Source organism: Mycobacterium sp. MS1601 (assembly GCF_001984215.1).
In the GTDB taxonomy this organism is placed as follows: Bacteria; Actinomycetota; Actinomycetes; order Mycobacteriales; family Mycobacteriaceae; genus Mycobacterium.
Genome location: NZ_CP019420.1, coordinates 6,040,449 through 6,266,941 on the forward strand (window position 1 = coordinate 6,040,449; position 226,493 = coordinate 6,266,941).

At 66.8% G+C, this 226,493-nt stretch carries 229 protein-coding genes, 4 tRNA genes and 6 pseudogenes (2 of these 239 cut by a window edge); 93 read left to right on the top strand and 146 right to left on the bottom strand.

Annotated elements, in window-relative coordinates:
- Positions 1-626 carry the final stretch of an MFS transporter gene (locus tag BVC93_RS28795; protein WP_083740378.1) on the top strand. The gene continues 772 nt to the left of window position 1, outside the view, so only the last 626 of its 1,398 coding nucleotides appear in the window; its start codon lies beyond the left edge, outside the window; it ends in the stop codon at positions 624-626.
- Between the two features lie 10 nt (positions 627-636).
- Here the strand turns inward: BVC93_RS28795 and BVC93_RS28800 are convergent.
- The 6 genes and pseudogenes from BVC93_RS28800 to BVC93_RS28825 all read right to left on the bottom strand — a co-directional run bounded on the left by BVC93_RS28800 (position 637) and on the right by BVC93_RS28825 (position 6,750).
- Positions 637-1,028 (bottom strand): annotated as a pseudogene (locus BVC93_RS28800) (A24 family peptidase).
- A gap of 9 nt (positions 1,029-1,037) precedes the next feature.
- Positions 1,038-1,853: a shikimate dehydrogenase gene (locus BVC93_RS28805; protein ID WP_083740379.1), complete on the bottom strand. Its 816-nt coding sequence runs from the start codon at positions 1,851-1,853 to the stop codon at positions 1,038-1,040.
- Positions 1,828-3,069, bottom strand: coding sequence for an endolytic transglycosylase MltG (locus BVC93_RS28810; protein WP_083740380.1), 1,242 nt, complete (start codon positions 3,067-3,069; stop codon positions 1,828-1,830). The genes BVC93_RS28805 and BVC93_RS28810 overlap by 26 nt, the downstream gene beginning before the upstream one ends.
- Positions 3,062-3,583, bottom strand: a complete 522-nt coding sequence (gene ruvX / locus BVC93_RS28815; protein ID WP_083740381.1) for a Holliday junction resolvase RuvX — start codon at positions 3,581-3,583, stop codon at positions 3,062-3,064. The genes BVC93_RS28810 and ruvX overlap by 8 nt, the downstream gene beginning before the upstream one ends.
- A 6-nt stretch (positions 3,584-3,589) precedes the next feature.
- Entirely contained in the window at positions 3,590-6,280 is a 2,691-nt protein-coding gene (gene alaS / locus BVC93_RS28820) for an alanine--tRNA ligase (RefSeq protein WP_083740382.1), read from the bottom strand.
- An 80-nt stretch (positions 6,281-6,360) separates the two neighbouring features.
- Positions 6,361-6,750, bottom strand: a complete 390-nt coding sequence (locus BVC93_RS28825) for a secondary thiamine-phosphate synthase enzyme YjbQ (RefSeq protein WP_157517300.1) — start codon at positions 6,748-6,750, stop codon at positions 6,361-6,363.
- Positions 6,751-6,881: 131 nt separating this feature from the next.
- Here BVC93_RS28825 and BVC93_RS28830 point away from each other — a divergent pair, with 131 nt between their 5' ends.
- Complete coding sequence (locus BVC93_RS28830; RefSeq protein WP_068916631.1) at positions 6,882-7,169, top strand: GlsB/YeaQ/YmgE family stress response membrane protein; 288 nt, start codon at positions 6,882-6,884, stop codon at positions 7,167-7,169.
- A gap of 82 nt (positions 7,170-7,251) precedes the next feature.
- On the opposite strand, the gene BVC93_RS28835 is transcribed toward BVC93_RS28830, so the two are convergent.
- Positions 7,252-8,616 carry a replication-associated recombination protein A gene (locus BVC93_RS28835; protein ID WP_442928992.1) on the bottom strand — a complete coding sequence of 455 codons (1,365 nt, stop codon included), beginning with the start codon at positions 8,614-8,616 and terminating at the stop codon, positions 7,252-7,254.
- Positions 8,617-8,719: 103 nt separating this feature from the next.
- Here BVC93_RS28835 and BVC93_RS33320 point away from each other — a divergent pair, with 103 nt between their 5' ends.
- Entirely contained in the window at positions 8,720-8,893 is a 174-nt protein-coding gene (locus tag BVC93_RS33320; protein WP_157517131.1) for a hypothetical protein, read from the top strand.
- Here the strand turns inward: BVC93_RS33320 and BVC93_RS28840 are convergent.
- Complete coding sequence (locus tag BVC93_RS28840) at positions 8,890-9,726, bottom strand: DUF3097 domain-containing protein (protein ID WP_083741443.1); 837 nt, start codon at positions 9,724-9,726, stop codon at positions 8,890-8,892. The two genes, BVC93_RS33320 and BVC93_RS28840, sit on opposite strands and share 4 nt — an antisense overlap.
- Before the next feature lie 128 nt (positions 9,727-9,854).
- On the opposite strand from BVC93_RS28840, the gene BVC93_RS28845 reads away from it, so the two are divergent.
- Positions 9,855-10,469, top strand: coding sequence for a flavodoxin family protein (locus BVC93_RS28845; RefSeq protein ID WP_083740385.1), 615 nt, complete (start codon positions 9,855-9,857; stop codon positions 10,467-10,469).
- A gap of 78 nt (positions 10,470-10,547) precedes the next feature.
- The gene (locus BVC93_RS28850; RefSeq protein WP_083740386.1) at positions 10,548-11,729 is read left to right on the top strand and encodes a zinc-dependent alcohol dehydrogenase; all 1,182 of its coding nucleotides are present in this window, start codon (positions 10,548-10,550) and stop codon (positions 11,727-11,729) included.
- Between the two features lie 85 nt (positions 11,730-11,814).
- On the opposite strand, the gene BVC93_RS28855 is transcribed toward BVC93_RS28850, so the two are convergent.
- The 3 genes and pseudogenes from BVC93_RS28855 to BVC93_RS28865 form a co-directional block, all read right to left on the bottom strand.
- On the bottom strand, positions 11,815-12,144 hold the full coding sequence (locus tag BVC93_RS28855) for a nuclear transport factor 2 family protein (protein ID WP_083740387.1): 330 nt from the start codon (positions 12,142-12,144) through the stop codon (positions 11,815-11,817).
- Between the two features lie 88 nt (positions 12,145-12,232).
- Positions 12,233-12,562 (bottom strand): annotated as a pseudogene (locus BVC93_RS34650) (hypothetical protein); the annotation flags it as partial.
- A gap of 236 nt (positions 12,563-12,798) precedes the next feature.
- Positions 12,799-13,572 carry an SDR family oxidoreductase gene (locus BVC93_RS28865; protein ID WP_083740388.1) on the bottom strand — a complete coding sequence of 258 codons (774 nt, stop codon included), beginning with the start codon at positions 13,570-13,572 and terminating at the stop codon, positions 12,799-12,801.
- Positions 13,573-13,676: 104 nt separating this feature from the next.
- Between BVC93_RS28865 and BVC93_RS28870 the strand changes: the two genes are divergently transcribed.
- Positions 13,677-14,534, top strand: a complete 858-nt coding sequence (locus BVC93_RS28870; RefSeq protein ID WP_083740389.1) for a helix-turn-helix transcriptional regulator — start codon at positions 13,677-13,679, stop codon at positions 14,532-14,534.
- 186 nt (positions 14,535-14,720) lie between these two features.
- On the opposite strand, the gene BVC93_RS28875 is transcribed toward BVC93_RS28870, so the two are convergent.
- The 5 genes from BVC93_RS28875 to BVC93_RS28895 all read right to left on the bottom strand — a co-directional run bounded on the left by BVC93_RS28875 (position 14,721) and on the right by BVC93_RS28895 (position 23,806).
- Positions 14,721-15,794, bottom strand: coding sequence for a zinc-binding metallopeptidase family protein (locus tag BVC93_RS28875; RefSeq protein WP_083740390.1), 1,074 nt, complete (start codon positions 15,792-15,794; stop codon positions 14,721-14,723).
- A complete protein-coding gene (locus tag BVC93_RS28880) occupies positions 15,787-16,716 on the bottom strand; it encodes a transglutaminase family protein (protein ID WP_192860434.1) in 930 nt (309 codons plus the stop codon). The genes BVC93_RS28875 and BVC93_RS28880 overlap by 8 nt, the downstream gene beginning before the upstream one ends.
- A 20-nt stretch (positions 16,717-16,736) precedes the next feature.
- Positions 16,737-19,397, bottom strand: a complete 2,661-nt coding sequence (locus BVC93_RS28885; RefSeq protein WP_157517301.1) for a circularly permuted type 2 ATP-grasp protein — start codon at positions 19,395-19,397, stop codon at positions 16,737-16,739.
- Positions 19,398-19,423: 26 nt separating this feature from the next.
- Positions 19,424-22,744, bottom strand: coding sequence for a transglutaminase family protein (locus BVC93_RS28890; RefSeq protein WP_083740393.1), 3,321 nt, complete (start codon positions 22,742-22,744; stop codon positions 19,424-19,426).
- A 132-nt stretch (positions 22,745-22,876) separates the two neighbouring features.
- Complete coding sequence (locus BVC93_RS28895; RefSeq protein WP_083741444.1) at positions 22,877-23,806, bottom strand: DUF389 domain-containing protein; 930 nt, start codon at positions 23,804-23,806, stop codon at positions 22,877-22,879.
- A gap of 168 nt (positions 23,807-23,974) precedes the next feature.
- Between BVC93_RS28895 and BVC93_RS28900 the strand changes: the two genes are divergently transcribed.
- Positions 23,975-24,805: a DeoR/GlpR family DNA-binding transcription regulator gene (locus tag BVC93_RS28900; RefSeq protein WP_083740394.1), complete on the top strand. Its 831-nt coding sequence runs from the start codon at positions 23,975-23,977 to the stop codon at positions 24,803-24,805.
- 181 nt (positions 24,806-24,986) lie between these two features.
- On the opposite strand, the gene BVC93_RS28905 is transcribed toward BVC93_RS28900, so the two are convergent.
- Positions 24,987-25,469, bottom strand: a complete 483-nt coding sequence (locus BVC93_RS28905; protein WP_083740395.1) for a winged helix-turn-helix transcriptional regulator — start codon at positions 25,467-25,469, stop codon at positions 24,987-24,989.
- Between the two features lie 89 nt (positions 25,470-25,558).
- Here BVC93_RS28905 and BVC93_RS28910 point away from each other — a divergent pair, with 89 nt between their 5' ends.
- Entirely contained in the window at positions 25,559-26,743 is a 1,185-nt protein-coding gene (locus BVC93_RS28910) for a thiolase family protein (protein ID WP_083740396.1), read from the top strand.
- Here the strand turns inward: BVC93_RS28910 and BVC93_RS28915 are convergent.
- Entirely contained in the window at positions 26,727-27,374 is a 648-nt protein-coding gene (locus BVC93_RS28915) for a GntR family transcriptional regulator (RefSeq protein WP_083740397.1), read from the bottom strand. The two genes, BVC93_RS28910 and BVC93_RS28915, sit on opposite strands and share 17 nt — an antisense overlap.
- A 39-nt stretch (positions 27,375-27,413) precedes the next feature.
- Between BVC93_RS28915 and BVC93_RS28920 the strand changes: the two genes are divergently transcribed.
- Positions 27,414-27,848 (top strand): VOC family protein, encoded by a 435-nt coding sequence (locus tag BVC93_RS28920; RefSeq protein WP_236950171.1) that lies wholly within the window; start codon positions 27,414-27,416, stop codon positions 27,846-27,848.
- A 5-nt stretch (positions 27,849-27,853) separates the two neighbouring features.
- Here BVC93_RS28920 and BVC93_RS28925 read toward each other — a convergent pair whose 3' ends face one another.
- From BVC93_RS28925 to aspS, 18 genes are all read right to left on the bottom strand, one after another.
- Positions 27,854-28,303: a nitroreductase family deazaflavin-dependent oxidoreductase gene (locus BVC93_RS28925; RefSeq protein WP_083740399.1), complete on the bottom strand. Its 450-nt coding sequence runs from the start codon at positions 28,301-28,303 to the stop codon at positions 27,854-27,856.
- A gap of 75 nt (positions 28,304-28,378) precedes the next feature.
- The gene (locus BVC93_RS28930) at positions 28,379-31,012 is read right to left on the bottom strand and encodes a molybdopterin-dependent oxidoreductase (RefSeq protein WP_083740400.1); all 2,634 of its coding nucleotides are present in this window, start codon (positions 31,010-31,012) and stop codon (positions 28,379-28,381) included.
- Positions 31,005-31,832: an FAD binding domain-containing protein gene (locus BVC93_RS28935; protein WP_083740401.1), complete on the bottom strand. Its 828-nt coding sequence runs from the start codon at positions 31,830-31,832 to the stop codon at positions 31,005-31,007. The genes BVC93_RS28930 and BVC93_RS28935 overlap by 8 nt, the downstream gene beginning before the upstream one ends.
- Before the next feature lies 1 nt (position 31,833).
- Entirely contained in the window at positions 31,834-32,766 is a 933-nt protein-coding gene (locus BVC93_RS28940; RefSeq protein WP_083740402.1) for an isopenicillin N synthase family dioxygenase, read from the bottom strand.
- Between the two features lie 19 nt (positions 32,767-32,785).
- Positions 32,786-33,826, bottom strand: a complete 1,041-nt coding sequence (locus tag BVC93_RS28945) for an ABC transporter substrate-binding protein (protein ID WP_083740403.1) — start codon at positions 33,824-33,826, stop codon at positions 32,786-32,788.
- Between the two features lie 178 nt (positions 33,827-34,004).
- The gene (locus BVC93_RS28950; protein ID WP_157517132.1) at positions 34,005-34,769 is read right to left on the bottom strand and encodes an IclR family transcriptional regulator; all 765 of its coding nucleotides are present in this window, start codon (positions 34,767-34,769) and stop codon (positions 34,005-34,007) included.
- A gap of 17 nt (positions 34,770-34,786) precedes the next feature.
- The gene (locus BVC93_RS28955; RefSeq protein ID WP_192860130.1) at positions 34,787-35,563 is read right to left on the bottom strand and encodes an SDR family oxidoreductase; all 777 of its coding nucleotides are present in this window, start codon (positions 35,561-35,563) and stop codon (positions 34,787-34,789) included.
- Positions 35,560-37,011, bottom strand: coding sequence for a dihydropyrimidinase (gene hydA, locus BVC93_RS28960; protein WP_083740406.1), 1,452 nt, complete (start codon positions 37,009-37,011; stop codon positions 35,560-35,562). Before hydA ends, BVC93_RS28955 begins: the two co-directional genes overlap by 4 nt.
- Positions 37,008-37,928, bottom strand: a complete 921-nt coding sequence (locus BVC93_RS28965) for a dihydrodipicolinate synthase family protein (RefSeq protein ID WP_083740407.1) — start codon at positions 37,926-37,928, stop codon at positions 37,008-37,010. The genes hydA and BVC93_RS28965 overlap by 4 nt, the downstream gene beginning before the upstream one ends.
- Positions 37,925-38,593 (bottom strand): aspartate/glutamate racemase family protein, encoded by a 669-nt coding sequence (locus tag BVC93_RS28970; protein WP_083740408.1) that lies wholly within the window; start codon positions 38,591-38,593, stop codon positions 37,925-37,927. Before BVC93_RS28970 ends, BVC93_RS28965 begins: the two co-directional genes overlap by 4 nt.
- Before the next feature lie 47 nt (positions 38,594-38,640).
- Positions 38,641-39,549, bottom strand: a complete 909-nt coding sequence (locus tag BVC93_RS28975) for an LLM class flavin-dependent oxidoreductase (RefSeq protein WP_083740409.1) — start codon at positions 39,547-39,549, stop codon at positions 38,641-38,643.
- Complete coding sequence (locus tag BVC93_RS28980) at positions 39,546-40,391, bottom strand: ABC transporter permease (RefSeq protein ID WP_083740410.1); 846 nt, start codon at positions 40,389-40,391, stop codon at positions 39,546-39,548. Before BVC93_RS28980 ends, BVC93_RS28975 begins: the two co-directional genes overlap by 4 nt.
- Positions 40,388-41,194, bottom strand: a complete 807-nt coding sequence (locus BVC93_RS28985) for an ABC transporter ATP-binding protein (protein WP_083740411.1) — start codon at positions 41,192-41,194, stop codon at positions 40,388-40,390. The genes BVC93_RS28980 and BVC93_RS28985 overlap by 4 nt, the downstream gene beginning before the upstream one ends.
- Entirely contained in the window at positions 41,191-42,240 is a 1,050-nt protein-coding gene (locus tag BVC93_RS28990; protein ID WP_083740412.1) for a nitrilase-related carbon-nitrogen hydrolase, read from the bottom strand. Before BVC93_RS28990 ends, BVC93_RS28985 begins: the two co-directional genes overlap by 4 nt.
- Positions 42,237-42,575 carry a hypothetical protein gene (locus tag BVC93_RS28995; RefSeq protein ID WP_083740413.1) on the bottom strand — a complete coding sequence of 113 codons (339 nt, stop codon included), beginning with the start codon at positions 42,573-42,575 and terminating at the stop codon, positions 42,237-42,239. Before BVC93_RS28995 ends, BVC93_RS28990 begins: the two co-directional genes overlap by 4 nt.
- Complete coding sequence (locus BVC93_RS29000) at positions 42,572-43,891, bottom strand: Rieske 2Fe-2S domain-containing protein (RefSeq protein WP_083740414.1); 1,320 nt, start codon at positions 43,889-43,891, stop codon at positions 42,572-42,574. Before BVC93_RS29000 ends, BVC93_RS28995 begins: the two co-directional genes overlap by 4 nt.
- A complete protein-coding gene (locus tag BVC93_RS29005) occupies positions 43,888-45,255 on the bottom strand; it encodes a Rieske 2Fe-2S domain-containing protein (protein WP_083740415.1) in 1,368 nt (455 codons plus the stop codon). Before BVC93_RS29005 ends, BVC93_RS29000 begins: the two co-directional genes overlap by 4 nt.
- Before the next feature lie 150 nt (positions 45,256-45,405).
- Positions 45,406-47,187: an aspartate--tRNA ligase gene (aspS, locus tag BVC93_RS29010; RefSeq protein ID WP_083740416.1), complete on the bottom strand. Its 1,782-nt coding sequence runs from the start codon at positions 47,185-47,187 to the stop codon at positions 45,406-45,408.
- Positions 47,188-47,299: 112 nt separating this feature from the next.
- Here aspS and BVC93_RS29015 point away from each other — a divergent pair, with 112 nt between their 5' ends.
- Positions 47,300-47,809, top strand: a complete 510-nt coding sequence (locus tag BVC93_RS29015; RefSeq protein WP_083740417.1) for an SRPBCC family protein — start codon at positions 47,300-47,302, stop codon at positions 47,807-47,809.
- Here the strand turns inward: BVC93_RS29015 and BVC93_RS29020 are convergent.
- Positions 47,795-49,288 carry a carboxylesterase/lipase family protein gene (locus BVC93_RS29020; protein WP_236950172.1) on the bottom strand — a complete coding sequence of 498 codons (1,494 nt, stop codon included), beginning with the start codon at positions 49,286-49,288 and terminating at the stop codon, positions 47,795-47,797. The two genes, BVC93_RS29015 and BVC93_RS29020, sit on opposite strands and share 15 nt — an antisense overlap.
- A gap of 66 nt (positions 49,289-49,354) precedes the next feature.
- Here BVC93_RS29020 and ypfJ point away from each other — a divergent pair, with 66 nt between their 5' ends.
- The 3 genes from ypfJ to BVC93_RS29035 all read left to right on the top strand — a co-directional run bounded on the left by ypfJ (position 49,355) and on the right by BVC93_RS29035 (position 52,359).
- Positions 49,355-50,239, top strand: coding sequence for a KPN_02809 family neutral zinc metallopeptidase (gene ypfJ / locus BVC93_RS34275; protein WP_236950173.1), 885 nt, complete (start codon positions 49,355-49,357; stop codon positions 50,237-50,239).
- Entirely contained in the window at positions 50,232-51,854 is a 1,623-nt protein-coding gene (locus BVC93_RS29030; RefSeq protein WP_083740419.1) for a DUF885 domain-containing protein, read from the top strand. The genes ypfJ and BVC93_RS29030 overlap by 8 nt, the downstream gene beginning before the upstream one ends.
- A gap of 73 nt (positions 51,855-51,927) precedes the next feature.
- Complete coding sequence (locus BVC93_RS29035) at positions 51,928-52,359, top strand: nuclear transport factor 2 family protein (protein ID WP_083740420.1); 432 nt, start codon at positions 51,928-51,930, stop codon at positions 52,357-52,359.
- Here BVC93_RS29035 and BVC93_RS29040 read toward each other — a convergent pair.
- Together BVC93_RS29040 and BVC93_RS29045 are read right to left on the bottom strand one after the other, a co-directional pair.
- Positions 52,356-53,375 (bottom strand): Rv2578c family radical SAM protein, encoded by a 1,020-nt coding sequence (locus BVC93_RS29040; protein ID WP_083740421.1) that lies wholly within the window; start codon positions 53,373-53,375, stop codon positions 52,356-52,358. The two genes, BVC93_RS29035 and BVC93_RS29040, sit on opposite strands and share 4 nt — an antisense overlap.
- 49 nt (positions 53,376-53,424) lie before the next feature.
- Complete coding sequence (locus BVC93_RS29045; protein ID WP_083740422.1) at positions 53,425-53,850, bottom strand: hypothetical protein; 426 nt, start codon at positions 53,848-53,850, stop codon at positions 53,425-53,427.
- A gap of 267 nt (positions 53,851-54,117) precedes the next feature.
- On the opposite strand from BVC93_RS29045, the gene urtA reads away from it, so the two are divergent.
- Genes urtA through BVC93_RS33690 form a run of 6 tightly spaced genes read left to right on the top strand, consistent with a single transcriptional unit; the run spans position 54,118 to position 59,489 of the window.
- Positions 54,118-55,395, top strand: a complete 1,278-nt coding sequence (gene urtA / locus BVC93_RS29050; RefSeq protein WP_083740423.1) for an urea ABC transporter substrate-binding protein — start codon at positions 54,118-54,120, stop codon at positions 55,393-55,395.
- Positions 55,396-55,405: 10 nt separating this feature from the next.
- Entirely contained in the window at positions 55,406-56,290 is an 885-nt protein-coding gene (gene urtB, locus BVC93_RS29055; RefSeq protein ID WP_083740424.1) for an urea ABC transporter permease subunit UrtB, read from the top strand.
- The gene (gene urtC / locus BVC93_RS29060; protein ID WP_083740425.1) at positions 56,287-57,390 is read left to right on the top strand and encodes an urea ABC transporter permease subunit UrtC; all 1,104 of its coding nucleotides are present in this window, start codon (positions 56,287-56,289) and stop codon (positions 57,388-57,390) included. The genes urtB and urtC overlap by 4 nt, the downstream gene beginning before the upstream one ends.
- Positions 57,387-58,223, top strand: a complete 837-nt coding sequence (gene urtD, locus BVC93_RS29065; RefSeq protein WP_083740426.1) for an urea ABC transporter ATP-binding protein UrtD — start codon at positions 57,387-57,389, stop codon at positions 58,221-58,223. The genes urtC and urtD overlap by 4 nt, the downstream gene beginning before the upstream one ends.
- The gene (urtE, locus tag BVC93_RS29070; RefSeq protein ID WP_083740427.1) at positions 58,223-58,915 is read left to right on the top strand and encodes an urea ABC transporter ATP-binding subunit UrtE; all 693 of its coding nucleotides are present in this window, start codon (positions 58,223-58,225) and stop codon (positions 58,913-58,915) included. Before urtD ends, urtE begins: the two co-directional genes overlap by 1 nt.
- 37 nt (positions 58,916-58,952) lie before the next feature.
- Positions 58,953-59,489 (top strand): hypothetical protein, encoded by a 537-nt coding sequence (locus BVC93_RS33690; protein ID WP_192860131.1) that lies wholly within the window; start codon positions 58,953-58,955, stop codon positions 59,487-59,489.
- Here BVC93_RS33690 and hisS read toward each other — a convergent pair.
- Both hisS and BVC93_RS29085 read right to left on the bottom strand, forming a co-directional pair.
- On the bottom strand, positions 59,486-60,760 hold the full coding sequence (gene hisS, locus BVC93_RS29080; protein ID WP_442929113.1) for a histidine--tRNA ligase: 1,275 nt from the start codon (positions 60,758-60,760) through the stop codon (positions 59,486-59,488). The two genes, BVC93_RS33690 and hisS, sit on opposite strands and share 4 nt — an antisense overlap.
- Before the next feature lie 9 nt (positions 60,761-60,769).
- Complete coding sequence (locus BVC93_RS29085) at positions 60,770-61,318, bottom strand: MBL fold metallo-hydrolase (RefSeq protein ID WP_083740429.1); 549 nt, start codon at positions 61,316-61,318, stop codon at positions 60,770-60,772.
- A gap of 97 nt (positions 61,319-61,415) precedes the next feature.
- Here BVC93_RS29085 and BVC93_RS29090 point away from each other — a divergent pair, with 97 nt between their 5' ends.
- The 4 genes from BVC93_RS29090 (at position 61,416) to BVC93_RS29105 (ending at position 64,661) form a co-directional block, all read left to right on the top strand.
- A complete protein-coding gene (locus BVC93_RS29090; RefSeq protein ID WP_083740430.1) occupies positions 61,416-62,315 on the top strand; it encodes a peptidylprolyl isomerase in 900 nt (299 codons plus the stop codon).
- A 7-nt stretch (positions 62,316-62,322) separates the two neighbouring features.
- Positions 62,323-63,342 carry a peptidylprolyl isomerase gene (locus BVC93_RS29095; RefSeq protein WP_157517135.1) on the top strand — a complete coding sequence of 340 codons (1,020 nt, stop codon included), beginning with the start codon at positions 62,323-62,325 and terminating at the stop codon, positions 63,340-63,342.
- A 145-nt stretch (positions 63,343-63,487) separates the two neighbouring features.
- On the top strand, positions 63,488-63,946 hold the full coding sequence (locus BVC93_RS29100) for a hypothetical protein (RefSeq protein WP_083740431.1): 459 nt from the start codon (positions 63,488-63,490) through the stop codon (positions 63,944-63,946).
- 52 nt (positions 63,947-63,998) lie between these two features.
- Complete coding sequence (locus tag BVC93_RS29105) at positions 63,999-64,661, top strand: DUF2161 domain-containing phosphodiesterase (RefSeq protein ID WP_083740432.1); 663 nt, start codon at positions 63,999-64,001, stop codon at positions 64,659-64,661.
- A 61-nt stretch (positions 64,662-64,722) separates the two neighbouring features.
- Here BVC93_RS29105 and BVC93_RS29110 read toward each other — a convergent pair whose 3' ends face one another.
- The 6 genes from BVC93_RS29110 to yajC all read right to left on the bottom strand — a co-directional run bounded on the left by BVC93_RS29110 (position 64,723) and on the right by yajC (position 72,856).
- The gene (locus tag BVC93_RS29110) at positions 64,723-67,080 is read right to left on the bottom strand and encodes a RelA/SpoT family protein (protein ID WP_442928993.1); all 2,358 of its coding nucleotides are present in this window, start codon (positions 67,078-67,080) and stop codon (positions 64,723-64,725) included.
- Positions 67,081-67,154: 74 nt separating this feature from the next.
- Positions 67,155-67,679 (bottom strand): adenine phosphoribosyltransferase, encoded by a 525-nt coding sequence (locus BVC93_RS29115; protein WP_083740434.1) that lies wholly within the window; start codon positions 67,677-67,679, stop codon positions 67,155-67,157.
- 31 nt (positions 67,680-67,710) lie between these two features.
- Positions 67,711-69,360, bottom strand: coding sequence for an ABC transporter substrate-binding protein (locus tag BVC93_RS29120; protein ID WP_083740435.1), 1,650 nt, complete (start codon positions 69,358-69,360; stop codon positions 67,711-67,713).
- A gap of 5 nt (positions 69,361-69,365) precedes the next feature.
- Positions 69,366-70,604, bottom strand: a complete 1,239-nt coding sequence (gene secF, locus BVC93_RS29125) for a protein translocase subunit SecF (RefSeq protein ID WP_083740436.1) — start codon at positions 70,602-70,604, stop codon at positions 69,366-69,368.
- A 4-nt stretch (positions 70,605-70,608) separates the two neighbouring features.
- A complete protein-coding gene (gene secD / locus BVC93_RS29130) occupies positions 70,609-72,396 on the bottom strand; it encodes a protein translocase subunit SecD (RefSeq protein ID WP_083740437.1) in 1,788 nt (595 codons plus the stop codon).
- Between the two features lie 121 nt (positions 72,397-72,517).
- Complete coding sequence (gene yajC, locus BVC93_RS29135; protein ID WP_083740438.1) at positions 72,518-72,856, bottom strand: preprotein translocase subunit YajC; 339 nt, start codon at positions 72,854-72,856, stop codon at positions 72,518-72,520.
- A gap of 434 nt (positions 72,857-73,290) precedes the next feature.
- Here yajC and gabT point away from each other — a divergent pair, with 434 nt between their 5' ends.
- Positions 73,291-74,631, top strand: a complete 1,341-nt coding sequence (gabT, locus tag BVC93_RS29140; RefSeq protein WP_083740439.1) for a 4-aminobutyrate--2-oxoglutarate transaminase — start codon at positions 73,291-73,293, stop codon at positions 74,629-74,631.
- A gap of 61 nt (positions 74,632-74,692) precedes the next feature.
- Here gabT and BVC93_RS29145 read toward each other — a convergent pair.
- A pseudogene (locus tag BVC93_RS29145) lies at positions 74,693-75,309 on the bottom strand (hypothetical protein).
- Between the two features lie 397 nt (positions 75,310-75,706).
- Here BVC93_RS29145 and car point away from each other — a divergent pair.
- On the top strand, positions 75,707-79,186 hold the full coding sequence (gene car, locus BVC93_RS29150) for a carboxylic acid reductase (RefSeq protein ID WP_083740440.1): 3,480 nt from the start codon (positions 75,707-75,709) through the stop codon (positions 79,184-79,186).
- On the opposite strand, the gene BVC93_RS29155 is transcribed toward car, so the two are convergent.
- Together BVC93_RS29155 and pdxR are read right to left on the bottom strand one after the other, a co-directional pair.
- Positions 79,183-79,560 (bottom strand): DUF1304 domain-containing protein, encoded by a 378-nt coding sequence (locus BVC93_RS29155; RefSeq protein WP_083740441.1) that lies wholly within the window; start codon positions 79,558-79,560, stop codon positions 79,183-79,185. The two genes, car and BVC93_RS29155, sit on opposite strands and share 4 nt — an antisense overlap.
- Positions 79,557-80,942, bottom strand: coding sequence for a MocR-like pyridoxine biosynthesis transcription factor PdxR (pdxR, locus tag BVC93_RS29160; RefSeq protein ID WP_236950516.1), 1,386 nt, complete (start codon positions 80,940-80,942; stop codon positions 79,557-79,559). Before pdxR ends, BVC93_RS29155 begins: the two co-directional genes overlap by 4 nt.
- A gap of 69 nt (positions 80,943-81,011) precedes the next feature.
- Here pdxR and BVC93_RS29165 point away from each other — a divergent pair, with 69 nt between their 5' ends.
- Complete coding sequence (locus BVC93_RS29165) at positions 81,012-81,680, top strand: pyridoxamine 5'-phosphate oxidase family protein (RefSeq protein ID WP_083740443.1); 669 nt, start codon at positions 81,012-81,014, stop codon at positions 81,678-81,680.
- Positions 81,677-82,369 (top strand): type 1 glutamine amidotransferase, encoded by a 693-nt coding sequence (locus BVC93_RS29170; RefSeq protein WP_083740444.1) that lies wholly within the window; start codon positions 81,677-81,679, stop codon positions 82,367-82,369. The genes BVC93_RS29165 and BVC93_RS29170 overlap by 4 nt, the downstream gene beginning before the upstream one ends.
- A gap of 83 nt (positions 82,370-82,452) precedes the next feature.
- Here BVC93_RS29170 and BVC93_RS29175 read toward each other — a convergent pair whose 3' ends face one another.
- The 6 genes from BVC93_RS29175 to BVC93_RS29200 form a co-directional block, all read right to left on the bottom strand.
- A complete protein-coding gene (locus BVC93_RS29175; RefSeq protein WP_236950174.1) occupies positions 82,453-83,628 on the bottom strand; it encodes a Fic family protein in 1,176 nt (391 codons plus the stop codon).
- Between the two features lie 318 nt (positions 83,629-83,946).
- Positions 83,947-85,008 (bottom strand): Holliday junction branch migration DNA helicase RuvB, encoded by a 1,062-nt coding sequence (gene ruvB, locus BVC93_RS29180; protein ID WP_083740446.1) that lies wholly within the window; start codon positions 85,006-85,008, stop codon positions 83,947-83,949.
- Positions 85,005-85,598, bottom strand: coding sequence for a Holliday junction branch migration protein RuvA (ruvA, locus tag BVC93_RS29185; RefSeq protein ID WP_083740447.1), 594 nt, complete (start codon positions 85,596-85,598; stop codon positions 85,005-85,007). Before ruvA ends, ruvB begins: the two co-directional genes overlap by 4 nt.
- Entirely contained in the window at positions 85,595-86,149 is a 555-nt protein-coding gene (gene ruvC, locus BVC93_RS29190; protein ID WP_083741447.1) for a crossover junction endodeoxyribonuclease RuvC, read from the bottom strand. The genes ruvA and ruvC overlap by 4 nt, the downstream gene beginning before the upstream one ends.
- An 87-nt stretch (positions 86,150-86,236) precedes the next feature.
- Complete coding sequence (locus tag BVC93_RS29195) at positions 86,237-86,605, bottom strand: hypothetical protein (RefSeq protein WP_083740448.1); 369 nt, start codon at positions 86,603-86,605, stop codon at positions 86,237-86,239.
- 15 nt (positions 86,606-86,620) lie between these two features.
- Positions 86,621-87,223 carry a TetR/AcrR family transcriptional regulator gene (locus tag BVC93_RS29200; protein ID WP_083740449.1) on the bottom strand — a complete coding sequence of 201 codons (603 nt, stop codon included), beginning with the start codon at positions 87,221-87,223 and terminating at the stop codon, positions 86,621-86,623.
- 65 nt (positions 87,224-87,288) lie between these two features.
- On the opposite strand from BVC93_RS29200, the gene BVC93_RS29205 reads away from it, so the two are divergent.
- A complete protein-coding gene (locus tag BVC93_RS29205) occupies positions 87,289-88,116 on the top strand; it encodes an alpha/beta fold hydrolase (RefSeq protein ID WP_083740450.1) in 828 nt (275 codons plus the stop codon).
- Between the two features lie 84 nt (positions 88,117-88,200).
- Here BVC93_RS29205 and BVC93_RS29210 read toward each other — a convergent pair whose 3' ends face one another.
- From BVC93_RS29210 to BVC93_RS29270, 13 genes are all read right to left on the bottom strand, one after another.
- Positions 88,201-88,956 (bottom strand): YebC/PmpR family DNA-binding transcriptional regulator, encoded by a 756-nt coding sequence (locus BVC93_RS29210; protein WP_083740451.1) that lies wholly within the window; start codon positions 88,954-88,956, stop codon positions 88,201-88,203.
- 162 nt (positions 88,957-89,118) lie between these two features.
- On the bottom strand, positions 89,119-89,709 hold the full coding sequence (pdxT, locus tag BVC93_RS29215) for a pyridoxal 5'-phosphate synthase glutaminase subunit PdxT (protein ID WP_083740452.1): 591 nt from the start codon (positions 89,707-89,709) through the stop codon (positions 89,119-89,121).
- On the bottom strand, positions 89,706-90,545 hold the full coding sequence (gene tesB, locus BVC93_RS29220) for an acyl-CoA thioesterase II (RefSeq protein WP_083740453.1): 840 nt from the start codon (positions 90,543-90,545) through the stop codon (positions 89,706-89,708). The genes pdxT and tesB overlap by 4 nt, the downstream gene beginning before the upstream one ends.
- A gap of 36 nt (positions 90,546-90,581) precedes the next feature.
- Positions 90,582-91,430, bottom strand: coding sequence for a pyridoxal 5'-phosphate synthase lyase subunit PdxS (pdxS, locus tag BVC93_RS29225; RefSeq protein ID WP_236950517.1), 849 nt, complete (start codon positions 91,428-91,430; stop codon positions 90,582-90,584).
- Between the two features lie 149 nt (positions 91,431-91,579).
- Positions 91,580-92,608 (bottom strand): NUDIX hydrolase, encoded by a 1,029-nt coding sequence (locus tag BVC93_RS29230; RefSeq protein ID WP_083740455.1) that lies wholly within the window; start codon positions 92,606-92,608, stop codon positions 91,580-91,582.
- Positions 92,608-93,732: a glycosyltransferase family 4 protein gene (locus tag BVC93_RS29235; RefSeq protein WP_083740456.1), complete on the bottom strand. Its 1,125-nt coding sequence runs from the start codon at positions 93,730-93,732 to the stop codon at positions 92,608-92,610. Before BVC93_RS29235 ends, BVC93_RS29230 begins: the two co-directional genes overlap by 1 nt.
- Positions 93,732-94,643 (bottom strand): phosphatidylinositol mannoside acyltransferase, encoded by a 912-nt coding sequence (locus BVC93_RS29240; RefSeq protein WP_083741448.1) that lies wholly within the window; start codon positions 94,641-94,643, stop codon positions 93,732-93,734. Before BVC93_RS29240 ends, BVC93_RS29235 begins: the two co-directional genes overlap by 1 nt.
- Complete coding sequence (gene pgsA / locus BVC93_RS29245) at positions 94,643-95,305, bottom strand: phosphatidylinositol phosphate synthase (protein WP_083741449.1); 663 nt, start codon at positions 95,303-95,305, stop codon at positions 94,643-94,645. Before pgsA (BVC93_RS29245) ends, BVC93_RS29240 begins: the two co-directional genes overlap by 1 nt.
- Positions 95,302-95,859, bottom strand: a complete 558-nt coding sequence (locus tag BVC93_RS29250) for an HIT family protein (RefSeq protein WP_083740457.1) — start codon at positions 95,857-95,859, stop codon at positions 95,302-95,304. Before BVC93_RS29250 ends, pgsA (BVC93_RS29245) begins: the two co-directional genes overlap by 4 nt.
- Complete coding sequence (gene thrS, locus BVC93_RS29255; RefSeq protein WP_083740458.1) at positions 95,856-97,934, bottom strand: threonine--tRNA ligase; 2,079 nt, start codon at positions 97,932-97,934, stop codon at positions 95,856-95,858. The genes BVC93_RS29250 and thrS overlap by 4 nt, the downstream gene beginning before the upstream one ends.
- Positions 97,935-98,007: 73 nt before the next feature.
- Complete coding sequence (locus BVC93_RS29260) at positions 98,008-98,433, bottom strand: TIGR02611 family protein (protein WP_083740459.1); 426 nt, start codon at positions 98,431-98,433, stop codon at positions 98,008-98,010.
- A complete protein-coding gene (locus BVC93_RS29265; protein WP_236950175.1) occupies positions 98,434-99,048 on the bottom strand; it encodes a PaaI family thioesterase in 615 nt (204 codons plus the stop codon). It abuts the gene before it with no gap.
- A 64-nt stretch (positions 99,049-99,112) separates the two neighbouring features.
- Positions 99,113-99,895, bottom strand: coding sequence for an aldo/keto reductase (locus tag BVC93_RS29270; RefSeq protein WP_236950518.1), 783 nt, complete (start codon positions 99,893-99,895; stop codon positions 99,113-99,115).
- 91 nt (positions 99,896-99,986) lie between these two features.
- Between BVC93_RS29270 and BVC93_RS29275 the strand changes: the two genes are divergently transcribed.
- A complete protein-coding gene (locus BVC93_RS29275; protein ID WP_083740462.1) occupies positions 99,987-100,490 on the top strand; it encodes a DUF1990 family protein in 504 nt (167 codons plus the stop codon).
- 3 nt (positions 100,491-100,493) lie between these two features.
- Here BVC93_RS29275 and BVC93_RS29280 read toward each other — a convergent pair whose 3' ends face one another.
- Positions 100,494-101,342: a cyclopropane mycolic acid synthase family methyltransferase gene (locus BVC93_RS29280; protein ID WP_083740463.1), complete on the bottom strand. Its 849-nt coding sequence runs from the start codon at positions 101,340-101,342 to the stop codon at positions 100,494-100,496.
- A 508-nt stretch (positions 101,343-101,850) separates the two neighbouring features.
- Between BVC93_RS29280 and BVC93_RS29285 the strand changes: the two genes are divergently transcribed.
- Positions 101,851-102,501, top strand: coding sequence for a PAS and ANTAR domain-containing protein (locus BVC93_RS29285; RefSeq protein WP_083740464.1), 651 nt, complete (start codon positions 101,851-101,853; stop codon positions 102,499-102,501).
- A gap of 327 nt (positions 102,502-102,828) precedes the next feature.
- Here the strand turns inward: BVC93_RS29285 and BVC93_RS29290 are convergent, their stop codons facing one another.
- Together BVC93_RS29290 and BVC93_RS29295 are read right to left on the bottom strand one after the other, a co-directional pair.
- Positions 102,829-105,087 carry a molybdopterin-dependent oxidoreductase gene (locus BVC93_RS29290; RefSeq protein WP_083740465.1) on the bottom strand — a complete coding sequence of 753 codons (2,259 nt, stop codon included), beginning with the start codon at positions 105,085-105,087 and terminating at the stop codon, positions 102,829-102,831.
- 77 nt (positions 105,088-105,164) lie between these two features.
- On the bottom strand, positions 105,165-105,776 hold the full coding sequence (locus tag BVC93_RS29295) for a TetR/AcrR family transcriptional regulator (RefSeq protein WP_236950176.1): 612 nt from the start codon (positions 105,774-105,776) through the stop codon (positions 105,165-105,167).
- 128 nt (positions 105,777-105,904) lie between these two features.
- Here BVC93_RS29295 and BVC93_RS29300 point away from each other — a divergent pair, with 128 nt between their 5' ends.
- A complete protein-coding gene (locus tag BVC93_RS29300) occupies positions 105,905-106,117 on the top strand; it encodes a hypothetical protein (protein WP_083740466.1) in 213 nt (70 codons plus the stop codon).
- A 123-nt stretch (positions 106,118-106,240) separates the two neighbouring features.
- Positions 106,241-106,795 (top strand): hemerythrin domain-containing protein, encoded by a 555-nt coding sequence (locus BVC93_RS29305; protein WP_083740467.1) that lies wholly within the window; start codon positions 106,241-106,243, stop codon positions 106,793-106,795.
- A 52-nt stretch (positions 106,796-106,847) separates the two neighbouring features.
- Here the strand turns inward: BVC93_RS29305 and BVC93_RS29310 are convergent, their stop codons facing one another.
- From BVC93_RS29310 to BVC93_RS29335, 6 genes are all read right to left on the bottom strand, one after another.
- Positions 106,848-107,036: a hypothetical protein gene (locus tag BVC93_RS29310; RefSeq protein ID WP_083740468.1), complete on the bottom strand. Its 189-nt coding sequence runs from the start codon at positions 107,034-107,036 to the stop codon at positions 106,848-106,850.
- A 23-nt stretch (positions 107,037-107,059) separates the two neighbouring features.
- Positions 107,060-107,305 carry a hypothetical protein gene (locus tag BVC93_RS29315; protein WP_442928994.1) on the bottom strand — a complete coding sequence of 82 codons (246 nt, stop codon included), beginning with the start codon at positions 107,303-107,305 and terminating at the stop codon, positions 107,060-107,062.
- Between the two features lie 151 nt (positions 107,306-107,456).
- Positions 107,457-107,675 (bottom strand): DUF3072 domain-containing protein, encoded by a 219-nt coding sequence (locus tag BVC93_RS29320; protein ID WP_083740469.1) that lies wholly within the window; start codon positions 107,673-107,675, stop codon positions 107,457-107,459.
- 36 nt (positions 107,676-107,711) lie between these two features.
- The gene (locus tag BVC93_RS29325; protein ID WP_083740470.1) at positions 107,712-109,067 is read right to left on the bottom strand and encodes a PP2C family protein-serine/threonine phosphatase; all 1,356 of its coding nucleotides are present in this window, start codon (positions 109,065-109,067) and stop codon (positions 107,712-107,714) included.
- Positions 109,068-109,167: 100 nt separating this feature from the next.
- The gene (locus tag BVC93_RS29330; protein ID WP_083740471.1) at positions 109,168-109,599 is read right to left on the bottom strand and encodes an ATP-binding protein; all 432 of its coding nucleotides are present in this window, start codon (positions 109,597-109,599) and stop codon (positions 109,168-109,170) included.
- Between the two features lie 146 nt (positions 109,600-109,745).
- Positions 109,746-109,820: transfer RNA gene (locus BVC93_RS29335), tRNA-Val, on the bottom strand.
- A gap of 187 nt (positions 109,821-110,007) precedes the next feature.
- Here BVC93_RS29335 and BVC93_RS29340 point away from each other — a divergent pair.
- Complete coding sequence (locus BVC93_RS29340; protein WP_083740472.1) at positions 110,008-110,220, top strand: hypothetical protein; 213 nt, start codon at positions 110,008-110,010, stop codon at positions 110,218-110,220.
- 18 nt (positions 110,221-110,238) lie between these two features.
- On the opposite strand, the gene BVC93_RS33325 is transcribed toward BVC93_RS29340, so the two are convergent.
- A complete protein-coding gene (locus BVC93_RS33325) occupies positions 110,239-110,379 on the bottom strand; it encodes a hypothetical protein (RefSeq protein WP_157517136.1) in 141 nt (46 codons plus the stop codon).
- A 118-nt stretch (positions 110,380-110,497) separates the two neighbouring features.
- On the opposite strand from BVC93_RS33325, the gene BVC93_RS29345 reads away from it, so the two are divergent.
- The 6 genes from BVC93_RS29345 (at position 110,498) to BVC93_RS29370 (ending at position 112,821) form a co-directional block, all read left to right on the top strand.
- Positions 110,498-111,511, top strand: a complete 1,014-nt coding sequence (locus BVC93_RS29345; protein ID WP_083740473.1) for an alcohol dehydrogenase catalytic domain-containing protein — start codon at positions 110,498-110,500, stop codon at positions 111,509-111,511.
- 61 nt (positions 111,512-111,572) lie between these two features.
- A complete protein-coding gene (locus BVC93_RS29350; protein ID WP_083740474.1) occupies positions 111,573-111,983 on the top strand; it encodes a DUF6636 domain-containing protein in 411 nt (136 codons plus the stop codon).
- A gap of 106 nt (positions 111,984-112,089) precedes the next feature.
- Positions 112,090-112,162: transfer RNA gene (locus tag BVC93_RS29355), tRNA-Gly, on the top strand.
- A gap of 26 nt (positions 112,163-112,188) precedes the next feature.
- Positions 112,189-112,262 (top strand) — tRNA-Cys (locus tag BVC93_RS29360).
- Between the two features lie 13 nt (positions 112,263-112,275).
- Positions 112,276-112,350 (top strand) — tRNA-Val (locus BVC93_RS29365).
- A gap of 255 nt (positions 112,351-112,605) precedes the next feature.
- Complete coding sequence (locus BVC93_RS29370; RefSeq protein ID WP_083740475.1) at positions 112,606-112,821, top strand: hypothetical protein; 216 nt, start codon at positions 112,606-112,608, stop codon at positions 112,819-112,821.
- Here the strand turns inward: BVC93_RS29370 and BVC93_RS29375 are convergent, their stop codons facing one another.
- Positions 112,822-114,195: an NtaA/DmoA family FMN-dependent monooxygenase gene (locus BVC93_RS29375; RefSeq protein WP_083740476.1), complete on the bottom strand. Its 1,374-nt coding sequence runs from the start codon at positions 114,193-114,195 to the stop codon at positions 112,822-112,824.
- Positions 114,196-114,203: 8 nt separating this feature from the next.
- Positions 114,204-115,328 carry an LLM class flavin-dependent oxidoreductase gene (locus tag BVC93_RS29380; protein ID WP_236950178.1) on the bottom strand — a complete coding sequence of 375 codons (1,125 nt, stop codon included), beginning with the start codon at positions 115,326-115,328 and terminating at the stop codon, positions 114,204-114,206.
- A 196-nt stretch (positions 115,329-115,524) separates the two neighbouring features.
- Here BVC93_RS29380 and BVC93_RS29385 point away from each other — a divergent pair, with 196 nt between their 5' ends.
- Together BVC93_RS29385 and BVC93_RS29390 are read left to right on the top strand one after the other, a co-directional pair.
- Positions 115,525-115,773 carry a hypothetical protein gene (locus tag BVC93_RS29385; protein WP_157517137.1) on the top strand — a complete coding sequence of 83 codons (249 nt, stop codon included), beginning with the start codon at positions 115,525-115,527 and terminating at the stop codon, positions 115,771-115,773.
- On the top strand, positions 115,770-116,249 hold the full coding sequence (locus BVC93_RS29390) for an SRPBCC family protein (RefSeq protein ID WP_083740479.1): 480 nt from the start codon (positions 115,770-115,772) through the stop codon (positions 116,247-116,249). Before BVC93_RS29385 ends, BVC93_RS29390 begins: the two co-directional genes overlap by 4 nt.
- A 1-nt stretch (position 116,250) precedes the next feature.
- Here the strand turns inward: BVC93_RS29390 and BVC93_RS29395 are convergent, their stop codons facing one another.
- Positions 116,251-116,859: a hypothetical protein gene (locus BVC93_RS29395; protein ID WP_157517138.1), complete on the bottom strand. Its 609-nt coding sequence runs from the start codon at positions 116,857-116,859 to the stop codon at positions 116,251-116,253.
- Between the two features lie 518 nt (positions 116,860-117,377).
- On the opposite strand from BVC93_RS29395, the gene BVC93_RS29400 reads away from it, so the two are divergent.
- The 6 genes from BVC93_RS29400 to BVC93_RS29425 all read left to right on the top strand — a co-directional run bounded on the left by BVC93_RS29400 (position 117,378) and on the right by BVC93_RS29425 (position 120,788).
- A complete protein-coding gene (locus BVC93_RS29400; protein ID WP_083740481.1) occupies positions 117,378-118,085 on the top strand; it encodes a Clp protease N-terminal domain-containing protein in 708 nt (235 codons plus the stop codon).
- 41 nt (positions 118,086-118,126) lie between these two features.
- Positions 118,127-118,594 carry an RNA polymerase sigma factor gene (locus tag BVC93_RS29405; protein WP_083741452.1) on the top strand — a complete coding sequence of 156 codons (468 nt, stop codon included), beginning with the start codon at positions 118,127-118,129 and terminating at the stop codon, positions 118,592-118,594.
- The gene (locus tag BVC93_RS29410; protein WP_083740482.1) at positions 118,591-119,181 is read left to right on the top strand and encodes a methylated-DNA--[protein]-cysteine S-methyltransferase; all 591 of its coding nucleotides are present in this window, start codon (positions 118,591-118,593) and stop codon (positions 119,179-119,181) included. Before BVC93_RS29405 ends, BVC93_RS29410 begins: the two co-directional genes overlap by 4 nt.
- Positions 119,182-119,216: 35 nt before the next feature.
- The gene (locus BVC93_RS29415) at positions 119,217-119,639 is read left to right on the top strand and encodes a TIGR03618 family F420-dependent PPOX class oxidoreductase (RefSeq protein ID WP_083740483.1); all 423 of its coding nucleotides are present in this window, start codon (positions 119,217-119,219) and stop codon (positions 119,637-119,639) included.
- Positions 119,640-119,748: 109 nt separating this feature from the next.
- The gene (locus BVC93_RS29420; protein ID WP_083740484.1) at positions 119,749-120,246 is read left to right on the top strand and encodes a hypothetical protein; all 498 of its coding nucleotides are present in this window, start codon (positions 119,749-119,751) and stop codon (positions 120,244-120,246) included.
- A complete protein-coding gene (locus tag BVC93_RS29425) occupies positions 120,234-120,788 on the top strand; it encodes a GNAT family N-acetyltransferase (protein WP_083740485.1) in 555 nt (184 codons plus the stop codon). Before BVC93_RS29420 ends, BVC93_RS29425 begins: the two co-directional genes overlap by 13 nt.
- 11 nt (positions 120,789-120,799) lie before the next feature.
- On the opposite strand, the gene zapE is transcribed toward BVC93_RS29425, so the two are convergent.
- The gene (gene zapE / locus BVC93_RS29430; protein ID WP_083740486.1) at positions 120,800-121,894 is read right to left on the bottom strand and encodes a cell division protein ZapE; all 1,095 of its coding nucleotides are present in this window, start codon (positions 121,892-121,894) and stop codon (positions 120,800-120,802) included.
- Between zapE and BVC93_RS29435 the strand changes: the two genes are divergently transcribed.
- From BVC93_RS29435 to msrB, 4 genes are read left to right on the top strand one after another with little or no spacing between them, the layout of a single operon-like run.
- The gene (locus BVC93_RS29435) at positions 121,893-122,675 is read left to right on the top strand and encodes a pyrimidine reductase family protein (protein WP_083740487.1); all 783 of its coding nucleotides are present in this window, start codon (positions 121,893-121,895) and stop codon (positions 122,673-122,675) included. The two genes, zapE and BVC93_RS29435, sit on opposite strands and share 2 nt — an antisense overlap.
- Positions 122,676-122,706: 31 nt before the next feature.
- Positions 122,707-124,269, top strand: coding sequence for an alpha/beta fold hydrolase (locus BVC93_RS29440; protein WP_157517139.1), 1,563 nt, complete (start codon positions 122,707-122,709; stop codon positions 124,267-124,269).
- Between the two features lie 20 nt (positions 124,270-124,289).
- Entirely contained in the window at positions 124,290-125,588 is a 1,299-nt protein-coding gene (gene aftC / locus BVC93_RS29445; protein WP_083740489.1) for an arabinofuranan 3-O-arabinosyltransferase, read from the top strand.
- Positions 125,585-126,013 (top strand): peptide-methionine (R)-S-oxide reductase MsrB, encoded by a 429-nt coding sequence (gene msrB / locus BVC93_RS29450; protein WP_157517140.1) that lies wholly within the window; start codon positions 125,585-125,587, stop codon positions 126,011-126,013. The genes aftC and msrB overlap by 4 nt, the downstream gene beginning before the upstream one ends.
- Before the next feature lie 4 nt (positions 126,014-126,017).
- Here msrB and BVC93_RS29455 read toward each other — a convergent pair whose 3' ends face one another.
- From BVC93_RS29455 to hemE, 5 genes are all read right to left on the bottom strand, one after another.
- The gene (locus tag BVC93_RS29455; RefSeq protein WP_083740490.1) at positions 126,018-127,049 is read right to left on the bottom strand and encodes a glycosyltransferase; all 1,032 of its coding nucleotides are present in this window, start codon (positions 127,047-127,049) and stop codon (positions 126,018-126,020) included.
- A 112-nt stretch (positions 127,050-127,161) separates the two neighbouring features.
- On the bottom strand, positions 127,162-129,426 hold the full coding sequence (locus BVC93_RS29460; RefSeq protein WP_083740491.1) for a putative bifunctional diguanylate cyclase/phosphodiesterase: 2,265 nt from the start codon (positions 129,424-129,426) through the stop codon (positions 127,162-127,164).
- A gap of 166 nt (positions 129,427-129,592) precedes the next feature.
- Entirely contained in the window at positions 129,593-130,297 is a 705-nt protein-coding gene (hemQ, locus tag BVC93_RS29465) for a hydrogen peroxide-dependent heme synthase (protein ID WP_083740492.1), read from the bottom strand.
- A 22-nt stretch (positions 130,298-130,319) separates the two neighbouring features.
- On the bottom strand, positions 130,320-131,672 hold the full coding sequence (locus BVC93_RS29470) for a protoporphyrinogen oxidase (protein WP_083741454.1): 1,353 nt from the start codon (positions 131,670-131,672) through the stop codon (positions 130,320-130,322).
- Positions 131,663-132,712 carry a uroporphyrinogen decarboxylase gene (gene hemE / locus BVC93_RS29475; RefSeq protein ID WP_083740493.1) on the bottom strand — a complete coding sequence of 350 codons (1,050 nt, stop codon included), beginning with the start codon at positions 132,710-132,712 and terminating at the stop codon, positions 131,663-131,665. The genes BVC93_RS29470 and hemE overlap by 10 nt, the downstream gene beginning before the upstream one ends.
- A 150-nt stretch (positions 132,713-132,862) precedes the next feature.
- On the opposite strand from hemE, the gene BVC93_RS29480 reads away from it, so the two are divergent.
- The 3 genes from BVC93_RS29480 to BVC93_RS29490 are packed head-to-tail and all read left to right on the top strand — an operon-like array spanning position 132,863 to position 135,237.
- Positions 132,863-133,399, top strand: coding sequence for a DUF3000 domain-containing protein (locus tag BVC93_RS29480; protein ID WP_236950519.1), 537 nt, complete (start codon positions 132,863-132,865; stop codon positions 133,397-133,399).
- A 1-nt stretch (position 133,400) separates the two neighbouring features.
- Positions 133,401-134,696: an HRDC domain-containing protein gene (locus BVC93_RS29485; protein WP_083740495.1), complete on the top strand. Its 1,296-nt coding sequence runs from the start codon at positions 133,401-133,403 to the stop codon at positions 134,694-134,696.
- A gap of 43 nt (positions 134,697-134,739) precedes the next feature.
- Positions 134,740-135,237: a phosphate-starvation-inducible PsiE family protein gene (locus tag BVC93_RS29490; protein ID WP_083740496.1), complete on the top strand. Its 498-nt coding sequence runs from the start codon at positions 134,740-134,742 to the stop codon at positions 135,235-135,237.
- Between the two features lie 17 nt (positions 135,238-135,254).
- Here BVC93_RS29490 and dxs read toward each other — a convergent pair whose 3' ends face one another.
- The 4 genes from dxs to BVC93_RS29510 form a co-directional block, all read right to left on the bottom strand.
- Positions 135,255-137,177: a 1-deoxy-D-xylulose-5-phosphate synthase gene (gene dxs, locus BVC93_RS29495; RefSeq protein ID WP_083740497.1), complete on the bottom strand. Its 1,923-nt coding sequence runs from the start codon at positions 137,175-137,177 to the stop codon at positions 135,255-135,257.
- 28 nt (positions 137,178-137,205) lie between these two features.
- Entirely contained in the window at positions 137,206-138,468 is a 1,263-nt protein-coding gene (nhaA, locus tag BVC93_RS29500) for a Na+/H+ antiporter NhaA (RefSeq protein WP_083740498.1), read from the bottom strand.
- A gap of 71 nt (positions 138,469-138,539) precedes the next feature.
- Positions 138,540-139,706, bottom strand: coding sequence for a class I SAM-dependent RNA methyltransferase (locus BVC93_RS29505; protein WP_083740499.1), 1,167 nt, complete (start codon positions 139,704-139,706; stop codon positions 138,540-138,542).
- Complete coding sequence (locus BVC93_RS29510) at positions 139,703-141,700, bottom strand: APC family permease (RefSeq protein ID WP_083741455.1); 1,998 nt, start codon at positions 141,698-141,700, stop codon at positions 139,703-139,705. The genes BVC93_RS29505 and BVC93_RS29510 overlap by 4 nt, the downstream gene beginning before the upstream one ends.
- An 88-nt stretch (positions 141,701-141,788) precedes the next feature.
- On the opposite strand from BVC93_RS29510, the gene BVC93_RS29515 reads away from it, so the two are divergent.
- The gene (locus BVC93_RS29515) at positions 141,789-142,472 is read left to right on the top strand and encodes a potassium channel family protein (RefSeq protein WP_083740500.1); all 684 of its coding nucleotides are present in this window, start codon (positions 141,789-141,791) and stop codon (positions 142,470-142,472) included.
- Positions 142,469-143,142 (top strand): annotated as a pseudogene (locus BVC93_RS29520) (potassium channel family protein). Before BVC93_RS29515 ends, BVC93_RS29520 begins: the two are co-directional and overlap by 4 nt.
- Positions 143,143-143,145: 3 nt before the next feature.
- On the opposite strand, the gene BVC93_RS29525 reads toward BVC93_RS29520, so the two are convergent.
- From BVC93_RS29525 to BVC93_RS29535, 3 genes are all read right to left on the bottom strand, one after another.
- Entirely contained in the window at positions 143,146-144,591 is a 1,446-nt protein-coding gene (locus BVC93_RS29525) for an MFS transporter (RefSeq protein ID WP_083740501.1), read from the bottom strand.
- A 58-nt stretch (positions 144,592-144,649) separates the two neighbouring features.
- Positions 144,650-145,291 carry a DUF3159 domain-containing protein gene (locus BVC93_RS29530; protein WP_192860435.1) on the bottom strand — a complete coding sequence of 214 codons (642 nt, stop codon included), beginning with the start codon at positions 145,289-145,291 and terminating at the stop codon, positions 144,650-144,652.
- Positions 145,292-145,359: 68 nt separating this feature from the next.
- Positions 145,360-145,731, bottom strand: a complete 372-nt coding sequence (locus BVC93_RS29535; RefSeq protein ID WP_083740502.1) for an OB-fold nucleic acid binding domain-containing protein — start codon at positions 145,729-145,731, stop codon at positions 145,360-145,362.
- Positions 145,732-145,890: 159 nt separating this feature from the next.
- Here BVC93_RS29535 and BVC93_RS29540 point away from each other — a divergent pair, with 159 nt between their 5' ends.
- Positions 145,891-146,589, top strand: a complete 699-nt coding sequence (locus BVC93_RS29540; RefSeq protein ID WP_083741457.1) for an alpha/beta fold hydrolase — start codon at positions 145,891-145,893, stop codon at positions 146,587-146,589.
- 4 nt (positions 146,590-146,593) lie between these two features.
- Here BVC93_RS29540 and BVC93_RS29545 read toward each other — a convergent pair whose 3' ends face one another.
- Positions 146,594-147,310: a DUF3710 domain-containing protein gene (locus tag BVC93_RS29545; protein WP_083740503.1), complete on the bottom strand. Its 717-nt coding sequence runs from the start codon at positions 147,308-147,310 to the stop codon at positions 146,594-146,596.
- Positions 147,286-147,750, bottom strand: coding sequence for a dUTP diphosphatase (gene dut, locus BVC93_RS29550; protein WP_083740504.1), 465 nt, complete (start codon positions 147,748-147,750; stop codon positions 147,286-147,288). Before dut ends, BVC93_RS29545 begins: the two co-directional genes overlap by 25 nt.
- 25 nt (positions 147,751-147,775) lie before the next feature.
- Here dut and BVC93_RS29555 point away from each other — a divergent pair, with 25 nt between their 5' ends.
- Positions 147,776-148,252, top strand: coding sequence for a DUF3093 domain-containing protein (locus tag BVC93_RS29555; protein WP_083740505.1), 477 nt, complete (start codon positions 147,776-147,778; stop codon positions 148,250-148,252).
- Positions 148,253-148,255: 3 nt separating this feature from the next.
- Here BVC93_RS29555 and BVC93_RS29560 read toward each other — a convergent pair whose 3' ends face one another.
- Positions 148,256-148,558 (bottom strand): DUF4193 domain-containing protein, encoded by a 303-nt coding sequence (locus BVC93_RS29560; RefSeq protein WP_083740506.1) that lies wholly within the window; start codon positions 148,556-148,558, stop codon positions 148,256-148,258.
- Between the two features lie 182 nt (positions 148,559-148,740).
- Here BVC93_RS29560 and cei point away from each other — a divergent pair, with 182 nt between their 5' ends.
- Complete coding sequence (gene cei / locus BVC93_RS29565) at positions 148,741-149,391, top strand: envelope integrity protein Cei (RefSeq protein ID WP_083740507.1); 651 nt, start codon at positions 148,741-148,743, stop codon at positions 149,389-149,391.
- A 5-nt stretch (positions 149,392-149,396) separates the two neighbouring features.
- Here the strand turns inward: cei and BVC93_RS29570 are convergent, their stop codons facing one another.
- A complete protein-coding gene (locus tag BVC93_RS29570; RefSeq protein ID WP_192860437.1) occupies positions 149,397-150,260 on the bottom strand; it encodes an inositol monophosphatase family protein in 864 nt (287 codons plus the stop codon).
- 158 nt (positions 150,261-150,418) lie between these two features.
- Here BVC93_RS29570 and ppgK point away from each other — a divergent pair, with 158 nt between their 5' ends.
- The 3 genes from ppgK (at position 150,419) to BVC93_RS29585 (ending at position 153,308) form a co-directional block, all read left to right on the top strand.
- Complete coding sequence (gene ppgK / locus BVC93_RS29575; RefSeq protein WP_083740508.1) at positions 150,419-151,192, top strand: polyphosphate--glucose phosphotransferase; 774 nt, start codon at positions 150,419-150,421, stop codon at positions 151,190-151,192.
- A gap of 167 nt (positions 151,193-151,359) precedes the next feature.
- Complete coding sequence (locus BVC93_RS29580) at positions 151,360-152,805, top strand: RNA polymerase sigma factor (RefSeq protein ID WP_442929114.1); 1,446 nt, start codon at positions 151,360-151,362, stop codon at positions 152,803-152,805.
- Positions 152,806-152,909: 104 nt separating this feature from the next.
- Entirely contained in the window at positions 152,910-153,308 is a 399-nt protein-coding gene (locus BVC93_RS29585; protein WP_083740509.1) for a RidA family protein, read from the top strand.
- On the opposite strand, the gene BVC93_RS29590 is transcribed toward BVC93_RS29585, so the two are convergent.
- A complete protein-coding gene (locus BVC93_RS29590) occupies positions 153,257-153,622 on the bottom strand; it encodes a DUF952 domain-containing protein (protein WP_083740510.1) in 366 nt (121 codons plus the stop codon). The two genes, BVC93_RS29585 and BVC93_RS29590, sit on opposite strands and share 52 nt — an antisense overlap.
- A 125-nt stretch (positions 153,623-153,747) precedes the next feature.
- On the opposite strand from BVC93_RS29590, the gene BVC93_RS29595 reads away from it, so the two are divergent.
- The gene (locus BVC93_RS29595; RefSeq protein WP_068916512.1) at positions 153,748-153,939 is read left to right on the top strand and encodes a DUF7455 domain-containing protein; all 192 of its coding nucleotides are present in this window, start codon (positions 153,748-153,750) and stop codon (positions 153,937-153,939) included.
- A 64-nt stretch (positions 153,940-154,003) separates the two neighbouring features.
- Positions 154,004-155,017 (top strand): YihY/virulence factor BrkB family protein, encoded by a 1,014-nt coding sequence (locus BVC93_RS29600; RefSeq protein WP_083741460.1) that lies wholly within the window; start codon positions 154,004-154,006, stop codon positions 155,015-155,017.
- A gap of 4 nt (positions 155,018-155,021) precedes the next feature.
- Here BVC93_RS29600 and BVC93_RS29605 read toward each other — a convergent pair whose 3' ends face one another.
- The gene (locus BVC93_RS29605) at positions 155,022-155,258 is read right to left on the bottom strand and encodes a DUF3039 domain-containing protein (RefSeq protein WP_083740511.1); all 237 of its coding nucleotides are present in this window, start codon (positions 155,256-155,258) and stop codon (positions 155,022-155,024) included.
- Between the two features lie 70 nt (positions 155,259-155,328).
- Here BVC93_RS29605 and BVC93_RS29610 point away from each other — a divergent pair, with 70 nt between their 5' ends.
- The 3 genes from BVC93_RS29610 (at position 155,329) to BVC93_RS29620 (ending at position 157,724) form a co-directional block, all read left to right on the top strand.
- The gene (locus tag BVC93_RS29610) at positions 155,329-155,751 is read left to right on the top strand and encodes a DUF3099 domain-containing protein (protein ID WP_236950179.1); all 423 of its coding nucleotides are present in this window, start codon (positions 155,329-155,331) and stop codon (positions 155,749-155,751) included.
- Positions 155,752-155,886: 135 nt separating this feature from the next.
- Complete coding sequence (locus BVC93_RS29615; protein ID WP_083740513.1) at positions 155,887-156,846, top strand: sigma-70 family RNA polymerase sigma factor; 960 nt, start codon at positions 155,887-155,889, stop codon at positions 156,844-156,846.
- 185 nt (positions 156,847-157,031) lie between these two features.
- Positions 157,032-157,724, top strand: coding sequence for a metal-dependent transcriptional regulator (locus tag BVC93_RS29620; RefSeq protein WP_083740514.1), 693 nt, complete (start codon positions 157,032-157,034; stop codon positions 157,722-157,724).
- Between the two features lie 19 nt (positions 157,725-157,743).
- On the opposite strand, the gene BVC93_RS29625 is transcribed toward BVC93_RS29620, so the two are convergent.
- Complete coding sequence (locus BVC93_RS29625) at positions 157,744-158,847, bottom strand: DUF4192 domain-containing protein (RefSeq protein WP_083741461.1); 1,104 nt, start codon at positions 158,845-158,847, stop codon at positions 157,744-157,746.
- 179 nt (positions 158,848-159,026) lie between these two features.
- Between BVC93_RS29625 and sthA the strand changes: the two genes are divergently transcribed.
- From sthA to BVC93_RS29645, 4 genes are all read left to right on the top strand, one after another.
- Positions 159,027-160,433 carry a Si-specific NAD(P)(+) transhydrogenase gene (sthA, locus tag BVC93_RS29630; protein WP_192860439.1) on the top strand — a complete coding sequence of 469 codons (1,407 nt, stop codon included), beginning with the start codon at positions 159,027-159,029 and terminating at the stop codon, positions 160,431-160,433.
- A 169-nt stretch (positions 160,434-160,602) separates the two neighbouring features.
- Entirely contained in the window at positions 160,603-161,604 is a 1,002-nt protein-coding gene (locus BVC93_RS29635) for a proteasome assembly chaperone family protein (protein ID WP_083740516.1), read from the top strand.
- Between the two features lie 99 nt (positions 161,605-161,703).
- The gene (locus BVC93_RS29640; RefSeq protein WP_083740517.1) at positions 161,704-162,726 is read left to right on the top strand and encodes an alpha/beta fold hydrolase; all 1,023 of its coding nucleotides are present in this window, start codon (positions 161,704-161,706) and stop codon (positions 162,724-162,726) included.
- 51 nt (positions 162,727-162,777) lie between these two features.
- Positions 162,778-163,482, top strand: a complete 705-nt coding sequence (locus tag BVC93_RS29645; protein ID WP_083740518.1) for a PhzF family phenazine biosynthesis protein — start codon at positions 162,778-162,780, stop codon at positions 163,480-163,482.
- Between the two features lie 25 nt (positions 163,483-163,507).
- Here BVC93_RS29645 and nrdR read toward each other — a convergent pair whose 3' ends face one another.
- A complete protein-coding gene (gene nrdR / locus BVC93_RS29650; RefSeq protein WP_083740519.1) occupies positions 163,508-163,975 on the bottom strand; it encodes a transcriptional regulator NrdR in 468 nt (155 codons plus the stop codon).
- A gap of 112 nt (positions 163,976-164,087) precedes the next feature.
- Entirely contained in the window at positions 164,088-164,633 is a 546-nt protein-coding gene (locus tag BVC93_RS29655; RefSeq protein WP_442928995.1) for a LysM peptidoglycan-binding domain-containing protein, read from the bottom strand.
- Positions 164,634-164,865: 232 nt separating this feature from the next.
- On the opposite strand from BVC93_RS29655, the gene lexA reads away from it, so the two are divergent.
- Positions 164,866-165,567, top strand: coding sequence for a transcriptional repressor LexA (gene lexA / locus BVC93_RS29660; protein ID WP_083740520.1), 702 nt, complete (start codon positions 164,866-164,868; stop codon positions 165,565-165,567).
- A 38-nt stretch (positions 165,568-165,605) separates the two neighbouring features.
- On the opposite strand, the gene BVC93_RS29665 is transcribed toward lexA, so the two are convergent.
- On the bottom strand, positions 165,606-167,936 hold the full coding sequence (locus BVC93_RS29665; RefSeq protein ID WP_442929115.1) for an LGFP repeat-containing protein: 2,331 nt from the start codon (positions 167,934-167,936) through the stop codon (positions 165,606-165,608).
- A gap of 229 nt (positions 167,937-168,165) precedes the next feature.
- On the bottom strand, positions 168,166-169,329 hold the full coding sequence (locus BVC93_RS29670; protein ID WP_083740522.1) for an acyl-CoA dehydrogenase family protein: 1,164 nt from the start codon (positions 169,327-169,329) through the stop codon (positions 168,166-168,168).
- A gap of 113 nt (positions 169,330-169,442) precedes the next feature.
- Here BVC93_RS29670 and BVC93_RS29675 point away from each other — a divergent pair, with 113 nt between their 5' ends.
- The gene (locus BVC93_RS29675) at positions 169,443-171,740 is read left to right on the top strand and encodes a molybdopterin-dependent oxidoreductase (RefSeq protein WP_083740523.1); all 2,298 of its coding nucleotides are present in this window, start codon (positions 169,443-169,445) and stop codon (positions 171,738-171,740) included.
- On the opposite strand, the gene hflX is transcribed toward BVC93_RS29675, so the two are convergent.
- From hflX to BVC93_RS29700, 5 genes are read right to left on the bottom strand one after another with little or no spacing between them, the layout of a single operon-like run.
- Positions 171,737-173,137, bottom strand: coding sequence for a GTPase HflX (hflX, locus tag BVC93_RS29680; protein ID WP_083740524.1), 1,401 nt, complete (start codon positions 173,135-173,137; stop codon positions 171,737-171,739). The genes BVC93_RS29675 and hflX overlap by 4 nt on opposite strands.
- A 45-nt stretch (positions 173,138-173,182) precedes the next feature.
- Positions 173,183-174,055 (bottom strand): diaminopimelate epimerase, encoded by an 873-nt coding sequence (gene dapF, locus BVC93_RS29685; protein WP_083740525.1) that lies wholly within the window; start codon positions 174,053-174,055, stop codon positions 173,183-173,185.
- A 28-nt stretch (positions 174,056-174,083) separates the two neighbouring features.
- Complete coding sequence (miaA, locus tag BVC93_RS29690; RefSeq protein WP_083741463.1) at positions 174,084-175,004, bottom strand: tRNA (adenosine(37)-N6)-dimethylallyltransferase MiaA; 921 nt, start codon at positions 175,002-175,004, stop codon at positions 174,084-174,086.
- Positions 175,001-175,660 carry a hypothetical protein gene (locus BVC93_RS29695; protein WP_083740526.1) on the bottom strand — a complete coding sequence of 220 codons (660 nt, stop codon included), beginning with the start codon at positions 175,658-175,660 and terminating at the stop codon, positions 175,001-175,003. The genes miaA and BVC93_RS29695 overlap by 4 nt, the downstream gene beginning before the upstream one ends.
- Before the next feature lie 11 nt (positions 175,661-175,671).
- Entirely contained in the window at positions 175,672-176,547 is an 876-nt protein-coding gene (locus BVC93_RS29700) for a DMT family transporter (RefSeq protein ID WP_083740527.1), read from the bottom strand.
- Positions 176,548-176,838: 291 nt separating this feature from the next.
- Here BVC93_RS29700 and BVC93_RS29705 point away from each other — a divergent pair, with 291 nt between their 5' ends.
- Complete coding sequence (locus BVC93_RS29705; RefSeq protein WP_083740528.1) at positions 176,839-178,128, top strand: DUF349 domain-containing protein; 1,290 nt, start codon at positions 176,839-176,841, stop codon at positions 178,126-178,128.
- Between the two features lie 7 nt (positions 178,129-178,135).
- Here BVC93_RS29705 and BVC93_RS29710 read toward each other — a convergent pair whose 3' ends face one another.
- Positions 178,136-178,738: an Rv2732c family membrane protein gene (locus BVC93_RS29710; protein ID WP_157517142.1), complete on the bottom strand. Its 603-nt coding sequence runs from the start codon at positions 178,736-178,738 to the stop codon at positions 178,136-178,138.
- The gene (gene miaB / locus BVC93_RS29715; RefSeq protein ID WP_083740530.1) at positions 178,735-180,252 is read right to left on the bottom strand and encodes a tRNA (N6-isopentenyl adenosine(37)-C2)-methylthiotransferase MiaB; all 1,518 of its coding nucleotides are present in this window, start codon (positions 180,250-180,252) and stop codon (positions 178,735-178,737) included. Before miaB ends, BVC93_RS29710 begins: the two co-directional genes overlap by 4 nt.
- Before the next feature lie 175 nt (positions 180,253-180,427).
- Here miaB and BVC93_RS29720 point away from each other — a divergent pair, with 175 nt between their 5' ends.
- From BVC93_RS29720 to BVC93_RS29735, 4 genes are read left to right on the top strand one after another with little or no spacing between them, the layout of a single operon-like run.
- On the top strand, positions 180,428-181,156 hold the full coding sequence (locus BVC93_RS29720; RefSeq protein ID WP_192860134.1) for an amino acid ABC transporter ATP-binding protein: 729 nt from the start codon (positions 180,428-180,430) through the stop codon (positions 181,154-181,156).
- Positions 181,157-181,180: 24 nt separating this feature from the next.
- Complete coding sequence (locus tag BVC93_RS29725) at positions 181,181-182,014, top strand: glutamate ABC transporter substrate-binding protein (protein WP_083740532.1); 834 nt, start codon at positions 181,181-181,183, stop codon at positions 182,012-182,014.
- Positions 182,015-182,047: 33 nt separating this feature from the next.
- Positions 182,048-182,728 (top strand): amino acid ABC transporter permease, encoded by a 681-nt coding sequence (locus BVC93_RS29730; RefSeq protein WP_083740533.1) that lies wholly within the window; start codon positions 182,048-182,050, stop codon positions 182,726-182,728.
- The gene (locus tag BVC93_RS29735; protein WP_083740534.1) at positions 182,728-183,618 is read left to right on the top strand and encodes an amino acid ABC transporter permease; all 891 of its coding nucleotides are present in this window, start codon (positions 182,728-182,730) and stop codon (positions 183,616-183,618) included. The genes BVC93_RS29730 and BVC93_RS29735 overlap by 1 nt, the downstream gene beginning before the upstream one ends.
- A gap of 2 nt (positions 183,619-183,620) precedes the next feature.
- On the opposite strand, the gene BVC93_RS29740 is transcribed toward BVC93_RS29735, so the two are convergent.
- A complete protein-coding gene (locus BVC93_RS29740; RefSeq protein WP_083740535.1) occupies positions 183,621-184,172 on the bottom strand; it encodes a ferritin in 552 nt (183 codons plus the stop codon).
- A gap of 222 nt (positions 184,173-184,394) precedes the next feature.
- Here BVC93_RS29740 and BVC93_RS29745 point away from each other — a divergent pair, with 222 nt between their 5' ends.
- Together BVC93_RS29745 and BVC93_RS29750 are read left to right on the top strand one after the other, a co-directional pair.
- Positions 184,395-185,699, top strand: coding sequence for an NRAMP family divalent metal transporter (locus tag BVC93_RS29745; protein ID WP_083741464.1), 1,305 nt, complete (start codon positions 184,395-184,397; stop codon positions 185,697-185,699).
- Between the two features lie 89 nt (positions 185,700-185,788).
- Positions 185,789-186,775, top strand: coding sequence for a ketopantoate reductase family protein (locus tag BVC93_RS29750; protein ID WP_083740536.1), 987 nt, complete (start codon positions 185,789-185,791; stop codon positions 186,773-186,775).
- Between the two features lie 10 nt (positions 186,776-186,785).
- Here BVC93_RS29750 and recX read toward each other — a convergent pair whose 3' ends face one another.
- The 4 genes and pseudogenes from recX to BVC93_RS29770 all read right to left on the bottom strand — a co-directional run bounded on the left by recX (position 186,786) and on the right by BVC93_RS29770 (position 189,841).
- Positions 186,786-187,322: a recombination regulator RecX gene (gene recX, locus BVC93_RS29755; protein ID WP_157517143.1), complete on the bottom strand. Its 537-nt coding sequence runs from the start codon at positions 187,320-187,322 to the stop codon at positions 186,786-186,788.
- Positions 187,288-188,330: pseudogene (gene recA, locus BVC93_RS29760) on the bottom strand (recombinase RecA). Before recA ends, recX begins: the two are co-directional and overlap by 35 nt.
- A gap of 152 nt (positions 188,331-188,482) precedes the next feature.
- Positions 188,483-188,677: a DUF3046 domain-containing protein gene (locus tag BVC93_RS29765; protein ID WP_083740538.1), complete on the bottom strand. Its 195-nt coding sequence runs from the start codon at positions 188,675-188,677 to the stop codon at positions 188,483-188,485.
- A gap of 9 nt (positions 188,678-188,686) precedes the next feature.
- A complete protein-coding gene (locus tag BVC93_RS29770) occupies positions 188,687-189,841 on the bottom strand; it encodes a glycosyltransferase (protein WP_083740539.1) in 1,155 nt (384 codons plus the stop codon).
- A 41-nt stretch (positions 189,842-189,882) separates the two neighbouring features.
- Here BVC93_RS29770 and BVC93_RS29775 point away from each other — a divergent pair, with 41 nt between their 5' ends.
- Positions 189,883-190,311 carry a limonene-1,2-epoxide hydrolase family protein gene (locus BVC93_RS29775; RefSeq protein ID WP_083740540.1) on the top strand — a complete coding sequence of 143 codons (429 nt, stop codon included), beginning with the start codon at positions 189,883-189,885 and terminating at the stop codon, positions 190,309-190,311.
- A gap of 70 nt (positions 190,312-190,381) precedes the next feature.
- On the opposite strand, the gene pspM is transcribed toward BVC93_RS29775, so the two are convergent.
- From pspM to pgsA (BVC93_RS29800), 5 genes are all read right to left on the bottom strand, one after another.
- Positions 190,382-191,206 carry a phage shock envelope stress response protein PspM gene (pspM, locus tag BVC93_RS29780; RefSeq protein WP_083740541.1) on the bottom strand — a complete coding sequence of 275 codons (825 nt, stop codon included), beginning with the start codon at positions 191,204-191,206 and terminating at the stop codon, positions 190,382-190,384.
- Positions 191,207-191,219: 13 nt separating this feature from the next.
- A complete protein-coding gene (pspA, locus tag BVC93_RS29785) occupies positions 191,220-192,026 on the bottom strand; it encodes a phage shock protein PspA (protein ID WP_083740542.1) in 807 nt (268 codons plus the stop codon).
- Between the two features lie 143 nt (positions 192,027-192,169).
- On the bottom strand, positions 192,170-192,490 hold the full coding sequence (gene clgR / locus BVC93_RS29790; protein ID WP_083740543.1) for a transcriptional regulator ClgR: 321 nt from the start codon (positions 192,488-192,490) through the stop codon (positions 192,170-192,172).
- A gap of 84 nt (positions 192,491-192,574) precedes the next feature.
- Positions 192,575-193,075 (bottom strand): CinA family protein, encoded by a 501-nt coding sequence (locus BVC93_RS29795; protein WP_083740544.1) that lies wholly within the window; start codon positions 193,073-193,075, stop codon positions 192,575-192,577.
- Positions 193,053-193,649, bottom strand: a complete 597-nt coding sequence (pgsA, locus tag BVC93_RS29800; protein ID WP_192860135.1) for a CDP-diacylglycerol--glycerol-3-phosphate 3-phosphatidyltransferase — start codon at positions 193,647-193,649, stop codon at positions 193,053-193,055. Before pgsA (BVC93_RS29800) ends, BVC93_RS29795 begins: the two co-directional genes overlap by 23 nt.
- Before the next feature lie 21 nt (positions 193,650-193,670).
- Here pgsA (BVC93_RS29800) and BVC93_RS29805 point away from each other — a divergent pair, with 21 nt between their 5' ends.
- On the top strand, positions 193,671-194,201 hold the full coding sequence (locus BVC93_RS29805) for an amino-acid N-acetyltransferase (protein WP_083740545.1): 531 nt from the start codon (positions 193,671-193,673) through the stop codon (positions 194,199-194,201).
- Positions 194,202-194,262: 61 nt separating this feature from the next.
- Here BVC93_RS29805 and BVC93_RS29810 read toward each other — a convergent pair whose 3' ends face one another.
- Positions 194,263-196,800: an FtsK/SpoIIIE family DNA translocase gene (locus BVC93_RS29810; protein WP_236950180.1), complete on the bottom strand. Its 2,538-nt coding sequence runs from the start codon at positions 196,798-196,800 to the stop codon at positions 194,263-194,265.
- 188 nt (positions 196,801-196,988) lie between these two features.
- Between BVC93_RS29810 and BVC93_RS29815 the strand changes: the two genes are divergently transcribed.
- Complete coding sequence (locus BVC93_RS29815) at positions 196,989-197,804, top strand: mycofactocin-coupled SDR family oxidoreductase (protein ID WP_083741466.1); 816 nt, start codon at positions 196,989-196,991, stop codon at positions 197,802-197,804.
- Between the two features lie 15 nt (positions 197,805-197,819).
- Here the strand turns inward: BVC93_RS29815 and BVC93_RS29820 are convergent, their stop codons facing one another.
- The 6 genes from BVC93_RS29820 to BVC93_RS29845 form a co-directional block, all read right to left on the bottom strand.
- Positions 197,820-199,496, bottom strand: a complete 1,677-nt coding sequence (locus BVC93_RS29820) for a ribonuclease J (protein ID WP_083740547.1) — start codon at positions 199,494-199,496, stop codon at positions 197,820-197,822.
- 15 nt (positions 199,497-199,511) lie between these two features.
- Complete coding sequence (gene dapA, locus BVC93_RS29825) at positions 199,512-200,360, bottom strand: 4-hydroxy-tetrahydrodipicolinate synthase (protein ID WP_236950520.1); 849 nt, start codon at positions 200,358-200,360, stop codon at positions 199,512-199,514.
- An 85-nt stretch (positions 200,361-200,445) separates the two neighbouring features.
- A complete protein-coding gene (thyX, locus tag BVC93_RS29830) occupies positions 200,446-201,198 on the bottom strand; it encodes an FAD-dependent thymidylate synthase (protein ID WP_083740549.1) in 753 nt (250 codons plus the stop codon).
- A 63-nt stretch (positions 201,199-201,261) separates the two neighbouring features.
- Positions 201,262-202,470, bottom strand: a complete 1,209-nt coding sequence (locus tag BVC93_RS29835; RefSeq protein ID WP_083740550.1) for a winged helix-turn-helix domain-containing protein — start codon at positions 202,468-202,470, stop codon at positions 201,262-201,264.
- Positions 202,467-202,946: a dihydrofolate reductase gene (locus BVC93_RS29840; RefSeq protein WP_083740551.1), complete on the bottom strand. Its 480-nt coding sequence runs from the start codon at positions 202,944-202,946 to the stop codon at positions 202,467-202,469. The genes BVC93_RS29835 and BVC93_RS29840 overlap by 4 nt, the downstream gene beginning before the upstream one ends.
- Positions 202,943-203,743 carry a thymidylate synthase gene (locus BVC93_RS29845; protein ID WP_083741467.1) on the bottom strand — a complete coding sequence of 267 codons (801 nt, stop codon included), beginning with the start codon at positions 203,741-203,743 and terminating at the stop codon, positions 202,943-202,945. Before BVC93_RS29845 ends, BVC93_RS29840 begins: the two co-directional genes overlap by 4 nt.
- A 41-nt stretch (positions 203,744-203,784) precedes the next feature.
- On the opposite strand from BVC93_RS29845, the gene BVC93_RS29850 reads away from it, so the two are divergent.
- Both BVC93_RS29850 and BVC93_RS29855 read left to right on the top strand, forming a co-directional pair.
- A complete protein-coding gene (locus BVC93_RS29850; protein ID WP_083740552.1) occupies positions 203,785-204,522 on the top strand; it encodes a dienelactone hydrolase family protein in 738 nt (245 codons plus the stop codon).
- Positions 204,523-204,541: 19 nt separating this feature from the next.
- Positions 204,542-205,459 (top strand): HpcH/HpaI aldolase/citrate lyase family protein, encoded by a 918-nt coding sequence (locus BVC93_RS29855; protein ID WP_083740553.1) that lies wholly within the window; start codon positions 204,542-204,544, stop codon positions 205,457-205,459.
- Here the strand turns inward: BVC93_RS29855 and BVC93_RS29860 are convergent.
- The 4 genes from BVC93_RS29860 to dapB are packed head-to-tail and all read right to left on the bottom strand — an operon-like array spanning position 205,453 to position 207,572.
- Positions 205,453-205,920, bottom strand: a complete 468-nt coding sequence (locus tag BVC93_RS29860) for a hypothetical protein (RefSeq protein WP_083740554.1) — start codon at positions 205,918-205,920, stop codon at positions 205,453-205,455. The two genes, BVC93_RS29855 and BVC93_RS29860, sit on opposite strands and share 7 nt — an antisense overlap.
- Positions 205,921-205,928: 8 nt before the next feature.
- The gene (locus BVC93_RS29865; RefSeq protein WP_083740555.1) at positions 205,929-206,381 is read right to left on the bottom strand and encodes a flavodoxin family protein; all 453 of its coding nucleotides are present in this window, start codon (positions 206,379-206,381) and stop codon (positions 205,929-205,931) included.
- On the bottom strand, positions 206,378-206,833 hold the full coding sequence (locus BVC93_RS29870; RefSeq protein WP_083740556.1) for a hypothetical protein: 456 nt from the start codon (positions 206,831-206,833) through the stop codon (positions 206,378-206,380). The genes BVC93_RS29865 and BVC93_RS29870 overlap by 4 nt, the downstream gene beginning before the upstream one ends.
- A 4-nt stretch (positions 206,834-206,837) precedes the next feature.
- On the bottom strand, positions 206,838-207,572 hold the full coding sequence (dapB, locus tag BVC93_RS29875) for a 4-hydroxy-tetrahydrodipicolinate reductase (protein WP_083740557.1): 735 nt from the start codon (positions 207,570-207,572) through the stop codon (positions 206,838-206,840).
- A 329-nt stretch (positions 207,573-207,901) separates the two neighbouring features.
- Here dapB and BVC93_RS29880 point away from each other — a divergent pair, with 329 nt between their 5' ends.
- Positions 207,902-210,070, top strand: a complete 2,169-nt coding sequence (locus BVC93_RS29880) for a molybdopterin-containing oxidoreductase family protein (protein ID WP_157517146.1) — start codon at positions 207,902-207,904, stop codon at positions 210,068-210,070.
- 9 nt (positions 210,071-210,079) lie between these two features.
- Here BVC93_RS29880 and BVC93_RS29885 read toward each other — a convergent pair whose 3' ends face one another.
- Positions 210,080-210,754 (bottom strand): YoaK family protein, encoded by a 675-nt coding sequence (locus BVC93_RS29885; RefSeq protein WP_083740559.1) that lies wholly within the window; start codon positions 210,752-210,754, stop codon positions 210,080-210,082.
- Complete coding sequence (locus BVC93_RS29890; protein ID WP_083740560.1) at positions 210,751-211,266, bottom strand: Lrp/AsnC family transcriptional regulator; 516 nt, start codon at positions 211,264-211,266, stop codon at positions 210,751-210,753. Before BVC93_RS29890 ends, BVC93_RS29885 begins: the two co-directional genes overlap by 4 nt.
- A 99-nt stretch (positions 211,267-211,365) precedes the next feature.
- Between BVC93_RS29890 and ald the strand changes: the two genes are divergently transcribed.
- Positions 211,366-212,478, top strand: coding sequence for an alanine dehydrogenase (gene ald / locus BVC93_RS29895; protein ID WP_083740561.1), 1,113 nt, complete (start codon positions 211,366-211,368; stop codon positions 212,476-212,478).
- 96 nt (positions 212,479-212,574) lie between these two features.
- A complete protein-coding gene (locus BVC93_RS29900) occupies positions 212,575-213,129 on the top strand; it encodes a DUF4334 domain-containing protein (protein WP_083740562.1) in 555 nt (184 codons plus the stop codon).
- Here BVC93_RS29900 and bla read toward each other — a convergent pair.
- From bla to BVC93_RS29925, 5 genes and pseudogenes are all read right to left on the bottom strand, one after another.
- A pseudogene (gene bla / locus BVC93_RS29905) lies at positions 213,126-214,003 on the bottom strand (class A beta-lactamase). The gene BVC93_RS29900 and the pseudogene bla overlap by 4 nt on opposite strands.
- A 17-nt stretch (positions 214,004-214,020) precedes the next feature.
- Positions 214,021-215,349: a M16 family metallopeptidase gene (locus tag BVC93_RS29910; protein ID WP_083740563.1), complete on the bottom strand. Its 1,329-nt coding sequence runs from the start codon at positions 215,347-215,349 to the stop codon at positions 214,021-214,023.
- On the bottom strand, positions 215,327-217,600 hold the full coding sequence (locus tag BVC93_RS29915) for a polyribonucleotide nucleotidyltransferase (protein ID WP_083740564.1): 2,274 nt from the start codon (positions 217,598-217,600) through the stop codon (positions 215,327-215,329). The genes BVC93_RS29910 and BVC93_RS29915 overlap by 23 nt, the downstream gene beginning before the upstream one ends.
- A gap of 332 nt (positions 217,601-217,932) precedes the next feature.
- Positions 217,933-218,202 (bottom strand): 30S ribosomal protein S15, encoded by a 270-nt coding sequence (gene rpsO / locus BVC93_RS29920; RefSeq protein ID WP_011559497.1) that lies wholly within the window; start codon positions 218,200-218,202, stop codon positions 217,933-217,935.
- A gap of 102 nt (positions 218,203-218,304) precedes the next feature.
- Entirely contained in the window at positions 218,305-219,282 is a 978-nt protein-coding gene (locus tag BVC93_RS29925) for a bifunctional riboflavin kinase/FAD synthetase (RefSeq protein WP_083740565.1), read from the bottom strand.
- An 80-nt stretch (positions 219,283-219,362) separates the two neighbouring features.
- On the opposite strand from BVC93_RS29925, the gene mntR reads away from it, so the two are divergent.
- On the top strand, positions 219,363-220,073 hold the full coding sequence (mntR, locus tag BVC93_RS29930; protein ID WP_236950181.1) for a manganese-binding transcriptional regulator MntR: 711 nt from the start codon (positions 219,363-219,365) through the stop codon (positions 220,071-220,073).
- A 14-nt stretch (positions 220,074-220,087) separates the two neighbouring features.
- Here mntR and truB read toward each other — a convergent pair whose 3' ends face one another.
- From truB to BVC93_RS29945, 3 genes are read right to left on the bottom strand one after another with little or no spacing between them, the layout of a single operon-like run.
- Positions 220,088-220,930: a tRNA pseudouridine(55) synthase TruB gene (truB, locus tag BVC93_RS29935; RefSeq protein WP_236950521.1), complete on the bottom strand. Its 843-nt coding sequence runs from the start codon at positions 220,928-220,930 to the stop codon at positions 220,088-220,090.
- A 41-nt stretch (positions 220,931-220,971) separates the two neighbouring features.
- Positions 220,972-221,634 carry a 4'-phosphopantetheinyl transferase PptT gene (gene pptT, locus BVC93_RS29940; RefSeq protein ID WP_083740568.1) on the bottom strand — a complete coding sequence of 221 codons (663 nt, stop codon included), beginning with the start codon at positions 221,632-221,634 and terminating at the stop codon, positions 220,972-220,974.
- A complete protein-coding gene (locus BVC93_RS29945) occupies positions 221,631-222,593 on the bottom strand; it encodes a metallophosphoesterase family protein (RefSeq protein ID WP_083740569.1) in 963 nt (320 codons plus the stop codon). The genes pptT and BVC93_RS29945 overlap by 4 nt, the downstream gene beginning before the upstream one ends.
- 132 nt (positions 222,594-222,725) lie before the next feature.
- Here BVC93_RS29945 and BVC93_RS29950 point away from each other — a divergent pair, with 132 nt between their 5' ends.
- Genes BVC93_RS29950 through BVC93_RS29960 form a run of 3 tightly spaced genes read left to right on the top strand, consistent with a single transcriptional unit; the run spans position 222,726 to position 225,317 of the window.
- Positions 222,726-223,307: a DUF3558 domain-containing protein gene (locus BVC93_RS29950; RefSeq protein WP_083740570.1), complete on the top strand. Its 582-nt coding sequence runs from the start codon at positions 222,726-222,728 to the stop codon at positions 223,305-223,307.
- 19 nt (positions 223,308-223,326) lie between these two features.
- Complete coding sequence (locus BVC93_RS29955; RefSeq protein WP_442928996.1) at positions 223,327-224,955, top strand: CocE/NonD family hydrolase; 1,629 nt, start codon at positions 223,327-223,329, stop codon at positions 224,953-224,955.
- Positions 224,955-225,317, top strand: coding sequence for an MmcQ/YjbR family DNA-binding protein (locus tag BVC93_RS29960; RefSeq protein WP_083740572.1), 363 nt, complete (start codon positions 224,955-224,957; stop codon positions 225,315-225,317). The genes BVC93_RS29955 and BVC93_RS29960 overlap by 1 nt, the downstream gene beginning before the upstream one ends.
- On the opposite strand, the gene BVC93_RS29965 is transcribed toward BVC93_RS29960, so the two are convergent.
- Together BVC93_RS29965 and BVC93_RS29970 are read right to left on the bottom strand one after the other, a co-directional pair.
- On the bottom strand, positions 225,314-225,853 hold the full coding sequence (locus tag BVC93_RS29965; RefSeq protein WP_083740573.1) for a DUF1802 family protein: 540 nt from the start codon (positions 225,851-225,853) through the stop codon (positions 225,314-225,316). The genes BVC93_RS29960 and BVC93_RS29965 overlap by 4 nt on opposite strands.
- Positions 225,850-226,122, bottom strand: a complete 273-nt coding sequence (locus BVC93_RS29970; RefSeq protein ID WP_083740574.1) for a DUF2277 domain-containing protein — start codon at positions 226,120-226,122, stop codon at positions 225,850-225,852. The genes BVC93_RS29965 and BVC93_RS29970 overlap by 4 nt, the downstream gene beginning before the upstream one ends.
- A 44-nt stretch (positions 226,123-226,166) precedes the next feature.
- On the opposite strand from BVC93_RS29970, the gene BVC93_RS29975 reads away from it, so the two are divergent.
- Positions 226,167-226,493 carry the start of an enoyl-CoA hydratase gene (locus BVC93_RS29975; protein WP_083740575.1) on the top strand. 426 nt of this gene lie beyond the right edge of the window, so only the first 327 of its 753 coding nucleotides appear in the window; the start codon lies at positions 226,167-226,169; the stop codon falls past the right edge of the window.

Below are 226,493 nucleotides of genomic sequence, written 5' to 3' on the forward strand. Positions count from 1 at the left end.
CGCTGGTGGATCTGCGGCTGGCGTTCAGCGGAGCGGCGGCGGCACCCAACATCACCGGTCTGCTGGCGGGTGCCGGGATGTACATGGGGTTGACGCTGTTGATGGTGCTGGTGCAGGTCGACACCCCGACGGGTTGGGGTCTGGATCAGCCGGTGGCCGTCGCCGGGCTGATGCTGGTGCCGTACTCGCTGATGAGTGTGCTGGGTTCGCGGGTGTCGCTGTGGGTGGGTCGACGTGTCGACCCCGGCAAGGTGTTGCCCGTCGGATGCGCGCTGTACCTGGCTTCCACTGTGCAGTTGGCGGTGGCACACGACCATGTGTGGCAGGCGCTGTTGTCGATGACGCTGGCCGGTCTGGGCAGCGGCGCCACCTTCGCGACACTGCCGGTGCTGCTGGTGCGGGCGGTGCCGGCCGCCGAGACGTCCAGCGCGCTGGCGTTCAACCAGGTGCTGCGCTACATCGGGTTTTCCATCGGCAGCGCCGTCGGTGTCACGGTGCTGACGCTGGTCAGCGGCCCGGTGCCCGACGAGCGAGGCTTCACCGCGGCGATGTCGGCCAACGCCGCGCTCTGGCTGCTGGCCATCATCGTGGTCGTCCTGCGAGTTCGGCGTGATCTCAACCGCTGAGCGACCGGAATCACGCCGAAATCACGAGAACCGCGCCCGTCGCGAGGCACATCGACGGCCCGTGCGGCAGCACCCGCGACCGCGTCGCCACTCCCAGCAGCGAGGTCAAGAGCGGCGCACCCACGGCAGCCAACACCCACGCCTCGATACCGACCGCCCCCGTCAGCGCCCCCAGCCCGAGTGCGAGCTTCACATCCCCCGCGCCGAAACCCCGAGCAAAAACCCGGCGAGGTACACCCCGGCCAGCACCACCGCCCCGACAACAGCCGCCGTGCCACTACCGGAAAAACTCTCGACGGCCATGATCACCGCGAACCCCGGCAGCGTCAGCACATTCGGCAACCGCCGCCACCGCAGATCGCACACACTGCACACGCACAGCCAGACCAGTAGCACCACCATGGGCGGACGCTAATCCAGCGCGGCCGCCATCTGCTGTCGCGGAGCTGGTTGCCCTGTGAATTGTTCGACCTGCGCGAAGGCCTGGTGCAACAGCATCTGCAGGCCGCTGACCACCCGACCTCCGGCCGCGCTCACCGCCGCGGCCAGCGGTGTGGGCCACGGGTCGTAGATGGCGTCCAGCAGCACGGGTGCGGTCGCCAGCGCTTCGGCGAACGGTGCCACCGCGTCGGCGGGCACGGTGCTGACCATGGCGCTGCACACCCCGGCGTGGCGGGCCAGGGCCTGATGTTCCAGCGGGCAGCACTCGGCACTGACGCCCACGGATGCGGCCAGCTGCACCAGCCGGGCCGCCTTGTCCTTGTTACGCGCCGCCACCACAACGTGTTCGATACCCAGCGATACCAGTCCCACCAGGGCGGCAGGCGCCGTCCCGCCGGCACCGAGCAACAGCGCTGTCCCGCTCAGCCGGACACCCAGCGCGCCCGCCACGCCGTCGATGTCGGTGTTGTCGGCACGCCAACCGGTGTCGGTACGCAGCAGCGTGTTCGCCGAGCCCACCTGTTCAGCGCGGGCGGTGCGCTCCGAGGCGTAGGACAGTGCGGCGAACTTGCCGGGCATCGTCACCGACAGCCCCACCCACTCCGGACCGAGCGAGTCGACCAGCGCAGGCAGTTGCTCGGCGGTGCATTCGATGCGCTCATAGGTCCAACCGGTCAACCCCAGCGCCCGGTAGGCCGCCAGATGCAGCTGCGGCGAACGCGAATGTGCGATGGGCTGCCCCAGTACGGCAGCTTTACGGTTACCGGGCACTGTCGAGGACGCCATTGCGCTGCGCCACTTCGATATTGGCCAGGTGCTGCTCGTACTCCCTGGTGAACAGCGTGGTGCCCTGCATGTCGATGGTCACGAAGTACAGCCAATCCCCCGGCGCCGGCCGTTCGGCGGCGGCCAGCGCCGCTTCACTCGGTGAGCAGATGGGTGTGACGGGCAGCCCCGGCGAGGCGTAGGTGTTCCACGGCGTCACCCGCGTGCGGTCGGCATCGGTGGTGGCGATCTCCTGACGGTCCAGCGAGTAGTTGACCGTGGAGTCGAACTCGAGCTTCCTGTTGTCTGCCAGCCGGTTGTAGATAACCCTGGCGACCTTCGGGAAGTCCTGCGGCAGCGACTCACGCTGCACCAGCGACCCGACCACCAGCACGTCGTAGGGCGAGATGTTCATCGCCGCGGCGGTGTCCAGCAGTCCCGAGGCCTCGTAGCGGGCAGTACTGGCCGAGATCAGCGATCCGAGAATCTGGTCCGGTGTGGCCGACGGGTCGACATTCCAGGTGCCCGCGGCAATCAGCCCTTCCAGCCGCCGGTGGTCGGAGCCCATGGCGGTGGCGGGTTCGACGGCCCACTGCGGCACCCGCAACGCTTCCAAGCTGTCGGCGGAGGCGGCGTTGCGCAGGTCGTCCGCCGAAACGCAGGAGCGCTGCCCGTCGAGGTCGGTGCAGGTGGCTTCAGAGATGAGAGTGATCAGGCCTTTGGTGACGGCGCCGGTGCGGACGTCGGTCGTGTCGTCGAGCTGGCGGCCCTCGGGGATGGTGAAGTTCCCGACGCGGTTGGCCGGGTCGACCAGGCGGTCCACTGCGGAGACCGCGGGGATCTCGGTGCGCACCTTGTAGAAGCCGGGCTGGATGGCGGCCATCGCCGAGTTGTTGCCCGCGGCCGTGACAAAGCCCTCCAGGGTGGACACCACTCCGGCGTCGAGAAGGGTCTGCCCGATGGCGGTGGCCGAATCGCCTTGGTGCACTTCGACCACCACGTCGGCAGCACCCTCACCGGTGTAGTCCGACGGGGTACCGAACATCGAATGCCACAGCCGCGAACCCAGGAAGACGGTGCCGATGACAACAGCGATCAGCAGCGCCACCGACAAACCGGCGACGGTGCGACGACGGCGACGGGCCCGTTCGGCCCTGATCCGCGCTGCGCGGGTCATCCCACGCCGGGGCGGGCCCACAGCCACCGGCTGTGCGCGGTCGTCCCAGTCGTCAGCCATGCTGCTCCTCCGGTGTCACGGCCCCCGACTGTTCTGCCTGCCACGTGCGGCGCTGATCCAGCCAGCCTTGCAAGATCGCCACGGCCGCCGCCTGGTCAACGACGGACCGCTGACCGCGCGCCTTGATTCCTGCCTCCCGCAGGGAACGCTGTGCGGTGACGGTGGTGAGCCGTTCGTCGGCCAACCGCACCGGCACCGGTGCGATGCGTTGTGCCAGCTGGTCGGCGATGTCGATGGCGTCCAGAGCTGAGGTGCCCGCCCGGTCGGCCAGGGTGCGCGGCAGCCCGACGATCACCTCGACGGCTTCGTACTCCTGCACGAGCTGACGCAGCCGACGCAGATGACGGCCCGAACTCTCGCGCCGGACGGTCTCCACCGGCGTCGCCAGAATGCCGTCGGGGTCGCAGGTGGCGACGCCGATGCGGACGGTGCCGACGTCCACGCCGAGTCGGCGCCCACGGCCGGGGTCATCACCGCCGGGCCGGTCGGGCAGCCGGTGCTCGCTGGACGTCACTGCAGGCTAGCTCCGGGCGACTTCCGCGCGCAGCGCGTCTAGTGCGGCGTCGATACCGGCGGCGTTCTTTCCCGAGCCCTGCGCCAGGTCCGGCTTGCCCCCGCCGCGGCCGTCGACCGCGGTGGAGATCACCTTGACCAGATCGCCGCTCTTGAGGCCCAGATCCTGGGCGGCGGTGTTGACGGCCACCACGTACGGCACCGAGCCGCCCTCGCCTTCGGCGATCAGGGCTACCACGGCGGGATCGTTGCCGAGCTTGCCCTTGATGTCGCCGATCAGGGACCGCAGATCGCCTCCCGACATGTCACCGGACATCCGCTGGGCCACCAACCGAACCTTACCGACGGTCTCGGCTCCGGCGGCCGCATTGACCGCCGCCGAGCGTGCCGTGGCCAGCCGGACCTTCTCGAGTTCCTTCTCTGCGACGCGCAGCTTCTCCACCAGCGTGGCCACCCGGGCGGGCACCTCGTCGGAGGGCACTTTCAACGACGACGCCAGCCCTGCCATGAGAGCGCGTTCCTTGGCCAGGTGCTTGAACGAATCCAGGCCGACGTAGGCCTCGACGCGGCGCACACCCGAACCCACCGACGACTCGCCCAACAGGGTGACGGGGCCGATCTGCGCGGAGTTGTGCACGTGGGTGCCGCCGCACAGTTCCAGGGAGAACGGTCCACCGATCTCGACCAGCCGGACGTCCTCGGGGTATGCCTCACCGAACAGCGCCATGGCGCCCATCGCCTTGGCCTTCTCCAATTTGGTGTACATCGTGTTCACCGGGTAATCGGCTTCGACGGCCTCGTTGGCGACGATCTCGATGTCGGTGCGCTGCTGTTCGGTCAGCGGGCCCTGCCAGTTGAAGTCGAAGCGCAGGTATCCGGGCCGGTTCAGCGACCCGGCCTGAACGGCGTTGGGCCCCAGGATCTGTCGCAGGGCGGCGTGCACCATGTGGGTGCCGGAGTGGCCCTGGGTGGCGCCGTGACGCCACTTCGGGTCGACGTCGGCGGTCACGGTGTCGCCTTCGACGAACTCACCCGACTCGACGTTCACGCGGTGCACGAACAGGGTCTTGGCGATCTTCTGGACATCGGTCACCTGCGCCTTGGCCGCGCCGTCGGCTCCGGAGATGGCGCCGATGTCGGCGATCTGCCCACCCGATTCGGCATACAGCGGGGTGCGATCGAGCACGATCTCAACCCGATCGGGTGCGCCGTCCGGGCCACCGTGGGCAACCACAGGCACCCGCTTGCCGTCCACGAAGATGCCCAGGATGGTTGCCTGCGAAGACAACTCGTCGAAGCCGGTGAACTCCGTCGGGCCGGCATCGACCAATTCGCGGTACGCGGACAGGTCGGCGTGCGCATGCTTGCGCGCGGCGGCGTCGGCCTTGGCTCGCTGGCGCTGCTCGTTCATCAGCTCCCGGAAACCGGCCTCGTCCACCGAGAGTCCGGCCTCGGCGGCCATCTCCAGGGTGAGGTCGATCGGGAAGCCGTAGGTGTCGTGCAAGGTGAAGGCGTTGGAGCCCGAGAGCACAGTGGCACCGCCGGCCTTGGTGGCCTGGGCGGCGTCGTCGAAAAGCTTGGACCCGGCGGCCAGGGTGCGGTTGAACGCGGTCTCCTCGGCCACGGCGATGCGGTTGATCCGATCGAAGTCGGTGACCAGTTCCGGGTAGGACGGGCCCATCTCGTCGCGCACGGTCGACATCAGCCGACTCATGATCGGCTGCTCGACGCCCAGCAGCTTCGCGGCGCGGATGATCCGGCGCAGCAGCCGGCGCAGCACGTACCCACGACCCTCGTTACCGGGGGTAACGCCGTCGCCGATGATGATCGCCGCGGTCCGGCTGTGGTCGCCGATGATGCGGTAGCGCACGTCGTCGTCGTGATTGCCCGCGCCGTAGCCGCGGGGCGCGATCGAGGCCACCAGGTCGATGACGGGGCGCACCAGGTCGGTTTCGTAGACGTTGTCGACATCCTGCAGCAGGCAGGCGATGCGCTCGACGCCCATGCCGGTGTCGATGTTCTGACGCGGCAGCGGGCCCAGGATCTCGAAGTCGTCCTTCGAGGTGCCCTCTCCGCGCTCGTTCTGCATGAACACGAGATTCCAGATCTCGATGTAGCGGTCTTCGTTGGCCTCGGGGCCGCCGCCGACGCCGTACTCGGGGCCGCGGTCGTAGTAGATCTCCGAGCACGGGCCGCACGGGCCGGGGATGCCCATGGACCAGTAGTTGTCCGCCATGCCGCGGCGCTGGATCCGCTCCAGCGGCAGCCCGGCGACTTCCTGCCAGATGCCGATGGCCTCATCGTCATCGAGATAGACTGTGGCCCAAAGTCTTTCGGGATCGAAGCCGTAGCCGCCGTCTTCCACCGAGTTGGTCAGCAGACTCCATGCCAGCTCGATGGCGCCCTTCTTGAAGTAGTCGCCGAAGCTGAAGTTGCCGGCCATCTGGAAGAAGGTGTTGTGCCGGGTGGTGATACCCACCTCGTCGATGTCCGGCGTGCGGATGCACTTCTGGACACTGGTGGCCCGGTCATACGGTGGGGTGCGCTGGCCCAGGAAGAACGGGACGAACTGCACCATGCCGGCGTTGACGAACAGCAAGTTGGGATCGTCGAGGATCACCGAAGCGCTGGGCACCTCGGTGTGGCCCGCCTTCACGAAATGATCGAGGAACCGCTTCCTGATCTCGTGTGTCTGCACGTCGTCTCTTCCTTGTCGCCCGGCTCAACCGCCTAACAGTACCGGGGTGGCCGGCGGCGGCGAAAAGGCAGCACGGCCGCTCAACCGCCGAGGAAGCTCAGCCGTACCGACCGCCGCGGGTTGTCCCGGTTGAGGTCAACGAGCACCACACTCTGCCAAGTTCCCAGCAGCAGCCTGCCGCCCTGCACCGGAACGGTCACCGACGGCGAGACGATCCCCGGCAGCACATGGTCGGCGCCGTGGCCGGGCGAGCCGTGTGAGTGCCGGTAACGGTCGTCGCGGGGCAGCAGCCGCTCCAAGGTGTCCAGCAGATCGTCATCGGAGCCCGCGCCGGTCTCGATGATGGCGATGCCCGCGGTGGCATGCGGGACGAAGACATTGCACAGTCCGTCTCCACGGGAAGAACAGAAGCGCGCGACGTCGTCGGTGAGGTCGACGAGTCGGCGGCGGCTGGTGTCGATGTCGAGCAGGTCGGTGAGCACGTCACCAGACTACGAACCGCCAAAGAAAACACGTCCGAACCCGCAGAACCGTTTATCTGACGAAAGCGTCGGGTATCTCAGCTGCACCCCATTCGACGCGTATTGCCCTGGAGGACAACATGACGGTCACCGGCATCATCACCGCAATCATCATCGGCGCGGTCATCGGCCTCCTGGGCCGACTGCTGCTGCCCGGTAAGCAGCCCATCGGTGTGTTGCTCACCATTGTCGTCGGCATTGTCGCCGCACTTCTGGGTACCTTCTTGGCCCGTTCCATGGGTATCGCCACGGCCACCGCCGGGGTCGACTGGATGGAGCTGCTGGTCCAGGTTGTTCTCGCCGTTGTCGGCGTCGCCCTGGTCAGCGCACTCACCTCGCGACGACGCGGGGGCGTTGTGCGCCGCTGACATTCCCACAAATCCGATCCCGGCCGACGTTCCCTCCCCGGCGCGTCAGCCGGGATCTCTTTTGCCCGCCACCGGCGGAGGGTCAGCGCTTGCGGCGGATGATGGCGCGTAGCCGTTCGACACGCCCGGAGATCTCCCTCTCGCCACCGCGGGCCACCGGCTGGTAGTAGTCGGTGCCCACCAGCTCATCGGGCGGATACTGTTGCGAGACAACACCATCGGGGTGGTCGTGAGGGTACTTGTAGCCCTGGGCATGGCCCAGCGCCGCCGCACCGGAGTAGTGCCCGTCACGCAGATGGGTCGGCACGGACCCGGCCTTGCCCGCCCGGATATCGGCCATCGCCGCCCCCAGGGCGGTGGTCACGGCATTGGACTTCGGGGCCATGGCCAGGTGCACGGTGGCGTGTGCCAGCGTCAGCTGCGCCTCCGGCATCCCGATCAGCTGTACCGTCTGGGCGGCGGCCACCGCTGTCGGCAGTGACATCGGATCGGCCATCCCGATGTCCTCACTGGCCAGGATCATCAGCCGGCGCGCCACGAACCGAGGATCCTCGCCCGCCGTCAGCATCCGGGCCAGATAGTGCAGGGCGGCATCGACGTCGGAGCCGCGCACCGATTTGATGAACGCACTCACCACGTCGTAGTGCTGATCGCCGTCTCGGTCGTAGCGCACCGCCGCCTTGTCCAGCGACTGCTCGATGACCTCGACGGTCACCCGCTCCCCCGTCTCGGCCGCCACTTCCAGCGCCGTCAGAGCCCGGCGGGCATCCCCAGCGGACAGCTGCACCACCAGCTCGACTGCGTCGTCGTCGACCGGAACGGTGCCCCCGAGCCCACGGGGATCTTCGATCGCGCGGCGCAGCACGGTGCCGATGTCCTCGGCAGTCAGCGGCTGCAGCTGCAGGATCAACGACCGCGACAGCAGCGGTGCCACCACCGAGAACGACGGATTCTCCGTGGTGGCGGCCACCAGCAGCACCACCCGGTTCTCGACGGCGGCCAGCAACGCGTCCTGCTGGGTCTTGGAGAAACGGTGCACCTCATCGATGAACAACACCGTCTGCTCACCGTGGATCGCCGAACGACGCGCCGTGTCGATCACCGCGCGCACCTCTTTGACGCCCGCCGACAACGCCGACAACGCTTCGAAACGGCGGCCGGTGGCGTTCGAGATCAGCGATGCCAGCGTCGTCTTACCGGTGCCGGGCGGGCCGTAGAGGATCAGCGAGGCCGCTCCGGAGCCGTCGACCAGCCGCCTCAGCGGTGAGCCCTGTCCCAGCAGGTGCTGCTGCCCCACCACCTCGTCGAGCGAACGGGGCCGCATCCTCACCGCGAGCGGCGCGTTCGGGGAAGGCTCGGTGGGCCCCGCCCCCCGCGCGGGGTCCGGCCCCGTCAGGTCGAACAAGCTGTCGGACACGGGTTCAGGATTACCACGCTTTCGGGACAATCCGCGATGTCCGGGCTGCTGCCCTGACGCCGGTGGGGACGAACACGTCGCGCCGGCCGGCCACGGAGACGGCCCACGCAGCTGAGTTGACACAGTGGTACAAGTGTCTGGTGCGTTCCACAGCGACCGGAGCCACCGCCGCTTCGTGACCACCGCTGCGCTGCTCGGCTTCGCGACACCCGCCGCCGCGATCGTGGCGCCTGCCGACGGCCACTACACCTACGCTGGGGCCGGAAACCCGAACTCCACCTCGACGATGCAGAGTGTCTGCAGCTAACCCGCTGTCACGAAGTCGATCAGTTCCTCCACCCGGCCGATCAGCGCCGGCTCCAGATCGTTCCAGTCGCGGACGGTGGACCGGATCCGCTGCCACGCGCGGGCGATATCAGCCTGATCGGCGTGCGGCCAACCCAGCGCCTGACAGATCCCGTGCTTCCACTCGATGTTCCGGGGAATCGTCGGCCAGGTCTTCAACCCCACCCGAGCGGGTTTGACGGCCTGCCAGATGTCGACGAAGGGGTGTCCTACCACCAGGGCATCACCGCCGTGCGGACCGGAACGCACCGCGTCGGCGATGCGGGACTCTTTGGATCCGGCCACCAGGTGGTCCACCAACACGCCGAGCCTGCGGCCGGGGCCGGGTGCGAAGTCGGCCACCAGCGCGGGCAGGTCGTCGACCCCGCCGAGGTATTCGACCACCACCCCCTCGATGCGCAGGTCGTCACCCCACACCTGCTCCACCAGCTCGGCGTCGTGGCGGCCTTCCACGTAGATCCGTCCACCGATCGCCGTTCGAGCCCGAACACCCTGCACGGCAACCGAACCCGATGCGGTGCGGGTGGGCGCCTTGGGCGCTGCCTTGCGCGGGGGTGTCAGGATGACGGGCTTGCCGTCCACCAGGTAACCGGGCCCCACCGGGAACCCGCGACGACGGCCGTGCCGGTCTTCGAGGTCCATCCGCCCGTACTCGACCCGCACCACCGCACCGACAAAACCGGACGTCACGTCCTCGAGCACCATCCCTATTTCCACCGCGAGCTCGGTGGCACGCACCTTGCGGCGCTGGTGCGGGTTGTCGGCCAGAACGTCGATGCCATAGCGGTCCGTCACGGCGGCGATGTTACGAACGCAGGCCACACGACACACGGCGCCATACCGACGACGCAGCGATCGTGATCTGCGCGAGACCTGGCAACCTCCCGCCGTTTGACACAGACCGCGCCGGGTAGCCGCACAGCATGTCCGAACCCCCACTACACGCCTTGGCGCTGGTCTGCACCCTCAAACCCAGCCCTTCCCCGTCGAGCAGCGAGCTGATCGCCGAGCACGTGTTCGCCACCCTGGCCGACCACGGCGTCACCACGGACATCGAGCGCCCAGTGGATTTCGACATCAAGCCGGGGGTCGAGGCTTATATGGGCGACGGTGACCAGTGGCCACAGATCCGCGAGAAGATTCTGAGCGCCGACATTCTGTTGATCAGCACCCCGACCTGGCTGGGCCACCCGTCCAGCGTCACTCAGCGTGTCCTCGAGCGCCTCGATGCCGAACTGTCCAACACCGATGACGCCAACAGACCCGTGGCGGCCGGCAAGGTGGCGCTGGTCAGTGTTGTGGGCAACGAGGACGGCGCACACAAGATCGTGGCCGACCTGTTCCAGGCGCTCAACGACATCGGCTACACCATCCCGTCCCAGGGCTGCACGTACTGGAATGACGAGGCGATGGGCAGCCGCGACTACAGCGATCTCGACGAGATCCCGCAGCCGGTGGCCATCACCACGGCGACGGCAGCGCGTAACGCCGTTCATGTGGCCCGCCTCCTGAAAACCGCGCAATACCCAGGTGTTTGATCACAAACGCCGGGCGCCTGCGTTACGGCAGTTGCGCCTGAGCGTTTGCGCGGCGAAGGCCGGGGTAGCCGACTGGGTATGAAAGCTGTTACCTGGCATGGCAAGCGTGACGTGCGTGTCGACACCGTTCCCGACCCGAAGATCGAACAGGGTACCGATGCCGTCATCGAGGTGACGTCGACGAACATCTGCGGCTCTGATCTGCACCTGTACGAAGTGCTGGGCGCCTTCATGAAACCCGGCGACATCCTCGGACACGAACCGATGGGGATCGTCACCGAAATCGGCTCCGAGATCACCAACCTCAGCGTGGGCGACCGGGTGGTGATCCCGTTCCAGATCTCCTGCGGCAGCTGTTTCATGTGCGATCACCAGCTGTACACCCAGTGCGAGACCACCCAGGTCCGCGATCAAGGCATGGGTGCGGCGTTGTTCGGCTACTCCGAACTCTACGGTGAAGTCCCCGGCGGGCAGGCTCAGTATCTGCGGGTGCCGCAGGCGCAGTTCACCCATATCAAAGTGCCTGAGGGGCCTCCTGATTCGCGCTTCGTCTACCTCTCCGACGTGTTGCCGACCGCCTGGCAGGCGGTGCAGTACGCCGACATCCCGGCAGGTGGGTCGGTCACGGTGCTCGGCCTGGGTCCGATCGGCGACATGGCCGCGCGGATCGCCGATCACCTCGGTTTCGAAGTGATCGCGGTGGACTTGGTGCCTGAGCGCCTGGAACGGTTGGCGGCGCGTGGTATCCAGACCATCGATGCTGCGACCCTGCAGAGCCCGGTCGGTGACGCAGTACGCGATCTCACCGATGGCCGCGGCACTGACGCGGTGATCGACGCGGTGGGCATGGAAGCGCACGGCTCTCCGGTGTCCAAAGTGGCCCAGCAGCTGACGGGTCTGCTGCCGGATGCCATCGCCAAACCCCTCATGCAGAAAGCCGGCGTGGACCGTCTCGGTGCGCTCTACACGGCCATCGATGCCGTGCGACGGGGCGGCACCATCTCGTTGATCGGGGTCTACGGCGGCATGGCGGATCGACTACCGATGCTGACGCTGTTCGACAAGCAGATCCAATTGCGGATGGGCCAGGCAAACGTGAAGAAGTGGGTGGACGACATCATGCCGCTGCTCACCGACAACGATCCCCTGGGCGTCGACACCTTCGCCAGCCACGTACTGCCGCTGGACGAGGCACCGCACGCGTATGACATCTTCCAGAAGAAGAAGGACGGTGCCGTCAAGGTCATCCTCAAACCCTGACGGTCGCTTCTCGCCCCGGGCCGCTGGTCGGTGAGCGTCGATTCCATCGTGCTCGCCGAAGGCGCCGATTCTCCTGTCGCCGAGTTCAGGCGGTGATGCGCATTTCGGCGATCTTGTCGTCGGACAGGTGGAACGTGAAGGTGCTGGGGCCGTTGAATCCGTTGCCACCGACGTTCGCGATCACGGTGACTTCTGAGTCTCCGGTTTCGTAGAAGTTTATGACGCTCAGCCTCACGTCCTGTCCGATGAATTCGGCGTCGCTCCACTTCTGAATGTCATTTTGGCCGTGGAACTCTCGGCCCCAGTCGTCGACGACACCCAGGTGCGGTACAAAAGCGGCCAGAAATGCCTCGGTGTCACCGAGGTTGGCAGCCTCGATGAGGGCGCGGACTTGTGGGCACAGAGGAGTTGTCATGGTCGTCTCTCATGTGGTCGCCGATGTGTGGGACTGGTCCGTACATTGCCCGGTGGATAGACGAGCCGCCTCATGACCTCGACAGCGGTCACGGTGACTGCATGTCCTGGCCGGGTTCTGGGATGTCGCCGCCTGCGTCGGGGGCGGCCTCGGGACCTGCGCCGTGGTTGGGATTGGTGCAGATCGTTCCCTCGCACGGCACGTAGGTCCCGTCCCCGTCGGGACTGGGAATGGCGTCCGGACCGATGTAGCTGCCGGCCGGGCAGCCGGGGTCTTCGTTCTGGGCGCAATACTGCGGCGACAGGTTGTTGCCGGTGGATCCGTCGGCTCCAGGAACTTCCGGCGGGCCCGGTGCGGGCGGGGTGTTCCTCGTACCAGGTGTGGGAACTGGTGGTGGAGCCGGCGCAGTGGCGGCAGCGCTGCTGGGTGAGGGCGCGACGGTGACGGTGACGGGCGCCGGCTCCGAGGTCTGGCTGCAGGCAGTGGCAACGACGCAGATCGCGGTGACGAACATGGTGGCAAGGGAGCTTTTCACGGGTTTCTCCTTCTCAGCGCCGACACTGCACATGTCTGGGGCTGGCGCTTGGGTGCGGTCGATCGGAGGGACGCTCTCCGACGGGGATGACTACTCGGCGGTTTGGGACAGGCGCGATGTCAGCGGGTGGTGTAGCCGCCGTTGGCGAGGATGGTCTGGCCGGTGATCCACCATCCTTCGCTGACCAGGAATCGCACCAGCGGCACAATGTCTTTCGGGTCGGTCAGACCTGTGGCAGTGAACTTCGACAGGTCCGCGGCGTTCTGGTTGTACTCTGCGGACTCCGTGGTCTCTTGACCGTAGAAGAAAGGGGTCTCCATTGGCCCGGGTGCCACCGCGGTGACGGAGATTCCCTTCGCGCCATACTCTTTGGCGGCCGCACGGGTGAAGTGCTCGACTGGCGCTTTGGAACCTGCGTAGATCGAGTACAGGCCGGTGTAGGCCGACAGCAATGATGTCACCAACGTGACCAGCTTCCCGCGCTCCGATAGGTGCTCGCCGGCCTGCTGGATGAAGAACAATGCGGTCTTGGCGTTGATGGCGAAGATCGTGTCGTAATCCTCTTCGGTGATCTCGGCGATCGGTTTTTTGATCACCATTCCGGTGGTGTTGATGGCGATGTCGATGGAGCCCATCGCCGCGTGAGCGTCTGCGAACAGTGTGCCCACTGCTGCGGCGCTGGTGAGGTCTGCTTGCAGAAGGTGCGCGTTCGCGCCGGCGCTGTTGATCGCGGCGGCCGTTTCTTCGGCGGCTTCACGGGTGGATTCGCTGTTGTAGTGCACCGCGACTGCGCGTGCTCCGTGTGCGGCAAGGTCTCGGGAGATCAATCCGCCCAGGTTCTTTGCCCCTCCGGCGATCAGGATGTTTTTGCTGGTGATGGTGTTGTCGGTCATCGTTGCTCCTCTTTTCCTTTGCGGTTGGGCACGTTATCGTGGCGCGATCACGGGATACCTTCGAAAAATCGGCGGCTGACAAAAAGCGCACAACGGGAGGCGGGATGCAGGTCTGGGACGGACGACGCGACCGCAGCGAACGTCACGTCGTTTCTGCTCGCGGTTTGCAGGAGCAGGGCCTGGACTTCCGCTTCGTCGCCGAAACGGTGACCGCTCCCACCGATTGGTGCTTCCAAGAGCCCCATCACGTGTTCGTGATCCACCGCCGTGGAGATCTCACCTCGATGGAGATCGAATTCCAGAACGGCCCGTCAGGTCAGACGATCCCCCGCGTCGGCGACGTCTGGGTCATTCCGGCCGAGCATCGATACGCGGCCCTCGCTCAGGGTGGTTCCACGGTCGGATTCTGCGAAATCACGGTACCTGTAGGGGTTTTCGGTCAACGCGACCTGCCCCCACGCGTGGGGTACCGCGACATACTGCTGCACCGACTCGTGGAACGCCTCGCCGGCCAGGTCCACCACGACGGAGCCGCGGCTACGCTGTTTCGCCAGTCCCTGGCACAGACACTGCAGCTGCACATCGCTGAGCACTACCCCGCCCAACCGCGACCTGAGCACCGCCGACAGCGCGATCGACGGCTGGATCGACGTGATCAGCAGATCATCATCGACTACCTGAACTCCGAGTTGGACAGTCGCATCGACCTGGAAACCTTGGCCCTCACCGTGGGAATGACCCCCAGTGCGTTCCCAGCCGCCTTCTGCGCGGCCTTCGGGACAACCCCGCACCAGTACCTGATCGAGAAGCGCATCGAACGAGCCAAAGTGCTGCTCTCGACGGCCGGGACCAGCGTCACCGACATCAGCGTAACCCTGGGATTCTCCTCACCCAGCCATTTCGCCACCACTTTCAAGCAGCGCGTCGGCGTGACACCCACCTCGTATCGCACCCAACGCTGACCAAATCTCCTCCTTCTGGGTCCGACCTTGAATGGGTCTTCACAGCGGGCACGAAGGCAGGCAATTGGTCATGACAGAACCGCGGCAGAAGCAACTCTGCGCACGTTCTGCGACCACAGCAGTTCACTCGGAGGTCTTCGTCGTGTCACCTCACCACGCCGTCACCAACGGCCGTGGTCAGTGCAACTAGCCGGCGGAGCTTGCCGCCGCCAGCTTTGTCGGGTCCGACGTCACCTCGTCGATCACGGTGTGCACGAACCGCATCTTCTCCAGCACCGGTGCGGGCAGCACGAACGGGTAGAGGTCATCGCGACCCATGGACCGGTTCACCATGTTCAGCCCCCATGCCAGCGGCAGCCACATCTCGATGAGATTGTCGAAACCACTGGGCCCCAATGCCCGTCGCTCGAAGGTCGCGCCGGCGGGCGCGAAACTGAACGCCGCCGAGGTGTCCATCGTGTCGCGAATGTGCAGGTAGTGGGCAAACGTCTCGGCCCAGTCCTCGGCCGGGTGCATGGTGGCGTAGGAGGACACGAAGTCCTCCTCCCATCCCGCCGGGGCACCCTCGCTGTAGTGCCGGTCCAACGCCGCCTGGTAATCGGCCTCGGAGTCGCCGAAGAGCTCGTGAGAACGTTCCTTGTACTTCGGTGACGTCCCGATCAGCCGGTAGAAGTAGTAGTGCCCGATCTCGTGGCGGAAGTGGCCCAGCAGGGTGCGGTAGGGCTCGTCCATCGAGATGCGCAGCTGCTCACGGTGCACATCGTCACCCTCGGCGAGGTCAAGGGTGATGATGCCGTTGTCGTGGCCGGTGAACACCTTCTCGAACTCGCTGGACAACAAGTCGAAGGCCAGCCCGAACTCGGGGTCCTCGTCGCGGCCGACGATCGGCAGTTTCAGTTCATTCAGTTCGGCGATCAGCCGGCGCTTGGCCCCCTCCGCGACGGCGAACTGCGCCAGCGCTGCGGTATCGCTGTCGTTGGGCCTGGTCCTGGTGAGCTTGCACGAAGCGCACAACTCACCCTGGACAGTGCTCTTCGGGTCGAGTCTTACCAGCCAGTTGCACTGTGCGACATGCAGATTGGCGCACAGGCGGTACTGCCGGGCGTCCACCGCACCACTCTGCTCGGCGTCCTCACCCGAGGCGATCACCAACATCGCCATGTCGTCGAGGGAGAACCCGACCGGGCTGCCGCAGGACAGACAGACCGAGTTCTCGAATGTCAGATGCTGCCCACAGTTGGGGCACAGGAAGTCACGCATCGAGGACTCCCCCTGCCCGACCTTCCAAAGGCGCTACGTCCACGGCCACGTCGATCACACTGCTCTCCGAATCGGTGTAGATGATGCCCCGCAGCGGCGGGACATCCGCGTAGTCTCTACCCCAACCGACGATGATGTAACGCTCATCGACCATCTGATCATTGGTGGGGTCCAGTCCCAGCCAGTCGCCCTGCGGTGTCCACACCCCGGCCCACGCGTGTGTGGCGTCGATCCCCACCATCCGCTCCTTGCCCGGCGGCGGATCGGTGGCCAGATATCCCGAGACGTAGGTGGCCGCCAACCCGTTGGCCCGCAGGCAGGCGATGGCCAAGCGGGCAAAGTCCTGGCACACACCTTCCCTGGCCTCGAGCACCTCGGCTACCTGGGTGGACACCGTGGTCGAGCCCGAACGATAGGTGAAGTCGGTGAAGATGCGGCCGTTGAGGTCGGTGAGCACGTCGATCAGCGGCCGGCCGGGGGTGAAGCTGGGCGCGGCGTACTCACGCACCGCGTCGGTGATCTCCGGTGGCCGCAGATCCAGAGTGAACTCCGAGGCGAGTGCCCCCTCGGCTCCCGAGGGCCGGGACTGCTCCCAGGGCGCAGCTGCCGCTCCACGGGAGTACAGGGCCGGCGGCGGAGCGTCCACCTCCACCACGGATCTCGCCGTGACCGTCAGGGCGTGGTGACGTGCCGTCACGTGGAAGTAGCTGCTGATGTTGCCGTAGGCGTCCCGACTGACCGAACTGTCCGACGGGGCCGGGTCGATGTCCAAGGAATACGACAGACACCGCTGGCGCACCGAATCGCGCGGTGTCAAAAATCCACGGCCGTACGAGCTGGTCACCACGTCCGAGTAGCGGTAGACGGTCTGGTGCGTCACGCGGTAGCAGCGGCTGAAACTCGTCGCCGTCGATACAGGCAGCGGACCGTCCGGGAAAACGGTCACGGCATGACCCTGCGCTCGTCGGGACCCCACAGCGGCTGCATGCCGCCGGGCAGCGACAGCTGTGTCGCGGTGATGACCGTGGACAGTTCCCGCAGCCCGGCCTGCACGCCGTCAAGCAGGCCGGCCAACTCGCTGCGCTGTCCTTCCGGGGTGACGTCTTCGAGGTCGGCCGGGTCGAGGCGGCGCAGGCGGGTGCTGATCTCGTCGACCAACCGTTCGGCGCGTGACGACGTCGACGCCCCGGGCAGTGCTCGCAGGTTGGTGCGCAACCGCTCGAGTTGATACACCAGCGATCGCGGATTCTCGGCGTCGAACAGCAGCAGCTCGGCCACAGCGGCCACACTAACCTTGCCGAGGTTGCGGCGGCGGTAGATCACCGCCGACTCACAGGCCACCAGCGTGGCCTCGGTGATGGTTTGCTCCGCGTCCGGCTCGCGCACCGTGGTCATGGTGCTGCGCAGCAACGCGGCCAGCATCAAGCCGCGTTCGATGCGTTTGCCGATGTCCATCATCAGCCAGCCGACATCGTGCACCATGGACTCGGCCGCCACCCCTGACAGCGCCAGCATCCCCTGCAGTGTCCTGGCGTGCGCCGAGGCCATCTCGGCATCACCGCGCAGATGCGAGTCCGGCGGCGAATCCGAGGAGTGCAACACCGCCCGGTCGACGGTGGCCAGCACCATCCACGTGTCGTTGGACATCTGGTCGCGCACCGCGCGGGCGGCCAGGCCCAGGCGTTCGATGGACTGGGCCAGCGAGCCGGGCCGTCGGCGGTCGGCGGTCAGCAGCCACATCGTGGTGGGCGCCACCGCGATCATCTCGGCCTTGTCCCCGTCGGAGCCGGTGTCGGTGCCGGTGATGTAGCCCAGCGCCGACAGCAGCACCGGAACACATTCGCTGGCATCGAGGTCCTGGCGGTGACGGTACTCGTGATAGCGCTCACGCGTGACGTTGAGCAGGCGCGCCATGTGCTCGGCACGCTCGGCGTAGCGGCCGGTCCAGAACAGATCCGACAGCACACGCGGCGAGCTGACGGCGCGGGTTCCCGACGGTGTGACCGCGGCCAGGCTGGGCGGTAGCCCCAGGGTGCGCTCAGCGCCCACCCTGGTGGACGGCAACACCCAGATGTCTTTGGCGGCAACACTGTTCAACTTGAACGCGGCATTGCCGGGGGCCAGCACGTAGCCGAGCCCGCCGATCATCGGCGCATACCCGCCGCGCTGTGACACCGCGAACAGCCGCATCCCCACCCCGGCCGCCGACAGCCCGCCCGGGTAGTGATCGGTGGGTGCCGAGGAGAACTTCGGCAGCTCCTGGCCCAGCCACTGCCACGGTGTCGCTGAGATGCGGTCCGCCAGTGCGGCGCGCTGCGCTGAACTCAGCGCCGGCCCGACGATGGGTCCACCGCCGGTGGCAGGTCTGATCAGCAGCGCGTCCAGATTGGCCAGCAGATGCGAACGCTCGGCGTCTATGCCGCCCCAGTACATCGGCGCGGTGGGCAACTGCGGCGTCTCCCCCAGCAGCAGTTCGGCGAGCTCGGGCAGGAACCGCAGGATCGCCGGGCTCTCCAGGATGCCGCTGCCCAGGCTGTTGACCACGGTCACCGCCCCGCGGCGCTGCGCCTCCACCAGACCCACCACACCCAGGCGTGAATCCGCCCGCAGGTCGAGCGGATCGGCATAGTCGGCATCGACTCGGCGCAGCACCACGTCCACCCTTTTCAGGGTGCCCAGGGACCGCATCCACAGCGCACCGTCGCGGACCACCAGATCGGCGCTCTCCACCAGCGGAAAACCCAGCACCGACGCGAGGTAGGCCTGATCGAACGAGGTCTCGGAGTGGATGCCGGGACTCAGCACCACCACCACCGGATCCTCGGCTGCTTCGGGTGCGGCCTCGATCAGTGACAGTCGCAGCGCCTGGGCGAACGGTGAGGTGGGCCGCGGAGCGATCCGCTCGTAGAGGTCGGGAATGGTGTGGGCAACCACCCGGCGATCGGCCAGCGCGTACCCCGCCCCTGAGGGCGCCTGGGTCCAGTCGGCGTTCACCACGAAGCCGTCGGAACCCGCGCGACTTATGTCGCAGCCGTGCAGGAACAGCTGGTGGCGCCCCGGCGTCTCGATTCCGCGGGCCGCCCGCAGATAGCCAGGATGGGCGAACAGCAGCTGCGGTGGCAGCACCCCGCTGGTGATCGATTTCCGATCGCCGTAGAGATCCACCAGGACGGCGTCGAGCAGACGCGAGCGCTGCACCAGACCCGCCTGCAGCACGTCCCAGTCCGTCGACGAGATCAGCAGCGGAATGGCGTCCAGGTGCCATGGTCCGGGCTCGGCAGCGCCGTCCTCGTCGAGCGGCACCGCTTCGCCATCGCCGTCGAGCTGGATGTAGGTGATGCCGTCGTTGTCGACCAGGCCGCGTACCTCGTTGCGCAGCCGATCCAGACCTGCACGGCCCCTGTCACCGAGCACCTCAGCCAGGTCGCGCCAGGACTCGCGGACGTTGCCCGCCGGGTCGACGAACTCGTCGTACCCGGTGCCCGAGCCTCCCCGCACGTCGAAGAGCAGTTGCTGGGCACGCGCGTCGCGGTAGCCGGCGAGCAGGCTGTCAGGGTCGTGTCTCCCGGAGTCCCCGCCGCCGAACGAGTCGGCAGCGGGCAGCGGTACTGACACGCCGATCCTCCTCGTCACTGCAGCACGGTACGCACCCGACGCAAGTCGAGGATGCCCGGCGCGCCCACATCGGTGGACTGGCGTGCCTGCTTCTCGCGGATGTCGGAGACGTCGACCTTACCGGGGGTGAACCCGGAAGCCTCGAAGCGCCGACCGCGCCGCGATTCCGCCTCGACGGCGTTGACCGGCGGCGTGTCGTAGGACCGTCCGCCTGGATGTGCGACGTGATAGGTGCAGCCACCGCGTGACATACCGGAGGCCACCTCCACCAGTTCGAAGCGCAGCGGTCCGTCCACCGTGATGGTGGGATGTAGCGCACTCGGCGGCTGCCAGGCTCGATAGCGGACGCCGCCCACCTGGATGTCGGGGTTGTCGGTGGCCAGCATCGGGATGGGGAAGCCGTTGCAGGTGACGATGTAGCGGTGCCGGTCGGCGCCGATCAGGCGGACCTGCAGCCGCTCCACCGACGAGTCGACGTAGCGGGCGGTGCCACCTGCGGTGGACTCCTCGCCCAGGGTGTTCCACGGTTCGATGGCGCCGCGCAGTTCGATCTCCACGCCGTCGAACACGGCGGTGCCGATGCGAGGAAACCGGAATTCGGTGAACGGGTCCAGCCAGCTGGTGTCGAAGTTGATGCCCTGGCCCCTGAGATCGGCGGCGACGCTGGCGATGTCGTGGATGAGGAAGTGCGGCAACAGGTATCGCCCGTGCAGATTCTCGCCGTGCCGGATCAGCGGCGCCCGCAGCGGTTGCTCCCAGAACCACGACACCAGACTGCGCACCAGCAGCGACTGCACCATCGCCATCTGGTAGTGCGGCGGCATCTCGAAGCCACGCAGCTCCAGCAGGCCGAGCCGGCCGCGGGCACTGTCGGGGCTGTAGAGCTTGTCGATGCAGAATTCGGCGCGGTGGGTGTTGCCGGTGATGTCGGTCAGCAGATGCCGCAATGCCCGGTCCGTCACCCACGGCTGCGAACCTCCGGCGCCGAGGCGGGCGATCTCGGCGAACGCGATCTCCAGTTCGTAGAGCGCTTCGGAGCGGCCCTCGTCGACGCGCGGCGCCTGCGAGGTGGTGCCGACGAACCGACCGGCGAACAGGTACGACAGCGCCGGGTGGCGCTGCCAGTAGGTCAGCATCGACACCAGCAGGTCCGGGCGGCGCAGCATCGGCGAATCCGCCGGGGTGATGCCGCCGAGGGTGATGTGGTTGCCGCCGCCGGTGCCACCATGGGTGCCGTCGACGTCGAATTGCTCGGTAGAAAGGCGCGCCAGCCGCGCTTCGTTGTACAGCGTCTCCAATTGGGCGCGCTGTTCGGCGAAGCTGCGGGTGGGTGCGACGTTGACCTCGATCACCCCGGGATCGGGTGTGACGGTCATCGACTCCAGCCTGGAGTCCGGCGGCGGACCGTAACCCTCCACCACGATGGGGCAGTCGATGCTGGCGGCTGCGGCCTCCAGGCGGGCGATGAGATCTACGAAGTCCTCCAGCGCTTCGGTGGGCGGCAGGAAGACGTACAGCAGGCCGTCGCGGATCTCGGCGACCATGGCGGTGGTGGGCGCGTTGTCGGTCTCGTCGACGTCGGCCGCTTCTTGTGGCGGTGCGGCCTTGTGGCTGCGCAGCGGGCCGCGTTGGATCAGCGGGTCCTTCGGATGTGTGGCGCGAGGCGGCTTCCAGTTGATCGAGTCGAGCGGCAGCCGCAGGCCTGCGGGCGAGTCGCCTTCCAGCAGCACGATGCGGCCCCGTCTCAACCGCCAGTCGGCGCTGGCCCAGACGTCGTCTTCCTCGCTGCGGTGCAGTGGAAGCACGTACGCGGCCGGCTCGGTCACCGGCTCTTCGAGCCGCTGAATCAGTTCGGCCCGGCGATCGGCACCGTCGGACTCGAGGTCGTCACCGGCAACAACCGGTTGGCCCACTGGCAGCCGCACGGAAGCAGCCAGTTTGCTCAGTGCGTCCTCATAGGCGGGTCGAACCTGGGTGGCGGGTAGTCCCAGCCCTTCGGCGATGACACCGAGAAGCTGCGCCCCGGCATCGGCAGCGATGGTCGGCGTGGTCTTCTCGACCGACCACGGGTCCGCCAGCAGCGCGTCGTTCTGCCACAGTGGTTCGCCGTCCTTGCGCCAGAACAGTCCGATCTGCCAGCGCGGCAATGGCTCTCCCGGATACCACTTGCCCTGGCTGCGCTGCACCAGCCCCTGGGGGGCCCACACCTTCTTCAGCCGCGCCGCCAGGGCCGAGGCTCGTTCGCGTTTGTGCGGGCCGTCGGCATCGGTGGTCCATTCCGGATCCACCTGGTTGTCGATCGAGACGAACGTCGGCTCCCCACCGACAGTCAGGCGCACGTCGCCCTCGGCCAGCCGCTTGTCCACCCGGGCTCCCAGGTCCACGATGGAACTCCAGGCCGCCTCGGTGTAGGGCAGCGTCACACGGGGGTCCTCGTGTACGCGGGTGACGGTGTTCGAGAAGTCCAGGACGGTCTCGGCCTTGCCGGTGGCACCCGTGATCGGTGCCGACGACGACGGATGCGGGGTCGCCGAGAGCGGGATGTGGCCTTCCCCGGCGAACAGTCCCGACGTCGGGTCCAGCCCGATCCAGCCTGCGCCGGGGATGTACACCTCGGTCCACGCGTGCAGATCGGTGAAGTCGGCGGCCGGACCGGACGGGCCGTCGAGCGCTTCGACGTCCGAGGCCAGCTGCACCAGATAGCCGGAGACGAAGCGGGCGGCCAGGCCGAGCTGACGCAGGATCGACACCAGCAGCCAGGCCGAGTCGCGGCAGGAGCCGATACCCGTTCGCAGGGTGAAGTCCGGTGTCTGCACACCCGGTTCCATCCGGACGCTGTAACCGACGTCGGCATTAACAGCCCGATTGAGCGCCACCAGGAAGTCGATGGTGCGGATGCCGGGTTTGATGTCGAAGTTACGCACCCACTCGGTGACCAGGCTTCCTGGACCGTCTCCCTCGTCGGTCTCGTCCACCGGGCGCAGATACGGCTTCAGGTCCTCCAGCAGCGCCTTGGGGTAGGCGAACGGGACGGTCTCGGCCCAGTCCTCGATGAAGAAGTCGAAAGGGTTGATCACCTTGAGGTCGGCGATCAATCCGACGTTTATGGTCAGTTGGCGGGTGCGGCTGGGGAAGACCAGGCGGGCCAGGAAATTGCCGAACGCGTCCTGCTGCCAGTTGACGAAGTGGTCGGCAGGCAGGACCTCCAGCGAGTAGGCCTCAATCGGGGTGCGCGAATGCGGGGCGGGGCGCAGCCGCACAACGTGCGGGTGAACCTCGACGAGCCGGTCGAAGGTATAGGTGGTGCGATGCTCCAGCGCCACTTTGATTCCCATAGCGCAGAATCCCATCACAACCGGCACCCGCTCGCATTGTGCCGCGCCTGAGGCCGAGCCTGGCGTGGGGGCACCCCCAGCGAAGCGGGGGCGGACGAACCAGGCGAAGGAGATCAGCGCAAGAAGGTCACGTCAGCTGTGTGCCGAGCGAGGCAACGGAACGCCCCGCGGCCGCAGCACCAGGACCAGCACACCCGCCAGCACGATGCCGACCAGGTTGACGGCCAGCTGCAGGGCGGATTTCGCCGCCAGGTCCCAGTCGCCCAGGGTGGCGGCCACGGCCGCAAAACCCGCCGCGGTGACGGTGTACACCGAGATGAACACCCCGACCAGTCCGGTGGCTTTGGCCGAGACCAGCGACAGCATGCCTGCCGCGCCCGCCAACAGCGCCACCACGAACGAGAGGGGGCCCACCTGGAAGATGAAGTCGACCTCCCGCAGATGGTGCACGCTGTCGACCGTCAGCCAGCCCAGCGATTCTGCGGCCGCGGTGGCCAACGCGGTGATGCCCATGGCGATCGGGAAGCCGACCAGCAAGGCCAACCCCGCGCGCCGGGTCAGGTCGCCGCGGCGGCGCACCAATGCCACCGACAGCGCGGCCAACGGGCCGAACTCGGGTCCCAGCACCATCGCACCCACCACCGTGACCGTGGAGTCGGTCACCACTCCGATTGCCGTCAGCAGGCAGGCCAGCGTCAGGAAGAGCAGAAAGGTGACGCTCAGCGAGGACTCCTCGCGGGTGCGGCTGATCAGTTCATCCCACACCAGGGCGTCGGCCGGGTCGCCCTCCGCCGCATCCTCAGCCTGGTGAGCTCTGGTGGACAACACGGCGTCGAGTTGTTGCAAGGTGATGGCGCCCTGGTGCTGCACATCGAGTGCCTTGAGGGCTTTGATCACGGCGTTGGCGCACTCCCTGGCGAGGTCGGCGGTGATCTCGTCACCGACCGGCTCAATTGCAGCTCCGGGATACAGCGAGATGTTCGCGACACCCACCTGGCTGCGCAGCACGTCCAGCACCGGCTCACGGAGGCGCTCTGGGGCGACAACTCGAAGATGCAGCACATCCGAACCGTAACCGGCCCGCAGTTTGGGATTTGGACAACTGGGGAACTGGATGGGCACCCCGACCAGGGGTGATATAGGTTCAACCACTGTCGGGTGGGTCGCCTGTATCAAGACGGCGAACGAGGTGTGGGGTGTGAATTCTTCACGGCGGGGCCGCCAGTGACGATGGACGTGAAAACCCGCAGACAGCTCATCGAACAGCGCGCGCGAGCTGAGCGGGAAGTCAGCTACACGGCCCTGGCGACCGAATTCGACGTCTCGGAGATGACGATTCGCCGCGATATCGAGGCGCTGGAGGCGCGCGGCGTAGTCCGCCGGGTGGTGGGCGGGGCAATCGCCGTACTGGGTAAAGACACCGAGCCGTCGTTCGCCATACGCGTCACTGACGCGGTGTTGGAGAAGGATCACATCGCCGATACCGTTGCTGACCTGATCGGCCCCAAAGAGACATTGATCCTCGATGCGGGCAGCACCTCTCTGGCGGTGGCGCGGTCACTGCGCGGCCGTAGCCTGGGCCTGACCGTGGTGACTCCGAGCCTGCCGATCGCTTTGGCGCTGGTCGACGAGCCCCAAACCAATGTGGTGGTCACCGGCGGCGAATTACGTTCCGGCGAGCTGAGTTTGGTGGGCTCCAGCGCCGAGGAGATCTTGACCCGGTACAACTGCGACACCTACGTGATGGGCGTGGCCGGTATCGACGCCGAGCGGGGGTTCTCCGACTACCTGCAGGCCGAGGCACGGGTGAAGCGGGCAGCGTTGAGCCGGGCTGACCGCGTGATCGTCGCCGCCGACCGTAGCAAGCTGGGCCGGGTCACGTTCGTGAGCATCGCTGCGCTGTCGCGGGTGCACACCATCGTCACCGACGGTGCTGCTGACCATCCGGCTTTGGTGGCCGCCCGCAGTTCGGGCGTCGAGGTGTTGAGCATCGCGGGTTCGAAAGGCAATGCCCAGAAGCATGTTTCACCTGGAGAGCAAAGGGCGCAATCCGGCCCGTAACCACCTCAACGGCGGCTCCGACCGACTGCGAGTTGTGTTGTCAGCATCTGCCCATATGCACAAACTGGACCGAGGCGCCGACAGAACAAACCCGCTTGTGACTGCGAATACCTCAGCAAGACACGCACTTTCGTGGTTCGGCGACATGGCCTCAACGGCGCGCCGAATCCCCAGACGCCGGTCAGGCACTTCCTCTCCGCCTGACCAGTTTCATCCCCAACTCATCAAACGGCACCACATGACCGTCGTCGCAGCGCACCTCGACGTGCGCATCGGCGCCGCACTCCAGGTGGGTGAGCTTCAGCCTTCCGTTGTTCGGCAGATGTGCTCGGCCCCACTGGAACAAGGCCCACACCACCGGCATGAAATCCACGCCGGCCGGCGTGAGGATGTACTCGTCGCGGGCCCGCTGCCCGGGTTCCTGATACCGCCGCTTGGTGAGCAGTCCAGTGTCGACAAGTTCGGTGAGCCGGGCCGACGTGGCCGCCTTGGTGATGCCGACCCGCTTGGCGAAATCGTCGAAGCGGGTGGTGCCGTAATAGGCCTCACGCATGATCAGCATCGCCGACTTGGTGCCGACGACGCCCATGGTCTTCTCGATCGGACACTCCCCGACCGGCGACCACGCGTCACGGTCCACCAGCGATCCCTGCAGCATCGGAATCCTTTCGCCGTCTGGGTTGTTTCAACTATACCCAGGTGTTATATCTGGATATAGACAACGATACTCAGCGGTGAGCGTCAGGAGGAGAAATGGCCACATTCTCAGATCGGGATGCGGTGATCGTGGGCGCGGTACGTACCCCGATCGGCAAGGGCAAGGCCAGCGGGGCACTGCATGATGTGCTCCCCGCCGACCTGCTCGCCCACAGTCTGCGCGAACTCGTCAAGCGCACCGGCGTGGACCCGGCGGAGGTGGACGACGTGATCGCCGGCGCCGTCACGCAGGTGGGCGACCAGGCCGTCAACATCGCCCGGAACGCGCTTCTGGGTGCCGGCTTCCCGGAAACCGTGCCCGGCACCACCGTCGACCGCCAGTGCGGCAGCAGCCAGCAGGCCATCAGTTTCGCCGCACAGGGCGTCCTGGCCGGAGCGTACGACATCGTGATCGCCGCAGGCGTGGAGTCGATGAGCCGGGCCCCGATGGGCAGTTCGGTGCTTCCCGGCAGTGATCCGTTCGGCCACGACATGGCCGCTCGTTATCCCGAAGGCCTGGTCCCCCAGGGTATAAGCGCCGAATTGATCGCCGCCAAATGGAACTTGTCGCGCAGCGAGCTCGACGAGTTCTCTGCCGCCAGCCACGACAAGGCCGCACGCGCCACCAAGGAGGGGCTGTTCGACAACGAGCTCATCCCGATCGCAGGCTTGAGCACCGACGAGATCATCCGTCCGGGTACCACCGTCGACACCCTGGCCGGTTTGAAACCCGCGTTCTACAGCGAGGCGTACAGCGCTCGCTTCCCACAGATCGAGTGGAGCATCACTGCAGGCAATTCATCCCCGCTGTCGGACGGCAGCGCCGCGGTGATGATCACCAGCGGTGCCACCGCACGACGGCTGGGGCTCACGCCGTTGGCCCGGATCCACACCACCACCGTCGTGGGATCCGATCCGTTGTACATGCTCACCGGTGTCATCCCGGCCACCGAGAAGGTACTCAAGCGGGCCGGCCTGCAGCTCAGCGACATCGACCTGTTCGAAGTCAACGAGGCGTTTGCTCCGGTGGTGCTCAGCTGGGCGGCCTCGACCGGCGCCGACCTGGCCAAGACGAACGTCAACGGTGGTGCCATCGCCATCGGACATCCGTTGGGCGCCAGCGGTGCCCGCATCATGACCACGCTCGTCAACGCCCTGCAGCAGCGCGGCGGGCGTTACGGTCTGCAGACGATGTGTGAGGGCGGCGGCATGGCCAACGCCACCATCATCGAACGGCTCTGATCACCTGGAGGGCGTGCTCGCGGTGCGTGGCGAACAAGGCCACCGCCGCGGCCACGTCTTTCGAGCGCAGTGCATCGGCCAACTCCCGATGCTCTGCGGGCAGATCGGTCAGATAGTGGCGGGCGTCAACCCCGATCCGGGTGAGCAGCAGCAGGTAGACCTGCGACCGGATGGCCTGCCAGGCGACCAACAGTCGTGAATGACCGGCCGCGGTGTACACCGCGTCGTGGAACTCGATATCGGCCCGTAGCATCTCGTGTTCGGTGCGCGCGCGTTCCATGGTCAGCACCGCCGCGTCGACAGCCGCGATGTCGGCACCAGACCTGACCACCTGTGTAACCGCAAGCTCTTCCAATGCCCCACGCAGGGTGTGCAGTTCAGCGATGTCATCGGGCGAGAGTGTGGTGACCGCGGTGCCACGATGCCACACGCTCTGGACCAGTCCCTCGCGTTCCAGCAGCGACAGCGCCTCGCGCACCGGCCCGCGGCTGACCTCCAGAGCGGAGGACAGTTCGACCTCGCGCAGCGATGCACCCGGTGCATAGGTTCCACTGAAGATGGCGTCGCGGAGGATGTCGGCCACCTCGGCCGCCAGCCCGCGCCGCCGGGCAGGGGCCACGGTGCCAATCATGTCGGAATGTTAACATTCCGACACAACGAAAGGTGTCTCGTGAGCGCTATCCTGGACTCGCCCATCCCCCGCTTCCACCTCGCCATCCCGGTCGACGACCTTGATGCCGCGCGGACGTTCTACGGGAAGGTGCTCGGCTTCGAACAGGGCCGCAGCGACGACAGCTGGATCGACTGGAACTTCTACGGCCACCAGATGGTGACGCACAAGGTCAGCGACCGACCCGCCCGGGCTCATAACCCGGTGGACGGCCACGATGTCCCGGTACCGCACTTCGGGCTGATTCTGACGATCGACCGGTTTCACGAACTGGCCGACCGGCTTCGAAGTGTCGACCAGCAGTTCGTGATCGAACCCTATGTGCGCTTCGAGGGTCAGACCGGCGAACAGTGGACCATGTTCCTCTACGATCCGGCCGGAAACGCCCTGGAATTCAAGGCTTTCGCCGACGACACCCAGGTCTTCGCCGTCTGAGAAGCTCAGGCGCGGGTGAGCTCGAACAGCGGAATGCTGCGCGACGTCTTGGCCTGGTACTCGGCGAACACCGGTGCCAGCTCGACAATCTTGGGATACATCGCCTCACGTTCGTCGTCGGGCAGCTCGCGGACGTCGACGTCATAGGCGTCCGTCCCGATCTCGATGTAGGCCTTCGGGTTCGCGCGCAGATTGTGCACCCATGCCGGATTCTTCGATGCGCCCGCGTATGAGCCCACGATCAGCATCCGGCCGTCGACTGTCAGATATGCCAACGGCGACAGGCGCGACTGGCCCGACTTGGCACCCAAGGTGTGCAGGAGCAGCAGCGTGCCACCTTCGAAGGGTCCACCGACCACTCCGCCATTGGCACGGAACTCATCGACGATCGCGCGATTGAACTCGTCCAGGGCGGTGGTGTCCGCCAGAAGTTTGTCCTTGTCGAGCTCGCTCATCAGGCGTCGTGACCTCCAGTTCGGTGCAGAGACGGTCAGCTGATCATGAAACCGGCCAGCTGTCATCTCTTTTGCTCAGCGTGTCTGTGACAACTGGTGCCACAGTCGATCCGGAGTGATCGGAAGATCACGTGGACAGTCACCGACAGCATCTCGGATCGCATTGGCCAGTGCCGGCGCCACCGGATTGATCACCGCCTCAGCCAGGGACTTCGCTCCCTGTGGCCCGTTCGGGTCGTAGGTATCGGCGAAGAACACCCGCACCGCCGGGAACCGGCCGGCCTGCGGAACCCGGTAGGCACGCAGTGTCGCATTCACCACCCGGCCACCCTGGATCACCATCACCTCCGACAGCGCTGCCCCGATGCCTTGGGCCACCGCTCCCTCGACCTGACCGCGGGCCTGGCCCTCGTCGACAACATTTCCGGCGTCGACCACGTGTACGGAGTCGAGGATGACCACCACACCGGTGATCTGATGAACCGCCACCCGGAACGCCTGCGCGTTTCCCACGGTGGATGCCGGCAGCTCCCAGGCCTGACCCACGACCTCATGCGGGGACGCCGTGCCTGCGGCCTGCGCCGCCCGCATGGCCGCGCACGCGCGCGACACAGCACGCCCGGCCACCATGACACTGGTGGAGCCGAACGTTCCCGAATCCTGGCCTACCGCAGCGGTATCGCCGATCTGTACGTCGACACTGTGAGCGGACACCCCCAGTTCCCCGGCGGCCAGGCGCTGCAGCAGTGCGGTGACCCCACTGCCCATCTCCACACTGCCGGCGCGCAGGACGAACCGCTCGCCGCAGCGAGTCAGCCGCACCTCGGCGCGGTGGCCCCGCGCCGGCAGAGTCGCGGTCATCGCGATGGCCACCCCTTCGCCGACGGCCCAGTCCGCGGGCGCACCTCCCAGCAACGGGTGTTCGGCACACAGATCACGGGTGGCGTCGCGGGCACGAGTGGCAACCAGTTCGGCGGCGGCGCGCTCCAGGCAATCCGGCAGCCCGTGGTTACCGGATTCCAGCGGCGGGCCCACTGCCAGACCCAGCGGTGATTCGCCGGCACGCAGCATGTTCCGGCGCCGCACCGCCACCGGGTCCAGGTCGAGCTCGACAGCCAGCTCGTCGATCGCACGTTCCACTGCATGCACCACCTGGCCCAGGCCGTAGCCGCGGAACGCGCCGCCTGGTACCTGGTTGGTGTACACCGCCCGGCCGGTCATCCGCCGGTCGGGACAGCGGTAGGGCCCGAAACCCGACGCCAGCCCATGGCGCAGCACCGGGCGCGAATGGTTTCCATAGGCTCCGGCATCGAGCACGTAGTCCAGCTCCATGAACGTCAACGTGCCGTCCGCCCTCGCACCGAGAGCCACCGTGACCTCCGAAGCGTGCCGGCTGGGCGCCAGGGTGAACTGCTGCTCGCGCGAAAGTTCCACGGACACGGGACGACCGGTGGCCAGCAACGCGGCCAGGAGTACGTCTTCGACGATCAGTTCCTGTTTGGCGCCGAAGCCGCCGCCGAGCCGGCCGGCTTGCACCCGCACCCGCGCAGGGTCGAGGTCGAAGATCCGGCAGAGCTCGTTGCGCGTCAGGTGCGGCACCTGCGTGGTCGAGCGGATGCTGATCGAGCCGTCGGACTCGAACCAGGCGACCGCACAGTGCGGCTCGAGATGCACATGCTGCATCCGCGATGTGCGCCAGGCGCCGGTGACCACGACGTCGGAGTCCCGACGCCCCTGCACGGGATCGCCGTGTGTCACGCCCGCCTCGACGGCGATGTTCCTCTCCATGCCGTCGATGCGCAGATCGGCCGCCGGGATACCCGCCTTGTCGCCGTGCACCAGCGGAGCACCGGGTTCCGTCGCGGCGGCAACGGTCAGCACGGCGGGCACCACGAGGTAGTCCACCTCCACCAGCGCCGCGGCGCGCCGTGCGGTGGGACCGTCGTCGGCCACCACCACCGCGACCCGCTGTCCGACATGGCGGACGGCGGTGTCCAGTACCCGTTGATCGTCGGGATTGATCTCACGGTCGGTGTTACGCGCACTGGAGAAGTGCAGGGTCGGGGTGTTGAACGGCGTGAGAACCGTCCTGACTCCTGGAAGTGCAAGAGCTGCAGCACAATCCACGGCACGAACCATGGCTGCTGCGTGCGGGCTCTGGACGAACTCCACAACCCCGGCATCGGCGACGGCGGTGTCCATGGTGAACGGTTGCACGCCTCGCACCACCTGGGCCGCGGCGGGGTCGCTGGCCCAATCGGCGTCGCCGGACGGGCAGACACCGGCCAGTTCGTCGTTGGCGCGCAGCAGGCCGTGATATCCGGTGCACCGGCAAAGGTGTCCTCGCAGCCCTCCCGGACTCTGTAGCGAAGCATCTGCCGCACCGAGGGCGACGACAAAACCCGGTGTGCAAAAACCACACTGGAAGCCCCGATGCGCGAGGACAGCCCTACGCGCGGCATCGATACCGACGTGCTCGGTGTCGGCGGCGGTTGTCACCTCGATGCCACCGCATTCCGCCATCGGCACCAGACACGACGGTGCTTCCACACCATCGAGCAGCACGGCACACGTGCCGCAATCACCGGTGCGACAGCCACCGCGCACCTCGAGGTGACCGAGCCGACGCAAGCCGGTGAGCAGCGTGTCCCCGGGACGGGCGTGGTCGGTGCGTTCGATGTTGTTGACCCGCAAGGTGACGTCAGCCATCGCCGTCCTGCAGTCGTGCTACGGCGTCACGGACGAACGCACATGTCACCGCGCGTCGCCACGGCGCGGAACCGTCCGTGTCGTGCAACCACACCTCGTCGGGCCAGGCGGCCACCTCAGCGGCCGCCATCGCCGGTGCGGCCGACGGCTCCAGCTGGACGACCTGCGGGGTTGCCACCGCACCCGTGACCGACACGGTGCACCGACCGGGCGGGTCGGTCCACCGGGTGGCGATCACCAGTGCGGCGGTGCGTGCATCGGGCGTCAGCGACACCCGGCGCACCTCGTACGTGGCGCGTAACGCCTCGGCGCTCACCCTCACCGACCGCAGCACCTCGCCCGGCTGCAGTGTCGTCACCCCTGGAGCAACCACCAGGTCGATCACCGACACACGTCGTTGCCCACCATCGGGCTGCCAGATCAGCGCCGTGGCATCGGTGGCCGCGCCGAAGGCCACCATCGCCGCCGCCGGCGAGGCGCCACAGATGTTGCCGCCCACGGTCGCCCGTGAGTGCACGCCCGGCGCAGCAGCCAATGCGTCGACACACCTGTGCACCAGGTGCCGGAAGGACACTCCCCCGTCCACGCACCCCCGTGCGAGCTCTCTGATGGAACACGTTGCCGCGATCACCAATTCGCCATCGTGGCTTTCCAGCGCCGGCCAGCTCATCGATCTGAGGCTGACCAGTCGGGTCGAGCCGGGCAGCGGTGCGCCGAACAGGGCGGTGCCCCCGGCGATCAGCCGGACAGAAGCGTCGGTGTCGTGCAGTTGGTGTCGCATCGTCGCGCGCTGGTAATCGTGAACCCCGTCGAGGTCCATCTCACGTAGTCGAGGACGCGAACTTGGCGGCCACCCATTCGCCGGCCTTCACCGGCGGCTGGGCGCCTGCGTCCCCGCAGCCGGGGATGGTGTCGATGATCGCGTCGTCATTGGGGTTGACGAAGAACGGCACACTGATCCGTTCCTGCTGCCGCTGCCCCGGTGCGGGGTTGGCGACACGATGCATCGACGACTTCCAGACACCGTTGGTCCAGCGCGACAACAGATCTGCCACATTGACCACGAGTGTTCCTGGCACGTGCGGTACGTCGGCCCACTGCCCGGTGGCGACCTCGACCTGCAACCCACCCGGTGCGTCGTCCTGGTACAGCAGCGTCATGAAACCGAAGTCGGTGTGAGCACCCCGGCGTTGTTGGCTCGGTAACGGCGCCGCGGTCTGCGCCGGGTAGAAGTTGGCCTTCAAGCTCGAGCCGGCGTCGTCGAACTTGTCGGCGAACCACCCCGGTGGTAACCCGAGCGCTGCCTCGAACGCCCGCAGCAGCCGGTTCTGCACGGACTCCATGGCCATCCAGTACTGCGTCCAGGCAGCACGGAAATCTGCCGGTTCCGACGGCCAGAGATTGTGCGTCGCATAGCGAGTGCTCTCCGAGACGTTCATGACGCCGAATGTCTCGACCAGGTCGGCCGGAGTCCGGCGGCCCAGGCTGGCGGCGGTGTTGGTCTGGCCAAGGCCCCGGTAGCCGAGCCGCCCCACCGCAGTGTCACCGGCGAATCGGCTTTTCACCGGCACATCGAGGTGAAAGAAGGCCCGCGTGACACGCTCGAGCCAAGCGGTGACCGTCTCGGGGACACCGTGGCCCGACACCACGAAGAAACCATGCCGGGTGCACGCCTGCGCTATCGCCTCCACCGTGGGCCGATGCCCCGCCTCCATTGTCAGTGCAGAGATGTCGATGACCGGAAACCATTGCACGACAGTTCCTCTCACATGGTCAAGGCGCCGGCTTGATCGCCGGATCCGGCAGGAAGTCGGTGTTCCAGAACGACGCCAGGTCAGGCATTGCCTGCAGGGCACCCACGCCCATCAGCGCGTCCGCGGTCTGCTGCCAGGACGCATCGTCGACCACCAACAGGCCCTCGGCATCCTGCAGCGGGGTGTGCCAGAAGGCGGTCAACGCGGGCAACTCTTCGGCGACGGACGGCGCATCGAGGTCGGGATAGGTCTCGGTGATCAGAGCCGTTGCCTCGTCGGGGTTCTCCAGCGTCCATTGCATGCCCTTGGCATAGGCGTCGACGAAGCCACGCACGGCCTCGGGGTTGGCGCTCAGGTATTTGTTGTTGACCACGATCGTCTGACCCATCACGCCCGCCTCGGCCGACAACTCGAACACCGCTGCAGGAGCACCGAATTCCTGCTCCACCAACGCAGGTACATACGTCAGGTAGGCGGGCAGGCAGTCCACCTGACCGGAGAACAGCAGGTCCTCGGCGGTGGATCCGGACAACTCGGTGATCTTGCCGGACAGGTTGTTGCTGTCACGGAACCGTACCCACACCGAATCGCCGTCGGTGTCGGCGGGATCGTTGGCGATCGTCAGCCCCTCCAGCGACGCCGGGTCGCCGCTCACCGCGCCGGACTGCGGGTTGCAGACCAGGCCGATGGGGCTGTTGGGCTGTACCACCCCCAGAGCGGTGACCGGAAGCTCTTGTTCGACGCTCTGCAGCAGCGTGGTGGCGGGGCCGACCGTGATGTCCTGCTGTCCCGTTGCCACCGCCTGGATCTGATTGACGTCACCGCCGGGGGTGATCTCGACGCTCAGACCGGCTTCGTCGAAGTAGCCGTTCTTCTGGGCCGCCAGGATGGGCGCGTCACCCGAGGTGGGGAAATAGTCGAAGATCCAGCGGATCGTGGTGGTTCCGTCGCCGGCGGACGACGTCGAGTCGTCGGCACCACACGCGGCGGTGGATACGGCCACCAGCAGCGCGGCAGCGGCCGCGGCCGCGGTGCGGGGAGTGAACGTGGAGAAAGACATTCGGGCCCTTTCGGTACGAGGCACGTGATTCGGCTGGATACGACGCGGAAGGGCGATCTCACTCGTTCATTATGCTGAATGCCATTCCGCTTGCTGCACAAGCATGCAAGGTCGAGATGCAACCAGCGAGACGTCCAGGTAAAGGGGCTGTAAATAACCGCCGGTGTCGGCGGATCCCCTACTGGCCCAAGTGATGTGCGATGTCGGCGGTGACCGCGGTCAACGTCCGCACCGCGCGCTCGATGCCCAGTTCGGGATCGGCCGTTTTGATCATCGTGATGCCCACGGCCCACCGGCTGCTGCGGCGATCCGGAACCGGCATGCCCGTGCACAGCAGGCCGGTGGTGGTTTCGCCGTCGTCGATGCCGTACCCCCGCTCGTAGGTGAGCTTCAGTTCGCTGCGCAGCTCGTCGGGGTCGGTGATGGACTGCGGTGTCAGGCTGGGCAGTACGTCGATACTGCCCAGCCGACGCTCCAACTCGTCTTCGCTCAGGCGCGACAACAGCGCCTTGCCCGTGGCCGAACAGGTGGCAGGAAGGCTGCGGCCGATCGGTGAGACCACCGGCATGGTGACCCCATCCAGACGCGCGAGATAGCTGATCTCCAGATCCGCGCTGAAGGTGGCCAGATGAATGGTGTCGACCAGGTCCGCGGCATGCCTGCGGCAGGCGGCGTAGAACGCGTCGATCTCGTTGATGCCCGCCAGATACGCACTCGACAGACCTACCAGCGAGGGCCCCAGCGTGTAACCGACCTCCGTGCGCTGGATCAGACCGCCGTCGACGAGGGCGTTGAGCACGGTCAGCAGGGACGACTTGGCCGCACCCAGATCCTCGGCGAGCGTCGCCAGTTTCACCGGCCCGCGGCCGGCAGACTCGGACAACCGGGTCAACACGGCGACGGCCTTCACCACGGCGGGGGCCCGAGGCGCTTCCGACTTCACACGTTCTCCTCACCGGTTCACTGGACGCCGGCCACGAGGCCGCCGTCGGCGGTCAGCGTGGCACCACTGATGTACGACGCTTCGGACGAAAGCAACCACCTCGCCGCTGCGGCGAACTCCGCGGGTTCACCGTAGCGCCCCAGCGGGATCCGCGACTGCGACCGGTCGGCGATCTCCTGGGCGGGCACACCCGCGGCCGCGGCCCGCTTCTCGTCGAGCGAGTGCACCCGTTCGGTGGCGATGCGGCCCGGGACCAGATGGTTGACCCGGACATGCGGCGCCCACTCCCGCGACAGCGACTTGGCCAACGTGGCGACCGCGGACCGCAGCGCCGCCGACACCACGAGATCGGGTGACAGGGACGGCTCGCGCACCACGCTCGACGTGGAGAACACCACGCCCGCGCCAGGTGCCAGATGGGGGTGCGCCGCGCGGGCCAGCCGCACCGCGGGCAGGACCACCTGCTCGAACCCCCGCGTCCAGTCGTCGTCAGTGGTCTGGATGAACGGTGCAGGTGCCGGACCGCCGGTGTTGACGAAGACCCCATCGATCAGGCCGCCCAGCGCGGTCACCGCCTCTGTCACCCACGCCGACACAGCGGCCGGATCGGTGAGATCATGACGCATCCCGACCGCCGAGCCCGGCCCCGTCGACAGGCGGTGCACAGCATCTGCCAGCCGCCCCTCATCCCGGCCGCAGATCGCCACGTCATCACCCTGCTCGACCAGAGCACGGGCCACCGCGAAACCCAGGCCGCTGGTGGCGGCCGCCACCAGGTGGCGTCGCCCGCTCACGCGCGCACACTCGGGATGGCCGGCACCGCTACGGCTCGGTGGCCGTCGGCCGGCGATCGGTGCAGGAAACGCCCGCTGCCAGGCTGCAGCGCCGTTTCCGACACCGCGCCGGACAGCTGGTCCACCACCATGTCACCATCGGCCATCACCATGACCGCCCGACCGGTGAGCTTCGCGCCGGCGTACGCCGAATGGTCCATGTTGTCGTGCAGATCGTCCACGCAGACCTCCCATTCTCGTTGTGGATCCCACAGCACCAGATCGGCATCTCCACCGACGAACACACCGCCCTTGGTAGCCGCCACACCCATCACCTCGGCCGGCCGGGTGCAGCACAGATCCACCACCTGCGGCAGCGTGAGCCGACCGGTGGTCAACGCCTCGGACACCATCAGGGGCATCCGGAGTTCCACTCCGGCAATGCCATTGGCACATTCGGTGAACACCGTGGCATCACCGCTGGGCAGTTTGCCGTCGTCGAGTCGATACGGCGCGTGGTCAGAGGCCACCACGTCGATGGCCCCCGAGGTGAGCGCCTGCCACAGCGCCTCACGGTCGGCGCCGTCGCGCAGCGGCGGGCTGCACATCGACTGCACGGCGAGTTCCAGCGGCCCGTGCAGCCGGTCCTCTTCGAGAAACAAGTAGTGCGGGCAGGTTTCGGTGATCAGCCGCACTCCGCGCGACCGCGCCTCGCTCACCACGTCCAGGGCGCGGGCAGACGACAGGTGCACCAGATACACCGGCATATCCAGATATTCGGCCAGATGCGCCACCTCGCTGACTCCGGCGGCCTCGGCGTTGCGGCTGTGGGCCAGCAGATGCGCGTCGGGCCGCACCCGGCCCGACGACACCGCCTGGTTGGTTGCGTAGCCGATCATGCCGTGATGCTCGGCGTGCACCATCACCGTCATACCCAGATCCCGTGCGCAGGCCAGCGTCGTGACCAACTCCTTGTCGGCCAGCCGCAGCCGGTCGTAGGTCAGGAACACCTTGAGCGAGACGATTCCCTCGGCAACCGCCAGCCGCAGCCCGGCGGTGGCATCCTCTCCGCTGAAATCGGTCACGATCAGATGCACCCCGACGCTGGTCGCCGCCCGCTCCGCCGAGACCAAGCCACGGCGCACTGCGGTGGCCACCGCTTCACCTCGGGCCTGCACCGAAAACGCCATCACCGTCGTGGTACCGCCGTGTGCTGCCGACCGGGTGCCGGTGTGGAAGTCGTCCGCGGTGCGAAAACCCTTGGCCGACATCTGGTCCAGATGGGTGTGGACATCGACGCCGCCGGGCAGCACCAGCAGCCCCTCGGCGTCGACGACCCTGGTCGCCGGACCGTCCAGCCTGGCGGCCACCGCGGTGACCTTGCCGTCGGAGACACCCACGTCGGCCACCGTGGTGCCGCTGCGGTCCACCACCGTGCCGCCGCGGATCAGGATGTCGAAATGAGTCATGGCCGCACTCCGGCCGGCTGGGGGGCGCGGGCCATCAGCCGGTCCAGCTCCCGATGATCCATGGCGCTCAGCGGTACGGCGGGGTGACGGCTGACGGCGGTGGTGATGGCACCGCGGCGACGCAGAATCTCCTTGCGCACACCGATTCCGCCACGCAGTTCGTGCCGATTCAGCGGTAGGTAGCTGTCGAAGAGATCCTCGGCGGCGTCACGCTGCCCCTGGCCGTGCCGGCGGCACACCTCGGCCAGCACGTCAGGGTAGGCGAATCCGGTCATCGCGCCGTCGGCGCCACGGTCGAGTTCCTGGGGCAGCGCGATGCCGTTGTTGCCCGCCAGGATGGTCACCCGGCGCAGCCCGTCGGCTTCGGCCGCGCGAATGGCGCTGAGCTTGCCCAGACCCGGAACGTCCTCGTGCTTGAGCATGAGCACCGACGGGCAGTCGGTCACGATCCGGCGCCAGGCCGCCAGGGTCAGCGGCACGTCACTGGACTGCGGGAAATCCTGGTAGCACACCGGGATGTCGGGCCCCAGCGCCCTGGTCACCGCGCCGAAGTAGGCAACCAGAGCATCGTCGCCGCGCAGACCTGTCAGCGGTTGCACCAGTACCCCCGCCGCACCCAGGCCGGCGGCGACGCGCGCGGTCTCGGTGAGCCGCTCCAACGACGAATCCGAAGCGCCGACCAGAAACGGCACCCGGCCGTCGAGTGCCTCGGCGGCGGCCGCGAGCACCTGGCGGGATTCCGCGGCGGTCAGCCGGTTCGCCTCCCCCATGACCCCGAGCAGGGCCACCCCGGCGACCCCGGCGCCGACATAGAACTCCATGAGTGTGCCGACAGACTCGGCATCGACCTCACCGCCGTCGGTCAACGGGGTGACCGCAACTGCGGTCAGCCCGGCCGTGGGCAGTTCGCCGGTCATCTGATCACCCCTTCGGCCAGCACCGCGTCCTGCAGAGCGGCCAGCGCCGCACCGACAGCGGCGCGGCAGGGATCAACAACGGGCACACCCAGTTCGGCTTCCAGCCCGGCGCGCATGTGGGTCAGGCCCGCGCATCCGAGGATCACCACGTCGGCGTCGCACTCGTCGACCAGGCGGTGAGCCACCGCCCGCACGTCGGCCGCAGCCTGCGCGGTGTGCAACTCCAGCACACCGTGACCGACCGCGATGTCGGCAACCACCCTGGACGCCAGACCCAAGCGCTCCCAATATCTCTGGTGGCGTGGAACCGATGCGGCCACGCTGGACACGATGCCCACCCGCCGACCCCGGCCCAGGGCCACCAGCATTGCCGATTCCGCGATACCGAACACCGGCCGGCCCAGCCGCTGGCGCATCAGGTCTATCCCGGGGTCGGAGAAGCAGGCCACCACATAGGCGTCCGCTTCCCGGGCGGTCACCAAGGCGAGCATCGGATCCACCGCCGCGGCCCCGTCGGCGTCGGACTGAATGGCCGCCGGGCCCGCACCGGAGGTCACGACCTCCACGTCGAACCCCGCGGGACGCCACAGATCGCGCACCGCGTCGGCGATCTGATCGGTCATGGCCTCGGTGGAGTTCGGATTCACCACCAGGACTGTGGGCACGGAAGCACCTCTTTCTTCGGTATGAAATGACGAGGGATCTCGACGGTTCAGGCGGTGACGATCTCGTCGCGGACCGGGACGGCCTTGAGGATGTCGATACCTGCCCGCACCCAGGCCGCCGACGGTTGGTCCAGCGCCAGCACGGTCAGCCGGGAGAAGCCGAGCTCGGCCAGTCGAGCCACGCCGTCGACCACGTCGTCGGGGGTGCCCGCGAGTTCCAGCGGGCGCGAACGGTGCCGGCTGGTGCCGCCCAGTCGCAGCGTGACGCGGGCCCCGAAGCAGATCGGGTGTCCCGCCGCCGATGCCGACCCGCGTGCGCTGTCGATGTAGTTGTGCAGCCGGTCGGCATCGAGCACCAGTGCCTCATCGGCGTCGTCTGGTGACAGGATCTCCAGTCGGTCGGCGTAGGTACCGGCCGCGGCTATCAGCCGCGGCCGCGACGCACCGACGACGATGGGGATGGTGCGTACCGTCGGTTGCCATGCGACGTCGACGTGCGCGCGGTAGAACTCACCGTCGACGTGCACCCGCCCGTGATCGGTGAACATCTGCCGGCAGATTGCCAGGCTCTCCAGCAGGCGGGCCACCCGCGTGCCCGGGGTGCCGAGATCGATGCCGACGGCCTGGTGTTCTGGGACGTACCAGCCCGCCCCCAAACCCAGTTCGGCGCGACCACCGCTGAGCCGGTCCAGCGTGGCAATGGCCTGGGCCACCTCGGTGGGATGGCGACGGGTGACGTCGAGCATGGTCTGAGTGAGCACAATCCGGTGTGTCACCGCGGCGGCGGCACCGAGGGCCACCAGCGGGTGATCGAAGGTGTTGACGGGCCCGTCGTTGATGGCGCAGAAAAGGTGGTCGAGCACCCGCACGCCGCTGAAGCCCGCTGCCTCGGCGGCGCGCGCCTCGCCGACGACGTCGGCACCGAGAGCTGGTCCGTACACCTGCATCGTGGTCATTGCAGATCCAGCTGTGATTCGTGCCAGCGCAGCAGGATGTGCTCAGCAGCGGCCGCCACCGCGAACGCCGCGATGCCCAGCAGCGAGGAACAGATGATGGCGACGAACAGGGTGCCGGTGTTCAGCGAGGCCTGTGCCGTCATCAGGACGTACCCCAAACCCTTTGTCGAGGAGATGAATTCACCGATGATGGCGCCGATGACCGCGGCGGGCACCGCGATCTTCAGCGCACCGAGCAGCTGCGGCAGAGCAAACCAGACCTTCACCCGCCAGAAGACGAATCCCCTGGGCGCGTTGATGACTCGCAACAGGTCGAGCACATCGCGGTCCGATGACCGCAGTCCGACGGTCGTCATGATGACAATCGGGAAGAACGACGTGAGAAACGCCGTCACCATCTTGGGCAGCGCGTCGTAGCCGAACCACACGGTCAGCATCGGTGCGATCGCGATGGTCGGGGTCACTTGCAGCAGCACCAGGTACGGCGTCATGATCCGGTCCAGCAACCGCCACTGCGCCAGCATCAGGGCCAGCCCCACCCCGATCACCAGGGCGCCCAGCAATCCGGCCAGCGCCTCGTATCCGGTCACCGCGGTGTGATAGGCGAAATCGCCTGGCCGCGCTGCGAAACTACTCCAGATCAACGACGGCGACGGCACGACGAACCGGGGGATCTCGAAGACCCGGCAGGCCAGTTCCCACAGCCCGATCACGATCACCAACACCACCGTCGGCAGCACCCACTTACCGCGCACCAGACGTGTCAGGGGTCCGGCCGCCGGTGGCGACGCAGGGCTCAGCGACACCCTCGAGCCGGTGGCCTCCACAGGTGTGGTGGTCATGACGCCACCTCGCCGAGACGCGCCGAGGTGTCGTGATGGTGGTACAGCAGGTCACGCACCCGGTTCTCCAGCGCCAGGAACTCGCCCGTGCGCCGGATCTCGGGGCCACGGTCCCGCGGCAGAGTGACCGGGATGGCGCCCCTGACCCTGGTGGGCCGATCGTCCATCACCACCACGCGGTCGGCCAGATAGACCGCCTCCTCCAGGGAGTGCGTGACGAACAGCACGGTGCAGGCGTTGCGCCGCCAGATCTCCAGCAGCACCTGGTTCAGCCGCTCGCGGGTGATCTCGTCGAGCGCGCCGAAGGGCTCGTCCATCAGCAGCAGCGACGGCGCCAGGATCAGCGACCGCGCGATGGCCGCACGCTGCTGCATGCCGCCGGAGCATTCCCGCGGCAGCGCGTCGGCATACTCGCCCAGCCCCACCAGCTCGAGCATGTCTTCCGGGCTGAACAGCGGGGTGCGGGTCTTGTCGATCTGCAGGGGCACCCGCACGTTGTCCAGTAGCGAGCGCCAGGGCAGCAGCGCCGGTCGCTGGAACATGAAAGCGATCTCCCGGGCTCGGCGCGCCTGCTCCACCGTGCGACTGCCGATCCGCAACTCACCGGTGTCGTGGCCCTGGGGATGCAGGCCGGCCAGCGCCCGCAGCAGCGTCGACTTCCCACATCCGGAGGGCCCGATCAGGGCCACGAACTCCCCTGGTGCCGTATCCAGGCACAGGTTGTCGATCACGTGCCGACGCCCGCCCGCCGACGTCGAGTACCAGGCGCTGAAACCGTCGACCGCGACGCCGCCGTCCCTCATCGCGCACCTCCACTGGCCGCGGTGGCCTCCAGACGGGTGCGGGCCACTGCGGCGGGTGCCTGGATCTGGCTGTATTCCCGCAGCGGCAGGTCCAGGAACGCGTTCGGCGGGTAGAGGCTGCCCTGGTAGGTCGCGGCGATGGTTTCCATCCGCAGCCGCAGCAACGGGTTGGCCATCGACAGGTCAGCCCTCAGCGCCCGCACGGACTCCACGTCGATCTCGGCCTTCAGGATCGCCGGGCGGTGCGCGTCCTCGGCGGCCAGGGCGACACCGGTGGGTGCGATGATCTGCGAGCCGCTGCCCACCTCATCGGTGCTGGGTCGGTTGTCGACCTGCCCGCCGTGCAGGGATCCGGAGACATTGGCCGAGACGACGTACAACCCGTTGCCGGACGCCGCGACGATCTTGGCCGCATCCTGGCCGGGCGTACGAGTTTCCCAGGTGGGGTGAAGCAGTATCTCGGCGCCGCGCAAGGCCACGGTGCGCACGGCCTCGGGTACCGCGATCTCGCCGCACGGCACCATGGCGATGCGTCCCAGCGGAGTGTCGACCACCGGCCACACCTGGTCGAGACCGCCGTAGCGGGCCAGGTAGTCGTCCCAGACATCGTGCGGAGAGCACCACATGGCGGTGTGCACGCGCCGGTAGCGCAGCACCACCTCACCGTCGGGATCGATGAGCCAGCTGGTGTTGAAGAACCGGTCCGGCCACTCCGGGTCGCTCTCGAACTGGTTTCCGCCGATGTAGACGCCGAGTTCGCGTGCCAGCTCGGCGAAATGCGCGGTGATCGATCCCGGCACCGGGGCGCAGCCCTTCTCGAGCCACTGCGCGACGGTGCCGCCGTTGGGTTGGCCGCTGAAGGCATATTCGGGCAGCAGGATCAGTGCCGGCCGCGGGTCGGAGGCCACGGCCTCCCGCACGGCCGCAGTCGCGGTGGCGATGTTGGCGGCGATGACGGACGGCACGTCGGCTACCGGGTGCGGCCACAGGATCTCGGTGGGCATCTGGATGGCCGCGGCGTACCACGGCTGGATGGGTTGTGTCACAAACTTGCTCCGAAGTCGTTGTGGTGGGCCAGGGTTCGGGCGACCTCCGCGCGCTGCCAGGGCACAAACGAGGGCACGGAGGGACGCGGGGACGGGGGCTGCTCACCGGCGTCGAGCAGTGCCAACGTCAGTTCCACCCGCACCGTTTCGAGCCTGTCGAGCGCGGCGGTGAGCAGCTCGGAGGTGGTTTCGCAGCCGGGGAACTCCGGGTAGGCGGCGCGGAAGCGCCACACCCCGTCGCGGCCTCGCACCGGCTCCACGGTCAACAGCAGTGGCACCGCCAGGTGCGCGGCCGCCTGGTCCACCAATGCGCTGTCCAGCTGTCCGGATGTCATTTCCGCTCCCCGGCTGGCACAGCAGCGGCCTGCTTGACGCGCATCGCCGCGGTGGCCGCCTCGTGCCAGTCCTGGCCGCCGCCGACCTCGATGAACACCGACGGCAGGTCGTAGCCCAGTCCGGTTGCGCCGGGCCAGCTTCCGGCACCGACGCCGCGCTCGACATCGTGCGCCATGGCCAGCAGTGTGCGTCGGGTGGCGATCACCGCGGCGTCGGTGGGTACCAGCCGCTCGCGACTGCGGTCGTAGGCCGGACCCATCGACGCGGTGATGATGTCGTCCTGTTCCTGATTGCCCGCCACACCGGACCAGTGCGTGCCGCACTGCTGGGCGTGCCTGTCGAATTCGTAGTTGTTGGCCGGATTACGACGAGCCAGGTACTGCCCCGGCAGCAGTTCGGCGTAGATGCCCGCGACACCGCGGCGGAAGCGCTCGCGTTGCTCGGCGGTCAGGTCCCCCCGCACAGTCCAGGTGAAGCCGTACACCCAGCACGATTCGTCGTCGATGGGCACCCAGGCGTGGATGCCCAGCAGACCTTCGGGATTGTCGGCGGGCACCACGGTGTAGAAGGGGGCCAGCCAGTGGTTGATCCGCACATAGTCGTTGCCGGTGGGCAGATGCCGGATGGCGGCGATGGACAACCCCGCCTCGCAGCGTTCGACGCAGAAGTCCGGATCGGTGTGTTCGATCATCGCCCGGGTGTGCGGCGTTCCGGCGGCAAGCAGGTCTTCGCGGTGCAGATAGGCCACATGGGCGGAGTCGATATCGGCCTCCAGCGCCTGCAGCCAGTGGCAGGAGTGCAGACGCTTGCTGACGAACCGGGCGCTGTCGGGCACCTGCGCCCAGCCCAGATCAGGCAGGGACGGGGGCGTGCCCACACCGAGGTAGGCGAACACCAGTCCGCCCACCTCGGCGGTGGGATACGACGGTTGCCTGACCCGCTCGTCGGACACCAGCGCTGGGCAGGTCGGGTTCTGTACGCAGTTGCCTGACGTATCAAAAGTCCAACCGTGGTAAACACATTGGATGCCGGTGTGATCCACCCGTCCCGTCCACAGCGATGCACCGCGGTGGATGCAGTGCTCGGCCAGCAGACCGACTGTGCCGTCGGCGCCTCGGAACGCGATCAGGTCTTCGCCGAGCAGGCGCACCCGCACCGGCGCCGACGGCGAGTCGGCCACCTCCTCGCTGAGCAGCGCCGGCACCCAGTAGTGGCGCAGCGCATCGCCCAGCGCGGTGCCCGCTCCCGTCCGGGACAACACCTGGTGCTCGGCAGGGGTGAATCGCACCACCAGATCTTTTGTCGCAGAGGTCATGCCGGTGCCTCAGAGGGTTGACGCGTCTGCTTGCGGTAGAGCTCGGAGCTGATCTCCTCCCACGATGCGGTGCGCGGAAGCACAGTGTTGGGGATGGCCGTCACCGGGGGGAAGGTGTCCTGCGCAGGTGGCTCCGCCCCGGTTTCGGCAAGTGCAATCGCACTGTTGAGCAGCACCCGCCGGACCATCGCCACCGCTGCGTCGGAGGACACCAGGCGTTCGGTGGAGCGGTCGAGGATCGGGCCCATTCCCTCGGTACACGCGCGGTCCTGCGCCCAGACGCCCACGATGCCGGCGAAGTAGTCGTAGGGATTGTCGTGGTCGAGCCCATATTCGTTGTCGCGCCCCAACTTCGGCACCCAGCGTGACTCCGGGCTGCCGTCGGGTTCCCGGTACCCACCCACCGGGACGTGCGCGCCGTGCCCGTCGAGCAGCTCTGCACGCTCATCGTCGTCCAGCGGGCGGTCGACGTAGTAGGAGACCCGCCAGACGATGGTGGTGCCGTCGTCCATCGGGACCCAGATGTTGCACTGTGCGGGCAGTTCGCAGTCCCCGGGCGGGCCTGCGTAGAACGGCAGGATGAACTGGTTGAAACGGTAGTAGTGCGTGGACGGGCCGGCGTCGCGGCGCGCTCCGGAGAACATGCCGTACGGGGTGGACATGACGGTCAGCTTCGGCCACGGTTCCCGATGCCAGTACAGCCGTTCGAGTTTCGAGGTGAGGATGCCGTCTTCGGGTTCTGGTGCATCCTCGGGCGTCGCGTCGGGGTCACGGGAGATGAACTCGCGGTAGGCGGTCACCGACCCGTGCAGGAAGGAGATGTGCGACGGGTCGAAATCACCTTCGAGGACCTGCGCCCAGTTGGCGTCGATGCGCTGTTTGGTGATGAGCCGGTGGCTTTCGGGAATAGCGACGAAATCCAGCGGAGGCAAGTCCTCCGGCATCAGCTCCGGTGCACCCATGAAGGTCCACACGATGCCATTGAGTTCGCGGGTGGGATACCACCGGATGTGCACCCGGTCGGTGAACTGGGTCTCCATCGGAACGTTGGGCATCTGCATGCAGACGCCTTCGGTGTTGAACTTCCAGCCGTGGTAGATGCAGGTCAGTCCGCCATCTTCATTGCGGCCGTAGTACAGCGGGGCCTTGCGGTGCGGGCACAACGCCTCGAGGATGCCCACCTTGCCCTCGCTGTCACGGAAGGCCACCAGGTCTTCGCCCAGCAGGCGGAGCCGAATGGGGCGACCATTGGGCAACAACTCCTCGGCCAGCACGGCCGGGATCCAATACCGACGCATGAGCTCGCCCATCGGCTTGCCGGCCGACACCTCGGTCAGAATTTTGTTGCGTTCGGCGCTGAGCATGCGCACCCACTCCTAGCGTTCAGTATGCTGAATCAGATTCTTGATACTGACCTAAGAGTGCGCGTGTTTTACTGCCGATCCGGGACGACGTCGTTACGTCCGCATTAAGTCGCCCTCGGCCGGGCGGTCGGTCACTGCCGGTGTGTGCGCCTAGTCCGCCACTCGCCCAGCGGTTTTCGGCTTGGCGTCGATGCCGGATTCCTTACGCTGCTGCGGCGTGATGGGCGCCGGAGCGTCGGTCAGCGGGTCGACGCCGCCGCCGGACTTGGGGAAGGCGATCACTTCGCGGATCGAATCAACCCCGGCCAGCAGGGCCACGATGCGGTCCCAGCCGAAGGCGATCCCGCCATGCGGCGGCGCGCCGTAGGTAAAGGCGTCCAACAGGAATCCGAACTTCTCCTGCGCCTCGTCGTGATCGATGCCCATCATCGCGAACACCCGCTCCTGGACGTCGCGCCGGTGGATGCGGATCGATCCCCCGCCGATCTCGTTGCCGTTGCACACGATGTCGTAGGCGTTGGACAGCGCCGCACCCGGGTCGGTGTCGAAAGTGGCCTCGGACTCGGGAGTAGGTGAGGTGAAGGCGTGGTGCATGGCTGTCCAGGCACCGGACCCCACCGCGACATCGCCGGAGGCGGTGGCGTCGTCGGCCGACTCGAACATCGGCCAGTCCACCACCCAGGTGAAGGCCCAGACGTCCGGGTCGATCAGGTCCAGGCGCTTGGCGATCTCGATGCGGGTGGCCCCCAGCAGCGCGCGGGCACTCTTGGCCGCACCGGCCGCGAAGAACACACAGTCGCCCGGTGCGGCACCTACGTGCGCGGCCAGACCGTCACGTTCGGCCTCGGACAGGTTCTTGGCGACGGGTCCGCCGAGAGTGCCGTCCTCACCAACCAGCACATAGGCCAAGCCTTTGTGCCCGCGTTGCTTGGCGAATTCCTGCCAACCGTCGAGGGTGCGACGCGGCTGCGACGCCCCGCCCGGCATGACGACAGCGCCGACGTAGGGCGCCTGGAACACCCGGAACGGGGTGTCGGCGAAGTAGTCGGTGCACTCGACGAGTTCGACACCGAAGCGCAGGTCCGGCTTGTCGGAGCCGAACCGACTCATGGCTTCGGCATAGCTGATCCGCGGCAGCGGCAAAGGCAGGTCGTAGCCGACCAGCGACCACAGCGCCTTGAGGATCTGCTCCGACACCGCAATCACGTCGTCGGCGTCGACGAAGCTCATCTCCATGTCCAGCTGGGTGAACTCCGGCTGCCGGTCGGCGCGGAAATCCTCGTCGCGGTAACACCGCGCGATTTGGTAGTAACGCTCCATGCCCGCCACCATCAACAGCTGCTTGAACAGCTGCGGGCTCTGCGGCAGGGCGTAGAACGAGCCCGGCTGCAGCCGCGCCGGAACCAGGAAGTCGCGGGCACCCTCCGGGGTGGACCGGGTGAGCGTCGGCGTCTCGATCTCCACAAAATCGTGATCGGACAGCACCGAGCGGGCTGCGGCGTTGACCTTCGAGCGCAGACGCAGCGCGTTACCCGGCCCCTCCCGGCGCAGGTCGAGGTATCGGTACTTCAGCCGCGCCTCTTCGCCGGCGGTCTCGTCGAGCTGGAAGGGTAGCGGTGCGCTCTCGCTCAGCACGGTCAGCGTGGTGGCGTTGACCTCGATCTCGCCGGTGGCGATCTCGGTATTGGCGTTGCCCTCGGGCCGCACCTCGACCACGCCTTCCACCAACACGCAGAACTCGGCGCGCAGCCGATGCGCGGCTTCGAGAACCGCGGCATCTCGGAACACCACCTGCGACACCCCGGACGAGTCGCGCAGGTCGATGAAGATGACGCCGCCGTGGTCGCGGCGCCGCGCCACCCACCCGGCCAACGTCACCGTCTGGCCTGCGTCGGAGGCCCGCAACGAACCGGCGGTATGACTGCGCAGCACAAATACTCCTCAAAGGTCGAAAGCCGGTCAACAGTCTAGAGGTCGCCCCCCTAGCCACCCGCGTCTGCGCAGTAGACAGTTATCGTGAGCTGTCTACCCGGGAGGTAACCCAATGCCCAAACGTCACGACTGTGATCGCGTGGACCTGGAGTTCATCAACACCGCGCCCTACCGCTTCGTCAGCACCGTAGACCTGGCCATCTCCCCCGAGCAGTTGTTCGACGTTCTCTCCGACGCCGAATCCTGGCCGCAGTGGGCCGGCGTCATCACCAAGGTCCAGTGGACCAGCCCCAAGCCGTTCGGCGTGGGCACCACCCGCACTGTGCACATGCGCGGTTTCATCGTCGGCGACGAGGAATTCCTGGCCTGGGAACCGTTCACGCACATGGCCTTTCGGTTCAACACAGCTACCACCGGCAGCATCGCCGCATTCGCCGAGGACTACCGCGTGCGGGAGACGCCCACCGGCTGCCACCTGACCTGGGTCATGGCGATGAAGCCCAACGGCCTTGCCGCGGGCATCGGCATGTTCCTCGGCCGGCCGGTCATGGGGTGGCTGTTCCAGCGCTTCCTGCACAACCTGCGCCGCTACACCGACGCAATCAAGTCAGTGCAGGCCTGACCAAGCAACGCGGCGCTGCCGGTCCGGGTCGGCGACGGTGACGTCGCGGGCTGTCTGGATGACGCGGGTCTTCCTGGCACCGGCGTCGTAGCGCGGCCACTCGGGATCCCACACCTGATCCGGCGCCCAGCCGTGGGTGGCGAAGTTCAGCCACGTGCGTTGCATACGACGACCCACTGCGGGCTGGACCCGGCGACCCAGCGGGTGCAGTTTGCGGCCCAGATACGACCCGTAGCTGTGCTGGATGTGCACGATCTCGCTGCCGTGGGTGGCACCCAGCCCCAGGGCCCGCAACGTCCAGGTGGTGTGCTCGAAGCGGTAGACGTAGGTGGGTGCGTGCGCGCTGTAGGCGTCGGTGAACGCCCAGACAGGAGCACCGAACATCACGTCGGAACCGATCGAGATCAACGCTCGTCTGCGCGGGAACTCGGGATATCCCGAGAGCACCTGGTCCCGAACCTCCGGTGCGGTGCGGGTGAAGAACGCGTCGACGGTCTCGGGTGTGGTCGGCAGCATCGGCGGTTTGGTCCAGGCGAACATCGACGCCTCGTGCGAATTGGTACCGATGATCAACGGCATCCGGTTGACCGCGCCGACGCGAGCCGCTTCGATCGGGTGCCGCGGCAGCAGCTCCGTACCGTGCGTCAACCCATAGGCCAGCGTCGGCGAGTTCGACGCGCTGCGAAGTTGCAGCACCCCGGCGGCCCGACGCAGCCGACGCTGCGGCAGCTCCTTGAGCTCTGCCGGCGTTGCGCCCACCTCCTGCAGGAACCGTTCGGCCTGCTCGGCTCTGCTGTCGCGGTCGGCGATCAACGGCAGAGCCGGGCTCTGCGCGATGGCGCGGGCGAAGAGGCCGGCGGCCTCCGGGCAGGCCAGCAGGGCCAGCACGGATGTCGCCCCCGCGGACTCGCCGAACACCGTCACCCGATCGGGGTCACCGCCGAAGGCAGCGATGTTCTCCCGAACCCAGCGCAGCGCCGCCAGCTGATCACGCAGGCACAGGTTGTCGTCGAATCCCGCACCGAGTGAGCCCAATTCGAATCCGCCGAACACCCCGATCCGATAGGTGACGTTGACCACGACGACACCGTTGGCAGCCAGCCGGGATCCGTTGTACAGCTGCAGTTGCCCGGCCCCGTAGACAAACGCCCCGCCCGGGATCCACACCATCACCGGCAGCGAAGCAGACGTGTCGGGTGACCAGATGGTCACCGTGAGGCAGGCCTCATCCCGGATCTTGGGATCGTCGCGGCCGCGGCCGACGAAGGTGCGGCCCTGCGGGGGCAGTGGTCCGTGTTCGACGACGTCGCGCACACCTGTCCACGGCCGAAGGGGTGCGGGGGCCAGAAAACGACGGTCACCCACGGGTTGCTGGGCGTACGGCACTCCCCGCCAGACCGCTACCCCGCCCTCGGTGGTGCCGCGCAGCACCCCCTCGGACGTCTGCGCCACAGGATCGAGTCCGACGAGGTGGGTCACGCCAGAATCGTAGTGTGCAAAGCTATATACGCACGTTGTGACCGTTTCTGCCAGGAGGGTTCCCCGATGACTTTCAACGAGGGAATGCAGATAGACACCAGCACCACGTCGTCCAGCGGGGGCCGAGGCCCCGGCCGCGGGATGGCCATCGGCGGTGGTGTCGGCGGTCTGCTGATCGTGGTGTTGGCAGTCTTCCTCGGCGTCGACCCCGGCAACATCCTCAGCCAGCAGCCACTGGACACCCAGGGCGTCGAGGCTCCCGGGGTCGACATCAGCGGTTGCCGCACCGGGGTGGACGCCAACACCAACGTGGACTGCCGGGTGATCGCGACCGGCAACTCGGTGGACGCGGTGTGGGCCCAGTTGATGCCCGGCTACACCCGCCCACAGATGCGGCTGTTCACCGGCTCGGTGCAGACCGCCTGCGGCCCGGCCACCAGCGATGTCGGCCCGTTCTACTGCCCGGCCGACCAGACCGCCTACTTCGACACCGACTTCTTCGACGTTCTCAGAGACCAATTCGGGTCCAGCGGTGGACCTTTGGCGCAGGAGTATGTGGTGGCCCACGAGTACGGACACCACGTTCAGAACCTGACTGGCGATCTTGGCCGTGCGCAGCAGGGCGCGCAGGGCGCCACCGGCAACGGCGTGCGCACCGAACTGCAGGCCGACTGCTACGCCGGGGTGTGGGCGCATTTCGCCGCCATCACCAAACAACCCGGCACCGATGTCACCTTCCTGCAACCGTTGACCGACAAGGACATCAACGACGCGCTGTCAGCAGCGGCGTCGGTCGGCGACGACCGCATCCAGGAAGCCGCCACCGGTCGGGTGAACCCCGAAGCGTGGACTCACGGTTCGGCGGCGCAGCGGCAGAAGTGGTTCACCGAGGGTTACCGCACCGGCGACCCCAACTCGTGCGACACCTTCGCAGCGGGCAACCTTGGCTAGGGGCACAACAGCTGTCGACGAGATCGCCGAGCGCTACCTCGACACCTACGCCGCCCTCGACCCCTGTGCTGCAACCGAACTCGGTGTCCTCGGGCACGACGACGAGCTCACCGACTACTCGCCGGACGGCGTCGCCGCCCGCGCCGACGCCGCGCGGGCCGCACTGTCCGAACTGGCCGGCGTCGACCCGGTGGACGACACCGACCGGGTGACTATTGCCGCCATGCGCGAACGCCTTCGCGTTGCCGTCGACCTGAACGACGCCGGACTCGACGTCGGCGAGCTCAACGTCATCGCCTCTCCCCTGCAGACCATGCGTGACGTCTTCGACCTGATGGCCACCGAATCCGATTCCGACTGGGCGGTGATCGACCGCCGGTTGACGCTGATCCCGGAGCGGGTGGACGGCTACCTGGCATCCCTGCGCAAGGCATCCCCGGCGGTCCGGCAGGTGCAGCGGGGCATCACCCAGGCGCACCGCACCCAGGGACTTCTTGTGGCGATGGTGGCCGGTGGGCCGGCACAGAGTCCACTGCTGAACTCCGACCTCGAACGGCATGCCGAAGCCGCCGCAGTTGCCTACGGACGGCTGGCCGAGGCACTGCGGATCGAGATCGCCCCCCGGGCCGGCGACACCGACGCCTGCGGGCGTGATGCCTACCGGTTGCACTCCCGCTCCTTCCTGGGCGCCGAGATCGACCTCGACGAAACCTATTCCTGGGGCCTGCAACAGCTGCGAAGCATTGTCGCCGAACAGGAGTCGATCGCCGAACAGCTCTACCCCGGCGAATCGGTGGCCGGAGCGCTGAAGCGGCTGGACGCCGACCCGCGATACCTCATCCGAGGCACCGACGCACTCCAACGCTGGATGCAGGACCTGTCGGACCGGGCCGTGGATGCCCTGGCAGACACCCACTTCGACATCGCCGACCCGCTGCGCAATCTCGAGTGCCGCATCGCACCCACCCAGAACGGCGGCATCTACTACACCGGACCCTCTGAGGACCTGTCGCGCCCCGGCCGGATGTGGTGGTCGGTGCCGCCCGCGGTGGAAGAGTTCCACACCTGGCAGGAGACCACCACGGTGTTCCACGAGGGGGTGCCGGGTCATCACCTGCAGATCGGCCGCGCCGTGGTGCTGGCCGATCAGCTCAACCGGTGGCGCCGCCTGGCCTGCTGGGTGTCCGGGCACGGCGAAGGCTGGGCGCTGTATGCGGAGCGGTTGATGGCCGAGCTGGGCTGGCTCGATGACCCCGGTGCACGCATGGGAATGCTGGATGCCCAACGTTTCCGGGCTGCCCGGGTGGTGATCGACATCGGCGTGCATTGCGGCCTGCGCGCGCCCGACGGCGGCACCTGGGACGCCGCACGGGCTTGGGACTTCCTGACCACCCACAGTGCGATGGCCGAGGACAACCTGCGTTTCGAGCTGGACCGCTACCTCGGCTGGCCCGGTCAGGCCCCGTCGTATGCGGTGGGACAGCGGATCTGGCAACGGCTACGGGGGCAGGTCACCGCAACAGGGGTTCCGCTCAAGGAATTCCACAGTCGTGCACTGGATCTCGGCGGTCTCCCGTTGAGCGTGCTGGAATTCGCACTGTCCGGTCAGCGCTGATCGAGCCAACCCGTCCCCCGGTAGTGAACAGTCCGGTTAGTGTGTTCACACCACCGGAACCGAGGGAGAACCGATGAGCCAGTCCACCACCGACATCTCGCCCGCGTTGGCCGCATCGCAGAGTTCGTGGAAAGCGGTGCAAGCGCACGACAAGGACGCGTGGCTGGCACTGATGGCCGACGACGTGGTGATCGAAGACCCGATAGGCCAGGCCATCACCAACCCGGACGGCACCGGCGTGCGCGGCAAGGAAGCGGTCTCGGCGTTCTACGACACCAACATCGCGTCGAACAACCTGCACATCACCTGCGAGGAGACGTTTCCGTCCAGCTCGCCCGACGAGATCGCCCACATCCTGATCCTGCGCAGCCAGTTCGAGGGCGGCTTCTCCAGCGAGGTGCGAGGCGTGTTCACCTACCGCGTCGACGGTGACGGCAAGATCGCCAACATGCGCGGCTACTGGAACATGGACGTCATGAAATTCCATACGGCGCAACATGATTAGAACAATGTAGCCTGAACGGGTTCGGCCACCGACGCCACCGGCGGCTGCGGCACCCGGGAGAACCGGTTGCCGTCACCGCTGAGGCGGTATTTGGCCACCAGCGGAGCCACCCGGGGGCGCAACAGGTCGCGGTACTCCTCCGGGAGGTAGGCGCCACGTCGGTAGAGCTGGCGATACGGCGCCACCAGATCCGGGTGCGTGTCGGCCAGCCATGACATGAACCAGCCGCGTGTCGAACCGCGCAGATGCAACCCGAAGACGGTCACCCCGGTGGCTCCCGCCTCGGCGATCTGCCCCAAGAGAATGTCCAGGTGCCGGGCAGAATCGGTGAGGTGCGGCAGCACCGGCGCCACCATGACGTGGCAGTCCAATCCGGCGGCACGGATGGCCGAGATCAGCTGCAGCCGGGCCTGCGGCGTCGGGGTTCCCGGCTCCACCTGGCGGTGCAGCTCGGCGTCGCCGATGGCCAGCGAAACCGACACCGAGACAGGAACTCTGGTAGCGGCATCGGCTATCAACGGCAGGTCTCGACGCAGCAGGGTGCCCTTGGTCAGGATCGAGAACGGTGTACCGAAGTCGGTGAGCGCACCGATGATTCCGGGCATCAGGGCGTAACGACCCTCGGCCCGCTGGTACGGATCGGTGTTGGTACCCAGCGCCACCGTCTCGCGTCGCCACCCCGGCCTGCTCAGCTCGCGGCGCAACACGTCGACCACGTTGGTCTTGACCACCACCTGCGAGTCGAAATCGTCGCCGCAGTCCAGATCCAGGTACTCGTGCGTGGGCCGGGCGAAGCAGTAGCGGCAGGCGTGCGAGCAGCCCCGGTAGCCGTTGACGGTGTAGGTGAACGGCAACTGGGATTCCGCGGGGACCTTGTTCAGCGCCGACTTGCAGAGCACCTCGTGGAAGGTGATGCCGTCGAACTGTGGTGTGCGCACACTGCGGACGAAACCGATGCGCTGAAGCCCGGGCAGCGCACCGTCGTCGACATTGACACCCTGGGCCGCCCATCGCATCGGTCAATGCGAACATACGTTCGACCCGGGTGTCAACGCCCGCGGCGAATCACCACTGGGAAAGCTGGCACCGCACGTTGTAGGGATCGTCGTGGGCGGTCTGGACCACGCCGTCGACGGCGATGTCACAGTGCACGTTCGGGGCCGCCCGTCCACCGTGGGTGGTGCTACCGACCTGCAGAATGGCCCACTGCGGGTCGGCCATGGTGGTCTCGAAAACCCACGGCACACCCGGGGCCAGGTTCACCGTCTCGCGCTTGGCGTAGGCATAGGCGTCGGCGTTGAAAGCCGCCATGCTGGGCGGCTGCGATGTCAGATAGAAGAGGTCGAACTCGTAGGGGGCCGCGGAGACCAGCGTGTAGCGCACCTGCTGTCCGGCCGGCTCCGCGCTCGCAATCCCGGCACCGAAGATCCCCGCTGCCGCGAGAACCACTGCCGCACCAACTGTGACTGTCCCTTTTCGCATGTTGGTCATATCTTTCGACGCTACCTCATCGTTACATGGCGGCCGTCGAGGCGTTTGCAGCAACCAGCTAAGCCCCTAGCCATGCTGTCAAACAACCGGATAACCCCGCCTGGCCACCAGGTTAATTTGTTCGTGACACACAGATATTTCCCAGAAACATAACGGCCCTAGGTTCCTTTTCGGCACCCGCGGGGGGTGCCAGCCGGGTCGTGACAAGCCTTTTCACGAGGGCATTTCTGGTCGCGGGCCGCGTTCACCCTTCACGAAAGGCTCTCGATGCGCAGATCTGTGCGTCCCCAGCGTTCGTCGCTGAAACGTTCGGCTATCGCAGCCGGTGGCGTCCTCTTCGCGACCAGTCTGGTGCTGGTCGGTTGTGGTAGCAAAGCCAGTGACACCGGAACCGCCGCTGACGCGGCCTCCTGCGTCGACACCGAAGGACCGACCATCAAGGTCGGATCGCTGAACTCACTGTCGGGCACCATGGCGATCTCCGAGGTCACCGTGCGCGACGCCATCAAGCTGGCGGTCGACGAGATCAACGCCTCGGGTGGCGTACTGGACAAGCAGATCGAGCTCATCGGCGAAGACGGCGCCTCTGAGCCCACGGTGTTCGCCGAGAAGGCCGAGAAGCTGATCAGCAGCGACTGCGTGGCCGCGGTCTTCGGCGGATGGACCTCCTCCAGCCGCAAGGCCATGTTGCCGGTGTTCGAGAGCGCCAACTCGCTGCTGTACTACCCCGTGCAGTACGAGGGCCTGGAGTCCTCCCCCAACATCTTCTACACCGGTGCCACCACCAACCAGCAGATCGTTCCCGCCCTGGACTACCTCAAGGAGAAGGGCGTCAAATCGCTCTACCTGGTGGGTAGCGACTACGTCTTCCCGCAGACCGCCAACCGCATCATCAAGGCGTACGCCGAGGCCAACGGCATCGAGATCAAGGGCGAGGACTACACCCCGCTGGGCTCCACCGACTTCTCCACCATCGTCAACAAGGTGCGCACCGCTGATGCCGACGCGGTGTTCAACACCCTCAACGGCGACTCCAACGTGGCGTTCTTCCGCGAATACAAGAACGTCGGCCTGACCCCTCAGGACATGCCGGTGGTCTCGGTGTCCATCGCCGAGGAAGAGGTCGGCGGCATCGGTGTGGAGAACATCACCGGCCAGCTCACCGCCTGGAACTACTACCAGACCATCGACACCCCGGTGAACACCGCGTTCGTCGACGCCTACAAGGCCGCCTACGGCGCCAACAAGCCCACCTCCGACCCCATGGAAGCCGCCTACACCTCGGTATACCTGTGGAAGAACACCGTGGAGAAGGCGGGCGCCTTCGACACCAAGGCCATCCAGGACAACGCCGGCGGCGTGACCTTCGACGCCCCCGAGGGTCTGGTCACCATCGACGGCGAGAACCACCACATCACCAAAACCGCCCGCATCGGTGAGATCCGCCCCGACGGCCTGATCTACACCATCTGGGAATCACCCGGCCCCATCGAGCCGGATCCGTTCCTGAAGTCCTACCCGTGGGCCGCCGGACTCTCCGGCTAGGTACGACTACATGGATGTCCTGATCGGACAGCTGGCAACAGGATTGAGCCTCGGCTCAATCCTGTTGCTCGCTGCACTCGGATTGTCACTGACCTTCGGCCAGATGGGCGTCATCAACATGGCGCACGGCGAGTTCATCATGGCCGGCTGCTACACCGCGTTCGTGGTGCAGCAAGTTGTCTCCAACGCCGGTGCGTCACTGTTCATCTCGCTGATCGTCGGCTTTCTCATCGGCGGCGCGCTCGGTGTGCTGCTGGAGGTGACGCTGATCCAGCGGATGTACGACCGACCACTGGACACCCTGCTGGTGACCTTCGGCGTCGGCTTGATCCTGCAGCAGGTCGCCCGGGACATCTTCGGTGCACCCGCCGTCAACGTCATTGCGCCGGCCTGGCTTTCGGGCGGATTCGACATCATGGGCGCGGTGGTCCCCAAGACCCGCCTGTTCATCCTGGTGTTGGCCGTGGTGTGTGTGACGGTGCTGGCCATGGTGCTCAAGGTGAGCCCGATGGGCCGACGCATCCGGGCCGTGGTGCAAAACCGCGACCTGGCAGAGACCAGCGGCATCTCGTCCCGCAAGACCGATATCACCACGTTCTTCATCGGCTCCGGGCTGGCCGGCGTGGCAGGCGTGGCGCTGACGTTGATCGGTTCCACCAGCCCGACCATCGGCCAGAGCTACCTGATCGACGCCTTCCTGGTGGTCGTGGTGGGTGGCCTCGGGCAGATCAAGGGCACCGTCATCGCGGCCTTCGGCATCGGCTTCCTCAACTCGTTCATCGAGTACAACACCACCGCATCACTGGCCAAGGTGATCCTGTTCGTCCTCATCGTGATCTTCCTGCAGGTCCGGCCGCAGGGCCTGTTCACCGTTCGGACAAGGAGTCTCGTATGACACGCGTCCTGGGTAGGTGGCAGACGTGGGCCGGTTTCGGTATCGCCGCGGTACTGCTGTTCGGTGTCATGCCCGCGGTGCTCTCCGATTTCCGGTTGAGCCTGCTCGGGCGTTTCCTGTGCTTCGCCATCGTCGCGGTCGGGATCGGTCTGGCCTGGGGTCGCGGCGGCATGCTGGTGCTGGGCCAGGGCGTGTTCTTCGGCCTCGGCGGCTACATGATGGCGATGCACCTCAAGATCGCCGACGCCCAGATCGCCGGCGACGCGGTGCCCGACTTCATGCAGATCCAAGGCACCCGCGAATTGCCCGGATACTGGGCCCCTTTCGCGTCCCCACTGGTGACCTTGCTGGCCATCCTGATCATCCCCACCGCCATCGCGGCGGCGCTGGGCTTTGGCGTGTTCAAGCGCCGGGTCAAGGGCGCGTACTTCGCCATCCTGTCGCAGGCGTTGGCGGCAGCCCTGGCCATCCTGCTGATCGGGCAGACCGGCCTCGGCGGCTCCAACGGACTCAACAGATTCCGCACGTTCTTCGGATTCAACCTCAACGACCCGTTGAATCGGCAGATGCTCTATTTCATCGCCGCCGGTGTCCTGCTGGTGGTGGTGGCCGTCGCACGCCAGCTGATGCAAAGCCGCTACGGCGAGCTGCTGGTGGCGGTGCGCGACGGCGAGGAGCGGGTGCGCTTCCTGGGGTACGACCCGGCCAACATCAAGGTGGTGGCCTACACCGTCGCCGCACTGTTCGCCAGCATCGCCGGCGCGCTGTTCGCACCCATCGTCGGCTTCATCGCGCCGTCGCAGGTCGGCATCCTGCCGTCCATCGCCTTCCTCATCGGTGTTGCCATCGGCGGACGCACCACACTGCTGGGTCCGGTACTGGGCGCCATCGGTGTGGCGTGGGCGCAGACCCTGTTCTCCGAACAGTTCCCGTCGGCATGGACCTATGGGCAGGGCCTGTTGTTCATCCTGGTCGTCGGATTCTTCCCCGCCGGCTTCGCCGGGCTTGCGGTGTTCTTCAAGCGCAAACGCAAGGCCGCCAAGGGCGAGTCCGCACCCGATCCGGACCTCGAGAGCGAGAAAGTGGGCGCGCCGTCATGACGCAGCCGGAAATCAAAGAGCCACATGCGGGCGGCAATGTCGGCATGGGCACCCAGTATCTCGAAGTACGCGGTCTCACAGTGGATTTCGACGGGTTCAAGGCCGTGCAGAACGTCGACCTGACGCTCTTCCAGGGTGATCTGCGGTTCCTGATCGGCCCCAATGGCGCCGGCAAGACCACGGTCATCGACGCCATCACCGGCCTGGTGTCGGCCAGCGGATCGGTCAACAAGTCCGGTACCGAACTGCTGGGCAAGAAGGTGCACCAGATCGCCAGAAAGGGTGTGGGACGTACGTTCCAGACCGCCAGCGTGTTCGAAAAGCTGACAGTGCTGCAGAATCTCGACATCGCGGCGGGCGCCGATCGATCGTGGTGGACGCTGCTGCGGCGACGCCCCGGCATCCTGCCCTCCATCGAGGAGGCACTGGAGATTACCGGACTGGCCAGCCTGGCAGACAAGCCGGCAGGTGTGCTGGCGCACGGGCAGAAGCAGTGGCTGGAGATCGGCATGCTACTGGTACAGAACGCCGACGTGCTGCTGCTCGACGAGCCGGTGGCAGGCATGAGCACCGAGGAGCGGGAAGAGACCGGAAACCTGCTGCGACGCATCGGTTCCGAGCGCACCGTGGTGGTGGTGGAACACGACATGGACTTCATGCGCGCGTTCGCCACGTCGGTGACGGTGCTGGCCCGCGGCCAGGTGATCGCCGAGGGCACGGTGGCCGAGGTGCAGGCCAACCCCAAGGTCCAGGAGGTCTACCTGGGTACGGCCGCCGCGGGTGCGGACGGGCTCGAAGAAACCCAGGACCTCGAAGAGACAGGGGCGCCCTGATGCTGCAGATGATCGACGTACATTCCGGCTACGGCCGCTCCGAGGTGATCCACGGCGCCAGCATCGAGGTGCCCTCGGACGGTGTCGCCGCGGTGATGGGACACAACGGGGCAGGCAAAACCACGCTGCTGCGGGCGGCGGTGGGTCTGCTCAAATGCAGTGCGGGCAAGGTGATGTTCGATGGCGAGGACATCACCAAGCTGCGGCCCTCGGCGCGGGTGGCCCGGGGTCTGGCGTATGTGCCGCAGGGCCAGCAGTCGTTCGGGCAGCTGACCACCATGGAGAACCTGCAGGTGGTGGCCGACGGCCGCAAGGACGGCAAGCGGCTGATCGACGAGCAGCTGGACCTGTTCCCCGCACTCAAGGAATTGCTGACCCGTCGCGCCGGTCTGCTCTCGGGCGGTCAGCGCCAGCAGTTGGCCATCGCGCGGGCGCTGATCACCGAGCCGAAGACGCTGATCCTCGACGAACCCACCGAAGGCATCCAGCCGTCGGTGGTGCACGAGATCGAGGAGACCATCACGGCATTGACGCAGCGGGGCAATCTCGGGGTGTTGCTGGTGGAACAGCACATCGGGTTCGCGCTCGAATCAGCGCAGACGTACTACATCCTCGAAGCCGGTCGGGTCACCTCCAGTGGCACCGGCGGCTCCGCCTCGGAAGAGGACGTCCGCGCCGCAATGGCCATTTAGGGGTACCGGCCCGCTCCGGGCTGGCAGGCTGCACACCATGACCGCGCCTGCCACCCCCCGGATCCTGCTCGACGCCGGCGGCCTGGTGGTCACCGACGACGGCCGCCGCGTCAACGTGGTCGACCGCGCGACAGGCGGGTTGGGCACCACCGCCTTCGTCCTCGGCGTGCTGGCGGTGTGCGTCGGCGGTTTCGGCGTGGTGGCACTGGTGACCGGTGCGCCGGCACAGCTGCTGGGCGCGCTGTTCGTGCTCATCGGGCTTGCGCTGGCCGGGGCGGTGTTCTCCGTGGTGCGCCGCATCCGGTCGCGGCGCACTGCGCCCTTGAGCAGCTGCCGTTCCGTGGCGGTGCTGGACCGCAAGCTGAACCTCTTCACCGTTGCCGGCGGCGCGTTGTTACCGCTGGACCGGATCCGCTTCGACAAGCGGCTACAGCTCGGCTCCAGCTCGGCCAAGCTGGTCGCCGTCAGCCCCGAAGGGGTGCACGTGCTCAAGCGTGGCAATCCGTTCGACGGAAGTTTCGGTGACGCCGACCAGGTACTCAACGCCGTCGTCGCGGGCACATCGTTGGCCTAGGCGGACAGGCGCGAAAGCACGTGGGCGACAACCTCGTCCGCGGCAATATCCACCTGCTCGCCGGTGCTGAGGTCCTTCACACCGACGGTGCCCGCGTCGATGTCGCGGTCCCCGGCCACCAGCGCCAGCGCGGCACCGGAACGGTCGGCCCCCTTCATCGCCGCCTTGAGACTGCGGTCGCCATAGGCCAGGTCCACCCGGACACCGGCGCCCCGCAAGGCCGCCGCCAACACCGCCAGTTCCAGCTTGGCCTGCTCCCCCAGCGGCACACAGAACACGTCGACGCGGTTCGTCGGCGCAGGTGTTTTGCCCTCGGCGCGCAACGCCAGCAGCGTGCGGTCCACCCCGAGGCCGAAGCCGATGCCGGAGAGATCCTGGCCACCGAGCTGCCTCATCAACCCGTCGTAGCGCCCGCCGCCGCCGATCCCCGACTGCGCGCCCAGGCCGTCGTGCACGAACTCGAACGTCGTCTTGGTGTAGTAGTCCAGCCCGCGCACCATCCGCGGATTCACCACGTACGGCACCCCGAGCCGGTCCAGATGTGCCAGCACGGCGTCGAAGTGCGCCTTCGCCGCGTCGGAGAGGTGGTCGAGCATCAGCGGTGCGTCGGCGGTCATCGCCTTCACCTCCGGACGCTTGTCGTCGAGCACCCGCAGCGGGTTGATCTGCGCGCGGGCCCGGGTGGCCTCGTCGAGATCCAGCTTGAGCAGGAAGTCCTGCAGCAGTTGGCGGTAGGCGGGCCGGCAGGTGTCATCACCGAGTGAGGTGATCTCCAGTCGGAACCCGTCAAGCCCCAGGGCGCGAAACCCGGCGTCGGCGACGGTGATCACTTCGGCATCCAGGGCGGGGTCGTCCACGCCGATGGCCTCGACGCCCACCTGCTGCAGTTGGCGGTAGCGCCCCGCCTGGGGGCGTTCGTAGCGGAAGAAGGGGCCGGCGTAGCAGACCTTCACCGGCAACGCCCCGCGGTCCAGACCGTGCTCGATGACGGCGCGCATCACGCCGGCCGTGCCTTCCGGTCGCAGCGTCACCGAGCGGTCACCGCGGTCGGCGAAGGTGTACATCTCCTTGGAGACCACGTCGGTGGATTCGCCCACTCCGCGCGCGAACAGCGCCGTCTCCTCGAAGATCGGCAGCTCGATATCGCCGTAGCCGGCGCGGCGGGCGGCGGTCAGCAATCCGTCACGGACCGCGACGAACTGCGCAGAGTCGGGCGGTAGATAGTCGGGAATGCCTTTGGGCGCCTTGAACTCGCTCACTTGCGGTGTCAGCTCTCTCGATCAGTTGCGGGTGTATCGGCGCACCGCGCCGATGGTGGTGGACGAGCCGTGACCAGGTAGTACCACGGTCTGGTCGTCCAGGGCCAACAGGTAACCGGTGAGTGCGGCGTCCCCGGTGAACACCACGGGGACCGGGCCTTCGTCAGTGTCCGCACTCACCTGGTACACCACCGATCCCGGGGTGTGTCCAGGTGTGTGTTCGACGCCGACCAGGATATCGGCCACGGCCAGTTGCTCACCGCCCTGCACGTCCAACAGGTTCTCCGGCTGTTCGGCACCCAGCTCGGCCAGCAGCGGCCGGTCGGCCGGATGCAGATAGGTGGGGATATCCCAACCGGCGCCCAGGTCGAACGCCGAGGCGGCGTGGGTGGCGTGACCGTGTGTCAACAACACAGCCGCCGGGGTCAGGTCGTTGACGGCGAAGTAGTACTCCAATGTCGCCACCGCCTCGTCACCGGGGTCGATGACGATCGCAGCGGATCCGGGCGCCGCCGCCACCAGATAGCAGTTGACGTCGCCCGCTCCGGAGGCGAAGCCCGTGATCAGCACGCCGACAAGTTTCGCATGCGGGTCGACACGTGCTCTGCCGCCGCGGGCTGGCAGACTCGGAGCCAACCGTGTAATCGACGACCGGAGGGCTTCGGCGGTGCCGACCAACGAACAGCGACGAGAAGCTGCCAAACGCAAGCTGGAGGAACAACTGCAGCAGCGTGAAGCGCAGGCGAAGAAACGCCGGACCATGACCATCATCGGTGGATCCGTGGCGGCAGTGCTGGTGATCGCCGCGGTGGTGGCCACCGTGGTCATCGTGCAACGGGACTCCGGAGGTGGCAGCACCACCGCATCCGCGGCCACCACCGAGCCCGGCTTGCCCATGCCCGAGGACGGGCCCACCGTCGCCCCGCCCGCCAACGGTCAGCTGCCGCCGTTCACCCCGCTGGCCAGCACCGGGGCCAACTGCCAGTACCCGGCGGCGCAGGCTGCCAGCAAGCAGAACACCCCGCCGCGCACCGGCCGGGTGCCCACCGATCCCGCCCTGATCAGCGCGAGCATGACCACGTCGCAGGGCAACATCGGGTTGCAGCTGGACAACGCGAAGTCGCCGTGCACCGTCAACAGCTTCGCCAGCCTGGCCCAGCAGGGCTACTTCAACGACACCACCTGCCACCGGCTCACCACCGCCGAGTCGCTGTCGGTGCTGCAGTGCGGCGATCCTGCGGGCACCGGCATGGGCGGCCCCGGCTACGAGTTCGCCAACGAGTACCCCACCGACCAGTACCCGCAGAACGATCCCGGTCTGCAGCAGCCGGTGGTCTACCCGCGCGGCACGCTGGCCATGGCCAATGCCGGCCCCGGGACCAACGGCAGCCAGTTCTTCCTGGTGTACGCCGATTCGCAGCTCCCCCCGCAGTACACGGTGTTCGGCACCATCGACGAGACCGGGCTGGCCACACTCGACAAGATCGCCGAGGCCGGGGTGCAGGGCGGCGGCCAGGACGGAGCGCCGGCTCAGGAGGTTCTGATCAAGACGCTTGCGCTGGACTGATCACCTCATGACGGTCCCGCCGCCCTACGGGCCGCCCACCCCGCAGTGGCCTCAGCAGCCGTGGCCGCCCCATCCCTATCCCTGGCCGCCGCAGCCGCGAAACCCCACCAACGGACTGGCGGTCGCCTCCATCATCAGCGCGGTGTTGCTCCCGCCCCTGGGAGCGTTGCTCGGACACCTGTCGTTGTGGCAGATCAAGAAGGCCGACGACGCCGCCCCGCAGGAGGGGCGCAATCTGGCCATTGCCGGACTCATCATCGGCTACTCGCTGACCCTGGTGACGGTGCTGGCTGTGGTGGCGGTGTCGTCGCTCTCGTCGTGGGTCAACAGCGAGTTGGACCGCTACGACCCGATTTCCGTGCCCGCACCGCTGACGCCCCGCCCGGAGCCGGCGGGACTGCCGCGATTCGATCCTCCCGCCGATCTGGGCAGCGCCTGCGCCTACCCGGCCACCGCGAGCCCCGCCAGTAAGCCGGTCAAGTCGCCGCGAAGCGGCGCGGTGCCCACCTCCCCCGCCGTGGTGGCTGCCACCATGACCACAAGCGACGGCGCCATCGGCCTCGAGTTGGACAACGGCAAGTCGCCGTGCACGGTCAACAGCTTCGTCAGTCTGGCCCAGCAGGGGTTCTTCGACAACACCCCGTGTCACCGGCTGACGTCCAACAACTCGCTGTCGGTGCTGCAGTGCGGAGATCCCACCGGAACCGGAACAGGCGGTCCCGGTTACGAATTCGCCAACGAGTATCCGAGCAATCAGTTCGCCCCCGACGATCCCGACCTCGCCAAGGCGGTGCTGTATCCGCGGGGCACACTCGCGATGGCCAACGCCGGACCCGATACGAACGGCAGTCAGTTCTTCATCGTCTACGCGGACTCCAGGCTGCCCCCGACGTACACGGTGTTCGGTTCCGTCGATGAAACCGGTTTGGCCACGGTGGACGATATCGCCGCACGCGGGGTCGTCGGCGGCAACCTCGACGGCAGACCCGCACGGCCGGTCACCGTCGAATCAATCCGCCTGGACTGAGGCTCGCGCGAACAATCCGGAATGCGAAGAGGGATTCAGCAAACGAATTGTGATCAACGCGTGCCTTGCTGAACCATCGGAGCCTTTACACTTGGTCAGCAGGTGCCTTCTGGGGGATGCGGCATCAGGTCCGCGAGGGGAACGAATGGCCGATCACAGCGCATTCGCGCGGTTGAGCGACTCGCCGCGCACACTTCGGGCGGCAGGCGTCGATTCCACGGTCCGCCACGACACCGCTGCGCTGGCACGCGCACACAGCGTGATACAGCTAATGATTGCCCCGACGGCATCATCGATAGAGGTCATTCCTGTCACTGTCGGCGACCTGGCCCTGGACAGCGACAGCGGTACCGTCACCGGAATACTGTCGAGTCCTCGGCCACTGACCTTCACGCCGCAGTTTGTCCACACCAACAAGGGCCGGGCCCGGGTGAACCGCGACGGCTCGATCACCTATACCCCCGGGGCCGCGGCGCGGCGAGCCGCCTCCCGGATCGGGGCCGCCTACCGGCATCACGATCGTGACATCGTGTCGATCGATGCAGTCGATAGCGATGGAGCACGCGTATCTGCCCAAGCCACCATCGCCATTCTCGGATTCTGATCCCAGCGTCGCCTCCCACATCCGCCTGCGACGGTGCGTTAGCCTGCTCGGCATGCCGCTGGAAAGCGACCTCTATCCCCCGGTCAAAGCACTGCTGGAGAGCCAGGGCTACGTGGTCAAAGGCGAAGTGGCGCATTGTGATGTGGTCGGTGTCCGCGATGACGGGCCACCGGTGATCGTCGAGCTCAAACGCGCCTTCAACCTGGGTCTGCTGTTGCAGGGAGTGGACCGGCTGGCCCTCACCGACACGGTGTATCTGGGGATCGGCCGAATTCCGAAGCAGAGCAAGGAGATCCGCGGTCTTTGCCGGCGGCTCGGGCTGGGCCTCATCGTGGTCACCGGGCAACGGGCCGAGGTCCTGCTGGACCCGGCGCCCTACGCGCCGCGGAAGAACAAGCGCAAGGTGGGCCGTCTGCTCGGTGAGCACGCCCGCCGCGTCGGAGACCCCAACCTCGGCGGCTCGTCGACCAAGGTCCCGATGATGACGTCCTATCGTCAGGAGGCGGTACGCTGCGCCGAACTGCTGCGCGCCGGACCGATGAAGCTGGCCCAGATGCGCGCGTCCGCCGACGTTCCCAATGCCGCCAAGATCCTGCAGAAGGACTACTACGGCTGGTTCGAACGTGTCGAGCGCGGGACCTACGCGTTGACACCGGCGGGACTGACGGGCATCGCCCGCTACACAGAACCGTCGGTTTCTGCAGCCGGGTCGTGATCCGCGGCGCCGGACCGCCCGGCTGCAGAAAACAACGGTTTCTGCTCGTGGGCAGCCTTCGTCAGGCGGCGGAGGTTACCCGGTAGACGTCGTACACGCCCTCCACATTGCGCACCACATTCAGCACGTGCCCCAGATGCTTGGGGTCGCCCATCTCGAAGGTGAAGCGGCTCACGGCCACCCGATCATCGGAGGTGGTGACCGACGCGGACAGGATGTTCACCTTCTCGTCGGCCAGCACGCGCGTGACGTCGGAGAGCAACCGGTGGCGGTCCAGCGCCTCGACCTGAATGGCCACCAGGAACACCGAACTGGGACCCGGCGCCCACTCCACGTCGATGATCCGCTCGGACTGCTCCTGCAGCGAAGCGGCATTGGTGCAGTCGTTTCGGTGCACGCTGACGCCGCCGCCCCGGGTGACGAACCCCATGATGGTGTCACCGGGAACCGGCGTGCAGCACTTGGCGAGCTTGCTCAACACACCTGGCGCCCCTGGCACCGCGATACCCACATCGTCGCTGCTGCGCTGGCGCATCGGCACGTTCGACGGCGTGGACCGCTCGGCGATCTCGTCCTCGGCGTCATCGGCACCGCCCAGTGTGGCGATGAGCCGCTGCACCACATGGTGCGCCGAGATATGCCCCTCACCGACGGCGGTGTAGAGCGCCGAAACATCGGTGTAGCGCAGCTCGCGAGCCAGCGTGCCCATCGATTCGGCATTCATCAAGCGCTGCAACGGAAGGCCACCACGGCGCACCTCGCGGGCAATGGCGTCCTTACCGGACTCCAGGGCCTCTTCACGGCGTTCCTTGGCAAACCACTGCCGAATCTTGGCCTTGGCGCGCGGTGACACCACGAAGCTCTGCCAGTCACGCGTGGGCCCGGCATTGGGAGCCTTGGAGGTGAACACCTCGACCACTTCACCATTTTCGAGCTTGCGCTCGAGCGCCACCAGGCGGCCGTTGACCCGCGCACCGATGCAGCGGTGTCCCACCTCCGTGTGCACGGCATAGGCGAAGTCGACGGGTGTGGACCCTGCGGGCAGCGTGATCACGTCGCCCTTCGGGGTGAAGACGAAGATCTCCTGCACCGCAAGGTCGTAGCGCAGCGATTCCAGGAACTCGCCGGGGTCGGCAGCCTCTCGCTGCCAATCCAGGAGCTGGCGCATCCACGCCATGTCGTCGATCTCGGTGGCGGCCAGCGTGGCGGGAACTCCGTTGCGGCCCTTGGCTTCCTTGTAGCGCCAGTGCGCGGCGATGCCGTACTCGGCGGTGCGGTGCATGTCACGGGTGCGAATCTGCACCTCCAGCGGCTTGCCCTCCGACCCGATGACCGTGGTGTGCAACGACTGGTAGACACCGAAGCGCGGCTGAGCGATGTAGTCCTTGAACCTGCCCGCCATGGGCTGCCACAGGGAGTGCACCACACCCACGGCGGCATAACAGTCGCGGATCTCGTCACAGAGAATCCGCACACCAACCAGATCATGGATGTCGTCGAAGTCGCGGCCCTTGACGATCATCTTCTGATAAATCGACCAGTAATGCTTGGGGCGACCCTCGACGGTAGCGCTGATCCGCGAAGCATTCAGTGTCGCAGCGATTTCCGCGCGGACCTTGGCCAGATAGGTGTCGCGCGACGGCGCCCGGTCGGCGACCAGCCGGACGATCTCCTCGTACTTCTTGGGGTGCAGGATCGCAAACGACAGATCCTCGAGCTCCCATTTCACCGTGGCCATGCCAAGTCGGTGTGCCAGCGGCGCAATGACTTCCAGTGTCTCGCGGGCCTTGCGGGCCTGCTTCTCCGGCGGCAGGAAGCGCATGGTGCGCATGTTGTGCAGGCGGTCGGCGACCTTGATCACCAGCACCCGCGGATCACGGGCCATCGCGATGATCATCTTGCGGATGGTCTCGCCCTCGGCGGCCGTGCCGAGCACCACCCGGTCCAGCTTGGTGACGCCGTCGACCAGGTGGCCGACCTCTTCCCCGAATTCGGTGGTCAGCGCCTCCAGCGTGTACCCGGTGTCCTCCACGGTGTCGTGCAGCAGTGCCGCCACCAGTGTGGTGGTGTCCATGCCCAGCTCGGCAAGGATGTTCGCCACGGCCAGCGGATGGGTGATGTACGGGTCACCGGAGCGGCGCAGCTGCGTGGCATGACGTTCCTCTGCCACGGCGTAGGCACGCTGCAGAATCGTGAGGTCCGCTTTGGGGTAGATCTCGCGGTGTACCGCCACCAGCGGTTCGAGCACCGGGTTGATGGCGCTGCGCTGCGCGGTCATCCGGCGGGCCAACCGGGCCCGCACTCGGCGCGAGGCGCTGCTGGTGGCTTTCGGCGTCTCCGCCCGCGGTTCGACAGGGGGAACCGTCTGGCCGGCCGCAGGTTCAGCGACAGTTACCGGATCATCGGCCACGCACGCCACCTCCTGTCGCTGCGATGTTCAAGTCTCCGTCACCGAGAATATCCTCCCGCGGGCATCCCCACGGAAAGGTCTCGTCAGACCACGTGCAGGCTGGTGACCGGCAGCGGCGACACCTTGCTTCTGCCGCCGAGTGCTTCGAGTTCCAGCACCACCGCAGCCACGGTCACCACCGCGCCACTCTGCACCAGAAGGCGGTGCGCGGCCATCATGGTGCCGCCCGTGGCCAGCACGTCGTCGAGCAGGACGATCTTGCGGCCGGCCAGCTCGATGCCCTCGGCAGGGATCTCCAGCACCGCGCTGCCGTACTCCAGCGTGTACTCCTGACGGTGCACCGGCGGCGGCAGCTTTCCCCCCTTGCGAATGGCCAGCACCCCGGTGCGCAGTTTCGTCGCCACCGCGGCGCCCAGCAGAAAGCCGCGGGCGTCGATACCGGCCACCAGGTCGGCGCCCTCGGCGATCTCGGCCAGGGCATCCGTCACCGCCGCCAGGCCGTCGCGGTCGGCGAGCACCGGCGTCAGGTCCTTGAACTGGATGCCCGGCTCCGGGAAGTTGGGGACCTCGCGTGTCAGGGACCCGATGATCCGGGATACGTCGCTCACTCTGTAGCCATCCTCACCAAAGTCGGCACCGTCACGAGTTCAGCTGCCAGCGGTCCATGTTCCAACCCGCACCCCAGCGGGTCGGGTTGCTGCTGACGGCCTCGATGTTCTTCGAGGTCATCAGTGTGCGCTGCTGACGGTACAGCGGCATGGTCGGCATGTCGGCCCACAGGATCGGGGCGCCCTCGCCATACAGCCGCGCCTGTTCCTTGGGGTCCAGTGTGACAGCGAGTGCGCTGATGATGCCGTCGATCTGGCCGTTGGCGTACCGGGACAGGTTGTCACCATTGCCTGCGAACAACGCGTAGGCGTCCACCACCGAGGAGCCCGAGGAGCCGCTGCCCGTCGCTCCCCCGGTGCTGGCGATCAGCACGTCGATCTGTCCGTCCCGAAGGGCCTGTGGGCCCGCGACGTCCGACGAGGCGTCGGTGACGGTGATTCCCGCCGGCTCACAGGCTTTGGCGATGGCGCCGACGGTGGCAGCCAGGCGCGCGTTGGGTGTCTGGTATCCGATCCGCACGGTCAGTGGCCGGCCCTCGAGGGTGTCGCGCGCCGCGATCGGATTCGATGTCATGAAAGGCCCGGCTGCGGGCACGTTCTCCGTGAGCGCCAGGGTGTCCTCGTTGGCCGGATTGAGGCGCGCATTGGACACCGGCACTTCGGCGTTGCGAGCGATCACGTCACGCGGTGTGCAGTGCGCCAGCGCAAGGCGTTCAGGGATCTGTGACATCACCCCCTCGGGGGCGAAGATCATCTGCTCGATGCCTGTCGACGGCGAATCGACGCGGTTGTAGTTGTCCGGGGTGGTCAGGGTTCCCGATGATCCCGTCGCCACGTCGACCACCTCGAAGGTGCCGTCGTTGACGCGGTCCTGGACATAGAGGCCGCGCTGCCAGACCGTCACCCGCGGAGTGATCGGCGCCGTGCCCCACCAGCGGTCGTTGGCCACCAGCACTACCGCGCCGTCGTCGCGGACCGAGTCGATCTTGTAGGGCCCCGACGACGGGAAGCGTGTGACGTCCACACCGGGCTCGAGGTTCCAGCCGGTGTTCCACACCTGCGCGATACGTTCCACCACGGGCAGGTCGGCGGCCTGCAGCGCCCGGGTGACCCCGCCCTCGCCCAGGCCCAGCTCGTCGGCGATCACGTGCGACGGCATCAGCGAGGTGGCGGTGAACAGCTGGCCGTAGTCGGCGAAAGCCCGGTCGATCGCGAACGACACCCTGGCCTTCTTCTGGCCGGGCTGGCAGTCGATGGTCGAGATGTCGATGTATCCGGCGCGGCTGGCGGCGTCGAACTGCGGGAAGCGACCCGACTGCGCCAACCACGTCAACACCATGTCGTCGCAGGTGATCGGCTTGCCGTCCGAGTACACCGCGTTGTCGGCGATGGTGTAGTCCAACACCAGCGGCTCGCGCCCCACCACGGCGATGGAGCCGAAGTCGTGGTCGGCGACCACCTGTCCGTCCGGCCCGTGATAGCCGAAACCGGTGAGCACCCGAGCGAACGCCTGGGCGCCGCCGGAGGCCGCGCCGATCACGGTGTTGGTGTTGTAGGTGGCCAGCGCCCCGTCGATGGCGTAGTCGATCTCGTCGGCGGTGCCGCTACCGCAGCCCACCAACCCCAGCGCGGCGACGGACGACACCACAACCGCCGCAAGGCGCCGGCCTTTGAGCCCCATCCTGGTTAGCTCCGTCGAGGGCTGCGCTTGCCCGTCGGGCGGCCCGTGGAGCGGGTGGGCCGCGACGGACGGGACGGGCGTGCCTCGGTGCTGGGCGCCTCCGACGATGCCGACACGGTGGCGGGTTCGGCGTCGCCGTCCTCGATCGCATCCTCTACAGAGTCGTCCGCCTTGGCCTCCGATGCGGTGCCGGCCGCGCGGGCCCGGCGGTTCATCACCCGTCGGGTGTGCACGCGCACCTTCTCGGTGCGCTCCCGCAGGGTGACCAACAGCGGGGTGGCGAAGTAGATCGACGAGTACGTGCCCACCACCACGCCGACCAGCTGCACCAGAGCCAGGTCCTGCAGGGTGCCGACACCCAGCAGCCACACCGCGATGACCATCAGCGCGATGATCGGCAGCACCGAGATCAGGGCGGTGTTCAGCGACCGCATGAACGTCTGGTTGATGGCGAGGTTGGCCTGCTCGGCGAAGGTCCGCCGGGTGGTGTGTTCGAAGCCGTGGGTGTTCTCCTCCACCTTGTCGAACACGATCACCGTGTCGTAGAGGGAGAAGCCCAGGATAGTCAGCCAGCCGATCACCGTCGCCGGCGTGACCTCGAAGCCCACCAGCGCGTAGACACCGGCGGTGACCACGAGGTCGAACACCAGGGTGGCCAGCGCAGCCATCGCCATGTAGCGCTCGTAGCGCACGGTGATGTACACCGCGACCAGCGCCAGGAACACCACCAGCGCGATGATCGCCTTCTCGGTGATCTGGCCGCCCCAGGTCTCCGATACCGCGGAATCGCTGATGGCCTGCGGGCTGGGCTGGCCGTCGTCACCGACGGGCTGGAACCGCTCGAACAATGCCTGGCGCAGATCGTTGGTCTGCTGGTTGTCCAGCGTCTCCGAGCGGATCTGCACGGTGGCCGACGGCCCGTTGCCGACGATGACGACGGACTCCGGCGCCTCTCCGATGACCTCGTTGAAGACGTCTTCGACCTGCTGGGTCTCGACTGTCCCCCGCGGCATCGAGACCTTCGTCCCGCCTTCGAAGTCGATGCCGAAAGTGAAGCCGCGCAAGACGATTGCGGCAATCGAGATCAGCATGATCAGGCCGCTGACGGTGTACCACAGCTTGCGCTTGCCGATGACCTCGAACGCACCGGTGCCGGTGTAGAGGCGGACGAAGAAGCCGTGCTTCGGCTGCCCGGTCTCCAGGGGTTCGAGTTCGGCGGTGCCTGAGTCGTTCTTGTCTGCCATGGCGCTATCCCCGTCCCGCCGAAGCCGCGGCCCGGCGTTCCCGGGCGATCTGCTGAACCGCTCCCAGCCCGTTGAAGGCCGGCTTCGCCAACATCGTGGACTTCGATGCCAGGAAGATCACCGGCCAGGTGACCAGGAACACGACCAGAACGTCGAGGATCGTGGTCAGACCCAGGGTGAACGCGAAGCCCTTCACCTGGCCGACCGCCAGGACATAGAGCACCAGCGCGGCCAGGAAGGTCACCGCATTACCCGAGACGATGGTCTTGCGGGCGCGCGCCCAGCCTCGTGGCACTGCCGACCGGAAGGATCGGCCCTCGCGTATCTCGTCCTTGATGCGTTCGAAGAACACCACGAACGAGTCGGCGGTGGTGCCGATACCGATGATCAGACCGGCGATACCGGCCAGGTCCAGGGTGTAGCCGATGTAGCGGCCGAGTAGCACCAGGAGCGCATAGGCCATGGCTCCGGAGGCCACCAGGGACACGGTGATCAACAGGCCGAGCACCCGGTAGTACAGCAGCGAGTACAGCAGCACTGCCGCCAAGCCGACGGCGCCGGCGATGAGGCCGGCCCGCAACGACTGCAGTCCCAGGGTCGCCGACACGGTCTCCGCCTCCGACGATTCGAACGACAGTGGCAGCGATCCGTACTTCAGGACGTTGGCCAATTCGGCAGCGGACTGTTGGGTGAACTGCCCGGTGATCTGGGTGCGGCCTCCCGGGATGGCCTCCTGGATCTCCGGGGCACTGACCACCTGAGAGTCCAGCGTGAACGCTGTTTGCGTTCCGATGTTCTGGGCGGTGAACTGCGCCCAGATGTCGGAGGCTTCGGGCTTGAACTCCAGGTCGACGATGTAGCGCGCCTGCTGCTGGTCGAATCCCGAGGAAGCGTTGGCAATCTGCTCACCGCTGATGATCGAGGGGTCCAGCAGATAGACGACGGCCTTGTCCTCGGAGCAGGTGACCAGCGGAAGGTTCGGGTCGTCATTACCGGCGAGAACGTCGTCGTCATTGCAGCGCCCTGCCTGGTACTGCAGTGCCAGCACCTGAACGCTCTCGTTGTCGCTCTGGCGGAGCTGCTTCTCGAAGGCGATGCGCTCAGCCAGTGCCGCCCGATCATCCGGTGGCGCCTGCGATCCGGTTGGTGCCGGTGCCGCGGGGGCCGGAGCGGCGGGCGTGGCCGGTGCTCCCGGGGTTGGCGGTGGCGTCGGGGCCGGCTCCAGTGGGTAGGGCCGCGGCTGTGCTGCCGGTGCTTCAGGGGCAGGCAGTCCGGCGTCCGGTGGGGCCGCCGGCGCGCCTGGGACACCGCCCGCCGGGGGCTGCCCTGGTGCGGGGGCGCCGGGGACGGGAGGAGCACCGCCGGGAACCGGCTGGCCCTGGCCCTGGCCCGTGGCGGCAGCAAGCTGGTCAACCGGCACCGCGTACTTGACCGGACGGATGTAGAGCCGCGCCGTCTGGCCCAGATTGCGCGCTTCGTTGCCGTCGTTTCCGGGGACGGTGATCACCAGGTTGTCCCCATCGATCACCACCTCGGAACCGGACACACCGAGGCCGTCGACACGGCTGGTGATGATTTGCTGCGCCTGGCCGAGAGCCTCGCGCGTGGGCGCGCTGCCGTCGGGAGTCCGTGCGGTCAGCGTGACCCGGGTTCCGCCCTGCAGGTCAATTCCCAGCTTCGGCTCGGGCTGCTTGTCGCCGGTGAAGAACACCGCCGCGAAAGCTCCGATCAGCAATACCAGGAACAGCGTCAGGTAGCGGTACGGATGCACCGGCGCCGTAGACGATGCCACGTTGTTGTGTCTCCTCCGAGGTCATGCATGCAGTCATCCATGCTCAGGCCCGGTTCCGGGCCGCAGCTTCGAGGGCGATCGTTCGCCCGCACCCGGAAAGGGTACGTGGTGACCCTGGCTATCAGTCCTTGGTCAGGCGGTCGGGGTCTGAGGGCGTGTCCGTGATCTCGCTGTCAGAGTCCAGATCGTCGTCGGCCTCGGTGGTGTCTTCGATCTTGTCGCGGACGGCCAGCTTCATCCATTTGGTCACCACGCCGGGGGCGATCTCCAGGTCGATGTAGTCGTCACCGACGCCCGTGATGGTGCCCTGCAGGCCCGACGTGGTGTGGATGCGGTCGCCGACGGTCAGCGACTCGTGCAGGTCGATCGTGGCCTGCATGGCCTTCTTCTGCTTCCGCGACGCAAAGAACATGAATGCGCCCAGGATGATCAACAGGGGCAGGAATACGACCAAATCCATGGCAGCTCGAGTCCTTCTACTCTTTCGTGGCTTCTTCAGTTGCGGGCTTTATCGCGTCGGCAGGCACCGCCTCGAAACATGCGGCACCGAGACCGACGCCTCATGAGTGACCAGTGTGCCATTGGCGCTGCTCGCGCCCGACCGGCCGCGACGATGATCGCACGGATGGACACGTGCAGTCACATGCGGCCGCTGTCCCAGCTGGAGAAACACCACTGCGGATCGGATCTGGGAAAAACTGGACCGTCCCCCGGTGGGAACGCCACCGGGGGACTTCATAGACGGTAACTGCAACCGATTTCGTCCGCAATTCCACGAACTGACACGCATTCCATTGTCCGCACCCGAGGTAGCTGCGTGATCCGCTGGTCGCATCCCGCCAGCACGACTAGGCTCCTGAGTCGAGCAATCCCGCTGTTGACAGGAGCCATGCCGTGTCCACCCTCGAACAGAGCCGCCTGCTGACCACCGAGATCCCCGGCCCGAAGTCCGTGGAACTGGCCGCGCGCAAAACCGCCGCGGTGTCGCGTGCCGTGGGGACGACAATGCCGGTCTACGCACAGCGTGCCGGTGGCGGCATCGTCGAGGACGTCGACGGCAACCGGTTGATCGACCTGGGCTCGGGCATCGCGGTGACCACGGTGGGCAATGCCTCCCCGCGGGTGGTGGAGGCCGTGGCCGCGCAGGTCGCCGATTTCACCCATACCTGTTTCATGATCACGCCCTACGACGGATACGTCTCGGTGTGCGAGCACCTCAATCGCCTGACCCCGGGGTCCTACGAGAAGCGCTCCGCGCTGTTCAACTCCGGCTCCGAGGCGGTGGAGAACGCCATCAAGATCGCTCGGTCCTACACCAAGAAACAGGCAGTGGTCGCGTTCGACCACGCCTATCACGGCCGCACCAACCTGACGATGGCGCTCACCGCCAAGTCCATGCCCTACAAGAGCGGCTTCGGGCCGTTTGCGCCGGAGATCTACCGGGCTCCCCTGTCCTACCCCTACCGAGACGGTCTGTTGGACAAGGAGCTGGGCAACGACGGTGCGCTGGCCGCCGAGCGCGCGATCACGGTCATCGACAAGCAGATCGGCGCCGGCAGCCTCGCCGCAGTGATCATCGAACCCATTCAGGGCGAGGGTGGCTTCATCGTGCCGGCGCCCGGGTTCCTGCCCACGTTGCGCGCCTGGTGCGCAGACAACGACGTGGTGTTCATCGCCGATGAGGTGCAGACCGGCTTCGCCCGTACCGGTGCGATGTTCGCCTGCGAGCACGAGGGCATCGAGCCAGATCTGATCGTCACCGCCAAGGGCATCGCCGACGGGTTGCCGCTGTCGGCGGTGACGGGTCGTGCCGAGATCATGGACGCGCCGCACGTGTCCGGCTTGGGGGGCACCTACGGCGGCAATCCGATCTCCTGCGCGGCAGCACTGGCCACCATCGAGACCATCGAACTGGACGGTCTGGTGGCGCGTGCAGCCGCCATCGAAGCACTGATGAAGGACCGACTGCACCGACTGCAGGCCGAGGACGACCGCATCGGCGACGTCCGTGGGCGCGGTGCCATGATCGCGGTGGAGCTGGTGAAATCCGGCACCGCAGAGCCAGATCCGGAGCTGACCAAGAAATTGAGTTCGGCTGCCCACGCTGCTGGTGTGATCGTCTTGACGTGCGGGACGTTTGGCAACATCCTGCGTTTCCTGCCGCCACTGAGCATCACCGACGAACTGCTGATCGAGGGGCTCGACGTCCTGGCACTCCTGCTCGCCGACCTCTGAGAGCTCCGAAACCAGGGACTCCCGGCTGCACGGGGCAGCCGGGAGTCCCTGGTCTTCACCCTCAGTGGTGCACGAGAGTTCCATTGCTGCGGAACGGGTTACGCCAACTGCGACGCGGGCGGGCAGCCGCCGTGGACCCGATGACCTCGGTGCGCTGATCGTCCATCGGCAGTGGACCCGAGACAGGCGCCGAGCCGGTGACCGCAGGATCAGCCACCCGCTGAGCGTAGGCCACGTCACGCACGCTGCGCACTGACAGCCGGCCTACCGCAAGAGCCCCCAGGAACACGATGAGCGCGCCCAGCCCGGAGAAGTACGCCAGTTCCAGCGCAACGGTTTTCGCGGGAGTGGCGGCGGCGGGGACACCGATCTCCCCGACGGCAAGCATCGAGGCGAATGCCCGGCCGGCCACAAACCAGGCACCGGCGATCACTGCCAGCCAGCCACCGAGCGTGGCGCTGGCACGATTGCGTGAGGTCAGCAGCAGGAGGCCCCGACTGCAGTGACAGCGCCGGGGAGCACCTCGAGCCAGCCCCGTGCTTCCGTCCAGACCCAGGGTTGATCAGGCGAGTAGGCGAAGTCGAAGTAGGGGCCGACGAAGGGGATCAGCGCGCCCCAGATCCCGAGCAGGACAAGCAGGAAGCCGCTGGCAGCACCGCGACTGCGGGCGATCTTCATACGCCCACCCTTGAGGTGGGATACGTCCACTGCGCCCGTCGAGGCGTCCGCCGTTCGGACTGTCTTCATCGTGGCCTCCTTGTGTTGCCGCTTTGGTTACCCAAGGACCTGGTGGCACTAACGCCGCCGCGGGAGCAACTCCGCACAGCAGTCGCCGCACCCAGGGCGGCATGGACTCAGCAAACTGGATAACCAGCCCTGTTCGGCAGCCTCCGTGACCGCAATCACCCTGTTCCAGCGCCCTTCGACTGTGATGGTCGCCACAGTGTCACAAGTTCACAGCGAACTTACAGCACTGGTGGGATTAAATTTAGTTTTACTAACGTAGCTTATTTTGTGGCGCGCATTGCGCCGCACGATTTGATTTCAACCTGCTAGCACCAAGGGGACTCCCGCGATGACTTCACATGACGACGCCGACACCCGCGACACCCGCCTGGTCCACCGCATCGCCCGCCTGTACGCCACCGACAGCCAGTTCGCCGACGCCCGCCCCAGCGACGCCATCAACGCCGTGGTGGACGACCCGGATGTCGACCTCAACCACATCGTGGAGACCGTCATGGTCGGATACGGCGACCGACCCGCCCTCGCGGCGCGCGCCGTCGACCTGACCGTCGACCCGGAAACCGGACGCACCAGCGCGACACTGCTGCCCCGGTTCGACACCATCACCTATGCCGAACTGTGGAATCAGGTGCGCGCGCTCACCAACACCTGGCACCACGACGGCGTCCAGGCCGGCGACCGGGTCGCAATCCTGGGCTTCACCAGCGTGGACTACACCGAAGTCGACATTGCCCTGATCGGACTCGGCGCGATCTCGGTGCCGCTGCAGACCAGCGCTCCCCTGGCCCAACTACGCCCCATCGTCGAGGAGACCGAGCCGGTGGTGATCGCCTCGAGCATCGACTTCCTCTCCGACGCTGTGGAACTCGCCGAGTCTGCGCACCAGCCGCGGCGTGTGGTGGTGTTCGACTACCTGCCCGAGGTCGACGACCATCGCGATACGCTGGCATCCGCACGGCAACGCCTGGCCGGATCGCCCGTCGTCGTCGAGACCCTTGCTGACGCACTGAGTCGCGGTCGCGGACTCCCGGACACACCGCGCCCGATCAGGGACGAGGCGGATCCCCTGACCCTGCTGATCTACACCTCCGGCAGTACCGGCGCACCCAAAGGCGCGATGTACCCGGAAAGCAAGGTCGCCGCGATGTGGCGGGCCTCCGCACGCGCTGCATGGCACTCCGATCAGGAAGCACTGCCCGCGATCGTGCTGAGCTTCATGCCGATGAGCCACGTCATGGGCCGCAGCAGTCTCTATGGAGCTCTGTCAACCGGTGGCACCGTGTATTTCGCTGCGCGAAGCGACCTTTCGACGTTCCTCGACGATCTTGCGCTGACCAAGCCCACCCAGCTGACGTTCGTTCCCCGCATCTGGGAGATGCTGTTCAACGAATACGAGAGCCGGGCTTCTCACGGTGACGCCGCCGAGCTACGGCAGTCGCTGCTCGGCGACCGCTACGTCAGCGCGATGAGCGGATCAGCGCCCATCTCACCCGAGCTCCGCACCTGGGTCGAGGACCTGCTCGACCTGCACCTGGTCGAAGGCTACGGCTCGACCGAGGCCGGCGCGGTGTTCGTCGACGGGCTGGTGCGCCGCCCGCCGGTCATCGACTACAAGCTGGTGGACGTCCCCGAACTCGGCTACTTCCACACCGACCGGCCCCATCCTCGTGGCGAACTGTTGATCAAGAGCGAACAGCTGTTCCCCGGTTACTACAAGCGTCCCGACGTCACCGCAGAGATGTTCGACGAGGACGGTTTCTACCGCACCGGCGACATCGTGGCCGAACTGGGCGTCGACCACCTGGAGTACCTGGACCGTCGCAACAACGTCCTCAAACTTGCCCAGGGCGAATTCGTCACCGTATCCAAGCTGGAGGCGGTGTTCGACAGCGCACCACTGGTGCGGCAGATCTACCTGTACGGCAACAGCGCCCGCTCCTACCTGCTGGCTGTTGTGGTGCCTACCGAGGCCGCACTGGCCCGAGAGGACCTCAAAGCTGCCATCTCGGATTCGCTGCAGCGCACAGCGCGGGCTGCCGAGCTGCAATCGTATGAGATCCCGCGCGACTTTCTGATCGAGACAACACCTTTCACGTTGGAAAACGGTCTGTTGACCGGTATCCGCAAGCTCGCGCGGCCGAACCTGAAGACGCACTACGGTCCCCGCCTGGAAGAGCTCTACACCGAACTGGCCGACAGCCAGGCCGGTGAGTTGCGCCGGCTTCGGGCCGACGGAGCCGATGGACCGGTGCTCGACACTGTGAGTCGCGCCGCCGGTGCACTGCTGGGTGCAGCCGCATCAGAGCTTCGTCCCGACGCGCACTTCACCGATCTCGGCGGCGATTCGCTGTCGGCGTTGACGTTTGCCAACCTGTTGCGGGAGATCTTCGACATCGACGTCCCGGTGGGCGTGATCGTCAGCCCAGCAACCGATTTGGCCGCCATCGCAGCATTCATCGACAGCGAGCGCAGCGGCGACAGCCTACGTCCCACCTACAGCAGCGTCCACGGCCGAGACGCCCACGAGGTGCACGCCGGCGACCTGACGCTGGACAAGTTCATCGACGCGCACACCCTGGCTGCCGCACCGTCGCTGCCCGGGCCGACTCAGCCTGTGCGTACCGTGCTGTTGACCGGCGCCACCGGCTTCCTGGGCCGCTATCTCGCCCTGGAGTGGCTGGAAAGGTTGAGCCTGGTCGACGGCAAATTGATCTGCCTGGTGCGCGCCAAGTCCGATGAGGACGCCCGCAAGCGCCTGGACGCGACCTTCGACAGCGGTGATCCCGAACTGCTGCGCCATTACCAGGATCTGGCCGCCGAGCACCTGGAGGTGTTGGCCGGCGACAAGGGCGAGGCCGACCTGGGCCTGGACCCCGAGACCTGGCAGCGCCTGGCCGACACGGTGGACCTCATCGTCGATCCGGCCGCGCTGGTGAACCATGTGCTTCCCTACAGCCAACTGTTCGCACCGAATGCCCTGGGCACTGCCGAATTGATCCGGATCGCGCTCACCACCAGGATCAAGCCGTTCGTCTATGTCTCCACCATCGGCGTCGGCGCGGGCATCGAGCCGGGACAGTTCACCGAGGACGCAGACATTCGCCAGATCAGTGCCACCCGTGCTGTCGATGACAGCTACGCCAACGGCTACGGCAACAGCAAGTGGGCCGGCGAGGTGTTGCTGCGCGAGGCTCACGACCTATGTGGTCTCCCGGTGTCGGTGTTCCGGTGCGACATGATCCTGGCCGACGTGACCTACGCCGGACAGCTCAACCTGCCCGACATGTTCACCCGGATGATCTTCAGCCTCATGGCGTCTGGCATTGCGCCGGAGTCGTTTTACCAACTGGACGACCAGGGCGGCCGCCGACGCGCACACTACGACGGGTTGCCGGTGGAGTTCGTCGCCGAAGCCATCTCCACCCTGGGGGTGAATGTCAGCAGCGGCTTCGAGACCTACCACGTGATGAACCCCTACGACGACGGGCTGGGCCTGGACACGTTCGTGGACTGGCTGATCGAGGCCGGTTACCCGATTCACCGCGTGGCCGGATACGACACCTGGCTGGCCCGGTTCGAGACGGCGTTGCGCGGCCTGCCCGACAAGCAGCGCCAAGCATCACTGCTTCCGCTGCTGCACAACTACGCTCATCCCGAGTACCCGATGCAGGGGTCGTTGGCGCCAGTGGACCGGTTCCGAACGGCGGTGCAGGACGCCAAGATCGGCCACGACAAGGACATCCCGCACCTGTCGGCGCCCGTCATCGTCAAGTACGTGACAGACCTGCAGTTGCTCGGTCTGCTCTAGGAGATAGCCAGCAACACCACGGCGATCGCCGGCAGGGTGCCCTGCGTCAGCGCAGCACGCACCTTGTCCGGCGATGACGCCACCAGCACCACTGCTGCAGCCGCCATGGACCCCGCGCCGGCGAACACGAGTGCGGCACCGACAGCGCTGTGGCCCAACAGGACGGCCACGATTCCGACACCGGTGACCACCGCGAGGAACAGGTTGTAGAAACCCTGGTTGAGGGCCATTGTCTTGGTGGTTTCAGCTTCCTCGGCGGTGGTGCCGAACGTCGCGCGGGTGCGCGGGCTGGTCCAGGTGAAAGCCTCCATCACCCAGATGTAGACGTGTAACAGGGCGGCCAGCGCCGCGAAGATCAGAGCCGCTGTAGTCATGATCTGTCGACCTTACGCAGTTCTGGGCAGTTGCGGAGCATCCCCAAGGCATTCCGGATGTCGGCGGGAGCGTGAGCGCTGTAGCCGAACACCAGGCCGGGTTTGTCGTACTGCGGCCGGAACCGGAACTCATCGAGATCCAGTAGCTCCACCCCCTGCTGCGAGGCCTCGTCGACCACCTGCGCCGAACTGAGTTCCGGCTGCAGCATCGCCACGATGTGCAGCCCGGCATCGATGCCGATCAGGTCGACCACCGCGGGCACCGCACGCAACTCCGCCAGCAAGGCGCGACGACGATCGGCGTAGATCCGGCGCGCTTTCGCCACATGCCGAGACAGTTCGCCGGCCGCGATGAACCCCGCCACGCCGTCCTGAACCGCGGTGGCCACCGTCGGCCCCAGATCCTCGCGAGCTGCGCGCACAGCATCGACCAAATGCAGCGGTACTCGTAGGTAGGCCAACCGCAATCCGGGGTCCAGAACCTTGGACAGCGTGCCGATGAACACCACACTCGACAGCGGCGACAGCCCGGCCATGCTGGTCGACGGCGCCAGTCCGAAGCTGAATTCCCCGTCATAGTCGTCTTCGATCACCACGGCACCGGTGCGGTCGGCCCAGGTGATCACCTGACGTCGCTGCGCCTCGGACAACCGGTGTCCCAGCGGGTAGTGGTGGCTGGGTGTCAGGTACACCCCGGCCGCGTCGCAGGAGTCAAGCAACCCCGGCACTCGACCGGGGTCGGTGACGTCGATGGGAGCCACGCTCACTGCGTTGCGGCGCAAAACATTACGGATCGCCGGGTAACCGGGATCTTCGGTCGCCACTGTCGCTCCAGCCCAGCCCAGGGCGGCCACCAGCAGTGTCACCGCCTCGGCCGTACCTGCACACACCACGATCTCGGCGGGGGTGCAGGCCAGGCCGCGTGCTGAAGCCAGATATCCGGCCAGGGCCGCACGCAGCGCAGGCACCCCGCAGGGGTCGGGAGCCGACGCCGACGGTGCACCCGGACGCCACAGCCTGCGCCAGGCTCCGGGACTGAGCAATGCCGGGTCCACACCGCCGGGCCGCAAGTCGAACAGCGGCACCGCGGTCGCGGCGGGGGTAGGCATCGGCATGCTGGTGGCGGAATCCCGGCCGGCGACAAACGTCCCCGCCCCCTGCGAACTGACCACCCAACCGTCACCCTCGAGTTCGAGATAGCAGTTCGTCACCGTCGTCCGGGAAACCCCGAGTGCGGCGGCAAGCAACCGGGTGGACGGCAACGGGTCCCCGGGGGCCAGCACGCGGTCGGTGATGGCATCGCGCAGCTGCGTGAGGATCTGGGTGCGTACCGGTACCGGCGAACCACGATCGAGCGTTACCGCGACGTTAAGATCGTTCACCAAGTGGCACACCGCCTTACACCCGAAGTGGACCTCACTTTCCACGCCTTGTACGGCGATCATTGTGTCATGTCAATCGACACCGACACACCGCCGAACACCGAGGTCAATCGCTACAAGTGGTTGCAGACCCACAGCCGCGAGGACCTTTACGACATTCTCGATTCGGGCCTGGTCGCCCACGTCGCCTATATCCGCGACGAGTTCCCCATCGTGATCCCGATGAACTACGTGCGTGACGGGGACGCGGTGTTGATGCACGGGTCGACGGGAGCGGGGCTGAACAAGGCTGCTCGTGCCGGGGTGGCCCTGACCCTGACGGTGACCCTGATCGACGGGCTGGTCTACGAGTACTCGCTGTACAACTCGACAGTGAACTATCGCAGTGTGATGGCGTTCGGGACGGCCACCCCGGTGCCCGAGGAGGACAAGGAGCGGGCGGTGCAGCTGCTGTCCGAGCGACTGATGCCGGGCCGCTGGTCCGAGACTCCCCCGCCCACCAGGAAGGAGTTGGCCTCGACCTACATCCTGCGGTTGCCGCTGGACCACGCCAGCGCCAAGATCCGCAAGGGCGGCCCGTCGTACGACCCGGTGCCCGGAGTGTGGACCGGACATGTACCCATCAACACGGTGCTCGGTGAGCCCGTGACGCAGCCCGGCGTCGGCACGGCGGTTTCGGCATCGGTGGCCCAGGCCCGGGCGCTGTTCGAGCGACAGATCTCCGTCATCCCCGAATGATCCTGGAGCTGCGGCACATCGAGTGCGAACCGCCGGGTTCCTACGCCCCGGTGCTCGACAAGTTCGCCCCTGTCCGGACTGTGCGACTGTGGACGGAACCGGTTCCGGACGACCCGACGGACTTCGCGGCCATCATCGTGATGGGCGGGCCGATGGGCGCAGGCGACGGTGCCGAGGTGCCATGGATAGACCGGGAGATCAGCTTCCTGCGCCGCGCCGTCGACGCTGATGTCCCGGTGTGGGGTGTGTGCCTGGGCGCACAACTGTTGGCCGCCGCTTTGGGTGCTCGCGTGCGCACCGGTCCGGCGCCGGAGGTCGGGATGGTCGACGTGACGTTCACCGGTGCCGCCGACCCTGTATGGCCTGATCTGGACGTACTTCCGGTGCTGCAGTGGCATTCCGACACGTTCGACCTGCCTGCGGGTGCAACGCTGTTGGCGAGTTCGACGGCCTATCCACAGCAGCTGTTCCGCTATGGCCGCAGTTACGGCGTGCAGTTCCACCTCGAGGCGGACGTCGCCTTGGCGCAGCAATGGCTGGCGGTGCCGGAGTACCGTTCTGCCCTGGAGTCGACGATCGGCGCGGGCGCGGTGCCCGATTTCATGGAAGCCATTGCAGCCAGCGAGGATTCGGCCGCCGACTTGGCGCAGGCCGTGATACTGCGCTGGCTGCAGATCGCGGTTGGCTAGGCGGCGCCTGACCCGTCCATTCCGTCGAGCGTTCGTGTCCCCGGTCGACACGCCGTCGACATCGTGGTGCCGTGTTCGCGGGATTACCCGCGCCGCCCGGCCCGCTCGGCGAAATCGTCCAGAGCATCCAAGATTTCAGGTGCTCGCCACGCGCGGTTGCGCGCCCGGTCGGTGAATTCGACGACGATGCCGGCCTCAGCGAGAGGACCGATGTGACGACGTGGATGGTCAGTGGAGAGACCCAGCTCATCGCGCAGGAGCACACCGTTGACGACCGGCCGCCGGGTCAAGAGGTCGGCAACTCTCCACACAGCCGAATCCGACCTCGCGGTGACCCGGTGATTCCAACTCTCGCGGATGTCGCGCAGCGCGCTGATCAGCTGGCGGCCGTTGACCACGGCGCGCTCGCTGGCGTGGGCGAATCTCTCGACGATAGGCGCAGGATCGCCTTCTCGGTAGGCGGTAAGGGCGGCGAAGTAGCCGTCGGTGTCCGACAGCAACCCAGCGGAGACTGGGACTGTCACCTGACGGGTCAAACCTTTGTTGCGCAGCATCGACTGGACCAGAGCTCGACCCGTGCGACCGTTGCCGTCGGTAAACGGATGAATTGTCTCGAATTGGGCGTGCGCCAACGCGATCTGCGCGAGCAGCGCAACGTCGTCGCGGACGGCGAAAGCGATCAAGTCGTTGATCGCGGCGGGAACGCGCTCGTGGTGGGGCGGGACGAACATTGCGCCCAGCGGGCTGTTCCCGCCTCCGATCCATACCGGCTCAGCCCGCCACTGTCCCGGAGTGTGACGCGATTGCCCGACCATGAGGGCCGCGTGCATGGCCAGGATGGCATCGGCGTCGACGCGATCTGACAACTCGATGGCTGCGGTCATCGCGGCCGTGTTAGCGACTATCTGCTCGGCGTTGGCTTTACCCTTGCCGCCGCCGGGTAGTTCGGCCTCTGCGATGGAGCGCGCGGAGGCGGTGAGGTTTTCGATGCGGGAGCTGGCCGCGGACTCACTGCGCAAAAGCACGGCCGAAAAGGGGGCGATCTCGCCTCCGAGTTCGGCGTCGAATCGGGCGATGGCGAGGCTGGCATCCTCAGCTGCCGCGTAGACGTCCGACGGCAGCGCCACCTGTAGTTCGGCGATCGCCGGAGGGATCGCCGCCAGGTACCGCCCACCCCGACGAGACGACCTGGAGTACCTGTCGCTACTACTGGGAGTCCACTGCAGCGTCTCGTAGCTGAGCGCAGGAAGTGCCGTCACGCCTCCATGATAGCGACACTTATATATATAAGTGTCGCTGTGTCCGCAAGCTGACGACACCTGCGACACTCGACGTGTCGCCATCAATAACTTATGGCGACACTTGTTTGCATAGCTGTCGCCACAGCCCGAGATTCGCGGCAGCACCAACCAGGACAGCAACACCCTCGCCGAGCCGCGCCGCCGCGCGGTTCCACTCGTTGGCGGGGACTGGGCCAGTGCGCAGTCGCAGGCTCGCGACGGGGCTGGATTTTTTTCTTTCGCGCGCTGGGTCAGCCGATTCTTCGTTGCCTGCGCGGCGTCACTCCGAGCGAACTCCTAGTCGAACAGCACGGCCTGCCCCGCACCGGCGGCACCGGGGGGCGGCTTCATCCCCAGGTGCGTCCAGGCCAGGGCCGTCGCCACCCGGCCGCGTGGGGTGCGGGCAAGCATGCCGGCGCGCACCAGGAACGGTTCGCAGACTTCCTCGACAGTGGTGGCCTCTTCACCGACCGCGACTGCCAGCGTGGACACCCCGACAGGACCGCCGCCGAAGCTCTTGGTGAGCGCCGACAGCACAGCGCGGTCCAGCCGGTCGAGGCCGAGTTCGTCGACGTCGTACACCTCTAATGCGGCCTTGGCGACGTCGCGCGTGAGGATTCCGTCGGCGCGCACTTCGGCGAAGTCACGGACCCGGCGCAACAACCGGTTGGCAATACGAGGTGTGCCGCGGGAGCGGCGGGCGATCTCGGTGCTGGCGTCGTCACCGAGTTCGATGCCGAGAATGCGCGCCGAGCGGGCCAGCACACGCTCCAGTTCGGCGGGCTCGTAGAAGTCCATGTGCGCGGTGAAGCCGAAGCGGTCGCGCAGCGGACCGGTGAGTGCGCCCGACCGGGTGGTGGCACCCACCAGGGTGAACGGTGCCACCTCCAGCGGAATCGAGGTGGCCCCAGGGCCTTTGCCCACCACCACGTCGACGCGGAAGTCCTCCATCGCGAGGTACAGCATCTCCTCGGCCGGGCGGGCGATACGGTGGATCTCGTCGATGAACAGCACGTCGCCCTCAACCAGGTTGCTCAGCATGGCCGCCAGGTCACCGGCGCGTTCCAGCGCCGGACCCGATGTGACCCGCAGAGAGGAGCCGAGTTCGGCGGCGATGATCATGGCCAGTGACGTCTTGCCCAGGCCAGGAGGCCCGGACAGCAGGATGTGATCCGGTGTGCCACCGCGGTTCTTGGCACCCTCGATGACCAGCTGCAGCTGTTCGCGAACCCGAGGCTGGCCGATGAACTCATCCAGCGACTTCGGCCGCAAACTGGCGTCGATGTCTCCTTCTCCGACGGTGAGTGCGCCGGAAACCTCGCGTTCCTCTTCGGCTTCGCCGTCCTCGAAGCGGCTCACTTGTTCTTACCCAAGAGGTTCAGCGCCGACCGCAGCACACTCGAGGTGGTGGCATCAGGCTCAGCGGCCAGCACCTTGTCGGTGGCCTCTTCGGCCTGCTTCTGCGGGAAACCAAGGCCGACAAGCGCTTCCACCACAGGGGTACGGATGGCATGGCCGCTGGCAACCGCCGGGCCCGCGGACCCGGACACCGGACCGATCTTGTCGCGCAGTTCCAGCACCAACCGCTCGGCGCTACGCTTGCCGATGCCCGGCACCCGGGTGAGCGCGGTGACGTCACCGTCAGCCAGCGCCTGCCGTAACGCCTGTGCGTCATACACCGCCAGCGTGGCCAACGCGATCTTGGGCCCCACCCCGGACACCCCGAGCAGCGTGGTGAACAGGTCACGCGCATCGGCATCGGCGAAGCCGTACAGCGTCATCGAGTCTTCACGCACGATCATCGCGATGATCAACCGGGCCTCGGTGCCCCGCCGCAGCCCCGCCAGCGTCGACGGCGTGCACATCACCTTGTAGCCGACACCGGCGCATTCGACGACGGCGTGATCCAAGGCGATGTCGACGACCTCGCCGCGTACCGAGGCGATCACCGGGCTGCCTTCAGTTTGGCTTGGTAGCGCTTCTTCTGTTCGGCGGCCATGGCCTCGGCTTTGGCCATCCGCGCGATCATGGGGGCCCGCCAGCAGTGGCAGATGGCCAGCGCCAGTGCATCGGCAGCATCCGCCGGGGTGGGTTTCTGCTGCAGCTCGAGGATTCGGGTGACCATGGCGGTGACCTGGGCCTTGTCCGCGCGGCCGTTGCCGGTAACCGCGGCTTTGACCTCACTGGGGGTGTGGAAATGCACCTCGATATCTCTCTTGGCGGCCGCCAGGGCCACCACTCCGCCGGCCTGCGCGGTGCCCATCACGGTCGAGACGTTCTGCTGCGAGAACACCCGCTCGACGGCCACCACGTCCGGCTTGTGGGTGTCCATCCAGTATTCGACGGTGTCGCTGATGGCGAGCAGCCTGCGGTGCAGCGGAGCGTCCGACGGAGTGCGGACCACATCGACGTCCAGGGCGGTGACCTGACGGCCGGTTCCGCCCTCGATCACCGAGAGACCGCAGCGGGTCAACCCCGGGTCGACGCCCATCACGCGCAACAACGGTTACCCCTTCCGATACGAACAGCTGTTCGAGAGCGTAGCGGGTGCGGACGACAGCGGACGCCAGGGACACGCCCGTTGGGCTCAGGGGGCTTCGACGCCGCCGCTTTCGTGGAGTTCGGTGGCAATCGGCGGCGGTTGCTGCTCGTCTCCGAGTTCGCGCAACCCCGCGGTGATCTCCTTGATGCGGCGACCAGACGCGCGCCAACCCCGCACTTTCTCGACGCCGAACTCCTCACCGTCGCGTTCGGTGACCACTTTCCACGGCGCCCCGCAGAACTTGGCCAGCAGCCAGAACGGCCACAGCGCCAGCACGGGCAGCGCCAGCACGAAGACGAACGCCCCGAAGGTGCCGTTACCGGAGATGCTCACAGTGTCCAGCAGTGACCACAGCGACCACCACCGTCGGTGGATGCGCCATTTCACGCCGTCGGCGTCGCGGAACTCGGGCACCGGATCAGGATAGGGTCAGCCCGCCGTCGGTGCTGTCGCCGACGGCGACATCGCCACCCCCCGGTAACGTGGCGCCAGCGCCCGCCCGGCCAGGATCAGCGGTTCGGTACTACGCAAGGTGCGGGCCAGGATGAACGCCCCCTCCAGCGCGGATACCAATACCACGGTGAGCTCACGCGCGGTCTCCGAATCCAGGCCGCGCCCAACAAAATACGCGCTGCCCCCGTCCAGCCAGCCGGTGAACACCGCGGCGGCAGCCCGACGCAGCTCCTCGTCGATGTCGGCGGTCTCGGCGGCCACGCTGGCCACGGGGCACATGTTGGCGAAGCCGGTGCCTTCCATGTCCTCGGCGGCCTGGGCGAACACACTCTCGATGGCGGCACCGAGGTCGGTGTGCGGGGCCATCAGGGTGGGAATCAACAGGCCGTAGGCGATGCCGGCATTGGTCAGCGCCTCCCGGGCGATCTGCGATTTGCCGCCGGGGAAATGGTGGTAGAGGGATCCGACGGGAGCCCCACTGGCGGCCACGACGTCTTTCATCCCGACGGCGCCGTAACCCCGGTGCCGCATCAGTTCCGCAGCGGCCGTCAGGATCGACTCTCGAGTGGACCTTGCCATCGTCTCCTCCTGCGGACATACTAGAGCATACGTTCTAGAATGTTTGTTCTAGCGGAGGTTCGCCGATGAAATCCGTTGATGTGGCCGCAGGGACACTGCAGTACCGCGAGGAAGGCGACCCGACTGGACCGCCAGTGGTGTTGTTGCACGGCCTGCTGATGAACGATGCCCAATGGAACCTGGTTCTACCGTTGCTGCCCAAGGGTTTTCGCTATCTTCTCCCCGTCCTCCCGCTGGGCGGACACCAGGTGCCGATGCGCGCCGACGCCGACCTGACCATGCCCGGCATGGTGGGCGTCGTCGCCGATTTCCTCGACGCGCTGGAGTTGGTGGATGCCACGCTGGTGGTCACCGACTGGGGCGGGGCACTGTTCCTCACCGACATCGGGCGCGACAAACGAGTGGGCAGGCTGGTGATCTGCCCGTCAGAAGCGTTCGGGAACTTTCCGCCCGGACTGCCCGGCAAGATCACCTGGGTAGCAACCCGGACCTCGGCAACGGTGAAACTGGCCATGCGGCAACTGCGTGTCGGATGGCTGCGGCGACAGTGGTTCATGTTGGGTCTGATGGCGAAAAAGCCGGTGCCACAGGACATCGCCGATACCTGGCTGACGCACGGGATCTCCGATGCCCGGGTGCGCCGAGATCTGATCAAGTATTGCCGCACCCGCTTCGACAAAGTCGACTTGGTGCGCGCCACCAATCGGCTGGCCGACTTCCACGGCCAGACGCTGGTGCTGTGGACTCACAACCGGGTGATGCCCGACACGCATGCGCAGCAGCTGGCCATGCTGACCGGCGGCCGGTTGCGTTACATCGAGGACGCCAGCGTGCTGGTGATGCTGGATCAGCCGCAACAGACCGCGGATGCGATCAGTGAGTTCCTGACCTGAAGAGCCCGGCCCGCTCTCCCCGGGCTTGTCCGCCCCTCGCTCCGCTGGGGGTACCCGCACACCCGCCTCGGCGACCGGGCCGAGTCAGTCCTCGTCGAGCTGAGCAGCCACGTCGTCGGGGATGTCGACATTGGTCCAGACATCCTGCACGTCGTCACTGTCCTCGAGGGCGTCGACCAGCTTGAACACCTTGCGCGCGCCCTCGAGGTCCACCGGCACCGAGACCGACGGCTGGAAGCTGGCCTCGGCGGAGTCGTAGTCGATACCGGCCTCCTGCAGTGCGGTGCGCACGGCAACGAGGTCGGTGGGCTCGGAGATGATCTCGAAGCTCTCGCCCTGATCGTTGATCTCCTCGGCGCCGGCCTCCAGCACCGCTGCCAACACGTCATCCTCGGTGAGACCGTTCTTCTCCAGCGTCACCACACCCTTGCGGGAGAACAGGTAGGACACCGAACCCGGGTCAGCCATGTTGCCGCCGTTGCGGGTCATCGCGACGCGGACCTCGCCGGCGGCGCGGTTCTTGTTGTCGGTCAGGCACTCCACCAGGATGGCCACACCATTGGGGCCGTAGCCCTCGTAGGTGATGGTCTGCCAGTCGGCACCGCCGGCCTCTTCACCGGCGCCACGCTTGCGCGCGCGCTCGATGTTGTCGTTGGGCACCGAGCTCTTCTTGGCCTTCTGGATGGCGTCGTACAGCGTGGGGTTGCCAGCCGGGTCTCCGCCACCGGTGCGGGCTGCCACCTCGATGTTCTTGATCAGCTTGGCGAAGTTCTTGCCGCGCCGGGCATCGATGATCGCCTTCTTGTGCTTCGTGGTCGCCCACTTGGAATGGCCGCTCATCGGCGAACTACCTCTCTGCATGACTGCGAAGTTCGACCCGCCAGTCTACTGGGTGTTCACCGAGCTCCAACCAGCGCAGCTCCAAGTTTCATCTTGCGTTGAGACTAGTTTCACCGGATCGTGAAACCATGAGTGCTGGCCGCCGACCCGTAACGCCTGCGGTTATTGCGTGATGCCGTCGACGAACAGTTTGTGGACGCGGCGGTCACCGGTCATCTCGGGGTGGAAGGACGTCGCGAGCGACTTGCCCTGGCGGACAGCGACGGCATGGCCGCCGGCACGGGCCAGGACCTCGACCGGCTCCCCCACCCGCTCGACCCAAGGCGCGCGGATGAACACCGCATGCACCGGGGTATCGACGCCCGTGAATTCCAGGTCGTCTTCAAAAGAATCAATCTGACGCCCGAAAGCGTTGCGGCGCACCGTCATATCAATGCCACCAAGCGGCAGGGCCTCCCGGCCCGCCACGCCGGCGTCCAGGATCTCCGAGGCCAGCAGGATCATCCCCGCACACGACCCGTAGGCGGGCAGTCCGTCGGCCAACAACCCACGCAACGGCTCCAGCAGCTCGAAGGCACGCAGCAGGTGGGTCATGGCGGTGGATTCACCGCCCGGGATCACCAACCCGTCGACACTCTCCAGCTCGGAGAGGCGGCGCACGGTCAGCGCCTCGGCGCCGGCCTCACGCAACGCGGCGAGATGTTCGCGGGTGTCGCCCTGCAGGGCGAGCACACCGATTCGGACGGCGCTCACGACCGGTAGCCGCGTTGGTATCGGGTCAAGCCCTCCTGCATCACCGCGGCCACCATCTCGCCGTAGCGGTTGAAGATCTTGCCCTGTGTCAGCGACCGGCCGCCGCAGGCCGACGGGGAGGACTGGTCGTAGAGCAACCACTCGTCGGCCCGGAACGGGCGCATGAACCACATGGCGTGATCCAGCGACGCCACCATCAAGTGGCTGCGTTCCTCGGGGTGGGTCACCTGCGCCGAACCCAGCAGAGTCAGGTCACTCATGTAGGCCAGGGCGCAGATGTGCAGCACCGGGTCATCGGGCAGCGGGTCCCGGTGACGAAACCACACCTGTTGCTGAGATGCCTTGCCCGGCACCTTGTTCAGCGAATCGTGCGGGATGATCCGGACGTCCCATTCGTCGAACTGCCGGAAACTGGCGTCGTCGAACACCTTGCTGGCCGCCTTGAAGTCCGGCACATCGTCCGGCGGCAGCGTCACCGGCGGCGCGTCCTGGTGCTCGATTCCACTCTGGTCGGTCTGGAACGACGCCGACATGGTGAAGATGGTCTGACCGTGCTGGATGGCGCTGACCCGGCGGGTGCAGAATGAGCCGCCGTCACGGATGCGCTCCACCGCGTACACCGACGGTGACCGGGCGTCACCGGCCCGCAGGAAGTACCCGTGCAGCGAGTGCACCTGGAACGTCGGGTCGACGGTACGCACCGCCGACACCAACGACTGTCCGGCCACGTGACCGCCGAAAGTGCGTTGCAGGAAACCGGATTCCGGGCTGAACACACCGCCGCGGTAGATGTTGACCTCGATCTGTTCGAGGTCGAGGATCTCCTCTATCGCCACTATTCACTTCTCTTCACGCAAGCGCTCATCGGCGCCTTACCAGCCGCGTTCGGCGAGCCGGTGCGGCACCGGGATGTCGTCGACATTGATGCCGACCATCGCCTCACCGAGTCCGCGCGACACCTTGGCCAACACATCCGGATCGTCGTAGAACGTGGTGGCCTTGACGATGGCCGCGGCCCGCTCGGCGGGATTGCCGGACTTGAAAATGCCCGAACCGACGAACACACCCTCGGCGCCGAGCTGCATCATCATCGCCGCATCGGCCGGGGTGGCGATACCACCCGCGGTGAACAGCGTGACCGGCAACTTGCCCGCCTTGGCCACTTCCACCACCAGGTCGTACGGAGCCTGCAGCTCCTTGGCTGCGACATACAGCTCGTCGGTGGACAGCGACGTGAGCCGGCGGATCTCGCCGCCGATCTTGCGCATGTGGGTGGTGGCGTTGGAGACATCCCCGGTGCCTGCCTCACCCTTGGAACGGATCATCGCCGCGCCCTCGGTGATGCGCCGCAGCGCCTCCCCCAGGTTGGTGGCACCACACACGAAGGGCACCGTGAACGCCCACTTGTCGATGTGGTTGGCGTAATCGGCAGGGGTCAGCACCTCGGACTCGTCGACGTAATCGACACCCAGGCTCTGCAGTATCTGCGCTTCGACAAAATGCCCGATGCGGGCCTTGGCCATCACTGGAATGGTGACCGCGGAGATGATGCCTTCGATCATGTCGGGGTCGCTCATCCGCGACACACCGCCCTGGGCACGGATGTCGGCGGGCACGCGCTCCAGCGCCATGACGGCCACCGCTCCGGCGCCTTCGGCGATGCGGGCCTGCTCGGGAGTGACGACATCCATGATGACGCCACCTTTGAGCATCTCTGCCATGCCGCGCTTGACCCGGGCAGTCCCGGTCTGGCCGCCGGCTGAGCCATTGATGTTGGCGGCCCCATTAGCTTCAGCGGACACTGCTATCTCTCCTTGTTCGGGTAAATGCCCAGTCTAGTGGTGCCGCCGAGCGGGTTTTACCGCAGCGGTCAGTGAATGGCCAGTACCGGCGAAGTGGACTGCGCTCCGGCGGCGTCGGCTGCCTCGTTGGCCGCGGCCAAGAGCTCTGCGAGCTGCAGCGGATACACGGCCTGACCTGCTGCGACCAGGCTTTCGATATCGGCGGAATCACACCAGCGGTGGCCGCGGATGTAGCGCTTCTCCAGTTCGGTGCGACCCACCTCCGACGGCTCGAAGCCCCGTGTGCGGTGCACGAAGAAGAATTCCTGGCTACGCATCACCGAGCCGTTGAAGTCGATCACCGCGTCGCGGCGCCACAGCGGCCCGATCATCACGTCGGCGTCGACCACCAGCCCTGTCTCCTCGGCCAGTTCACGGGCGGCAGCGTCAGACAGGCGTTCTCCCTGCATGGCCTCACCGCCGACGGTGAACCACCAGATGCGGGCCGTGCCGTCGGTGATCGAGGGATCGGAGCCGCAGAACAGCAGCACCCGGCCCGCCTCGTCCAGCAGCACCACCCGCGCCGACGTGCGCGGCGCCGCGGCCAGGGTGTCCACCGAGACGGTGCTGGATTCGAGAGAGCGTTCGGTGATCTCGAAGTATGTGGGCAACGGGGCTCGGCCACCGAGGTGCAGCCAGCGAACCACCGGTCGCTCGCGCAACGCGAGGGTGTCGCGGACGGCGTCGTTGTGGAAGCGGCGTGCCAACAGCACCCGGGCCTCGGCATCGGCCATCTCGGCAACCAGCGCGGCGGGCAACTGTGCGATGTCGACCCGGGCCAGCGCCGCGGACAACTCGTTCTCGGCGGTCTCGCGGTCGGCACGGCCGGCCCGTTCGGCGGTGTCGGCCAGCGCGCTGAGCGCCCGGCCCTGTGCCACGTCGGCGGCCACCGCCCGCGCCACCACCGCCCGCCGGGCCAGGGCACCGTCGAGGGCCTGCCAGGACAGGTCGTAGCGCACATGCAGGCGGTCCAGCCGGTTGGCCGTCTGGTAGGCCCACATGGCCACCAGTGCCAGCACCACCACCAGAAGCAGGGTCCCTGCCACCAACCACACCACTAGCTGGCCACCTGCACTTTGATACCCGCTCCGGCGACGGTCTCATACACCCGCATGATCTGCCCCGCCACCACCGACCAGTCGTAACGCTGTACCGCTACCGCAGCGGCGTCGACGTAGTGTTGGCGAGCCACGTCGTCGGAGAGCATCTCGATCACGGCTTCCGCCAGAGCATCCGGATCATCAACGGGGACAAGCTTTCCCGACTTACCGTCGTCGAGCACCCGGCGGAATGCGTCCAGGTCACTGGCCACCACCGCGGTGCCGGCGGCCATGGCCTCCACCAGCACGATCCCGAAGCTCTCCCCGCCGGTGTGCGGGGCACAGTAGACATCGGCGCTGCGCAGCGCCGAGGCCTTCTGCGCGTCGTCGACCTGCCCGAAGAAGCGTAGTCGCGACGCCAATTCCCCAGCTCGAGAGCGCAATTCGTCCTCATCGCCGCGACCGACGATCAAGATCTCGATCTCTGGGAAGCGTGCCACCAGCGCGGGTAGTGCAGCCAGCAGCACCGCCATGCCCTTGCGGGGCTCCCCGAAGCGGCCGAGGAACAGCACTGAACGACCAGGCTTCGGATAGCCGGGCAGCAGGGGCGCCGAGGCGAAGGATTCGACGTCGACACCGTTGGGAATCTCCACCGCATCGGTGCCCAGGGCTTCCATCTGCCAGCGCCGCGCCAGGTCCGACACGGCGATCCGGCCCACGATCTTCTCGTGATACGGCCGCAGAACACCCTGGAAAGCGCTGAGCCACAACGATTTGGTTGTCGACGTGTGAAAGGTCGCGACGATCGGCCCCTCGGCAGCCTGCAGTGCGAGCATCGACAGACTGGGGGCGTTCGGCTCATGCAGGTGCAGCACGTCGAAGTCTCCCGCCGCAATCCACTTCTTGACCATGCGGTGGGCAGCCGGCCCGAACCGCAGCCGCGCCACCGAACCGTTGTACGGAATAGGTGTCGCTTTGCCCCCGGAGACGACGTAGTCGGGCAATTCGGCATCCGGCGAGGACGGCGCCAGCACGCTGACGTCGTGACCGCGCGCACGCATCACCTCCGCCAGCTGCAGGATGTGCGACTGCACCCCACCGGGCACGTCGAAGGAGTACGGGCACACCATCCCGATGCGCATTACCCCTCCAACCGCGCTCGCCGGGAATCGGACAGGTCTGCCAGCCACTGCGGCTGCAGCATGTGCCAGTCCTGGGGATGGGCGGCGATGTTCGCGGCAAAACGATCCGCCAGGTCCTGGGTGACGACGGCGACGTCGCCCGAGCTGGTGTCCAGGGCGTCCTGGACCTCGACCACGCAGTCCTCGCCGTCGTAGAACACGTGCACGGGGAACAACGGCGCCCCGGTGGAGATGGCCAGTTTCGCAGATCCCGCGGGCATTCGGGTGAGCTCACCGAAGAACTTGACCTCGACACCGTTGCGGGTGAGGTCACGCTCGGCCATCAGGCAGACGAAGATGTTCTGCCGCAACCGTTCCGAGAGCAGGTCGAACGGGGGCCGCTGCCCGCCGGAGAGCGGGAACACCTCGAAGCCGAGGCTTTCCCGGTAGGCGACGAACCGGTTGAACAGCGTTTCCGGTTTCAAGCGCTCGGCAACCGTGGCAAACGTGCCGAACTTCTGCGCCAGCCACACCCCGGCCATGTCCCAGTTGCCGCTGTGCGGTAACGCCAGCACCCCGCCCACACCGCTGTCATGGGCGGCCTGCAGCTTGTCGGCGCCGATGAACCGCTGATCCACCCGGGCCGCCACCGCAGCCAGATCCATCGACGGTAATCGGAACGCCTCACGCCAGTACCGGGCGTAGGACCCCAACGAGGCCCGCATCAATGCTGCGGGCACCTCCTCGGGCGTCACCCCCGTCACCCTGGCCAGATTCTTGCGCAGCTGGTCCGGGCCACCGCCCCGCGCGGCGTACCACGCTCCGGCTTCGAAGGTGTTGCGGGCCACGGACTCCGGCATGGCCCGCACCAGTCGCCAGCCCGCCGCGTAACCCCAGTCGGAGAACTGCTCACTACCAGGCAGTCCCCGCATCACGGCTCCCCCGGTTCTGGTTCGGCGGTCGGCCCGGTCGGTAACGGATCCATGGCGCCGGGCGAGCACCGCACGCGGTGGATGCGCTGCGCCACCGTCACCAGACTGGCGACAGCCAGCACCCACATCGCCACATGCAGCAGGATCGGTAGCCCGAACAGCCCGGACAACCCCGCTCCGTTCAGCACGATGATCAACCGCTCCGGGCGCTCGATCAGGCCACCGCCACCGTCGAGGCCGCTGGCCTCGGCACGGGCCTTGATGTACGAGATCACCTGCGAAGTCACCAGACAGATCATGGTCGCCACCACCAGGGAGGTGCTCTGCATCCCGAAGGCCACCCACCACAGCAGGCCGCAGAACACCGCGCCGTCGGCAATCCGGTCACACGTGGCGTCGAGCACCGACCCGAACCGCGAGCCGTAACCCCGCTCTCGTGCCATGGCTCCGTCGAGCATGTCGGCGAGCACGAAGACGAACACCGCGAACGAACCCCACCACAACTGGCCGATGGGCAGCAGTGTGAGCGCCGCGATGACGCTGCCCGCCGTACCGATGATGGTGATGCTGTCGGGAGTGAAACCCACGCGCAGAGCGAATTTGGCCACCGGCCGGGAGAGTTTGGCGTACGCGGCGCGGGAGGTCAGGTAGAAATCGCTCATGGCTCCGCGGCCCACGCCGTGGCCAGCAGCGCCCTGGTGTCGCGCAGCAGCTGCGGGATCACCTTGGTGTCGCCGATGATGGTGATGAAGTTGGCGTCACCACCCCAGCGCGGAACGACATGCATGTGCAGGTGCTCGGCCAGCGAACCGCCCGCCGATGAACCGAGGTTGAGCCCGACATTGAACCCGTGTGGTTGCGACACGGTCTTCATGACACGAATCGCCTTCTGGGCGAAGGCCATCAGCTCAGCGCTTTCCTGCGGTGTCAGCTCCTCCAGTTCGGAGACCCTGCGATAGGGCACCACCATCAGGTGCCCGGGGTTGTACGGGTACAGGTTCAGCACCGCGTAGACCAGTTCGCCGCGGGCCACGATCAGCCCGTCCTCGTCACTCATCTGCGGGATGTCGGTGAACGGCTGCTCCGAGCCCGCCGAACCCGGCCCCTTCTTCATGGGAGCTTCGGCGATGTAACTCATCCGATGCGGCGTCCACAGCCGTTGCAGGTGGTCCGGTTCACCCGTCCCGACGTCTACCAGCCTGCGCTCCTCGGTCACGTGCCGGCGCCTACTTCGGGAAGGGCGCCCACGGTCTCAGCGGTGGGGGCGTCGTTGCGCCGGTCACCGATCCAGCGCAGGATCGCGGCGATGGCCGCCTCCTTCGGGACGCCGTTGACCTGGGTTCGATCGAGGAACCGGAACGACACGGCTTCGCCGGCCACATCCTTGTCACCGGCGAGCAGCATGAACGGCACCTTCTGATTCGTCTGGTTGACGATCTTCTTGGCCATCCGGTCATCACTGGCATCCACGTCGACCCGTACGCCCAGCGACTTCAGCTCGGCGGCAACCTCTTTCAGGTAAGGCACGTGCGCTTCTGCCACCGGGATACCCACCACCTGCACCGGTGACAGCCACGCCGGGAACGCCCCGGCGTAGTGCTCCAGCAGCACCGCGAAGAAACGTTCGATGGAACCGAACAGCGCGCGATGGATCATCACCGGACGCTGCCTGGTGCCGTCGGCGGCGGTGTACTCCAACTCGAACCGTTCGGGGAAGTTGAAGTCCAGCTGGATGGTCGACATCTGCCAGCTGCGGCCCAGGGCGTCGCGGACCTGCACCGAGATCTTCGGCCCGTAGAACGCCGCGCCTCCGGGATCGGGCACCAGTTCCAGACCGGAGGCCTCGGCGACCTCGGCGAGCACCCTGGTGCTCTCCTCCCACATCTCGTCGGAGCCGACGAACTTCTCCTCGTCCTTGGTGGACAGCTCGAGGAAGAAGTCGTCGAGGCCGTAGTCCTTCAAGAGGTCCAGCACGAACTGCAGCAACGAGGCCAGCTCGTCGCGCATCTGCTCACGGGTGACGTAGATATGCGCGTCGTCCTGGGTGAACCCGCGCGCCCGGGTCAACCCGTGCACCACGCCCGATTTCTCGTAGCGGTAGACGGTACCGAACTCAAAAAGCCGCAACGGCAGCTCGCGGTAGGAGCGTCCCCGGGCACGGAAGATCAGGCAGTGCATCGGGCAGTTCATCGGCTTGAGGTAGTAATCCTGGCCCGGTTTGCGCACCGTGCCGTCAGGATTGAGTTCCGCGTCGATCTGCATCGGGGGGAACATGCCGTCGGCGTACCAGTCCAGGTGGCCGGAGGTGTGGAACAGCTGGCCCTTGGTCAGGTGCGGGGTGTTGACGAACTCGTAGCCCGCGGCGATGTGCTGCTTGCGCGAGTACTCCTCCATCTCGTTGCGCACGATGCCGCCCTTGGGATGGAAAACCACCAGACCCGAACCGATTTCGTCGGGGAAGCTGAACAGATCCAGCTCGGTGCCGAGCTTGCGGTGATCCCGCTTCAGAGCTTCTTCGATGAGCTCGAGGTGATGGTCGAGGGCCTCCTGCGATTCCCACGCCGTGCCGTAGATGCGCTGCAGGCTGGCGTTGCGCTGATCACCACGCCAGTACGCCGCCGAGCTGCGGGTCAGTTTGAACGCCGGGATGAAGCGGGTGGTGGGGATGTGCGGGCCGCGGCACAGATCACCCCAAACCCTCTCTTTGGTACGGGGATTGAGGTTGTCGTAGGCGGTGAGCTCGTCACCACCTATCTCCATCACCTCGTCCGATCCCTCCAGTTCACCGGACTTGTCGTCGATGAGTTCCAACTTGAACGGCTCGGTGGCCAGCTCTTCGCGCGCTTGGTCTTTGGAGGCATACACCCGCCGCGAGAACAGCTGCCCATCCTTGATGATCTTCTGCATCCGCTTCTCGAGCGCCTGCAGGTTCTCCGGGGTGAACGGCTCGGCGACGTCGAAGTCGTAGTAGAAGCCGTCGGTGATGGGGGGTCCGATACCGAGCTTGGCCTCAGGGAACAAGTCCTGGACGGCCTGGGCCAGCACGTGCGCGGCCGAGTGTCGGATGACGCTGCGACCGGTGTCGGTGTTGGCGGCCACCGGCGTCACGTCGGCGTCGACGTCGGGCACCCACGACAGGTCACGCAGTTTGCCGTCGGCGTCGGTCACCACCACGATGGCGTCGGGCTCTCCCCTGCCGGGCAGACCCGCCTCTCGCACCGCCGCGGCGGCAGTGGTCCCGGCCGGAACCCGGATCACGGCGGCGGGGGCGGGCTGTGCGGGGGCGCTCATCGGTTGTTCTCCAAAGTCACGGCGGCGTTCGGGTCGCGACCATGCTATCGGGGCGCCACCGAGCACCGAACCCTCAGGACCCCAGGCCGAGCGGACTCTTCAGCCACGGCCAGTCGATTCCGAGCAAACCGGCACCCCAGCTGAGCGCGCCCAGCAACCACACCGTCGCCACCACCACGGCACACGTGAAGATCACGCCCAGCGCCTTCACCCACAGACCCTGGCGGCCGAACCAGTCCATCACGGCGTCGTAGCGGCGACGCACCCAGTGCAGGGCTCGCTGGGCGAACTCGAATTCGGTGGCCAGGATGCCCAGGCCGAGGAACACGATGGCCCAGCCCGGACCCGGGTACGGAATGGCGATGATCCCGACGATCAACACCGCGCCGCCCACCACCCCGACCACCACGCGGTAGGTGAAGTTCGCTGTCCTGCGGTGCCGGAACCCGTCGCGCCAACGTGCCCACCTGCGCGGGATTTCCTTCAGTTTGTCTTTCACCTACGGCTGTCCTGGTTTGAGCCGAACGAACAGGGCATGTGCTTCGGCCAGCACGTCGTCGCCGTCGCACACGGTTGCCTCGACAAAGATCTTGCGTCCCACGTCCTCGGCCAGTCGCGCCTCGACCTGGAGTGTGGTCTCGACAGGGACGATCTTGCGGTAGTCGATGTGCAGGAAGGCGGTGCGCTGGTGCAGTCCGCCGGTGAGTACGGCGGCGCTGAAGCCCAGGATCGAATCGAAGGCCAGCCCGACGGCTCCGCCGTGCACCGCGCCGTTGCGCCCCAGGTGGTAGCGGGCGAACCGGATCCAGCCGTGCACGGCGCCGTCCTCGCCTTTGGCCAGCTCCATCGGCACCGACAGGATGTTGCCGCGGTTGGGCAGATCAAGCCTGCGCCCCGACGGCGACGACCATTCGTCGGCGTCATACGGGCCCAGCAGCGCCGAAGCCTTCTCCAGGAGGTCGGCCGCCTCGGTGATCACCTCATCGGGGGCGTCGGCTGCGCGGGCGTGGTCCTGCATCCGGCGGACAGCAGCGACGAAGCGACCATAGTCGGGACCACCCTTGGTGGTCGGTTTCGGCGGATTGAATCCGCCACCTGCATGTGTGCTGGCCACCCCCACACCGTATCGGCAGCCCGGTCGACGGGCCCTTGAAGTCGTGCCGGGCGCGTGTTCGCCGCTACGAACCTGCAGCTGACAACGTGGCGTACTCCTCATCGGTGAGCGTGATGTCCGCTGCGGCCACGTTCTCCTCGAGGTGAGCGACCTTGGAGGTGCCGGGGATGGGCACCATCGCGGGCGAGCGCGCGAGCAGCCACGCCAGCGCGAGCTGCGACGCCGTGGCGCCATGGTCGGCGGCGATCTTCTGCAACGGGCCGTCCTGGGCGGCAAGAGGTCCTGCAGCCAACGGGAACCACGGGATGAAGCCGATGCCCTCGGCGGTCACCACGTCCAGCAGCGATTCGGACTGGCGCACCGTGAGGTTGTACATGTTCTGCACGGAGACGATGGCGGCCTCCTTCTGCGCGGCACGCAGTTGATCCACGTCGACCTCCGAGAGCCCGATGTGGCGGATCTTGCCTTCGCGTTGCAGCGCAGCCAGCTCCCCTACCTGGTCGGCAATCGAGTAGTCGGGGTCGATGCGGTGCAACTGGAACAGGTCGATGGTCTCCACACCCAGCCGGACCAGACTCATCTCCACTTCCTGACGCAGGTAAGCGGGCTTTGCCAGCGGAACCCAGACGTCGGGGCCGGTGCGCAGCAGACCGGCCTTGGTGGCGATCACCAGATCCTCGGGGTAGGGATGCAGCGCCTCGCGGATCAGTTCCTCGGAGACGTACGGGCCGTAGGAGTCGGCGGTGTCGATGAAGTTGACGCCCAGCTCGACAGCTCGGCGCAGTACGCGGACGCACTCATCGCGGTCCGCAGGCGGCCCCCACACGCCCTTGCCGGTGACGCGCATGGCACCGAAGCCGAGCCGATTGACTGTGAGATCCCCGCCGAGGGTGAAAGTGGTCACCCTTGAAAACCTACGCTCTGGCAGGCTGGCCGATGTGTTGCTCACCGATCTCGCCGAACTCCCGTTGACGTACACCGATGTGGGTGCGACGGCTGACCCGGCCGGCATGCCCGCCGGGTTCAACCACGTGCACGTGGCGCGTCGGATCGGCTGCGGGCGGCAGCGTTTCGAAGAGGCCGGGGCCTCGGTGCTGCGCTACGGCATGCTGCGCGGGGCCGGGGTCGCGGTGACGGCCAGCACCGAGGTCGCCGAGGCGGGCACCCTGGTCCTGGGCAGGCTCGGATTTTTCGACGCCCCGTGCCGGGTGGTCTACGTCTTCGACGAGCCGAACCGGCTGGGTTTCGCCTACGGCACCCTGCCCGGGCATCCCGTAGCCGGCGAGGAGCGATTTTCGGTGCGATACGACCCCGCCAGCGAGTCGGTGTACGCGGAGGTGGCCGCGTTCTCCCGGCCGCACACGTGGTGGGCCCGACTGGGAGCACCAGCGCTGGGCGTCGTGCAGAAAATCGTCACCCGACGGTATCTGGGCGCCCTGTGAGGGTCAGCCCTTGACGAGCGTGAACTGGCAGACGTCGGTATTGCCGTTGCGGAACAGATCCGCACATCCGGTCAGGTAGCGCATGTAGCGGTCGTAGACCTCCTCGGACTGGATGGCGACGGCGTCGGCGCGTCGGGCCTGCAGCGCCTGCGCCCACAGATCCAGCGTCTTGGCGTAGTGCGGGCGCAGTGAGTGCACCCGGTCGCAACGGAACCCGGCATCACGCGAGAACTCTTCGACATCGACCACCGACGGCAGACGCCCGCCCGGGAAGATCTCCTCCATGATGAACTTGATGAACTTCAGCAAGGACATTGTGACCTTGATGTTCTTGAACTCCTCCTCGGAGCAGACGGTGATGGTGTGCAGCAACATCACGCCCTCGTCAGGCAGCGCCCGGTGGGCGAACGTGAAGAAGTCCTCGTACCGATCGCGGCCGAAGTGTTCGAAGGCCCCAATCGACACGATGCGGTCCACCGGCTCGTCGAACTGCTCCCAGCCGCCCAGCACCACCCTCCTGGACCTGGGACTGTCGACGTCGGCGAAGCGTCGTTCGACGGTGGCGGCCTGGTTGCGGCTCAGCGTCAGGCCCACCACGTTGACGTCGTACTTCTCCACCGCCCGCAACATGGTGGCGCCCCAGCCGCAACCGACGTCCAGCAAGGTCATGCCGGGTCGCAGATTCAGCTTGGACAGCGACAGATCGATCTTGGCCAACTGCGCCTCCTGCAGTGACATCTCGTCACGGGCGAAGTAGGCACAGCTGTACGTGCGCGTGGGATCGAGAAACAACTCGAAGAATTCGTCGGACAGGTCGTAATGTGCCTGCACGTCGTCAAAATGGGGTTTCATGTGTCGCTGGACTGCAATCGGTTTTGACAAGTTTTCCCGCTCCGAAAGGCCCTCAAATGGGCGCACTGTGGTGCTCTGGATGCACCAGATGTCACCATTGACATCGCGTCGGGACTACCCGCTGTTAGCCGGATAAATCGACGTCGTCGTCAGACTTTCCGGGGAGTCGACAACGCTCATTGTCGACGGCCGGCAGTCGACAATCAGCCGACTCTCGGTCAACGACAACCCAATTGCCCTGTCTCCCAGATCTTTTCAGATCCGGCGGAAATGTCTAACCAGCAGCCCCCGCGGCGCGCTCCCCACTCGGGAAACCCCACACACCCGCCAGGCTGAAGATCCAGCAATCCGACCGCGCCACAGCGTTGCGCACCGACCGGCCCGGGTGGAGACTGTGTCTCACACCACGTCGAGCATCTCGCGGCCAGCACTGTACTGGCGGGCACCGCCCATATGGCATATGCCTGGGCGCGACCCCGAGGCACCCGGCGGGGGTTGAGGGAGGGACATGGGCAAAGTTCCGGGCGGGTCGAAGAAACTGCCGATCATTCCGGTGGCGCAGCGTGTGGGGGCATTCCGTTACATCGCCGCAGATGGGCGCTGGGAATGGTCGGAGGCGGTCGCGGCCATGCACGGCTATCCACAGGGCCAGGTTCAGCCCACGACCGAGCTGGTGATGTCGCACAAACATCCCGACGATGCGCCCGCGGTGGCCGCCCTCATCGACCGGATGATCACCCAGGGCGAACCGTTCAGTAGCAGGCATCGCATCATCGACACCACCGGACGCGTGCACGTGGTCCTGGTGGTCGGAGATCGGCTGACCGACGATGAGGGCGCGGTCATCGGCACCGGCGGGTTCTACGTCGACACCACAGATCTCGACGAGGAGGGAGGCCTGAAGGAGGCGGTGGCGGAGTTCGCCGCGCACCGGACCGCCATCGAACAGGCCAAGGGCATGCTGATGGTGACCTACCAGATCTCGGCCGAGCACGCCTTCGAGATCCTGTCCTGGCGGTCACAGGAGACCAACGTCAAACTCCGGGACCTGGCCGAGCAGGTGGTTGCCGACTTCGGCCGCGAGCTGGGCGTCGACTCTGGCCGTCGCGAGCGCGCCGACCATGTGCTGATGACCATCCACAAACGGATCACGGGTTAGAACACCGAACTCGCCACGTGGTTCGGACAAGCCGAGATTGCGCCGACACTTGCCCGGGTGGGCACTGAGCCGATAACGAGCTCGGGGGTCACACCAATGTCCACCCACCGCCGCCGCCAACGCTCGGGTGGTGCAGTTACGCTCCCGCCGGGAGGCGCCGGCCAGCAGGGTGGTGGTCAACGCGCAAATGCCGAAGAAGCACGCTGCAACGCAGCGAAGGCGCTGTAGCGGGCTCACCAGCGCGCCGCTCTTCCGCCGCCAACTCAACACCACTGCGACCGAGCATCATGAGACGTTGCGTCGCGCCTGACAGACACCGCGGTGATGTCACTCGGCCGCAACCAAACGCCGCGCAGGCTCGATACGCGCCGGAACGTGTTTGTGCCAGGGCGTTCCGGCATAGGGGTCGCGCCACCCCGTTGCGGTCAGCGCGTTCGGCGCCACCCCGGGCCGGTGACTGCGGCCGTCGCCGTCGGTGTAGTCCAAGCCGTATCCGTTGGGAAGTGAGACATGCCCCGGCAGCATGGCGGCGCTGATCTCGACAGTGGCTTCGGCAGAACCGGATTCGGTGGTGATGCGTACCCGGCCGCCGGCAACCAGTCCCAGCGCGTCGGCGTCCTCGACACTGACCCGCAGCGCGCCGTCGACATCTCGTTTACGCCAACTCGGGTCGCGCAGAATGTCATTGGCGGTGTATGCACGTCGCTCGCCGGCCGAGAGCACCATCGGAAACTCTGCGCTGGTGAGGTGCGCGGTGGCGTCGGGCAACGCCCGGATCTCGTCGAGCATCTCCGGTATTGCCACGGCGATCCGTTTGTCCTCGTGACCGATCAGCGTCCAGTCGTCGGAGTACTCGTGCACCGTGAACGTCACTCCTGAGCGCTCCCGCAGAATTGCCTCGAACAACGCGTCACCGCTGTCGTGGCCGGCCCGGCGCACAGCGTCGGGATACGTCCACGCCGCCTTCTGCGCCAGACCCCATAGCGCGGCTGCACCGGCCAGCCCGTCAGGCAGGGTTGGGCCCAGCGTCTCGTACAGCACAAACGGCACGGTCTTGGCCAGCATCGGCGAACCCGCCACGGCAGCCATGAATGCCTTCGCGTATTCGTCGCGCCCGCGCTGCGCGGCCGCGTGCAACGGCTGCAGCTCGGTCGCGTCGACCACACCGAGGGCGCGGACCAGCCGGGCCCAGATCTCGGGCTCGGGCAAGGTCCCCTCCAAGGGAGGGAACAGCGGGTGACGCAGATGGAAGGTGTTGTGCGGGAACTCGAGGTTGAAGAAGGTGGCCTCGGGCTTCTCGAACTGGGTGGCCGCGGGCAGCACGTAATGCGCCAGGCGTGCGGTCTCGGTCATTGCGACGTCGATGACGACCACCAGCTCCAGAGCTTCCAGGGCTGCACGCACCGCGGCGGAATCAGCCACCGAATGCGCGGGGTTGCTGCTCTCGACGATCATGGCGCGGAAGCGGTCCGGATGATCGGTCAGGATCTCCTGGGGGATGACGTTACTGGGCACCAGCCCCGCGATGACCGGCGCGCCGGTGACCGGAGTACGCCCTACTCGGCTGGGGCTGAACAGCGGCGCGAAGCTCGAATGAAGGTGTTGGCCACCACGTTTGGCAAAGTTTCCGGTGAGAATCCAGAGCAGCTTGTTCAGGTAGGAGCACACGGTGCTGTTGGGCGCCTGCTGGATGCCCAGATCTTCGAACACCGAGACGCTCCGGGCAGCCGCCACCCGGCGGGCGGCCGCGCGGATCAGGGCCTCTGCGACCCCGCAACGAGCGGCACACTCGGCTATCGAGACCCCGCGCAGCACCTCACGCACCTGGTCCGCACCAGTGACGTGCGCGTCGAGAAAGGTTTGGTCACAGAGGTTTTCCTGCTCCAGTACTGCGGCCAGGGCCGCCAGGCACCAGGCGTCCGTACCTGGTCGCACACGCAGGTGGAAGTCGGCCATTTTCGCGGTATCGGTGATCACCGGGTCGATGACGATCATGGACCTGGCCGGATCCTTGGCAATCTCGTTGAGCACCACCCGAGCTCTCGGGAAGCTCTGTGACATCCACGGATTCTTGCCGACGAACACACTGACCTCGGCGTGTTCGAATTCGCCGCGAGTGTGCCCGCCGTAGAGTTGTTGGTCCACCCAGAACTCGCCGGTCTTCTCCTGTGCCAGGGCGTTGGACCGGTAACAAGCGCCGAGCGCCTTGAGGAAGGCACCGCTGTAAGCGCCGCCGAGATGGTTGCCTTGTCCCCCACCGCCGTAATAGAAGATCTTGTCGCCGCCGTAGTCGTCGCGAATCCGGCGGAACCCGTCGGCGATCTCGGTGATGGCGGTGTGCCAGTCGACGGCCTCGTAGCTGCCGTCTGCCCGGCGGCGCATTGGTGAGGTGAGCCGGTTGGCGTTGTTCTGATAGTGATCCAGCCGTAGAGCTTTGTTGCAGGTGTAGCCCTGGCTGCCCGGGTGGGACTTGTCGCCGCGAATCTTCGCCAGCGTGCGCCCCTCGGTGGCGACCACGATGCCGCAGTTGCACTCACACAGGATGCAGGCGGTGGGTTGCCAGGATCCGGACGTGGGATCGGCCATCGGAAATCTCCGCTCGTCACCCGCCGATGTCAGAGCTAGACGGTTCGGTCTAGACTAATCAGTCTAGAGACGGCGGGTCAACGATCCAGTTCGACGAGGCTGCGGATGCTCACCCTCAACGCGGCCAGCGCGGCCGGGTCTCGTGACGACAGCGCAATCACAAATGCCCCCTGCACCAGCGCCAGCACGGTGTGGGCCAGGTCGCCGGCAGACAGATCGTCGCGGACATCACCACGGCGCTGCCCCTGCTCCAACAGCGCCGCCAATGTGTCATGCCAGGTGGCGATGGATCCTGCGAGTTGCGATCGAAACGGTGTCGAGCTGGCCGCCAGCTCCGTGGAAAACTTCCCAGCCAGGCACCCGCGCCGATATCCGGAGTCGACGAACAGTTGGCACAACGAGTCGAAGTAGCGCTCGAGGGTGTCGGCGGTGGCCGCAGAGGAAGCGACGGATGCCGCCTCCAGCAGTTCCAGCTGCAAACTCATGTAGCGGTCGAGCACCGCCAGGCCAAAGGCCTCCTTGGAACCGAAGTGGTGGTAGAACGACCCTTTGGGCACCCCCGACGCCTCCAGCACCGCGTCCACCGTGGTGCCGTGGAAGCCGTTGGCGTAGAACAGTTTCATCCCCTGGCGCAATAGGCGTTCCTTGTTGCTGGTGGCATTGGGTTGACGCACTGGGAGTTCTGCCATGATCCGCCGATTCTAGACCGGTTGGTCTATTGTGCGGCCGGCCATCGAGCAACGCAGCGGGCCCGAATTCATAACGAACCTGCCCAGTGATTACCCACTTCCGGCAAATTGGGTATTTAATTGGATCCATGAGTGGTGGGAAGTTCGAAGTCGGCACCGCGGTGCGCACCACCGATGATGCGCACCTCACCGGTCACATCGTCGAAGATTTCGGCGATCTCGCCGGCGTCGAGGTTATTGTCGACGCCCAGCAGACGGCGAAGTCACGCCGCTGGGCCGTCGCCCTCGACGACGGCACCATGGTGTTTCTCAACGACGACGGCATCGAACCCCTCAGCTGACGTTCTTTCGTTTCACCACCCCATCGTCCGGGTAGGCCTTCGGCGGCGGCGCACAGCCCATCGCGCGCGCCGAATACACCCGACTATGCGTGGAGGTTTGCCGTGTCCGATTCAACGCCGTCGATGCCCGCCGTGTCCAGCAGTGCCGATGTTGTCGACTACCTGAAGGCACAGCACGAATCCATCAGGCAGCTGTTCACCGACACCCTGGATGCGCCCGACGCCGCCGCCCAAGAGCAATCCTTCAACCGGTTGCGCGCACTGCTGGCCGTGCACGAGACCGCCGAAGAGATGATTGTGCATCCTCGGGTACGCCGGAAGATCGACGGCGGGCCTGCGATCGTCGATGAGCGCCTGCACGAAGAGCACGACTCGAAAGTGGCACTGGCGCAGATAGAAAAGCTGGAATTCGGCACCGCGGAGTTCAGCAAAGCGGTGATTCATCTCCAGCAGGCCGTGCTGGCACACGCCGCAAAAGAGGAAGCCGAAGAGTTCACCCTGCTGCAGGACGAGCTCAGCGCTGACGAACGCGCCAAGCTGACCGCTGCGGTGCGGGCCGCCGAGCGCATAGCGCCCACCCATCCTCATCCGGGCGTGGAGTCTGCGGTGGCCAACTTCGCGCTGGGGCCGATCGCCTCCGTCATGGACCGCGCTCGGGATGCACTGACGCACCGCTGATGTGGCGAGACACCCCAGACCACCCGAGCCGTACGGGTGTCGCGCTCAACAGTCAGTGCCCGCTGCCCTCTGTGTCGTCGAAGAAGGACCACTGGCCGTCGTGCTCGACCTCCATGCGCCAGCCCAGTTCAGAATTGTCGGCCTGCTGGTCAACGAACCAGGCATGGGCATCGCCGGCGCTCGCAATGTCTTTGGTGGCGACGACCGCACCGGTTGGGTCGAGCACTCGATAATTGGCCACTTTCAACTCCTTGTCATCAATTGTCAGCCCATGAGTCCCATGGCGGGAACACCGAGACAGAACAAGCTCAACGCCAACAAGAACCAACCCGCGCCCTGCCATATGGGCCAAGTCCGTTCGGCTCGCCAATCCAGATACGTCTTGACGAAAGCTCCCACCGCGCCTGCGAATAGAACCAGCGGCGTGGCAACGCCCTTCGGAATCGACTCACGGTCCCCGCTCACGTACACGGCGAAGGCAACGCCGGCGAGTATCACGACTGCAGCCACATAAACTACGGCCGAGCGAAACGCGTGTGGGTCGTGCCAGCGCTTTTCGACATCGCGGTAAGAGATGGTGCCTCCAGCTGCTGTTGCATGCTCGTAGGTCCTTTGTCGGCTACCCATACGTTCTGCATCCAATCCGCAATCCGGCCACCACTCATTGCGACCCGCGTCCTGTCTCCCCCTGCAGCGTGTCGATGAGCTCGGAGGCTTGAGCCTTGGTCAGATCATCGGGAATCTCACGATCGGCCTCGTGGGCCAAGGTTTGCAGATAGCTGCGCTGCGGCCCCGTCATCGGCTCGTCGCCCGTCACCCAGTCCTCGGGATCCTTTTGCGGAGTTTCGTTCGGCGCCCGGTTGTGCTCTGTTTGTCCCATGACGGACGTGTTCCCGTCGCACAAACGTTCGAAACGTCAGGTCCTCGGCGAGGCGCCGAACGCCAGCAGGGCAACGTCGTCGCCGGGCTCCAACTTGGGAATCAAAGTGGCGAGATCGGCCACCAGCCCGGCCGCGCCCAGGTCAGCACGCTCCAGCGCGTACGCGGCCAGGCTCTCCTCACCGAACGGAGTCTCGCCGCGGCGTGCCTCGATGATTCCGTCGGTATAGAACAACAGCGTCTGACCGGGCCGCAGGTTGGCCGTGCACACGTCGAACCTTGCGTTTGCCAGCGCACCCACCAGCATTCCGCCCGGCGAGCGAACCTGGCGCACCCAGGCCTGTCCGCTGTCCAGCAGCAGAGCGGGCGGGTGTCCACCGGTGGCCATCGTCACCAAGAAGCCCTCACCATCTGGATGTGGTTGCAACGTCCCGTAGAGCACCGTGCAGAAGCGGCGCGGTTCGATCTCACGCAGCAGCACCGTATTGAGCTGCGACAGAGCCTCTTTGGGGTCGTCGCAGTGCAACGCAGCCGCGCGCAGGGTGTAACGGATCAACGAAGTCGCGACCGCCGCACCGACACCGTGCCCTTCGACATCGCCGATGAAGAACGCCCAACGCTCACCACCGAGTGCAAAGACGTCGTAGAAGTCGCCACCGACCTGGCGCGCCGACGCGGGGTGGTAGTGGCAGGCCAAGTCCAGCCCGTCGATCTTGGGCAGCGTCGGCGGAAGCAGCGTCTTCTGGAGCGCGGTGGCGAACTCCTGGATGACATCACGCTCGCGCTCAGCGATGTCCCGGTCGACGCGGGCCTCGTCGCGGGCCGTGACAGCATCGTCTCGATCGGTTTGCGCATGGTCGCGCATCCGGCGTTCGTTGCGTAGCGCCTCCAGTGAGAGCAGCCGCCATTCCAATTGCTCCATGACGATGGCCGCAAGATCCTCCAGCACCGCCAGCTCACGATCGGCTGCTGGATGAACTTGCGAATCCATCACGGCCACGGTGCCCAACCGATGCCCGTCAGAGGTGGTGATGGGCGCGCAAGCGTAGAACCGGATGCCGTGCATGCGGACGAAGGGGTTGTGCGCCGTGCGTGGATCGGCCAGCGCATCGGACATGGTGTGCGGAATCTGGTCGGTGATGACGGCGGCGCACAGCCCCTCGTCCGGGGCCACCTGGCGGACCTCCGCATCCAGTCCATGGGCAGCCATGAACCAAATCCGGTCCCGATCCACAATGGATACCTTCGCCATGGGCACGCCGCACACCCGAGCGGCCAGCGCCGCGATGCGGTCAAACACCCGGTCGGGCGGGACGTCCAGGATCCGATAGCGCTCGACGGCACGTTGCCGCGCGTCATCGGCGCTGCGGCCTGGCGCCGACGTCCCGGACATGATGCACCTTCGGATCGGTGGGTCACTCGGACGCAACCCGACAGAACGATTTTGCCAAATGCACCAACGACAGCGTGTGACACCACGATGACCGCTTGCGTCAGACCCGGGTCATCGCCATTCCGTAAACGAGCTCCACGGTGGTACCACTGGTTCGGCGCTCGATGATGCAACGGTCTGCGAGCGCCCGCATCAGGGCGATACCACGACCGCGGATGTCGTTCGGGTCGGGCGGCGGAGGGTCACGCCAGGTGCCACGGTCGGCGATGGACACGGAGATCGATTGCGCAGCAGGGTCATATACCGCGCGCAATGTCATGGCACCGTCGTCGGCGCGCTGCCGGTAGGCGTGGTCGGCGCAGTTGGCCAACGCTTCGTAGACGCTGGTGAGAATGTCGCTGAGCAGGGTGGGTGTCACCTCGACGACCTGCTTCAACCACGCGTAGAGATCGTCACGCAACGCCGCGGCGGTGCGTGCATCGGCGGGTCCGGCGCGCACCAGTTGTTCTTCGGGGTGCGGCGACGGATTCATGTCTGGTTAGTTACCCAGTCGACCCGACCTTCAGACTACTTTTGCCCAACGTCACTCGACTGAGATGTTGCCGGTAGGTGTGCGCGGCGCAGAGCTGCGGACGGATCTGCCGAACGGGCAGATGATACGGCTGAGCGGGTATGACGTGGTGGTCCCGGCTGGTATCGAACCAGCGACCTTCCGCGTGTGAGGCGGACGCTCTCCCACTGAGCTACGAGACCGTGAGACGAGCCAGAACACTAGCACGGACTCCGCGTTGTACCGGAATCCGCCGGTCAGTGGACCTGCCCGCGATGCTACGTGCGCTTAACCGGGTCCCTCTATACTCGGCGGTAACAAGCCGTCCAACAGTTCACCGGCGGCCGGCCCGGCCGTCACTTCGATGGCACCAGACGTTTCGACAGGACCATGAGCATCGACAGTTCCGTGAGCACCGACGCGCCCGCCCCGGCCACCACAGCGCCCGATATCGATGCATCCGTCGAGGGCGCCGTCGAACAGCCCGAGGACGACTACGCCACCACCGCCGGCGGACCGACGATGATCTGGATCTTCACCGGCCTCTTCGTGCTGGTGACATGGCTGCGGCGACGCCATCGCAAGCGCCGCCAATCTCACTGATTCGCAACGCTTCTCACATCATTTCTCGTCGCCGGGTAACTCGATGGGCGGGGGCAGCGGCGGCGATTTCTTCAGCCACTCCTTCATCCGCATCAGCTGACTGATCACCAGGGCGACGCCGGCGAAGGCGATCACCCCGATGACGATGGCCGTGGTCACCACACACCTCCCACTGGAATAACCCTCTTCAACCACACGCTACTCACCCCGCGCGAGCCATATGCGCGAGTAGACATGAGAGAGCACGGTCAAACAGGGACCAGCAGGGAGGAACACCATGGCACGTCATCAGGCGGTACATGTCGCATCAGCGGGAGCGGCCCTGGAACTTGCCGAGGTGGACACCAGCCCGCCGGGGCGCGACCACGTCCGCATCGCGGTGCAGGCCTGCGGTGTCTGTGGCACCGACCATGCGTTCGTCAACGGCGCCTTCCCTGGCCTGACCTGGCCACTGACGCCGGGACACGAGATCGCCGGCACCATTGCCGAAGTCGGTGAGGGAGTGCAGGACTACGCGGTGGGTGACCGGGTGGCGGTCGGCTGGTTCGGCGGGCACTGCGGCCGTTGCATCCCGTGCCATCAAGGCGATTTCATCCACTGCGCCAACGGGCAGGTACCCAGCTGGCATTACCCCGGCGGATATGCCGAATCGGTGACCGCACCGGCCAACGCGCTGGCCCGCATCCCCGACGAGTTGTCCTTTGTCGAGGCGGCGCCGATGAGCTGCGCCGGTGTGACCGTGTTTCACGGCCTGCGTGAGACCAAGGCCAAACCCGGTGACCGCGTGGCAATCCTGGGCCTCGGCGGGCTCGGACACCTCGGTGTGCAGTTCGCCCGCGCCATGGGCTTCGAGACCATTGCCGTGGCCCGCGGCGCCGACAAAGCCGCCGACGCACTCGATCTGGGTGCCCACCACTATGTCGACTCCACCGCCGGCGACCCGGCCGAGGCGCTGCAGGCGCTCGGCGGTGTCAAGGTTGTTCTGGCGACGGCCGCCAACTCCGCGGCGATGGGCGCCACCGTAGGCGGACTGCTGCCGCGCGGTGAACTGATCGTGGTGGGCGTGACACCCGATCCCCTGCCCATCAGTCCGCTGCAGCTGATCACGCCCGGCCTGAGCGTCACTGGGCACCCGTCCGGCACTGCCCGCGACGTCGAGGAGACCATGCAGTTCGCCGTGCAGTCCGGGGTGCGCGCCCGCGTGCAGGAGCTGCCGCTGGCGCAAGCCGCCGAGGCCTATGCCGCGATGGACCAGGGCCGGGCGCGCTACCGCATGGTGCTGACCGTCTGACACGTCGACAGTTCATCGCTTCGTCCTGCTCAGGACGCCTCCCGCCGCTAGGGTCTGCCTCATGGTCCGCCCGGTGTTGCTGGTTGCCGCCGCGGTCGCGTGGGTGGGGTGGGCCGCTCCTGCCCAGGCCGAGAGCCCGGTCGGGTTCACCTCGCCCAGCGGCAACATAGGCTGCTACGTCGACTACGACTACGTGCGCTGCGATATCGCCGAACGCGACTGGGCTCCCCCGCCGCGCCCTGCCGACTGCGAGTTCGACTACGGCCAGGGCATCTCGTTCGGCGCAGAGGCTCCTGCGGCCTTCGTCTGCGCCGGCGACACCACGCTGTGGGCGGGCGAACCACTGGAATTCGGGCAGACCGTCGGCGCAGGTCCGATGCTGTGCACCAGCCTGGAGTCCGGCGTCACATGCCACGACACCATCACCGGCGCCGGATTCACGATTTCACGACAGGCATACGAGCTGTTCTGAGCCCGTTCGCCGCCTCGACACCCCTGCCGAGCAAGGGATTTGTGTCTGTTGAGGTTTCTGCACTAGTGTCATGCCTCGCAACGAGCGACGATCTCGCTCGTGGCACGCGGATGTAGCGCAGTTGGTAGCGCATCACCTTGCCAAGGTGAGGGTCGCGGGTTCGAATCCCGTCATCCGCTCGAGGGTGTAGAGGCATCAACCCCATGGTGGAGTGGCCGAGTGGTGAGGCAACGGCCTGCAAAGCCGTGCACACGGGTTCGATTCCCGTCTCCACCTCCACCAGATTCACCCGGCGCGATTAGCTCAGCGGGAGAGCGCTTCCCTGACACGGAAGAGGTCACTGGTTCAATCCCAGTATCGCGCACCATAGTTCTCGCAGTTCAGAGCCAGGTGTGCTCGGTCATCAGATGGCGGTTCCTCCGCGCGGAAGACGCAGGTCCCCATCCTGGCAACTCGACGGGGACGCACCCGCAATCACCACGCAGGGCCTCGATCACGTCGCGATAGGGTCGCGCGCCGAACATTGTCCGCGGAGAAACAAAGCCTCCCCACAGCCCCTGCTCAGTAGTTTGTCGGTGCCTGGTGCCAGAGTGACAGAAGGTAATCACGGAAGGACCCCGACATGCCTTTCACCCCAGTCGCCGAGACCGGCAGCGTGCCCGACAGCTGGCGTTCGCTGGCCCCCCAGCTCACCCCTGCGCAGGTGCGACGCCTCGCCGCCATGGAGCGTCACCCGGCCTACACAGGGCGACCCGGTTTCCTGGTGCTCGAAGCGCTCGAGTACGTACAACCAGGCTGGGCGGCCGACTACCTCACCGCACGGGCCACCAGCCGCTGACTACAGGGCCGCCGAGTGCACCTGCCGATGATCGGGGTACGCCAAGCCCAGATGGTCCCGCAGCGTCGTCCCGGTGTACTCGGTGCGGAACAAGCCCCGCTCCTGCAGCAGCGGCACCACGGTGTCCACGAAGACGTCCAGGCCGCTGGGCGTCACATGGGGCACCAGGATGAAGCCGTCGCTGGCGTCGGACTGCACCAGCTCGTTGATGGACTCCGCCACCGACGCGGGCGAACCGATGAAGCTCTGCCTGCCGGTCACTTCGACGATCAGTTCACGGGTGGTCAGGTTCTCGGCCTGCGCCTTGGCGCGCCACTCGTTGGCGGTCGCGACGGGGTCGCGGTACATCCGCACACTGGCGCGGCCTTTGGCGATGGTGTTCTCCCCCACAATCGGATCCACGGTGGGCAGCGGACCGTCGGGATCATGGTCGGACAGATCCCGATTCCACAGCTGCTCCAGGAACTTGATGGCCGTCGCCGGCGACACCTGGGCCAGCCGCACCTGCTGCGCCAACTCGGCGGCCTCGGCGTCGGTATCACCCAGCACGAATGTCGCGGCGGGCAGGATCAGCAACTCGTCGCGGCGGCGCCCGTAGGCCGGCAGCCGGCGCTTGACGTCGGCATAGAAGGCCTGCCCCTCGGCCAGCGTGCCGTAGCGGGAGAAGATGGCATCAGCTGCGGCAGCGGCGAACTCGCGGCCGCGGTCGGAATCGCCGGCCTGGAAGATGACCGGGCGCCCCTGCGGGCTGCGCGGCACGTTGAATCGGCCGGTGATGTCGAAGTGCACGTTGGAGTAAGCGAAGGAGCCCGCGTCCTGGTCAGACAGAAAGACACCATGTTCCTTGTCCGCCACCACCTCGTCACCGCGCCACGAGTCGAACAGCACGTGCGCAGCCTCCAGAAAGCTCTCCGCCCGCTCGTAGCGCTGACTCTCCGGCAGGAACCCACCGCGCCGGAAGTTCTCGCCGGTGAACGCGTCCCAGGAGGTGACCACGTTCCACGCGGCCCGTCCGTCGGACAGATGATCCAACGACGCGAATTGCCGTGCCACCTCATAGGGTTCGTTGAAGGTCGAGTTGATGGTGCCGGTGAGCCCCAGGTGCTCGGTGACAGCCGCCAAGGCGGCCAGCACGGTGAAGGTGTCGGGCCGGCCGACGACGTCGAGGTCGTAGATGTTGCCGCCCTGCTCACGCAGTCGCAATCCCTCGGCCAGGAACATGAAGTCGAACTTGCCGCGCTCGGCAGCCTGCGCAAACTGTACGAACGAGCTGAAGTCGATGTGGCTTCCAGAGGCCGGGTCGCTCCACACCGTGGTGTTGTTGACGCCCGGGAAGTGGGCGGCCAGGTGGATCTGCTTGAGCGGCTTGGTCATCGAAGCTCCTAGGGTGCCGGTGCGTATCGGTTGGCGGGCCGGGACAGACCCAGGGAATCACGCAGGGTGGCACCGGAGTAGTTGTCGCGGAACAACTCTCGACGCTGCAGTTCCGGCACCAACCCCGTGGTGATCTGCGCCAGGTCATGGGGCAGCGTGGCCGGCCGCAGCCGGAACCCACTTGCTCCTGCGGCGTGCCACTGCTGCAGCAGGTCCGCCAGCTGGAGCGGTGTGCCCACGAAAACCTCGGCATCGCTGACATATTCGGTGCTGACCAGATCTTCGAGAAGCCTGCGGCGCGCTGCCGCCGCGTCGGCGGTGTCGGCCAGGAACACCACCAGATCCGGGAACACATGAACGGGATCAAAAGCAGCCGGGCGCAATTCGCTCAGCCGCCCGGCGATCGTCGTCACCTCCGCGGCGTCGTGCGGGGTGATGAATGCGACATCGGCACTGGTGGCCGCCAATTGCCACGCGGCCTCGGCGTGCGCCAAAGCGGCGACGATGGGTTGCCCCTGCGGGGGGCGCGGTGTGATCGACGGCCCCTTCACCGAGAACCACCGGCCCTCGAAGTCGATGTAGTGCAGCTTGTCCCGATCGACAAAGCGTCCGGTGGCGACGTCGCGGATCTCGGCGTCGTCCTCCCAGCTGTCCCAGAGCCGACGCAGCACCTCGATGTAGTCACCCGCTTCGGTCAGCAGCAGTTCCCGCTGCACGTCCCTGCGGCCGAAGTGGGCGGCGGCCGCGGCGCTGGATGCCACCTGTACACGCACTCCCGCGCGCCCGCCGCTCACGTAGTCCAGGGTGGCGATCGCCTTGGAGACGTGGAACGGCTCGGTGTGGGTGGCGATGGCCGTCGGCACCAACCCGATGTGCCGGGTCAACGGCGCCACCCGTGAGGCGATCAGAACGGCGTCCAGACGACCGCGCACCCGGTCGGTCTGCACCGGGCCTTCGGTCTGCAGGGTGAGGCCGTCCTCGATGGTGACGAAGTCCAGCAGGCCGCCTTCCGCCTCGGCCACCAGATCCGCCCAGTAGCGAGCGGTGAACAATTCCAAGGGGCGGGCATCGGGCTGCCGCCACGCCGCCGGGTGCCAGCCCGCGCCGTCCAACGCCACTGCAAGATGAAGCACAGCGCTTTCTCCCTTTCGGTTACGTTCCTGGGGCAACACCGACGGGAGTACGACCCATTCCACTCCCGCTCCCAGTGTCGTTGCGACGCTGCCGCACTACCAGGGATGTGCGCACCGTGATGCCAACCCGCGGGGGTTTGGAGTCACCGGAAATCGGGAAATTCGGACTGCGACGTTCTACTTGGGAGGCTTTGCAGTGGCAGGAGCAGTGGGGGTTTTGTACCTCGTCGGCGCACTGATCACTACCGGTGGCATTTTTGCGTTGGCTGCGCGGTGGGGTGATTCCCGCCAGCCCGCTGCCCACCCGGTGTACATCAGTGTCGCAGCAGGTTTGCTGTGGCCGGTGGTGGTCGTGGGTGCCGCGCAGATGGCCGTCGTCGGGCTGCTGACCCGCAGCACTCGTCAGAGGCAGGAATCCGCCGAGGATTACGCGCTGGCGCGATGAGTGACCGCATCGAGGTCCAACGCGTCATCGCGGCCTCGCCTGCGCAGGTCTTCGACGTGTTGTGCGACCCCCAGGGCCACGTGGCCATCGATTCGTCCGGAATGCTGCAGGGCGCGACGGGTTCCTCGGTGGCAATGGTGGGCGACGAGTTCACCGTCCACATGGACCGAGAGTCGCTCAACGACTTTCCCGAACTCGGACGCTACGACGTCACCGTCCGGATAACCGAGTTCGAGCCGGACGCTCTGATCGCCTGGACCATCCTCGGACGGGTCAGACCACAGATCGGACACGTCTACGGCTACCGACTGGAGCCCAGCTCCGACGGCACCAGGGTGACCTCGTTCTACGACTGGTCCGACATCGAGCAGACTTGGCGTGACGCCGGGATCTTCCCGGTGATCTCCGAGGCGGCGCTGCGTGCCACCCTCGGCATTCTCGACCGGACGGTGCGACGGGGTTATCCCCGCGGCTGACTCAGATGCAGGGCCGGAAGAACGGCGTGATCTGCGGTCCGCACTGCAGCGGGATGATGCGCTTGGGCGGCGGAATCTTGGTCAGATCCGGCAGCTGCGGCGGAGGCAGCTGCGACAGCGCTGCGCCGACGCCGTTGAGATTGGGGGCCGGCATACTGGCGACCGCTGCGCCGGTACCGGCACCGACGACACCGTTGACGATGGGGGTCAGATCCGGCCAGAGATTGACACCGACACCGATGCCAGGCAGGCCGAGTTCCGGAGAGATCTGCACCGGCACGTCATCGACCAGCGATGTCTGCACCAGCGGCTCCTGCAGCGCGGGAGCTGGAAGCTGCGCCAGGTTCTCGGCCGGGGTGAGGTTCGGGTTGAAACCCCACTCGTTGCGCGGCTGGTTGTCGGCAGGGGCGGGCTCGGCCGCCGCCTCGCACGACACCGTGCCGCCGCCGATACCGCCGCCGGTGGGGTGGGCATAGCCGCCACCGCCGTCGACACCGCATTCGGCGTGGCTGATCGCCGGGGTGACGATGGTCGCCAAGCCGAGGGGGGCTGCGGACAGCGCCGCGCCCATCAGCAGAACGGTTGCACTCCGTCGGCTGCGACGTGCCATTACCACTCCCAAATCTGCGTGCTTGCTGTTAGACCCGCTTAGTTTAGGCCATAATTCCGCCGAGCCACGACCTTGAGCGAACTCTGCACACTATCTGACAGCCTCGGCACACTTCCGGCGGCATCTGATCGCTTCGTGACCACCGGGCCTGCTGCGGCCTCACCGGTGTCGACGCCGGGAACCCAGCCCGCGTGCACACGCCGGGATGACCCGCAGCAAAGTCGAGAAAGAATCAAAGCCAAGGCGGTGCGGGCGTGCTCAGAACACAGTCACGGGCCACCGACTGGGTGACACAGCTCGACTCGGCCACTTCCGAGGTGAGCGGCGCCATCATCAAGCTGCCGAGAAACAAACCGAGGGCCGCAAAGCCGAGGACGATTGGGCGCATGTGCTGTCTCCGCTCTTCACGGGCTTATCGGATATCCCAAAGTGTGACAGGAGTGACAGATGTGACGCGTGAGACACGCCGACGTCAACCGTAAGTTGACGATACATTCGCGTCAACTTACGGTTGACGCATGAGTACCTCACCCGCACACAACGCCGTCAGCCTCGACACGCTGATCCGGACCATCACGAGCCTGCACGCCGATGAGCTCGAGCAACTCAAAGATGCGATGCTGGTCGCCGAGCACCTCGGCGAAGTGTCCGACCACCTGATCGGACACTTCGTGGATCAGGCCCGCCGCTCCGGCGCCTCTTGGACCGAGATCGGAACCAGCATGGGCGTCACCAAACAAGCCGCCCAGAAACGATTTGTCCCCAAAGGCGACACCATCGACCCCAACGAGGGTTTCCACCGCTTCACCCCACGCGCCAAAGCCGTCGTCGTCGCCGCCCAGAACCTCGCCCGCGACGCCGGCAACCAGCAGATCACCCCCGAGCACCTGATCCTCGGGTTGTTGACCGACGCCGATGCCCTGGCCACGCGACTGTTACTGACCCAGAACGTCACGCCCGAGGCGGTACGCGCAGTGATCACCCTGCCCCCCGACACCGGCGAACACCTGCAGTTGGTGCCCTTCGACCCCGCGGCCAGAAAGGCACTGGAGCTCACGTTCCGCGAGGCGCTGCGACTGGGCCACAACTACATCGGCACCGAGCACCTGCTCCTGGCGTTGCTGGAAGTCGAAGACGTCACCGGCCCCCTGCACCAAGCCGGCGTCGACAAGGAACGCATCGAGACCGACCTGGTCACCGTCCTGGAATCACTGTCGAAGAGCTGACCTCACATCCGCGCCGGACCGAGCGTCTACATGATGTGAGTGTGCGCCCATTCGAACAGGTGGTGGCCCGGCACGGGCCGACGGTGTTGCGAGTATGTCGTGCCGTCGTGGGCCCCGACGACGCCGAGGACGCGTGGTCGGAGACGTTCCTGTCGGCGCTGCGGGCCTATCCCGACCTGCCTGCCGACGCCAACGTCGAAGCCTGGTTGGTGACCATCGCGCACCGTCGCTCGATCGATGTCGGCCGCGCCCGCAGCCGTCGCGCCGTCCCCACCGATGTGCTTCCCGAACATGCGGCCCCGAACACCGACCGCGACCCGGACCTGTGGTCGGCGCTGGCGGCCCTGCCCGACAAACAACGCCGCGCCGTCGCCTACCACCACATCGCCGGACTGCCGTTCGCGGAGATCGCCGGACTGCTGGGCAACTCACCGGGGGCAGCGCGCCGCGCCGCCGCCGACGGAATCGCCGCGTTGCGACGCCGGTACCGAGAGGATGAAACAGCATGAGTACCAACCTGTTCGACCTGCCCGGCGACACCGCCGCACTGGCGCGGCTGCACACCCGCCTCACCGAGGCCGCCGACCGCGACGGCGCACTCGACATCGCCTACCGCACCCTGGACACCCCGGTGGGCACCTTGCTGCTGGCCGCCACCGAGGTGGGGCTGGTTCGGGTGGCGTTCGCCGTCGAGGACCACGACGCGGTGCTGGCCACCCTGGCGCAGCGGATCAGCCCTCGAATCCTGCACTCCCCCGCCCGCCTGGACGACACTGCACGCCAGCTCGAGCAGTTCTTCGACCGAAGCCGGACCACGTTCGATCTCGCGATGGATCTGCGTCTGGCCCAAGGGTTTCGACGCACCGTGGTGGAGCACCTGCGCAGCATCACCTACGGCGGACGCGAAACCTACGCCGAGGTGGCCGGCGCGGTGGGCAACCCCGGCGCGGTGCGCGCGGTGGGCACGGCCTGTGCGCGCAACCCCCTACCGGTGGTGATCCCCTGTCACCGGGTGGTCCGTTCCGACGGGACGGCGGGTCAATACGCCGGCGGCGCGGCCGCCAAACTCACCCTGCTGGAGTTCGAGGCGTCCTAGGGAATGAAACGCCGGGCTTGTCCGTAGAAGAGGTCATGAAACTCGACGACTCCGCCCGCGCGCTGATCGGCAAGGGCGTCAACGCAACCCTGGTGACCCTCAACGCCGACGGCAGCCCGCAGGTCAGTGTGGTGTGGGTGGCGCTGCAGCCGGGAGAGCACGACGACGAGCTGGTGGCCGCGCACCTGAGTGACAAGTACCGGAAGGTGCGCAACATCCGCCGCGACGGCCGGGTAGCACTGACCGTCGTCGCCGACAGCGGCGGCGGCGTGATGCGGCCGTACCTGGCGGTCACCGGCACGGCGCGCATCGTCGAGGGCGGCGCCCCGCAGGTGTTGCGTGAGCTCTCCGCGGTGCTGGCTCCAGGCACCGGTTTCCCGCCCGAAGACGCGCCGGACGGTTTCCTGACGCGGATCACGGTGGAGAAGGTCGGCGGCGTCGGGCCGTGGGCCGGCTGACCGATCCGGCTGAGGGACGAAGCCGGTGAGGAAGCCGGCAACCCAGCACAGGCCGGCTGAAGCGCCCAACCGGCTGTGGACACCTGTCCGATATGTCATCATGCGACACATGCGCCGATGGTTCTCGACCCTTCTCGTAGCAGCGGCAGTCCTGGGTTTCGGTGTCGGGACCACGCCGGTGGCTGCAGCCGCGGACACGGTCATCGGACGGATGGGCGACACACTGCGCGTCGAGTACCTGGGCATCATCGCCGACGTGACCGTGATGGCACCGGTGCCCTCGGAGATCCCGCCCGGCTTCGGCTACCCGCCCCGGGCGCCGCGCCACCAGGTGTGGAAGTCCCAGGTGGTGGTCCAGGCAAAGCAGATGCCCGTCCCCTACGCCATGGGCGTGTCGTTCTGGTTCCGTGGTGTCACCCCCACCGGTGACGCCTACGAACCCCGCAACAGCGATGCCCCCGACGCGCTGCAGCACGGCCTGCTCAACGCCCCAGCCGGGTCGACGGTGGCCGGCTGGGTGTACTGGGACTGCTACCGCGACCTGGTGACCAACGTGGTGCTGGTGGACAAGAAGACCGGCATTCGTCTGGCTCAATGGAACATGTGAGCGCACTGCAGATTTCCCGAGCCACCACCACCGATATCGCCGACCTCGCCGACGTCGCCGCCCGCACCTTCCCGCTGGCCTGCCCGCCGTCGGCCACACCCGAGAACATCGCCGCCTTCATCGCCGAGAACCTCTCGGCGGAGCGGTTCACCCACTACGTCACCAGCCCCGAGCGCGCCGTGTTCGTGGCACGCGAAAACGGGGTGGCTGTCGGCTACGCGATGCTGATCCACGGCCTGCCCGACGATGCCGACGTGCACACGGCGGTGACGGTGTTGCCAACCGTCGAACTGTCCAAGATCTACGTGCTGCCCAGCAGCCACGGGGGCACAGTGTCAGCGGCCCTGATGTCCGCGGCGCTGGACCACGCCCACAGTGCGGGCGCCAAGAGCGTATGGCTGGGCGTCAACGAGGAAAACCAACGCGCCCAACGCTTTTACACCAAACAGGGGTTCACGGTCACCGGCACCAAGAGCTTCCGCATGGGCGCGGGAATCGAGCACGACTACGTGTTGACCCGCGAGCTCCAAACCTCTGCCTAGACCGGCCCGCTCTACAGCTGCATACCCGCCGCCGTCAACGCCAGCAGCCGCGACGTCGCCCGCAGGTACTTCTTGCGGTACCCACCGGCCAGCATCTCGTCGCTGAACACCGTGTCCAGCTTGGCTCCGGAAGCCACCACCGGGATCCCGGCGTCGTAGAGCCGGTCGGTCAGCGACACCAGCCGCAGCGCCACGTTCTGGTCGTCGAGGGCGTGCACACCGGTGAGGAACACCGCCTCCACACCTTCGATCAGGCTCAGATACCGCGACGGGTGCATGGTGGCCAGGTGCTTGCACAGGGCGTCGAAGTCGTCCAGCGTGGCGCTCGGCACGCCCTCCGCCCGCTGCTCCACCTCGGTGTCCGACAGCGGCTCCGGCGCCGGCGGCAGGCCACGGTGCCGATAGTCCGGCCCCTCGATGCGCACCGTGGTGAAGATCTGCGACAGCGCGGCGATCTCGCGCATGAAATCCTGCGCCGCGAACCGGCCCTCGCCCAACTGCTCGGGCAATGTGTTCGACGTCGCGGCGATGGACACCCCACGCTCCACCAGCTGGCTGAGCAACCGCGACACCAGCGTGGTGTTGCCGGGGTCGTCGAGCTCGAACTCGTCGATACACACCACCGCATACTCGCCGAGCAGCTCGATGCACTCGAGGAAGCCGAACACCCCGGCCACCTGGGTCAGCTCCCCGAAGGTCGCGAAGGCCGTCGGCGCCGGCGAGTCCTTGGACACCGAGAAATACGTCGAGGCCAACAGGTGGGTCTTACCGACACCGAACCCGCCGTCGAGGTAGATGCCCACGCCGGGGAGCACCCCACGCTTGCCGAACATCTTCTTCTTGCCGGCCCTGCGCGCCACCGCCTGTTCGGCGAACGTGCGGCATTTGTCGACGGCAGCGGCCTGACTCGGCTCGGCCGGATCAGGCCGGTAGCTCTCGAAGCTGACATCGGTGAATGTCGGCGGTGGCACCAGCTGGGCGATCAGCCGTTCCGGCGAGACCGTGGGATGGCGGTCGACAAGATGGGCTGGCGCCGAGGCCTCCGAGTTTGTAGAAGAGGGGGCGTTCATGCAGGAACTGTAGCGACGTGCTGCAATCGAACTCATGGCGCAACCCGACGCTGGGATACAGCTCACACTGATGACGACCACCGGAATCGTGGACGACGCCGCGCTGCCGGAGCTCTACGCCTACCCCGATCGTGGCTCTGACGGCTCCCGAAAATGCTGGGTACGTGCCAATTTCATCAGCAGTCTGGACGGCGGGTCCGCCGTCGACGGCACCTCCGGGGGGTTGGCGGGTCCGGGTGACCGTGCGCTGTTCTCCGTGATGCGCGAGCTGGCCGACGTGATCGTGGTCGGAGCGGGCACTGTGCGCTCGGAGAACTACGGCGGCGTGACGTTGACGGTGCAGCAGCGTCAACACCGGCAGTCTCGCGGTCAGGCCGAGGTGCCGCCCATCGCGATCGTGAGCAACAGCGGGCGGCTCAACCGTGACATGTTGGTGTTCACCCACAGTGAGGTGCCGCCCCTGGTGCTCACGTCGAACTCCGCCGCCCCCGGTGCGCGCGCTCTGCTGGGTGAGGCCGCCGAGGTGATCGACTGTTCCGGACCCGACGTCGACGAGGTGGACACCGTGGTGCTGCTGGCCGCGCTGGCGGCCCGCGGGCTGAGCCGCGTGCTCACCGAAGGCGGACCGAGTCTGCTGGGCACCTTCATCGCCGCAGACCTGCTCGACGAGCTGTGCCTGACCATCGCCCCCACCGTGGTGGGTGGCGACGCCGGGCGCATTGCCCACGGTGCGGGCCGGTCGACGCCGCTGCGGCGAGTGCATCTGCTGACCGATGACGCCGGCTACCTGTACTGCCGCTACGTCCGACACGCATGACTCCTTCGAGCGAATCGCTACTGTGGGCGGCATGAAACGGCCCGTTCACCTCACGGCCCTCATCGTGGTGTCCGCACTGCTGGCCGCGTGCGCGCCGGGCCTGGCGGCCAATCCGCGCTACGCCACCGACGTCTCGCACGACGAGGGCGACTCCACGCCGACCACACAGTCACCCGACGGTCCGCCGCCCATCGCGGCGCCGGCGTCGGGCAAAGACCTGCCGTGGCGACAGTGCACCTCCGAGGTGTTCGCCGATGCGGCACTGCCGGCGCCGCCCGCGATCACCCTGGAATGCGCCAGTTACGACGCCGACCTGGATCCCATCGCCGGCGCCACCGGGACGGTGAACATCGGGGTGGTGCGGGCACGTTCGGTGCGCACCCCCGCCGACGCCGGCCCGCTGGTGTTCACCACCGGCTCGGATATGCCGACCTCACAACAGCTTCCGGTGTGGCTGTCGCGAGCAGGTGCCGACGTGTTGGACACCCATCCGATCGTCGCGGTGGACCGACGCGGCATGGGCATGTCCAGCCCGGTGGACTGCCGTGATCTGTTCGACCGCCAGGAGATGCGCGACCAAGCGCAGTTCGAGCCGGGCGATGACCCGGTGGCCAACCTGGGTGCCATCACCATGACCGCCACCACCAGCTGCACCGACACCATCGCTCCCGGCGACAGCGCCTACGACAATGCCCACGCCGCCGAGGACCTGGAGCGGCTGCGCAGTCTGTGGGACATGCCGTCACTGGCACTGATGGGCATCGGCAACGGCGCCCAGGTGGCACTGGCCTATGCCGGCGCCCACCCCGACAAGGTGTCGCGGCTGGTGCTCGACTCACCGCTGCCGTTGGCGGTGTCTGCTGAGGCCGCCGCCGAGCAGCAGGTCCGCGGGCAGCAGGCCGCCCTCGACGCGTTCGCCACCCAGTGCGTCGCCATCGCATGTGCGCTGGGCCCCGATCCGAAAGCCGCGGTGTCCGCCCTGATCGCCGACGCCGAGGCCGGTCGTGGCCCCGGCGGCGCCGCCGTCTCGCAGCTGGTCACCGCCATCACCACCGCGCTGGCCTTCCCCGACGGTGACCGGGTGACGAGTACCAACAAGCTCGCCGACGCGCTGGCCTCGGCCCGCTCCGGTGACAACAACCAGTTGACCAGTCTGATAAACCAGGCCGAAGCTCTGCGCGAGTCCGACGGTCAGTTCATCAACCGGTGCAGCGACGCGCTGAACCGGCCCACCCCGGACCGGGTTCGCGAGCTGGTGGTCGCGTGGGACGACATGTACCCGCAGTTCGGCAGGGTCGCGGCACTCAACCTGGTGAAATGCCTGAACTGGCCCAGCGGCAAGGCTCCGGAGGACCCGACCAACCTGCGCACCGAGGTGTTGTTGCTGGGTGTACAGAACGACCCCATCGTCGGCGGCGACGGGGTGGCAGCCACCGCCGCCACCATCATCAACGCCGGTGCCGCCAACCGACGGGTGATGTGGCAGGGCATCGGCCACGGCGCCTCGGTGTACTCGTCATGCGCCATGGCACCGTTGCTGGAATACATCGGTAGCGGGAAAACGCAGCCGACAGACACCTACTGCCCCGCCTGACTCATCGTGACCCCGGCCCGGTGTACGGTGCGCACGTGACGGCAGTAGACGCGGCACGCACCCGCCTGTTGAATGCATTCCGGCCCCGTACCGCACCGCCAAGTGCCGCGACGGTGCTGCGGTCGATCCTCTGGCCCCTGGCCATCATGTCGGTGTTCCACCGCAGCTACGTACTGGCCACCAACGGCTACATCACCGACGATTTCGGGCCGGTGTACCGCGCTGTCATCAACTTCAAAATGGGTTGGGACATCTACAACGAGAACTTCAACCACGTCGACCCGCACTACCTCTACCCGCCCGGCGGCACCCTGCTGCTCGCCCCGTTCGGGTACCTGCCCGTGGACGCGTCCCGCTACTGGTTCATCGCACTGAGCACCATCGCGATCCTGCTGTCCGCGGTACTGATGCTCAAGCTCTTCAAGCTGTCCTGGACCTCATTCGCCCTGCCCGCGCTGATCCTGGCGATGTTCCTCACCGAATCCGTCACCAGCACACTGGTTTACACCAACATCAACGGCTGGATCCTCTTCGGCGAGGTGCTGTTCCTGCTGTGGCTGCTCGACGGCCGACGCAGCCGCGAATGGCTGGCCGGTGCCGCCATCGGCATGACCCTGGTGGTCAAACCCTCGCTGGCACCCCTGTTGCTGCTGCCCGTGCTCAACCGGCAGTGGCGGGCGCTGGTCAGCGCCTTCGCCGTGCCACTGGTGTTCAATATCGCCGCTTGGCCGCTGGTCAGCGACCCCATGAGTTACATCGAACGCACCGTGCCCTACATCATGTCCACCCGCGACTACTTCAACTCCGCCATCCTGGGCAACGGCATCTACTACGGCCTGCCGATGTGGCTGATCGTGGCGCTGCGGCTGCTGTTCCTGGGACTGGCCGTGGTCAGCATGGTGCTGCTGTACCGCTACTACCGCACCCGCGACCCGCTGTTCTGGATGCTGACCTCCTCCGGGGTGCTGCTCACCGCGTCGTATCTGGTGCTGTCCCTGGGTCAGGGCTACTACTCGATGATGCTGTTCCCCTTCGTCCTGACCGTGGTGCTGCAGAACTCCGTCATCCGCAACTGGCCGGCCTGGTTGGCGATCTACGGCTTCTTCACCATGGACCGGTTCCTGTTGTGGCACTGGCCCACCACCGGCCGGTTCCTCGAGTACATGAAGATCACCTACGGCTGGTCGCTGATGCTGATCGTGGTGGCCGCGGTGCTGTACTTCCGATATCTGGACGCCAAGGCCGACGGTCGCCTGGATCAGGGAATCGATCCGCCGTGGGTGACGCCCCGCCAGCAGCGCGATAGCGTGGACGCATGAGTCCCAACTTGTCAGAGCTGCCCAGCCCGAAGGTTGCGCTGACCGACGACGAATGGCGCGCGAAGCTCAGCCCCGAGGAATTCGCCGTCCTCAGGCAGGCCGGCACCGAGCGGGCCTACAGCGGCGAATACACCGACACCAAAACCGAAGGTGTTTACCAGTGCCGGGCGTGTGGCACCGAATTGTTCCGCAGCACAGAGAAATTCGATTCACACTGCGGGTGGCCCTCGTTTTTCGACCCGTCACACTCCGACGCGGTGATCCTGCGCCCCGACGACTCGCACGGTATGCACCGGGTGGAGGTGCTGTGCGCCAACTGCCACAGCCACCTCGGCCACGTGTTCACCGGTGAGGGTTACCCCACACCGACTGACCAGCGCTACTGCATCAACTCGATTTCACTCAAACTGGTCCCCACCAGTTGACAGCTCAGGCGCTGGCCGCGCCGACCGGGCCCAGCGCACCGGCGTAGGCGCGCACCGCGTCGGCGGCCACCCGCTCCCACGAATAGCGGGAGCAGGCACGGTCTCGCCCGGCGCCACCCATCCCGCGGCCGGCGAACGGTTCGTGCAGCAGCCGGCGCACCGCCTCGACGAAGCGGGGGGCATCACCGGGTGGCACCAGTCGGCCGGTGACGTCATCGACCACGATGTCCACCAGCGCCCCCACCGCGGTGCCCACCACCGGCACGGCGCAGCTCATCGCCTGCAGCACAGCAGCTCCGGCGGGATCGGCGGTGACGGGGCACACGAACACATCGGCAGACCGCAGCAATGCCGCGAGTTGCGGCGCGTCGCTGACCTGCTCGACCGCCAGGCGGTCAGCCACACCTGCGGCTTCGGCCGCCGGGCGCAGCCTGGACTCGACCTCGGTGGCGTCATCGGCGGCGGAATCCACGGCCACCACCCACTCGGCGTCGGGAGTCGAGGCCAGCGCCGCCAGTGCCATGCTCGGACGCAGGGCCGTCGTCCATACCGACACCATCCGGTGGTGCGCAACGCCCCGGGACGCGACCGGCCCGGGCGGGGCGAACAATTCACCGTCCACTCCGCACGGAATCACGGACAACCTGGACCTGGAGCAGCCCGTCTGCAGCAGCTCGACCAGTTGCTCGTTGTTGGTCGCAGCCACCCAACTGGCTCTGCGAGCCAACACCGCCACCAGCTTGCGCGCCTCCACGGTCTCCACAGCTCTGAACGACTGCACCACCGGGATGTCTAGCCCCCGCGCGGCGGACTGCGCTGCCATACCCGACAGCCAGGACTGTGCGTGCGCCACGTCGGGCGGGCGGTGAGACCAGGTGCGGTGCAACTCTTCGGTATAGGCGCTCAGATTTGCCGGGTCTTGGGGCACGTGCACGCTGGCCTGGTGGCCCGCGACGATCAAGGCACCGCTCAACGCGGCTGCCGAGCTCAGCTCACCTACCGAATCAGGCTCTGCTGCAACGATTGCCACATCCACGCGCGGCTCCTCTCAGCCAACGCGCCATGCCTTCACGGGCGCGGCGCACAATTTCGCCGGCCGCTCTTTGACCGCACAGGAGGTGGGGCATCACTGCCGCACCGCGATCGGGTTACCCAATAACCGAGTTCTCGAACCTCGGATTCAGCCGGGACAGCAACAACCTGGTGGTGGCCTCGAAGTCCAGCGGCCGGAAATAGTGGTAGCCCTGGCCTATATCGCAGTCCAACTGCTGCAGCCGGACGTGTGTGGCCTCGTCCTCGACGCCCTCGGCCACCACCCTGGCACCGAGGATGTGCGCCAACTCGATCACCGCCCCCACCACGGCGTCAGCGCGAGGGTCGACCGTGATGGGCTCGACCAACTGCTTACAGACCTTCATCTCGTCAACCGGGAGTTCCCGCAGATAGGACAACGCGGAGTAGCCGCTGCCGAAATCGTCGATCGCTATCCGGATGCCACGGGCGCGCAGGTCGCCCAGCACCGCGCTGGTGCGGCGGGTGTCTTCGAGCACCAGGTCCTCGGTGATCTCGATGGTCAGCAGCTCGGCGGGCAGCTTGCGCTCGGCCAGCGCCCACGCCACCGACAATGGCAACTGGACGTCGGCGAGCGAGGGGGCGAACAGGTTCACCGCCACCGGGACCGCGCACTGGCGTCGGTGCCAGACGGCGAGATCGTCGAGTGCTGTTTTCACCACCAGGTCGGTCAGTGCGGGCATCAGTCCGTACTGGCGAACCAGTGGCAAAAATCGATCGGGCTCGATGGTGCCGCGGTGTTCGTGGGGCCAACGGACCAGCGCTTCGAGCCCGGCGATGGCACCGCTGCGCAGATCTATCTGCGGTTGATACACCACCGCCAGCTCCTGCCGGTCGATGGCGCGACGCAGTTCGCCGAGCAGTTGGACGGCGGGCGCGGCACCGCCTCCTGCCGTCGATGTCGAGAGGTCGAGGTCGGGGGTATGGATCCGAAGCCCGCCGCTGCCTGAGGTTTTGGCGGCGTTCATCGCGGTCTCGGCCCGCTGCAACAAGACCTCAGCGCAGACATCCATCTCTTCGGCACACAGGATCGCCAGGCCGACGCTGGGTCGGATCATCACATCGTGGCCGTCGAGGGTGAACGGTGCGTCGAAGGACAGCAGCACCCGGTGGGCCACCGCGCGGGCGTTGGCGGCGCTGCCTTCCATCAGAACCGCGAACTCGTCGCCACGAAGCCGGGCGACGGTGTCACCGGTACGCAGGCAGGACACCACCCGCTCGGACACCGCCGCCAGCAGCGTGTCCCCCGCCGGGTGACCCAGCGAGACATTGACGAGCTTGAAATGATCCAGATCGAGGGCGAGCACGGTGACATCGCTGCGATCACGCTGGCGCAGGTCCAGCGCGTGGGTCAACCGGTCCAGCAGCAGCGCGCGGTTGCCCACCCCGGTGAGCGGGTCGCGCAGCGCCTCCTCGGTGGCGGCGGCCACCATCCGCCGGTTGTCCCGCATCACCAGGTACTGCCTGGCCACCATTCCGCTGACCATCACGAGCAGGGCGAACAGCACGGGCGGAAGGCCCGGCACCGCGAAGAGTTCGACGGTGCAGACGGCGCAGGCAACGACGATCGGAAGGTAGGGCAACCACAGTGAGGTCTTGGGTGGCAGCGCCGATGCCTGGGTATCGCCGCCAACGGTCACGGCAACGGCCGCCGCGGCGCCGATGAGCAGGATGCCGACTCCCCAGCCGATCGCCACCACCATCGGAGCATCTGCATCCTGGCGTGCCGTGACGTACACGAACGCCCCTCGGGCCAGGGCCGTCACCGTAATTCCCGTGGCCAGCAAGATCAGGATGGTTCGGTGCCGCCCCCGCGCCCGGGACACCACGAGCACCCCGATGGTGGACGCCACCACCGCCGTCGAGAGATAGACGACGGTGACCAGAAGGGCTCGGCTGTCTCCCACATCGGCGACATCGACGAAGCGGCGCAAGAGCAGCCAGGCGACGATGAACAGCGCGGTCCCGATGACGAGCGCGTCCAACACCGTCCGCAGCCACGAGAAGTACCACGTGTTCGCCGGGATCAACACCAGCGCCGAGAACGCCGCCAGCCAGAACGCGACATGGGCGATGTCGCCTGCCACCGGAACCGTCATCGCACCGGGAGGGCGCATGGCGAAAACGAAGGTGCCGACAGCCCACACGATGAGCCCACCGGTCATGGCGACCCACACCCAACGCCTGCGATCCTTCGACGCACGCGCGGCAGCCACAGCGCACCACGCGGCGGCCACCGCCATGGCCGCAAGGCCCACACACAGGACCGTCCACACCGTGGCGCGATCGGTCAGCGTCGGGGCCACGAGGACCACCACCGCCGCCACTACCGCCACCGCCACCAGCGCAATCCCGTGGGGTGAACTGGTGATACTCGAACGGTGACGCCCAGCTGTCGGCACGGTCCCCCCAGAGCGACTCGGTGCGCACCAGGCTAGCAAGCCCAGGGGCGACGATTCGCGGTTTACTGCCTACCAGGCGGGCAGATTCACGTGCATGTCCGCGAGGTCAGGGCAGGCGCTCCACCAACTGCTCCACCGCCACCCGCGGCCCGGTGAAGAACGGAATCTCCTCGCGCACATGCCTGCGCGCTTCGGTGGCCCGCAGGTCCCGCATCAGGTCGACGATCCGGTACAGCTCGGGTGCCTCGAAAGCGAGAATCCATTCATAGTCGCCAAGCGCGAACGCGGGCACCGTGTTGGCACGGACGTCCTTGTAACCGCGAGCCGCCATGCCGTGGTCGGCGAGCATCTTGCGGCGCTCGTCGTCAGGCAGCAGATACCAGTCCAACGACCGCACGAACGGGTAGACACACACGTAGTTGCCGGGCTCCTCGCCTGCGAGGAACGCCGGGATGTGGCTCTTGTTGAATTCCGCGGGGCGGTGCAGCGCGACACTGCTCCACACCGGGGCGCTGGCCCGGCCCAGGGTGGTGGTGCGACGGAAGTCGGAGTAGGTGGCCTGCAGGTCCTCCACGCGCTCGGCGTGGGTCCAGAACATGTAGTCGGCGTCGGCCCGCATGCCCGCGATGTCGTAGATGCCGCGCACCACGACACCCTTGTCCTCCTGCTGTTTGAGGAAGGTGGCGGTCTCTTCGACGATCTCTTGGCGGTCGCGCTCGGCGCTACCCAGCTCCCCCTGGTTGACCGCGAACACGGAGAACATCAGGTAGCGGATGGTGGAGTTGAGTGCGTCGAAATCCAGGCGTGACATGGCCCCTATGGTGCCACGATGCTCAACGGTCGCGGCCGGTGAGTTCGGACACTGCACGACCCGCCGCGGCGACACAGGCGGGCACCCCGATGCCGTCGAGGTAGCTGCCCGCGACAGCCAGTCCGGGCGGCAGACCGGCGCGGACCTCGGCCACGATCGCGGCGTGCCCCGGGCCGTACTGCGGCATGGCCTCCAACCACCGGTGCACCAGCACGTCCTCCGGTTCCACCGACACATCGAACACCTCGGCCAGATCGGCCAGCGACCACGCCACCAGATCTTCGTCGCTGGTGTCGCGGGCGACAGTGTCCCCGAAGCGCCCGAACGACAGCCGCAACAGTTCGCAGTTGCCGCGTCTGCCCCACTTACGGGTGGACAGTGTTATCGCCTTGGCGTGCAAGCGTTCTCCGCTGGCAACCAGCACCCCGGAGCGCTGCGGCAGCGGAGTTCCACCCGGCACCGCCAGGGCCACCACGGCCGACGAGGCCACCTCGATACGGGCGGCGGCCGCCGCTGAACGCGGCGCCACCGCTGCGGTCAGTCGCGCGAAGCGCGGGGCGGGCAGGGCAAGGACCACGCCGTCGGCGCGCCACTGTGTGCCCTCGTCGTCGCGCAGCGCCCACCGGCTGCCGTCACGCTGCAGTTCCTCGACGGCGGTACCCACCCAGTGCACCCCGCTGCGGGCGATCAGTTCCCTCAGCAGCACTTCGTAGCCACCCTCGACAGCACCGAACACCGGCGCCCCGGTGTTCGGTGGCAGCGCTGAGCGCACTGCCTCGGTGAGACTGCGGGCGCCTCGGTCCAAGGCGGCGGCCACGGTGGGAACAGCGGCGCGCAATCCGATGGTCGCCGCCGAACCCGCGTAGACGCCTGCCAGCATCGGATCCACCGAACGGGCCACCACTTGCGTGCCGAACCTGTCCCCCACCAGCGCGGCGACGGTGGGGTCGGAGCCGGGGCGCCAGTCCAGCCCGGTGGTGGGTTCGACGGCCATCCGGCTGACGGTGGCGTCGTCGACCAGACCTGTCACCGACGCCGCCGAACTGGGCACGCCGTTGACCGTGTCCGACGGCATGCCGTGCAGCCGGCGCTGCGCGTAGATCAGGGGCCGCACACCGGTGGTGCCGATCTGACGGCCCGCCAGCCCCAGTTCGTCGAGCAGCGCGGGCACCTCCGGGCGCCGCACCACGAATGCTTCGGCGCCGACGTCCATCGGCTGGCCTGCCAGCCGTTCGGTGCGCAGGATCCCGCCGAGGCGGTCGGCGGGGTCGAACAGTGTGATCCGGGCCGCCGGACCCAAGGCACAGCGCAGCCGGTAGGCCGCGGTCAGTCCCGAAATCCCCCCGCCGACAACACAATACGACGTCACAACGATTTCACCAGGGCCACCACGTCGGTGATGATGCCGGGGTCGGTGGGGGGCAGCACACCGTGGCCGAGGTTGAAGATGTGGGCGGCGGCACCCGCTTCGACGGCTCGGCGACCGTCGTCGACCACCGCGCGGGCATGCTGCTGCGCAACCTCCCAGCCGGCCAACAGCACCACCGGGTCGAGGTTGCCCTGCAGCGCGGTACCGGGCCGCACCCGGGTGGCGGCGTCGGCCAGCGACGTGCGCCAGTCCACCCCCACGACCCCCGCGCCTGCCTCGCTCATGGCTCCCAGCAGTTCGGCGGTGCCGACCCCGAAGTGCGTCATGGGAACGCCGGCGTCGGCCAGCGTGGCGAACACCCGTGACGAATGCGGAAGCACATGGGTGCGGTAGTCGCGCAGCGACAGGGTGCCCGCCCACGAGTCGAACACCTGGATGGCGTCCACCCCGGCGGCCAATTGCACCTGCAGAAAGCCGATCGTGATATCGGTCAGCGCGGTCATCAGCGCGTGCCAGGTCTGCGGGGCGCCGAACATCATCGCCTTGGTCCGCTCGTGATTCTTACTGGGGCCGCCCTCCACCAGATACGAGGCCAACGTGAACGGAGCCCCGGCGAACCCGATCAGCGGGACCTCGCCGAGTGCGGCCACCAACAGGGACACCGCGTCGGAGACAGGCGCTACCTGTTGCGGGTCAAGCGGTTTGATGGCGGCCACGTCGGCATCGGTGCGGATCGGGTGCGCGATCACCGGTCCCACGTCCGGCACGATGTCCAGGTCGATGCCCGCCCCGCGCAGCGGCACCACGATGTCGGAGAACAGGATCGCGGCGTCCACCTTGTGCCTGCGTACCGGCTGCAGGGTGATCTCGGTGACCAACTCGGCGTCGAAACACGCGTCGAGCATCTTGTGGGTGGCGCGCAGCTGCCGGTACTCCGGCAGCGACCGGCCCGCCTGCCGCATGAACCACACCGGCACCCGGTCCGGTACACGGCCTGCGGCGGCGGCCAGATAGGGCGAGGAGGGCAGCTCACGGCGGGTATTCATCGCGCTCCATGCTGCCACTGCGGACCGGTGATTCCCAAAGTGGGTTTGCCCCCCAAAACGGCGCGCCTGCGTGCCGCGCCGGGCCGGTGGGTCTAGCGTCGATGTGTGACTGTGGGCGAGCCTGCTGAATTCCAGGCGGCGGTGGAGGCGATGAGTGCCGCGATCGTCCGACCGGAGATAGAACTCGGCCCCATCCGACCGCCGCAGCGCCTCGCGCCGTTCAGCTACGCGGTGGGCGCCGAGGTCAAGCATCCCGAAGACGCGGTGATCCCCGAGACCTCCGACGGCGACGCATTCGGCCGACTGATCTTGCTGCACGACCCCGACGGCTCAGACGCCTGGGACGGCACCATGCGTCTGGTGGCCTACATCCAGGCCGACCTGGATTCCACCGAAGCCATCGACCCGCTGCTGCCCGAGGTCGCCTGGAGCTGGCTGGTGGATGCACTGGAGTCACGTTCCGAACATGTCACCGCCCTCGGCGGCACCGTGACCGCCACGACCTCGGTGCGTTACGGCGATATCTCCGGCCCGCCGCGCGCGCACCAACTGGAGTTGCGGGCGTCGTGGACAGCCACCTCCCCCGACCTCGGTACCCATGTGCAGGCGTTCTGCGAGGTGCTCGAGCATGCCGCGGGCTTGCCGCCGGTGGGCGTCACCGACCTGGGCACCCGGTCCCGCGCCTGAGATGACGGACCCGGCCCCCACCCCCGACCTGGACGACCCCGACCTGGACGACCCCGACCTGGACGACAAAGCCGCACCCGAACCGCTGACCCGGCCCGCCGACGGCGTTCCCGAAGTCTCGGTGACCAAGTACGACATCGCTGCTGCGGCAGAGTTTCTGGGCGGCGGTACGGGACCGTTCGCGGTGGACGCCGAACGCGCATCGGGCTTCAAGTACTCCAATCGGGCCTATCTGATCCAGATCCGACGCGCCGGAGCGGGCACCGTGCTGGTGGATCCAGTGAGCCACGGTGGCGATTCACTGGAGGTTCTGCGGCCGCTGGCCGACGTGCTGAACTCCGACGAGTGGATCCTGCACGCGGCCGACCAAGACCTGCCGTGCCTGGCCGAGGTGGGCATGCGTCCCCCCGCTCTGTACGACACCGAACTGGCCGGTCGCCTTGCCGGCTTCGACCGGGTGAACCTGGCCGCCATGGTGGCCCGGCTGCTGGGCCTCGGGCTCGCCAAAGGCCACGGCGCCGCCGACTGGTCCAAACGTCCACTGCCGAATGACTGGCTGAATTACGCCGCCCTGGATGTCGAGGTACTGATCGAGTTGCGGGACGCCGTAGCGGCGGTGCTGGCCGACCAGGGCAAGACCGACTGGGCAGCACAGGAATTCGACCACCTACGCACGTTCGAAGGCGCACCCACCCGCCGGGACCGCTGGCGGCGCACGTCCGGCATCCACAAGGTCCGCAACCCGAGGGCGCTGGCCGCGGTGCGCGAACTGTGGACGGTGCGTGACGACATCGCCCGCCGGCGTGACATCGCACCGGGACGCATCCTTCCGGACGCCGCGATAATCAGTGCCGCACAAGCGGATCCGAAGACCGTCGACGAGTTGACTGCACTTCCGGTGTTCGGCGGCCCGAAGCAACGCAGGCACGCCCAGGTGTGGCTGGCCGCCTTGTCGGCCGCCCGGCAGAACCCCGAACCGCCCAGCTCGAGCGAACCCACCAACGGTCCCCCGCCGCCGGTGCGCTGGAGCAAACGCAAACCCGAGGCGGCCGCCCGACTGGACGCCGCCCGCAGCGGCCTCAACGCGCTCTCCGAGCAGGTGAAAGTCCCCACCGAGAATCTGCTGTCCCCCGACCTGGTGCGACGGCTGTGCTGGGATTGGGTGGCGACGCCGGATCCCGCTGCCACCATCGAAGAGTTCCTGCGTGACGGTGGAGCCCGCCAATGGCAGCGTGACCTGACAGTGCCGGTGCTGACTACCGCGTTGACGCAACCCACCGACGTTTCGCCAGGTTGACGCGGGGGAACACACACCCACCTGCGAGCTGAAGGGCGGCGGCGTGGCCGAAAAGGAAGAGACGCGCGACGAAAAGGACCGGCAGCGGTTCGCCGACCGCGTTCTGAGCGTCGCCGAGGACGCGGTGTACTGGGCCATCGCGGCGATCCTGGTCGCCGGAGCGGTGGCCCTGCTGGTGGCTCAGGTGAAGACCATGTTCTCCCTGCTGGACACCCCCACCTCCAACGTCATGCTCGAGCTGCTGGACGGGGTGCTGCTGATCTTCATCTTCGTCGAACTGCTCTACGCGGTGCGAACCAGCCTGCGCTCACACGAGATCGCGGTCGAGCCGTTCCTGATCGTCGGAATCCTGGCCTGTATCAAGGAGATAGTGGTGCAGTCCGTGGAGGCAGCCAAGCTGGTCGGCCAAGGCCCGGAGTTCGCCAGGACCATCGTGCAGACCGGTGTGCTGGGCGCCCTGGTGCTGGTGTTGGCGGTGGCGGCGTGGGTGCTGCGCCAGCGCCGACTGACCGCTGTTTCGGAGGACGAGACCGCTGATTGACCGACCCGACGGGCGTATTACTCCGACTCTCGCGCCGACACATCGGTTTGGGCGAGCACTTCGGAGTTGTTCAATGCCGCAACCCAGCCGGTGATCTGGCGGGCGACGTGCTGATCGGTGAGACCGATCTTCTCGAAGATCTGCCCACGCGACGCGTGCTGGAAGAACTCCTGCGGCACCCCGACGTCGCGGCAGGGCACGTCGATCTCCTTGCGCCGCAAAGCCGATGACACCGCCGAGCCGATACCGCCGTTGACTCCGTTGTCCTCCAGGGTCACCACCAGTTTGTGCGCGATGGCGAACTCCGCGATGACTTCCGGGACGGGCAACACCCAGCGCGGGTCGACGACGGTAACTCCGATGCCCTGGTTGCGCAGACGCTCGGCCACCGAGAGCGCCATCGCCGCGAACGGTCCGGCGGCGATCACCAGCACGTCCTCGGAGAGCCCGTCGGCCGGCACCGCCAGGACATCTACGCCTTTGTGCCGCTTCAGTGCCGGGATGTTCTTGCCGACATCGCCCTTGGGGAACCGCAGCGCAGTGGGGCCGTCCTTGACGGCCAGCGCCTCCCGCAGTTCCTCGCGCAGTGTCGCGGCGTCACGCGGGGCGGCGACACGCATCCCGGGGACGATGCCCAGCATCGACAGGTCCCACGTGCCGTTGTGGCTGGCGCCGTCGGGCCCGGTGATACCGGCGCGGTCCAACACCATGGTGACCGGCAGCTTGTGCAGCGCGACGTCCATCATCACCTGGTCGAAGGCCCGGTTCAGGAATGTCGAGTAGATGGCCACCACCGGATGCAGGCCACCCATGGCCAGGCCGGCGGCCGAGGTCATGGCGTGCTGCTCGGCGATGCCGACATCGAACAGGCGATCCGGGAAACGCTGTCCGAAGGCGCTGAGCCCGGTGGGGCCGGGCATCGCGGCAGTGATCGCCACGATGTCACGGCGCTTGCGGGCGATCTTGATCAGTTCGTCGGAGAAGGCGGCCGTCCAACCCGGTGCCGACACCGTGGTGGCCAGTCCGGTCAGCGGATCGATGATGCCCGTGGCGTGCATCTGCTCGGCTTCGTCGTTCTCCGCAGGCCCGTAGCCCATGCCCTTGCGGGTGGCCACGTGCACGATCACCGGAGCGTTGTAGCCCCGCGCCGAACGCAGGGCTGCCTCGACAGCGTGTTCGTCGTGGCCATCGATGGGCCCGACGTACTTCAGGCCCAGGTCGGTGAACATCACCTGCGGCGACAATGCGTCTTTGATGCCGGCCTTGACGCTGTGCATGCACTGGTAGCAGAACTCGCCGATGACCGGCACACCGCGGACGGCGCCACGGCTCTTCTCCAGCAGCCGCTCATATCCGGGCTGCAGACGCAGATGTGCCAGGTGATCGGCCAGGCCACCGATGGTGGGCGCGTAGCTGCGGCCGTTGTCGTTGACGACGATCACCACGGGACGCTGCGAGGCGGCGATGTTGTTCAACGCCTCCCAGCACATACCGCCGGTCAGTGCGCCGTCACCGACGACGGCAACCACATGTCGGTTGCGGTGGCCGGTGAGCTCGAAAGCCTTGGCCAGGCCGTCGGCGTAGGACAGCGCCGAGCTGGCGTGGCTGGATTCCACCCAGTCGTGCTCGCTCTCGTCACGGCACGGATATCCGGACAGCCCGTCCTGTTTCCGAAGCGTGTCGAAGTCCTCGCAACGCCCGGTCAGCATCTTGTGCACGTAGGCCTGATGGCCGGTGTCGAAGATGATGGGGTCGTGCGGCGAGTCGAAGACCCGGTGCAGCGCCAACGTCAGTTCGACGACGCCCAGGTTCGGGCCCAGATGTCCGCCGGTTGCAGCGACCTTGTGAACCAGGAACTCGCGAATCTCGTGAGCGAGGTCACTTAGCTGGGATTGCGAAAGGGGCTGTAGATCAGCGGGACCGCGGATCTGCTCAAGCATTCGGGCAGTCTACCCACGGATCCTGGAATCAGTCGCGACGAGGCTGGTAGATGTCGGGGATGCCGTCGTGGTCGGCATCACGAGTCTCGCGCAGCTCGATCCTGCGGTAGGTCCGGTTGCGGCTCAGCAACACCACCGCAGCCAGTAGACCAGCAAGAACAGAGCCGAGTAGCACACCAATCTTGACATCGGCACCCGCCACGGCGTTGCCTTCGAAGGCCAATTCACCGATCAACAGCGACACGGTGAAACCGATACCGCCCAACAGCGACACGCCGAAGACGTCACGCCAGGCAAGGCCGTCGTCGAGGCTGGCGCGGGTGAACCTGGCCAGCACGAAAGTCGTCCCCAGGATGCCGATCGGTTTGCCCAGCACCAGGCCGGCGATGACGCCCAGCGTCACCGCATCACCGAGTGAGTTCGTGAACCCGGACAGTCCGCCCACCGTCACCCCGGCGGCGAAGAACGCGAACACCGGAACGGCGATACCCGCCGAGAACGGTCGGAGCAGATGTTCGTAGTGCTCGGCTTTCCCGTGCTTGCCCAGCACCGGCACGGTGAACCCGAGCAGCACGCCCGCGACGGTGGCGTGCACACCGCTGGCGTGCATCAACGCCCACGCAGTCACACCGAGCGGAATCAACAGCCACCACTTGCCGTATCCACGCTGCACGGCCAGCCCGAATGCGGCGACGGACACCAGTGCCAGCAGCAGCGGCACCGGCGCCAGGTGGTCGGTGTAGAAGATGGCGATGACGGTGATGGCCAGCAGGTCGTCGACCACCGCCAGGGTGAGCAGGAACGTTCGCAGAGCGCTCGGCAGGTGGGTGGAGATGACGGCCAGGATCGCCACCGCGAACGCGATGTCGGTGGCCGTCGGCACCGCCCAGCCCGCCAATCCCTCCGGCGCCGACAGGTTCACCGCCACGTAGATGAGCGCAGGTGCGGCCATACCGCCGACGGCGGCCAGGATGGGCAATGCGGCGCGGGCCGGGTCCCGGAGGTCCCCGGCGACGAATTCGCGCTTCAGTTCGACACCGACGACGAAGAAGAAGATGGCCAGCAGCCCGTCGGCGGCCCAGGCGGCGATGGACAGGTCCAGATGCAGTGCGGCCGGACCGATCGTGAACTCCGAGATGTCGTGATAGAGACCCGACCACGGTGAGTTGGCCCAGATCAATGCCGCAGCGGCCGCGATGAGCAGCAGCATGCCGCCGACGGTTTCCCGCCGCAGCACCTCGGCGACATGCTTGGTTTCCGGCCACGAACCGCGGGGGAAAAGACTGGGCACCGAGTCACTCCTTTGTCGACGACAGCACAACTGACCGCCGACCAGACTTCCCGGCACACCTGCAACACACCTTAACGAACCAGCAGCGCCACGCACTCCACGTGATGGGTCAACGGGAAGGCATCGAACACCGTCAGCTCCCGCACCTGGAATCCGTGCTTGCGGTACAGGCCGATGTCGCGGGCGAAAGCGGCCGCCTCACAACCGATGTGCACCACTCGCGGCACGCCTGCCGCCGCGATGGTGTCGACAACCTCGCGGCCCGCGCCGGTGCGTGGCGGATCCAGCACCGCGACGTCCGCCGACTTCTGTTTACCGAGTGCCCGCCGCACCGAGTCGGTGGCGAACTGCACCTGCGGCAGGTCAGCCAGCGCGGTGCGACCGGCCCGCGACCCCGAGCGTGAGGTGTCGACGCTGAGCACCTGTCCGGTGTCTCCCACCGCGTCGGCAAGCGCCGCGGCGAACACCCCCGCACCACCGTAGAGATCCCAGGCCGTCATTCCCGGCTCGGCTGCCGCCCAGTCCGCGACAAGAGTGCTGTAGTGGGTGGCGGCATCGCGGTGCGCCTGCCAGAACGCCGTGGCCGGCAGCTGCCAGCTGCGCTGCCCCACCCGCTGCACGGTTTCGTAGTCTCCTTCGACAGCCCGGGTGCGACGCTGCGGACCGCCGCACACCACGTGCCTTGCGCCGTCGTCGTCGATCACCACATGCACCTGATCCCCCGGCCGGATGGCGTCCTCGGGCAGATCGGCGAGCATGCCCTCGGGCAGCTGGCCGCAACGCAGGTCGGTCACCAGGTCGTTGCTGCGGTAGCGGTGAAAGCCGGGACGGCCGTCAACGCCGGCTTCCAGGCGCACCCGGGTGCGCCAGCCGGTGGCGCCACTGTCGCCGATGGGCTGTGCCACTCCAGACCACTCGAAGCCGCCGAGCCGCTGCAGTTGATTTGCCACCACGTCGCCCTTGAGTGCGCGCAGCGCGGCCGGTTCTGCGAAGGCGAGGTCACAGCATCCGGAGCCGTGCGGCCCGGCGATCGGGCACAGCGAAGGCACCCGGTCCGGTGAGGCCTCGACGACGTCGATTGTTTCGGCGTGCCAATAGGATCCGCGTTCATCGGTTACCAGCACCCGCACCGTCTCCCCGGGCAGCGCATAGCGCACGAACACCACCCGACCGTCGTGGCGAGCCACACAGCTGCCGCCGTTGGCCGCGGACCCGACGGTCAGTGTCAGTTCTGTCATTCCAGGAATCCCCTACGTGCGTCGCCCGGCGCCGACTGCGGCGCCAGTTTCTTCAGCCGCTCCGACGAATTGAGCTGCCATGGAACGGAAGTCACCATCACATTGGGCTCGAACAGCAGCCTGCCCTTCAGTCGCAACGCGCTCTGGTTGTGCAGCACCTGCTCCCACCAATGACCCACCACGTACTCGGGGATGAACACCGTCACCACCGTGCGCGGTGACTCCCTGCCGATGCGTTTCACATAGTCCAGCACCGGCCGGGTGATCTCGCGGTACGGGGAGGCGATCACCTTCAACGGCACCGAGATGTCGCTTTCCTCCCACTTGTGCACCAGTTCGCGGGTTTCGGCGTCATCAACACTGACCGTGATGGCCTCCAAGAGGTCGGGCCGGGTGGCACGCGCATATGCCAGCGCGCGCATTGTCGGTAGGTGCAGCTTGGACACCAGCACCACGGCGTGGTTGCGGCTGGGCAACACCACGCCCCCGTCGTTTTCGGCCTCCTGCTCGGCGAGTTCGCGAGCCACGGTGTCGTAATGCCGGTGGATCAGCTTCATCATCACGAACAGAGCCGTCATCGCCACGATCGCGATCCAGGCGCCGGCGACGAACTTGGTGATCAGCACCACCACCAGAACCGAGCCGGTGCAGAGGAATCCGACAGTGTTGACGACGCGCGAGCGGATCATCTTGGCGCGCACCTGCTCATCGGTCTCGGTACGCAGCAGCCGGGTCCAGTGCCGCACCATGCCGATCTGGCTGAGGGTGAAGCTGACGAATACGCCCACGATGTAGAGCTGGATCAGTGCTGTCACCTCGGCATCGAAGGCGACGACGAACGCGATGGCCGCCAGCGCCAGGAACAGGATGCCGTTGGAGAAGGCCAGCCGGTCACCGCGGGTGTGCAGCTGACGCGGCAGGAAACGGTCCTGGGCCAAGATGGAACCCAGCACCGGGAATCCGTTGAACGCGGTGTTGGCGGCCAACACCAGGATCAGCGCGGTGACGATGGTGATCAACAAGAAGCCCAGGTGGAATCCGCCGAACACCGTCTCCGCCAACTGCGCCACCAGCGTCTTCTGGTGGTAGTCCGCCGGCGCGCCCTCCAGTTGGGTAGCGGGATCGTCGACGATCTGCACACCGATCTTCTCGGCCAACAGGATGATGCCCATCAGCAGGGCCACCGCGATGCTGCCGAGCAGCAACAGTGTGGTAGCGGCGTTGCGGGACTTCGGTTTCCGGAAGGCAGGCACCCCGTTGCTGATGGCCTCGACCCCGGTCAGCGCCGCGCAACCCGACGAGAATGCCCGGGCCACCAGGAACACCATGGCCAGTCCCAGTACGTCGTCGGATTCGGCGTGCATCTCGAAGGACGCAGACTCGGCTTGCAGCGGATCGCCGAGAACATAGATGCGGAACAACCCCCAGCCCAGCATCGCGAACATGCCGATGATGAACGCGTAGGTGGGGATGGCGAACGCGGTGCCCGATTCCCGGATACCGCGCAGGTTTATCGCCATCAACAGCAGGATCGCCGTCACCGCGAACAGCACCTTGTGCTGGGCGACGAACGGCACCGCCGAGCCGATGTTCGACATGGCCGACGCCATCGAAACGGCCACCGTCAGCACATAATCCACCAGCAGCGCGCTGGCCACCGTCAACCCGGCGGTGGGCCCCAGGTTGGTGGTCACCACTTCGTAGTCGCCGCCGCCGGAGGGATAGGCGTGCACGTTCTGCCGGTAGCTGGCCACCACGACCAGCATCACGAAGGCCACCGCCAGGCCGATCCAGGGCGTCATGGCGTAGGCGCTGAGCCCCGCCACCGACAACACCAGGAAGATCTCTTCCGGTGCGTAGGCCACCGACGACATGGCGTCGGAGGCGAACACCGGCAGCGCGATCCGCTTCGGCAGCAGGGTGTGCCCCATGCTGTCGCTGCGGAACGGCCGACCCAGAACCAACCGGCGTGCGGCGGTCGAAAGCTTGGACACGAGGTCCAAGGGTATGCCCAAGCACAAATGGCGGTAGCGTTCCGCGTACGGTCAGATCACTGGAGACGGTCATCCGAAAGGACGCCAGGTGCGGGTAGTGGTGATGGGATGCGGCCGCGTGGGGGCAGCACTCGCCGACGGCTTGGCCCGGATCGGTCACGAAGTGGCCATCATCGACCGGGACAACATGGCGTTTCAGCGGCTTTCACCGGATTTTCCGGGCGATCGGGTGACCGGCATGGGCTTCGACCGCGAGGTGCTGCTGCGGGCCGGCATCGAGGAGGCGGGCGCGTTCGCGGCGGTGTCCTCCGGCGACAACTCGAACATCATCTCCGCGCGGGTGGCCCGCGAGACGTTCGGGGTGCGCAAGGTGGTGGCCCGCATCTACGACGCCAAGCGCGCCGCCGTCTACGAGCGCCTCGGCATTCCCACCGTGGCCACCGTCCCCTGGACCACCGACCGGCTGCTCAATGCCCTGACCGGTGACACCGAGACCGCCCGCTGGCGTGACCCCACCGGGACCGTCGCGGTGGCCGAGGTGGTGCTGCACGAGCAGTGGGTGGGCCACCGGGTCACCGACCTCGAGACGGCCACCGGCGCGCGGGTGGCGTTTCTGCTGCGCTTCGGCGCCGGCATCCTGCCCGAGCCCAAGACAGTGATCCAGGCCAGCGATCAGGTGTACATCGCCGCGGTCTCCGGACGTGCCGCCGAGGCCATGGCCATCGCCGCGCTGCCGCCCGGAGATGATCTCGAGCCGGGTGACGGCCGATGAGAGTAGCGATTGCCGGCGCCGGCGCCGTGGGGCGTTCGATCGCCCGCGAGCTCGTGGAGAACGGCCACGACGTCACGTTGATCGAGCGCGATGCCGAGCACATCGACGTCGACGCCATCCCGGCGGCGCACTGGCGCCTGGGCGACGCCTGCGAGCTGTCCCTGTTGGAGTCGGTGCGCGCCGAGGACTTCGACGTGGTGATCGCCGCCACGGGCGACGACAAGGCCAATGTGGTGCTCTCATTGCTGGCCAAGACGGAGTTCGCCGTCTCGCGGGTGGTGGCCAGGGTCAATGATCCGCGCAACGAATGGCTGTTCGACGAAGCCTGGGGCGTGGACGTGGCGGTGTCGACCCCGCGCATGCTGGCCTCGCTGGTCGAGGAGGCGGTGGCCGTTGGCGATCTGGTGCACATCATGGAGTTCCGCAAGGGCGAGGCCAACCTGCTGGAGATCACCCTGCCCGACGACACCCCGTGGGGCGGCAAGCCGGTCCGCAAGTTGGACCTGCCGCGAGACGCTGCCCTGGTGACGATCCTGCGCGGTAATCGGGTGATCGTGCCGCAGCCCGACGAGCCGCTCGAAGGTGGCGACGAATTGCTGTTGGTGGCCTCCCCGACGTCGAGGGTGAACTGCGCGCACTGCTGCTGCCGACGAGTTCACACGCGCACTGACGCTCACCTGCCGCGATCGAGACAGCGCGCGCTGTCGAGGGCAGGCACCTCGCCGGGAGGCTGGTTGCGGATACCGGCCGCGGAGATCAGCCCGGCCACCGCGAACAGCGCCGACGTCACCACGGCCGCCCGCTGAAAGCCAGCGAAATCGATTGTGCCGCCGACGATCACGGACATGAACGCGATCGCGATCAGACCGGCGACCCGCGACACCGCGTTGTTGACCGCAGACCCGATGCCACTGTGTGCCGCGTCCACGGCCGCCAGCACGGTGGCGGTCAGCGGCGTCACCGTCATCGACAGCCCGACGGCGAACAACACCAACCCCGGCAGCAGCTGCGTCCAGAAGTCGAACGGCACCCGGACACCGGTCATCAGCGCGAAACCTGCTGCGGCCAGCAGCGGACCGGCGGCCATGTACCACCGCGGGCCGTGTCTGCCGGCCAGCGCACCGAAGCGGGCGGCCAGGAAGAACGACAGCACCGGAATCGGCAGGGTCGCCAGCCCGGCCGCGGTGGCCGACAGGGCGGCCGTCTCCATCAGGAACAGCGTCACCGTCAGCATCCCCAGCGACACACCGGCGTACAGGAACACCGTGGCGGCGTTGGCCACCGCGAAGTTGCGGGAGTGGAAGATCTCCAGCGGCATCATCGGGTGCCGGGCTCGACGCTCCCAGAACGGGAACACCGCCAGGCAGCAGATTCCGAGGACGAAGGCGCCCACCACCATCGGATGCCACGGACCCAGCCGCTGCTGTTCGATGAGCGCGAACACGGCACCGGTGAGCCCCAGAGCCGTGAGTACCGCGCCGAAGCCGTCGACGTCACGCAACCCGCGCCCCGCAGGCCGCGGCGGAGTGGGCAGCCGGGTGGTCAGGTACAGGGTGAGGATCAGCGGCGGCAGATTGATCGCGAAGATCCACCGCCAGTCCAACGTGTCCACCAGAACACCGCCCAGCACCGGGCCCACCACAAAAGCCGTCCCGGTCCACGCCGTCCAGATGCCGACGGCGCGGGCCTGCTCGGCACCGCTGAACCGTTCGTTGATCATCGCCAGCGAGCTCGGCACCAGGAACGCCGCTCCGACGCCTTGCACACACCGTGCCGCAACCAGCAGCGGGCCACTGGGCGCCAGTGCACACAGCATCGACGCCGCCGCGAAGACGACGAGCCCCGCCCGCAGCACCGCCAGCCTGCCCAGTGCGTCCGAAACCGCGCCCGCCACCAGAATCAGGGCTCCGAGGGCCAGCAGATACCCGTCGACGACCCATTGCTGCAGAGTGAGACCGCCGCCGAGGTCGGCGGAGATGGCGGGCAATGCCAGGTTGACCACCGAACCGTCCAGGAACGCCACGAACGACGCCAGCACGGTGACGGCGATCAGCACACGACCCTCGGGGTCGCCGCTTGCCGTTGCCGGCTGGTGGCCGGCCCTCACTCCCCGGCTCATCCGCCCCCTCGCTCCGCTGGGGGTGTACCCCAACGCCGGCCTCGTCGACCGGCCACCGTCAGTCGGTCTGGCGGGCGGCGCCGGGTTCGAGGTCGGTCTGCGCCTCCGATTGCGGCTCAGACTCTTTGATGGCTTTCTGGGCGGCTTTGATCGCCAGATACGTCACCAGCGCAGCGACTGCGGTCAACGGCCAGCCCATCGCGATGCGGGCCACGCCCAGCCAGCCCGTCTGATCGGCGTCATACAGGTGGTTCTGCACAATGAAGCGGGACGCGAACACCACCACCCAGGCCAGCGTCGCGAGGTCGAAGATCCGAACAGCGCGCTTCACCGATCGCCAGTCCTGGCCGTGCCCGCCGACCCAGCCCCAGGCGTAACCGACAACAGGGCGGCGGATCAGCACGGAGATGGCGAACACCGCGGCCCACAGCAGCGACATCCAGATGCCGTAGAGGAAATAGCCTTTGGCCTCGCCCATCAGGTACGCGATCAGCGCGCAGAACCCGACACCGATGAAGCCCGACACCGCGGGTTGCACGGTCTCTTTGCGGTAGAGGCGCCACACCAGGATCAGCGCGGCCACACCGAGAGCCGAGACGATGGCGGGCACCAGGCCGAAGGCCGAGGAGACCGGGACGAATGCCAGCACCGGAAGTGACGAGTAGATGAGCCCGCTGACGCCGCCCATCTGATCCATCATCGCCTGGGCGGTGGTGCGCTCCGGCGTGGGATCAGGGGTGGACTCGTAACCGGTGTCTTCGCTCGAACTCAACGCTGAATCTCGTAGTGCGGGTTGTAGATCGCCTTGCTGCCGTTGTCGAGCTTGCCGACGCGGCCGTGCACGCGCAGGGTGCGGCCGGAATCGATGCCGGGGATGCGGCGCTGCCCCAGCCACACCAGCGTCACGGTGTCGGTGCCGTCGAAGAGTTCGGCCTTGACCCCACCTGCGCATCCCTTGGCGTTGGCTTCCACGCTGCGCAGCGTGCCGACCATCGTGACCTCCTGGCCACGCTGACAGTCGATAGCACGCTGCGCGCCGGTGACGACGGCTTCATCCGTCAACTCCTCGGCGTCGCGTTGCTCGGGATCCTCCGTCAACCGGCGGGTGAGCCGGCGCAGATAACCTTCGGCCGCGGCCATCGCTACTCCTGACAATTGAAGCGAATTCACAGTGCCTCTTGAGTGCGGAACTCCACCCTCTTTTTCCAGAACGACACGGTAGACCCGTTGGTTCCCTATTGCCACGCCGCCTGGAGCTGAAACCATCAATTCATGCGGACACCAGGCACGATCAATCCCATGGCTGTTGAACTGCACGGCGTGTCGGCGGTACTGCTGCCGGGCACCGGTTCCGACGACGACTACACCTACCGCGCCTTCGGCCCGGCTCTTCGCAGCGTGGGTGCTGTTCCACTGCCCCACGCGCCTCGACCTGCACAGCTGTTGGCAGGCTATGTCGCCGCGCTGGACGACGCCTCCCGCGGCGGGCCGATCGTGGTGGCGGGCGTCTCGTTGGGTGCGGCCGTGGCGGCAACGTGGGCAATCACCCACCCTCAACGGGTGATCGCGGTGCTGGCCGTGTTGCCGGCGTGGACCGGTCCGCCGCTGAATGCACCCGCCGCCGCAGCGGCACTGCACTCGGCCGAGGAATTGCGCCGCGACGGACTGGTGGCCGCCACGGCCCGGATGCAGGCCTCCAGCCCGGCGTGGCTGGCCGACGAGTTGACCCGCTCCTGGGTGAGCCAGTGGCCGGACCTGCCGGACGCCATGGAAGCGGCCGCCGGCTATGTGGCACCCACCAGTGGCCAATTCGCGGCACTGACCGCACCGATGGCGGTGGTGTCGGCCACCGACGACCCGGTGCATCCGCTGGAGGTCGGGGTGGAGTGGGTGGCCGCGGCTCCCCGGGCAGCGCTGCGCACCGTGACGCTCGACGAGTTCGGCCACGACCCGGCGGTGCTGGGTGCGGCCTGCCTGGACGCGCTGTCCGACCTGTAGGCGGTCAGCCGCCGGTGATGGTGCTGCGCAGCTGCTGCATCGCCGAGCCCTGCGCACTGCGCCGCGCGGAGGGGTTGGGCGGCTGCTGCTCACCGGACTGCTGCTGCTGGGCTGCGGCGGCGGCCGCCTGCTCGGAGGCGGCCCGCAGCTGGGCGGCCATCGGCTCAGGCAGCTGCACAGGCAACGGAGTGCGCACCGGCAGCGGCGTGCTGTCGCGCCGGACCACGGTGTCAGCCAAGGCCTTCCGGGCCTCGACCGTCAACGCTGCCATGGTCTCGTGGCCGGCGTTGACCACACACCGGATCATCCAGCGGTAGCCGTCGACCCCGATGAAACGCACCGCGCCGGAGGCGATGCCCACCACCTCCCGGCCCCAGGGACCGGTTTCGATGCTGACCTGGGCGTTGTCCTTGCGCAGCGACTCGGCCAGTTCACCTGCCACCTCACGCCAGAGCCCGGCGCTCTTGGGCGCCGCGTACGCCGCGACGGTGAACCGGCCGTTGGGGGTGACAACCCAGACGGCGCTGGGTACCCCGGTCTGGGTGAGTTCCACCTGTACCTGGCCGGCGGCGGGCATCGGGATCAGTACGGACCCCAGATCGAGGCGGCCGACCTTGGCCACCTCGGGGTCGTCGAAATCTTCGATGTCGAACGGGCCGTCAAGATCGTCGCCGGTGGTGGCGTCGTTGTCATTACTCACAGGCTCGCATGTCCTCCCGATGAACCGTGGCCGCCTTCGCCACGGGTGGTGTCCCCCAGGCCCGCCTCGTCGAACGATGTGACCTCGACCAGGTCGGGCAGTTCTACGCGCTGCACCAGCAGCTGGGCGATCCGGTCGCCCCGGTTGATGACGATCGGCACGGACGGATCCAGGTTGATCAACGACACCTTGATCTCTCCGCGGTATCCGGCGTCGACGGTGCCAGGGCTGTTGACGATCGAAAGGCCAACGCGCGCGGCCAATCCCGATCGCGGGTGAATCAGGCCGACCATACCGACCGGGATCGCCACGGCGATCCCGGTGTGGACCAGGGCACGATGGCCCGGCTCCAGCGTGACGTCCTCGGCGCTGAACAGGTCAACGCCCGCGTCGCCGACGTGTGCACGGCTGGGCAGGGGAAGTCCGGGGTCCAGGCGGACCACCGCCAGGCGGGTCGACACGAGGGATGAGACTACTCTTGGCCCGGTGGTGGGAACGCGCGAGACCTCGCAGACGGTGCGCTACCGCGAGCGACTCTGGGTGCCGTGGTGGTGGTGGTTGCCCGGCTTCGGCCTGGCCGCACTGATCGCGCTCGAGGTCAATCAAGGCGTCCAGGGCATGCCCAACTGGGTGCCGTTCGCCGTGCTCTTCGGCGTGGCGGCCGCCGCGCTGTTGTGGATGAGTCGCTCGGAGGTCTCCGTGGTCAGCGACGGCGAATCCGTCGAACTCTGGGCCGGGCCCGCTCACCTACCTGCCTCGGTGATCGCCCGGTCCGCCGAGATTCCGCGGTCGGCGAAGTCTGCGGCCATGGGCCGTCAGCTGGACCCGGCCGCCTACGTTCTGCACAAAGCCTGGGTGGGTCCGATGGCCCTGGTGGTGCTCAACGACCCCGACGACCCCACCCCGTACTGGTTGGTGAGCTGCCGCCACCCCGACCGGCTGCTCTCGGCCCTGCGCAGCTGACGCCTAAGCCGCGCAGTCGCTGCAGATCATCACACCGTTCTTCTCACTGGCCAACCGGCTCCGGTGATGTACCAAAAAGCAGCTGGAGCAAGTGAATTCGTCGGCCTGCTTGGGGACGACGCGCACAGACAGCTCTTCGCCGGACAGATCGGCGCCGGGCAGCTCGAACGATTCACCGGCCTCTGCCTCGTCGACGTCGACTACGGCCGATTGCGCTTCGTTTCGCCGCGCCTTGAGTTCCTCCAACGAATCCTCGGAAGGTTCGTCGGTCTCGTTGCGACGCGGAGCGTCGTAGTCGGTAGCCATGGTGATCAGTTCCCCTCTTGGTGCCCCGCTCGCATCCTCTTGCCAGCAGAGCTTTGTACCAGTGCCGAACGCTTCCGCCAAACGATTCGTGCCCGGAACCCCCTCCGATCAAGTGTGATTTACATCACATACCCTTGATCTTGGCAAGTCCTCGATTTGCACCGGCCCTCTAGAGTGCAGGCGTGGTCGCGCACATCACCGAGGGCACCGCCTTCGACAAGCGGGGATTACCGTTCCGTCGCCGCAACATCTGGCCTGGGGTCATCGTCGCGGCGGTGCTTGCCGTCATCACCGGGCTGGTGTGGACCATCGCCCTGACCAGGCCACCCGAGGTCGTCGAAGCAGCGGTGTGCAATCCGCCGCCCGCGGCCACCGACCCCAATGCCCCGCAACTCGGGCAGCAGGTGAGAAGTTCCGACTTCGCCGACACCGAGCCGGCACGGCTGGTCGACACCAAGATCACCGTGCTCAACGCCAGCGGTCAAGGCGGCCAGGCGGCGGAAGTGGCCGGCGAACTCCGCGATCTCGGCTTCGCCCAGCCCACCGCCGACAACGACCCGATCTACGCGTCCACCCGGCTGACGTGCCAAGGCCAGATCCGCTTCGGCCCCGCCGGCGAGGCCGCGGCCGCCGCGGTGTGGCTGGTGGCACCGTGCACCGAGCTGTTCCGAGACGAACGCGGAACCGACACCGTGGACCTGGTGATCGGCACCGATTTCACCGAACTCACCCACAGTGACGACATCGACGCCGTGCTCGCCGGACTGCAGCCCGATGCCACCGAGCCGGCCGACCCCGCACTGCTGTCCAAGATCCACTCCGCCAGCTGCTGAAGCGACTACTCGGGAATCGGCCCCAACGCCCCGAGACTGTCCAGCACCGCGCGGAAGTCCGCCGCCACACCCGGTGCAGCCGCCACCAGCAACTGCTCCGGATCCGATGGAAACAGCACGTGCGCACCCGCCTCCTGGGCCACCAACGCCCCTGCGGCCCAGTCCCACACGTTGAGGCGGTGCTCGTAGTAGAGATCCAGCCGGCCCGCAGCCACCATGCACAGGTCGAGCGCCGCCGAGCCGATCCGGCGGACATCGCGCACCGACGGCATCACCTTCGCCAGCAGCGCCCCCTGCGCCGCCCGCCGGGTCGGGGCGTACGCAAATCCGGTACCCAGCAGCGCCATCGACAGGTCGTCGACGGCGTTGCAGCGCAGGACCCGCCGACCTGCCGGTCCTTCCACCGAAGCACCGTGCCCGAGTGCGGCCGAGTACACCTCGCCGGACACCACGTCGGCCACCGCCCCTGCCACCGACACACCGTCGACCTGGGCAGCCACCGACACCCCGTACGCCGGAATGCCGTAGACGAAGTTCACGGTGCCGTCGATGGGATCCAGCACCCAGGTCACCGCACCCGCGGGAACTCCGGCCTCCGGGCCCCCGCCTTCTTCACCCAGCACCGGGTCCCCCGGCCGCAGCTGAGCCAGCCGGTCGCGCAACAAGCGCTCGGTCTCGGTGTCGACAACGGTAACCGGATCGGTGGGTGTGCTCTTGGTGCGCACCGAATCGGCCACCACCTCCTCCGACGGCGCCGCGTCGGAGAAGTCGCCGAACACCTCGGCGCGACGGCGCCGGACGAACTCCGCTGCTTCGGCGGAGATCTGACGCGCCACGTCGCGCAACTGAAGGAGCACGTCGTCGGCCAGTGGTGCCGAAAGAGACGAAGCAGCGGATTCTGGGGCTGAAGAAGACGTCACCCGACTATCGCAACACACGATGTACAGCCGGTGGCACTCTCACCAAGTGGGTATCGACACACTAAGGTGTGGTTCGCCTGCCGCCAGCCACGTTAGGGAGATCAGTCATGACCGAATCGAGTTCCTCGACGCAGCGCCAAGGCTTCGGCATCGACGTCGGCGGCAGTGGCGTCAAAGGCGGCATTGTCGACCTCGACACCGGCGCGCTGATCGGCGAACGGTTCAAACTGCCCACCCCCCAGCCCGCCACGCCCGAGGCAGTGGCCCAAACCGTCGCCGCGGTCACCAAGGAGTTCGGCTGGGACGGCCCGCTGGGCGTGACCTACCCGGGTGTGGTGCAGAACGGCGTGGTGCGCACCGCCGCCAACGTCGACAAGGCCTGGATCGGCACCAACGTCGACGAGACCTTCACCAGGGCGCTCGACGGCCAGCGTGTCACCGTTCTCAACGACGCCGACGCCGCAGGCCTGGCCGAGGAACGCTTCGGCGCCGGCCGCGACAACACCGGGCTGATCGTGCTGCTGACGTTCGGCACAGGTATCGGTTCCGCGGTGATCCACAACGGGATCCTGCTGCCCAACACCGAGTTCGGCCATCTCGAGGTGGGTGGCAAGGAGGCCGAACACCGGGCTGCGTCCTCGGTCAAAGAGCGCAAAGAGTGGAGCTACGAGCGGTGGACCAAGGAGGTCACCCGGGTTCTCGTCGCGATCGAGAACGCCATCTGGCCCGATCTGTTCATCGCCGGTGGCGGGATCAGCCGCAAGGCCGACAAATGGATTCCACTGCTCGAGAACCGCACTCCGGTGGTTGCTGCCGCGCTGCAGAACTCGGCAGGCATCGTCGGCGCCGCGATGGCCGCCGAGCGCGACGTCACCCACTAGAACTCACTGGTAACAACGAGAATTTTGGTTGCTCGGCGCGGAGCAGCCCTTCTCAGTAGTTACAATGGTCGAGGCGGCCGCCACCCGGATAGCGGCGAAACTCCTCCCGAGACTGACGCCGACTAATTCCGATAGCCGACGCTTTCGGTGGCGCTTGCCCATAGCCACTGGAAGTCAGCAAGACCGAAAGGGTGTACGTGGCAGCGATCAAAGCAAGCCCGGCAACCGAAGAAGTGTTGACCAGTACCACTGAGGCACCCGCCAAGAAGGCGCCCGCCAAGCGGGTCAGCAAGGCGGCGAAGGCCCCGGCCAAACGGGCCGCCAAGAAAGCGGACGGCGCCCCCGCGCGGGGTCGCCCCAAGAAGGCGGTCTCCGGTGCTGCCGACAGCGCCGACCCCACCGACGGCGACGAGGTCGAGAACCTCGACGACGACCTCGAGGGTGAGCCCGAGGATCTCGAAGACGGCGACCTCGAACTCGACGAAATCGAGGACGACGCCGACGACGAGCCCGAGGACAGCGACGAGGCCGACGGCGAAGAGGCCGCCACCGACACCAAGAAACCCGCCACGCCCGCCGGGGACGAGGAGATCGCCGAGCCGTCCGAGAAGGACAAGGCCTCCGGCGACTTCGTCTGGGACGAGGAGGAGTCCGAGGCGCTGCGCCAAGCGCGCAAGGACGCCGAGCTCACCGCCTCGGCGGACTCGGTACGCGCCTACCTCAAGCAGATCGGCAAGGTCGCGCTGCTCAACGCCGAGGAAGAGGTGGAGCTCGCCAAGCGCATCGAGGCCGGCCTGTACGCCACGCAGCTGATGGCGGAGCTCTCCGACAAGGGCGAGAAGCTGCCGGCCGCGCAGCGCCGCGACATGATGTGGATCTGCCGCGACGGCGACCGCGCCAAGAATCACCTGCTGGAGGCCAACCTGCGCCTGGTGGTGTCGCTGGCCAAGCGCTACACCGGCCGCGGTATGGCGTTCCTGGACCTGATCCAGGAGGGCAACCTCGGTCTGATCCGCGCCGTCGAGAAGTTCGACTACACCAAGGGCTACAAGTTCTCCACGTACGCCACCTGGTGGATCCGCCAGGCCATCACCCGCGCCATGGCCGACCAAGCCCGCACCATCCGGATCCCGGTGCACATGGTCGAGGTCATCAACAAGCTCGGCCGTATCCAGCGCGAGCTGCTGCAGGACCTGGGCCGCGAGCCCACGCCCGAAGAGCTGGCCAAGGAAATGGACATCACGCCGGAGAAGGTGCTGGAGATCCAGCAGTACGCGCGTGAGCCCATCTCACTGGACCAGACCATCGGCGACGAGGGCGACAGCCAGCTCGGCGACTTCATCGAGGACTCCGAGGCCGTGGTGGCCGTGGACGCGGTGAGCTTCACGTTGCTGCAGGATCAGCTGCAGTCCGTGCTGGAGACACTCTCCGAACGCGAGGCGGGCGTGGTCCGGCTGCGCTTCGGCCTCACCGACGGCCAGCCCCGCACCCTCGACGAGATCGGTCAGGTCTACGGGGTGACCCGTGAACGGATCCGCCAGATCGAGTCCAAGACGATGAGCAAGCTGCGCCACCCCAGCCGTTCCCAGGTGCTGCGCGACTACCTGGACTAGTAGTGGTTCGACGGCGGCGGCCACCCGGGACACCGGGTGGCCGCCATTGTCATTGCACCCGAAAAAGTTTGCGGCACAACGCCACCGCACCGGATGGAGGATCAATGCGCCAGAACATCTCGTCGGGCTCGGAGTACGAGGCGAGTGTCGGCTACTCGCGGGCGGTGCGCATCGGCCCCTGGGTCGCGGTGGCGGGGACCACCGGAATGGGTGCTGACGTCTCCACACAGGCACGAGATGCGCTCCAGCGCATAGAGGTGGCGCTCGGGCAGGCCGGTGCAGCTCTGGGCGACGTGGTGCGCACCCGCATGTTCGTCACCGACATCACGCTCTGGCCAGAGGTGGCCGCCGTGCATGCGGAGTACTTCGGGAAGGTCGCGCCGGTGGCCACCATGGTCGAGGTGAGCGCGTTGATCGCACCGGAGTTGTTGGTCGAGATCGAAGTGGACGCCTACGTCGAGGACTCGGGAGGCCCGAAGAAACCATCCCGACCCGGCAGGTAAGGGGTGATTCTTCTCACAGCCGCCACGGGTATCGGGCCGTACAGATGCGGAAACAACATCGCCTCCGGATCGCCGGGCACTCCTGGCTCCCATCGCAGCGGCGCCGTGAGCAGCTCGGGCGTCAGGTACAGCAGTACCAGATCGGTGCGCCCGGCGAAGAGCCGATTGGCGGGCAGGTGTACCTGCTCAGGGGTCGAAAGATGAACGAAGCCAACCTCGGACAGTGACGTGGGCCGGTACTCGGCGCCCGACGAGGCCGCCGTCCATTCGTCGGCGGCGAGCAGATGCACGAGTTCCATGGGACCGGTGGTCATGCGACCAGCCTGCCGCAGCGGAAACGAATCCCGGGTGAGACACGACACACCGGTGAACGCCTCGGGAACAAGGCCGGAACCGAAAACGTCTGAGACAGTAGAGACCACGCGAGAACGGAGGAGCCATGAACGCAACTCTGACCAGTCCCGAGTTGACCCGGGCTGATCGTTGCGACCGTTGCGGTGCTGCCGCACGTGTCCGCGCGAAACTGCCTTCAGGAGCTGTTTTGCTCTTCTGCCAACACCACGCCAACGAGCACGAGGCGAAGTTGGTGGAGTTGGCCGCGGTGATCGAGGTCAGCTCAGCCGAGCTGTAACGCTGCGGCGCGCCGGGCCACGGTTGGCCATTACCGGCCGTGGTCAGGGATGCTGGACACCGACATGAGTGACCAGTCCCCGAAGCCTTCCCGCCATCACATCTGGCACATCACCAAGCGCACGCTGTCCAAAGCGTGGGACGACTCGATTTTCGCCGAATCGGCGCAGGCCGGTTTCTGGTCGGTGCTGTCCTTGCCGCCGTTGTTGTTGGGGATGCTGGGAAGTCTGGCCTACATCGCCCCGCTGTTCGGGCCGGAAACTCTGGTGACCATCGAAGACCAGCTGATTTCCACCGCGAACAGTTTCTTCTCGGCGAACATCGTCAACGAGATCATCGAGCCGACCATCCGCGACATCGTGCAGGGCGCCAGGGGCGAGGTGGTGTCGCTGGGTTTTGTCATCTCGCTGTGGGCGGGCTCGTCGGCCATCTCGGCATGGGTGGACTCGATTGTCGAGGCACACGATCAGACCCCGTTGCGACACCCGGTCCGACAGCGGTTCTACGCGTTGGGTCTGTATGTGGCGGGCCTGGTGCTGGTGATCGTGTCGGCTCCCTTTCTGGCGCTGGGCCCCCGCAAGGTCGCCGAGTACATCCCGGAGAGCTGGGACGATGTCCTGCAGTACGGCTACTACCCGGTGCTGATCGTCAGCTTGATGATTCTGGTGACGGTGCTCTACCGCTTGTCACTTCCGGAACCGCTGCCCACCCATCGGCTGCTGATCGGAGCCGCGCTGGCGACGGCGGTGTTCTTGGTGGCCACCGTCGGGCTGCGGGTGTACCTCAGCTCGATCACCAAGACCGGTTACACCTACGGTGCGCTGGCCACTCCCATCGCTTTCCTGCTGTTCGCCTTCTTCCTCGGGTTCGCCATCATGATCGGCGCCGAACTCAACGCCGCGATCCAAGAGGAATGGCCGGCCCCCGAAACCCACGCCAACCGGGTGAGGTTCTGGCTGAAGCAGAAGGCGGCCGAGACGTCCGGAACCGAGGCGGCCACCGACGCCGAGCGGCCGGACGCGCCGCCACGGACACCCGGCGACCCCCCGGTCACCGGGCCGGCGGACCTGCGCGCCTAGGACATCACTTCTTGAGTTGCTCGTAGATCCGTTTGCAGTCCGGGCAGACGGGAGAGCCCGGCTTCGCCGACCGGGTGACGGGGAAGACCTCGCCGCACAGCGCGACAACGTGGGTGCCCATCACCGCGCTCTCGGCGATCTTCTCCTTCTTGACATAGTGGAAGACCTTGGGCCGGTCGTCGTCGGTACCGTCATCGGTCCGTTCGTCGGCATCTGTCCGTTCGAGGGTGTCGGTCTGCATACGCCTATTCTGCCGAGAAAATGACGCTCGACAAACCCATGGCGCCAGGCCGTCCAGACTGTGCCAGAGTATGGGTATGAAGCACAGCCAGCAGCTGGGTTTCGACGACGAAGGTCGGCCGATACTCATCACTGCGGCGGCACCCCCGTATGAAGAGGAACACCGCCAACGCGTCCGTAAGTATTTGACGATCATGTCATTTCGGGTTCCGGCGCTGCTGCTCGCCGCAGTGGCCTACGGCATCTGGGAAAACGGTTGGCTCTCACTGCTTATCGTCGCCGTCTCGATTCCGCTGCCGTGGATCGCCGTGTTGATCGCCAATGACCGTCCGCCCCGCCGACGTGAGGAACCGCGGCGTTTTGACCGCGAGCACCGACGGATTCCGTTGTTCCCCACCGCAGAGCGGCCTGCCCTCGAACCCGGCACGGCCCGAACGGATCCCGGTGCGACCCCGCCATCGGGTGCCGAGAACCGCCACATGAGGGACTTCTAGTTCGATTCTCAGAGCATTCTCAGGTCGAGCGCGCATTTCCGCACGTCAGCGCGTGTGAACCGGCGAACTCGTGGGAACTCTTCTCTCCAGTCAGGCGTTGAACCACATGACAGTTCGAGCCACTAGGAGGCCGATATGGCAAATGCCACCGCGACCCGCATCGACGGCGATCTGGATGCCCAGAGCCCTGCCGCAGACCTGGTACGGGTGTATCTCAACGGGATCGGCAAGACGGCGCTGCTGAACGCCGCCGACGAGGTGGAGCTGGCCAAGCGCATCGAGGCCGGCCTGTACGCACAACACCTGTTGGATACCCGGAAGCGGCTCGGAGAGAGCCGCAAACGTGATCTGGCGGCCGTTGTCCGTGACGGTCAGGCGGCGCGCAGCCACCTCCTGGAAGCCAACCTGCGACTGGTCGTGTCACTGGCCAAACGCTATACCGGGCGCGGTATGCCACTGCTGGACCTCATCCAGGAAGGCAACCTCGGTCTGATCCGCGCGATGGAAAAGTTCGACTACACCAAGGGATTCAAGTTCTCGACGTATGCCACCTGGTGGATCCGTCAGGCCATCACCCGCGGCATGGCCGACCAGAGCCGCACCATCCGACTGCCGGTCCACCTGGTTGAGCAGGTGAACAAGCTTGCTCGGATCAAGCGCGAAATGCACCAGAACCTCGGTCGTGACGCTACCGATGAGGAACTGGCCGAGGAGTCCGGCATTCCGGCCGAGAAGATCGCCGATCTGCTCTCCCACAGCCGCGACCCGGTGTCGCTGGACATGCCGGTCGGCAGCGACGAGGAAGCGCCGCTGGGCGATTTCATCGAAGACGCCGAGGCGTTGTCGGCCGAGAATGCCGTGATCGCCGAACTGCTGCACACCGACATCCGCAGCGTGCTGTCGACGCTCGACGAACGTGAGCATCAGGTGATCCGGTTGCGGTTCGGTCTCGACGACGGCCAGCCCCGCACGCTCGACCAGATCGGCAAGTTGTTCGGCCTGTCGCGTGAGCGGGTCCGCCAGATCGAACGTGAGGTGATGGCCAAGCTGCGCCAGGGTGAGCGTGCCGATCGGTTGCGCTCCTACGCCAGCTGACCCCCCGAATTCCGGCGAAGGATTCTTCGCCGGCTGCGATAGTGTGCCCGCCGCGTCCCCGCCCGGCGGGCACACTGCCGTGTGCAGAGCGGCCCCGTCTACCATTGCGCGTGCCCGCCGCGCCCTGTCAGAGCGGCCCATCACCGCTGCTAGCCAAGTAGACTCGTCGCCGACGGAGGTGCCAAATGAATGATCTGGTCGACACCACAGAGATGTATCTGCGGACCATCTACGACCTCGAGGAAGAGGGCGTGGTCCCTCTGCGGGCGCGCATCGCCGAGCGCCTCGAGCAGAGCGGCCCCACCGTCAGCCAGACCGTGTCCCGCATGGAGCGCGACGGTTTGCTGCACGTGGCCGGAGATCGGCACCTGGAACTCACCGAGACCGGTCGTGCGCTGGCCATCGCCGTGATGCGCAAGCACCGACTCGCCGAGCGCCTGCTGGTCGACGTCATCGGCCTGCCCTGGGAGGAAGTACACGCCGAGGCTTGCCGGTGGGAACACGTGATGAGCGAGGACGTCGAGCGCCGCTTGGTCGCGGTGCTGGACAACCCCACCGTGTCGCCGTTCGGCAACCCCATCCCCGGTCTGTCCGAGTTGGGCATCGGCGCCGAGCAGGAAGTCGACGCGATGAACCTGGTACGGCTCACCGAGCTGCCCGCCGGCTCACCGGTGGCCGTGGTGGTGCGCCAGCTGACCGAACATGTCCAGGGTGACGCGATCCTGATCGGCCGGCTCAAGGACGCCGGAGTGGTGCCCAACGCTCGCGTGACCGTCGAGACCAACCCGCACGGCGGCGTCACCATCGTGATCCCCGGCCACGAGAACGTCGAGTTGCCCCACGAGATGGCGCACGCGGTCAAGGTCGAAAAGGTCTGATCCACAGCCACCTGGGTTCTCACCCCGCCTTCTGTCCGTACTCCAGACGGGGCGGCAAGGCCACTTCGAGGTCATCTGCCAAGCGGTATGCGGTGAGCGCCAACTTGCGGATCTGATCCGGTCTCATCCCGGCGTGCAAAGCGGTGTCGAGCAGTACGGCCATCCGGTGCCGTGGATCGATCCGCAACGCCGCCTCCAACGACAGTCCGGCCAACGGCCCGTCGCTGCGGGCGTAGGCGCAGAACGCCAACTGCACCAGCGGCTCCACCCGCAGATGTTCGGGTAGCCGCCGTGCCAGCGTGGACCACAGTGTCTCGGCCCCGGCAGCCAACTCCCCCACCGCCAGCGCGTACAACGTGTCCCGCACCCGCACCTGCGTCAGCCCCTGTGCCACCACCGCGATCTCTGCGTCGCTGAGAGCCTCACCGGCACCGACCCGTGCTGCGGCGGCCAGCGCGTCCTGGACCGCTGCGCGGGCCCGCTCCGTCGAATCACCGCCGGGGGCGCCCCGCCTGCCGGCCTCCAGCGCCTCGACGGCAGCTGCCACGCTGCGGCTGCGGGTGTCGTCCTCGGCGGCGATGACGGCTTGCAGGTCTGCCCGGCTGGCATAGAGCCTGCGGCCGTCGAGAACGGCTGCCGCCGCCACCGGTGAGCTCTCCGGATCATCGACACGGCCCCGCGAACCACAGCCGTCGACACAGTGCCAGCGCCCGCCCTCAGCCACCTTGTCCACCAGATGGGCGGCCCACAGCGGGATGTCGTACTCGGCGAGTTCGTCCGCCAGCACTGCGCACAGCCGGCGGTACCGATCCCCGCAACACGGGCACAGCGCGCCGGACTCGTCGACGATGACCGCGATGACTGCGTCGGGGTGCGCCGCCGCTGCCACCGACACCAGCTCGTCGAGGCGATCGATCAAGTCGGGGCCGAGGTCCACACGCAGCACCGCGCCGAGCTGTCCGCGCTCCACCGATACCAGGACCAGCGAGTTCGTCGGAGTGAAGCCCAAGACGGCCGGCAGCGCCGCGATGAGGGCACCAGGTCTGTCCAGTGTGAAGTCCGGATGCCGGTCGATACGCGGTCGGCCGAAGTCGGGTTGGGGTTCGGGATGCTGTGATGTCATGCCCCAGACGCTGACAACCGGCACCGTCAAGCATGTACGTGCGCGGGTCCGAGAGTGGTCGGTCTGTGGATGAAATGCAGACTGTTGGCCGCTGCCTCTACGGCCATTGTTCACGCGGTATTGACACTGCTGGCACGCAAGAGACGGGCAATCGGCGTAAACAGCTACGCATGGCTTCGTTGCAGGAATACGACCTCGTGGTCATCGGCTCCGGCCCGGGCGGACAGAAGGCGGCCATCGCAGCAGCCAAACTCGGCAAGTCGGTGGCGGTGATCGAACGAGGTCGCATGCTCGGCGGCGTCTGCGTCAACACCGGCACCATCCCGTCGAAGACCCTGCGTGAGGCCGTCGTCTACCTGACCGGCATGAGCCAGCGCGAACTGTACGGCGCCAGCTATCGCGTCAAGGAGAAGATCACCCCCGCCGACCTGCTGGCCCGCACCCAGCATGTCATCGGCAAGGAGATCGACGTGGTGCGCAACCAGTTGATGCGCAACCGTATCGAGCTCTACACCGGGCACGCCCGCTTCCTCGACGAGCACACCATCCACGTAGAAGATCCCTCCCGCGCCGAACGCATCACCGTCAGCGGCCACCACATCGTCATCGCCACCGGCACCAAGCCGGCCCGCCCCAGTGGCGTCGAGTTCGACGAAGAGCGGGTGCTGGATTCCGACGGCATCCTCGATCTGAAGTTCATCCCGACGTCGATGGTGGTGGTCGGCGCCGGAGTCATCGGCATCGAATACGCGTCGATGTTCGCCGCGCTGGGCACCAAGGTCACAGTCGTCGAGAAGCGCGCCAACATGCTGGAGTTCTGCGACCCCGAGATCATCGAGTCGTTGAAGTTCCACCTACGCGACCTGGCCGTCACCTTCCGCTTCGGAGAAGAGGTCACCGCCGTCGACGTCAGCGCTTCCGGCACCGTCACCACACTGGCCAGCGGCAAGCAGATCCCCGCCGAGACGGTCATGTACTCCGCAGGCCGCCAGGGCCAGACCGATCACCTGGACCTGGCCAACGCAGGCCTGGAAGCCGACAACCGCGGCCGGATCTTCGTCGACGACAACTACCAGACGAAGGTCGACCACATCTATGCCGTCGGCGACGTCATCGGCTTCCCCGCACTTGCCGCCACGTCGATGGACCAGGGCCGGCTGGCCGCCTACCACGCGTTCGACGAGCCCAGCCACGCCATGACCGAGCTGCAGCCCATCGGCATCTACTCCATTCCCGAGGTGTCCTACGTCGGTGCCACCGAGGTGGACTTGACCAAGGACGCCATTCCCTACGAGGTGGGCGTGTCCCGTTACCGCGAACTGGCGCGCGGCCAGATCGCCGGCGACTCCTACGGCATGCTCAAACTGCTGGTTTCCACCGAAGACCTCACCCTGCTGGGGGTACACATCTTCGGTACCAACGCCACCGAGATGGTGCACATCGGCCAGGCCGTGATGGGCTGCGGCGGAACGGTCGAATACCTGGTGGACGCAGTATTCAACTATCCGACGTTCTCCGAGGCCTACAAGGTCGCCGCCCTCGACGTGATGAACAAGCTGCGCGCCCTCAACCAGTTCCGCCGCTGACATTTCCCTTGCTGGGTACTCCACCCAGATGGTCAGGAATGCCCACCACAGCACCCGGCGTTCGAAGTGGGGTGGGTCCGCGACGACGCAGACGCGGCGTTGAGGGAAACTAGGTGCACACGGCGCTCAACCAGCGTGCCACCACGGGGTGACGAGGAGGCGAGAGCAGATGGGTCAGACAGACGATCCCGGACATGACTCGGACCGGGCTTACCAGCCGGAACAGAGCGGAATGTACGAGCTGGAATTTCCGGCACCACAGTTGTCGTCGGCTGACGGCCGTGGACCGGTGCTGGTGCACGCCTTGGAGGGCTTCTCCGACGCCGGACATGCCATCAAGTTGGCTGCCGAGCACCTGCGACGGTCTCTGGACACCGAGTTGGTGGCATCCTTTGCTATCGACGAGTTACTCGACTACCGCTCGCGGCGGCCGCTGATGACCTTCAAGACCGACCACTTCACCCACTACGAGACCCCGGAGCTGAACCTCTACGCGCTGCACGACAGTGTCGGTACACCGTTCCTGCTGCTCGCCGGCCTGGAGCCGGACCTCAAGTGGGAGCGGTTCATCACCGCGGTCCGGTTGCTGGCCGAACGTCTCGGGGTGCGGCGCACCATCGGCCTCGGTGCCATCCCGATGGCGGTGCCACACACCCGTCCGGTCACGATGACTGCGCATGCCAACAACAAGGAACTGATCGCCGATCACACCCCGTGGGTTGGCGAGGTGCAGGTGCCCGGCAGTGTCTCCAACCTGTTGGAGTACCGGTTGGCTCAGCACGGCCACGAAGTGATGGGTTTCACCGTGCACGTTCCGCACTATCTGGCGCAGACCGATTACCCGGAGGCTGCCAAGGCGCTCATCGAGCAGGTGGCCGAGTCGAGTTCGCTGGAGATCCCGGTGACCGGTTTGACCGAGGCCGCAGCCGAGATCCGTGTCAAGATCGACGAGCAGGTCGAGGGCAGTGCCGAGGTGGCTCAGGTGGTGACCGCTCTCGAGCGCCAGTACGATGCATTCGTTGCCGCACAGGAGAACCGCTCACTGCTTGCCAGGGACGAGGAACTGCCCAGCGGTGACGAACTCGGAGCGGAATTCGAGCGGTTCCTGGCCCAGCAGGCCGGTGAGCAGTATCAAGACCCGTTCGGAGACGACAACAAAACAGCTGAGTAGCCACCGCACCTCAGCTGCCGTTTCCGCCTCGGAACCGTTGCAACGGGGCCCGACGACGAAGTTGGCGCACATGACTCACTCCCCAGTTCCGGTGACGCCATGAGCGAGCGCAAGCCCAACCTCCGCTCGGTCCGGGAAGTCTCCCCGACACTCGACTACCGCACCATCCACGGCTATCGGCGGGCTTTCCGCATCGCCGGGTCCGGGCCTGCGTTGCTCCTGATCCATGGAATCGGCGACAACTCCACCACCTGGGCAGGCGTGCAGGCCAAACTGGCGCAACGCTTCACCGTGATAGCGCCTGATCTGCTGGGCCACGGCCAATCCGACAAGCCGCGCGCCGACTACTCCGTGGCGGCCTACGCCAATGGCATGCGGGATCTGCTGGGTGTCCTGGACATCGAGAAGGTGACGGTCGTGGGGCACTCGCTCGGCGGCGGCGTGGCGATGCAGTTCGCCTACCAGTTCCCGCAGCTGGTGGATCGTCTGATCCTGGTCGGAGCAGGCGGGGTGACCCGCGACGTGAACATCGCCCTGCGGGCGGCCTCGCTGCCGATGGGAGGCGAGGCCCTGGCGTTGTTGCGGCTGCCGCTGGTGCTGCCCACCGTGGAGGTGGCAGGCAAGGTGGCTGGCGGCCTGTTCGGGAACACGGCGCTGGGTCGCGAGCTGCCCAACGTCCTTCGCATCCTGCGCGACCTCCCCGAACCCACCGCATCCTCGGCCTTCACCCGCACTCTGCGTGCCGTGGTGGACTGGCGTGGCCAGGTGGTCACCATGCTTGACCGCTGTTATCTCACCGAATCCGTTCCAGTGCAGCTCATCTGGGGCGATCGCGATGTGGTGATCCCGGTCAGCCACGCCAACATGGCACACGCCGCGATGCCCGGCTCGCAGCTGGAGATCTTCAAGGGCTCCGGGCACTTCCCGTTCCACGACGACCCCGACCGCTTCGTCGAGGTGGTCGAGCGCTTCATCGACTCCACCCAGCCCGCCGAATACGACCAGGCCGCACTGCGCCAACTGCTCCGCGACGGGGTGTGTGAACGATCTATTTCCGGCACCGTCGACACCAAGGTGGCGGTGTTGGACGCCATGGGCAACGACGAGCGCAGCGCCACCTAGAGACTCCTCGAGGCTCCCGGAGAGCCCACCGGGGCCAAGTAGAGTCGACCCATGGGTATCGACGTGACTGTGCTGCGGGTGTTCACCGATGCGACCGGCAACTACGGAAACCCGCTCGGAGTGGTTGACGCCACTGCGGTGTCCCCGGAGAACCGTCAGCGGCTGGCCACCCAATTGGGTTACAGCGAAACAATTTTCATCGATCTCCCCGCTGCGGGCAGTAACACGGCCCACGCCACCATCTTCACCCCGGCCTCCGAGCTGCCGTTTGCCGGCCACCCCACCGTTGGTGCGTCGTGGTGGCTGCGCTCGCAGGGCACACCGGTGCACACTCTTCAGGTGCCCGCGGGCGTGGTGCAGGTCGAGTACGGCGTCCACGGCGATGACGAACTGACCGCCATCAGCGCCCGTGCCGAGTGGGCGCCGGAGTTCGCGATCCACGAACTGTCTTCGGTTGATGAGTTGGCCGCCGCTGATCCTGCCGACTACCCCGATGACGTCGAGCACTACCTGTGGACCTGGACCGACCGGGATGCAGGAGCACTGCGTTCGCGGATGTTCGCCATGGACCTCGGCATCGTGGAGGACGAAGCGACCGGTGCGGCCGCAGTGCGAATCACCGAGTTTCTAAGCCGCGATCTGAACATCACTCAGGGCAAGGGATCGCAGATCCAGACGCAGTGGACACCTGCCGGGTGGGTGCAGGTTGCCGGTCGCGTTGTCAGCGACGGCATCAACACCGTGGATCTGGACTGACCGTCGTGATCGACGGGGCTGGTTCTCACCGCTCGGCGGTGGCCACCTTGCGGTGTTCGCGTAGAGCGCGGATTTCCTGCTCGAAGTCCTCGGCCGAGGAGAACGACCGGTACACCGATGCGAACCGCAGATAAGCCACTTCGTCGAGCTCCCGCAGCGGGCCCAGGATGGCCAGACCCACCTCGTTGCTCGGAACTTCAGGCGATCCCGCCGCCCTGATGGTGTCCTCGACCTGCTGTGCCAGCAGGTTCAAGGCGTCGTCGTCGACCTGACGACCCTGACACGCCCGTCGCACCCCGCGCATCACCTTTTCGCGGGAGAACGGCTCGGTGACACCGCTGCGCTTGACCACCGCCAGCACCGCCGTCTCCACGGTGGTGAATCGACGTCCACATTCAGGACATGACCTGCGGCGCCGAATGGCTTGGCCCTCATCGGTTTCGCGGGAATCCACGACACGGGAATCCGGATGCCGGCAGAAAGGACAGTGCATCACCGCTCCTTCGCTGCACTCGAGACGTGTTACCCCCGCCTCAGAGAGTACCTGCGCCGCGCGGCGGCCAGCCAGCGCCGTCGCTATGGGCGTAACCGTCCAAGCCACGATGTCAGCCGACGGGAGCGATGAGCGTCTGCCCCGCGTTGACCGCCGCGCCGTCGAGCTGGTTGAGCTCGCGGATCTGCTGCACCGTCTGACCGATCGGGGCTTGCGGCGCGATCCGCGCGGCAACGGTCTGCAGCGTCTCCCCGGACTGGACCTGGACCACCGCCAGCTTGCTCGGTGTGGGTGCGGTGGCACCCTGGATGGCCTCGCCGAACTGCGCCACTGCGCCGAGCCACACGGTGATCATCGCGGCCAGCAGCGCGAGGCCGACCGTGGTGACGGGGGTGATGGTGCGGCCGCGGCGGTGTGGGGTGCGCGAGACCCGCACGCCGGTTCCGCGCTGACGCACCGCTGCGCCGGCAGGGCGGATCTCGGTGGGCCGGCGACGCCCCTGCGCACTGACGGGGCGGTACCGCAATGTCCTGGTATCGCTGACCGGCGACGGCTGGGCGAGACGGGGAGGCAGAGTGTCGATGAGGGTCATGTCGATTCCTTCCGGGAGTGTGGTGTAGCGACGGGTGAGGGTGCGAGGCCTGTCGAGCTGGGTCATCATTCGCTCCTGTGTTCGAATCTACTCGACCACATGTTCGATAAGATAGCGCCAGTACGAACATGTGATCGATTTGTAGCCGAACGATAAACCGGGGTACCGACAAAAACTTCTGGCCCAGCTGTCACACCGGCACCAGCAGCCCCCGAGCGCCCCGACCGCCGAGAAACAAGTCCGACACGCCTCGAACACATGTTTGATTCTGTTGGTCCGTGCGATTACATTCGGTGGCATGGGTGACAGCACCGACACAGACTCCGACGCGCGGGACGGCTGGCGCGAGACTCCTCTCGATCCATCGCTGACCGAACGTCAGCGCACCATCCTCGAGGTCATCCGCGCATCGGTGACCACCAGGGGATATCCCCCGAGCATCCGCGAGATCGGAGACGCCGTGGGCCTCACGTCCACGTCGTCGGTGGCACACCAGCTGCGCACGCTGGAACGCAAGGGCTATTTACGCCGGGATCCGAACCGCCCCCGCGCCGTCGACGTCCGAGGTGCCGATGAAACTACGGCTGCCGTCGTCACCGACGTGGCTGGATCGGATGCTCTTCCGGAGCCGACGTTCGTCCCGGTACTCGGGCGTATCGCGGCAGGCGGGCCGATCTTGGCCGAAGAAGCTGTGGAGGACGTCTTCCCACTGCCCCGCGAGCTGGTCGGCGAGGGTTCACTGTTCCTGTTGAAGGTCGTCGGCGAATCGATGGTCGACGCCGCGATCTGCGACGGCGACTGGGTGGTGGTCCGACAGCAGAATGTGGCGGACAACGGCGACATCGTGGCGGCGATGATCGACGGCGAGGCCACTGTGAAGACGTTCAAACGCACCAGCGGTCAGGTCTGGCTGATGCCGCACAACCCGGCGTTCGACCCGATTCCCGGTAATGACGCCGCCATCCTGGGCAAGATCGTCACCGTCATTCGCAAGATCTGACCCGGCCGCCATCCGTTGGCCGGCCGGTCAACGGATGGTCACTCGGCTCGGGTGAACCCGTTCGACTCCGCCAATTCCTCACTGGCGAACCAGATCTCGGCCACTGTCACGTCGTAGGAATCCGATCCGGGCGAGTGATAGGTTCCGGTGCGCATACTGCCCTTGATCGGGTAACCCTCGGGCGCCTCATCGGGATCAGCCAGCGGCAAATGAATGGCAGGTGGCGGCGACGAGAAGTCGGTGGGCGATGCAGCCGCCGTTCCCAGCTCTTCGGGTTGCGCGTAATCCTGTCGTGCGTATTCGGATTCGTCGTGTTCGGGTGCCTCGTCCTCCAGGTCAGCCTGCCCGGATTCGGCTTCGACGGGCTCCGCTTCGGCAGCCCCGGAGTACTCCGACTCCTCGTAGTCCGGATACTCCGGCCTGGAATAGCTCTCGTAGTACGAGCGGTCGTACTCGTCGTCGTCCTCCGCCGATTCCTCGACCGGGGCGGAAGCCGGCGGTGGCGGCGCACCGTACACAGGCGCGAACAACGAATTCGGTGCAGGTGGAACGTAATCCGCATCGGTCAGCCACGGTGGGCGCGACTCCTCGGCGGCAATTGCGGCATGCCGGCCTGACGAAGGCTCGTCGGGATCGGACTGCACCCGGGTGGGCGCGGTGTCGACGTCGTCGGGATCCTCCTCGTCGACCTCAAAATCCTCGGTTTCGTGCACACCGTGGTGGGTGAACAACGCAGGTCCGCTCACCGGGTCGGACTCCCCCGCCGCCGGCGCGCCGGACTCACCCCACGGTGTCGTCGAGGGTTCACGCTTGGACCACGGCGGTGGCTGCGCAGACAGATATTCGGTGTCATCGGTATCGGCACCGGTGTCGCCGAAGGCCGAAGGGCCGCTGATCTGAACCGGCGGCGCCGATGTCCAGGGCGCCCGCTCCTCGTCATCGCGTCCGTCGGGCACTGCATCGAACTCGCTGCGGTCGAAGCCACCGCGGTCGAAGTCGTCGCGGTCGTCGGCAGTAGCGGGGTCGTAACCGCCCTCCTGTGGGGCGAACGGATCGGTGTTGCGACGCTGCCGCGCCACCAGGAACCCGACCAGGCCCACCAGCACCAAGGCGACCACCGCGATGATCACCCACAGGTACCAGCTCTTCCAGCCCGATCCACTTTCGGCGCCGGAATCCTCGCCGGCGGCGGGTGCCGCCGGCGACGCCGACGTGGTGGGCGCGGGCGCCTGTGACAACTCCAGTCCGGAGAGCCGTTCGGCCAGCTCCGGCGGCTGCGTGCTGAACGTGTTGTTCGAGCTGTTGTAGGTGACCTGTCCGCCGCTGAAGTTCTGGGTGACGGTGTCCTCGCCGGTCTGATCGGCGATCGGCACTCCCAGGTCGCCGCCGCTGCCGCCGAGCTCATCCCAGGCAGCCTTCATGGGACCGCGAACGATCACCGCGCCGTGCTCCGGCGTCCACACGATGGCGGGTTCGCCGTCGGCCCCGAACACGCTGACCCGGCTGCCCGGCACGTCGCCGTCGGCTTCGTTGGCGACAGGGAAGCCCAGCTCACCGGTGGGGCCGCCCGCTTCCTCGTACTTCTCCAGGATGGAGCCGCTGACCACGTGGGCACCGGTGTCCGCGGAGTAGAAGATCTTGCCGCCGTTGAAGTCCTGACCCGCTCCGCCGTCGCCCACCGGGTACTGGTCACCGACCTTGGCGCCGAGCTGTCCGCCCGGACCGCCGGCGACGCGCCAGGCCTGGTTGATCGCCGTGGTGGCGTCATCGGGCAGCGGCAGATCAGCCAGCTGCCCAGCGAGTTCGGGCGGCGTGGTGGTGAAGGTCTTGGCGGCGGTGTCATAGGTGATCTGACCGCCGCTGAAGGTCTGCGAAATGGTTTCGCCGCTGTAGGTTTCGTCGCCGGTGGGGACGCCCAGTGGTCCAGACGATCCGCCGAGCCGGTCCCAGGCCGCGTTGATGACTCCGCGGACCACCCAGGCGCCGGTGGCCGGGGTCCAGAAGATCACTGCACCCTCGGGCGAGTCGAAGGTGACGTTGCGGCTCTCCGGCGCGCGGCCGGGACCCTCGTCGATGTTGGGGAAGCCCAGACCGCTGTCGGCGGGACCGCCCACCGCGCGGTACTTGTCGAGGATGGCCCCGAACATCGACCGTGCACCGCTGGTGGGCGAGAAGAACATGGCCCCGGTGGCGAAGTCCTGGCCGAAGCCGACACCCGCGGGGTAGATGGCGCCTACCTTGGGCCCCAGCGGCGAGGTGTCGCCGCCCGCAGCCACCCACGCCGCGTCGATGGCGGCGACAGCATCACCTTGCGGGTCGGCGTGCGCGACCGGCGCAGTGGGCACCACGAATGCGACGGCGGTACACATCACCGCCAGAACTCCGAATGCCCATCGCACTGGGTTTCGCTGCGTCGTCATGCCCACTCCCCGCGTTTACCGGCCACTGTCCGAAAATGCCGTTCCCGTCAACTCTCGGACAATAGCCGAGCGCGATATGGCCATTTCGCCGTCATTTTGACGACAATACCCACCTCATACCGAATTGACGGGAAGGCCGGAAGCGTTTTGCCCGCACGATGGTGTGGTATTTGACGAGTCAGACCCCCAGGCTGCGCCCGACGATCTCTTTCATGATCTCCGTGGTTCCGCCGTAGATGGTCTGCACACGGGCGTCGAGAAATGCGCGGGCAACGGTGTATTCACGCATGTATCCATAGCCCCCGTGCAATTGCAGACACCTGTCGATGAGACGCACCTGAGCCTCGGTGGTGTACCACTTCGCCATGGCGGCCTGGTCCACGGTCAGTTTCTCGTCGAGATGCAGACGGATGAACTCGTCGACCATGATCCGTACCGCGGTGGCCTCGGTGGCCAGCTCGGCGAGCACGAACCGGGAGTTCTGGAAGGACCCGATCGGTTTGCCGAAAGCCTTGCGCTCTTTGGTGTATTGAATGGTTTGCTCGAGCACCGACTCCATGGCGGCGGCGGCCATGATGGCGATGTTCAACCGCTCCTGCGGCAGGTTCTGCATCAGGTAGATGAAGCCCATGCCTTCTTCGCCCAGCAGGTTCTCGGCGGGCACCACCACATCGGTGAAGGACAACTCGGCGGTGTCCTGGGCATCCAGGCCGATCTTGTCGAGGTGCCGTCCGCGTTCGAAGCCCGGCATGCCGCGTTCGACGACCAGCAGCGAGAAGCCCTGCGCCCCCTTGCCGGGATCCGTCTGCGCCACGGTGATCACCAGGTCGGCATGAATGCCATTGGTGATGAACGTTTTCGAGCCGTTGAGCACCCAACTACCGTCACTCTGCTTGACCGCGCGGGTCTTGATGCCCTGCAGGTCGCTACCGGTGCCCGGTTCGGTCATGGCAATGGCGGTGATCAGTTCGCCGCTGCAGAACCCCGGGAACCAGCGCTGCTTCTGCTCGTCGGTGGCCAGCCGCAGCAGGTAGGGCGCCACCACATCGTTGTGCAGCCCGAATCCGATACCGCTGTAACGCCCGGCGGTGGTTTCCTCGGTCAGCACGGTGTTGTAGCGGAAGTCGTCGATACCACCGCCGCCGAACTCCTCGGGCATCGCCATACCGAGAAAGCCCTGCTTGCCGGCCTCGACCCAGACTTCGCGGTCGACGATCTTGTTCTTCTCCCACTCGTCGTGATACGGCGCGACGTGGCGCTCGAGGAAGGTGCGATACGACTCGCGAAACAGGTCGTGTTCGGGCTCGAACAGCGTGCGCTGGTACTTGACGGCACTACCCATGGTGGGAACCTCCAGGGTTCGGGTTTTTTGACAACGCGTCTTGCCGACGACGATATACCAACCGGGTGGTTGGTCGGCAAATGCGCGCGGACACACCTCGGTAAACTCCGCGCATGTCCTCTGCGAGCCTGACGCACTGGGGGGCCTTCCACGCAGACGTCGCCGACGGTGACATCACCTCCGTGCACGCGCCGGCCGACGACGTCAATCCCTCTCCCCTGCTCGGCAACCTCACCGGATCACTGCGGCACCGCGCCCGCGTCGCCGGACCCGCAATTCGCCGAGGCTGGCTCGAGAACGGGCCAGGGCCCACCGACCGGCGCGGCGCCGACGAGTTCGTCTCCGTGACCTGGGACGAGCTCACCGAACTGCTGGCCGGTGAGCTGCGCCGCGTGGTCGACACCTTCGGCAATGAGGCCATCTACGGCGGTTCCTACGGCTGGGCCAGTGCGGGCCGATTCCACCACGCCCAGAGCCAGGTGCACCGGTTCCTCAAACTGCTCGGCGGCTACACGTTTTCACGGCACTCCTACAGTCTGGGCGCCACCGGCGTCATCATGCCGCGTGTCGTGGGCACCCATGATGACTTGTTCAAGCGGTCCACCAGTTGGGATGTCATCGCCGAGCACACCGATCTGATGGTGTGCTTCGGCGGTATCGCGATGAAGAACACCGCCGTCAATCACGGTGGCACCACGGCGCATCCGGTGCGCGACGCACTGGCCCGGTTGCGGGGACGCGGCGGGCGGATCGTCTCCCTGTCCCCGCTGCGCGACGACGTCGACGGCGAGTGTGAATGGCTGTCACCGGTGCCAGGCACCGATGTGGCGATCATGCTGGGGCTTGCCCATGTCCTTGCCGTCGAATCGCTGGCCGACCGCGAGTTCCTGGACACCTACTGCGTCGGCTACCCCGTGTTCGAGCGGTATCTGCTCGGACTCGACGACGGGGTGCCCAAGTCACCGGAGTGGGCATCGGCGATCTGCGGTCTGTCGCCGGACACCCTGCGGCAGCTGGCGCGGCGGATGGCCGCCGGGCGCACCATCGTCACCGTCAGCTGGTCGCTGCAACGCGTCGAACACGGCGAGCAGGCGCCGTGGATGGGGCTGACGCTGGCAGCCATGCTGGGCCAGATCGGGCTCACCGGTGGGGGTTTCGGACACGGATACGGATCCATGAACGAGCCCGGCCTGCCGCCGGTGCGCTGTCCCCTGCCGACGTTCCCGCAGGGCCTCAACCCGATTCGGACGTTCATCCCGGTGGCCGCCGTCAGCGACATGCTGCTGCACCCCGGCGAGGAGTTCGAGTTCAACGGCCAGCGGCTGACCTTTCCCGACATCCGCTGCGTGTACTGGGCCGGCGGCAATCCCTTCCATCACCACCAGAATCTGGCCAGGTTCCGGCGGGCTCTGGCCCGGGTGGACACCGTGGTGGTGCACGACCCGTACTGGACGGCGATGGCCAAGCACGCCGACATCGTGGTGCCGTCGACCACTGCCTACGAACGTGACGACTTCTCCGGTTCCCGCAACGATCCGGTGCTGATGGCCATGCCTGCGCTGGCCCCGCCGTTTGCCCAGTCACGCAACGACTATCAGACGTTCGCGGTGCTGGCGGACAGGCTGGGCTTCGGTGAGCAGTTCACCGAGGGCCGCACCGAACGGCAGTGGCTGACACACCTCTACGAACAGTGGTCACAGAAACTGGACTTCGCCGTGCCGGGCTTCGACGAATTCTGGGCAGCAGGTTCACTGCGCCTGCCGGTCGAGGAAGGCCTGACCCTGTTGGCGGATTTCCGCGCCGACCCGGACACCCACCGCCTCGGCACCCCCAGTGGCCGTATCGAGATCTTCTCCGACACCATCGCCGGCTTCGGTTACGACGACTGCGTGGGCCACCCCAAGTGGTACACCCCGCAGGAGTGGCTGGGCGGCCCGCGCGCCACGAGCTATCCGTTGCATCTGATCGCCAACCAGCCGGCCACCCGGCTGCACAGCCAACTCGACACCGGCGCCACCAGCCAGGCCTCGAAGGTGCAGGGGCGCGAGCCCATCCGGATGAATCCCCGCGACGCCGCCGCGCGCGGCCTGAGCGCCGGTGACGTGGTCAAGGTGTTCAACGACCGCGGCAGTTGCCTGGCGGGTGTGGTTGTCGACGACGCGGTGCGTGCGGACGTGGTGCAGCTGTCGACGGGCGCATGGTACGACCCGCTGGATCCGTTGGACCCCGACACCATGTGTGTGCACGGGAATCCGAACGCACTGACGTCGGACCTCGGCACCTCCTCGCTGGCGCGGGGCTGCACGGGGGCGCACGTGCTGGTACAGGTGGAGAAGTTCACCGGGGCACTGCCCCCGGTGCGCGCGCACGAGCCGCCGGAGCTGACGCTGCCTCGGCCTCCGGCCAGCTAGCGCGTCGCGAACTCCCGTAGCCCGGCAGCAAGCCCGGCGGGTACAAAACCCTTGATGCGGGTACCGGATTCGGTGTGTTCGGCGGCGTCCACCCGGCCGTCGGTGTGCACCTTGGCCACCAGGTCGCCGCGATGGTACGGAATGGTGACGTCCACCGCGATGTCGGTCGGTTCCACCAACTCGCTGCACCGCTGCCGCAACCGGTCCAGCCCCTCGCCGGTGTGTGCCGAGACGAACACCGCCTCGGGCAGCGCGCGCCGCAGCTGTGCCAGCGCCAGATCATCTGCGGCATCGATCTTGTTGACCACCAGCAGTTCCGGCGGTCTGGTGCCGTTGCGGTCGGCCACCACGTCGTTGATCACCTGCCGCACCGCGCTGATCTGGGCCAGCGGGTTGGCGTCGGAGCCGTCGACGACGTGCACCAGCAACGCGGCGTCGATGACCTCCTCCAGCGTGGACTGGAACGCCTCGATCAGCTGCGTGGGCAAATGCCGTACGAATCCCACGGTGTCAGTGAGCACAAACGGGCGGCCGTCGTCGAACTGGCCGCGCCGGGTCGTGGGCTCGAGGGTGGCGAACAGGGCGTTCTCCACCAGCACACCGGCACCGGTCAGCGCGTTGAGCAGGCTGGACTTGCCTGCGTTGGTGTAGCCGACGATGGCCAGCTGTGGCACGTCACTGCGCACCCGCTCGCTGCGCTGGGTGTCGCGGATCTTCTTCATATCGCGAATCTCGCGGCGCAGCTTGGCCATTCGCTCGCGGATCCGGCGGCGGTCGGTTTCGATCTTGGTCTCACCGGGGCCGCGGGTGCCGACACCGCCACCGGCTCCACCGGCGCGGCCACCGGCCTGCCGGGACATGGACTCACCCCAACCGCGCAGCCGGGGCAGCATGTATTCCATCTGGGCGAAGGCGACCTGCGCCTTGCCTTCGCGGCTGGTGGCGTGCTGGGCGAAGATGTCCAAGATCAGCGCGGTGCGGTCGATGACCTTGACCTTGACGGCCTTCTCCAGCGCGTTGAGCTGGGCGGGTGAGAGCTCACCGTCGCAGATCACGGTGTCGGCACCGGTGGCGATGACCACCTCGCGCAGCTCCTGGGCCTTGCCGGACCCGATGTAGGTCGACGGGTCGGGTTTGTCGCGGCGCTGGATCAGGCCTTCGAGAACCTCGGATCCGGCGGTCTCGGCCAGCGCGGCCAGTTCGGCGAGGCTGGCGTCGGCGTCTGCGGCACTGCCGTCGGTCCAGACGCCCACCAACACCACCCGTTCCAGGCGGAGCTGGCGGTACTCGACCTCGGAGACGTCGGTGAGCTCGGTCGACAGCCCGTGTACACGGCGCAGCGCCACACGGTCTTCGAGGGCCAGTTCACCGGTGCTGGGAAATTGTGGTTGAGTCATAGGCGAATACAGATTCGCACGGAGTTCACTGTTCATGCACCTCGATTAACGCTGGACAGAACTCCACCATTCCTGTGACAGCTCGCCGTGGGCGACCAGTTCCGATGGTCCACGCAGGTAGCTGGTGGCCTCGGTGACGGTGACGACGACCTCGCCGCCGAGGACCTTGACGGTCAGCGCGCCGGTCTGCTCGCCGAGGTGATGCAGGGCAGCGACGGTGGCCGCCACGGTGCCGGTGCCGCACGAGCGGGTTTCACCGACCCCACGCTCGTGCACCCGCATGTTGACCGCACCGTCGGCCGGCGCGGTCAGGACCTCGATGTTGACGCCTTCGGGGAACTGCGCGGTGTCGAACTGCACGGGGGCGGCCACGTCGAGTGCGGCCAATCCGTCCGCACCGAGTTCGGGGTCGACGCAGGCCAGATGCGGGTTGCCGACGTCGACGGCCAGCCCGGTGACCCGGCGGCCACCCACCAGCGCACTACCCGCGCCGGTCTGGTTGGCCTTGCCCATCTCCACGGTGATGTCCGCGTGCAGGTCGCCGGCGCCGTGCACCACCACCGGGCGCGCTCCGGCCAGGGAACCCACTACGAACTCGTCACGAGACTCCAGACCGGTCGCCCGCAGATAGTGGCTGAACACCCGGACACCATTGCCGCACATCTGGGCCCGGGAGCCGTCGGCGTTGCGGTAGTCCATGAACCAGTCCGCCGCGGCCACCCCTTCCGGCAGACGTTCCAGGACACCTGCGTCCAGCAGGGCACCCGCGGTGGCCACCCTCAGCACCCCGTCCGCGCCGAGTCCGCGTCGCCGGTCGCACAGCGCCGCCACTGCGGCGGGCACCAGGTCCAGCTGGACATCGGGGTCGGGCAGCAGCACAAAGTCGTTCTCGGTCCCATGCCCTTTGACGAACGTCATCCCTGGCCCACCGGCGAACTCCACCTGATCAGGATACGTCGCGCCACGCCCGTAGCACCGCGTCCAGGTTGTCCTCGGCCGCGCCGTCGAGCCACCGCACCCGGTGGTCACGCCGAAACCAGGACCGTTGCCGTCGGACATAACGGCGCGTGCCGATGAACGTGAGTTCCCTGGCCTGGTCCATGGCGGCGGCATCGCCGCCGGCCTCCAGCGCATCGAGCACCTGTGCATACCCCAGCGCGCGGGCGGCGGTGACACCGTCGCGCAGTCCGACATCCAGCAGCCGCCGGACCTCACTGACCAGTCCACCGTCGAACATGGCGTCGGTGCGTTGTTGTAGGCGTGCATCCAGAAGTGCTGTGTCCCAATCCAACCCGATGATCACCGCGTCCCAGCGGGGCGCACCGATGGTGGGTGCCGACGCCGCGAACGGTCGCCCGGTCAGCTCGACCACCTCGAGTGCACGCACGATGCGTCTGCCGTCGGTCGGCAGGATGGCCGCGGCCGCGGCCGGATCCCGTCGACCGAGCTCGGCATGCAGCGCCGCCACTCCGATGTCGGCCAGTCGGGCCTCGAAGCGGCCCCGGACCTGCGGATCGGTCGCCGGAAAGGTCCAGTTGTCCAGTAGCGACTGGATGTAGAGCATGGACCCGCCGACGATCACCGGCACCGCCGAGCGTGCCGCGATGGCCTCGACGTCGGCGACGGCGGCCTCCTGGTACCGAGCCACCGTCGCGGTCTCGGTGACGTCGAGGACGTCGAGCTGATGGTGCGGGATGCCGCGCCGCTGCGGCACGGTCAGCTTGGCGGTGCCGATGTCCATACCGCGGTAGAACTGCATGGCGTCGGCATTGATCACCTCACCGCCGGTGCGTTCGGCGACCTGCAGTGCCAGCTCGGACTTCCCGGTGCCGGTGGGGCCGATGATCACAACGGGGCGCTGTGTCATGGCTGCCACACGCACACGGTGTACCCGACGCCGAACGGGGCGCCGCGATAGAACTCCCCGACGGACCGGGGTGTCGGCATCAGCCCGGCGAGCACCGCGAAGGCGGCCCGTCCCACCACGCCGTCGGGCAGAGCACTCAGCGCGGCGGTGTCTGCACTGCACAGAGCGTCGTCCAGGGCGGCTTGTACGCCTGTCGCGTCCGGATCGTGGCCTCCTGGCGCCGAAGGGGTCAAGGTGTTGCACCCGTCGGCGACCACCAGCAGCCCCACCGGTTCGTCATGGCTGTCGATATCGGCGCGCACCCGCAGCAGTGCGCCGGGAGCCGTTGTCACGGCATGGACCCGGGCCCGGGCATCGGGACGCACCTGCCCGCGCACCCAACCGGTGACCAGCGCACACAACGGCAGCTCGGCCTGCGTCGTGGCCTCTGGGCCCAACATGACCTCGACGTCCACGCCGTATCCGGCGAACGTCCCCGCCGCGTCCGGACCCCACACCTCGTCTCGGGCGCCCACTCCGACGGCGATCCAGGTCTGCGGCAGGGCCGCGGCTGCCGACAGGACGGCCTCCCGCAGGTCGGCGGTCTCGGCGGCGGCGCCGGCCAGTTCTGGCACCAGCAATGGAGCGGACGGGATGATCGACGCGGCCACCAACACAGGAGACAACGCTAACGCGCTGTCACATCGTGGTCTTCTGCGGCAGCCTCACCACGCGCCAGCATGGCCGTCGACACCACCATCACGCCGATGGCCGCGATCAGGACGAACATTCCCACCTCACCGGGGCGCAGCGTCTCCCCCAGCACAACGATGCCCAGGACCGAGGCCACCACAGGTTCGGTGACCGTCATCGTCGGCAACGTCGCCGTCAGTGCCCCGGCCCGGAACGACGACTGTTGCCATGCGGTGCCGGCGATGCCCACCGCGGCCCACACGTACAGCTCGGGTGAGCGCAGCAGCGCCACGATCCCGTCCCCCAGGACGTCCACCACACCCTTGAGCAGGACGGCGAACAGTCCCCACAGCGCTCCGGAGACCATGGCGAGCAGTACCGCGCTGACGGGTCCTGACCAGATTCGGGACCCGATGACGGCAAGCACCAGCAGCGGACCGAGCACGGCTGCCACCAGACCCCAGGTCTCCATCGAGGCGCGCGACTGTCCGGCGGTGGGGTTGCCAACCGTGACGATCACCACCACCGACGCCGCCAGCAGCGCTGCCCAGGTCCACTCCCAGCGGGTGACCCGGCGGTGAGCGGCGCGGGCATTGATCGGCAGTGCAAACAGCAGTGACGTCACCAACAGCGCCTGCACCAGCAGCACCGACCCCAGCCCCAAAGCTGCTGCCTGCAGCAGAAATCCGACCGCCGCGACCACACTGCCCAGCCACCACGCGCGGTCCTTGAGCAACCGCAGGAAAAGCCCGAGATGGCTGACGTTGTCCTCGGTCACCTCGTGCGCGGTGCGCTGGTGGATCACGTCACCCAAGGCGATGAACAGGGCGGCCCCCAGGGCGCACAGGGCGGCGAGATCCGCCTTGCCCATAGCCACGACCTCCCCATGTTGTGGCGCGCAACACGAACGTAGCGAAATCTGCGAGCCCGACCTGCTTGAATACCCTCTACGAAACAGTAGTAGCGTCCCGCCGAAGCCGGTGTACCGGCCGAAGCGAGATGGTGACCGATCAGGACAGGCGCCGCGGTGCGCGGCAGTGCGTGGGACCTCCACGTGACGGACAGGGGACCAAGTGACCACATCAGATTCGACTCCGGGCGACAGCGCAGTGCCTTCGGCCCCGAGCCACGCCCCGTCCCCGGGCCCACACCTGGTCCGAGAATGGGCGCCAAACCGGGCCCGCGCCCCGGCCCCAGACCCGCAGCCCCCGCTGCCGCGCCGCCGGTTCCTCCCGCCCTCCCGTCCAGCGATCCGCACCGGTTCGGCAGGGTCGACGACGACGGCACCGTCTGGCTGATCACCGCCTCCGGTGAACGGATGATCGGCTCCTGGCAAGCCGGTGACGCCGAGGCCGCCTACGAGCACTTCGGACGTCGGTACGACGATCTGTCGACCGAGGTGGCGCTGATGGAACATCGCCTGGAGTCCGGCACCGGTGACGCCCGCAAGATCAAGGCCGCCGCCGCGGCGCTCGCCGAGACTCTGCCCGAGGCGCATGTCCTCGGCGATGTCGATTCCCTGGCGGCCCGCCTCGACGCCATCGCGCAGCACGCCGAAGCGGCAGCCGTCGCCGAACGCACCCGCCGTGACGAGCACCGCGCCGAGCAGATCGCCCGCAAGGAGGCGCTGGCCGCCGAGGCCGAGGACCTGGCTGCCAACTCCACGCAGTGGAAGGCTGCCGGCGATCGGCTGCGCACCATCCTCGACGAGTGGAAGGGCATCTCGGGGCTGGACCGCAAGACCGACGACGCGCTGTGGAAGCGCTATTCAGCCGCCCGCGAGACGTTCAACCGGCGCCGCGGGTCACACTTCTCGGAGTTGGACAAGGAGCGCGCGGGCGCCAAGCAGGCCAAGGAGGCGCTGTGTGTGCGCGCCGAGGCGCTCACCGGGTCCACCGATTGGGGTGCCACCAGCGCCGCCTTCCGTGATCTGCTCACCGAGTGGAAGGCCGTGGGCCGGGCCAGCAAGGACGTCGACGATGCGCTGTGGCGGCGGTTCAAGGCCGCTCAGGACACGTTCTTCGCGGCGCGCAACTCGGTAACCGCCGAGCGTGATGCAGAGTTCGCGGCCAACGCCGATGCCAAGGAGGCGCTGCTGGCCGAGGCCGAGCGCATCGACACCTCCGACGCCGACGCCGCCCGCGCGGCGCTGCGCACCATCACCGACAAGTGGGACGAGATCGGCAAGGTCCCCCGTGAGCGCACCGACCTGGAGCGACGGCTGCGTGTGGTGGAGAAGAAGGTGCGCGACGCCGCCGACGCGGATCGCACCGACCCGGAGGCCGAGGCCAGGGCCGAGCAGTTCCGGGTACGCGCCGAGCAGTTCGAGAAGCAGGCCGCCAAAGCGGAGGCGGCGGGCAAGCGCAAGGACGCCGAGGCCGCACGGGCCAGCGCTGCGCAGTGGCGTCAGTGGGCCGAGACCGCCGCCGAGGCGGTGTCGAAAAAGCGCTAGACCGGCTCTAGTCCGCGGGCTTGTCCGGGGCCTGCACGTCGAACTGGTCGAGCAGGCTGCGGGACTGCTGTTGCGCTGCGGCGCGACGCCGATGTTCTTCGGCGGCCAGTTGCACCGCGGTGCGGGTCCACACCACCCGCACCCAGTGGAAGGCCAGCACGATCACGGTCAGCCAGGCCAGCACCAGCCCGATACCGGGCCCGGGCAGGTCGCCGGGAGCGGTCTGCCGCGACCAGATGGCCAGCATGCCGATGACGCAGGACACCGCGGTGCCCGCTGACGCCACCCAGGCCAGCGCCCAGCGTCGGGTCAGCAGCGCCAGCATCGAGAAGCCGACGCCGAACACCAGCGCCAGCCAGCAGAACACCCGCGACGGCAACGCGATCCCGGCTTCTGCGGCCTGCGGCGAGCTCAGCAGCACGTCCACACCGCGAGCGCCGCCGGTGTGCGACAGGAAGAACGTGCCGATCAGCACGAACACCAGCACTGCCACCACCAGGGCGCGGGCACCCGGCTCGATCTCGCGACCGACTTTGCGTTCGGCGGCTTCGATATCGGCTTTGAACTCGTCGAAGTGGTTGCCGTTGGGATTGTTGTTCGGGGCGGTCACAGCGAGCACCCTGTCACAGCGGGTTGCGGCGTCGGCGCACCGAACCCCGGCAGTCCCAGCCCGACGGTCTTCGGTTTGATGCCCGCCTCGTGGGCGTCCCCGGCGCGGGTGCGGCGGTGGGTCAGCACGGCGCCGTCGGCGATCAGGTGATGCGGGGCGGCCGAGGTCACGACCGTGGTGACCACGTCGCCGGGACGCACGTCGGCGCCACCGGGTGAGAAGTGCACCAGCCTGCCGTCTCGGGCGCGGCCGCTCATGCGGGCGGTGTGGGCGTCCTTGCGGCCCTCCCCCGCGGCCACCAGCAGTTCCACGAGCGTGCCGATCTGTGCGCGGTTCTCCTCCCAGGAGATCCGCTCCTGCAGTTCGATCAAACGGTCATACCGTTGCTGGACAACGGCTTTGGGCACCTGGTCGGCAAGCTCGGCGGCGGGGGTGCCGGGACGCTTGGAGTACTGGAACGTAAACGCACTGGCGAAGCGGGACCGCTCAACCACGTCCAGGGTGGCCTGGAAATCCTCTTCCGTCTCGCCGGGGAATCCGACGATCAGATCGGTGGTGATGGCTGCGTGCGGCATCGCGGCGCGCACCCGGTCGATGATGCCGAGGTAGCGCTCGGCACGGTAGGAGCGGCGCATGGCCTTGAGCATGCGGTCGGATCCGGACTGCAGCGGCATGTGCAGGGTCGGGCAGATGTTCGGCGTCTGGGCCATTGCCTCGATGACGTCATCGGTGAACTCCGCCGGGTGCGGTGAGGTGAACCGCACCCGCTCCAGACCGTCGATGCTGCCGCACGCCCGCAGCAGCGACGCGAAAGCACCACGGTCCCTGGGTGTTTCGGCGTCGACGAAGGACACGCCGTAGGCGTTGACGTTCTGTCCCAGCAGGGTCACCTCGAGCACGCCCTGGTCCACCAGCGCCTGCACCTCGGCCAGGATGTCACCTGGCCGACGGTCGACTTCCTTGCCCCGCAGCGAGGGCACGATGCAGAACGTGCAGGTGTTGTTACAGCCCACCGAGATGGAAACCCATGCGGCGTAGGCGGAATCACGGGCGGCGGGCAGGGTGGAGGGAAACTCTTTGAGTGCGTCGACGATCTCGACCTGCGCCGCCTGATTGTGGCGGGCCCGGTCCAGCAACGCGGGCAGTGACCCGATGTTGTGCGTGCCGAACACCACGTCGACATACGGCGCCTTGCGCAGCACCGCGTCCTTGTCCTTTTGCGCCAGGCATCCACCGACGGCGATCTGCATGCCGGGGTCGGACTGTTTGCGCGGCGCGAGGTGGCTGAGGTTGCCGTAGAGCTTGTTGTCGGCGTTTTCCCGCACCGCACAGGTGTTGAACACCACCACGTCGGCATCGGTGCCCTCGGCGGCCCGCCGGTATCCGGCGGATTCCAGCAGCCCGGCCAGGCGTTCGGAATCGTGGACGTTCATCTGGCAGCCGTAGGTGCGCACCTGGTAGGTACGCGCCGATGACACCGCAACTGGCTGCGCGTCGGCCACCGTCGAGTTCATCAGTCCATGGTATCGGCGCCAGAGGCTGCTCCAAATTCGCAGGCGACGCCGCTTTGGGAGCTGAGGATTCGCCCGGACCGCAGGCAAGCTGTGGGATTCCTGGGTATGGTTTCGACCCATGGGGTCTCCTGGGTCGGATGTAGATGCGCCTGCGCCGACCGGATCGGGCACGCCGATGATCGCCGTGACAGGCGTCAACAAGCACTTCGGCAGCCTGCACGTCCTCAAGGACATCAACCTCACAGTGCCGCGCGGTCAGGTGATCGTGGTGCTCGGCCCGTCGGGTTCCGGCAAGTCCACGTTGTGCAGGACCATCAACCGCTTGGAGACCATCGACTCCGGCAGCATCGCCATCGACGGTGAGGAACTGCCCGCCGAGGGCCGCAAGCTCGCACAGCTGCGTTCCGATGTCGGCATGGTGTTCCAGTCATTCAATCTCTTCGCGCACAAGACCATTCTGGAGAACGTGACGTTGGCACCGCTGAAGGTGCGCAAGGCCAGCAAGGACAAGGCCAGGACTGACGCCATGGCACTGCTGGAGCGGGTCGGGGTGGCCAACCAGGCCGACAAGTACCCCGCACAGCTCTCCGGCGGGCAGCAGCAGCGCGTCGCGATCGCCCGCTCGCTGGCGATGAACCCCAAGGTGATGCTGTTCGACGAGCCCACCAGCGCGCTGGATCCGGAGATGATCAACGAGGTGCTGGCGGTCATGACATCACTGGCCGGCGAGGGCATGACGATGGTGGTGGTCACCCACGAGATGGGCTTCGCGCGCCGCGCGGCCAATCGGGTGGTGTTCATGGCCGACGGCGCCATCGTCGAGGACGCCATTCCCGAGGAATTCTTCAACAACCCGAAAACGGATCGCGCCAAGGACTTCCTCGGCAAGATCCTGAATCACTAGCCGCCCGTCGAGAGGAAACCCACCGTGTTTTTCCAGAAGCGATCCCGCACGCTCACCGCAGGTTTCGCAGCGGTCGCGGCACTGACCCTCACGCTGTCCGCCTGCGGCGGAGACAGTGGCGGCGGTGAAGGCGGCGGTGACACCATCACCATCGGCACCAAGTTCGACCAGCCCGGGCTGGGCCTGAAGAATCCCGACGGCACCATGAGCGGCTTCGACGTCGACGTCGCCACCTTCGTGGCAGGCGAGTTGGGCTACACCCCCGAGCAGATCGAATGGGTGGAGGCACCGTCGGCGCAGCGCGAGAACCTGATCGAGAACGGTCAGGTCCGGTTCATCGCCGCCACCTACTCGATCACCGACGCCCGCAAGGAAAAGGTGGACTTCGCCGGCCCGTACCTCATCACCGGCCAGAGCCTGCTGGTGCGCGCCGACGACACCGACATCACCGGCGCGGCCTCACTGGAGAACAACAAGCGGCTGTGCTCGGTGTCGGGCTCGACGCCGGCGCAGAAGATCAAGGACGAGTACCCCGGCGTGCAGTTGCAGCAGTACGACACCTACTCGGCCTGCATCGAGGCGCTGCGCAACAACGCCATCGACGCGGTGACCACCGACGAGACCATCCTGGCCGGTTACGCCGCTCAGAGCCCCGGCGACTTCAAGATCGTCGGCGAGCAGTTCTCGGAGGAGAAGTACGGCATCGGCCTGAAGAAGGGCGACTCCGAACTGCGCACCCAGATCAACGACGCCTTGGAGAAGATGGAAGCCGACGGCGCCTGGAAGGAAGCCTTCGACAAGAACCTCGGGCCCGCGGGTATCGAGGCTCCGCAGCCGCCGGCGATCGACCGGTACTGATCAGCGGTATCCGTCTAGGCGACCCCGGCACCCGTGGAGGTCTTCACCGAGTACCGCGACCAGATCTTCGCGGCATTCTGGATCACGATCAAACTGACGGTCTACTCGGCTGTCGGGTCCCTGATTCTGGGTACGGCGCTGGCCGCCATGCGGCTGTCGCCCGTGCCGGTGCTCAACTGGATCGGCACCAGCTACGTCAACATCGTCCGCAACACCCCGCTGACGCTGATCATCCTGTTCTGCTCGCTCGGTGTCTCACAGACTCTGGGGTTGTCACTGGCCGATCCGCAGTCACCGACGTCGATCGTGGACAGCAACTTCCGGCTCGCGGTGCTGGGGCTGACGGTCTACACCGCCTCGTTCGTCTGTGAGACCGTGCGCTCCGGCGTCAACACCGTGCCACTCGGCCAGGCCGAAGCGGCCAGGTCACTGGGCTTCACCTTCGGGCAGAACCTGCGAATAGTGCTGCTACCGCAGGCGTTTCGCGCGGTCGTGATCCCGCTGGGCTCGGTGTTGATCGCGCTGACCAAGAACACCACCATCGCCTCGGCCATCGGGGTGGCCGAGGCGGCGCTGCTGATGAAAGAGATGATCGAGAACACTGCTGCGGTGCTGACCGTCGGAGCCATCATCGGCTTCGGGTTCGTGGTGCTCACGCTTCCGCTCGGCTTGTTGTTCGGCTGGCTCGGCAAGAAGTTGGCGGTGGCCCGATAGTGACTGGTCCCTCCGTCCTCTTCGACGCCCCCGGCCCCAGGGCCCGGCTGCGCAACCACATCATCACGGCCATCACCGTGGTGGTGCTGGTGGCGATCGCCTGGCTGGTCTACTCCCGGTTCGACGAACGCGGCCAGCTCACCGCCGCCAAGTGGGAGCCGTTCCTGACGGCGAATCTCTGGAAGACGTACGTACTGCCCGGCATCCAGGGAACGTTGACAGCTGCTGTCATCTCGATTGTGCTGGCTCTGATCCTGGGTTTTGTGCTCGGCGTCGGACGCCTGTCGCACAAGGCGATCATCCGCGTTCCGAGCGCGGTGTTCGTCGAGTTCTTCCGCTCCGTACCCGTGCTGGTCATGATGATCTTCGCGTACTTCCTGTACGCGGCGTACGACGTGTTCCCGTCGAGACAGCTGGCGCTGGCCGGCGTGATCACCGGCCTCACCCTCTACAACGGCGCCGTCATCGCCGAGATCGTGCGGGCCGGTGTGCACGCGGTGCCGCGCGGGCAGGCCGAGGCCGCGTCCGCGCTCGGCCTGCGCTGGGGCCAGACCATGCGCTCGATCCTGTTGCCCCAGGCTGTCACCTCGATGCTGCCGGTACTGGTGTCACAGCTGGTGGTGGTGCTCAAGGACACCGCGATCGGCTATCAGATCACCTTTGTCGAGATGGTTCGCCAAGGCACTCAGGTGGGCTCGTCCTACGGCAACTACGTGCCTGCACTCATCGTCATCGCGATCCTGATGATCTCGGTGAACTTCGCACTGTCGGTGGCGGCCACCAAGCTGGAGAAACGACTGCGCCGCTCCCGCAAGGCGCCCGCACCACTCGACGCACAGGCCATCGAGCAGGAGGGCGCCCCGGGCGCGAAGGTCCAGCAGGCGGACTGAGCTCAGGCCGCTCCGCCGGCCGGCTTCGGCGCGGTCGGATCAGCGGTGGCCGGGATGTTGAGTTCGCGGGCCACGTAGGCCTCGAGGTCGAACATGTTCCCGGCCGCCTTGTCGACAACCGAGAGCAGCGTTGTCATGCTGGCGACTTCTTCGACCTGCTCCTGCAGGAACCATTGCATGAAGCGCTCACCGAGGAAGTCGTTGGTATCGCGGGCCGCCCTGGTCAAAGCGGTGATCTGCTCGGTGACTTCCTTCTCCTGCTCGAGCGAGAGTTCCACGGCATCGCGGATCGTGCTGAATTCGGTGACCACCGATCCCACCCCCTCGATGGCGACATCAATGCCTCGGTCCAGCAGGTACTGCACCATCATCAGGGCGTGCGAGCGCTCCTCTGTGGCCTGGGCGTAAAACCGCTGCGCCAATTGCGGCAGATCGCTGGAATCGAAGTAGATCGCGATTGCCAGATATTGGTGGGACGCGGTGAATTCACGCGTTATCTGCTGATGCAGCAACGTGTGAAAAGCAGAGTCTCCTTGGGCAGCCTGTGTTGTCACACGCGGATGCTATCCGCAGAATTCCATCGCGACAAGAGCTACCAATTACCGCTTCCCAGCCGCCTTTTACCGTGAATTCGTTAGTTACATAAACGAGAGTCCGAGAAAAGAAAGCAGCTCAATTTCTTTAGCCAGCAATCGTTTACCTGAGCGTCATTAAGTCCCAATTACGCTCCGCTTTAGGCTAACCTAACTCCCGTGCCGCGGTGCGGCACCGTGAGCATGGAGGCACCCGAATTGAAGGACGCGAGTCCCGCCGACCAAGCGCCACCGGACTCCCCCGCCCCCACAGCGCGCACCTCCAAGTGGGTCACCCGGCTGACGGTGTTCGGTCCCGGCATCGTGGTGATGCTGGCTGACACCGACGCAGGCAGTGTCGTCACCGCCGCACAAAGTGGAGCGCAGTGGGGCTATCAGCTGCTGATCTGGCAGATCATCCTGATGCCGATCCTCTACATCGCCCAGGAGCTGACGGTTCGCCTCGGCCTGGTCACCCAGCGCGGACACGGCGAGCTGATCCGCGAACAGTTCGGCAAAGGCTGGGCCTGGCTGTCGGTGAGCACGCTGCTGGTGGCCTGCGCGGGCGCCATCATCACCGAGTTCAGCGCGGCCGCGGGCGTCGGCGCCATCTACGGCGTCCCACCATGGCTGTCGGTCGGCCTGGTCGCACTCTTCCTCGGCGGCCTGGTGCTCACCGGTTCGTACCGCCGGGTCGAACGCGTCGCCATCGCCTTGGGTGCGCTCGAACTGATCTTCTTCATCGTGATGATCGACGCGCAGCCGGATCTCGGCTCCATGGCCGCTGCGCAGCTCAATCAGCCCATCGGAAATCCCGACTACCTGTACCTGATCGCGGCCAACATCGGCGCGGTGATCATGCCGTGGATGGTCTTCTACCAGCAGTCCGCCGTGGTGGACAAAGGTCTGACCGTCGCGCACCTCAAGGACGCCCGCGTCGACACCGGTTTCGGCGCGGTGCTCACCCAGCTGGTGATGGCTGCCGTGCTGGTGTCGGTGGCAGCGACCATCGGCCGCAACGACCCGAACGCCACCATCAACACCATCGAGGACATCACCCAGGCCCTGACACCACTGCTCGGCGAGACTGCCGGGCAGATACTGTTCTCCCTCGGCTTCCTCGGTGCGGCCTTCGTGGCCGCCATCGTTGTATCCCTCACCGCCGCATGGGGTCTGGGCGAGGTGCTGGACTATCCCCGCTCGCTGTCCGGCAAGCCGAAGGAAGCCCCGGCATTTTATGCGGTGTACATCGCCATGCTGGTGATCGGTTTCGCCTTCGTGCTCTCCGGACTCAACCTGGTGGATCTGTCGGTCGGCATCATGGTGCTCAATGCGCTGTTGCTGCCGGTGGTGCTGGGCTTCCTGTTCGCGTTGGCCGTCAAGGTGCTGCCCGAGGAGCACAAGCTCAAGGGCTGGTACCGCATCGTCGTCGCGGTGGTCCTGGTGTTCACCGCGGGACTGGGTGTCTACGGCGGCATCTCGGGGCTGCTGGCGGGCAGCGCCGGTTGACCCAAGGTCGGTCGGCAGCCCCGCCTCGATGGCACCGGCAGAATGGGGACATCCCGCAGTACACCCGGACCCGTGAATCGAGGCTGTTCGTGACACCGAATGACAGGTCAAACCACCACCGCGTGGTCGTCTATGGCGCCGGCGCCGTCGGCGGGGTGATCGCGGGGCGTCTGCAGCTGGCAGGCGTGAATGTGACCGCGGTAGCACGCGGATCCCATCTGGACGCCATCCGCCGCGACGGTCTGCAACTGGAAACCCAGGCCGGCTGCGAGACGGTCACCATCGCCACCGCGGCTGATGCAGGCGAGATATGTTGGACTGCAGAAACTCTGGTTGTCTTGGCGGTCAAGAGCCACCAAACCGCAGCGGCACTGGGTGATCTGGCCACCCACGCACCCCCGAAGACACCCATTCTCGTCGCGCAGAATGGGGTGGCCAACGAAGCTGCTGTGCTGCGGCGGTTCCCAAACGTCTACGGCATTACGGTGATGCTGCCATCGGCACATCTGGAACCCGGCGTGGTGGTACAGCAGTCCTATCCGGTGGCCGGCATCCTCGACCTGGGCTGCTTCCCCTCGGGTAGTGACGACACCGCCGAGGCGGCCTCGGCGATGTTGCGGTCCGCCCAGTTCGCCTCACAGGTGCGTGAAGACATCATGGCGTGGAAGTACCGCAAGCTGATCGCCAATCTGGCCAACGGTGTGATCGCCACCTATGGCGTCAGTCCCGACACCGATGAGCTGATGCGGCGAGCGCGCGAGGAAGCCGAGCAGGTCCTGGCAGCCGCAGGCATCGCGGTGGTCACCGCCGACCAGGACCGTGAGCGCCGCGGCGAGCTGCTGCAAGGCCGAGCCCGCCAAGACGCCTACGGTTCCACATGGCAGAGCATCGCCCGTGGACGCGCTGACGTCGAAACCGATTGGCTCAACGGGGAAATAGTGCTCACCGCCCGCCTGCACGGCCTCGCGGCACCCGTCAACGAGCTGATCCAACGCGTCACCACCGAGCATGCGCGCTCCGGCCACGCTCCGCGAAGCCGTGACGCCGCACCTGATCTCGCCGGGCTGATCGGCTAGACCTACAGCCTCACACCCGGCGACGTTGCCGCTCGGCGTCCAGCTCCACTCGCACCACGTCGGCCGCCAAGCTCTGCCCGTAGCCTCGGCGCGCAAGCATCCCGACCAGTCGTCGCATCACCTTCATGTCGTCATCGTCGGCCAGCGATTCCCGCCGCAACCGGTTCTGCACCAGCTGTTCGGCACGTTCGCGCTCGGCACCGGCGTCGATGTCCTCGAGTGCGGAGGCAATGATGTCGTCATCAACCCCCTTCTTGCGGAGCTCAACAGCCAACGCCCGCTTACCTTTTCCGGCATTCGCCCGGCGGGAACGCACCCACTGCTCGGCGAAGTCGGCGTCGTCGATGAGCCCGGCGACAGCCAGCCGATCCAGCACCGCACCGCTGACATCATCTGGAAAGCCGCGTTTGGCGAGGTTCTCTTCCAGCTCAGCGCGGGTCCGAGCCCTGGCGGTGAGCAGACGAAGACACAGCGACTTCGCCTGCTCCTCGCGCTTGTCCGACTGCTGCGGATCAGAAGTCGACTGGGGCGGGCAGGACGTCATCAGCGTTCACCACGGCGCCGATACCGAGCTTTTCCTTGATCTTCTTCTCGATCTCGTTGGCCGTATCAGCGTTCTGCAACAGGAAGTTCCGGGCATTCTCCTTGCCCTGACCGAGCTGCTCACCGTCGTAGGTGAACCACGAGCCGGACTTGCGGATGAAGCCATGCTCCACGCCCATGTCGATGAGCGAACCTTCCGCGAGATGCCCTTGCCGTACAGGATGTCGAACTCGGCCTGCTTGAACGGCGGGGACACCTTGTTCTTGACGATCTTCACACGGGTGCGGTTACCCACGGCGTCGGTGCCGTCCTTGAGCGTCTCGATGCGGCGCACATCCATGCGGACCGACGCGTAGAACTTCAATGCCTTACCGCCCGTGGTGGTTTCGGGCGAGCCGAACATCACGCCGATCTTCTCGCGCAGCTGGTTGATGAAGATGGCGGTGGTACCGGAGTTGTTGAGTGCACCGGTGATCTTGCGCAGGGCCTGGCTCATCAGGCGAGCCTGCAGACCGACATGGCTGTCACCCATCTCGCCTTCGATCTCCGCACGCGGAACCAGGGCGGCCACCGAGTCGATGACCAGGATGTCCAGCGCTCCGGACCGGATCAGCATGTCGGCGATCTCGAGAGCCTGCTCACCGGTGTCCGGCTGGCTGACCAGCAGGGAATCGGTGTCGACGCCGAGCTTCTTGGCGTAGTCGGGATCCAGCGCGTGCTCAGCGTCGATGAACGCTGCGATACCGCCGGCGGCCTGGGCGTTGGCGACCGCGTGCAGTGCCACGGTGGTCTTACCCGAGGATTCCGGGCCGTAGATCTCGATGACGCGGCCGCGGGGCAATCCGCCGATGCCCAGCGCCACGTCCAAGGCGATGGAGCCGGTGGGGATCACGGAGATGGGCTGACGAACCTCGTCGCCGAGGCGCATCACGGAACCCTTACCGTGGCTCTTCTCAATCTGCGCGAGCGCGAGCTCTAGGGCTTTCTCGCGGTCCGGGGCCTGTGGCGCCATGGTGATGCCTCTTTCGCTAGTCGTGTTCTCTGACCGGTGTAGGTCGATTGCTCGCGACGTTAGAGGGAGCCACCGACAAAACTTGGCGGTCGAACACTGACCACAGTAGACGAACAGGTGTTCGATTCAAGCGGACACGCCGTGGAGAATGTTCACCACTGGTCGCGGGGCACATCAAAATCGGCACACAGGGCCCGCCACACGTCACGGGGGTCCACTCCGTCCTCGACGGCCTGCGCCGCGGTCCGACCTCCGATACCGGTGAGCACGTGGTCGACGAGTATCGACGCACCGCGCACAGTGCCGAACTGCGCATAGACCAGTTCGTGGAATTCGGTGAGCCGCACCCCACCAACCTACCCAAGAGCGTCCTGGCAGACCTGTACCGGATCAGCGACCCCGGCCGACGTCACACCGGCCGACTGCGCGGCCCGCCGGTACCGGGACACGGAGAGCACCTCGCGGACGGCGGCCGCCAAGGTGTCGCCCGCCAGCGGCCGGATCAGCTGCCCACTACCTTGTCGCACAACACGATTGGCGATCTCCCACTGGTCCCCGCCGCCGGGCACCACCACCATCGGCACACCCGCCAGCAACGTCTTGGACACCGTTCCGTGGCCGCCACCGCAGATCATCAGATCCGCCTGGGACAGCAGTTCATCCTGGCGGCCCAACCCCGCCACCGCCCACGGCGGCAGCTTCAGTTCACCACCGAGCCAGGACACCGCCACGCGGGATCCCGCCGGCAACGCCTCCCCCGGCACCAGCACCTCGACGACCAGCTCGGCCAGCCCCTGGGTGCCGGTGGAGGCCGTCGACGGCGCCACCACGATCAGCGGCCCATCACCCGGCGGCACCGCCAGCGACTGCGATGTCGGCTCGAAGTGCAGCGGCCCGACGATGACGGCCTCCTCCGGCCAGTCCGGTCTGGGCACCTCGAGAGCGGGGAGCGTGGCGATCAGTCGTCGCAGCGGGCCGGGGTCGTGGGCGGGCAGTCCGATCCCGGCGCGGGCGTGCGCACGCTGTCGCAGGCCCTGATTCCACGATCTCGCCGTCAATGCCCGCATCGTCGCGTCCCGGACCCGGCCCCGCAGCCCGGTACCGGGTGCCAGCCCACTTCCGATGGGCGGCAGGCCAATCGATGGCCGATACAGCGGGTGGGGGTTCAGTTCGATCCACGGGATGCCCAGCAGTTCGGCGGCCATGCCACCACAGGCGGTGATGACGTCGGAGACCACCAGGTCGAACGCGCGCAGCCGGTCGAGGTTCAGGACCGCCATCCGCGCCGCGCGACGATGGATCTTGGCACCGGCGTCCAGGTCGTTGTCGGCCGGGTCGGGATCCAACCCGAGCAACTCGGCCGCATCGAGTCCTGCCGATGCCGCCGTGGACAGCCACGCCACCCCGGTGAACAGCACCGGCGTGTGACCGGCGGCCTGGAACCGCAGGCACAGGGCGATGGCCGGGAACGCGTGCCCGGGATCAGGGCCGGCGACCACCGCAACACGCATTGGCCTACCCTGTCATACTCCTGATACGTAGGCTCAAGACCATGACCTCGCCGATCACCGACTCCAACATCACCACCGTGGAGCGGTTCCTCAACTCGTTGCGCGACAAGGACCTCGACACCGCGGACAGTCTGCTCGCCGACGATCTCGTGTACCAGAATGTCGGCTTCCCGACCATCCACGGCCGGCGGCGGGCCATCAAGTTGTTCCGTGGGATGCAGCGACCCAGCATGGGCTTCGACGTCAAGGTCCACCGCATCGCCGCCGACGGGGACACCGTGCTCAACGAGCGCACCGACGTCCTGGTGTTCGGTCCGCTGCGGCTGGTGTTCTGGGTGTGCGGCGTGTTCGAGGTGCACGACGGACGAATCACGTTGTGGCGCGACTACTTCGACAACCTGGACTTCGCCAAGGCACTGGTGCGCGGCGTCGCGGCCATCGCAGTGCCGTCGTTGCAGCGGAAGTTCTAGGTCCTCTGTAGCTCGGCCCGCTCTCCCCCTCGCTCCGCCCGCATCGGCGACCGAGCTAGGCCCTCTGTACCTAGGCCCCGCGCGCCCGATTCACCTGGCCGAGCTCGTCGAACGCATGGGCCCAGCCCAGCAGACGGTCGGTGGCGGTGCCCAACTGCTCGCGGTAGCGCTGCTGTGACATGGGCGAGATCGGCATGGATCCGCCGTTGGCCGACGACACCAGTTGCGCTGCGGCGGTAACCATTTCGTTGTACTGCCGCACCCCGTGGCCCAGCTGCGCGGTGAACGCGTTGATGGTGGGCACCAGATAGTCGCGGGCGTGCGGCGAGTTCTTCACCGTCCGCTCCATCGACACCACCTCATCGGAGGTGGCCATCATGGTGGCGGTGGTCTGATTGGCGGCCTCGGTGAGCTCGCGGATCTCCTCCGGCGGCAGCAGCTGACCCCGTTCGATCACGCCGATCAACGACATCAGCCCACGCTCGGACGCGCCGAGCGCCGACATCGCCGGACGTGCCGCCGATCCCGGCGGTGGAAGCCTACGTGTGCTGGCCGGCCGCTGCACCGGCAGCGGGGTGGCCCGCAGGAAGCGGTAGCGCAGGAAGAACAGGGTGGCCGGGAAGGCGGCGCCCGCCGCGATGACGCCGGTGATGATCAGACCCCACACCGGCGTGCTCCACGCCGCCAGCAGTGCGGTCACCAGAATCCAGAACACCGACGAGAAGGTGAAGAACACCGCCAACCGCAGCGCCCACTTACGTTTGCGCAGTTGTCTGGCCCGCGGATCTGCCGCCAGGCTCAGCCGGTGTGCCACCACGTCGGCTGCCTCGCTGGCGGAGTCAAGCCCCCGCTGCAGCAACGAACCCCACTGCCGGGAGAACGGCTTGACCGCCACGATGATCCCCCTTCTACTGGCCGAGCGGATTCTCGGGAGTGGCCTGAGCAGGAGTAGCCGGAGTAGCAGCGGCATCGGTGGGACCCGCGGTCAGGGCATCACCACGCATCGAGGCGCGGATCTGCTCCAGGCGCGAATGTCCCGCCATCTGGACGCTGGCCTGCTGCACTTCCAGCATCCGGCCCTGCACGGAGTTCTGTGCCAGTTCGGCCTCGCCCATGGCGTTGGCGTAACGGCGCTCGATCTTGTCGCGCACCTCGTCCAAGCTCGGGGTGTTACCCGGGGCAGCCAGGTCACTCATCGACCGCAGCGACGCGCTGACCTGCTCCTGCATCTTGGCCTGCTCCAGCTGTGAGAGCAGCTTGGTGCGCTCGGCGATCTTGGTCTGCAGCATCATGGCGTTCTGCTCCACGGCCTTCTTGGCCTGCGCGGCGGCCTGCAGCGACTGGTCGTGCAACCCCTTGAGGTCCTCGACGCTCTGCTCGGCGGTGACCAACTGCGCGGCGAACGCCTCGGCGGCGTTGGTGTACTCGGTGGCCTTGGCCGAATCACCGCTGGCGACGGCCTGGTCGGCCAGGGTGAGGGCCTGTCGCACATTGGCCTGCAGCTTCTCGATGTCAGCGAGCTGGCGATTGAGCCGCATCTCGAGCTGACGCTGGTTGCCGATCACCTGGGCGGCCTGTTGGGTCAGCGCCTGATGGGTGCGCTGAGCTTCCTCGATGGCCTGCTGGATCTGGACCTTGGGGTCGGCGTGCTCGTCGATCTTGGAGTTGAACAGCGCCATCAGGTAGCGCCACGCCTTCACGAACGGATTTGCCATTGGGTTCGTTCCGCCTTCGTTTCGTCGTCGCCATAGTCAAGCTGCGTGGCCCTCACACCGAGAGCATGTGCCTGGAGCCCAATTTATCTGCTCGGCACGCCTTGCCACACCCCTGCACGGGGTGCGGCGTCAAATTTCCGCGATCAGGCCACAGCCATGCTGGCGACCGGCGGGATCACGACCTTGGTGCTGGCGTCGATGTTTGTGGTGACCGATCCGGCCAGCGCCTCGTGGCGCGCCAACCGCTCACCGGCATCGATGAGAACCCGCGAGAGCGGCACATCGAGTGCGGAGCAGATGGCACTGAGCAGTTCTGAAGACGCTTCCTTACGACCGCGCTCGACCTCGGAGAGATAACCGAGGCTCACCATCGCCGCATCGGACACCTCACGCAGGGTCCGGCCCTGCGATGTCCGGGCACGACGGAGCACATCGCCAACGACCTCACGCAGCAGTGCCGACATCGCGCTCTCCTTCGTTTCGTATCAAGTGTCTTCAAGATGAACGTCATCAACGGCGGAGATGGTTCCCACTCGCCATGACAGATGTCAGATGTCACCGATTCGCGCCAGCAGCGCCACGATCGCTCGGTGCACCGACGCCTGACGGATCTCCCAACGCCCGCCGGCCAGATGCAGTTCCTCGGCGTCACAGCCGTCGGGGCCCGCCAACCCGAGGAACACCGTGCCGACGGCGTGGCCGCCGTGGGGCTCTGGGCCTGCGACGCCGGTCAGCCCCAGCCCCCAGGTGGTTGCGCACCGCTGACGGGCGCCGGTTGCCATCTCGCGCGCCGTCTCGGCGGCCACCGGTCCGACGGTGGCCAGCACCAACGGGTCGACGCCCGCCAACGCGATCTTGGTGGCTTCGGTGTAAGTGATCAGCCCGCCCAGAAGCACAGCGCTGGCTCCGGGCACCCCGGCCAGCGTGCCCGCCAGCAGCCCGGCGGTCAGAGACTCGCAGGTTGCCAGGGTCTGCCCGCGAGCGGTCAGCCCCGCGACCAGTGCGTGGGCGTCGGCACCGGCGTGGTCAACGAGCAGCGGATCGGGCACGAGCCCCCCGCACCGCCGAGACGGCATAGTCGAGGCCGGTGAGCACCGTCAGCGCCAGCGCCGCCCACATGATCATCCATGCACCCGAATGCCAGGCGCCGGACAGCGGAAGGATGAACAGACCGATCGCCACCGCCTGGACCAGGGTCTTCAGCTTCCCGCCGCGACTGGCCGGGATGACTCCGTGGCGGATGACGGCCAGCCGCAGCACGGTGACGCCGATTTCGCGGAAGAGGATGATCAGCGTCAGCCACCAGGGCAGGTCACCCAGCATCGAGAGCCCGATCAGCGCCGCACCGATCAGCATCTTGTCGGCGATGGGGTCGGCGAGCTTGCCGAACTCCGTCACCAGGTCGTATCGGCGCGCCAGGTAGCCGTCCAGGTGGTCGGTGATGACGGCAGTGGCGAAGATCACGAAAGCGGTTATCCGACTGGCGGTCTCGTGACCGTCACCGGCGAAGAGCACCAGCAGGAAGACCGGGACGAGCACCAACCGGAATCCGGTGAGGATATTCGCGATGTTGGCGACTCTTACGCGCCGGACCGCTGGCGGCGTTTCTGAAGGGTCCGACACCGACACAGAATATCGTTTGGCATCGGCGGCCCTTGCAGCCGATACTCTCGTCCCGTGGACGGACTGACCGTACGCCGGGCGCGTACCTCGGATGTTCCGGCGATCAAACACCTGGTCGACACCTATGCCGGCAAGATCCTGCTGGAGAAGAACCTGGTCACGCTGTACGAGGCGGTCCAGGAATTCTGGGTGGCCGAACGCGACGGCGAGATCATCGGCTGCGGCGCGCTGCACGTACTGTGGTCGGATCTCGGCGAGGTCCGCACTGTCGCGGTGCATCCGAAGGTCAAGGGCCACGGCGTCGGGCATCAGATCGTCACACAGCTGCTGGCGGTGGCACGCGAGCTGCAGTTGCAGCGGGTGTTCGTGCTCACGTTCGAAACGGAATTCTTCGGCAGGCACGGGTTCACCGAAATCGAGGGCACCCCGGTGACGGCCGAGGTCTACGAGGAGATGTGCCGTTCCTACGATGTGGGTGTCGCGGAGTTCCTGGACCTGTCCTATGTGAAGCCGAACATCCTCGGCAACACCCGCATGCTGCGCATCCTCTAGTCGAGACAGAACTCAGTCGACGGATTCGTCAAAATCCGTCGACTGAGCTCCGTCTCGACCGCTAGAAGTCCGGCTCGTCGTCGGCGTCGGCACCGCCCGCGTCCGAACCGCCACGGATCAGCATCAGGGTGCCTGCCAGTTCGTCGGGCTTGACCAGCACCTCGCGCGCCTTGGACCCTTCCGACGGCCCGACGATGCCGCGGTTCTCCATCAGGTCCATGAGACGCCCGGCCTTGGCGAACCCGACGCGTAGCTTGCGCTGCAGCATCGAGGTCGAGCCGAACTGCGACGACACGACGAGCTCGACAGCCTGCAGGAACACGTCGAGGTCGTCACCGATATCGGGGTCGACGTCCTTCTTCTCGCCGGCCTTTGCCGCGGTGACACCCTCGACGAACTCGGGCTCGGCCTGGTCCTTGGTGGCGGAGACGACGGCGTGGATCTCCTCGTCGGAGATGAACGCGCCCTGCATACGGATGGGCTTGTTGGCACCCATCGGCAGGAACAGCCCGTCGCCCATCCCGATCAGCTTCTCGGCTCCCGGCTGGTCCAGGATGACGCGGCTGTCGGTCAGCGACGACGTGGCGAACGCCAGCCGCGACGGCACGTTGGTCTTGATCAGGCCGGTCACCACGTCCACCGACGGCCGCTGGGTGGCCAGCACCAGGTGGATGCCCGCGGCACGGGCTTTCTGGGTGATCCGCACGATCGCCTCTTCTACGTCGCGCGGCGCGGTCATCATCAGGTCGGCGAGTTCGTCGACGATGGCCAAGATGTAGGGGTACGGCTTGTAGATGCGCTGGCTGCCCAGCGGGGCGCTGATCTCGCCGGTGCGCACCTTCTCGTTGAACACGTCGATGTGGCGCACCCGTGAGGCCTGCATGTCCTGATAGCGCTGTTCCATCTCCTCGACCAGCCAGGACAGCGCGGCCGCGGCCTTCTTGGGTTCGGTGATGATGGGCGTGATCAGGTGTGGGATGCCTTCATACGGCGTCAGTTCCACCATCTTCGGGTCGATCAGGATCATCCTGACCTCCTCCGGGGTGGCCCGCGCCAGCAGCGACACCAACATGGAGTTGACGAAGCTGGACTTACCGGAGCCGGTGGAGCCGGCCACCAGCAGGTGCGGCATCTTGGCCAGGTTGGCCGAGATGAAATCACCCTCGATGTCCTTGCCCAGGCCGATCACCAGCGGGTGGTGATCGCGGCGGGTGGACGGGGCGGTCAGCACGTCCGAGAGCCGGACCATCTCGCGGTCGGTGTTGGGCACCTCGATACCGACGGCGGACTTGCCCGGGATCGGCGCGAGCATGCGCACGCTCTCGGTGGCCACGGCATAGGCGATGTTGCGCTGCAGCGCGGTGATCTTCTCGACCTTGACGCCGGGACCGAGCTCCACCTCGTAGCGGGTGACAGTGGGGCCGCGGGTACAGCCGGTGACGCGGGCGTCGACCTTGAACTGCGTCAGCACCGAGGTGATGGCGTCTTCCATCTGCTCGTTGGCCGCACTCTTGAGCTTGGGCGGGTCGCCGGCGATCAGCAGATCCAGCGACGGCAGGTTGTACGGGCCCTCGACGACGCGGTCCAGTGCCAGTGTCTCCTGCTTGGGCATCGGCGGGGGCGCCGGCTCGGCCTTGGGCTTCTTGCGGGCAGGTTTGGCCACCACCGGTTCGGGGGCCGTTGGCGCGTCCTCGATCGGCTCGGCCAGCGGGTAGTTGTCCATCGGCGACCCACCCGGCCAGACCTGCGACTCGTCGCCGTGGTGGACCGGATCGTCGTAGTAGCCGTCGGAGAAGTCGTCGGCATCGGCGACCGGCTGGTCGTCCTCGTCATCGTATTCGGCGTCGTCGTAGTACTCGTCGTCGTCGCGCTGGTAGCGGGTGCTGAACATCGCGTGCAGGGTGGCGGGCACCTCGCGAATGGTGGTGCCCGTCAACAACAACAGTCCGAACAGCACACCCATGATCAGCAGCGGCGCCGCTATCCAGACCGTCAGACCGTCCGACAGCGGGCCGCCGATCGCGAAGCCGACGAAGCCGGCCGCCTGCTGGCGTTCGGCGGGGACGCTGGGAGCTCCGGACCAGACGTGCCACAGCCCCAGGACCGGCAGGCCGATCATCAGTGCGCCGAGGATCAGGCGCGGCCGGGTGTCCGGATTGGGTTCGGTGCGCATGAGGCTTACGGCGATCACGGCGATCAGGACAGGAAGCACCCCGACGGCTCCGCCGACGACGGTTCGCAGCGCGCTGTCGATCCACGCACCGACGGGTCGGGCGGCGTCGAACCAGGAGCTGGCGGCGATGATGACGGCGACGCCCAGCAGTGCCAGTGCGACGCCGTCGCGGCGGTGGCCCGGTTCGATGTCGTGGGCCCGGCCAACCGACCGGGCAGTGGATCCGGCTCCCTTGGCCAGCATCAGCCACGCTGCGCGGGAGGCCCGACCGACGGCGACGCCGGCTCCCCCGACCAGACCCGGCCCCTGTTTGGCCGGCTTGCGCGCGGCCGCCTTCTTGCGCGGTGCAGCGGGGCGCGCCGGCCGCGAGGCGGCCTTTGACCTGCTCGTTTTTCCCCCGGAGCGCGCGGCGGTCTTACTTGCCATGGCGGTAAGACTAGTCGCAAACACCCCAACTGCACCATCCGCCACTCTGGCCACTTGCAGTTCCGCCTGGTATCCGCGGTTGTGATCCGGATCACCTTGTCGGTCGGTGAGCAGCTGCGCTTATGTCGGAGGCGGACCACCCGTTGTCTCATCGAGGAGCAACCATGCCGGAACACCGCGACACTGACGTGGGCACCCTTGACGGCAAGGTTGCCTTCATCACCGGCGCCGCCCGGGGACAGGGCCGCGCACACGCGCTCAAGCTGGCCGCTGAGGGCGCCGACATCATCGCGGTGGACCTCTGCGACCAGATCGCCTCGGTCCCCTATCCCCTGGCCACCCCTGACGACCTGGCAGCCACCGTCAAACTCGTCGAGGACACCGGGGCACGCATCGTCGCCACCGAGGCCGACGTCCGCGATCGCGCGGCACTGAAGTCCGCGCTGTGGACAGGCATCGAAGCGCTCGGCACCCCGGAGATCGTCGTCGCCAACGCCGGCATCGCCCCGATGGCTGGCAAGGACGCCTGGCAGGACGTCATCGACGTCAACCTCACCGGCGTCTACCACACCGTCGACGTGGTGATGAAGCCGATGATCAAGGCGGGCAAGGGCGGGTCGATCGTGCTCACCAGCTCGGTGGCCGGACTCGTGGGCCTGGCATCACCGATGGCGGGCTCGCTGGGATACGCCGCCGCCAAACACGGCATCGTCGGACTGATGCGGGTGTATGCGAATCTGCTCGCGCCCTACAGCATCCGGGTCAATTCGGTGCATCCTGCCGGGGTGAACACCCCGATGATCGACAACGACTTCACCCGGAGCTGGCTCGAAGGATTGGCGCAGGAGACTCAGCAGGGCCCCGATATGACCAATGCCCTGCCGGTGCAGACACTCGAACCCGAGGATGTCGCCAATGCGGTGTTCTGGCTGGTGTCCGACACCGCCCGTTACGTCACGGGCGTGACGCTGCCGGTCGACGCCGGATACGTCAACAAACGCTGATCGCGGCAGTCCGGTCTAGACCTCGATGACGGTGGGCACGATCATCGGCTGGCGGCGGTAGGTCTCGCCCACCCACTTGCCGACAGCGCGGCGCGCGGCCTGCGCTATGCGGGTGACGTCCGTGACTCCTTGCTCGGCAAGGCTTTCCAGATCGGCGGTGACCTTGCGGGCGGCGGGCTCCAACGCTTTGGGATCCTCGGAGAAACCGCGGGACTGCAGATGCGGCGGACCCGCGAGCTTGCCGGTTCCGCGGCGCACGATCACCGTGACCGCGATGAAACCGGAGGAAAGCACCAGCCGCTCACCCAGGGTGGCGTCTCCCACGTCACCCATGATCAAACCGTCGACGAACATCTTGCCCACCGGGACAGCGCCCGCGATGCCGACCTTGCCGCCCACCAGGTCGACGCTGACGCCGTTCTCCGCCAGCACGATCGCATCCGCGGGCACTCCGGTCTTCTCCGCCAGCGCGGCGTTGGCGCGCAGGTGGCGCCAGGTGCCGTGCACCGGCATCACGTTGCGCGGCCGGACGCCGTTGTAGAGGAACAGCAACTCGCCGGCGTAGGCATGGCCCGAAACGTGAATCCGCACTTGAGCATTGGTGACAACGCGGGCGCCGAGCTTGGCCAGCGCGTCGATCACCCCGAAGATGGCTTCCTCGTTGCCCGGGATCTGCGACGACGACAGCACGATCAGGTCACCGTCGGTGAGGGTGATGCTGCGGTGCTCACCGCGCGACATCCGCGACAGCGCCGCCATGGGCTCGCCCTGGGTGCCGGTGGTGATGAGCACGACGCGGTCGGCGGGCATCATCTCCGCGGCGCCGATATCGAGAACGTCCTCATCCGCGACGGTCAGGAAGCCGAGCTCCTTGGCGATCGCCATGTTGCGCACCATCGAGCGGCCCACGAAGGAGACCTTGCGGCCCAGCGCCACGGCGGCATCGATGATCTGTTGCACGCGAGCGACATTGGAGGCAAAGCACGCCACGATCACGCGCCCCTCGGCCGAACGGATCAGCCGGTGCAGGTTCGGCCCGATTTCACTTTCCGACGGCCCCACGCCCGGGATCTCGGCGTTGGTGGAGTCACACAGCAACAAGTCCACTCCGGCGTCGCCCAGGCGCGACATCCCCGGCAGGTCCGTCGGTCTGCCGTCGAGCGGCAGCTGGTCGAGCTTGATGTCACCGGTGTGCAGGACGGTGGCGCCTCCGGCGTAGAGCGCGATGGCCAAGGCGTCCGGGATGGAGTGGTTGACCGCGAAGTACTCACACTCGAACACGCCGTGCTTACTGCTCTGCCCCTCGGCCACCTCGACGAACACCGGCTTGATGCGGTGTTCGCGGCATTTGGCCGCCACCAGCGCCAGGGTGAACTTGGACCCCACCACGGGGATGTCGGGACGCAGTTTCAGCAGATGCGGGATGGCGCCGATGTGGTCTTCGTGCGCGTGGGTGAGCACCAGCGCCTCGATATCGTCGAGCCGACCCTCGATGTGTCGCAGATCAGGCAGGATCAGGTCGACGCCCGGCTCATCGTGGCCAGGAAACAACACCCCGCAGTCGATGACCAGCAGCCGGCCCAGGTGCTCGAAAACCGTCATGTTGCGGCCGATTTCACCGATGCCGCCCAAAGCGGTCACCCGCAGGCCGCCGGGCGCCAGTGGTCCGGGCGGTGCGAGTTCAGTGCTCACGTACGGTTCACCTGCTCACCGCAGCAGACCGGCGGCGCGCATGTCAGCGGCCAGCGCATCGAGCTGCGTATCGGTGGGGGGCATATGCGGCAGCCGGGGGTCGCCGGCCTCGAAGCCTTGCAACCGCAGCCCGGCCTTGGACAGTGTGACCCCGCCGAGTCGGGTCTGCGCGGCACACAGCGGCGCCAGGGTGACGGCGATCTTGCGCGCGGTGGACAGGTCACCGGAGTTGAATGCGGTCACCATGTCACGCAGTGAACCTGCGGCCAGATGCCCCCAGACGCTGATCAAACCGCTGGCCCCCATCGCCAGCCAGGGCAGGTTGAGGGCATCGTCGCCGGAGAAGTACGTCAGCCCGGTTTCGGCCATGATCTGAGCGCCGCCGTGCAGATCGCCCTTGGCGTCCTTGACCGCGACGATGTTCGGGTGGAACGCCAGCTCGCGCAGGGTGGCCCACTCGATCGGAATCGAGGACCGCGGCGGGATGTCGTAGAGGATCACCGGTCGGTCGGTGGCGTCGGCCACCGACGTGAAGTGCGCGATCAGGCCGGATTGCGGCGGACGCGAGTAGTACGGCGTCACGACCAGCAGGCCGTGCGCACCTTCGGCCGCGGCTTCCTTGGCCAGATGGATGCTGTGGGCGGTGTCGTAGGTGCCCACACCGGCGACGATGCGGGCCCGGTCGCCCACCTCCTCGAGCACCGCGGCCAGCAACGCCCGCTTCTCGGCATCGGTGGTGGTGGGCGATTCACCCGTGGTGCCCGAGATGACAAGCCCGTCGCAGCCGGCGTCGACCAGGTGGGTCGCCAGCTTCTTGGCGGTGGCCAGATCAAGAGAGCCGTCCGGGTGGAACGGCGTCACCATGGCAGTCAGCACGGTGCCCAACCGTGCATGGGAGTCGATACCGCTGGTGCTCACGGGCCTAAGGTTACCTGGCCCCTCAAGGTGCTCACGCTTCGGTGGCCAGGGGGGATGTCGCCACCTCGGAGCCGTCGGACAGCGTCGCGATCTCAAAATCCGCGAACACCGCGGGAGCGACGTCGGTGAGCTGCCGCAGACACGCGATCGCCAGCCGGCGGATCTCCACATCGGCGTGCTCGCTGGCGCGCATCGCGATGAAGTGCCGCCAGGCGCGGTAGTTCCCGGTGACGACGATGCGGGTTTCGGTGGCGTTCGGCAGCACCGCGCGGGCGGCTTGGCGAGCCTGCTTGCGGCGCAGGGTGGCGTTGGGGACGTCGGCCAAGGTGTCCTCGAGCCTGCTCAGCAACTCGGCGTACGCGGCGCGGCTGGCGTCGGCGGCGTCGGTGAACAACTGCTGCAACTCCGGGTCGTCCTCGATGCCGGGCGGCAGCACCACCTGGGAGTCGTGCTCGGGCACGTAACGCTGCGAGAGCTGCGAGTAGGAGAAGTGCCGGTGCCGGATCAGTTCGTGTGTGCACGAGCGGGAGATGCCGGTGATGTAGAAGCTGACGCTGGCGTGTTCGAGCACCGAGAAATGGCCGACGTCGATGATGTGCTGCAGGTAGCCGGCGTTGGTCGCGGTTTTCGGGTTGGGCTTGGACCAGCTCTGGTAGCAGGCGCGGCCGGCGAACTCCAGCAGCGCGGACCCACCGTCGGCGTCGGTGCTCCAGGGCACGTCAACGGGTGGGGTGAACTCCGTCTTGGCGATCAGTTGTACGCGCAGCGGGGCGATTTCGGCCACGCGGTGAGCCTAACTCGAAGGTGGACTGACAGCGGTCGCCGGCAAGCCCTGCCGGTCAAGCGCCTAGGCCAGCGCCTTGCTCAACTCCCCCACCAGATCACCGCGCTGCCCCACGATCACGTCACCCAGTCCGAGCCACTGCGCCATGACGATCAACTCCTTGGCCAGCGCGACGGCCACCCGTGTTCGGTCCTGGCCGTCCTCGGCGAATGCGCCCGGGACCAGCAGGGCGTCGCGGGTCCGGTCGGCTTTGAGGTCGACGCGGCCCACCAGTTCACCGTCGAGCAAAAACGGCCACACGTAGTACCCGAACTGCCTCTTGGGCGCCGGGGTGTAGATCTCGATGCGGTAGTGGAAGTTCCACAGCCGCTCCACCCTGGGCCGGAAAAAGATCAGCGGGTCGAACGGGCACAACAGCGCAGTCCCGCGGGCGGAGCGTGGAACGGCCTGCCCGACCCGCAGGTACGCCGGCGCCGACCAGCCGTCCACCTCCACCTCTTCCAGCTCACCCTGGGAAACCAGTTGCGCCAGTGCAGGTTTGACCTGACCGGCGGCCAATCGGAAGTAGTCTCGGATGTCCGCTTCGGTGGCTACACCGAGAGCTCCCGCGGCCCGCAAGGACAGCTGGCGCACGGCGTCGTCGTCATCGACCTCACGGGCCATCACGTCGGCCGGCAGCACCCGCTCGCTCAGGTCGTAATGCCGGGCGAAGCCCACCCGCGTGGCCGTGGTCAACACCCCGGAGGCAAACAGTGCCTCAGCCACCCATTTGGTGTCGCTGCGGTCCCACCAGGGGCCCTTGCGTCCACGGGGTTCGGACTCCAGATGCGCCTCGATCTGGCCCGCGGTGGACGGCCCCAGCTCGGTGACAGCGGCCACCACGTCCTCGATCAGCCCCGGATTCTTGGCCACGATCTCGGTTCCCCACCGACCGTGCCGGTACTGGCGCATCCGCCAGCGCAGCAGCGGCCAGTCCTCGACGGCCATGAGCGCCGCTTCGTGAGCCCAGTATTCGACCAGCAGTCGCGGCGCTCTGGCGCTGTGGCTCCAGGCGGCGCGGTCCAGCACGTCTCGGTCGTACGGCCCGAGGCGGCTGAAGATGGGCGCGTAGTGGGCACGCACCGCCACCGACACCGAATCCAGCTGCAGCACCTGGATACGCGAGATCAGTTTGCGAAGATGCGCGCGGTTGACCACTCCGCGGGGCGCCGGTTCGGCGAATCCCTGGGCAGCGACGGCCACCCGTCGGGCCTGGGTGGCGCTGAGCTTCACGGCCGGGTGTAGCTGTAGAACCGGTAACGCAGGCCGGACGAACTGTCCTGCCAGTTCCCGGCCGTACCCGTCCACGTTTCGTCGAGAACTGGCGCCAGGGCGTCGTCGTCCTCGCGCCGCAGGTCGACGTCCACCTCGGTGACCTCACAGCGGGTGGCCCTCGGCAAGGCCAACCCGTAGACCTGCGAACCGCCGATCACCCACGCGCCATCCAGGGACACCTCGTCGAGGGAGGTGATCACCTCTGCTCCGTCAGCCATGTAGTCAGCTTGCCGGGTGAGTACGACATTTTTGCGTCCCGGCAGCGGCCGGAACCGCTCGGGCAGCGACTCCCACGTCAGCCGGCCCATGATAACGGTGTGGCCCATGGTGAGTTCTTTGAACCGCGCCATGTCCTCGGGGACGCGCCAGGGGATGGAGTTGTCACGCCCGATCACCCCGGACGACGATTGCGCCCAGATGAGGTTCAGTGTCATACGGCTACCGGCGCCTTGATGCCGGGGTGCGGATCGTAGTTCTTGATCTCGATGTCGTCGTAGGTGTAGTCGAAGATGGAATCGCGGTGCGCCAGAACAAGTTCCGGATATGGCCTGGCCTCGCGACCGAGTTGCAGGTTCACCTGGTCGACGTGGTTGTCATAGATGTGGCAGTCACCGCCGGTCCAGATGAACTCACCGACTCCCAGCCCGGCTTGCGCGGCCATCATGTGCGTCAGCAGCGCGTAGGACGCGATGTTGAACGGCACCCCCAGGAACAGGTCGGCGCTGCGCTGATACAGCTGGCAGGACAGCCGGCCGTCGGCGACGTAGAACTGGAAGAACGCATGGCACGGCGGCAGCGCCATCTGCGGGATCTCGCCGACGTTCCAGGCCGAGACGATATTGCGGCGGGAATCCGGATCGCGTTTCAGCAGCTCCAGCGCCGCACTGATCTGGTCGATGTGATCGCCGGACGGCGTGGGCCACGATCGCCACTGCACGCCGTACACCGGGCCCAGTTCGCCTGTCTCGGAAGCCCATTCATCCCAAATGGTGACACCGTTGTCTTGCAGCCAGCGCACGTTGGAGTCGCCGCGCAGGAACCACAGCAGCTCGTAGACGATGGACTTCAGATGCACCTTCTTGGTGGTGATCAGGGGAAAACCTGCCGCCAAGTCGTAACGCAGCTGATGGCCGAACACACTGCGGGTGCCGGTGCCGGTGCGATCCGATTTCGGGGTGCCCTGGGCGAGCACGAGACGCAGTAGATCCTCATACGGCGTGGCGATCGGCACCACGTCAGCTTACGTCCACACCACCCGAGTAGAACGGACCCATGCCGATCTTCACCGACACCGTCACCACCGCCGACGGGACCTGCCCCGTCACCGTCGCGACTCCGGACGGCGACGGCCCCTGGCCCGGCGTCGTGATGTACCCGGACGCCGGCGGTGCCCGCGCCACCTTCGACCAGATGGCCGCCGAGTTGGCCGGTTACGGCTACGTGGTCCTGGTTCCGGACGTCTACTACCGAAACGGGCAGTGGGCGCCGTTCGACATGGCGACGGTGTTCGGCGATCAGGAGGAACGCAAGCGGCTGTTCTCCATGATCGGCTCCGTCACCCAGGAAGCCATGGCCACCGACGCCAGCGCCTTCTTCGACTACCTCGCCGCACGCCCGGACGTCCGTGGGCAGACCTTCGGCACCACCGGCTACTGCATGGGCGGGCGCACGTCGATGGTGGTGGCAGGCCTGGTGCCGGACCGGGTCGCCGCGGCCATGTCCTTTCACGGCGGCGGGCTGGTGACCGACGCACCGGACAGCCCCCACCTGCGGTCCGACCAGATCCGGGCGCGGGTATACGTCGCAGGGGCGGCCGCCGATCAGTCCTTCACCGAGGACAACGCCGAGACCCTGGACAAGGCACTGACCGCCGCAGGCGTCACGCACACCGTGGTCATCTACCCGGCCGGACACGGGTTCGCGGTACCCGACAACGCCCCCTACGACCGGGCCGCGGCACAGCGGCACTGGGAGGCCATGGCAGAGGTCTTCGGCGACGAGTTGAGGTGAGCGTGCAACCATAGGCGCCGTGTATGACCAGGTTGATCAGCCCAGCCCCGAAAACCAGCCTGCCGGTTCGCGGATAGACCCGGTACTGGCCCGCAGTTGGCTGCTGGTCAACGGCGCCCAGGGCGAGCGATTCCCGGCCGCGGCTCGATCACGCGCCGACATCGTCGTCCTCGACATCGAAGACGCGGTGGCGCCGAAGGACAAGACGGTGGCCCGCGAGAACGTGACCCGCTGGCTGGCTGACGGCAACAGCGACTGGGTGCGGGTGAACGGCTTCGGCACACAGTGGTGGGCCGACGACCTTGACCTGCTGGCCGGCACATCGGTCGGCGGCGTGATGCTGGCCATGGTGGAATCCGTCGACCACGTGGTCGAGACCGCCAAGCGGTTGCCCGGTGTTCCCATCGTCGCCCTGGTCGAGACGGCGCGCGGCCTGGAGCGCATCACCGAGATCGCCTCGGCCAAAGGCACCTTTCGGCTGGCATTCGGCATCGGCGACTTCCGCCGCGACACCGGGTTCGGCGACAACCCCGCCACCCTGGCCTATGCGCGGTCGCGGTTCACCATCGCGGCCAAGGCCGCCCACCTGCCCAGCGCCATCGACGGGCCGACCATCGGGACCAGCGCGCTGAAGCTCATCGAGGCCACCGCGGTGTCCGCCGAGTTCGGCATGACGGGCAAGATCTGTCTGACGCCGGACCAGTGCGCCGCCGTCAACGAAGGTCTGTCCCCGTCGAAGGACGAGATCAGCTGGGCCAAGGAGTTTTTCGCCGAGTTCGAACGCGACGGCGGCGAGATCCGCAACGGTTCCGACCTGCCCCGGATCGCCAGGGCCAACAAGATCCTGGATCTGGCCCGGGCGTACGGCATCGAGGAGTCACCGTTCGACGATTCCGAAACCCACGCCCCGGCGCCATCGGACACCTACCACTACTGAACCTTGTCGGCCCGCCGGCGCGACTGCATGTAAGTGGCCAGTGCGCGCAGCAGACCGCGGGCGGCGTAGACGGCCGCGACGAGCGACAACACGATCAGCACGATGAACATCACCAGCCAGTTGGACCGGCTGTGGCTGACGTTCCACCAGACGACGGTGAACAGCACCGCACAGACGAAGACCACGATGTCGCGCCAGTTGCCCTGGTAAGACGCCGCGATCAGGCGCAATTCGCGGTTCTTGTCCACCGCAGCGATCATGTCGTCGATACGCAGGTTGATCACCCGCTGCAGTTCAGCTCGACGTTCCACCTGATCGGCGGGGATGTTCTCCAGCAGTTCCATGTCCTGCTTGATCAGCGCCCGCACGTCCGGGGTGCGCATGTTTCCTGCCGCCAAACCCAACAGTGCACCTCCGGCAATGGGCGCGCCCGCCAGCGCGATTTCAGCGAGACCCGGCATGGTTCCCCCTAGTTCATCAGAGTCGCGGCGAGGGTGCCGCCGAGTTCATACGCCCGTGCGCGCACCGCAGCGTCGACGCCACCGGTGACCTCGAGCACGTCGGCCACCCTGGCCAAGGACAGTCCGGCGGTCAAACGCCCGACCGAAGCCGTCGCCCCGGCGGTGTCGTTGTTGCCGTGCACCCACAGACCGTAAGGCCGCCCGGCCACATGGTCCAGGATCGGGTAGTACACCGTGTCGAAGAAGTACTTGAGCGCACCCGACATGTAGCCGAAGTTGGCGGTGGTGCCGAACAGGAAGCCGTCGGCCGCCAACGCATCGGGCACGGTGGCGGCCAGTGCTGGACGGACGACGACGTCGACGCCGGTGATCTCGGGGTCCCTGGCACCGCCGAGCACCGCCTCCAACACCTCGCGGGTGGCCGGTGACGGGGTGTGGTGCACCACCAGCAGCGTGGTCACCGCTGCTGTCGTTCCTTGTCGACGGCGGTGCGCATGGCCTCGCGGGCCCGGCTGCGATCACCGGCGTAGTCGTAGGCCCTGGCCACCCGATACCAGCGGATCCAGTTGTCGGGGTCGGCGTCCAGCTCGGCGCGCACGGTGTTGAACATCTGGTCGGCGGCGTCGCGTTCGATGCGACCCGAGGCGCGGCGAGGCAGGTCGCTGACGTCGAGATCCATCCCCGCCTCTCGCGCTTGCCGAGCCAGCCGCTGGTGGGCGAATCCGGCACGCAACGTGGCGATCATCGCCCATGCCCCGACGATCGGTAACAACAGCAAGGCGATCCCCAACCCGACCGGCGCCAGGCGACCGTCGGTGATCAGCGCCACGGCGATGCGGCCGAGCAACACGAAGTAGAGGACCAGGGCCAGGCAGAAGAACCCGATCAGGATCTGGGTGCGCAGGGCCCGCATGGCTCTAGAGGTCCATCAGAGGTTCGATACCCACCGTCAACCCCGGTCGCGAAGCGACGGTGCGTACCGCCAGCAGCACACCGGGCACGAACGAGGTGCGGTCAAGGCTGTCATGACGGATGGTCAGCGTCTCCCCCTGAGTGCCGAACAGCACTTCCTGGTGGGCGATCAGCCCGGCGAGGCGTACCGAGTGCACTCGCACGCCGTCGACGTCAGCGCCGCGGGCACCGTCGAGGCCGGTGCTGGTGGCATCGGGGCTGGGCGGCAGGCCTTTTCGAGCCTCGGCGACCAGCGCGGCGGTGCGGGCGGCGGTGCCGGACGGGGCATCGGCCTTGTGTGGGTGGTGTAGTTCGATGACCTCGACCGACTCGAAGAAACGGGCAGCCTGCTTGGCGAAGTGCATGGACAGGACGGCACCGATGGCGAAGTTGGGGGCGATCAAGACGGCGCTCTCGGGCTTGTCGGCCAGCCAGGTGCGCACCTGTTCGATGCGGTCCTCGGTGAACCCAGTGGTGCCCACGACCGCGTGAATTCCGTTGTCGATGAGGAACTTCAGGTTGTCCATCACCACGCTCGGATGGGTGAAGTCGATGACAACCTCGGTGTTGGTGTCAGTGAGCGTGGACAACGGGTCACCAGCGTCGACACCGACGGACAGTTCGAGATCCGGCGCCTCCTGCACCGCCGCCACCATGGTGGCCCCAACCTTGCCCTTTGCCCCCAGCACTCCGACTCGCATGCCCAAAGCGTAGTCAGCGCCACCGGCGTCGAGTTACCGAGGGCGGCGTCACCGGCTTCCCGTCGACAATGCCACCGGTAATCGACAGCGCACGTCGGTGAACCTCGACAGGATCGAACACCTGTTCCAACTCTCGACGCAGAAGCACCGCGGTCGAGACACATGAGTCCGGTCGACATTCGACGGTCCACCTGTACTCCGACTCACCGGGTGAGCGCATGCGCCTCGGCGTTGCGTCACAGCAGTTTTACGTTGAGGCAATTGCCCAGCCACACGGCTGGGGGTTACTGAGATGAGTCGCATTTTCCGCCAGCCCTGGAGGAATGACCATGACACTCGCCCACCAGAATCTCAGCATCGTCCGTGGCGCCTGTCCGCACGACTGCCCCGACACCTGCGCCATGCTCTATGAAGTTCAGGACGGCAAACTCATCGGCGTCAAAGGCGATCCTGACCACCCGATGACCCGCGGTGGCCTGTGCGTCAAGGTGAAGAACTTCCACGAGCACCACTACCAGTCTGATCGCTTACTGCACCCGATGCGCCGCGTAGGAGCAAAGGGCGCAGGCGAATTCGAGCGGATCACCTGGGACGAGGCACTGGCAGAGATCAAACAGCGCTGGACCGAGATCATCGAGACCTACGGCAGCCAGGCCATCATGCCGCACGCCTACCTGGGGCACCAGGGAGTGCTCAACGGCCTCACCTCCGGGGACGCGTTCTTCAACCGGCTGGGCTCTACCGTCGCCGAGAAGACGTACTGCGAATCAGGGTCGTCCACCGCCTGGCACATGACCGTCGGCGGTTCGGGCGGTCTGGACATCGAGTCCATGGCGCATTCGAAGTACATCATCGTGTGGGGCATGAACATGACCAGCACCAACCTGCACGGCTGGCCGTTCTTGCTGGAGGCGCGAAAACACAACGGCGCCAAGATTGTTGTGATCGACCCGGTGCACAATCGGACTGCGCGGCAGGCCGACTGGCACATCCCCATCCGGCCCGGCACCGACGGCGCCCTTGCCATGGGCATGATCCACGAGATCATCGCGCAGGGGCTGGTGGACACTGACTACGTCGCGAAGTACACCGTCGGCTATGACGAGCTGGCAGCCCGTGCGCAGGCGTTCCCGCCCGAGCGGGTACAGGAGATCACCGGCATTCCCGCCGATGACGTCCGCACCCTGGCACGGGAGTACGCCACCAGCCAACCGGCAGCCATTCGCCAGGGTGTCGCTCTGGAGCGCAATCGTGGTGGCGGCCAAGCGATTCGCGCCATCACCTGCCTTCCCGCACTGGTTGGAGCCTGGCGCCATGTGGGCGGTGGCACCATGGAGATGCCCATTTGGGAGTTCCCCACCCAATTCGACAAGATCTGCATGCCGCAGTGGATTCCCGAAGGCACCCGGGTGGTCAACGAGCTGGATCTCGGTATGGCACTCACCGGAGAGCTGGAACTCAACCCACCGATCAAGTCGCTGTTCGTCTACAACTCGAACCCCGTCTCTCAGGGTCCCGCACAGCAGAAGACGATGAACGGGCTGATGCGTGACGATCTCTTCACGGTCGTCAGCGAGCATTTCATCACCGATACCGCAAAGTTCGCCGACATCGTGCTGCCCGCCACCATGCAGGCCGAGCAGCTGGACATCATGGTCACGTGGGGCCATCTGTACATCTCGCTCAATCAGCCGGCCATCGAGCCGCCCGGCGAGTGTGTGCCGAACGTCGAGCTGTTCCGCCGGCTGGCCGCCACCATGGAATTCGATGCCGAGTCGATGAAGTACTGGAATCGCACCGATCGGGAGATGCTGATCGACTTCCACGATTGGCAGGCCCCTGCGTTGCACGGCATCACCGTCGACAAGCTGGAGGAAGTGGGGTGGATGCGGCTCAACGTCGGCACCCCCGACACCCGGGCACCACACGCCGAAGGCAATTTCCCCACCCCATCGGGCAAGTGCGAGTTCCGATCCAGCCTCGCTGAAGGCGGCAACTTCGTGGTCCCGGTGTGGCGCTCGATGTACGAGGACAAGCAGCCGGGCGGATACCTCGACCCGGTACCGGACTACGTGGCACCGTTCGAATCGCGGCAGTCCAATCCCGAACTCGCCGAACGCTTCCCGTTGAGCATCATCACACCGAAGCCGCATGCCTTCCTCAACAGTCAATACGGCAACGCGCCGGACAAGCGGGCCGCCCAGGGCGAACTGCGGGTGTTCATCCACCCTGTCGACGCCGCCGAGCGCCAGATCGCCGACGGGGATCTGGTGCGGGTGTTCAACGATCGCGGCGCGTTCGAGGCCCCAGCTGTGCTGGACTCCGGCCTGATCGTGGGCCTGGTGATGTCGAATGTCGGCTACTGGCAGGACAAGCCGTCAGGCACCACCGTCAATGCCATCACCTCGGACCGCCACTGCGAGTTCGGCAACGCCGGCGTCTACGGCGACAATCTGGTGGAGGTCGAGAAGATGGTGGAGGAAGCCGTCGCCGTCTAGGGACGGCCGTCAGCGCAGCCTGGTCTCGTCGATGATGAACAGCACCAACGTCACCGCCAGCACCACCGCGGCCACCCAGACAGCCCGCACACCCCAGGCGAAGGAGGCGACGGCGCCGATCACGGCGCCGCCGGAAAACGCCAGGATCAGCGTGCCGTAGATCCGGACCGCCCGTCGTCCCTGGTCGTGTTTCTCGACGAAGCCGTCGTATCCGGATTCCACGAACCGCATCATGTTCCCGGTGGTAGCGACGGGCAGATACGCCAGATCTCCGATGTTGCGGAACAGACCGATCTGCATGGCGGCCAGAAAGGAGATCGGCACCGTCACGTAGCTGTGCGGCACCGAGGCCGGCACAAAGCCGACGATCACCAGCGCGGCGGCCTGCACTGCCATGGTCCAGCGAAGCGGGTGCGGGACCACACGTTCGGCGCGGCCCGACTTGATGTGGGCCGCCAGCGCCACCCCGGCGATGAAGGCCAGCAGCGGCCACACGTGCGCGAAGGCTGCGGCCAGTTTCGCCTGCGAGACCTCGATGGCGAAGAGAATGACGTTGCCGGTCTGGACATTGGCGAAGACGCCGCCGCGCGCCACGTAGGTGTAAGCGTCGAGGAATCCGTTGGCGAGGGTGAGCAGAAGTGCGAACCACAGCGTGCGGGTCCGTTCACTGTCGGGACCGGTCACAGCGGCGCGGCCCCTCGCAGGTGCTCGAAGATCAGGGAGGTCTGGGTGCCGGCCACGTCGGCGTCGGCGTTGAGGTTCTCCACCACGAAGGCGCGCAGGTCGTCGGTGTCGCGGGCGGCGACGTGCAGGATGAAGTCGTCGGCGCCGGCCAGGAAGTACACGTCCATCACCTGCGGTTTGCTTCTGATCTGCCCGATGAAGTGCCGGATCTTGCCGCGGGCGTTGGACTGCAGACTCACCGAGATCATTGCCTGCAGGGAGAGCCCGATCGCGGCGGGATCGATGTCGGTGTAGAAGCCGCGGATCACCCCCATGTCCTGCAATCGCCGGACACGACCATGACACGTCGATGCGGCGATACCGACGGCATCGGCCAGGGCACTGTTGGAGATGCGGGCATCGGCATGCAGCGCCGCCAGGATCCGCCGGTCCACGTCGTCGATCTCGGCGCCCCGAACATCCTTCGGGGGATGCGGGCGACGCACCGCGGATCCTGCTGATTCTTCTGACATACGAGGACCATACCGAATCATCATCACAATCATTGCCATCTAGATGGGATTTCTTCACAATTGTAGGCAACCACCGCAAGTCCCAACCCAGGAGCGATCATGCGCGTCGGCATCCCGACCGAGATCAAAAACAACGAGTTCCGCGTCGCCATCACCCCTTCCGGTGTGGCCGAACTGGTCCGCCGCGGCCACGATGTCGCCATCCAGGCCGGCGCCGGCGAGGGCTCGGCGATCACCGATACCGATTTCAAAGCCGCGGGCGCGGAGATCGTCGGCACTGCTGACCAGGTGTGGGCCGAGGCCGAGCTGCTGCTCAAGGTCAAGGAACCCATCGAGGCCGAGTACGCCCGGTTGCGCAAGGGCCAGACCCTGTTCACCTACCTGCACCTGGCTGCGTCCAGGCCGTGCACCGACGCCCTGTTGGCCTCGGGCACCACGTCCATCGCCTTTGAGACGGTGCAGACCGCGGATGGGGCGCTGCCCCTGCTCGCACCGATGAGCGAGGTCGCCGGCCGCCTGTCCGCCCAGGTGGGCGCCTACCATCTGATGCGCACCCAGGGCGGTCGCGGTGTATTGATGGGCGGCGTTCCCGGCGTCGCCCCGGCCAACGTCGTGGTGATCGGCGGCGGGATGGCAGGCCTCAATGCCGCCCGCGTCGCCAAGGGCATGGGCGCCCACGTCACCGTCTTCGACCTGAACATCAACACCCTGCGCAAGGTCGACGCCGAGTTCGGCGGCACGATCGCCACCCGCTACTCGTCCGCGTTGGACCTGGAGGCCGCAGTCACCAACGCCGACCTGGTGATCGGCGCCGTACTGGTGCCGGGCGCCAAGGCGCCCAAGCTGGTGACCAATTCCACTGTGGCACAGATGAAGTCTGGCGCGGTTCTGGTGGACATCGCCATCGATCAGGGCGGCTGCTTCGAGGATTCGCGGCCCACCACCCACGATGACCCGACGTTTGCCGTGCATGACACGGTGTTCTACTGCGTGGCCAACATGCCGGGCGCGGTGCCGCGCACCTCCACCTTCGCGCTGACCAACTCGACCATGCCGTATGTGCTCAAGCTCGCCGACAAGGGCTGGCAGGCGGCCTGCCGGTCCGATGCCGCACTGGCCAAGGGCCTGTCCACCCACGCCGGCGCCTTGCTGTCGGAGCAGGTGGCCGCCGATCTGGAACTGCCGTTCACCGATCCCGCCACCGTGCTGTAAGACCTCACTCAACTCGCCCGGTCGGCTGGCAAGCCGACCGGGCGATGTCGTCTCCGTCGCCGGCTGTCATTGACAGGTGTCAAGTATGGTGGACGCATGATGTTGAGTGACGTCCTCCCGAGTACGCCCACCACCACCGCCGAGGCCTTGGCCATCTTCGATGCCGCGCCCGCCGTGGCGCCCGAGTTCATGATCGGCACCTGGCACGGCGCCGAGCTGCCGACCAGCCACCCTCTCGACGGGTTCCTGGCCGCCAGCGGCTGGTGGGGAAAACAATTCGTGGACTCCGAGAACGTGCACCCGCTGCTGTTCCCGACCGCCGACGGCTCCGGCCTGTGGGCACTGAACCCGGTGCTGGCTTTCGGAGGCCTCGGCGTCGCGGCCAAACTACCCGGCGTCAAGAGCCGGTCGTTCAAGAAACCGATCTCCACCATGCGGTCGGTGCTGCAGACCCGTGCCCCCAAGGCCCGACTACGCACCACCCGTTACCGCGGCACGGATACCGCGACCATGATCTACGACCAGCTGCCCATCAACGACGTGTTCCGGCAACTGTCCAACGACGCCGTGATCGGCGCGATGGATCTGCGTGGCTCGGCACGCCCGTACTTCTTCGTACTGCGCCGTGACGACTCACTGAGGCTGGTCTAGAACCCGGCCATCACCGCCGCCGCGATCTCCGGCATCACCGGCCGGAACCCTTCGGCATCCGAATCGTCACCGGCAGAGCGGACCATCACCGACAACACCACCGTGCGACCGTCCGGGCCGAAGACCACCCCGACGTCGTTGGTACTGCCGTAATCGCCGCTGCCGGTCTTGTCGGCGAACGTCCAGCCGGCGGGCAGACCAGGACGCAGGCTCGAGGTGGTGTTGGTCTTCATCCAGTCGACCAACTGTGTACGCATCCCGAGCCCAGGACAGCGCCGGTGATGAGCTCCCGGAACCCGTTCCCCAGCGCCATCGGCGTGCTGGTGTCGCGCGGATCCCCTGGCACAGCGGCGTTGAGTTCGGTCTCCCAACGGTCCAGACGAGTCTGCTGATCGCCGATGCTGCGCGCGAATTCGGTGATGGCCGGCGGGCCGCCGATGCCGTGCAACAGGTAGTTGGACGCGGCATTGTCGCTGAAATGCAAAGCGGCGACACACAGCTCAGACAACGTGATGGGTCGCCCGACGAAGGTCTCGGTGACCGGCGAATTCGACATCAGGTCGGCCTCGTGCACAGTCACCGTGTCAGTGAGCGACAGTTCGCCGCGCTCGGCGCGTTGAAGCACCCGAGCGGCCAGGTAGGCCTTGAACGTCGAGCACATGGCGAACCGGTCGTTTTCACGGTGTGCCACTACCTGTCCGATCTGCACGTCGAGGGCGTACACACCAACCAGGGCGCCCAGCCTACGCTCCAGATCAGCGATCTGGTCGAGCACTTCAGCACCTTCGGCTGCCGCCGGAGCTGAGCCGAATGCGGCCAGCGCCACACACGTGAGCCCGCCGGCGAGGACGTTTCTTCGTGACAGTCGGTCCATGACCGCCACGCTACACGTCAGCCGGTGATGCGCCGGAGACGTTGTGGCAGCGAACGTTTGGTGACACCAGATCCCAGTACCGCGGCACCGAACTGTTTGCCAAGCAGGCTGCGCGCCACGGCGTTCACTTCGTCCAGGGTCACCGCATCGATCTCGTCGAGGGTCTCCGACAGGCTGCGGTGCCTGCCGTAGTTCAGCTCGCTGCGACCGATGCGGTGCATCCGCGATGCCGAATCCTCCAGCCCCAGAACCATTCCCCCGCGCAATGAACCCTTGGCGATCCGACATTCGTTCTCGGTGATGCCATCGCTTGCCACCGCGTCGAGCACATCGGCGGTGACTCTGACCACCTCGTCGAAGCGCTCCGGCAGGCAGCCGGCGTACACCGACAGCGCCCCGGTGTCGGAGAACGTGTCCACCGACGAGTAGACCGAGTACGCCAACCCTCTCGACTCTCGGATCTGTTGGAACAGTCGCGAACTCAGACCGCCGCCGAGCGCGGTGTTGAGCACTGTCAACGCCCAGCGGTGCTGCCAGTGTCGGCCAGGGGTGCGCACTCCGAGCAGCATGTGGGTTTGCTCCGAATCGCGCTGCACCACCTGCAGGTTGGGGTAGCCGCCTACGCGGCCGGCGCCCTTGCGAGGTTGTTGCGACTCTTTGCCTTTCACCAGGTGCGGGCCGAAGTGCTCACGCACCAGTCCCAGCACCTCGTCGTGGTCGATGTTTCCGGCGACCGCCACCACCATGCGGTCGGGAGTGTAGCGGCGCACGTGAAACGAATGCAGCTGCGTACGGGTCATCGCCTCGATGGACTCGACGCTGCCGATGACCGGCCGCCCGACGGGGTGCCTGCCGAACATCGCCGATAGGAACACATCCCCCAGCGCGTCCTCGGGATCGTCGTCGCGCATGGCGATCTCTTCGAGCACGACGTCACGCTCGAGGTCCACATCCTCATGCGCACAACGGCCGTTGAGCACCACGTCGGCCACCAGGTCCACGGCCAGTGCCAGATCGTTGTCCAGGACGTGGGCGTAATAGCAGGTGTGCTCTTTGGCGGTGAATGCGTTCAGTTCACCGCCGACGGCGTCCACCGACTGCGCGATGTCGACCGCCGACCGGGTCGGTGTGGACTTGAACAGCAGGTGCTCGAGGAAGTGCGCCGCGCCGGCCACCGTCGGTCCTTCGTCGCGGGAACCGACACCGACCCACACACCGACCGATGCCGAACGTACCGACGGGACGAACTCGGTGACGACGCGGAGGCCGCCGGGCAGCGTGGTACGCCGAACCCGGGCGGCCTCCGTGACGGACTCCTGAGTGCTACGAGCTGGCGGTCGCAACATCGGCAGGCGCGGAATCAGTTGCACCCGAACCGTTTTCCGAGGCAGCTTCCGCTGTTTCTTCCTCGGCGACAAGCACCAGCGAGATCTTGCCGCGGTTGTCGATGTCGGCGATCTCCACGCGGAGCTTGTCACCGACCTTCACCACGTCCTCGACCTTGGCGATGCGCTTGCCGCGGCCCAGCTTGCTGATGTGCACCAGCCCGTCGCGGCCCGGCAGCAGCGAGACGAAAGCTCCGAAGTCAGTGGTCTTCACCACCGTGCCCAGGAACCGCTCGCCGACTTTGGGCAGCTGCGGGTTGGCAATGGCGTTGATCTTGTCGATCGCCGCCTGCGCCGACGGGCCGTCGGCCGCACCGACGAACACGGTGCCGTCGTCCTCGATGGAGATCTGGGCGCCGGTCTCCTCGGTGATGGAGTTGATCATCTTGCCCTTGGGCCCGATGACCTCGCCGATCTTGTCCACGGGCACCTTGATGGTGGTGATCCGCGGCGCGTACGGGCTCATCTCGTCGGGGGTGTCGATGGCCTCGGCCATGACCTCGAGGATGGTGCTGCGGGCGTCCTTGGCCTGGCTCAGCGCGCCGGCCAGCACCTGGGACGGGATACCGTCCAGCTTGGTGTCCAGCTGCAGGGCGGTCACGAAGTCCTTGGTGCCGGCAACCTTGAAGTCCATGTCGCCGAACGCGTCCTCGGCGCCCAGGATGTCGGTCAGCGCGACGAAGCGGCGCTCGGTCTTGCCGTCCACCTCAACGTCGTCGGAGACCAGACCCATGGCGATGCCGGCGACGGGGGCCTTGAGCGGCACACCGGCGTTCAGCAGCGACAGGGTGGAGGCACACACCGAGCCCATGGAGGTGGAACCGTTGGAGCCCAACGCTTCCGACACCTGGCGGATGGCGTAGGGGAACTCCTCGACGCTGGGCAGCACGGGCATCAGCGCCCGCTCGGCCAGCGCACCGTGGCCGATCTCGCGACGCTTGGGCGAACCGACTCGTCCGGTCTCACCGGTCGAGTACGGCGGGAAGTTGTAGTGGTGCATGTAGCGCTTGGTGGTCTCCGGTCCCAGCGAGTCGATCTGCTGAGCCATCTTCACCATGTCGAGTGTGGTGACACCCATGATCTGGGTCTCGCCGCGCTCGAACAGGGCGCTGCCGTGGGCCCGCGGGATCACGGCCACCTCGGCGGACAGAGCGCGGATGTCTGTGATGCCGCGGCCGTCGATGCGGAAGTGGTCGGTCAGGATGCGCTGGCGCACCAGCTTCTTGGTCAGCGACCGGTAGGCGGCGCCGATCTCCTTCTCACGGCCGGCGAACTGCTCACCGAGCCGGTCGAGAACCTCGCCCTTGATCTCGTTGGTGCGGTCGTCGCGCTCCTGCTTGCCGGTGATGGTGAGCGCCTTGCCCAACTCCTCGGTGGCCACCGAGGCCACCGCGTAGTACACGTCTTCGGCGTAGTCCGGGAACAGCGGGTAGTCCGCGGTCTCCTTGCCCGCGGCTGCGTGCAGCTCTTCCTGGGCGGTGCACAGGACGGCGATGAACGGCTTGGCGGCTTCCAGGCCCTCGGCGACAATCGCCTCGGTGGGCGCCTGAGCACCGCCGGCGACCAGCTCGATCACCTTGTCGGTGGCCTCGGCCTCGACCATCATGATCGCCACGTCATCGGCGGTTTTACGCCCTGCGACCACCATGTCGAACACGGCGCCCTCGAGCTGCTCGACGGTGGGGAACGCCACCCACTGGCCGTTGATGAGGGCGACACGCACACCACCGACGGGGCCGGCGAACGGCAGGCCGGCGATCTGGGTGGAGGCCGATGCGGCGTTGATGGCCAGCACGTCGTACAGGTCGGCCGGGTTGAGGCTCAAGACGGTGACCACGACCTGGATCTCGTTGCGCAGACCCGAGACGAAGGTGGGGCGCAGCGGCCGGTCGATCAGGCGGCAGGTCAGGATCGCATCGGTGGAGGGGCGGCCTTCACGACGGAAGAACGAACCCGGGATCCGGCCCGCGGCGTACATCCGCTCCTCGACATCGATGGTCAAGGGGAAGAAGTCGAAATGATCCTTGGGGCTCTTGCTGGCGGTGGTGGCGCTCAGCAGCATGGTCTCGTCGTCGAGGTAGGCGACGACGGAGCCGGCGGCCTGCTGGGCCAGTCGGCCGGTCTCGAATCGGATGGTGCGGGTGCCGAAGCTCCCGTTGTCGATGACGGCGGTGGTTTCGAACACGCCTTCGTCAATTTCAGCTGCAGACATAGAGGACCGTGTGGGCCTTCCTGGTTGATGTTCACATGGTTTCGCGTCGTCACGCGTCAACCCCAGTGGCTACGGCCGTCGATCGAAGCTGTCGGGCTTTCCTGATAAGGAGCCCGGCAGCCACTACCGAAGACCGCCCACCTGAATCGGGTCCGTCGTGTCGCGCCGGAACGGCGGCGCGGTGTGCGCCCCGTACCTGCCGTCCGCACCGGCTGACCGGCGCAGAACAGCCCTACTCTACACCCCGACTTGCGGGGCCCGAGAATCTATGCAGGCAGCACAAAACCCGCCGCCGTGTGGCACGGCGGCGGGTTCGGTGACGGCTGTCTGCGTCAGCGACGCAGGCCCAGACGCTCGATCAGCGAGCGGTAACGCTCGACGTCGACCTGAGCCACGTACTTGAGCAGGCGGCGACGACGACCCACCAGCAGCAGCAGTCCGCGCCGCGAGTGGTGATCGTGCTTGTGCTGCTTGAGGTGCTCGGTGAGATCCGAGATGCGCTTGGTCAGCAACGCAACCTGCGCCTCGGGCGAACCGGTGTCGCTCTCGTGCAGGCCGTACTGGCCCAGGATCTCTTTTTTCTGCTCGGCGGTAAGCGCCACGAATTCACTCTTTTCTATCGGTCCGCGTTCGAACACCCGCCCGGCCGCCGCGAACTGCAGCACGGGGGAATACCGCCGCAGAGTCTAACAGCGCACCCGCCGTCAGAAAGAATCGCGCAGGATCGTCCTGGCTTTCTCCACATCACGTTCCATCGCTTTGACCAGATCGTCGACGTGGTTGAACTTCTCCTGGCCACGGATGCGCGAGACGAAGTCAACCGCCACATGCTGGCCGTACAGATCGGCCGCGGTGTCGAGCACGAACGCCTCGACCGTGCGGGTGCGACCGGAGAACGTCGGGTTGGTGCCCACCGACACCGCCGCGTCATAGCGTTCACCCGGGATCACGGTGCCCATGACAGGTCCGTGGCCGAGCACGGTGAACCAAGCGGCGTACACCCCGTCGGCGGGGATCGCCGAGTACATCGGAGGTGCGACGTTGGCCGTGGGGAAACCCAGGACCCTGCCGCGACCGTCACCTCGCACCACCACACCCTCGACGCGGTGCGGCCGTCCCAGCGCCTCGGCGGCTGCCACCACATCGCCGGCATCGACGCAGGACCTGATGTAGGTCGACGAGAACGTCACCGTCTCCGTCGAGTGCTGCTCGGCAACCAGGGACATGGCTTCGACGGCAAACCCGAGCCGCTCCCCCGCCTTGCGCAGTTGCGAGACGTCGCCGGCCGCCTTCTTGCCGAAGGTGAAGTTCTCCCCCACCACTACCTCGACGACGTGCAGGCGCTCGACCAGGAGCTCGTGGATGTAACGCTCCGGGGTGAGCTTCATGAAGTCGGTGGTGAACGGCATCACCAGGAAGACATCGATGCCCAGCTGCTCGGCGAGTTCGGCGCGTCGGGTCAGCGTGGTGAGCTGCGCGGGATGACTCCCGGGGAACACCACCTCCATCGGATGCGGGTCGAACGTCATCAGCACGGCCGGGATGCCCCGCGACCGCGCCGACTTGACCGCACGTGCGATCAGCTCGGCATGTCCGCGGTGGACACCGTCGAACACGCCGATGGTGAGTACGCACCTGCCCCAGTCCGAGGGAATCTCATCTTGACCCCGCCACCGCTGCACGGGCCCCAGCCTACGGTGCCCGGAATCCGATAGCGCCTCTAGAGCCACGGAGCAGATGAAGGATGCCTAAACTTTCGGGTGTGACGCCGGATGCGAGCCCCGAGACAGGGACCCCCGACCTCTCGACAGTGGCCCAGGACTACCTCAAGACCATCTGGACCGCACAGGAATGGTCACACGAGAAGGTCAGCACCAAAATGCTGGCCGAGCGCATCGGGGTATCGGCCAGCACCGCTTCCGAATCCATCCGTAAGCTCGCCGATCAGGGCCTGGTGGACCACGAGAAGTACGGCGCCGTGACGCTGACCGAGCGGGGCCGCCGCGCAGCGGTGTCGGTGGTGCGCAGGCACCGGCTGTTGGAGACGTTCCTGGTCAGCGAGCTCGGATACGGCTGGGACGAGGTGCACGACGAGGCCGAGATCTTGGAGCACGCGGTCTCGGATCTGATGATGGCGCGCATCGACGCCAAACTGGGCTACCCGCAGCGTGACCCGCACGGCGATCCGATCCCGGGTTCGGACGGCTCGGTGCCCACACCGCCGGCTCAGCCACTGTCGGCGTGTCACGACGGTGACCACGGTTCCGTGGCCCGCATCAGCGACGCCGACCCGGAGATGCTGCGGTACTTCGACGACGTCGGGATCGCCCTCGACTCCCATGTGACGGTGCTGGCACGACGCGACTTCGCGGGCACGGTGTCGGTGTCCGTCGGCGACGGCCACGACAGCTCCAACCGCACCGTCGAACTGGGCAGCCCGGCGGCGCAGTCGATCTTCATCGTGCCCTGTTAGCTCAGCGGTGAACCTCAGTTCAGGGTGGACGGCCGGATGACCACCACCGAGGTGGTGCGCCGACCTTTGTCCTCCAGCAGCGCCATCACCCGTCCGTCGGGCGCCACCGCGGCGTAGATTCCGTCCATTCCGGCTGCCACCAACGGCTTTCCGTGGCTGACGGCCAGTGCGTCGTCGTCGGAGAGCTCCCGGCGGGCAAAGGATTCCAAACAGGCCTCGTCCAGCGAATAGCTCAGCTGCGGCGCCTCGGCCAGTTGGTCGAGCGTGCGTGCCTGTGCCAGGCCGAACCCACCGACGCGGGTGCGTCGCAGTGCGGTGAGGTGACCACCGACGCCCAGGGCGGCGCCCACGTCACGAGCCAGCGCCCGGATGTAGGTACCCGACGAGCAGTCGACCACCACGTCCAGGTCGATCAGGCCCGGACTGCGCCGGGTGTCCAGCACGTCGAACCGGTCGATGGTCACCGTGCGGGCGGCCAGCTCCACCGTCTCGCCCTCTCGGGCCAGTTGGTAGGCGCGTTTGCCTGCGACCTTGATGGCACTGACGGCCGACGGCACCTGCTCGATGGGTCCACGCAACGCGCCGATCGCGGTGTCGATCCGTTCATCGGAGACATGATCCGCCGGGACTGATTGCAGCACTTCGCCTTCGGCGTCATCGGTGGACGTCGACTGCCCCAGCCGGATGGTGCCCGCGTACGTCTTGGAGGTGCCTGCCACCAGGCCGAGGATCTTGGTGGCCCGCTCGATGCCGATCACCAGCACGCCGGTGGCCATCGGGTCCAGGGTCCCGGCGTGACCCACCTTGCGGGTGCCGAAGATGCGCCGGCAGCGCCCGACCACGTCGTGGCTGGTCATGCCGTCGGGCTTGTCGACGACGACGATTCCCGGGTCCGGGCTCACAGCACGATCGCCGTCAAGGCCAGGCCGCCGGCCACCGACCACCGACCACGCAGCCGGGTCAGCGGCGGGCCGTGTTCGGCCGCCGGGTCGATCAGGATCGCCGACTCGAAGCCGCCCGACTCACCTCCGCCGTCCACGCTGAACGTGATGTGCGCGTCCTCGAAGCCCAGCCAGCGGTGGGTCAACGGAAACCATGCCTTGTAGGTGGCCTCTTTGGCACAAAACAGGATCCGGTCCCAGTGCAGCCCCGCCGGCAGCATCGAGATCTCAGTGCGCTCCACCGGCAGGCTCACCGCGCCCAACACTCCTTCGGGCAGTACGTCGTGCGGTTCGGCGTCGATCCCGACGGAGCGCACCTGGCTCCGGTGCGCCACCACCGCGCCGCGGTAGCCCGTGCAGTGAGTGAGGCTGCCGACAATGCCCGAAGGCCAACAGGGTTCTCCCTTGTCCCCCTTGAGAATCGGCACCTCGGGCTCGCCGAGTTCGGCCAGCGCCAGCCGCGCGCAGTACCGGACCGTCACGAACTCGTTGCGCCGCTTGGCCACCGACTTCGCCACCAGCGGCGCCTCTTCGGGTAACGGGTGCAGATCGGGCGGGTCGGCGTACACCTCGGCGGTCCGCACGGTTGTCGGAGTGACAGCATCGAGGAGTTTGGTCATGACTTCCTACTGCGCAGACGCTCGCGGAACTGCTCGGACTGCGCCTTCATCTCCGGGGTGATGACGAAGTGACCACCGAAGTCGTTGAGGTAGCCCGGCGCGTACTTCGGGTCGGGCAGGATCTGACGCAGCCAGCGATAGGGCTTGCGGCGCCGCCATTCTCGCGGATAGCCCACCGACACCTCTTCGAACCGCACGTCGTCGTACCAGGTGGTGCGCGGGATGTGCAGGTGCCCGTACACCGAGCACACCGCGTTGTAACGGGTGTGCCAGTCCCTGGTCTCGGTGGTACCGCACCACAGCGAGAATTCCGGATAGAACAGCACGTCGCAGGGTTCGCGCACCAGCGGAAAGTGGTTCACCAGCACCGTCGGCATCATCCAGTCCAGGTCTTCGAGCCGTTTCCTGGTGTGCGACAACCGGTCCCGACACCAGGCGTCCTTGGTGGCGTACGGCTCGCTGGACAGCAGGAACTCGTCGGTGGCCACCACGTTGTTCTCGCGGGCGATGGCCAGACCTTCGCTCTTGGTGGCTGCCCCGGCGGGAAGGAACGTGTAGTCGTAGAGCAGGAACATCGGCACGATGGTGGCCGGGCCGCCTTCGTCGGTCCACACCGGAAACGGGTGCTCCGGAGTGACGATGCCCATCTCGTCGCACATCTGCACCAGATAGTCGTAGCGGGCACGGCCGAACACCTGCATCGGATCCTTGCCGGTGGTCCACAGCTCATGGTTGCCGGGCACCCAGATCACCTTCGCGAAGCGCTTGCGCAACAGATCGAGTGACCAGCGGATCTCGTCGGTGCGTTCGGCGACATCGCCGGCGACGATCAGCCAGTCGTCGGGTGAGGACGGGTACAGCGACTCGGTGACCGGCTTGTTGCCGGTGTGCCCGGTGTGCAGATCACTGATCGCCCACAGGGTCGGCCGGTTGCGGCTTGGCAGGTCATGGGTCGACACAACACCTCAGCCTAATGAAGTCACGGCCTGCCCAGTGACGGCGAGGCCCCGCGCGACGAAACTAGAACAGGTTCTCATCTCGACTTGTACACTCCACGCCAGCGGAACTCTCGTCGACTCGAAAGGGATGTGATGCTCACCAGGATGCGGTTGCTCGCAGCACTGGGCGCCGTGTTCGCCGCGGTGGTCATCATGGTCGGCAACCCCGCCCCGACGCCCGTCGCCACCGACGTGGCGCTGCGCGGTACGGGAGCTCCTTATCCGCTGGCCACCACCACCATCAAGTGGCCGGTGCTCGAGACCACCGACCCGTCACCGTTCGAACCATGCCGCGACCTGCCCATCGACGTGATCAACAACATCGGGCTCGGATTCACGCCACCTGAGATCGAAACCATCAATCGCTGCAAACTCGATGCGGGCAACTACCAGATGGCTGTCGAGGCAGTGGTGTGGCGCAGTTTCGAACAGACCCTGCCGCCGGATGCCGTCGAACTCGACATCGCCGGTCACCGCGCCGCGCAGTATTGGATCATGAAGCCGACCGACTGGAACAATCGCTGGTGGTTCACGTGCATGGTGGCGTTCAAGACCAGCTACGGCTTGATTCAGCAGTCGCTGTTCTACTCCCCCATCTACTCCGAACCCGATGTCGACTGCATGGCGGAGAACCTGCGCCGGGCCCACGAGCTGGCCCCGCACTACGTCTACTAGAGAAGCTAATCTGGGTGCGGTGACCGCGATCTCCGACCGCATTGCCACACCAGCCCTGCGCACCCGCCTGGCCCGCGCCGCGGGCACCGCCGTGAGCCGCCTGATCGGCACCACCCCACCCACCACCGGGTACCAGGTGAGGCGCGGCATCCGAATCCCGATGCGCGACGGCGTCGACCTGCTGGCCGATCACTACGTGCCCGACACGCCCATCGGCACCCTGCTGGTGCGAGGCCCGTACGGCAGGCGGTGGCCGTTCACAACGCTGTACGCCGCGGTATACGCCACGCGCGGCTATCACGTGATCCTGCAGAGCGTGCGCGGCACGTTCGGCTCGGGCGGCGAGTTCGACCCGGTGGTCAACGAAGCGGCCGACGGAGCCGACACCGCTGCCTGGCTGCGCACCCAGCCCTGGTTCACCGGCTCGTTCGGTACCGTCGGACCGTCCTACCTCGGCGCAACGCAGTGGGCCCTGCTGCAGGATCCACCACCGGAGATGGCCGCGGCCGTCATCATCGTGGGTCCGCACGACTTCGCGGCCACCACGTGGGGCACCGGATCCTTCGCCGTCAACGATTTCCTGGGCTGGAGCTACCTGGTTTCCAACCAGGAGGACCCCAACCGGTTGCGTTCGGTGCTGCGCCAGATCCGCTCCCGGCGCACCGTGGCACGTGCCGCCGCCCATGTTCCGGTGGGCGCCGCGGGCCGACGACTGCTGGGCGCCGGCGCGCCCTGGTGGGAATCGTGGGTGGACCACCCCGACACCACCGACGAATTCTGGGACCGCTACCGCTGGCCGCGCGCGCTGGATCAGTCCCGGGTGCCGGTGCTGCTGATCGGGGGCTGGCAGGACCTGTTCGTCGAGCAGACGCTGGCGCAGTACCGGGCGCTGCGCGATCGCGATGTCGATGTGGCACTGACCGTCGGCCCGTGGACGCACTCCCACACGGCCGGCAAGGCGGCTGGACACGTGCTGCGGGAATCGTTGCAGTGGCTGGGCCGCCACGTCGGCGACCAGAACGAGCCGCCGCGCAGCCCGGTCCGCATCTGTGTCACCGGCGACGGCGGCTGGCGGGAACTGCCCGATTGGCCACCGACCCTGCAGTTCTCGACGCTGTATCTGCGCGCAGGTGGACGGCTCTCGGCAGAGCCGGAACCCGACGCGGCGGCCGCCGCGAGCTTCACCTTCGATCCGAACGACCCCACGCCGACGGTCGGCGGCCGGCTCCTCTCCCCCAGCAGCGGTCGCCGTCGCGACGACAGCCTGGCGCAGCGCTGCGACGTCTTGACTTTCACCGGCGCCCCGCTGGACACCGAGCTGGTGGTGATGGGCTCCCCTGTCGCTGTGATCGAGCACAGCGTCGACACCGGCCACGGCGATCTCTTCGTCCGGGTCAGCGAGGTCGACTCCAAGGGCCGCTCCCGCAATGTCAGCGACGGCTACCTGCGCCTCGACGTTGCGGACGGAACCCGCACTGTGACAGTCGAATTGGATCCGATCGCGCACCGGTTCGCTCCAGGTTCCCGCATCCGGTTGATGATCGCAGGAGGTTGGTTCCCCCGCTTCGCCCGCAACCTGGGATCCACGCACACCGTGCAGTTGGGGCCGTCGCAGCTGTTGCTGCCCGCCGAACCGAGACTCCCCTGATGGCCAGACGCGGGTACTGCCGAATCGATGATTTTGTGGAGTTGGTGGGCCAACTCGACGACGTCGAGCGCACCGACAACCGTAACTACTCCAAGTTCACCGTGTCGTCGCGGACGTTTGCCTACCTGTGGCCGGAGACCAGTACGGTGGGTTTGCGCCAGACCATCGCCGAACAGCTGGCCCTGGTGGCCGAACGGCCGTCGGTCTTCGAGATACAGTTCACCACAGCCGATTTCGGTTGGGTGGTGGTATACCTGGAGAAGATCAAACGAGACGAGCTGGCCGAGTTGACGTTCGAGGCCTGGCGGTTGAGCGCTCCTCAGACACTGGTCAGCGCCCGTGCGGACCGGTTGCCGCTCTAACCGACGGAGTTCTTCACCCGCTGCGCGATCTCCCCGAGATCGGTGACGGCGCGCACCGGGTCGCCGTATTCGGCGGCCACGGGTAGTTCCACCCAGCTCCTGCAGCCGCCGTATTCCGGAACCCGAGGCAGTGACGTCGGTTCCAGCAGCGGAAACACCTGCACCACCAGCACTGTCAGGAGATGTTTGGGCCGGAAGTCCAACCGGTCCGTCTGGATCGACTCACGGGTCCAGATGTGTAGGTCGGCGATGTCGTCCAGACCGTCGGGGTTCTCGACCTGCTGCGCCGCAATCACTTTCGCCGCTGCCCGCACTGTGACTGCCGCCTCGGTGCTGTCTGTGCTCGCCAGCAGTTCCCGATGCTCGGGCCGCACCCGCTCGGCATGACTGTGCACAGATGTGGGGAACAACAGGAACTCCTGCGCCGACACGGCGAAGCGCTTTTCGTGGATACCGCCTTTGCGCAACAGGATGCTCTGGCGGCCGTCGAGCAGGCCGTGAATCGCCGCGCTCCACTCCTTGAGCGCCGCCGTCATGTCGCCCTGGCAGCGATGCGGGCCTGCACGTCCGGGCGGCGCAGCGGCGGCACCGTCTTGGGCGGTTGCCGGCGCGGAGGCAGCAGCTGCAACAGCCGGGTGGTCGTGGCGGTGACCTCGGCGACAGCCGCCTCGAAAGCCTCGACGTTGGCCTCCGACGGACGGGAGATGCCGCTGACCTTGCGAACGTACTGACGGGCCGCGGCTTCGATCTCCACCGGTGTCGCAGCAGGTTCGAGTCCGCGTAACTCGGTGATGTTCCGGCACATGACTCCACGATAGGTGCCATGTCGCATACCGCTACGGTGAAGCGATGAGTGAGGTCCTGCTGATCGACACCGAAGAGCGCGTGCGCACCCTGACCCTCAACCGCCCCCAGTCCCGAAACGCCCTGTCAGCACAGTTGCGGCAGGAGCTCTTCGGGGCACTGGCCGATGCGGAAGTCGACGACGCCGTCGACGTCGTGATCGTCACCGCCGCCGATCCGGTGTTCTGCGCGGGGCTGGACCTCAAGGAACTCGGCGACAGCACCGAACTGCCCGACATCTCGCCGAAGTGGCCAACGATGCGCAAACCCGTCATCGGCGCAATCAACGGCGCGGCGGTCACCGGCGGCCTCGAGCTTGCGCTGTACTGCGAC

What these genes read in the sequence shown, in the direction of transcription:
- BVC93_RS29870 (WP_083740556.1), bottom strand. Translation starts at nt 206,833, where the DNA reads ATGCGGGCCCTGCGCACCCAGATCCTGATCGGGTTCTTCTGCCTGGCC.
- clgR (WP_083740543.1), bottom strand. Translation starts at nt 192,490, where the DNA reads ATGTCGGCACTGCTGCGTGAGGTCGTTGGCGATGTGCTCCGTCGTGCC.
- BVC93_RS29655 (WP_442928995.1), bottom strand. Translation starts at nt 164,633, where the DNA reads ATGACCCAGCTCGACAGGCCTCGCACCCTCACCCGTCGCTACACCACA.
- BVC93_RS28810 (WP_083740380.1), bottom strand. Translation starts at nt 3,069, where the DNA reads ATGGCTGACGACTGGGACGACCGCGCACAGCCGGTGGCTGTGGGCCCG.
- BVC93_RS28830 (WP_068916631.1), top strand. Translation starts at nt 6,882, where the DNA reads ATGACGGTCACCGGCATCATCACCGCAATCATCATCGGCGCGGTCATC.
- BVC93_RS29665 (WP_442929115.1), bottom strand. Translation starts at nt 167,936, where the DNA reads ATGTGTACCGCCGTCGCATTCGTGGTGCCCACTGCGCCGGTCGCGCAC.
- BVC93_RS28935 (WP_083740401.1), bottom strand. Translation starts at nt 31,832, where the DNA reads ATGGACCTCGACGGGGTTCACGATTACCAGCGCGCGACGATGCGACAC.
- BVC93_RS29425 (WP_083740485.1), top strand. Translation starts at nt 120,234, where the DNA reads ATGGAACATGTGAGCGCACTGCAGATTTCCCGAGCCACCACCACCGAT.
- BVC93_RS29505 (WP_083740499.1), bottom strand. Translation starts at nt 139,706, where the DNA reads ATGACAGAACTGACACTGACCGTCGGGTCCGCGGCCAACGGCGGCAGC.
- ypfJ (WP_236950173.1), top strand. Translation starts at nt 49,355, where the DNA reads ATGACTTTCAACGAGGGAATGCAGATAGACACCAGCACCACGTCGTCC.
- lexA (WP_083740520.1), top strand. Translation starts at nt 164,866, where the DNA reads ATGGGTGACAGCACCGACACAGACTCCGACGCGCGGGACGGCTGGCGC.
- BVC93_RS29395 (WP_157517138.1), bottom strand. Translation starts at nt 116,859, where the DNA reads ATGGCACGTCGCAGCCGACGGAGTGCAACCGTTCTGCTGATGGGCGCG.
- BVC93_RS28865 (WP_083740388.1), bottom strand. Translation starts at nt 13,572, where the DNA reads ATGACCGACAACACCATCACCAGCAAAAACATCCTGATCGCCGGAGGG.
- truB (WP_236950521.1), bottom strand. Translation starts at nt 220,930, where the DNA reads ATGACCAGCCACGACGTGGTCGGGCGCTGCCGGCGCATCTTCGGCACC.
- BVC93_RS29585 (WP_083740509.1), top strand. Translation starts at nt 152,910, where the DNA reads ATGCGCCAGAACATCTCGTCGGGCTCGGAGTACGAGGCGAGTGTCGGC.
- urtA (WP_083740423.1), top strand. Translation starts at nt 54,118, where the DNA reads ATGCGCAGATCTGTGCGTCCCCAGCGTTCGTCGCTGAAACGTTCGGCT.
- pgsA (WP_083741449.1), bottom strand. Translation starts at nt 95,305, where the DNA reads ATGAGCGATTTCTACCTGACCTCCCGCGCCGCGTACGCCAAACTCTCC.
- ald (WP_083740561.1), top strand. Translation starts at nt 211,366, where the DNA reads ATGCGCGTCGGCATCCCGACCGAGATCAAAAACAACGAGTTCCGCGTC.
- BVC93_RS33690 (WP_192860131.1), top strand. Translation starts at nt 58,953, where the DNA reads ATGACCGCGCCTGCCACCCCCCGGATCCTGCTCGACGCCGGCGGCCTG.
- BVC93_RS29960 (WP_083740572.1), top strand. Translation starts at nt 224,955, where the DNA reads ATGGCCAGACGCGGGTACTGCCGAATCGATGATTTTGTGGAGTTGGTG.
- urtD (WP_083740426.1), top strand. Translation starts at nt 57,387, where the DNA reads ATGACGCAGCCGGAAATCAAAGAGCCACATGCGGGCGGCAATGTCGGC.
- BVC93_RS29040 (WP_083740421.1), bottom strand. Translation starts at nt 53,375, where the DNA reads ATGCGATGGGCGGCCCAGGGTGTCAATGTCGACGACGGTGCGCTGCCC.
- BVC93_RS29045 (WP_083740422.1), bottom strand. Translation starts at nt 53,850, where the DNA reads ATGACCAACATGCGAAAAGGGACAGTCACAGTTGGTGCGGCAGTGGTT.
- BVC93_RS28915 (WP_083740397.1), bottom strand. Translation starts at nt 27,374, where the DNA reads ATGATTGGCACCGTGGCCCCTGCCCGGCGGCGCGGGCTGGCGGCCGAG.
- BVC93_RS28805 (WP_083740379.1), bottom strand. Translation starts at nt 1,853, where the DNA reads ATGGCGTCCTCGACAGTGCCCGGTAACCGTAAAGCTGCCGTACTGGGG.
- BVC93_RS29900 (WP_083740562.1), top strand. Translation starts at nt 212,575, where the DNA reads ATGATGTTGAGTGACGTCCTCCCGAGTACGCCCACCACCACCGCCGAG.
- BVC93_RS29970 (WP_083740574.1), bottom strand. Translation starts at nt 226,122, where the DNA reads ATGTGCCGGAACATCACCGAGTTACGCGGACTCGAACCTGCTGCGACA.
- car (WP_083740440.1), top strand. Translation starts at nt 75,707, where the DNA reads ATGACTTCACATGACGACGCCGACACCCGCGACACCCGCCTGGTCCAC.
- BVC93_RS29860 (WP_083740554.1), bottom strand. Translation starts at nt 205,920, where the DNA reads ATGCCGGGTCTCGCTGAAATCGCGCTGGCGGGCGCGCCCATTGCCGGA.
- BVC93_RS29700 (WP_083740527.1), bottom strand. Translation starts at nt 176,547, where the DNA reads ATGGGCAAGGCGGATCTCGCCGCCCTGTGCGCCCTGGGGGCCGCCCTG.
- hemQ (WP_083740492.1), bottom strand. Translation starts at nt 130,297, where the DNA reads ATGTCACGCCTGGATTTCGACGCACTCAACTCCACCATCCGCTACCTG.
- dapA (WP_236950520.1), bottom strand. Translation starts at nt 200,360, where the DNA reads ATGGTGACGCCGTTCCACCCGGACGGCTCTCTTGATCTGGCCACCGCC.
- BVC93_RS29775 (WP_083740540.1), top strand. Translation starts at nt 189,883, where the DNA reads ATGACCTCGCCGATCACCGACTCCAACATCACCACCGTGGAGCGGTTC.
- secF (WP_083740436.1), bottom strand. Translation starts at nt 70,604, where the DNA reads ATGGCAGACAAGAACGACTCAGGCACCGCCGAACTCGAACCCCTGGAG.
- BVC93_RS29625 (WP_083741461.1), bottom strand. Translation starts at nt 158,847, where the DNA reads ATGACATCACAGCATCCCGAACCCCAACCCGACTTCGGCCGACCGCGT.
- BVC93_RS28975 (WP_083740409.1), bottom strand. Translation starts at nt 39,549, where the DNA reads ATGACCACGATGCAGGTGTACGGACCAGCTCTCGGTGCCGACGTCGTC.
- BVC93_RS29390 (WP_083740479.1), top strand. Translation starts at nt 115,770, where the DNA reads ATGAGTGACCGCATCGAGGTCCAACGCGTCATCGCGGCCTCGCCTGCG.
- BVC93_RS29410 (WP_083740482.1), top strand. Translation starts at nt 118,591, where the DNA reads ATGAGTACCAACCTGTTCGACCTGCCCGGCGACACCGCCGCACTGGCG.
- BVC93_RS28980 (WP_083740410.1), bottom strand. Translation starts at nt 40,391, where the DNA reads ATGACCACCACACCTGTGGAGGCCACCGGCTCGAGGGTGTCGCTGAGC.
- BVC93_RS28890 (WP_083740393.1), bottom strand. Translation starts at nt 22,744, where the DNA reads ATGGGAATCAAAGTGGCGCTGGAGCATCGCACCACCTATACCTTCGAC.
- BVC93_RS28875 (WP_083740390.1), bottom strand. Translation starts at nt 15,794, where the DNA reads ATGCGTGACTTCCTGTGCCCCAACTGTGGGCAGCATCTGACATTCGAG.
- BVC93_RS28870 (WP_083740389.1), top strand. Translation starts at nt 13,677, where the DNA reads ATGCAGGTCTGGGACGGACGACGCGACCGCAGCGAACGTCACGTCGTT.
- BVC93_RS28855 (WP_083740387.1), bottom strand. Translation starts at nt 12,144, where the DNA reads ATGACAACTCCTCTGTGCCCACAAGTCCGCGCCCTCATCGAGGCTGCC.
- BVC93_RS29205 (WP_083740450.1), top strand. Translation starts at nt 87,289, where the DNA reads ATGAAATCCGTTGATGTGGCCGCAGGGACACTGCAGTACCGCGAGGAA.
- BVC93_RS29950 (WP_083740570.1), top strand. Translation starts at nt 222,726, where the DNA reads ATGCTCACCAGGATGCGGTTGCTCGCAGCACTGGGCGCCGTGTTCGCC.
- thrS (WP_083740458.1), bottom strand. Translation starts at nt 97,934, where the DNA reads ATGAGCGCCCCCGCACAGCCCGCCCCCGCCGCCGTGATCCGGGTTCCG.
- msrB (WP_157517140.1), top strand. Translation starts at nt 125,585, where the DNA reads ATGAGTCCCAACTTGTCAGAGCTGCCCAGCCCGAAGGTTGCGCTGACC.
- BVC93_RS29745 (WP_083741464.1), top strand. Translation starts at nt 184,395, where the DNA reads ATGGAGGCACCCGAATTGAAGGACGCGAGTCCCGCCGACCAAGCGCCA.
- BVC93_RS29595 (WP_068916512.1), top strand. Translation starts at nt 153,748, where the DNA reads ATGAACGCAACTCTGACCAGTCCCGAGTTGACCCGGGCTGATCGTTGC.
- BVC93_RS29415 (WP_083740483.1), top strand. Translation starts at nt 119,217, where the DNA reads ATGAAACTCGACGACTCCGCCCGCGCGCTGATCGGCAAGGGCGTCAAC.
- BVC93_RS29155 (WP_083740441.1), bottom strand. Translation starts at nt 79,560, where the DNA reads ATGACTACAGCGGCTCTGATCTTCGCGGCGCTGGCCGCCCTGTTACAC.
- pptT (WP_083740568.1), bottom strand. Translation starts at nt 221,634, where the DNA reads ATGACCAAACTCCTCGATGCTGTCACTCCGACAACCGTGCGGACCGCC.
- BVC93_RS29000 (WP_083740414.1), bottom strand. Translation starts at nt 43,891, where the DNA reads ATGACCTCTGCGACAAAAGATCTGGTGGTGCGATTCACCCCTGCCGAG.
- BVC93_RS29280 (WP_083740463.1), bottom strand. Translation starts at nt 101,342, where the DNA reads ATGAAACCCCATTTTGACGACGTGCAGGCACATTACGACCTGTCCGAC.
- BVC93_RS28965 (WP_083740407.1), bottom strand. Translation starts at nt 37,928, where the DNA reads ATGACCGGCGAACTGCCCACGGCCGGGCTGACCGCAGTTGCGGTCACC.
- BVC93_RS29290 (WP_083740465.1), bottom strand. Translation starts at nt 105,087, where the DNA reads ATGGCCGATCCCACGTCCGGATCCTGGCAACCCACCGCCTGCATCCTG.
- BVC93_RS29910 (WP_083740563.1), bottom strand. Translation starts at nt 215,349, where the DNA reads ATGTTGCGACCGCCAGCTCGTAGCACTCAGGAGTCCGTCACGGAGGCC.
- pdxS (WP_236950517.1), bottom strand. Translation starts at nt 91,430, where the DNA reads ATGGCAGAGATGCTCAAAGGTGGCGTCATCATGGATGTCGTCACTCCC.
- BVC93_RS28985 (WP_083740411.1), bottom strand. Translation starts at nt 41,194, where the DNA reads ATGAGGGACGGCGGCGTCGCGGTCGACGGTTTCAGCGCCTGGTACTCG.
- BVC93_RS29285 (WP_083740464.1), top strand. Translation starts at nt 101,851, where the DNA reads ATGGGCAAAGTTCCGGGCGGGTCGAAGAAACTGCCGATCATTCCGGTG.
- BVC93_RS29400 (WP_083740481.1), top strand. Translation starts at nt 117,378, where the DNA reads ATGAGTACCTCACCCGCACACAACGCCGTCAGCCTCGACACGCTGATC.
- dapB (WP_083740557.1), bottom strand. Translation starts at nt 207,572, where the DNA reads ATGCGAGTCGGAGTGCTGGGGGCAAAGGGCAAGGTTGGGGCCACCATG.
- yajC (WP_083740438.1), bottom strand. Translation starts at nt 72,856, where the DNA reads ATGGATTTGGTCGTATTCCTGCCCCTGTTGATCATCCTGGGCGCATTC.
- BVC93_RS29840 (WP_083740551.1), bottom strand. Translation starts at nt 202,946, where the DNA reads ATGACACTGAACCTCATCTGGGCGCAATCGTCGTCCGGGGTGATCGGG.
- BVC93_RS29600 (WP_083741460.1), top strand. Translation starts at nt 154,004, where the DNA reads ATGAGTGACCAGTCCCCGAAGCCTTCCCGCCATCACATCTGGCACATC.
- BVC93_RS29620 (WP_083740514.1), top strand. Translation starts at nt 157,032, where the DNA reads ATGAATGATCTGGTCGACACCACAGAGATGTATCTGCGGACCATCTAC.
- BVC93_RS29850 (WP_083740552.1), top strand. Translation starts at nt 203,785, where the DNA reads ATGCCGATCTTCACCGACACCGTCACCACCGCCGACGGGACCTGCCCC.
- BVC93_RS29530 (WP_192860435.1), bottom strand. Translation starts at nt 145,291, where the DNA reads ATGATGGATCAGATGGGCGGCGTCAGCGGGCTCATCTACTCGTCACTT.
- BVC93_RS29670 (WP_083740522.1), bottom strand. Translation starts at nt 169,329, where the DNA reads ATGGGTAGTGCCGTCAAGTACCAGCGCACGCTGTTCGAGCCCGAACAC.
- BVC93_RS29810 (WP_236950180.1), bottom strand. Translation starts at nt 196,800, where the DNA reads ATGGCAAGTAAGACCGCCGCGCGCTCCGGGGGAAAAACGAGCAGGTCA.
- BVC93_RS29535 (WP_083740502.1), bottom strand. Translation starts at nt 145,731, where the DNA reads ATGGCCGCGGCCGAAGGTTATCTGCGCCGGCTCACCCGCCGGTTGACG.
- BVC93_RS29965 (WP_083740573.1), bottom strand. Translation starts at nt 225,853, where the DNA reads ATGACGGCGGCGCTCAAGGAGTGGAGCGCGGCGATTCACGGCCTGCTC.
- BVC93_RS29435 (WP_083740487.1), top strand. Translation starts at nt 121,893, where the DNA reads ATGGCGCAACCCGACGCTGGGATACAGCTCACACTGATGACGACCACC.
- BVC93_RS29015 (WP_083740417.1), top strand. Translation starts at nt 47,300, where the DNA reads ATGCCCAAACGTCACGACTGTGATCGCGTGGACCTGGAGTTCATCAAC.
- BVC93_RS29645 (WP_083740518.1), top strand. Translation starts at nt 162,778, where the DNA reads ATGGGTATCGACGTGACTGTGCTGCGGGTGTTCACCGATGCGACCGGC.
- urtC (WP_083740425.1), top strand. Translation starts at nt 56,287, where the DNA reads ATGACACGCGTCCTGGGTAGGTGGCAGACGTGGGCCGGTTTCGGTATC.
- BVC93_RS29615 (WP_083740513.1), top strand. Translation starts at nt 155,887, where the DNA reads ATGGCAAATGCCACCGCGACCCGCATCGACGGCGATCTGGATGCCCAG.
- BVC93_RS29880 (WP_157517146.1), top strand. Translation starts at nt 207,902, where the DNA reads ATGACACTCGCCCACCAGAATCTCAGCATCGTCCGTGGCGCCTGTCCG.
- BVC93_RS29240 (WP_083741448.1), bottom strand. Translation starts at nt 94,643, where the DNA reads ATGCGGGGACTGCCTGGTAGTGAGCAGTTCTCCGACTGGGGTTACGCG.
- BVC93_RS29095 (WP_157517135.1), top strand. Translation starts at nt 62,323, where the DNA reads ATGACGGTCCCGCCGCCCTACGGGCCGCCCACCCCGCAGTGGCCTCAG.
- hemE (WP_083740493.1), bottom strand. Translation starts at nt 132,712, where the DNA reads ATGAATACCCGCCGTGAGCTGCCCTCCTCGCCCTATCTGGCCGCCGCC.
- BVC93_RS28995 (WP_083740413.1), bottom strand. Translation starts at nt 42,575, where the DNA reads ATGACATCCGGACAGCTGGACAGCGCATTGGTGGACCAGGCGGCCGCG.
- BVC93_RS28850 (WP_083740386.1), top strand. Translation starts at nt 10,548, where the DNA reads ATGAAAGCTGTTACCTGGCATGGCAAGCGTGACGTGCGTGTCGACACC.
- BVC93_RS29640 (WP_083740517.1), top strand. Translation starts at nt 161,704, where the DNA reads ATGAGCGAGCGCAAGCCCAACCTCCGCTCGGTCCGGGAAGTCTCCCCG.
- BVC93_RS29170 (WP_083740444.1), top strand. Translation starts at nt 81,677, where the DNA reads ATGATCCTGGAGCTGCGGCACATCGAGTGCGAACCGCCGGGTTCCTAC.
- BVC93_RS29340 (WP_083740472.1), top strand. Translation starts at nt 110,008, where the DNA reads ATGAGCATCGACAGTTCCGTGAGCACCGACGCGCCCGCCCCGGCCACC.
- BVC93_RS29325 (WP_083740470.1), bottom strand. Translation starts at nt 109,067, where the DNA reads ATGTCCGGGACGTCGGCGCCAGGCCGCAGCGCCGATGACGCGCGGCAA.
- pspA (WP_083740542.1), bottom strand. Translation starts at nt 192,026, where the DNA reads ATGGCAAATCCGTTCGTGAAGGCGTGGCGCTACCTGATGGCGCTGTTC.
- dapF (WP_083740525.1), bottom strand. Translation starts at nt 174,055, where the DNA reads ATGACGTTCGTCAAAGGGCATGGGACCGAGAACGACTTTGTGCTGCTG.
- BVC93_RS29210 (WP_083740451.1), bottom strand. Translation starts at nt 88,956, where the DNA reads ATGAGCGGCCATTCCAAGTGGGCGACCACGAAGCACAAGAAGGCGATC.
- urtB (WP_083740424.1), top strand. Translation starts at nt 55,406, where the DNA reads ATGGATGTCCTGATCGGACAGCTGGCAACAGGATTGAGCCTCGGCTCA.
- BVC93_RS29420 (WP_083740484.1), top strand. Translation starts at nt 119,749, where the DNA reads ATGCGCCGATGGTTCTCGACCCTTCTCGTAGCAGCGGCAGTCCTGGGT.
- BVC93_RS29100 (WP_083740431.1), top strand. Translation starts at nt 63,488, where the DNA reads ATGGCCGATCACAGCGCATTCGCGCGGTTGAGCGACTCGCCGCGCACA.
- hydA (WP_083740406.1), bottom strand. Translation starts at nt 37,011, where the DNA reads ATGACTCATTTCGACATCCTGATCCGCGGCGGCACGGTGGTGGACCGC.
- BVC93_RS29915 (WP_083740564.1), bottom strand. Translation starts at nt 217,600, where the DNA reads ATGTCTGCAGCTGAAATTGACGAAGGCGTGTTCGAAACCACCGCCGTC.
- BVC93_RS28900 (WP_083740394.1), top strand. Translation starts at nt 23,975, where the DNA reads ATGGACGTGAAAACCCGCAGACAGCTCATCGAACAGCGCGCGCGAGCT.
- BVC93_RS29480 (WP_236950519.1), top strand. Translation starts at nt 132,863, where the DNA reads ATGAGTGCCGCGATCGTCCGACCGGAGATAGAACTCGGCCCCATCCGA.
- BVC93_RS28925 (WP_083740399.1), bottom strand. Translation starts at nt 28,303, where the DNA reads ATGAGCGAGCTCGACAAGGACAAACTTCTGGCGGACACCACCGCCCTG.
- BVC93_RS29120 (WP_083740435.1), bottom strand. Translation starts at nt 69,360, where the DNA reads ATGGGGCTCAAAGGCCGGCGCCTTGCGGCGGTTGTGGTGTCGTCCGTC.
- ppgK (WP_083740508.1), top strand. Translation starts at nt 150,419, where the DNA reads ATGACCGAATCGAGTTCCTCGACGCAGCGCCAAGGCTTCGGCATCGAC.
- BVC93_RS29235 (WP_083740456.1), bottom strand. Translation starts at nt 93,732, where the DNA reads ATGCGCATCGGGATGGTGTGCCCGTACTCCTTCGACGTGCCCGGTGGG.
- BVC93_RS29440 (WP_157517139.1), top strand. Translation starts at nt 122,707, where the DNA reads ATGAAACGGCCCGTTCACCTCACGGCCCTCATCGTGGTGTCCGCACTG.
- BVC93_RS29375 (WP_083740476.1), bottom strand. Translation starts at nt 114,195, where the DNA reads ATGACCAAGCCGCTCAAGCAGATCCACCTGGCCGCCCACTTCCCGGGC.
- BVC93_RS29610 (WP_236950179.1), top strand. Translation starts at nt 155,329, where the DNA reads ATGGGTATGAAGCACAGCCAGCAGCTGGGTTTCGACGACGAAGGTCGG.
- nrdR (WP_083740519.1), bottom strand. Translation starts at nt 163,975, where the DNA reads ATGCACTGTCCTTTCTGCCGGCATCCGGATTCCCGTGTCGTGGATTCC.
- BVC93_RS29605 (WP_083740511.1), bottom strand. Translation starts at nt 155,258, where the DNA reads ATGCAGACCGACACCCTCGAACGGACAGATGCCGACGAACGGACCGAT.
- BVC93_RS29770 (WP_083740539.1), bottom strand. Translation starts at nt 189,841, where the DNA reads ATGCGTGTTGCGGTGGTCGCCGGCCCTGATCCCGGGCACGCGTTCCCG.
- BVC93_RS29485 (WP_083740495.1), top strand. Translation starts at nt 133,401, where the DNA reads ATGACGGACCCGGCCCCCACCCCCGACCTGGACGACCCCGACCTGGAC.
- BVC93_RS29035 (WP_083740420.1), top strand. Translation starts at nt 51,928, where the DNA reads ATGAGCCAGTCCACCACCGACATCTCGCCCGCGTTGGCCGCATCGCAG.
- BVC93_RS28845 (WP_083740385.1), top strand. Translation starts at nt 9,855, where the DNA reads ATGTCCGAACCCCCACTACACGCCTTGGCGCTGGTCTGCACCCTCAAA.
- BVC93_RS28945 (WP_083740403.1), bottom strand. Translation starts at nt 33,826, where the DNA reads ATGTCTTTCTCCACGTTCACTCCCCGCACCGCGGCCGCGGCCGCTGCC.
- BVC93_RS29635 (WP_083740516.1), top strand. Translation starts at nt 160,603, where the DNA reads ATGGGTCAGACAGACGATCCCGGACATGACTCGGACCGGGCTTACCAG.
- BVC93_RS28930 (WP_083740400.1), bottom strand. Translation starts at nt 31,012, where the DNA reads ATGGCTGACGTCACCTTGCGGGTCAACAACATCGAACGCACCGACCAC.
- dxs (WP_083740497.1), bottom strand. Translation starts at nt 137,177, where the DNA reads ATGCTTGAGCAGATCCGCGGTCCCGCTGATCTACAGCCCCTTTCGCAA.
- BVC93_RS28910 (WP_083740396.1), top strand. Translation starts at nt 25,559, where the DNA reads ATGGCCACATTCTCAGATCGGGATGCGGTGATCGTGGGCGCGGTACGT.
- BVC93_RS29345 (WP_083740473.1), top strand. Translation starts at nt 110,498, where the DNA reads ATGGCACGTCATCAGGCGGTACATGTCGCATCAGCGGGAGCGGCCCTG.
- BVC93_RS29590 (WP_083740510.1), bottom strand. Translation starts at nt 153,622, where the DNA reads ATGACCACCGGTCCCATGGAACTCGTGCATCTGCTCGCCGCCGACGAA.
- BVC93_RS29300 (WP_083740466.1), top strand. Translation starts at nt 105,905, where the DNA reads ATGAGTGGTGGGAAGTTCGAAGTCGGCACCGCGGTGCGCACCACCGAT.
- BVC93_RS29330 (WP_083740471.1), bottom strand. Translation starts at nt 109,599, where the DNA reads ATGAATCCGTCGCCGCACCCCGAAGAACAACTGGTGCGCGCCGGACCC.
- BVC93_RS29320 (WP_083740469.1), bottom strand. Translation starts at nt 107,675, where the DNA reads ATGGGACAAACAGAGCACAACCGGGCGCCGAACGAAACTCCGCAAAAG.
- BVC93_RS29890 (WP_083740560.1), bottom strand. Translation starts at nt 211,266, where the DNA reads ATGTCAGAAGAATCAGCAGGATCCGCGGTGCGTCGCCCGCATCCCCCG.
- BVC93_RS29370 (WP_083740475.1), top strand. Translation starts at nt 112,606, where the DNA reads ATGCCTTTCACCCCAGTCGCCGAGACCGGCAGCGTGCCCGACAGCTGG.
- hflX (WP_083740524.1), bottom strand. Translation starts at nt 173,137, where the DNA reads ATGACTCAACCACAATTTCCCAGCACCGGTGAACTGGCCCTCGAAGAC.
- BVC93_RS29705 (WP_083740528.1), top strand. Translation starts at nt 176,839, where the DNA reads ATGGGCGCCAAACCGGGCCCGCGCCCCGGCCCCAGACCCGCAGCCCCC.
- BVC93_RS29105 (WP_083740432.1), top strand. Translation starts at nt 63,999, where the DNA reads ATGCCGCTGGAAAGCGACCTCTATCCCCCGGTCAAAGCACTGCTGGAG.
- BVC93_RS29165 (WP_083740443.1), top strand. Translation starts at nt 81,012, where the DNA reads ATGTCAATCGACACCGACACACCGCCGAACACCGAGGTCAATCGCTAC.
- BVC93_RS29540 (WP_083741457.1), top strand. Translation starts at nt 145,891, where the DNA reads ATGGCTGTTGAACTGCACGGCGTGTCGGCGGTACTGCTGCCGGGCACC.
- BVC93_RS29560 (WP_083740506.1), bottom strand. Translation starts at nt 148,558, where the DNA reads ATGGCTACCGACTACGACGCTCCGCGTCGCAACGAGACCGACGAACCT.
- urtE (WP_083740427.1), top strand. Translation starts at nt 58,223, where the DNA reads ATGCTGCAGATGATCGACGTACATTCCGGCTACGGCCGCTCCGAGGTG.
- BVC93_RS29350 (WP_083740474.1), top strand. Translation starts at nt 111,573, where the DNA reads ATGGTCCGCCCGGTGTTGCTGGTTGCCGCCGCGGTCGCGTGGGTGGGG.
- BVC93_RS29200 (WP_083740449.1), bottom strand. Translation starts at nt 87,223, where the DNA reads ATGGCAAGGTCCACTCGAGAGTCGATCCTGACGGCCGCTGCGGAACTG.
- BVC93_RS29305 (WP_083740467.1), top strand. Translation starts at nt 106,241, where the DNA reads ATGCCCGCCGTGTCCAGCAGTGCCGATGTTGTCGACTACCTGAAGGCA.
- BVC93_RS29525 (WP_083740501.1), bottom strand. Translation starts at nt 144,591, where the DNA reads ATGAGCCGGGGAGTGAGGGCCGGCCACCAGCCGGCAACGGCAAGCGGC.
- BVC93_RS29720 (WP_192860134.1), top strand. Translation starts at nt 180,428, where the DNA reads ATGATCGCCGTGACAGGCGTCAACAAGCACTTCGGCAGCCTGCACGTC.
- miaB (WP_083740530.1), bottom strand. Translation starts at nt 180,252, where the DNA reads ATGAACTCGACGGTGGCCGACGCGCAGCCAGTTGCGGTGTCATCGGCG.
- miaA (WP_083741463.1), bottom strand. Translation starts at nt 175,004, where the DNA reads ATGACACAGCGCCCCGTTGTGATCATCGGCCCCACCGGCACCGGGAAG.
- zapE (WP_083740486.1), bottom strand. Translation starts at nt 121,894, where the DNA reads ATGAGTTCGATTGCAGCACGTCGCTACAGTTCCTGCATGAACGCCCCC.
- BVC93_RS29005 (WP_083740415.1), bottom strand. Translation starts at nt 45,255, where the DNA reads ATGCTCAGCGCCGAACGCAACAAAATTCTGACCGAGGTGTCGGCCGGC.
- BVC93_RS29675 (WP_083740523.1), top strand. Translation starts at nt 169,443, where the DNA reads ATGTCCTCTGCGAGCCTGACGCACTGGGGGGCCTTCCACGCAGACGTC.
- BVC93_RS29295 (WP_236950176.1), bottom strand. Translation starts at nt 105,776, where the DNA reads ATGGCAGAACTCCCAGTGCGTCAACCCAATGCCACCAGCAACAAGGAA.
- BVC93_RS29270 (WP_236950518.1), bottom strand. Translation starts at nt 99,895, where the DNA reads ATGCGCGTCACCGGCAAGGGCGTGTGGGGGCCGCCTGCGGACCGCGAT.